A 228,542-nucleotide genomic window follows, 5' to 3' on the forward strand; every position below is an offset into this window, starting at 1 on the left:
CTTCGCCCAGGAATACCGGTGACGGAGAAGTACGAGTTCATCGACGGCGAGGCTGACAACTTTCCCGTGCAGCAGATGTGCACCTGGGCGGGAGTATCCACGTCGGGCTTCTACCACTGGAGGTCCAGGCCATTGTCGGCCACCGCGAAGCGCCGTGCGGAACTGAGGGCCGTCATCCTCAAGGTCTTCTCTGACTCTCAGGAGACCTACGGCTACCGGCGTGTCCACGCCGCGCTCCAGCGGATGAACGTGCAGGCCGGAGCGGAGCTGGTCCGCGCGCTGATGCGCGAGCTCGGCCTGGTGCCATGCCAGCCGCGGCCCTGGCGGGCGACCACGATCGCCGATGATGCGGCGCCGGCCACGCCCGACCTGCTGGCCCGTGACTTCACCGCTGACGCTCCCGGGCGCAAACTGGTCAGCGATATCACCTATGTTCACACCTGGGCCGGGTTCCTGTATCTCGCGACCGTCATCGACTGCCACACCAAAGCTGTGGTCGGCTGGGCGATGGCCGACCATATGAAGACCTCTCTCATATCGGATGCACTCGATATGGCAGTCCGGAACATCGACCTCGCCGAAGGCTGCGTATTTCATTCCGATCGCGGCAGTCAATACACGTCTCGGGAACTTCGTTGCAAGCTCCGCTCGTTGGGCCTGCGAGCGTCGGTCGGCCGCACCGGTGTTTGTTGGGACAATGCGATGGCTGAATCATTTTTCGGCGCCCTCAAGAACGAACTCGTGCACCGAACTACGTTCCCAACACGCGCACATGCCCACCGGGCGATCGTCCGCTACATCGAGATGTTCTACAATCGAAAACGCCTCCACTCCGGCCTCGGCTACAAGACTCCCGCAGAAGTCCACGCCGAGTACGAGGAGTTGCAGACGGCGGCATAAAGAGAACCCTCAACACCGCTGTCCGAGAAGCGCAGGGCCCCTCAGACAGACTCCATGATCGGTATGGCAACGGCTTCTAAAGGTTTCTGGTTGATCTGACTGGCCTACGCTCGTTCGGCCGAGAGTCTGCCGTCGAAGGCGATGTCGAAGGCGTTCATCGCGTCCTTCCAGCGGTTGGACCAGCGTTGGCGTCCGCGGCCGGTGGGGTCCAGGGCGAGCGTGGTCAGGTAGAGACGATTGAGGGCAGCGGTCGCGTTGGTGGTCGAGATGATCTTCCTGATCGGGGGCGATTTACCCCGTGATCTTCATCGACGCGATCCACGTGAAAATCAGGGACGGTGCCGTCGCGAACCGCCCCGTCTACGTCGCCCTCGCAGTCACCACCGAGGGCCGACGCGAGATCCTTGGGCTGTGGGCCGGCGACGGCGGAGAAGGAGCCAAGCACTGGCTGCACATCCTCACCGAGATCAAGAACCGCGGCGTTGGCGACGTCCTCATGCTCGTCTGCGACGGGCTGAAAGGACTTCCCTACCTTGTCGGTGATGGTCGAGATGGTCTGGCGGGAGACGTCGGTGCCATAGACCTGGGCCAGGTGGGCCTGGACCTCGCCGGTCGTCAGGCCCTTCGCGGCGAGCGAGATCACCATCTCGTCGACGCCGGTCAGGCGCTTCTGCCTCTTTCGCACGATCTTCGGTTCGAAGGAGCCGTCGCGGTCGCGGGGAACGGCTATCTCCACCGGGCCGACCTCGGTCAACACGGTCTTGGAACGGGCGCCGTTGCGGGAATTGCCACCGTTCTTCCCGGCCGGATCGTGCCGGTCATAGCCGAGGTGGTCGGTGACCTCGCCCTCCAGAGCGGACTCCAGCAGCCGTTTCGTCAGCTGCTGCAACAGCCCTCCGTCGCCGGTCAGCTGCAGCCCCTCGGCTTTGGCCCGGACCACCAACTCCTCGATCAGCTCGTTGTCCACGGCCTTTGCCGACTGCGGCTCAGCCACCTCGACGGTCTCAGGTTCAGGCACGTTGTTACTGGTCATCGGCGCATCTTCCATGATCAGGAGTTACACCGTTCGTTTGGCCCTGTCTCACATTCGGTGGTGACGGAGGGTTGTGATGGGTCGTTGGCATGGCGTGCGTGATGTCAACGAGCTTGTAGATGTGGTGTTTTCGGGTCTGTCGCCGCTGGCCATCGAGGATGTGACCGACGAGGCCGAGCGGATTCTGGTGCGGGCACGGACGCCGGAGGAACCAGTGCCGTGTCCGGGTTGCGGGGCGCCGTCCGATCGTGTGCACGGCTTTCACCTGCGGACCGTGGCCGACGTACCGGTGGACGGGCGGCGGGTGGTGGTCCGTGTGCGGGTGCGGCGCCTGGTGTGTCCCACGCGCGGCTGCCGTCACACCTTCCGCGAGCAGGTGCCTGGCGTGCTGGAGCGATACCAGCGACGCACAGCCCGTCTGACCAGGCAAGTCAAGGCCGTGGTCAAAGAGTTAGCGGGCCGGGCGGGGGCACGTTTGCTTTCGATACTCGCGGTGGGCTTGTCGCGTCACACTGCCCTGCGCGCCCTGTTGCGCATCCCGTTGGCCGTCGGGCGGGTGCCTCGCGTGATCGGCGTCGACGATTTCGCTCTGCGCCGGCGGCACCGCTATGCCACCGTGGTGATCGACGCCGAGACCCATGAGCGGATCGACGTACTGCCCGACCGCACGGCCGACACCCTGGAATCGTGGCTGCGGACCCATCCGGGCGTCGAGATCGTGTGCCGCGACGGCTCGGCCACCTACGCCGAGGCCATCCGCCGCGCCCTGCCCAAGGCAACACAGGTCGCTGATCGCTGGCATTTGTGGCACAACCTGTGCGAAGGCGCCCTGAGCGAGGTCAAGGCGCACAGCGGCTGCTGGGCCACCGTGCTGGACGCACCCCTGTACAACGGGCCCCGCGCCCAGACCACCCTGGAGCGCTGGCACCAGGTCCACGACCTCCTCGAGGCGGGCGTGGGCCTGCTCGAATGTGCCCGCCGCCTGCAACTGTCCCTGAACACCGTCAAGCGCTACGCCCGCGCCGACCGACCCGAGCGGATGCTCCGCGTCCCCAAGTACCGGGCCAGCCTTGTCGATCCCTACCGCGAGCACCTGCGAAAACGCCGGGCCGAAGACCCCGCCGTCCCCGTCCTGCACCTCTTCGAAGAGATCAAAGCCCTCGGGTTCACGGGCTGCGTCAACCTGCTTCACAAGTACATCAACCAAGGCCGCGCGGACGCCGAACGCAGCCACATCTCCGCGCGCAGGCTCGCCCGGATGCTGCTCACCAGGCCCGACAACCTCACGTCCAAGCATCACGGCCTCCTCGCCCGGCTCACCGCCGCCTGCCCCGAGGTGACACAACTGGCCGCCCACATCCGGACCTTCGCCCAGCTCCTGAAGCCACACCCAGGAAATGCCGACACGCTCGAGTTCTGGATCGCCCAGGTCCGCGCGGCCGATCTGCCGCACCTGCACGCCTTCACCCGAGGGCTGGAGCGAGACCGTGACGCTGTGATCGCCTCTCTCACCCTCCCGCACAGCAACGGACCCACCGAGGGCGTCAACACCAAGACCAAGCTGATCGCGCGGCAGATGTACGGCCGGGCAGGCTTCCCGCTCCTCCGCCACCGCATCCTCCTCGGATAGCGTCACCCTCCGCCACCACCGAATGTGAGCCAGGGCCGCTCGTTTGACAGACCCCAACTGAGCTGAGACTGAGGGGCCCTGCGCTTCTCGGACAGCGGTGTTGAGGGTTCTCTTTATGCCGCCGTCTGCAACTCCTCGTACTCGGCGTGGACTTCTGCGGGAGTCTTGTAGCCGAGGCCGGAGTGGAGGCGTTTTCGATTGTAGAACATCTCGATGTAGCGGACGATCGCCCGGTGGGCATGTGCGCGTGTTGGGAACGTAGTTCGGTGCACGAGTTCGTTCTTGAGGGCGCCGAAAAATGATTCAGCCATCGCATTGTCCCAACAAACACCGGTGCGGCCGACCGACGCTCGCAGGCCCAACGAGCGGAGCTTGCAACGAAGTTCCCGAGACGTGTATTGACTGCCGCGATCGGAATGAAATACGCAGCCTTCGGCGAGGTCGATGTTCCGGACTGCCATATCGAGTGCATCCGATATGAGAGAGGTCTTCATATGGTCGGCCATCGCCCAGCCGACCACAGCTTTGGTGTGGCAGTCGATGACGGTCGCGAGATACAGGAACCCGGCCCAGGTGTGAACATAGGTGATATCGCTGACCAGTTTGCGCCCGGGAGCGTCAGCGGTGAAGTCACGGGCCAGCAGGTCGGGCGTGGCCGGCGCCGCATCATCGGCGATCGTGGTCGCCCGCCAGGGCCGCGGCTGGCATGGCACCAGGCCGAGCTCGCGCATCAGCGCGCGGACCAGCTCCGCTCCGGCCTGCACGTTCATCCGCTGGAGCGCGGCGTGGACACGCCGGTAGCCGTAGGTCTCCTGAGAGTCAGAGAAGACCTTGAGGATGACGGCCCTCAGTTCCGCACGGCGCTTCGCGGTGGCCGACAATGGCCTGGACCTCCAGTGGTAGAAGCCCGACGTGGATACTCCCGCCCAGGTGCACATCTGCTGCACGGGAAAGTTGTCAGCCTCGCCGTCGATGAACTCGTACTTCTCCGTCACCGGTATTCCTGGGCGAAGAAGGCCGCCGCTTTTCCCAGGAACTCGGTCTTCATACGGAGTTCCCGGTTCTCGCGTTCCAGTTCGCGCAGGCGGGCGCGTTCGCTGATGTTCAGGGGAGGCTCCTCCCCGGCGTGCTCTTGCCGGTACCGGCTGACCCAGGTGCCCAGCGTTCCCTCGTTCACTTGTATCTCTCGGGCGACCTCGGCGATCGGGCGGGACTCCACGACCACCATCTTGACCGCCTCGTCCCGAAACTCAGGACTGAACTTCCTACGCTTCTGTGCCACGTGCTCTCTCCGCCGTTCTGGACTTCGATCCTATGGGGACCGCTGTCCGAGAACTTCGGGGCGCCTCAGACCTCACAGGCGGGCGTGGCGGGGCGATGTTCGGCGTGTGCTCGTTGCGCGGTGATGAGGCGGTGGGGCTGCGGTGCACCACGGATGCAGGTGAGTTGAGCGCGTGGCTTGAGGGCCGGGAGCGGGTGACGGTGTTCGCCACGTATGCGGCGCTGGGGCTCGGGGTGCTGGAGCGGGCGCATGCACAGGGTCTGGGCGGGTGGGACCTGGTGGTGGTGGACGAGGCGCATCGGACATCGGGTGCGGCGGGCAAGGCGTGGGGGGCAGTTCATGACAACGGGAAGGTGCCGGCGCTTCGGCGGGTCTACATGACGGCCACGCCACGGTTGTGGGAGGTGCCGGAGGCGGACGGAGAGCGGGATACGCGCGGTGAGGGGCGGGAGGCGGCCCGGGTGGTCGCGTCGATGGATGACGAGGCGATCTTCGGGCCGGTGGTGTACCGGTTGTCTCTGTCGGACGCGATCGACCAGGGCGGCGAGGCCGGTGATCAGGACGGGGACGCCGGGGCCGGGCAGAACATACATCGCGGCCCCGGCCAGGGTCAGTGGTGCGCCTCCGACGACCACGCCCGCCTCATCCAGTACACCTGCGGCACCAGCGCCAACCAGCAGTTCCAGCGGCCCGCCATCTGAAACACCCCCTGAGCCGAAAGTTTCGCTGCACCGCCCGACGCCAGGCCCGGGCGGTGCAGCGAACCTATGGAGCGCAACCCGGAACCGGCCATCCGTAGCCGCTGAATCACGGATACGCACTCAACGGCAGGGGCTGTGGGATGGCCGCCCGGGGCCAAGCCCCCACCCAGGCAGTATCAGGCAGTCGCTCACTGTGCCGCTGCCTTTCGCGTGGCTCACCTCAACTGGCTGATGTCTACGGTGCCCGCGCCCGACACCGGTGCAGGAACTGCCACCCACAACGCGACCCCGATCAGAGCCAGTGCCACCATCGCTACCAGGCCGCGCCGGCCGCGCGCCCAACCCGAGCGGAACCTCACTGGATCCTCGACCAGCCGCTTCGTCGCTTCAGCGGCCACCAGCGACACGCCGATCGCGACGGCGGCGCCGCCCCAGTCCCCGAACCCGGAAAGCCGGGGCAGCAGGAGCAGATACACCGGCCAGTGCCACAGGTACAGGCTGTAAGAGACCTCACCCAGGCGGCGCGGCAGGCGGCTGCCCGCGACCCGGGACGCGCTGGTGCCCGGCACCTCGGCCATGAGGACGATCAGAGCTGCCGCAGCCAGGGAGTGCAGGAACAGCCCGCCCTGGAAGAGCAGCGGCGCTTTCTCGCCCTCGGTCATCGCCCACGACAGCGCGAGTGCGCACGCCAGGACCAGGCACACCGGGCCGGCTGTGCGGCGTGGCACCTGGCGCGCGAGATTGCGTACCGGCGCGGTGGCCACAAGCGCCCCGAACAGCAGTGCGGCCGCGCGGGTGTCGGTGCCCTCGTAGGCGCGAGTGGTGTCCACCGCAGCGCCGAGCGAGACGGCCAGAGCCAGGGAGAGCACGGCGCCCGCCCCGGCGAGCAGGGCCACGATCCGCTCGCCGTAGCGGCCCCGGGCTGCCACCGCCACCACCAGCGGCCAGGCCAGATAGAACTGCCACTCCACACCGATGCTCCACAGATGGGCGAAGACCCGGCTGTCGGAGGCATTCCAGTAACCGATCTGCTCGGCAATGTAGTGCCAGTTGACGGCCTGGGCCCCGACCCACGGCACGTCTTCGAGCGCGAACCGCAGCTGAGCCGAGGTCCCCCAGGCCCACGTCGCCGCCACGGTCACGACCACCACGCACACCAGGGCGGGCAGCAGACGACGGGCACGGCGACTCCAGAACGCGGCCAGGGCGACCCGGCCGCGCCCCGCCGCCCCACCGAGCAGCAGCCCGGTGATCAGGAACCCGGACAGCACGAAGAACAGATCAACGCCCAAGAAGCCCCCGCGCAGAAGCCCGGCGTGGAAGAGCAGTACGGCCGCGACTGCGAACCCACGCAGCCCGTCGAGGGCGGCGATATGCACACGACGCCCAGTCATGAGATGTGCCGCTCCCTCAGCCGTCGCACTTGAGTGTGGCGTACCGGTCATCACTGGTCCAAGAGCCCTTGGCCCAGGTGTCCACGGCTGCGGGCGTGAAGCCCTCCTTCTTCCCGAGCTCCGTGGCGAACCAGGCTGCGAAAGCGACCGCCCCCTGCTGGCAGTTGTGGATCCCGTCGGAAGCCCGCTGAGCCTTCTTTGCCGAGGCATCGATGCCCCACAGCTGCGAGGCGTCGAGGAACACCGCCGCGCCGCCACTGTTCTTGGCTACTTCCATGGCGACCTGGGGAGCGGTACGCATCTGCGACGCGTACTTCTTGTAGAAGTCATCGATCTTGATGGGCGGGGCCGGAACGAACACCGTCTTGGCCCCGGCGGCCTTGGCTGTCGTGACGAGCTTCTCGTAGGCGGCGCGCTGCTGGTCCTGGGTTCCCCAGTCGTACGTGGTGATCTGGTAGGCGACCACGGTGGGTTGGAACGACTCGACGTTCTTGGACAGTTGCTTCCACGTGTCGGCAGCGATCGTCTTGGTGATCTCCTCGCCGCCGGCGACGACCGTACCCCCGCCGTCGGACGAAGCGTCCTTGAACTCCACGCTGCTGGCTTTCAGGGCCGCACCCAGGGCAGGGCCTTCGGCGCCGGCGATGGAGTCGCCCGCCCACAGCACCTTCGTACCGGTCCTGTTCACCTCGTTCGCCGTCGTGCTCTTCCCTCTGTCCGGGCCTGCGCATCCGGCCAGGGCGACACCGAGCACGGCGGCCGCTGCCACCGTGGTCAGGACATGGCGGGAGGGACGACGGGACGTGACTCGATACGGGAAACGGGACCTGTGGCTGCTGTTCATGCACCCAGCAGAACAGCACGAACGCTGTCTTCCGCCCGCCATCATCGTTTGCTCATACAGCGGACAACAAACGCTCATGGAGGTGCCGGACCTGCGTATCCGCAGAGCCGCAGGACTTCACCACGTCCGCCCAGGCCCCGCCCCCGGGCCACACCACTGCCCGGCCGGGCAGTGGTTGGCCACCTGCCGGCGCACACGATGGTGCCGAACGCAGTGTGGGGCGGGGTGCGCCGGTATCCGTAGCACCCGGTGCCGCGTGCAACGCAGAACACGAAAGATCCTGGTCGGGCGACGAGTCGACGGCCGGCCAGGGCGCACGCGACCTGCCCCGGAGAGCTCGCCGCCTCGTAGTCCGCGCAGTTAAGTACGTACCCGTGATTTGCCGCTGCGCATAGTTAACTCCCGTACGCCGGGCCTAAGTTCGAAGCACCGCCGGACTCGCTGTCCCCGGGGGCCGCACGGTGCCTGCAGGATCCAGCGGGCAGTGTGCGCCACGGGAGGCAGGGCGCGGCGCGTGTGTTCACGGACCCTGTCGACGCAGGGCGGGACACACCCACCCGGTGCGGTCGCGGTCATCCCCCTGTCCGTCGGTAACGGCGGAGGCCCGACCGCACGGGGCAGCCGGCAGCCGGCTCAGGCGGACATCTCCTTCACACGACCCGGTGTTCGGCCTGCCCGAATCCGGTCCACGCGAGAGGCACGCAGTGAACCCACACCGAAAACCCAGGCGGGCACGCATACTCGTCGCCGCTGCACTGGGCAGCACGCTCCTCGGCATCGGCGCCGTGGCCACCGCCATGGCCGGGGAGGAATCCTCCGAGTCCCGGGCCGGCGCCGCCCTCGCTTCACCGAAGTCCGCGGCGTCGGCGGCTCAGCAGACCGGCGGCCTGATCGTCGGCTACAAGCCGAAGGCACCCCAAGCGCATTCGGACAAGGCGGTGCGCGAGGACACCCAGGCCATTGCCGCACAGGCCGGCGAGAAGCTGTCGTACGACCGCCGTCTGGGCACGGGAGCGGCGCTGGTGGACCTCGGCGGAGTACAGCCGGCCAAGGACGTCGCCGTTCTCATGGACCGATTCCGGGCCGACCCGGACGTGGCCTACGTCGTCCCGGACCGCCGGGTGCAGGCCGTCAAGTCACAGGACGTCGCCGACACCGACGTCCCCGATGGCGGCGACACCCGCACGGGCGACGGCGACTTCTTCCCCGAGCAGTGGAACCTGTCCGAGGCCAAGGCGGGCATGGACGTTCCCGACGCGTGGAAATCGTCCACCGGCCAAGGGGTGACGGTCGCCGTCCTGGACACCGGCATCACCGAGCACTCCGACCTGGCCGCCAACACCGTCGCCGGATTCGACTTCATCACCGACACCTTCTCGGCGAACGACGGCGACGGCCGCGACGGCGACCCCACCGACCCGGGTGACGCCACCAAGCCGGGTGACTGCGGAGGCCAGTCGACAACGCCGTCCAGTTGGCACGGCACCCATGTCGCGGGCATCGTGGCCGCCCCCGCCAACGGCAAGGGTGTCGCAGGCGTCGCCCCCGGCGTGAAGGTCCAGCCTGTTCGAGTACTGGGCCGCTGCTCCACCCCGAACTCCGACATCATCGACGCCATCACCTGGGCCTCTGGCGGACCCGTCAACGGCGTACCCGACAACAAGACGCCTGCCCAGGTCATCAACATGAGCCTGGGCCTCGTGGGCCCCTGTGACGAGGCCATGCAGAGCGCCGTCGACGGAGCCGTCGAGCGCGGCACGACGATCGTCGTGGCAGCGGGAAATCGCGGCACGCTGCCTGCGCCTCAGGATGCGGGCAACTTCGACTGGGCCAGCTGCAACAACGTCATCACCGTCGCCGCCACCGACCGCGACGGGAACAAGGCCGAGTACTCCAACTTCGGCGATGTCGTCGACATCGCGGCCCCAGGCGGTGACATGAGGCAGGACCCCGCCAACGGCATCCTCTCCACGTTCAACTCCGGCACCATTGAGCCCGGTGCCGAAAACTTCAAGTTCGAGGTGGGCACCAGTCAGGCCGCCCCGCACATCGCAGGCCTCGCCGCCCTGATGAAGGCCACCAACCCCGCGCTGACGCCCGCGCAGATCGAGTCGGCAATCCTTGCCAACGCACGGCCCCTGCCCGGCACGTGCGAGGGCGGTTGCGGCGCTGGGCTCGCCGACGCCGCGAAGACCGTCGAGAGCGTCTCGAACGGCGCCGCACCCCCGGCCGACTCGTCCTCGTCGCCGCCCTCTGCGCCTTCCTCGCCTCCCCCTTCGCCCTCGCCGTCGGCCGGCAACGGACAGGCGGCGGACGGCACGGACCTCAGCGCGTGCTTCGACAACACCTGCGAGGTCGAGGTGACAGGCGGAGACACGATCAAGCTCGACGGCACGGCAGGCGTCGACGAGTTCACGGTCGACAGCGTCGCCGACAACACGCTGACCTTCACGGCATCGTCCGGCAACGGCACGCAGCAGTCCAGCGGCAGCCAGACCAGCCCGGGCCGCTCCACGATCGACGACCTCGTCGTGGACCTCATCAGCATCGATGGCGACCGGGCGACCATCCAGCTTTCCTGATTCGGCTCGGTGCGTGCTGCTGGAACAGTCGGGAGGCGCAGCCGACCTGCTGGGCCGGTCGGCTGGCAGAACAAGAACAACACGGCCTCAACGCCTACCGTCTGACGTGCGCCTTCGGCAGGATCCGGGGTTCCTGTTTCCGCATTGCCGGGGCCCCGCACGGGCCTGCAGCTGAGGTTGAAAGGCTGGGGTCACAGCGCCGGCTGACGCAGTGGACTCTCGTCCGGGTCGCGGAGCTGATCCACCGTTCATGCGGCTGCAGGTACACCCCGCGCGGAGTGTACCTGCAGCACCGGCTCGGATGGTCCCCGCAGGTGCCCGCGCACCGGGCGCATCACCGCGCCTCGACCGGGCCGAGGCGCTGGTCAGCTCCCGCCGCCACGTGCCAGGATCGCGTTTCCGGAGATGAGCACAAGGGGGTATGGGCGGTGAGTGAGGTTTCGGCGCGTCAGGCGCAGGCAGGTACGGGGGGTTTCGCGCATGACCGCGACGAGATGATCAGACAGCTCGTCGAGCGTGAGCAGCGGCGCCTCGGAATCGCCAAGAAGGACCTGGCGGAGCGGCTTGCCATCACACCTCGGCAGCTCCGCAACTGGATGCTAGAGCCCTCGAACCTGGCCCTTGGCCAGGTGGAGAGGCTTGCGCAGGCCCTTGAATTGAGCGCTTCGAGCCTGGCCAATCTCTATGTCCTGCGGGGGCTGATGCCGCCAGCGCCGCCGGTCGAGGAGCTCATGAGGACTCCCGAGATGGCTCTCTACAAGAGGATGATCGACGGGCTGGAGCATGCCTCCGTCGTCTTCGGCTACGCATGGGACGTCGTCCTCTACAACAACGAGTTCCGGGACCTCTTCGGAGGGGTGAGCCCGCACGAGTCGGCTCACCCCACTCGAAACCCCATGCGCTATGTGCTCTTCCACCCAGACGCCGCTTTGATGCTCGGCGGAGGGGACAGCGAGGCGTACCGAGAGATGTGGCTCATGCCGTCCCTGGCCGAATTGGCAGCCACCTTGCAGCAGCAGCCGGCGGACGAGCGGCTCTTGGCCATTGAACGGGACGTCAACAGCCGTCCCGATCTCCTGCGCGCCTATCGCGATGCTCCGCGCTGGATCGTGGAGCACAGCGACATCCCCGTCAACGCCGACCCGCGTCCCATCCGTGACCCGCGCACGGGGGAAATGGCCCACGTGCAGATCGTCATCGAGGGGCACCGGAGCTACAAGCCGATGACGCTCCAGCGGTCCACGATGATCCTCGCTTGACCGCTGAGCCAACGCGCAGGGCGAATCGGGGGCGGGTTGATCAGTCGCGGCTCCGGCCGTTACCGTGCAGACCGTTTCGTTCCCGCCGTCTCGCCCCGGCGTCGCAGTGGCAGGCGACCGGGGGATTATGGGCGCAGGCAGGAAGAGCACATGGCACAAGGGGGAAGCATGGCTGGCGAGTCTGAAGTGGTGGTGTCACCGGCGGCACAGGGCATCGATCGCGAGCCCGACCAGTTGGTGCGCGACATCCTGGACAGTGCACGTGCGGCCCGGGGGCTGACCCGCAAGTCTCTGGCCGAGGAACTGGGGGTTCACGCGCGGACGCTGCGGAACTGGATGCAGGCTCCGGCCGGGTTGACCGCTGAGCAAATCGAGCGCCTCTGCGCGTGCCTCCCCATCAGTGCGGAGAACAGGGCAAATCTCCGACTCCTGACTGGGCAGAGGTCGTCAATGCCGACAGCCAGCGCACTCAAAGGCACGCCCGAGATCGAGGTTTACCAACGTTTGATCGACGGCTGCTCCCACCCGTCCCTCGTGACCGACCATGCCGCCGAGAACATCATCTGGAATGACGCCTTCCGCGATGTGTTCGGAGGCGTAACACCACACAGATTCGCCCATCCGATGCGGAGCGGGCTGAAGTACATACTTTTCCACCCGAAGGCGTATCAGATGCTAGGCGGTGGCGACATGGAGGCGTTCCGCGAGGGCTGGCTCATGCATGCCCTGGCAAACTTCAGCGCAGCCTTGGAGCAGCACCCAGACGATGAGAATCTGCTGATGATCGAGCGGGAGATCGCGCGGCGTCCCGGGCTGCGGAAGATGTACGCAGCCACCCCCGCGTGGATCTTCCAATGCGGGGACATTCACACACACCCCAGCCCTCGCCCCTTCCGGGATCCACGCACAGATGAGTTGACCACCGTGCAAGTCGTGACCCAAGGGCACCGGGGCTACCAGCCGTTCACACTGACGCACGTGTCTTTCATCGTTGCCGATGCCCCTTCCGCTCCGCAGGTCGCGGGTGATTCACGGCCTGCGCGAGCTCAGGGGCCAACGGCGTGATGTGCAGCTCGACGATGATTCCGTAAGGCAACTGACCAGTGGTCAGTGCCTGGCCAGTGGTTGGGCGGGAGGCGGCATGTGAGTTGGGCATTGCGCAGCCGCACGAGTGGCCGGTCCCCGGGGTCTCGGCCCCGGCTCACACCCGGGGGAACCGCTCGGCGCTGGCTTCGGGGGTGCTCGGTCGCGGCTCCAGCCGGTACCGTGCAGACCCGTTCGTTCCGGCCACCTCGCCCAGGCGGCGCGCCAGGCGACAGGGGGATTATGGGCGCAGGCAGGACGAGCACAAGGGGGAAGCATGGCTGGCGAGTCTGAAGTGGTGGTGTCACCGGCGGCACAGGGCACCCCTGTCGATCCGACCGCGCACAACGCTGTAGTGGTCGAAATGATCAATCGTCATCGCACGGCCGAAGGCATCACCCAGAAGGAGCTGGCCGAACGGCTCAAGATAACGCCGAGGTCCCTGCGGAACTGGATGGCCCGCGCGTCCAGGCTTGAGGCGCGGGAGGCGGAGCGCCTCGCCGACGCGCTGAACATGAGCGGCGAGAACCGCAAGAACCTCCACGTTCTGACGGGGAATGTGCCGCCTGCTCCGCAGGCAACCGAGCTTCGCCGCACCCCGGAAATGGCTCTCTACCAGGCCATGATCGACGGGACGGAGCACCTCTCAGTCGTCTACACGGAGTGCTGGGACATCGTCATCGGCAACCAGGCTTTCCGGGACATCTTCGCTCAGGTACGGCCACACGCAACGGCCCATCCGTTCCGCAACACCACGCGGTACGTCATGTTCCATCCCGACGCGTACTTGATTCTTGGTGCCGGCGACAAGACCGCCTTCCATGAGGACTGGCTCATGCCCACACTCGCTCACTTCTCCGCCACGTTTCAGCAGCTCCCCGAGCATCAGCGGTTGCAGGACATGGAGCGGGAGATCATCCAGCGCCCGGCACTCCGCCGGGCGTACCGGCAGGCTCCCGCGTGGATCGCAGAGAACGGGGATATTGCCATCAACCCCTCGCCGCGCCGGTTCTTGGATACGAGGGTGGGCCGGGTCATGGACGCGCACATCATCACCGAGGCCCATCAGGGCTACCAGAGCCTCACCCTGCAAAGGGCGACGTTCATCCTCCGCGACCGCCAGGCCACCACGGAGAATCTCACCTGCCAGTAGCAGGTCCTTTTCGACGTCGATGCGCACGAGCAGAACATCGCCCCGGTACGGGCATCCGGCCTCAGCCGTTCCCCGCAGCCCCGGCAGTTCCTCTCCACGGCCCGTCCGGTGCCCTCGGGACACCACGCCGGCCTAGGACACCAGGCTACTCAGAACGGGGGCTTAGATCTTTGCCGGTCCCCTGCCGCTCCGCAGGCCGCGGGTGATTCACGGTCGGCGCGAGCTCAGGGGCCAACCGCGTGATGTGCAGCTCGACGACGATTCCGTAAGGTACTGACCAACGGTCAGTACCTGGCCGGTCCCCAAGTCTCGGCGCCAGCCGCACCTGGTGTCTGCTCAGCGCTGCCCCATGAGCAGGTGGTCAGGTCAGCGCCGTAGGCGTGCGCGGTAGCGGCCAGGTGCCCGCCGAACTGGGAACATCGTCGCGCCTCGACCGGGCCGAGGCGCTGGTCAGCTCCCGCCAGCGCGTGTCAGGATCGCGTTTCCAGAGATGAGTGCCAGGGGGTATGAGCGGTGACTGAGGTTTTGGCGCGTCAAGCGCAGGCCGGTACGGGGGACATCGCGCATGACCGTAACGAGTTGATAAGACAGCGCGTGGAAGGTGAGCAGCAGCGCATTGGAGTCAACAAAAGCTGGCCGAACGGCTCAACATGACGCCGAGGTCGCTGCGGAACTGGATGCTGGACCCCTCGAAGCTGGACCCCAGCCAGGTGGAGAAGCTTGCATGCGCGCTGGAAATGAGCGCTGCGAACAGGGCCAATCTGTACCTACCAGATGATGATTGACGGAGTCGCGCACCCCTCCGTTGTCTACACCTACGCCTGGGACGTTGTCCTGTACAACAGAGAGTTCTGGGACTTCTTCGGAGGAGTGCGCCGACATGAGTCGGCTCACCCCGCCCGAAACCCCGCGCGCTACGTGATGCTCCACCCGGACGCCCCCTTGATCCTCGGCGGCGGGGACCCCGAGGCGTACCGCGAGATGTGGCTCATGCCCGCGCTTGCGCACTTCGCAGCCACCTGCAACAGCGGCCTACAGACGAGCGGCTCCTGGCCATCGAGCGGGACATCAACAACCGACCTGCTGTCCAGCGCGCGTATGGCCAGGCGCCGCGCTGGATCGTGGAGCACAGCGACATCGCCATCAACGCCGATCCGCGCCCCGTCCGTGACCCGCGTACCGGGAAAATGACCTGCGTCCACATCATCACCGAAGCGCACCAGGGCTACCAGGCCACGACGCTCCTACGGTCCACATGGGTCTTCGCCTGACCGCCACACCCCAAGCGCAGGGCCCCACTCGTGCTAGAGTGTCAGCTTTCGTCGCGGGGGTGCACGGTCATCGGCATTCGCGTGGGATGGGCCATGGAGGACTTTGCCTCGGTGGGCGCCTTCGTGCCCGGCACGGGCCGCAACTTCCAGCGCGGCAGGATCGTGGCCAGGGTGATGGTCGCCTCCATCCAGGAGAACTTGTCGCCGATACATTTCCGGTTTCCGGCCCCGAACGGGACCATGTGCTCGCGCGGCCGCTGGGCCACTTGCTCGGGAAGCCAACGATCGGGGTCGAAACGGTCCGGGTCCGGGTACAGCTCCGGGTTGCGGTGCAGGGCGTACAGGCTGATCAGGACCTCCGTTTCGGCCTGCAGTGCGAAGCCGCCGATCGTGACCGGCTCGGTGGTCCGGCGCATCAGGGCCACCACGCCATGCAGCCGGAGCGCTTCGTCCAGGACCCGGGTGATGCTGGGCAGTTGGGGGACATCGGCGAAGGTGACGGGCCGGTTTCCCGCCGCCTTGTCGATCTCGTCCAGCACTTCGCGCTCGATGTCGGGATGTTCCGCCAGGTGGTGCAGCGCCCAGGCGAGAGTCGAGGCCGTCGTCTCGCTGCCGGCGAACAGCATCGTGGTCAGCTCGTCCCTGACCTCCTCATCGGTGAGGCCCGCCCCCGTCTCGTCACGGGCAGACAGAAGCAGGGACAGCAGATCAGTACGGGCCTCCGGGTCGGAGGCGCGAGTCTGGGTGATGACGTCGTCGATCACCGATCGCATCCGTGCCGCGGACTTGTCGAACTGCCGCCAGATCGGCCAGTTGTCCATGAACTGCGGGGCAAGCGCGCGGCGCAGCATGTTCTTGAGGACGATCGGCAGATCTTCGCGGACGGACTCGACGGCCTGGCGTCCGATGTCGGTGCTGAACAGCGTGGCGGCCAGGGTCTCGATGGCGTGTCGGCTCATCACCTGGTTCACGTCGATCTGCTGTCCGGCGCTCCAGGACACCGCGAGCGTCTCGGCCCGGTCGCCCATGACCTCGGCGTACCCGGCCAGCCGTTCCTTGTAGAACATGGGCTGGATCAGACGCCGGTTGCGGATATGCGTCGGGCCATCCGCAGTGCCGACCCCGTTGCCGACCAGCGGGCGTACGCGGTCGAAGAGGCGGCCCTTCCTGAACGCCTTGGCCTGCTTCACCATGACCTCGTTGACCGTGGCGGCGCTGGTGACCACGACGATGGGCATGGGGCCGATGTCGAGCCGCAGCACGGGCCCCTCGGCGTGCAGCGATCTGAGGACGGCCAGCGGATCCCTCATAAGCCTCGGGACGTGACCGAGGCCGGGGATGCTCCCCTTCGCGCTGGGTATGGCTGTCAACGACGACACAGGGTTTCCTTTCACGTGACAAGCACGCCAGCGATCGACTCGCGATCAGGCGCGTGTCTGAGGATCGTGCGGTGGGCGTGGGGCAGAGGGACAACCGAAACGCTCTACTAGGCCTCATCGTAGATGTATCTACCGGAGTGCCAACAGGGTGGATTTTTGGGGGCGTTGCTCGACACCAGCCAAGTTGGAGAGCCTCGGCATCCCTGCCGGCCGCGTGCGGCTATCCTGGCGCCCGGGGCATCAATCGTCGGGCCCGCCCCCTCGCTGCCGCCAGGCAGATCCGTCCCTTACGCCAGCGGATCGCCTCTCATTGGGGCGGAATTCGTGCCTTCGAGGAGCCGCACCGGAGCCGTGGGGGAAAGTCCTTCCATGGCGACATCATCGCGATATCTTCACGGCACGCCAGGAAGAGGACTCCCTGTTTCCTGTTCAATCGCCGGGCCCCTGGGCAGCTGGCCGATGGGCTGCGCGAACAGGCCGTTAGGGTGACGAGGTGACTCGTGAACTGGGGGAACTGGAAGACGCCGTGATGACGGTCGTATGGGGCACCGCCGCACCGATGAACGTCCGCGAAACGATGGATGCTTTGCGGGCGGGTGACCGGGTGCTCGCCTACACCACCGTCGCCACGGTCCTGGTCAATCTCCATGCCAAGGGATGGCTGTACCGCACCCTCGACGGCCGGGCCTTCAGGTATGCGGCGGTGTGCACGCGCGCCGAGTACGCCGCTGGCCTGGTAAAGCAGGCCCTGGACCACAGTGACGATGCGACAGCATCCTTCGTAGCCCTGGTCTCGGGCATGTCGCAGGACCAGCGGAACGCGCTGGAGACCGCTCTCCGCATCGCCGGGGAGTCACGTGACGATGCGGGCAGTACCCGCGGGGCGGGCGGCGGCGAGCAGTGACATACCCAGCTCAACGTGAGGCAGAGGCAGCCGTAGCCACCGGCTCACCAGCACGCCACGCCATGGTCGTCCAGCTCATCGAGGAAGTCCGCCGGGCCCAAGGTCTCACCAAGAAGGCTCTGGCGGAGCAGCTTGGGCTCACGCCGCGGTCCCTGCGGAACTGGATGGATCGTGCTTCATGCTTGCAGCACACCGAAGTTGCGCGGCTGATCGAGGCACTGGAGATGAGCGCGGAGATCGGCACCAACATGTACATCCTGACCGGGCAGATACCGCCAGCCCCGCCGGTGGGCGAGCTGCTCCGCACTCCGGAGATGGACCTGTACCAGGACATGATCGACGACCTGACAAAGTGCCCTTCCGCCGTCTACAGCGACTGCTGGGACGTAGTGATCACTAACCGGGCCTTCCGCGAGGTCTTTGGACGGGGTGCGGCGCCACGCCACCGCCCACCCCATGCGCAACACCCAGAACTTCATCTTCCTTCCACCCCGACGCTCCCCAACTCCTCGGCGCAGGCGACGCCACGGCCTTCCGCGAACAATGGCTGATGCCTGCACTCGCTCACTACTCGGCCACCCTGCAGCAGCAGCAGCCAGAAGATCCCCGCCTCCAAGCGGTCGAGCAGGAAATCAACCAACGCCCCGCCCTGCGCCGGGCGTATCGCCGGGCGCCGGGCTAGATCGCGGAGAACGGCGATATCGCGATCAACCCCTCGGCGCGACTCCTCTGGGACCCCCGCATCGGGAGGTCGGTCGATGCCCACATCATCACCGAGGCTCATCAGAGCTACCAGCCCATGACCCTCCAGCGGGCAACCTTCATCCTCCGCGACCGCCAGCCGAAAGCGAGCACAGCGTTCGAGCAGCGCGCCCTCTTGGCACTCTCCGGAGACCACATCGGTGCGTAGCAGTTACCTCGGAACGAAGGCGCAACGGTGACCGCTCGAATCGAGGTGATGAGTTTCGCCAACGCCGTTGCCGCCGACCCATGTTGACGTTCTGTCGGGTCGCCCAGGTTTGGATATGCTGCCCCCGGCTCCCGATCTTGCTCCCGGCTGGCAACGGAGCCCGCGGCCCGATCCGCGGTCAGCGCAAACGATCATGAGCGCCCCCGGCCTGGCCCTTGGTGACGGGGAGTCGCTCCCCACTTCCGGAGGCGCCGTGTCCCCCCAACCGCCCATATCAGGTCTCGTACCGCCGCCCGGCTGCCCGGCTCACGGCATGAGCACAGCCGGACTCCAGCGCCTGCCGGAATCCGACGACCCGGCCACGCTGTACGAGGAGCTGCGCCAGCAGTACGGGCCCGTTGCACCCGTGCTGGTCCACGGCGACGAACCGGCCTGGCTCGTTCTCGGATACCAGGCGAACCTGGACGCCATGCGCAACCCGAGCCTGTTCTCCCGCGACCCGCGGCTCTGGACCGCCTTCCAGCAGGACAGGGTGCCGGCGGACTCGCCTCTCAGACCCCTTGTGGGCTGGCAGCCGCTGTGTGTCTTCACCGACGGAGATGAGCATGCCCGCCTGCGCGGCGCGGTCGTCGACGGGCTGGCGAAGTTCAATCGTCATGGCATTCGGCGATACGTCGGCCACTACACCCGCGAGCTCGTCCAGAAATTCGCGGCCTCAGGATCGGCCGATCTGGTCCGCGACTACGCCGAGCAGCTTCCCATGCTGGTCATGAGCCGACTGTTCGGCATGGCCCCGCACGAGGCCCCTGCCTTGGTCGAGCCCACGCTCGATCTGGTACGCGGAAGCGAGACGGCGGCCGCCAGCAATCAGATCGTGACCGAGGTGCTTCAAAGCCTAGTGCAGCGCAAGAAGACGGCGCCGGGCAACGACCTCGCCTCATGGCTTATCGCTCACGAATCCGACCTCAGCGATACGGAGATCGTGGAGCACCTGCGCCTGGTGCTCGTCGCCGCACATTCGAACACGGTCAACCTGATCGCCCACACCTTCCGGATGCTGTTGACCGATCGCCGCTTCCGTGGAAGCCTCTCCGGCGGCCAGATGACGCTCCCGGATGCGCTGGAGCAGGTGCTGTGGGACAGCCCGCCTACCGGCGCCTTCCCCGGCCGGTGGGCCACGGGCGACACGATGCTCGGCGGACAGCAGATCAAGGCTGGCGACATGCTGGTCCTGTGCCCAACCGCAGCCAACCTCGACCCCGAGCAACGGCCGGACCTGAGCCTGCCGATGCACGGCAACCGTTCACACCTCGCACTGAGCGCGGGACCGCATGAATGCCCCGGTGGCGACATCGCCCGCGCCATCGCCGACACAGGCATCGACAAACTGATGGAACTCCTGCCGGACATGCGCCTGGCTATTCCTGAGCACGAGTTGACGACTACAACAGACTGGATTTCCCGCCGCCCCACCGCCCTGCCGGTGAAGTTCACCCCACCGCGGTCCAGCGCCACCGCGACAAAGGCATCGGGTGCGGCCCAACCGCTTCCCGAAGCCGAGGTGTCACCGCCCGAGCAGAAGCCGACTTCCACTCCCCCAGCGGCGAGGCCCTGGTGGAGATCCCTGTTCTCACGACGCTGACCACGCCTGCCCGTTCGTCCACACGAGACCTTGGAGACAGCGTGGCTGTCTATATCGCCATCGCCGTTGCCCTCCTCGTCGGCGTCGCTGGTGCCGCGTGGAAGTGGAGGTCGTTCGGCGAGAACGTCCTCGCGCCACTGGTCCTGCTGCCCCTCCTGGGTCGCGTCGACCGGCCCCGCGGGGGCTCGCGCTGGATCGTGTTGCGCCGGCGCGGCACACCTCGGCAGCGCTGACCCGGGCTGCTGCGCTTGACCCAGGCCGTCCCCACAGGGGGCGGCCTGGACTTGCATGGCCAACGCCACCGATCTACCGGCGCGCCGTGACGCGCCGCGTGTTCTGCGCGTCGCCCGCCCCGAATGATCCGGGGATGCCGCCCCGTTCCTGACGGCATCCTGTGGACCGGACCACTGGTGCAGAGGCAGTCGGCCCAGTCGGAGCCGATGAGCCAATGGAGCCGGAAGTCCTTTAGCCAGGTGGCTAGTTGGCAGACTTTGCAGGCGACGCCCCGCGAGTCACGCTGATCGAGACTGCCCCCTCTACTGATGGAGTGTCCGTGCTGACCCACCGCCCGCTCTTTCCGCTCGACCCGCACGCCGACCCGATGGAGGAGGCACGGCAGCTCCAGGCGCTGGGCCCTCTGGTCCCTGTGGAGCTACCGGGGGGTGTCGCAGCCTGGGCAGCCACGGACTACGCCACCGCCAAGGAAGTCCTCGGCCACCCCGCCATGACCAAGGACCCCGAGCACTGGGCCGCACTGAGGGACGGACAGATACCCGACGACTGGGAGCTGATCGCCCTCGTACGCGGAGCTGCCATGCTCCACGCAGGCGGCGACAATCACCGCCGCCTGAGACAGCTGGTGAGCTCCGCCTTCCACCGGGCGCCCGTGGAAGCTCTGCGCCCCCGCGTCGAAGAGATTGCCGGAGAACTGCTGGACGGCCTGGCCACCGCAGGCCCGGTCGAGCCTGTCGACCTGCGCGAGCTGTACGCCTACCCGCTTCCCGTGCGGGTCATCTGTGAGGTCCTCGGCGTTCCCGACTCCGCGGTCTCCGAGCTGCGCCACCGCTTCGACCGCCTGGTGACACCGCAGGAGTCGGCCACCGGTGAGGCCGACATCCGGGTAGCCGTGGCGGCCATTTACGCCTGCCTGGCGGCGCTGATCGAGACCAAACGCGCCAACCCCGGGGACGACCTGACGACCGAGCTGATTCAGGCACGCGACAACGGCGATCGGCTCAATGATCAGGAGTTGATCGAGAGCCTGTTCCTGCTCCTCATTGCGGGACACGAGACCACCATCAATGCGGTCACCAACACCGCGCGTTTGCTGCTACAGAACCCGAAGATGCTCGCAGCGGTCCGCGATGGCGGCGAGGACGCCCCCACGTGGGCCGACGTAGTCGACGAGGGGCTTCGCCGGTCGGCTCCCGTCCGGCACGCCATCATGAGCTACGCCACCAAGGACATCGACATTGCGGGCGTCCGGATCTCCGAAGGTGATCCCGTCATCGCCAGCCTGTTCGCCGCCGGCGTGGATCCGAGCCAGCACGAGAACCCCGAGGATTTCGACGTCAGCCGCCCCACACGCCGCGATCATCTCGCCTTCGGCCACGGTGCACACTTCTGCCTCGGCTCACGCCTGGCCAAGCTGGAGACCGAGGTCGCCCTGAGCGCACTGTTCGCCCGCTACCCCGACCTCACGCTGGCCGGCGACCCCAGCCGCTTGGCTTCCATCGCCCTGCAAAGCTTCAGCGAGCTGCCGGTCTACCTCGGTCCCGACGACCACAGCTAGCGCTTTGTCCAGGTCGTCCCCGCAAGGGGGGCGGCCTGGGCTGCCCGGCCCAATGACGCGGCCGGAGGGGGTTACCTGGCCAGACCTACCAAAAGAACGGTCGGTGATCCGGCTGGGCGTCGGCGCCCAGCCGGATCCGCCTGCTACGAGGCGCTGGATCGGCTCCAAGGCAGCCGCCCGGGGCCGGTCGACCACAGCCAAGCGGAAGCCGGGAGGCCTCGCGGCAGCGCAGAGCAGGCGGGGCAGCTGCGGCGCGGCGGCGTCGAAACAGTTCGGCTTGCGCAGATCCCGCCTCGAGTGAGGGTGCATGGCGAGACGCACAACAGCTTGGCGATCGAGGTGATCGAGCAGCTGGGTCGGGCAGAAGGTCGCGGGCACGCGCGGATGATCTCTTCGGTTGCGGCGGTGCGGCGCCCGTCGATCCTGCCGGGGCACGGGCTGCGTCCAGGCCATCGTTGGTGCCGATGGATCAGCTCGCGGATGAACTCGGCCAGGGCGGCGAAGATGTGGAAGACGACCCCCGGCCCCGACAACGGCCCCCGGACAGGAGAAACGACCCATGACCGGCACCGACAACACACAGGCTCGGCAGATCGCCGACACCTGGCAGCGCATCGACACCTGGCTACGCGCCCACGCTCCCGCCACCCACGCCGCACTCAGGCCCGGCGCAACCGAGAACGAGATCGCGGCCGTCCAGGACGCCACCGACGCCCGCATCCCCCACGAACTCAAGACGCTGTGGCGCCTGACCGCGGGCGACAACGGCATCAACGGAGCCGGATTCCTGCTGGGAAACCAAGCCCTGATGACCCTGGACGCCGTCACCGCCTTTCACCGCCAGCAGATGAATGCCCAACGGCACGAAGAAGCCCTCAACGCCAACCGCCAGACACCAGGCGACGACCAGATCACGATATGGACCACGTCCTGGATACCGGTGTGCTCCTTCGGCGTCACCGACCGTAGCTCCGGCCTCTACCTCGACACCGAGACCGGCTACCTGGGCCACTGGAGCCGGTACAACGACGACCGGGGCGACGAAGACGAACGCGACACACTGACCACCTACTTGGAAGAAATCGCCGACAGCCTTGAAACACCCTCACTGGCCACACGCGACAAGCCGGGACTGATCAACGGAGCCCTCGTATGGGGCAGCATGATCAACCCCGATCTGGAAGACCAGTGGGTCGCCTTTGAAGGATGAAACACGCGAAAGGGGGAACCGGCCGTTGGCCGGTCCCCCCTCACCGCGTCGTCAGGACGCCTCAGCCGACCTTGCGCCAGGCGCAGGTGGTGTTGGCGTTCGCGCAGTGCTCGAACCCGGGGTTGGAGACGAAGAATCCGTCATCGTCCAGCATGCGCCACGAAGGAGCCGGGAAGCTCTTGAAGGCTTGCTGGTTTTGCGTGCTCGCAATAGCCGCACGGTCGCACCGCTCCGTGCCGTCGGGCCCGTCCACAGCCTTCCGTGTGTCGGCGAGGAGGCCGAAGTTGGCCGAGCCGTCGCCCATCTTGTCGGTGAAGAGCTGGGCACACTGGTCCCCGTTGGTGACCTGGTTGACTCCGCCGGGGAATCCGCCACTCTCGTGGGTGGAGGCCATGGCGTACTCGTCGCAGTCCATCGAGCCCACGGCAGCGTCGGAAGGATGCGCGGTCCAGTTGCCGCACATTTTGTTACGGCTGTTGTCCGAGGTCCACGGCTTGCCGGTGCTGGGGTTGGTGACCTTGGTGTCGGGGCCGAGGTAGTGCAGCAGAGAGTCCCACCTCACCGAGCCGGCGTGGTCGGGCATCTTCTCCTGCATCAGCCAGTAGTACGCACCGGCAGCGGGATAGAGGTTGGTGTCAACGGTGTAGGTCGGCTTGAAGTACGGCAGAACGCAACCGGGCGCGCTGCTTTTGAGGATGTCGTCGCAGCGGGGGGCGAGTTCCCTCACGCGCACGTCACCGCTGGTGCCGAAGTTCGCTGTTGCGGGGTTTCCGCCGGCGTTCACGGTGGCGGTGATGGACCATCCGAGGTCGATGGTCTCCTTGCCTGTGCCGGACCAGGTGGTCTGGATGGTGCCCCATCGGCCGCCGTACCGGCTGTCGGGCTCGATGGGCCAGTATGCATCGCCACCCGCGGGGTTGTTCTGGTCGTCCGCCCACCTGATGTTCGACGTCACACAGGACTTGCACGTCGACCCGACGTTCCACTTGATGTGGATGAGGGGCCCTGCGCTTCTCGGACAGCGGTGTTGAGGGTTCTCTTTATGCCGCCGTCTGCAACTCCTCGTACTCGGCGTGGACTTCTGCGGGAGTCTTGTAGCCGAGGCCGGAGTGGAGGCGTTTTCGATTGTAGAACATCTCGATGTAGCGGACGATCGCCCGGTGGGCATGTGCGCGTGTTGGGAACGTAGTTCGGTGCACGAGTTCGTTCTTGAGGGCGCCGAAAAATGATTCAGCCATCGCATTGTCCCAACAAACACCGGTGCGGCCGACCGACGCTCGCAGGCCCAACGAGCGGAGCTTGCAACGAAGTTCCCGAGACGTGTATTGACTGCCGCGATCGGAATGAAATACGCAGCCTTCGGCGAGGTCGATGTTCCGGACTGCCATATCGAGTGCATCCGATATGAGAGAGGTCTTCATATGGTCGGCCATCGCCCAGCCGACCACAGCTTTGGTGTGGCAGTCGATGACGGTCGCGAGATACAGGAACCCGGCCCAGGTGTGAACATAGGTGATATCGCTGACCAGTTTGCGCCCGGGAGCGTCAGCGGTGAAGTCACGGGCCAGCAGGTCGGGCGTGGCCGGCGCCGCATCATCGGCGATCGTGGTCGCCCGCCAGGGCCGCGGCTGGCATGGCACCAGGCCGAGCTCGCGCATCAGCGCGCGGACCAGCTCCGCTCCGGCCTGCACGTTCATCCGCTGGAGCGCGGCGTGGACACGCCGGTAGCCGTAGGTCTCCTGAGAGTCAGAGAAGACCTTGAGGATGACGGCCCTCAGTTCCGCACGGCGCTTCGCGGTGGCCGACAATGGCCTGGACCTCCAGTGGTAGAAGCCCGACGTGGATACTCCCGCCCAGGTGCACATCTGCTGCACGGGAAAGTTGTCAGCCTCGCCGTCGATGAACTCGTACTTCTCCGTCACCGGTATTCCTGGGCGAAGAAGGCCGCCGCTTTTCCCAGGAACTCGGTCTTCATACGGAGTTCCCGGTTCTCGCGTTCCAGTTCGCGCAGGCGGGCGCGTTCGCTGATGTTCAGGGGAGGCTCCTCCCCGGCGTGCTCTTGCCGGTACCGGCTGACCCAGGTGCCCAGCGTTCCCTCGTTCACTTGTATCTCTCGGGCGACCTCGGCGATCGGGCGGGACTCCACGACCACCATCTTGACCGCCTCGTCCCGAAACTCAGGACTGAACTTCCTACGCTTCTGTGCCACGTGCTCTCTCCGCCGTTCTGGACTTCGATCCTATGGGGACCGCTGTCCGAGAACTTCGGGGCGCCTCAGGACGCCCTTGAGGACGGGGTCGATGTGCGTCGGCACCAGCATGATCTGCTGGTCGAACTCGGCGAAGTTGGAGCCGCTTCCTCCCTTGTTCGGGTAGGTCTTGATGCGCTGCTCGATGTTGAAGGTGGCCGTTCCCAGTGCGGGCTTCTCAGGATCGGTGTCGGTGAAGATCAGTGTGCCGCTGCCGATGGTCTTCAGGCAGGCTTCGGTGCGGGTCATGTAGTCCTTGCCGGACGGCTTGCCGTAGCACCAGTCGACCAGCTCGACGACCGGGCCCACCGGCGCGGGCGCCCGGACGGGGTTCTTGGCCTTCTTGGACCGCGGGTTCAGCTCGATACACAGCTTGTGCCCCTGTGCGTCCGGCTTGCCGCAGGTGCGCTTGTGGGTGGGGGCCTTGAGGGTCGTGCCGTCCTTGCGCAGAGTCGGCAGTGCCGGGCCCGGGTCGGTGCGCGTGAACTCGATGATCTTCTGCGCGACCGGATCTATCGACGAGGATGCCTGCGGCGCAGGGAACGTCACGTAAGGCTCGATGCGGAAGTTGGCCCAAGGGGACCAGGTTGTCTCGTACAGGCTGCCGTCAAAGGCATTGGTGTGGAACGTGTAGGTCACGCCTGGCTTCAGCTTCCCGTACGGGACGGGGACGGACGCGGGCTTGCCCGACGCCACATAGCCCGATACCAGAACGCCGTACGGGTTGGCGTCGGTCAATTTGACCTGGGTCTTGGGCTTGCCATTGGCGTCAGTTGTCCACACCTCGAAGGTCAGGGTGCTCTTGTCGCCGTCTGCGTCGGTGACCGTGTTACTTAAGACGGTCTCGGGTGTGATGACGCGCCAGGTGCTGCCGCTCTTCTTGAACTGCGGCCCGGCTGAGGGGTTCTTGCCCGATACGGGGCGCGATCCGGCGGCTGTCGCGTCTTCGGGCCCGGCTGCTGGACGCGATGCCGGAGGAGCGGAAGGGGTGGGACTCGGCGTGAAGCCGGTGGCTGACGCCGTTCCCACTCCCGCGAGAAGAGCGAGGACGGCGGCTGCGGTCACTTGCCGCAGCGCCGACAGGGTGCATATGCGTCTCAACTTCGAATCCTCCTTGAGGGTATGAGGGGCCCTGCGCTTCTCGGACAGCGGTGTTGAGGGTTCTCTTTATGCCGCCGTCTGCAACTCCTCGTACTCGGCGTGGACTTCTGCGGGAGTCTTGTAGCCGAGGCCGGAGTGGAGGCGTTTTCGATTGTAGAACATCTCGATGTAGCGGACGATCGCCCGGTGGGCATGTGCGCGTGTTGGGAACGTAGTTCGGTGCACGAGTTCGTTCTTGAGGGCGCCGAAAAATGATTCAGCCATCGCATTGTCCCAACAAACACCGGTGCGGCCGACCGACGCTCGCAGGCCCAACGAGCGGAGCTTGCAACGAAGTTCCCGAGACGTGTATTGACTGCCGCGATCGGAATGAAATACGCAGCCTTCGGCGAGGTCGATGTTCCGGACTGCCATATCGAGTGCATCCGATATGAGAGAGGTCTTCATATGGTCGGCCATCGCCCAGCCGACCACAGCTTTGGTGTGGCAGTCGATGACGGTCGCGAGATACAGGAACCCGGCCCAGGTGTGAACATAGGTGATATCGCTGACCAGTTTGCGCCCGGGAGCGTCAGCGGTGAAGTCACGGGCCAGCAGGTCGGGCGTGGCCGGCGCCGCATCATCGGCGATCGTGGTCGCCCGCCAGGGCCGCGGCTGGCATGGCACCAGGCCGAGCTCGCGCATCAGCGCGCGGACCAGCTCCGCTCCGGCCTGCACGTTCATCCGCTGGAGCGCGGCGTGGACACGCCGGTAGCCGTAGGTCTCCTGAGAGTCAGAGAAGACCTTGAGGATGACGGCCCTCAGTTCCGCACGGCGCTTCGCGGTGGCCGACAATGGCCTGGACCTCCAGTGGTAGAAGCCCGACGTGGATACTCCCGCCCAGGTGCACATCTGCTGCACGGGAAAGTTGTCAGCCTCGCCGTCGATGAACTCGTACTTCTCCGTCACCGGTATTCCTGGGCGAAGAAGGCCGCCGCTTTTCCCAGGAACTCGGTCTTCATACGGAGTTCCCGGTTCTCGCGTTCCAGTTCGCGCAGGCGGGCGCGTTCGCTGATGTTCAGGGGAGGCTCCTCCCCGGCGTGCTCTTGCCGGTACCGGCTGACCCAGGTGCCCAGCGTTCCCTCGTTCACTTGTATCTCTCGGGCGACCTCGGCGATCGGGCGGGACTCCACGACCACCATCTTGACCGCCTCGTCCCGAAACTCAGGACTGAACTTCCTACGCTTCTGTGCCACGTGCTCTCTCCGCCGTTCTGGACTTCGATCCTATGGGGACCGCTGTCCGAGAACTTCGGGGCGCCTCAGGACGTATGTTCGACGCAAGCTCATCAGAGGCACCCTCGATGCCATATGGCCAAGGGCATGGTTTGCCCCGCACCGAGAAAGTCCAGCCATTAGCAGGTGACGTCAACGAACGTGTCACCAGCCACAAGTGATGGCGGCCGATCACCCAGCCCGCGTCGGCCGAGTCAGTGCTGGGGACGGCGATCGAGCCGGATTTCGTGAGCTCGCTAGGGCCTGTCTTCAAAGCCGCCTATGATCTCGGCTTCTGCTCTGCCAAGCCGATGGGCCCGCCGTCACCTGCTGTCTCGCGCCTTCTCGAAGGTGGCCAGTTCCTCTGCAGTGCCGATGAAGGCTGGGCCGCAGTGTGGCTGCAGACGTTCCGGTAGGACCCGCAAGGTAATTGGCGCCTCGTCAGAGCCTGACGTGCCCCCGAGATGTCTGCCGGACGTCAGCGTCGGCCTGGCCCACCCCGTTGGCTTGATCAGCACCCTGTCCGCCATCTCGACGTGACTCATCACGGTTATGCCACGCGTCACGAACCGGCATCGGATCAACCGCAGCGGAGACCGGCACCTCAACCGGCTCTGCACACACATCACACTCATCCGCATGCGGCTGGCCCCTGCACTACGAAGACGTACGTCGCCCGCAGAGTCGGCGAGGGCAAGACCTCCCGCGACGCACAGCGCTGCCTCAAACGAGCCGTCTGCCGTCAGCTCTTCAAGATCCTCGAACGCTCATGCCGAAGCCACGACACGAAGCATGAGGATCTCCTCCAAGCGGCTTGAGTGATCTAGCCCCCTCGGGGGGAGGCGGCATGCCTCACCCCGTCCAGACCCTGCCGGCGTTCTCAGCGAAGCGCGTCGGCCGGCAGCTCCGCGGACCAGCCGCTCCACGGGAGCGATTCTTGCGCCGGACGCATGGCCGAACGTCCAGGGGCGTGGCCACCAGCAGGAAATTCCGGACCGGCGGTAGAGCCAGTTGCCGCCGCAAAGCACGAAGTTGATGACCTGTCGCCGGTCCCGTGGGCTGACCCCGCAAGCGGTTGAAACGCCTCGCAGCCATCGGCAGCCGATTCGCCGCAGGCGGGTGATGCCGACACCATCGGCGCTGCGATCCGCGGTCGGCTACGCGGTGGTCCGCGGTCGCGGGGACACGGCTCCCGTCGTACGGCCTGGCAGCCCGATTGCCAGAAACGCGCCGACCGCAGCCACGGCAGCGAGCACCGTCAGCGTAGGGCCCATCGCGGAGCTGGCGGCCGCACCGGATCCGCCCGTGGCCGCGCTGTGCGACCCGAGAGCCATCAGGGCGGTTGCTGCGGCGATCCCCACGATGGGGCCGATGTTCAGGGCCGTCTGCTGGAGACCCCCCGCCACCCGGCGTGCTCCGCCGGGGCGTGGCGCACCATGACCGCCGTCGCGGTCACCATCGCGCTGCCGAAACCGGCGCCCACCAGGAAGAACCCGCCGCAGATCGCCACCGTGGCCGATGCACCGTCGAGGCGCGACAACAAGAGCGCGCCGAGAGCCAGGAGTCCCATCGCGGTCGCAGTCGTACGCCGTGGACCGTAACGGCGCAGCAGTACGGCGGCGATCGGCGCGCCCAGCACCATCGCCACGGCGCCCGGCAGTGCCGTCAGAGCGCTCCGGAAGGGGTTGAGACCGAGGGTGTTCTGGAGGAAGTACGTACCGGCGAACAGTGCCCCGAACAGCACAGCCGACGCCGACACCAGGATCCCGAGCGCCGAGGCGACGGTCACCGATCCGAGCACCTCCGGCGCCACCAGGGGGCTCGCTGTGCGTCGTTCGTGGCGTACGAACGCCCCGCCGGCGACCGCCGCGACGACGAGCCCCGTCACGGTCGCCGCCGGCCGACTGCTCTCCGGCATGGAAACCAGCGTGTGCACCAAGCTGCCCAGGGTCACCGCCAGCAGGCAGGCACCCGGCAGATCGAGCCCATCGCCGGACGCCCCGGCGGGTTTCGCGTCACGTACGGCAGGCTCCCGTACGGCAAGGACGAGCACCCCGATCACGAGCGCCGGTACGACGTTGAGGAAGAAGACCGCCCGCCAGTCGGAACGTGCAGCCAACACCCCGCCGACGAGCGGGCCCGCCGCAGCCGCCACCCCGACGGCGCTGGTGCGCAGCGCGAGGGGCATCCCGAGGCGGTCTGACGGAAAGGCCGCCCGCAGCATCCCGAGGGTGGCGGGCTGAAGCAGCGCCCCGAAAACGCCCTGGGAGACGCGCAGCGCGATGACCCAGCCGATCCCGGACGCCAGGCCGATCCCCAAGGAGGCCGCGCCGAAGCCCAGTAATCCGACGGCGAAGATCTGCCGGTGGCCGTACCGATCGCCGATGCGGCCGCCGAAGACGAGCAGACTCGCCACAGCGATCAGATAGCCGGTGCTGGTCCACTGGACCTGATGGAGGGAGGCGTGCAGATCGCGCTGCATGGCGGGCTGAACGATAGTCAGAACGGTGCCGTCGAGGGCGACGACCGCCGCCCCGACGATGCTGCCGGTGAGTGTGAACCGTCGGTAGGCCGAACTCATCGGATGTCCGGACCGAGATGGGCATCCAGGACCGTACGCAGCAGCGGTTCGAGATCGTCGGTGCCCAGGGCGAGCTGGAGGCTGCCCCATCCCCACAGCTGGGCGATGCCGTGCAGATTCGCCCACAGTGCGCTCGCGACGACCTGCGGCGCGACGCCGCCGGGCCGCGACCGGACCCGGGCCACACTATCCACGAACAGGCCGAAGAGCGGCAGACTGGTCTCCCGCAGGCCGAGATGGCCGCTCCTGAGCAAGTCATGACGGAACATCAGTTCAAACATGCCGCCGTTGGTCCGCGCGAAGTCCAGATAGATCCGGCACAACGCCGCGACTTGCTCGCGCGGGCTCGCACCCTCCTCGCCGTCCTCGCCGGACTCAAGCGCCTCGGCGGCTCTGCCCGCCAGCTCGGCGAAGCCCTCGCGTGCGATCGCGGAGAGCAGGGACACATGGGTCGGAAAGTAGCGGCGGGGAGCCCCGTGCGAGACCCCGGCGGCGCGGGCGATCTCCCGCAGGGACAGCGCCTGCGCTCCCCGGGCGGCGACCAACTCGACCCCGACCGCTACGAGCTGGGCACGCAGCCCCGTTCCCTGTTCACGCATAGACGCTGTCTACCAGATCGCGTAGACAGTGTCTACGGTGCTTGGCTCGCTCAGCCGCGGCACGCCGGTGACATTGCGGCTCCGGGCAGGGGCGCAGCGCGGCCAGCCTGCCCTGCGATCCCGGCTAGGCTACGAGTGGTAAGCGGCCACCCGCGCATCACGGCGTCGAGTCCGGACCAGGACTCGACAGCCCCGGCGGAAGGAGTCGTCATGGACCTTCAGCGAGATCAGGTTCTGGTCGTCACTCCCCGTGACAGAAGGCCGGGGCCCCACACTCCGGGGATGGACCGGCAGGAGGCTTTCGCCACCGAGGGAATGTGGTCGGGATTCGTCCGTACGGAAGCCGGAATGGTCTCCGGCTGGCACCACCACGGCGAGTGCGAATCGGTGATCTACGTCCTCACCGGCGCGCTGAAGATGGAGTTCGGCCCGGGCGGCACGAATACCGTGGAAGCCGGCCCCGGCGACTTCATCTACGTACCGAAGCGCGCCGTGCACCGAGAGAGCAACCCCTCGGCGGAGGCCGCAGACATCATCGTCATGAGAGCCGGGACCGGGAAGTCCACGTTCAACGTCGACGGGCCGCCACCGGGCTGAGACGGGCGCGGGTCACCGAGCTCAACCCGCGTCAGTTCGGCAAGCTGATCACTGAACTGCGGCGTGAAGGCGTAGATCCAGTGCCGCGCTTGATCGGAAGGTGAGCCCGTCGGGACCTCGCCGACCTGACTTGCCAAGCCGGTCCCGGCAACCGACGCAGTTGCGTACGAAACTCGCCGTGCCCCCGGCCGAACCACAACGGGCCCTCTCCGCCCCGGTATCCCCAGCTCGCGCCCCGGGGGACAACTAACCGGCCGAGGCCTCCCCTGACGTTGAGTCAGGTGAGGGCCGGGTCCAACCGGAAGTGACCCGCCGAGTCAGCGCCGGATGCGCCAGGTGCCGTACAGCCCGGCGACCGCCCCGATGATCACGGAGAAGCCGGCGTTCCCGACCGCGCGGTACACCCCAGCGCACACGGCCAGCAGGGCCATGAGGACCACCACGTCAAGTACTTGATGCCGCGTCGGCTCGGTCGGCAGCGCTGGTCCCGGGGAGGAGGTGGGGGGCATTTCGGGCTCGGGCATGGGCGAGGTTGTGTCGATGTCAGCCATGCCTCCAGAAGACCGCCGCACACCCCCGAGCACCTAGTGATCCGTACGGCCCCGCATAGACCCGGACGCCGCAGGTCACCGGCCTGTGCGAACCGACCCAACACTGAACGGCCCAAGGCGTTCAGGAACGTTCGGCCCAATCCGCGGGCGTTCAGACACCGGACCCCGTAGCGTGGCATTTCGCAACAGGGAGTGTGATCCGGTGACATACAGCAATTCCCAGGTGGAGCCGGAGGACGCGGCCGCCATTGCCGCGTACGAGGAAGCATGGCGCGAGTTCACCATTGAGCTGAACCGACTCCACATCGCGTACGGCGCGCCGTCCTACGCCACCCTCGTCAAGGCATCCGACCGGCCGAGGCTGACCAAGGCCGGGCTCAACGAGGTGCTGTCCGGCAAGCGATTCCCCTCCCTGGAGGCGCTGCTGGAATTCGTCCGGGTGGTCAGCAACCCGCAGCCTCCCCCATCGGACAACCCAGCCACCTCCCGGGCCCGCCCGGAGCTCGTGGACCAATGGCGCAGCCGGTGGCAGCACGTCAAATTCCTGCAGCGGCAGGCCCACGCCCCATGGACGCGCGTACGCGCCACCGCGCAGGACATGCTCGACCAGGCCTTTAGGGAGGCCGAGGACACCCGCGCAATTACGCACGAGGAAGCCGCCCTTATTCGTGCCGGCGCGGAGGCTGATGCGGAGCGCTTGCGCAGCCAGGCTCAGCATGATGCCGACGAGCTGCTGCAGCGGGCGCAGGCGGAGGCCAAGCAGTTGCACCTACGGGCACTGCAGGACACCAAGGAGCTACCCGTCCCCGCGTGCGCCGACTCTGACAGATCGCCGTCACGGTGGGGCGCGGCTCTCTTACCTCCCCGCCCAGCGTGGCGCCCTCTGTTTGCGGTGGCCGGAGTGGGAGTGGCCGGGATGGGGCTGGCCATCACGCTGGCCGCGGACTCCCTCACCGGACAGCTTTCCAGCTCCTGTCGGCCCACCCGCGCCCACCCTGCCGCGCCGCTCCCCCCTCGGGCCGCTCTCCAGCCCGGCGCGACCACGGAACAGGTGGCAGCCGCCCACGAACCGCAGATGATCATTCCCGGCCCGTCTTGGTCGGGCTGGCCCTCCCCCATCTGGACACCGCCGACCTCAGCCACACCCTCCGAGGATCCCTCCCCCACCACCAGCAGATCCCCAACTCCCAGCGCCTCCCCGAAGCCCACTGCTTCCCCGACCCACGCCCCGGCCGACGCATGCGCCCGTACCGCTCCGTCCACGAGCCCGACGCAATCACCCAGTCCATCCGCCTCATGAGGCTCCTGGCCGGATCGTGCGGGCGATGCACGGGGACGGAAGGCTCGTTGCTAAGGTCCGCCGCATGATCGGGGACATACGCTCGAGGACGTCCTGCGTCGCTGCTGGAGTGAAGTCCTGCCCCGGACCCTGCCCGGTGCCGACAACCGGCTTGTCGCGTGTGGTGTTACGGCTCCGACACGACAGACGCGGAATGGCAGGTCATCCGGGCGGGTCTGCCGGTGCCTGGGTGGCTGCAGGGGGGCGGGCGGCCCGAGGGCTACTGCCGCCGCGTGATGCTGGATGCGGTCCGCTACGTGGTCGACAACGGCCGCACGTGCAGCCCGATGCCGCGCTCGCGCAGCTCGGCTCCGAGGGTCTCCAGGTGCAGCACGGAGCGGGAAAGCCGGTCGAGCCGGGTCACCTTCAACGTGTCGCCCTCACGCAGCAGTTGCATGACGAGATCGAGCTTCGGGCGGGACGACGGGTCCTGAGCAAGTGCGTGGGTGAGGATCTGGTTGGCCTGGTCGAGCGCGTTCTGCGCCTGGCGGACGGTCCGTGAGGGCGCACACGTCGCGGTGGTGCACAGTGCCGGTCAGCCGGACGGCGGCCTGCTCCCGGGACAGCTTGCGGCGTGCCGTGCGGGCACGGCAGGCACATATTGCGGCGGCCACCGTGGCGGTGAGCACCACAGCGGCCGCAATCACGGTGGGGACGGTCATGGTTCCTCGTGGGTGGTCGGGGTTCGGTCATGGTCTGCCCCGGTCGGTGTCGGCGTGATCGATGACCGCTCGGTCGTGCGCGGCCTGCACCGCGGTCGGCAGGTCCGGCCAGGCGGTGAACGCCGGCGCGGTACGGTCCTCGACCGACCGGAGTGCGGCCTGGTGCTGCGGGGATCCCGGGTACACGCCGTCCAGGGCCGCGGCCTTGATGCGGCGCCAGGCCCATGCGGCGGCCGCGTACGTGGCGCCGACAGCGGCGCCGATCGGGCAGAGGAGAGCAAGGTTGGGCATGGCGGGGCCTCCTATCGATGTGGTGGGCCCCGCCTTTCGGGGCTATTCGCCGGTGAGCTCCGGCTGCTCGTGCTCGAAGACGCGCTCCTGGTCCTCCGGCGTGAGTCCGGTAGCAGGCGCGTGTCGGACGGATCCGCTGCGGTCCGAGGCTCGGCAACCGGCGTCGCAGTAGGCGGCGTCAGAGCGCTTGCGGAGCCGGCGGGGCGGGCCGCCGCTTGCGCCGCATGGGGTGTTGGTGCAGTCCGGGCACCAGTCGATGGGGTCAATGTCGTCGCCGCACCATGCGCAGTGACGAATGCGGGGATCGCCCGCCGAGCGGAGCGGCGGGCCGTCCCGCGGTAGATGCGGAGCGGCGGGTGGGCTGACACGGTGGGGGCGGATGGTCAGCGAGGTGGTCCGATGATGCGGTTGCCGCGCAGGGCGGCGGCTTCGGCGAGCTTGTGTTTGGTGATCTCGAACCCGTCGGGGCGGGGGGTGGTGACGTCGCGTCCGGCGTGCCGGAACATTTCCACTATGCCCGCGGGGGTGGCGATGAGGAGGAGGTCTGCACGGTCGGACGTGATGCGGTAGCCATGGGGGATGTTGCGGGGCAGGTAGACGACCCCGCCTTCGGACAGTTCGTGGCGTTCGTCTCCGACCCACACGAGTGCCTCGCCCTTGAGGAGGAGGAACACCTCGTCCTCCCGGGTGTGGAGGTGGAAGGGCGGGGCCTCGCCCTTGTGGATGTCGAACCGTCCGACACTGAGCTGTCCTTCGGTGGCCCGGCTGTCGAGCAGGATCACAGTGCGCAGCACGGCGACCACTTTGCCGAGGACGGCCGCGTCATCGCCGGGTATGGGCTGGTACGCCAAGTTGTGGGGTATCAGCAACACCCTGCCGTTTTCGCAGCGCAGTCGCTTCAAGGTGGCTTCTCCGTCCAGCATGGCGGCCACGATGTCGCCGTTCTCGGCATCGGGCTGGCGCCTCACGGTGACGATGTCGCCCTCGCAGATGGCCGCGTCGATCATGCTGTCCCCCACGACCCTGAGCGCGAACAGCTCGCCCTCGCCAACCAGTTGGCGCGGCAACGGATAGATGTCCTCGACCGCTTCCTCGGCGAGGATCGGGGTCCCGGCGCCGTAGGCACGCGGCCGGTGCGGATCCCGGTAGAGCACACCTTTTCGTTCCAGAGTCATGAGCTGGTGCGCGACGGACGAGGTGCTGGCGCGGCTGCCCGGTGTGCCGATCTCCCGCATCGACGGTGGGTAGCCCTGCCGTTGAACCTCGGAGCCTATGAACTCGAGTTTACCGACCGCCAACCCGCCCAGGTTGGCTCTGAGCGGGTGCAATGCATCCCGTATGTGTCCGCGACGGAGTACTGGGTCCCCCGCGTCCTCTGCCGTACCTGTCAGTGAGCGAAGGGTGTGACCGAGGCCCGCCCCAAAGGACCATCGGATGACCTTGAACAGCAGTGGGCCCAGGCGGACAGGTCCGCCTGGGCCCCATGTTCGTCCTCGCTCAGTCGTGAGGGCTGTGATCCGGGTACGGTGGCCGGCCGACCGGCGAGTCCCACCTACGGCTTCCAGCCACCTACGCGGGGTGCTCCCGGGCCCGGGTGTTCGGGCACCGTACGGCGAGGGCCGCGATGTCGTCGTCGAGCCTTCCACCGCTGTAGTGCAGCAGGTCCCGGTGAAGCCGGTCGAGCAGTTCGCGGGGCGGCGCCGGGTCTTGCCGCCGCATCCAGTCCGGCAGGGGGAAGAACTCGCCGGTGCGGTCCCGGGTCTCCGTTACGCCGTCGGTGTAGAGCAGCAGCTGGTCGCCCGGGGCGAAGGCGACGGTGTCGACGCAGTAGCGGTCTCCGATGAGCGTCGCGAGGTTGAGGGGCGGCGAGGCGGCGGTGGGCTCCAGGACGCGGATCTCCCTGTGGTGCACGAGCAGCGGCGGGGGGTGCCCGCAGTTGAGGAGTCTGAGCTGGCCGCTGGCGTGCGGGATCTCGGCGAGAAGAGCGGTGGCAAAGTGCTCCGGCTGGTCCTGGGCGGGGAACGCGGCGCTGTGGCGGGTGATGCTGGTCTCCAAGCGATGGATGACGCCCCTCAGGTCTGGCTCGTCGTACGCGGCCTCCCTGAAGCTGCTGATCACCGCCGCGGCCGCTCCGACCGCGGGCAGGCCCTTGCCGCGTACGTCGCCGATGAGCAGCCGGACCCCGTACGGTGTGTCGGCCGCCTCATAGAAGTCCCCGCCGATCCGGGCCTCCTCTTGGGCCGCCAGATACAGCGACTCGATCTCTATGTCCGCGACGAGGTGCGGCAGGGGGCGTAGCAGAACCTTCTGGGCTGCGTCGGCGACGAGTCGGACGTGGAAGAGTGTCTCCTCCCGCTGGAGTCGCACATGGCTTGCGTATGCGGCCGCCAAGGTGACCGCGACGATCGCAGCCACCGTGTATGGCGTCCCCAGGTCGGTGTAGACGAAGCTGAGGCCGATCATGACCAGCAGGCAGAACGTTCCCAGCAGGATCGTGGGGAGCACAGGCCACATCGCGGCGGCGAGGGCGGGTGCGGCGGGCAGGAGGCGGCTGATGGCGATCTCCCTCGGTGTGGAGAACGCCAGGGCGGCGATGAGGACGGTAAGGATCACCGGTGACAGCAGGGCAGGGTCCCACCGGCCGCCGTAGGGAGGACGACGGCGCCGCAGCCGCCCGGGCGTGATCACAAAATGCATCATATCGGGGCGAAGTAGACCTTTATGCACTCCGAGGTCCGAGCAGATGGGCTTCGACGTCGGCGATGCGCTTCTTGGCGAATCGGTCCACAGGAAGCCGTCCGACTCCTCATCCACGGTCCCGTCAGACCACAGGGTCGTGTACGACCACCCTCCGCCGGCTCTCTTAATAGGGATGAACCCCCGCTCCTCAAGGATCACCCCCGCCGCATCCGCGCCCCTCGACGCCACGTGACGAAGAGGCTTTCCATGCTCGGTAAAACAGAACGTGAGCGGGTTACAGACCGCTCCAACGAGTGATCCGGACACCTTCGACGTGGTCAGTAAAATGGATCATGGCCGCTTGGCGGTCGGTTAGGCCTTCGGGGTTGACGCGGATGCCGCGCGGCCGCCCGGGCCACCACACGTCGTCGTCCTGGGTGAGGTCCTCCACCTGTCGCCGCCCGTCGCCGAAGCGAATTTCGACGGCTGCCAGACCCGGTGGTACGAGGTCTGATCGCCGATATGGGCGAGGTCCGAGGCGTCACCGGCTTGAAGGCGTTGCAGCCCGGTCCGCGGCCAGAGCCCGGCGGGCCGCCGGGCCCCCGGCAGTGAGCGGCGTGCCGTTGGCACTTCAGGCGCCGGAGGTCAGTCTCGCCGGCCCCAGTCCAGGCGGTCGCCCAGACCGGCGGCGGTGAAGGCGGCTATCAGCTCGTCGCGGCCTTCGGTGAAGTGGGCCCAGCTGTCGTAGTGGACGGGGACCACGCGGCGGGCGCCGAGGAGCTGGGCGGCCTCGGCGGCCTGGGCGCTGTTCAGCACGATCAGCTGGTTGTCGAAAAGTTCAGGGAAGCGGGGGGCTCCGGCGAAGAGGAGGGCGGTGTCGATGGGCGCGAAGCGCTCGGCGATCTCCTTGACCGCGTCGAGGGAGGCGTTGTCGCCGCTGACGTAGACGGTCGGCAGACCCTCTCCGGTCAGGATGAAGCCGACGACCTGGCCGGTGAACGGCTCGACCGCCTCACGCGGGCCGGGGCCGTGGACGGCGGGGACGCCGGTCACGGTGATCGTGCCGCCGTCGGGGAGGTTCAGCTCGATGGACTCCCAGTCGGCCAGGCCCCTGGCCTTCGCCTCGAGGCGCTGCCCGCCGCCGGGGGTGGTGAGGGTGAGCGGGACGTCGGCGAGCAGGGCTCGGCCGGAGGTGTCGAGGTTGTCGGGGTGCTCGTCGTGCGAGAGCAGAACCACGTCGATGGGACCGAGGTCGGCAGGGGCTCCGTGGGAGGGGGCGGTCTTGGTCAGGAACCGGCCGTCGGGACGGGCGTAGTCGCCCGGGGCGTCGAAGGTCGGATCGGTCAGGAAGCGCAGGCCGCCGTACTCGAAGAGGGCGGTCGGGCCGCCGAAGACGCGGACAGGGAAGGGGTTGGTCGTTGCAGGGAGAGAAGACACGAAGCACCTCACGGATGGATGTCGTCGAACCGTGAGACGACCGTAGCTGTTTCTCACGGATGCGCGCAAGCCGTACCATGAGGAATATGAAGGAGCCCGTGATCGAACAGCCCGGCCTGACGCCCGCACAGGGCGAGGAAGAGCACCTCTCTCTTGCCCTTGCCAACAGCGCGATCGCGCTGGCCGGCGGGCACACGGTGGATCTTCTGGGCACTCCCGCGCAGGCGAACCACTGGCTGACGGAACGCGGTCTCGCTCCGGTCGACGTCGGCATGCGGGAGATGTGCGCGACACAGCTGCGCTCGCTGCGTGAACAGATCAGGTCGCTGTTCGCCTCCCGCGCCGAAGGTCTGCCCGCCCTCCCCGCCGCGGTCAGGGCCATCAACGACGCGATGACCCGCGTCCCCACCGCCCCGCTGCTGCAGTGGGACGACAAGACCGGCCCCTTCCGCGCCACCCCCCACCCCACCACCGCGATCCTGGACCACGCCCTGGCCACCCTCGCCGCTGACGCCTCCGACCTGCTCACGGGCCCCGACGCGGACCGCCTCACCGCCTGCGGCTCTGCACCCTGCAACCGCTACCTGCTCCGCTACGGCCGCCGTCACTGGTGCTCCACCCGCTGCGGCGACCGCGCCCGCGCCGCCCGCGCCTACGTCCGCCGCACCACCTCCCAATGACGCTGCAGCCACCCAGCGACCACCAGCGCTGAATCGAACAACGCCCAGGTTCGCTGCTGTTCAAAGTGCCGAATGTCTGCGGTCCTGATTCGCGAACGAAGCCAGGCGGTCCAGTTGCGTGAGGTGGCGTCCGCGACGACCTGGCGGCCGTTGGTCGTGATGCGGAAGAGGTGCGGGTGCGTGCGGTGTTCGCCGTTGGGGTCGGCGATGCCCTGGACGTGGCCGCAGTTGTCTATCGAGTCGCCAAGGCCGAGCTCGTCAGTCCGGTTCAAGCGGAGAACCGACGCATATCTAGCAAGATCGTTTCAGTAGCGCAGGACCACTGCCACCTTGGCAGTGATGTCACCAGACAGCTTGTGGGTGCTGCGCGCGACGGCGTCCTTGGACTTCCCGGCCGGGACGTCGGACACGGTCAAGACGGTCACGTCCTGCAGGTTGCCGTCCTTGTCGGTGAAGTTGACCTCCATCGCGAAGGACTTAGCCGCGTCGGTGATGTTCTTCACCGTGACCTTGACAGTTGTCCGCCCGTCGTCGTCCGTGGTCGGGTCGCCAAGGGTGACGGCGCCCTTGGCGTCCACGCCGCCCTTGACCTCGTCGAGCTTCCGCTGCGCCTCGGCTGTCGCGGACGCCACCGCTGACGCGGCACTCGAGGCCAGGGCGGACGCCTCCGAGGCCAGGGACGAGGCGGCGGCCGTGACGTCCGCGCCCACCGAGCCGATCGCCGAGGCAGCCTTGGAAGCGGTGTCCGAAGGATTCGAGCCGGTGTCCGAGCATCCCGTCGCGGCGACGACGCCTGCCATGGTCAACGCCGCTCCAGCCAGGCCACGAGCCGGCCTTCCTGCCATCACGTTTCCCTCCAGTCGGCTGCCGTACCAGTCAATGCCCGGGGCCCGCCGCGTGCATATCCGGTTACGCAGTCCGGGTTATGTCAGAGCCCGGTGACGTAGCCCGGACTGCTCAGCACCTTGTGCATCCCACTCGTGCGGGGGCTCCAGAAAGCGGCGGGCGTGATGCGGCAGTCCTAGGGCGGCCTCTCGCACGGACCTCGACCGTCTCTCGAAGGTCGAATCCGACCTGCAGGCAGCCGATCGCATCGCTCCCGTGGAACAGGCAGCGGGTGAGGTGACGGCACCACTCGCCGTGAGCATCGGCTTCGAAACGAGCACCGCGGCTCGTCGAGCGGGGGGCGACCAGCTCCTCGGCTGGGGCCTGATCCGGGGCATGCCTCGCGGAACGCCTCGATCTGGGCGAGGAGAGCACCACCGCTCAAAGGGCGCATCGGGTCGCTCACCGTCATCGTGCACGACGCACTGGTCGACGCGGGGGTGGCCCGGCAGACCGGGCTGTCCCAGTCGACGGAACCGCGGATCTGGTGGACCTTCAGCCTCAAGCCGCACCTGGGCGTTGATGGCTCAGGCTGATGCTCCGTTGGCCGCGGGAGCACGGACAGCCCGGCTCGACGCGTGTCCGGGATCACAGGCGGCTCGCGGGACGGGCGGAATGCAGTGACCACCGGGGGCGGTTGATACCAGCACGCATTCAATGCATGTGCACATACCATCTGGTACCTAGAGGAGCACCCCCGTGACCGCCACCGCGTCCTCCGGCTCCCGCGCGGCCGAGATCCTGTCCCGGCCCGTCGCGCTGAACGGCCTGACTGTCCCAAACCGCATCGTGATGGCGCCGATGACGCGCATGTTCTCCCCGGGCGGCGTCCCAGGTGAGGACGTGCGGTCGTACTACGCCCGTCGCGCCGCCGCGGGCGTGGGCCTGATCGTCACCGAAGGGACCTACGTCGGCCACGACTCGGCCGGGCAGAGTGACCGCGTGCCGCGGTTCCACGGTGAGGAGCAGTTGGCGGGGTGGGCCAAGGTCGCCGAGGCCGTTCATGCGGCGGGCGGCACGATCGTGCCGCAGCTGTGGCACATCGGTATGGTGCGCAAGCAGGGCGACCCGCCCTACGCCGATGCCCCCGCCGTCGGTCCCTCCGGCATCCGCGTTGACGGCACCGAGGGCGCCGGCAAGGCGATGGCCAAGGGCGACCTGGACGACGTCATCGGCGCCTTCGCCGAAGCCGCCGCGGACGCCGAGCGCATCGGCTTCGACGGCGTAGAACTGCACGGCGCCCACGGCTATCTCCTCGACCAGTTCCTGTGGGCGGGGACGAACCGCCGTACCGATGCCTACGGCGGCGACCCCGTGGCCCGTACGAAGTTCGCGGCCGAGATCGTGGCTGCCGTCCGCGAGACCGTCTCGCCCGACTTCCCGGTGATCTTCCGCTACTCGCAGTGGAAGCAGGAGGCTTACGACGCGAGGCTCGCCGAGGCCCCGGAGGAGCTGGAGGCGATCCTGACCCCGCTGGCGGCGGCCGGCGTCGACGCCTTCCACGCCTCCACCCGCCGCTACTGGCTCCCGGAGTTCGAGGGCTCGGACCTGAACCTCGCGGGCTGGACCAAGAAGCTCACCGGCAAGCCCACCATCACCGTCGGCTCGGTCAGCCTCGACGGCGACTTCATCCGCGCGTTCGCGGGCGAGGGCGCCCCGGTCCGGGGTATCGACAACCTCCTCGACCGCCTGGAGCGCGACGAATTCGATATGGTCGCTGTCGGCCGCGCCCTGCTCCAGGACCCGGAGTGGGCGGCGGAGGTCCTCGGGGACCGGTTCGAGGAGCTGAAACCGTACGACGCGGCGGCGCTGAAGACGCTGCGCTAGGTGTACTGCCCAGGGACGTTGGTCAACCTGGTGATGGGTGGTTTGCCGCTGGTTGCGGTGTGGGGGCGGTGGTGATTGTAGTGATGGAGCCAGGCCGGCAGGGCTTTGCGGCGGGCTGATTCGCTGGAGTAGAAGCGGCCAAGAGCCCAGCCGTCGGCCAGGGTGCGGTGGAAGCGTTCGACCTTGCCATTGGTCTTCGCCCGGTAGGGCCGGGTCTTCTTCGGCGTGATTCCCAGCTCGGTGCAGGCCTGTGTCCAGTGCCGGGAGCGGTAGGCCGAGCCGTTGTCGGTGAGCACCCGCTCGACCCTCACGCCGCGGGCGGCGAACCAGTCGACCGCGCGTCGCAGGACACCGACCGCCGTGGCGGCTTTCTCGTCGTCGCAGATCTCGGCGTAGGCGACCCGGGAATGATCGTCGACGACGGTGTGGACGAACGCGGTGCCCAGCAGCGGTCCGCGGTACTTGTTGCGGGGCCTGTCCGGGGTCGCGGCGCGGTTCCTGCGGCCCTGGACGCGTCCGACGTAGCGCCAGCCGCCGCCGTCGGGAACGTTCCCGAGCTTCTTCACGTCGATGTGGAGCATCGCGCCGGGATGGTCGTGTTCGTAGCGGCGGACCGGCTCGCCGGTGGCGCGGTCGATGTGCGAGAGCCGGTTGATCCGGCACCGGGTCAGGACCGCGTGCACGGTGGAGGCAGGCATGCCGAGCCGTCCGGCGATCTGGACCGGGCCCAGACGCTGCTTCCAGCGCAGGTGCACGATCTTGCGGACCTGCGGCTGCGTGGTTCGGGCAGGACTGCGGTGCGGCCGTGAGGACCGGTCGCCCATGGCCTGGGCACCGGACTCGGCGTAACGGACGGCCCACCGCTTCGCGGTCGGCCAGGACACGTCATAACGCTCGGCCGCACGAGCGACCGGCCACCCGTCATCAACAATCAGACGCGCCAGGCGAAGACGGGCACGAGGAGTCAAAGCAGCGTTAGCGTGAGACACGAAGGCCTCCAGGTTGGCGGAGCGGTTCCTAGACAGCTCCACTCCACAACCGGAGGCCTTCGCCATCTCACAGATTCAGACCGTGTCGTCGCACAAACTCAACCAACCTGCCCGGGCAGTACAGCTAGGTCTCTTACCCGGGCAATCGGTCGAGTTGGTGAGACGACACGACCGCGGGCACGACGCGGACGGCACATCCGCTGCCGGTGACGACAAGGCCAAGCGGGTTCACCGGTGCGACCTTTGGGCGGCTTGAGCCGAATGCGCAGCCAACGCGCTCGTACGGCTCCCCGATAGGACCGCCGCAGCGATGCGGCGGTCCTGCCCCGGCTGCGTCAGTCCGCCGGGAGTGCGAGCGTTGTGGACCGCCGATACGCGGACCAGCCGACGGCCGTCCCGCAGGATGGTCTCCCGCTACGAAAATCTTGCCACTGCCGCGGAAAAGCCCAGCCGCGTACGCGTTAACGTGCCCACTCCGGCGCACTGCACAACGCCGGGCAATTCGAGAGAAGTTACGCCACAGGGGCCGATGCTTTCCCTACGAAGATTCCCATTGACCGGTGTCGGCCGGGGAGTCGGGAGTGGCGCTGAGGGGTTTCGAGCGCTGCCCATGCCCGAATCATGGCTCAGCATTGATCAGCCGGCGCTCAAACAGGCCCACGTGATCATCTTTGACCCAGATGGAAGCTGCGTGTCGGGGCCTGTCGGATGCATTACCTACAACTCAGTCACCGGCCTGGCAAAGCGATAATGCCGAGGCTGAAGAAGACTCCGTTGACGCAGGACGAACCGTGCCCATATCCCCGCACACGCGGAGCAGTGGCCGCTCTGTCGTTGTCACAAGGGCCATACCCGCAGCAGCGGGGCGACACCAAAGTACAAGGGCCATAGTCCCTGCCCATGATGACTACGCGGGCATGGTCCTCGAGTCGGGCTGGCTTGAACTACGACGGATGCTCCCCACGCGTAGATATTGCGCCGTGGGACGGAAGGCTCCACCACGATCAAGATCGGTACCCCGCACCCCGCGGGGATGGTCCCAGCACCGCCTCATAGGTGGGGTGTGTCGCCGACTGTCTGACCTGCGGCTCTTCTCTGGAGACGGCCGACCGACCACATGATGCGATTGACCGCGCCTACGCACAGCCGCTGAACATCCCTGCCCAGGCGGAGTACCCGGCCTGGTAGCCGACGGGTGCAACGGCAGCGCTAGCCGCTGCGATCACCAAAGACTCTCGGCCGCGCACGCTCCTGCCCTCTTCGAGCTGGTCACGGGAGGCAGCGTAGCCAGGCATGCTGGCTGCTCCACGACGGGGCGGTGGCCGGTCGTAGTGAGTCCCTGACACCATTCCCCGATCGGGCGGCGCCGACATCACATCGGTGGCGTGAACCCTTTCGATGACTTCGGCCAATAGGGGTGTAGTCGACCGACGGCAGATACGGAGACCGCGTGAACAGCCCGCCCGAAAGACACACCGGGGACGCCTCGGTCATAGCGGAGTCCCTGGAGCATCCTGACGTCTTCGGCGAACTTTTCCGGCGCCATGCCGCGGACATCCACCGGTACGCCGCCCGTCGGCTCGGTGACACGAGTGCCGACGACATCACCGCTGAGACCTTCCTCATCGCCTTCCGGAAGCGGGCGGGCTACGACCTGGCACGGCCGAGCGCGTTGCCGTGGCTGTACGGCATCGCGGCCAATCGCATCGGCGAGCAGCGCCGCAGCGAGGTACGGCGGCTCAGAGCCATGGCCCGCAGCGATCTCCAGGCCAATGAGGAGCCGTGGACGGACCGCGCCGACAGCCGCGTCACGGCCGAGTCCACGCACCGGCTGTTCGCAGGCGCCCTCGCCGCGCTGCCGGCCAGGGACCGGCACGTACTCCTGCTCGTGGCATGGGCGGACCTGACGTACCCGGAAGTGGCCGAAGCCCTGTCCATCCCCATCGGAACGGTCCGTTCACGGCTCAACCGCGCGCGTAGGAAGCTCCGCGCCGCGGCCGGCGCCGCCGCGCTGCCCGACCCCGCCCGCAACGATCTGAGCCATGCCCAGGAGGCGACCAGTCATGGATGACATGCAGATTCTCCGGGAGATCGGTGCCGATGTGCAGGCTCCAGGCCACGCGCGGCTCACCCCGGTACGCCAGAGACTGCTCGACGAGATCGCCCAGCCCCGTCGCAGGCGCGCAGGCTGGAGATTGGCGGTGGTGGGCACGGCAGCAGCCGTCGTCGCCGCTGGGCTGCTGACCGTGGTGCCGACGCCGAAGGCGGGTCCGCAGGACGCGGTCAAGCCGCCGCCGCCCATCAACTACGCAGCCATCACCACGCCCCGCGACACCGAGTGGATCTACCGCAAGGTCGCGGTGTACAAGGCACCGCTGAACTTCGTCAACGACCTCAACCCGATCACGATAAAGAACCGGACCACAGGGAAGGAATACACAGGGAACTACGCCACATCGGACTACTACGAGGAATGGCGGAGATACGGCGGCAACGAAAAACACCGCCTGGAAGCCGACGGCCACGAAGGGGCGGCGGACGGTGGCTGGGGTACACCCAAGGCGATGCGGAGCAAGGTCGCGAAGCTACCCGACGACCCGGCCCGCCTCCTCACCGCCCTGCGCGATGTGATCCCGATCGAGGACGACCTGCAGGAATCGACGAACAACGCCAACTACCGGCGCATCGTGGAGACCTTCTCCTCGGTCGACCTCATTCCGGCACGGGTGCGAACCTCCCTGTTCCACGCACTCGGCACCATCCCCGGAGTGCTGATCGACGACAAGCCGGTGAAGGACGCGGCGGGCCGAACGGCCCTCGCCGTCTACGAGCCGGACTCCCAGCACACGGCATCGCTCAACCTCCGCGTCGAGCTGCTCCTCGACCCGCAGACGCACCAGTACCTCGGTGAGCGCACTCTCTATCTCGCCGGCGGGAAAATCAACGGCAAGATCGCCACGGAGGACACGGTCGTGGACAGTTCTGCCATGGTGGAACTCGCAGTCACAGGCGCCTTCCCCGAGCGCCCATAGGGCAACTCCGCGCCTGTCGGAGGCCGGTCGCGCTCGCATACGACAATATGCCGCCGCTGCGCATGCTGTGGATCCCGTTCCTGCTCGGCTGGGTTCAGGGTCTGCGCTGCCTCGGCATCATCCGCTTACGTGTTGCAGGCGTGCCCCGGCGTCATCACGCCTCTCGGCAACACGGTCTGCAGCAACTGGGCATCCGGTTTGATCAAATGCGGTCCGCTCCCCGGTCGGAGCGGCCCGTCGGGTTGTGTCCCTTCCGGGCAGTGAGGATCACCGAGGCTCAGAACACGACCACGTTCCGTCCTCTGGCTTGGCATGCCAGAGCACCCGCCAAAGGCTTAGCGCGGGGGACGTTCCTGGCCTGCGCGCCGCGGATTGTCGGGGCCTACATGGGCGGGGCGGCGAGCTGGGCGGCGCGGATGGTGAGGTAGTGACGTTCCGGCAGGCTGGTCGTACGGTTTGCGGCTGCGCGGTAGCTCTCGATCGCAGCCTGAAGGTCGCCGGCCATCTCCAGGAGATGGGCCCTGGCGGCGTACAGGTGATGGTGCTCCGCCAGGCGTCCGTCGGACTCCAGAACCCTCAGAATGTCGAGGCCGGCGGCCGGGCCGTGCACCATGGCGGCAGCGACGGCGCGGTTGAGCGAGACCAGGGGATTGGGCGACAGGTGTTCCAGCACTCCGTACAGTGCGAGGATCTGGGGCCAATCGGTCTCCTCGACCGTCGCCGCCTCGTCGTGAACAGCGGCTACCGCCGCTTGGATCTGGTAGGGGCCGACGGGGCCCGTGGTCAAGGCTTCGGTGATGAGCGCGACTCCCTCGGCGATCGCCTTGTCGTCCCAGAGTCTGCGGTCCTGTTCGGCCAGCGGGATGAGCTCGCCGCCCGGGCCCGTGCGCGCCGGGCTCCGGGCGTCGGTGAGCAGCATCAGCGCGAGCAGCCCGGTGACCTCGTTGTCGTCGGGGAGCATCTGGTGCACTGCCCTGGCCAGCCGGATCGCTTCCCGTGAGAGCTCGGGGCGCAGCAGGTCGGGGCCGCTACTGGTGGTGGAGCCCTCGGTGAAGATCAAGTACAGGACGTGCAGTGCCGCGTCGAGTCGAGGCGCCCAGTCGTCACGGTCCGGCAGTGCGAAGGGGATTCCTGAAGACTTGATGCGCTGCTTGGCCCGGGTGATCCGCTGCGCCATGGTCGTTTCGGGCACCAGGAACGCGCGGGCGATCTCGGCTGTGGCCAGACCTCCCACCGAGCGCAGGGTCAATGCGATTGCCGCCGCCGGCGACAATGCGGGGTGGCAGCACATGAGCAGCAGGATGAGGGTGTCGTCCCGCCCGGCGGGGTCCTGCGTGTCGGCCGCGGGCGCGGACTGCCGGTCGGCCGGCATCCGCCGGGCTGCGAGATCTTCGCGGCGGCGCCTGGCCTGCTCGCTGCGCACCTGCTCGGTCATGCGGCGGCTTGCGACCTGGATCAGCCATCCTCGCGGATTGCGGGGCATCCCCTCGTCCGGCCATTGCGTCGCTGCGGCCAGCAGCGCCTCCTGGACCGCGTCCTCGGCGGCGTCGAAGTCGCCGAAACGCCGGGTGAGCACGCCGACGACCTGCGGCGCCAGCTCGCGCAGCAGGTCGTTGGCGTTCACGTCCTTGTCAGCCAGTGGTTCACATCTCCCCGGGCGGTGCTGACATCACCTGGCGCACCTCGATCGGCATGTTCAGCGGCGTCCCGCCGGGGCCGGGGGCGGCCGAGACAGCCGCGGCGATCTCCACCGCCCGCTCAGGCTTGTCGCAGTCGACGATCCAGTAGCCCGCCAGGAACTCCTTGGTCTCAGGGTAGGGGCCCTCGGTGACCACGGGCACGCCGCGGCCGTGGGAGCGGACGATCCTGGCCGTCTCCGGCATCGCCAGACCCTGGGCGTCGACCAGTTCCCCGGCTTCGGCGAGCTTCCTGTTGGTGTCCGTCATGAAGGCGATGTGCGCCTTGAGCTCCTCCGCGGTCCAGGTCCCGATCCCCGGGAAGTCCGCTGTCTGCTCGCTGAACTGCATCAGCAGCATGTACTTCACGGCCTGCTCCTCACATTCGTGCGCCCGTCGTCAGGCGCTCTCACTGATAGGTAGAAGCACGCGCGACGATTTCGACATCCCCGAGCAGGGACCTGCAAAAATTCTTGGGAGCAGTGTGGTTCGGCGCACGCTGACCGGTCTTCGTGGGTGGAGCTCGTCTGGGTTACCACACGACGGGGCCTGCCTTGTCGAAGAAGCCGCCGGTCGGGCCGTCGGCTCCGATGGCAGCCATGCGGACGATGATCTCCGCGCCCTCTTCGACGCTGTTGGTGCCCCGGTGACCGTTGAGGTCGGTGGAGGTGTAGCCGGGGTCGACAGCGTTGAACCGGATGGCGGGGTACGCCTTGGCGTACTGCGAGGTAACCATGACCAGCGCCGTCTTGGAGGAGTTGTAGTCCAGCAGCGCCACATGGAACTCAACGCGGCCCGGGTCGGCGGTCGCCGCCAGCGAGCCCAGACCGCTGCTGACGTTGACGACGACCGCGCCGTCGCTTGCCTTCAGGAGCGACAGGAAGGCATGCGTGACGCGCACGACTCCGAAGACATTCGTGTCGTAGGTGGTCTGCATGTCGGCCCCGGTGACCTCGCCGACCGGCTTGCCCGAGCCCACAATCCCGGCGTTGTTGACCAGGACATCGAGGCGGCCGGCGTCCACGCGGACGAATTCGGCGGCAGCCTTGACGGAGTCCTCGTCGGTGACATCGATCTGGACAAAGCGGGCGCCGAGCCTCGCGGCCGCCGCCTGACCGCGCTGAGCATCGCGTGCCCCGACGTAGACGGTGTGCCCGGCCTCAATCAGGCGGCGGGCCGTCTCGAGTCCGAGGCCCTTGTTAGCTCCGGTTATCAGTGTGGTGGTCATGCGCTCACTCCAGTGATCGGTGGATTGGTGATGCCTCCACACTCGGCGCACCGCGTACCAACAGGCAGTACCTGCCTTTGCCTGTGGATTGCCAGTACCAGGCTGTCCGGGCGCGGCGGCCGGATACTGGGGGCGTGAGTGAATCCGAACTGGGCACGGCACTGCGCGGCTGGCGCGACCGCACTGCCCCCGCCGCGGTCGGGCTGCCCGTCGGCGGAGTACGGCGCGCCGCCGGCTTGCGACGCGAGGAACTGGCGCAGCTCGCGAACCTATCTGTGGACTACGTCGTCCGCCTGGAACAGGGCCGGGCCACCTCGCCGTCCCCGCAGGTCCTGTCCGCGCTGGCCCGCGCCCTGCGGCTTTCGACAGCCGAGCGCGAGCACCTGTACCTGCTCGCCGGCCAAGCGGCCCCGGGCCCCGGGCAGCTGTCGGCGCACATCCCGCCAGGGGTGCGAAGGCTGCTCGACCAGCTGGACGGCACACCGCTCAGCGTGCACGACGCTGCCTGGAACCTGATCCTTTGGAACCCGCTGTGGGCCGCCCTGTTCGGGGACGCGTCCTCGCTGCGCGGACGCGAGCGCAACATCGTCTGGCGCCACTTCGCCGGCCTGCCCAGCCGGGTCAGCCACACCCCCCAGCAGGAGGCCCGGTTCGAGGCGGCCGTGGTCGCCGATCTCAGAGCGGCGACCGCCCGCTACCCCACCGATGCCGGCCTGCGCTCCCTGATCAAGGACCTGCGGAGCAACAGCACCGACTTCGCCCGCCTGTGGGACACCGGGATCGTGGGCGTCCACGAGACGGATACGAAGACCATCCACCACCCCGACGTCGGAATACTCACCCTCGACTGTGACGTCCTCATGGCTCCCGGCGGCGATCTGCGCATCGTCGCTTACACCGCCGCCCCCGGCAGTGACGCCTCCGACCGGCTGGGGCTCCTCAACGTCATCGGCACCCAGGACATGACCGAGAACAGCACCCCGGCGTAGCAGTCCGCCGCGCCGCACACGACACCCTCGGTCAACACCGCGGCGCACCCACCACTGACGACGGCTCGCTGACCCATCCACCGCATAGACCACGAAGCCGCACTGGAGCACTAAGAGGACATCCACCCTAAACCGGGCATAGCCTGAAGGGACCCCAAACTCTCCGACCGGTGGGAGGCGTCATGACATTTCTGCAGGTCATCGACTGCAAAACAAGCAGGGCCGATGAGTTGAACAGGTTGATGGACACCTGGGTCGAAGCGACTCAGGGCAAGCGGACAGCCACACACTCGATCGTGGGGCGGGACCGCGCCGACGCCACGCACGTTGTGGAAATCGTGGAGTTCCCCTCGTACGAGGAGGCGATGAAAAATTCGCACCTGCCGGAGACCGACCGGATCTTCCGGGAGATGGTGGCTCTGTGCGACGGGGAACCCTCGTTCACGGACCTCGACGTCATGCGGGACGAACAGCTGAACAAGATCGTGGTCCGCAGCTTCTTCGAAAACGTGGTCAACGCGAGGAACATCGACGCGGTGGACGCGATGTGCACCGCCGACTACCGAGAGCACGACCCGTCCCTGTCGTCGTACGACCTGGGGCTTGCACAAGCCAAGGCCGAGAACCGGGAGATCCTCGAGGCATTCCAGCCGGTGGCCACCATCGAGGGCTTGATGGCCGAGGGTGACATGGTGTGCGCACGACTGTCCTTCAAGGGCCGGCACGTGGGTACATACCAGGGCATGGGAGCCACCGGCCGAGAGGTATCAGGGACCGGCCACGCCACTTTCCGCTGCGAGGGCGGCAAGCTCGCGGAGACCTGGTGGAACTTCGACGACCTGGGCCTCATGCAGCAGCTCGGTGCGATCGACGTCTGATCGACATCACGTTCAACGTCGACGGGCCGCCACCGGGCTGAGACGGGCGCCGGTCACCGAGCTCAACGCGCGTCAGATCGGCAAGCTGATCACCGAACTGCGGCAGCAGGCCGCAGACGCGGTGCCGCGTGGTTCGATCTTGCCTCTTTAACTTTCAGCGCCGGATGCGCCAGGTACCGTACAGCCCGGCGAACGCCCCGATGATCACGGAGAAGCCGGTGTCCCCCCACGGCGGGGTACACCCCGCTGCACACAGCCGGCAGGGCAACCAGACTCCCTCACCGGGCAGCTCTCCAACTCCTGCCGGCCCTCCCGCCCGCCGGACTGCCGCGCCAGTCTTCCCCAACACCCAGCACCTCTCCGACACCCACAACGTCCAGCCCCCACCCCCGGGTTGGCACATGCAGCCGTACGGGTCCGGCCGCAAGCCCGACGCAATCGCCCGGCTCGGCCGCCTCGCCGAAATGAGAGCGTCGCAGCGACGAAGGCCCCTGTGACGTGCCTCACCCACACCAGCCGGTCATGCGCACGAACTGCCTGGTCAGCGCCGCCAACCAGCAGTCGATGGCTGTCCTTTGGCCGAATTCGTCAACAAGCTGTCATTGCGGCCGGTTCGACGTCGGATACAGGCTGTGACCGTGTTACAGCGACGCGTTGTGGTGGTCGTGTACTCCGGTGCGCAGGCCCTGGACATCACCGGACCCATAGAAGTGTTCGATACGGCCAACCGGCTCCTCCCCAGATCGGGTGCCCCTTACCGGATCGAGTTCGTCTCCATCGATGCACCACTGGTGCGCACCAGTTCGGGAGTGATGATTGAAGCCGCGCCGCTGGAGGCAGGGCATGGCCCTATCGACACCCTCCTGGTCCCGGGGGGATGGAGCCTGCGGGACGCGTTGAAGAACCGGGCGCTGGTCGCGTGGATCGGGCAGGCAGCCGCCCGGTCGCGGAGAGTCGCATCCGTATGTGGCGGATCGTTTCTGCTGGCCGAGGCCGGCCTGCTCGACGGGCGGCGAGCAACCACCCATTGGGCGTACTGCGAGGAGATGGCCTGCCGCTACCCGGACGTGACCGTGGACCCGGAGCCGATCTTCGTCTGGGACGGCCGGTTCGTCACCTCGGCGGGGGTGTCGACCGGGATCGACATGGCCCTCGCACTGGTGGAGGCGGACCACGGCGCGGCGCTCGCGCTGGAGACAGCACGGTTTCTGGTGCTGTTCCTCAAACGGCACGGAGGACAGGCTCAGTTCAGTGCTGTCCTGGACGCCCAGTTGGCAGACCACGCGCCGATCCGGGCCGCACAGGAGTGGATCCTGGACAACCTCCAAGACCCGTTACCCGTGGCCGAGATCGCCCAGCAGGCCAATATGAGCCTGCGCAACTTCGCCCGGGTGTTCCGGCGCGAGGTGGGCACGCCCCCCGGCCAGTACGTCGAGCGGACGCGTATCGCCCGCGCCCGCGAGCTCCTGGAGACCACCGATCTGACGACGAGCCAGGTGGCTCGCCGCTGCGGATTCGCGGCCCCCGAGACGTTCATCCGCTCCTTCGGACGAGCCCTGGGGCTCACTCCGAACCAGTACCGGCACCGCTTTCAGGTCGTCTCGCCGTCCGGCCTCGTCGTCCAGCCCGACCAAGCGGACAGGAGCTCCGTATGACAGCCATGACACGCGAGATGCCCGAGGAAGACGGTGTGCGCCTTGTCGACTACCTGGCTGCAGAGTTGGTCCGGGCCGGCGTCACCCACATGTTCGGCGTTGGCGGAGCCAACATCGAGGACCTGTACGACGCCGTCCACCGCACGGGCACCATCCGCGGCGTCGTCGCCAAACACGAATTCTCCGCGGTCACCATGGCCGACGGATATGCCCGCGCCACGAGGCGCCTCGGCGTAGTCGCAGCCACCTCGGGCGGCGGTGCGATGAACCTCGTGCCCGGTCTGGCGGAGGCTCACGCCTCCCGCGTGCCGCTGCTGGCCCTCGTCGGACAGCCGCCCACCGCGCAGGAGGGCCGCGGGGCGTTCCAGGACTCCAGCGGCAAGGCAGGCTCGTTCGACGCCCGTGAGGTGTTCACGCCCGTATCGCGGTTCTGCGCTCGGGCCGAAGACGCCGACTCGTTCGCGGAGTTGCTGCCCCAAGCGATCGCGGCGGCACAGGCCGATCCCAAAGGGCCCGCGGTGCTGCTGCTGCCCAAGGACCTGCAACAGGCACAGGCCACAGTGCCCGTGCCCGGAGTGACGTCGACGCCGGTCGTGCCGCCGCCGACCACCACGGCCGCAAGCGTGGAATCCGGCGCCCGGGACGCCGCATCGGCCGCGCTGCGCGGGGCGAGCCGTGTCCTCGTCATCGCCGGCGAGGGCGTGGCAGCCTCGGATGCGCGCGAGGAGTTGGCGGAGCTCGCCCGGCGGCTCGGGGCCTGGGTGGCGGTCACCCCGGACGCCAAGGACGTGTTCGACAACCGGGACCCCCGGTTCGCAGGTGTGGCCGGAGTGATGGGGCACGCAAATGTCGAAGACTGCCTGCGCAGGGCCGACTTGTGCATGCTGGTCGGCACTCGGCTGCCGTTACTGGCACGGGGAGGGCTGGACCAGGCCCTGGCCGCCATTCCCGTCGTCTGTATCGATCCCGAACCACCGTTCGTGGCCGGCATCGCGTTGGGCGGGAACCTGCGGGACACGCTGCGCGCCGTCGTCGGCCGGCTCCCCTCGCGCCCGCTACCCTGCCCGGAGCACACCGGCCCCTTACCGACACCCCTGCCAACAACCGTTCCGCAGGCCCCTGGTGGAAGCGTCTCCTACCCCGAAGCGGTCGCCGCGGTCGAAGCGGCACTCCCCCAGGACGCGCACGTCTTCGTGGACGCCGGCAACGCGGGGGCCAGCGCCATCCATCTGCTTCCCGCACCGCGCCACGGCCGCTTCGTCGTGGCGGTCGGCATGGGCGGCATGGGCTACACCTTCGGAGCCGGCATCGGCGCCGCGCTCGCCACGGGCCGACGCACCTACGTGCTCGCGGGCGACGGAGCGTTCTTCATGCACGGGATGGAAGTGCACACCGCCGTGGAGTACGCCGCACCCGTAACCTTCGTGATCTTCAACAACAACGCCCACGCCATGTGCGCGCTGCGCGAGGAGCTCTTCCAGGGCGGCGTCCGCAGCGACGACCTGTTCGCCCGGAGCGACATCGCCGCCGGAGTGGCCGCCGCCTTCCCGACCCTTGAGGTCTCCTGGGCCGACGACGCAGCGCGGCTGCGCCAGGCGCTGCTGCGCAGTAACGCGAGCAGCGGTCCGGCATTCATCGCGCTGGACTGCGATGCCCGGGAGATCCCGCCGTTCCTGCCCTTCCTGTCCGTCACCGAAAGCACCCAACACGAGGAGAGTTCCGATGAGCGCGGACCCGTCCACGTTGGCTGACATCCCCGGCCTGATGCGGATCGAGATCACCGACAGGGAGGAGATGACCGCCCACTGCATGGACCTCACCCACGCTGTCTATCCACATCACCAGGTCTACGGGCAGTACTGCACCATCCAGGAGCATGTCGGCTGCCCGCCGGAACAGGCCTATGACTACCTGCGCCAGGGCCACCACCTGGAGGAGTGGACCTACAGCTTGCGGGGCTTCGCGCCCACGGACACCCCGGGGCTGTGGGTCGGCCACGACCGGCTCGAGCACGAAACCAGCATCTATTGCAAGGTGGTGGCCAACCCCGAGGCCATGACCGTGGACTACCACTGCTCCTGGGACCAGGGCGACAAGCTGTGGATGATTTACCTGATGCGCGTCGTCCCTGCCCGGCTGGTGCTCGACAAGCCGGGGTCGGTGATCACCTGGACCAACTGCCACCACCCGTATTACGACGACAACCCGCACCCCGAGATGTCGCCCCGCCCGGATCGGCCGTGGGTCGGCGACTACTGGGATCTGTTCTACGCGGGCCACACCGTGGAGATGAATAACCTCAAGGCGATCCTCGAGCACCGCCACCGCGGCGGCCTGCCCGTCAGTGTGCCGCCGGTGACGGCGGTGGTCCGTTGAATACGGTCAGCCTCACCGATGTCGCAAGCTACCTTCCCGGCGAACCGGTTCCCGCCGAGTTCTACACCGAGTACCCCGGAGCCGAGGACAAACTACGCCACCATCCCATGTTCAAGATCCCGCCTTTGCGGCATCACGTGACCGCCGACGAGACCAACGCGGACATGATCGAGCGCGCCGTACAGCCCCTGATCGAGCGGCACGGCAAAGATGAGATCCGCAACGTGGATGTGCTGTTGGTGCACAGCCAGCTGCCGGACCTGCCGTTCGTGGGCGCGGGCACCGAAGTGGCACGCCGTCTGGGCCTGCACCCGGAATGGCTGATCGACGTGGCCAACGCCGGCTGCGCCTCATTCGTGTACATGCTCAAACTGGCCCGGCGGCTGCTCACCACCACCGACGCGAAGACCGCCTTGATCTGCAACGCGCAGAGCGCCGCGGGCCAGTGCTTCACCCAGTCCGAGGTGCGCAGGCTCGCCCAGGCCGCAATCCCTGGCGACGGCTGCGGCGTGGGATACGTGACCACCTCGGCCGGCGCCCCGGTGCTGGACGTGGAGACCCGGCACATCGGCGACTACGCCGGGGACATGACCGTGATGCTCGACGACGGCCGCAAGTACTGGGAGGCCGGGGAATCCCAGCTGCGGATCGGGTTCACCGAAGCGAGCATCGCCAAGGTCCTCGCGCGCGGGAACCGCCTCGTACCGGAGGTCGTCACGGACCTGTGCGGGCGGCTCGGGGTGGCCACCACCGAGATCGACGTCTTCATCACCAACCAGCCCAACCGAGCCTTCCTGCGGAACTGGCGCGAAGCGCTGCAACTGCCGCCCGAACGGCACCTGCACACGTTCGATCAATGCGGGAATCTCTTCGGAGCGGCGATCCCCATCACCCTGGACCGCGCCATCCACTCACAGCACGTCAAGGATGGCGATCTGGTGGTGCTCGGGGGATTCGCCCACGCCGGCGACTTCGCCGGTGCCGTCGCCATCCGCTGGCACAGCGGGCGGGGATAACCGGGACCTGTCCTGCACCGGCTGGGGTGTCCGGCAGTGGCGGGCTTGCGCCTTCCCCCGTCTTCGCCCCAGGAGGCGCCCGAGGCCCGCCAAGGCCGCGGACTCAGATCTGACGGTCGTTCCGATGGCGGCCAAGGGCCCGGCCGAAACGCTCCTTCGCCGTGCTCTCCGACACCGAGATCGCGGCCACGGCGCCGGCCCATGCGCCAGGGACAGTCGCTATCACCGTCACCACCACCGGTGGCAGCGACGCGGCGCCCGGGACCTTCCTTTACCTGCGGTGACCGCTCCACCGTCCCACCACCACGCAGAGCCCGGTATCTGTCAGCGCAGATCGTGATCGAGCAATGCTTGGAACCTGTGGATCGGACGAGGGAACGCGAAGGGCGTACCTTCCCGAATGATCCCGTGATGGTCTCCGAGTAGGCCACGTTCGCAGCTCGGGTCGGGAAGGCACGCCCCTCCACCCGATCGAGAGTCATCCTTGGGTGGCTCGGCCTCGATCTGCTCAGCGCACCCGGCTGGTTCCTCGACTGGCAGCCAGCGTGAAGGTGCGCACTGCATCTCATCGCCCGGGGTCGTGTGCGCGTTGCGGGCGGCGGTCGTGGGGTGGTCATCAACTGCTTGGCGTTGTTTGGTCGGAAGCTACGGACGGGGCTGGTCGGTGTGGTCGGTGTGGTCGGTCAAGGCATGATCTCGACGTACCCTTCGGTTCCGTGCACGCGGATCCGCTGCCCGTCCCGGATCAGCCGGGTGGCCTGCTCCACGCCCACGACGGCCGGCAAGCCGTACTCCCGGGCGATCACTGCGCCATGGGTCATCAGGCCGCCCACCTCCGTCACCAGGCCCGCGATTCCGACGAACAGCGGTGACCAGCTGGGGTCCGTGAAGGTCGTGACCAGGATGTCGCCCGGTTCGAGGTCGGCTTCCGCCATGTCAAGGATGACGCGGGCCCTTCCCTCGATGGTCCCGGCGGAAACCGGTAGGCCGATCAGGGCGCCGGCCGGCACGTCGTCGCGCCGGTACGCCCCGGTGACGGCCTCACCATCCGATGTGAGCACCCGTGGCGGTGTGAGCGCGTGGTACGACCGGAACGCGTCCTTGCGCTGCTCGATGAGCTGGTCATCCACCTGGTTCGAGCGCACGACGTCGTGGAGTTCCTGGAACGTGAGGTAGAAGATGTCCTCCTTCTCAGGAAGCACATTGGCGTGCACGAGGCGCTCGGCCTCCTCCAGCAGCGCCTGCTTGTAGACGAAGGAGCGGCTGACGATGCCGTACTTCGGGTACTCCCGGTACCCGATGAAGGTTCTGACCCGGTCGATCATCCGCTTGGCCTCGTCGGCTTTCTGGTCCCCGCCCGGCAGAGCCCGCAAGCGTGACAGCACGTCCTGTTCCTTCATCTGCGCCTTCTGCCGCCCTTGCTCGAAGCGCCGCTCGGCGGCGCCCGGCTCGAAGTTCCTGACGTTGTCGAGGATCACGGGCACGAGCGTGGTGGGGCGTTCGCGCCAGCGTGGCCTCGTGATGTCGATCTCGCCGACGCAGCGCATGCCGTACCGGTCGAGGTAGGACTCGATGGCGTCGCGCGCTTCGGTCCCGCCCGCGAGCTTTGCCAGCTCGTCCAGGAAGCCCTCGTCCTCGACGCTGTGCAGGAACGCCACCACCTCAGGATGCGGGCGGATCACGTCCGCGACGTCGAGCAGCGCCAGTCCCATCTCCGACGTGACGTTGTCGGGGGCGGACAGCGTGAGCGTGTCAGCCGCGTTCTTCTCGCCGAGCCAATCCTGCAGCTTGTCGTTGAGCCACCAAGTGGCCTCCATCCCCGCCATGATCGCCTGCATGCTCAGCGGATCACCGAGGACTCGCTTGTGCTCCTGGAAGGCCTCCAGCAGGAAGTCGAGCAGCGCCGGTCCGGTCTTCGTCCGGATGCCGTGCTCCAGGGCGGCGATGGACGCCTGGCTGCGCTCGATCAGCTCGGTGACGATGGCCGGATCGGTCTCGATCGGGGCGGACGCGCCGATGGCCGGCGGCCCGCCGGGAGACGCGTCCGGGAGCGACGGGACGAAATCGTCACGGTCGAGGACGGTCTCCAGAGCGTCCCGGACCAGCGGATCGCCTCTCCCCAGGACGTCCAGGAGGCCGACGCGGCTCGCGGGCGAAGCCAGTCGTCGGGTGACGTCGACGAACAGTCTCCCGCCGGCCTCGTGCATCGGCACCATGGCCGTCAGCTGCCACATGGAGAGCCCCAGGGGCTTCATGGGGTCGGTCATCATCTGCTGATGACCAACGGAGACGTAGACGTGGTTCTCCTGGTCGCCGGCCTCGGGGATGTCGCCGGTCCTGGGGATGGGGAACAGCGTCGTGATCGGCCGGCTCTGAACGATCTGGAAGTCATCGTCGACCAGGCACCATTCGATGTCCTGCGGGCGGCCGAAGTGCGCTTCGATCCGCTGCCCGAGCTGCACGAGCCGCACGACCTGCGCATCCGTCAGCGTCGGCTGCTCCCGCCGCTGCGAGTCGATCGCCACTTCCTGCGTGCCGCCGGCCGGCAGGGCGTGAACGGCACGCTGTTTGGCGGCGATCGCCTTGGCGACGACTTCGCCGTGTCGCACCGTGAAGACGTCCGGGTTCACCAGGCCGGAGACCAGGGCCTCGCCGAGGCCGAAGCCGGCGTCCACGGTGGCGACCTTCCGGTTGCCCGTGACGGGGTCGGCCGTGAACAGGATGCCGGCCGCATGCGGGAAGACCATCTGCTGCACGACCACAGCCATGTGGACCGTACGGTGGTCGATGCCGTTCCGCCGGCGGTAGGTCACGGCCCGCTCGGTGAACAGCGAGGCCCAGCACCGGCTGACGTGCTGGAGGATCGCAGTCGGCCCCACGACGTTCAGGTACGTGTCCTGCTGGCCGGCAAAGGAGGCCGTCGGCAGGTCCTCTGCCGTCGCGCTGGATCGGACGGCGTATGCGGCTTGCTCGCCGAGCTGGGCGAGCGCGCGGGTGATCGCCGCCGCGAGATCGCCCGGGATCGCAATCCCTTCGATGGTCCGACGAATCTGCGCGCTGAGCGTGCGGATCGCCTCCCGGTCGTCCGGGTTCAAGCGCGACAACTGATCGAGCCGATCGTCGATCGACGGCACTTCCGCCATGATCCGCCGGAAGGCGTCCGTCGTCACGCAAAAGCCACCCGGCACGCGGATGCCGTCGATCCGCGACAGCCCGCCCAGGTGCGCTCCCTTGCCGCCAACGACCGCGACCTGCATCTCGTCAACCTCTTGAAGATCCAACACGTACTGCTCAATCATTGCGACACCTCCGAGGCAGCCGTGCTCCGTTGCACTGCGGTGGCCGATCGAATCACCGGGGCCTCCAACTCTGTCGAACCTCTTGTCGAGCACGTCCTCATCCCTGGTTGCCTTCCCTGTGACGAGTCGGCCGGCCGCTCCGCCCAGTCGGGCGGCGCGCACCCCCGCACACCCGCACCTGCGCGCCGAGCACCCGCAACTGCACTCCCGGTCCCACCACTGTTCTGACGTCACCGCGTCCCCCATACGTCGACAACAACACACGCACGGCGTGCCCCCATTTCCGCAGGTTGTGGCATCGGCCGACGATTCTGCGCCGTGACCCGGGTCTTGCGGCAAGCCCCCCAGCGCGCTATACGTTGAGAGTGGCAAGGAGAGAGCTCTCCTTGCCTTTGCCGTCCAATGGGCTGACAAGCTCTTCGCGAAGCGGTGGCGCGCCGCCGTCTCGCGGAGGTCGTCTCGTCACGCGAGTGCTGGGCCAGGCTCGTCAACCCGCGGCGTACTTCACCGCGTTGCGGTCGCCTCGCCCGCCGGGACCGGACATAATCCGGGCCGGATCGCCACCGATCTCGCGGTGATGCTCGCGAGGGCGGCGAGGCCATCATGGATCTGGCCGTACTGCGGGACCAGAGAGAGGTGTTCGGCCCCGTCGCCTCGACACCCCCGGCCTGGCGGCCGCTCGCCGACGTTGACGAAGGGGTCGTCGGCGGTCGCTTCCGTTGCCTATTGGGCTGGGCCTACGGCAGATCGTGGCCGGCCCGGGTTTGGGATGCCATGCGCTGCACGGAGCGGCACTCTCCGCCCAGTCCTGAAGCTGGTCGAGCGGGTCGCTGAGGAGGTTCATCGCCCGGTCACCGCTCGGCCGTGCCACCGTCCCGCTCGCCCCACACATAGCGTTACGCCGCAAGAACACCAAACGACTTTGGCCAGATTGGCCGTCTGACGGGTGTTCGAGTCCGGCGATACTCAGCACTGGGCAATCCGTCCCAATCCCACGTCCGGAGGCCGCTGATGCCCCAGACCAGTGTTCCCACCACCGCCGTGCTCGACGCCTGGCTGTCAGGCGCCGAGAGCGCGTACGGCCAGACCAACCCCGCCGGGCCCCTTTACGTCGGCGGCGCCGCCGCCGAGGCTGCACTCACCGACCCGAGCGACTCCCTCTACGGCTTCTGTTCCAGCCCGAGCGGGTCGCACGGCAGCTGGTGCTGCTGATCGCCTGGCGCCTTTAGGACCCTTTGCGGAGGGACTTCCTACGGAGTGCCTTCTCCGAGGCGGCGCTGCCTGACTGACCGTTGCTCCTGCGGGATGCGCTTCTTTGGGGCGCGCCCTACGGAGTGCGGTTCGAGAAACAAGGGCGTGGGGAGCTGACTGCCGAGCAACGACGCGTCCGCACCCGGGATTGGGCAGTTCCCCGCGCCCCCTTGAGGCGCCCGAGGGCGCGAACGCGCGGCGGAATGGGGAGGTTGATCGGTGAGCGGAGCGGCGCCGGAAAGGAAGGACGAGGCCGAATGGTTCGCCGAACCCGTACGAACTATCGCCCGACCGTGGCGGGAAGAGCTGGCCCGGCGGCTCGCCGCCGTGGACGCCCTGGGCCGGAAGGAACGAGAAGCGGTGCTGGAGGCCGGCCACACCGCCCTGCTCAAGTCCTTGCACGCGAAGCTGTCCCGCCTGTTCCTGATTGAACTGCACGCGCTGCGCATGGCAGCAGGCGGCGGGCGGGCCGCCCCGGGCGCAGGGGCCGGATCCGACACAAGGACGTGGGCAGCGTTCATCGAGCAGGCCGGTGAGGAGGGCTATCTCGACCAGCTGGCCGGCCGATACCCGAGCGCCGGGCCGCGGATCGCGTCGGTGGCTCGGCTGTCGGTGGCGGCGACGGCCGGTTTCGCGCAGCGGTTCGCCGAGGACCGCGAACTGCTGCGGCCGCTGCTGGGAGGACCCGCAGGGCAGCTGCAAGCCGTGACGTTCGGGGCGGGCGACACCCACCGGGGCGGCCTGACGGTCAGTCGGGTTGACTTCGCCGGCGGGAGCGTCATGTACAAGCCCCGGCCGTCCGAGGCCGACGTGGCGTTGGGCGCGCTGCTGGAGGAGCTCTACGCTGACTTCCCCGGTGCCGCACCGAATGAGCGCATCCGGGTGCCGCGGACGCTGGCACGCGAGGGTTACGGCTGGGCCGAGTTCGTCCGCCACCGCTACTGCACCGGCGACATCGAACTCGCCGCGTTCTACCGCAACGTCGGACACTGGCTGGCCGTCCTCCGCTTCACCGGCGGCACCGACATGCACGCCGAGAACATGATCGCCGCGGGCCCGGTGCCGGTCATCGTGGACGCCGAGACGCTCTTCGACGCCCCCGCGCCCTTCCCGGCCAGCGGCCGGGGCGATGCGGTGGACGTGGCGGCGGCGGCCATCCGCCGTACGGTGCTGCGTACCGGACTGCTGCCCGTACGAGGCACCGGCTTCGCGCTCGGCGGGGTGGACATCTCCGGGGTCGGGGCGCTGCCCGGCCAGCAGCCGCTGATCCCGAACCCGGTGATCGCTGATGGTGGCAGCGCGGCGGCCCGCTTCCATGTGGACCTGGTGGCGATGCCCACCGCGGGCAACCACCCGAGCCCCACCCCGGTGCTGAGCACGTACTGGGACCGGATCCTGGCCGGTTTCCTCGAGATGACCGCGCATCTGCGCCGGCCCGGGGTCGACCCGTACCGGTTGCTGCGCCGCTTCGAAGGCGCCCAGGCGCGGCGGATCCTGCGGCCGACGCAGGCGTACGTCGACATCGGCCGGATGCTGTGGCACCCGGCGTCGTTGCACGACGAGGCTGCAGCACTCGAGCGCGCCCGGGACATCCTGCGGCGCAACGCCGAGGTCCTGCCCGGCGCGCCGACCGACCGCGCGGCCATCGACGGTGAGATCGCGGACCTACTGGCCGGCGACGTACCGATGTTCAGCTTCACCGTGGACGCGGCCGCCGTGCGGACCACCGTCGAGGACTGGCGCACCACCGACCTGGCGCTGGAGGAGTCGGTGATCCAGGACGCGCTGGTGGGCGCGTACCTCAATGAGCGTTCGCTGCCCGAGCGGGTGCAGGCCGCCGCCCGCGACCCGCACGCCCGTGACCGGGAGCGGCGCCGCCGCGACCTGGCCGCTCAGATGGTACGGCGGCTGTGTGACGGGGCGGTGCGCGGCGAGGACGGCACGGTCACCTGGATCAGCCCTGTCTTCACCCCTGCGGGGTGGTCCATCAGGGTGCTGCCGGCCGACCTTTACACCGGGCAGGGCGGGGTGGCGCTGACGCTCGCGGAGTACCTGACCGAGGTGCGGGCCGGGCGGGCGGACGAGGTGCCGGGCGTCGCCGAGACGTTCGAGGGGGCGCTGCGGGTGCTGGTCGGCACGGAGGACCGGACGCCGACCCCGTCACCCGGGGCGTTCAGCGGTGCCGCGTCGCAGGTGTGGACTTGGATGGCGCTGCACCGGGTGCTCGGTCAGGACTGGCTGCTGGAGCGGGCCGCCGAAAGGGCCTTGCTGCTCGCGGAAGGCCGACTGGTCGAGGACGACGTCGAGGTGGACCTCCTCAACGGGGCGGCCGGCGGAGTTGTCCCGCTCCTCAACCTGGCCGCGGCGACCGGGGAGGACCGCTGGCTCGGCGCCGCCGCGCACATCGGCCGTCGGCTGACCGCGCTGGCCACGGTCGACGCGAGCGGCGCCCGCTGGACGACCCGGCTCAACCCCGAGGGCATCGGCGGCTTCGCCCACGGCGCCACCGGGATGGGCTGGGCGCTGACCCGGCTCGCCCTCAGCGACGCGGGTTCCGCGGCCGAACGGCGCGGCTGGACCAACCTCGCCGAGCGGGCCTTCGCCTACCAGGAGTCCCTCTACGAACCCGAGCACGGCAACTGGCGCGACGTCCGCGTCGGCGCGGAGGAGGACTTCTTCACCAGCTGGTGCCACGGCAGCGCGGGAGTCGGCGTCGGCATGCTCGATCTCCACCGACGCGCCGGTGATCCCGCCCACCTCGACATGGCCCAGCGCGCAGCACGCGCCTGCGCCGCCGAGGGCTTCGGCTGGAGCCACACTCTGTGCCACGGCGACCTCGGCCTGTGGGAATTCCTCACGTCCCTGAACTTCGGCGACCTCTCTGACCTCGACGCCGAGATCCTCACCGGCCTCGAACAACGCGGCCCGGTCGGCGGCCTGGCCCGCGAAGCGTTCTCCCCCAGCCTCATGTCCGGCCTCTCAGGAGTCCTTCACACCCTCCTCCGCATGCACCCCGCGGCCACCCTGCCCAATCCCCTACTCCTCGACTGACCTTCGGGCTGGTGTGTCGGCTCAACGGCCGATCTGCGAAGGGCGCCTGGTCCCCTGTCTCACCCGCCGGTATGAAAGCCGTGGTGGTGAGTGACCAACCACGGCAGACTCGATCGGTTGGTGGTGCGCAGGTGGATCCAGTCTTCGTCCGGGTTCTTCGCGGCTGCCTTGGGCCACTTCGTCCCCTGGTCGGCGACGAACGAGCGCATCGAAGTACGCCACGGAGATAGGGTTTTGGCCATCGGATGGTCCGACCGGGTTGAAAGGGTTCATTCGCGTCACGGCCAAGCCGAGCCCGTGCCATGCTCCGCTCGCGTATTCGGACGATACGCCTTGCTGATCTGGGAGGGATCATGGCACGAATTGCTTTCCGGGGCGTTCTCACGGCGTCCGCGATGGTCGCCGCGTCACTGCTCGCGTCGACGGTGGTGGCGCCTGCTGCCACTGCGGCCGGCAAGCGGTGGGGGCCGATCTACGCCAAGAGCGGCCATACGGCCATCGGCTCGGCAGATGGAGACTTCGCCAACAACGGAGGTGTCTACGCGACAGTCGGCGCCAATTGGCGTGACCTGCGCAACGATGGAATGCCCACGTTCGTAAGGGTGGAGTTCTTCTTCCTCGTAGAGGGCAAGTGGGAAAGCGCGGGCAGCAGCGAGTCCGCCCGAACCCACACTCACGCCAGCGGGCCCCTGTCCCGCAGGTTGAGGCATGAAGCGACCGCAGCACGCGCCGCAATTCACGTGTGCGTCGACCGCAATGCCCTCCCAGACTTCTGCTCGCGCGACGCGATCGTATCGTTCAACTATTAACCCGACTTCTGCCTGACCGGGCGCACCCGATTGACACATCGCCGGCCGGGTGTGCACCCAGCCGGCGCGCTTTCCACGAACCCCAGTGGCGCACGGCGGCCGCCCAAGGGGTGTTCGGTTCACTGCTATGGCAGGACGACTACGGGAACGCCCTGGGAAGCCGGAAACTGAAAAGCAAGCGTCAGGGCGTGTATCGACAGCCCGCACAGTCTCTTGCAACACGATGGTCGGCCCCCGGCCCCTCTCCCTACGGTGCCTCGTAGCAGTACGTCGCGGACTCGTCGGCCGATCGCTCAGCTGCGCAGGTGCCCCAGCACCGATCGCACCGCGCGAGTCACGGCGTCGCGCGCCTGCTCGCTGTGGTCGATCGTCTCGAACCCGTGCTGGCCGAGAGGTACGTCAACCACCTCGACATTGGCCTTGCAGTCCTCGGCGGCGGTCAGGAATTCCTCGACCGTCGCTGCGATCTCCGCGCGCTCCAGCTCCACCCGGGTCAGCACGATCGGCAGTTGCCCCGCCGTACGCACCGTGGCCGCAGGACGGAATCGGGAATCGGCAAGGCCCCAGTTCGGCAGCGGTGCCAGTACGGGATAGGTCGCCGCCACACACCGCAGCCACGCCGGGGGCGCCGCAAGCCAGTCCGCTGACAGGAGCCCGCCGGCGGAGAAGTACCACAACGCGACGCGTTCGCCGTCGACGCGCGGATCAGCCCGTACAAGCTCGACCGCTTCGGCGACATCCTCGGCAGCACGCGCGTAGTCGTCGAGACTGTGCAGCCGGTGATCCAGCGTCACGCCTACCGCTCCCAGACTCGCCACATACTGGCCGTAGCCGACGAAGGTCGGCCAGTCCCGCGGCGTCGGCTGCACGCCAAGGGGAACCGGGCCGCCATGGACGAACACCACTGCGGGCCGAGGGGCGTCGGCATCAGGCAAGTGGAGGTCGACCTTTCCCACCCGCGCGCGACTCCGTTCCGGTACATCCATGAGGAAAGGCCGAAGATGCGCGGGCTGCTCACTCACCGCCCTGGCCAGTCGGTGCCCTTCTCCTGCGGCGGCTCGGAACAGTACCTCGGCCAGCTCGCCGGGGGTGGAGAGCATCGGCCAGTGCCCGGTGTCGAGTTCGAAGAAGGTCACCCGGGGGTCGGTCAGCGCCTGGAGACGGGGGTCACCGAGTCCTACCAGGCCCTCGACCATCGCGATGCTCGACCCATTGCCGGTGCAGAGGACGCCGGTCGTCGGCAGCTCGGCGACCGCATCCGACAGTCGGAGCGGCTGGGTGAGCGTGCCACGCGGCTGCGGTGCGGCAAGGCGGGCCAGCCGTGCCAGTGCGTCTGCGGGGACGCCGTCGATACTGCCCCAGCGCTGCCACTCGTCCAGTGGCGGCGGGGGGATCCGCCAGTCGACCTCGCCCTGCCCAGTCGGGTCCGACAGACGGTCACGCACCACCCGGTCGGGAACCAGTTCGAGGGCCGCGTCGCCGTCCTGGGGCATGCCCGCGTCCACGTAGACGATCCGAGCAATCCGCTCCGGGCGCCGGCCGACGGCGCCCAGCACCGGGTGGATGCCGTAGCAGTGACCGACCATCACCACCTCAGGCGCATCCACGTGGTCGATCAGCTGCACCAGATCCTCTATGTGCGACTCCAGGTCCGTGCCGGGTCCCGCCAGATGGCGGCGCTCCCCCATGCCCGTGAGCGTCGCCGGGTACGCCTCGGCCCCCGACTCCCGCAGCCGGGCGGTCACCTCCCGCCAGATCCAGCCACCGGTGTACGTACCCGAGACCAGGATGAATGCCGTCATGAACGCCTCCTCGCATACCTCGTTCCACGCGGTCTGCCCGACCGGCTGTCCGCGCTCCGCGGTACGGTAGGAACTCCCCCTGAGGGAGGTTCAAGTCTTGTCCACTGATGGCACATTGAGTATCGGAGAGCTCGCCGAGCGGGCGGGTGTCACGGTCAAGACCGTCCGCTTCTACTCCGATCGCGGGCTGCTGCCCGAAACCGCCCGCAGCAGCGGAGGCCACCGCCGGTACGGTCCCGAATCTGTCGACCGGCTCCGCCTGATCCGCTCGCTGCGCACCCTTGACCTGCCGGTACCTGACGTGGGCCGCGTCCTCGATCAGGAGGATGCGCTGGAGGACATCATCGCCGGACAGCTTCAGGAGCTCGGCTCGCAGCTGGCCGCCCTTCGCTGGCGTGAGGCCGCCCTCCAACTGCTGCGCGACTGCGCGCCCGAGGAACGGGCCGACCGGCTGCGCCTGGTCGGTGCCGTGTCCGTCCCGCCCAGCACGGCCGCGCCGACGCGCTTCTGGCGGCGCTGGCTGCTGCCCGCGCGACTCCCGGCCCGGCTGGTCTCTGCGATCATCGAACAGGCGGTTCCGCAGCCCCCGGCGGAGCCGACCCCGGCCCAAGTACTGGCCTTCGCCCGACTGCACGCCTTCGTCTCTCGACCCTGCCCCGGCACCGATCGTGGCCAACCCGCAGCACATCAGCCCGACAAGGGCTACCGACCAGCCGTGCTCTACGACGGTCTTCGTGAGGCCTTCACGCTGGCATCGCCGGCCCTGCGGGCACAGCGGCCCCCGCACGAGGGCGAGGCACTCGACTGCTTCGTCTCCGCGTACGCCCGCTCATGCGGAACGCGCGACACCCCCGCCTTCCGCCGCCGGCTCCGCGGTGAACTCACGGCGGATCCCCGCATAGACCACTACTGGCAACTCGTCGCCGAACTGTGCGGCCCATCGGAACCCACCCTCGGCGCCGCCCACGATTGGCTCCGCAGTGCCCTGGACGCCCAGACCGCCCGTCCGGCCGCCTGAACCGGAGGCTTCACTCGGCGGCCGAGAACGAAGGCACTCGCCCAACCAACCGGGCAACCGGTGCCTGCGAGCCATCCGAGCGGAACCGCCATGGTCCACACACCCCGCCAGCGGTTTGGTGAAGTTCACTGCTGATCCTTGGATGCGGGTTTGTTGGCGGGTCAGCACCCGGTCCTCGGCGGTGCCGATGGCTTCGATGCTGATGTGGGCGCGGTGTGGACAGCCCTTGTACTTGGCCGAGCGCCAGACGCGTTCGATGTCATTGAGTTCGGGGCTGCGGGGCGGGAGGCAGAACAGTTCCACCCCGATCTTCACCAGTCGGTCGCATGTCTGCGTCGTAATCGGCAACGCGTCGGAGGCGATGAGCCACTGCGGGCTGGATCACGGGGTCCCAGGTCCCCCAGAATGACTGCGCAGTCCGTACAGCACGTCACGAGAGGAAGCTCAGGCGCATGGCCGGCAACGCAGACATGGTGGCCTTCATCGAAGCACGACTTGCCGAGGAGGAGCAGGTCGCGTGGAACGCCGGCGGCGCGAACTGGAGGTGCCCGGCGGATGCGCCCGGCGAAGTCCATGACAGGAAGTCCGGCATCGCGTTCACTGTGAGAGGAGCCAACTACGACCAGCACATCGCGCTCCATGACCCGGCTCGCGCGCTGGCCCGCCTCGAGACCAATCGCGTCCTGCTCGGCGAATATCTGGACGTGGCGGACCGGGACGTCGACCGGCCGGCCGACGACTTCGCCTCCGGCCGAGCAGTCGGACTCGGCTTCGCGGTGCGGCAACTGGCCGCCGAGTACGCCTGGCATCCCGGCTACAAGGCGAAATGGCTCCCCCGGTTCACCCGGTAGTGCCGCCGACATGCCGACGCCCTCCGCCGTGCTGCTCGGAGGAGAGCGCGAGTCGTACGGCTGCCGTGTCAGTCAGCCTCCGCGACCCCGGCAGATCTCCGGGACGGTGGCCGTGCGTCAGACATGCCAGCCGGCGAACTCCCTTGCCATGCGCCTGAACTGGCCCAAGTCATAGTTGGTCAGCGTCTTGTCCAGGTTGGTGAGCGCACCGCAGTGTTCGACGAAGCCGTCGGGCTCGTACTCGACCTGTAGCGTGACGCGGCTGGTCGTGTCGTTGAGGTGGTGCAACATGACGACGCCGGCGCGGTGAACCCCGGCGACCGTCTTCCACGATCCGGCCCTCCGGGACGACTTCGGTGAGCTCGGCGATGAACTGCTTGTCCGCGCCGGGCATCGCGAGCCGCCACGCGAACCGATACTCATCGAGCCGGTCGACGCACTCGACGTGGCTGAGGAACCGCAGTGCGGTCACGTCCCGCCACACCCCGACTCACGGAGGCAGGGGCACCTCGCTGCGGGTCACGACCCTGGAGTGTGTGTGGTGCCGAAGGCCATGCCGGCGGAGGTGAACAGGCGTGCGCAGCGTTCGGCCATGGCTTGCGGGGACTGTTCGGGGTGCCGGATCCACCAATTGACGAGTGCGGTCACAAGGCCGCGCCAGGCGTACTTGAGGGCGTCGGCGTCGAGGGGGTCGGTGAATCGGGCTGCTCGCAGGATGTCGGCTGATCCTGCGGCTGCGAGGTCGTCGATGCCGACCCGGTACTCCTTTGCAAGGCGGGCAGCCTCGCTGTCCGGTGGAAGCCGGTTGTCGTAGAGGACGAGCCATGCTTCCCGGCTGCCTTCCAGGGCCGTGAAGACCGCGTGCAGGACCGCCAGGGGCACGTCCGCAGTACTGCGGCTGCCTGTCATGGCGGTGCGGATCGCACTGAGAAGTCGCTCACCGATGGGGGTGAGGCAGGCGATGTACAGGTCCTGCTTCGTACCGAAGTACTGATGCAGAAGGGTCTTGGTGACACCGACCTGCTGGGCGATGGCTGCCAGTGAGGCCGCCTCGTAACCGCGTCGGCCGAACTCCTCGGTCGCGGCGCCCAGGATGTCCTGCTTGCGGCGTTCTCGGGGAACGCCTTTCGTACCGGCTCTGCGGTGGGGTGAAGACACGGGACTGATTTTACCCTACGGTAAATTACCTCTAGGTAAATTACCGTAGGTGACGGGAGCTTGTTGTGACCGGATCAGAGTCATCGGCCCCACCCCGCCGTGCACGCTCCTGGTGGGGCTGGGGCTGGGCCGATGCACAGCTCGACGAAGCCGAATGCATCGCCCTGGGCGGGCAACTGCCCGGCACACTCGCGCGTCCGCTGCCGCTGCCGGACGTAGCCTCCCTGCAGGTCCCGGCACCGGCCGTCGCGGTCCGGCGTTCCCTGAGCCACCTGGTCACCGCAGACCCGGAGCAACGCGCTGCGCACACGATGGGCAAGGCATACCGGGACGTGATGCGGGCCCTGCGAGGTCGGTCCGGAAGAGCGCCCGACCTCGTGGCTCATCCGGAGACCGACCAGGACGTAGCCGACCTGCTCGAGTGGGCCGGAGAGGCGGGAGCCGCCGTTGTCCCCTACGGCGGCGGGTCCTCCGTGACCGGCGGCGTCGAATACCGTGGTGACGCGCACGCCGCAGTCGTCTCACTCGATCTGACCCGCATGAACCGGGTACTGGAGATCGACAAGGAGAGCCTGGCCGCGCGCATTCAGGCAGGTACACTCGGCCCGGCCCTCGAAGCCCAACTGCGTCCCCACGGACTCACCTTGCGCCACTTCCCCCAGAGCTTCGAGTTCTCCACGCTGGGCGGCTGGCTCGCCACCCGCGCAGGCGGCCACTACGCCACTCTGCGCACTCACATCGACGACTTCACCGAGTCACTGCGTGCCATCACACCCATAGGAGCCAGCGAATCCTGGCGGCTGCCCGCCTCGGGTGCGGGCCCCTCCCCCGACAGACTCATCCTCGGCTCCGAAGGCACTCTCGGGATCATCACGGAGGCATGGATGCGGCTTCAGGAGAAACCCGCCTTCAAGTCCGGCGCCTCCGTCACCTTCACCTCGTTCACCGACGCACTACGAGGCCTGCGGTCCATCGCCCAGTCCGACCTCCACCCCGCCAACTGCCGCCTGCTCGACCCCGGTGAAGCGGCCCTGGCCGGCGCCTCCCACGACGGATCCGCTGTACTGATCCTGGGCTTCGAGTCGGCCCATGCCCCCGTTGACCGCCGTCTCGGACAAGCCATCGAACTTGCCCGCTCCCACCATGGACACGCCGAAGAACCTGCCACCGAGCCCGGCACGCCCGCCGACGCGGCCGTAGACGCATGGCGCACCGCTTTCCTGCGTATGCCCTACCTCAGAGACGCTTTGGCCCGCATGGGCGCCATCGTCGAAACATTCGAAACGGCAGTCACCTGGGACCGACTGCCGCAACTGATCGATGCCGTCCGCACCGAAGTAGGCAACGCCGCCCACCTGGCAACCGGACACCCCGCAACCATCAACTGCCGCATCACCCATGTCTACCCGGACGGCGCCGCACCGTACTTCACCGTCCTCGCCGCCGGCCGCCCCGGCTCCGAGGTAGCGATCTGGGACGAACTCAAGACGGTTGCCAACGAAGTACTGCACCGCCACAAAGCCACCATCACCCACCACCACGCCGTCGGACGCGACCACCGCCCGGCATACGACCGCCAGCGCCCCGACGTGTTCGCGGCCGCGCTCCGAGCCGCGAAAGACACCCTGGACCCCAACGGCATTCTCAACCCGGGACTCCTGGTCAACTGACGGCCGTGGTCGCAGAGCCGTGACCACAACCGCCGAGTGTGCGCGAACCCATCGCGACAGCGTGATCACCCAGGACCGGACCTCGCCTGACACGGACTGAATCAGCGCCGCGATGCGCGGACAGGCCGCCGACGCTGGAACGACTCCGCGTCGACCTCCAACTCGAGGAAGCCACCTCCAAGCCCGAACCACTTCACCTCACCGAGGTGTTCGGGCTCGATCAGAGGACCGCGATGTGTTACGCGGACTCTGCCCGTCAGCTCCGGCACGGGGCGTTTGCCCGCCGTACCGCGGGCAGTCATGGGGCGTCCGCCGGGCGGTACCCCTTGCGCGCTCTCCTTGGGGCGCCCCCCGCCAGCCCCCTCACCCGCAGAGGTCGACTCACCATGGCAGAACTCAACCGCCGCCGCTTCCTGCAGCTGGCAGGTGGTGCCACCGCACTCACCATGCTGTCCGACAGCATCGCCCGGGCGGCCGCCATCCCTGCCCAGGGCACCACCGGCAGCATCCAGGACGTCGAGCACATCGTCGTCCTGATGCAGGAGAACCGTTCCTTCGATCACTACTTCGGCGCTATGAAGGGCGTACGAGGCTTCGGCGACCCCCGCCCGGTCACCCTGCCCAGCGGCAAGTCCGTCTGGAACCAGGCGGCCGGCAAGAAGGTCACCCTGCCGTTCCGGCCCCCGGGCGACGACCTCGGCATGGAATTCCTCCAGGGCCTCAACCACGACTGGGCGGGCGGCCAGAAGGCCTTCAACCAGGGCAAGTACGACCAGTGGGTGCCCGCGAAGACCGCCACCACCATGGCGTACCTGACCCGCGATGACATCCCGTTCCACTACGCGCTCGCGGACTCTTTCACCATCTGCGACGCGTACCACTGCTCCTTCATCGGCTCCACCGACCCCAACCGCTACTACATGTGGACGGGCCACACCGGCAACGACGGCACGGGCGGCGGCCCGGTCCTCAACAACGCCGAGGCCGGGTACGACTGGACCACCTACCCCGAGCGCCTCGAGACGGCCGGCGTCTCCTGGAAGGTCTACCAGGACATCGGCGACGGCCTCGACGCCGCCGGCTCCTGGGGCTGGATCAACGACGCCTACCGCGGCAACTACGGCGACAACTCCCTGCTGTACTTCAACAAGTACCGGGGAGCCCAGCCCGGCAACCCGCTGTACGACAAGGCCCGTACCGGCACCGACGCCAAGAATGGCGACGGCTTCTTCGACATTCTCCGCGCCGACGTGCAGGCCGGCCGGCTCCCGCAGATCTCGTGGATCGCCGCCCCCGAGGCCTTCTCCGAGCACTCCAACTGGCCGTCCAACTACGGCGCCTGGTACATCTCGCAGGTACTGGACGCCCTGACGTCGAACCCTGACGTGTGGGCCCGTACCGCCCTCTTCATCACCTACGACGAGAACGACGGCTTCTTCGACCACATCGTGCCGCCGTACGTGCCGTCCGGGCCCGAGCATGGCCTGTCCACCACCCCGACGGCGCTCGACTACTTCCCGGGCAAGACGGGCTACGTGGCCGGACCCTACGGCCTCGGCCCCCGCGTGCCCATGCTCGTCGTCTCTCCCTGGAGCACCGGCGGCTACACCTGCTCCGAGACCTTCGACCACACCTCGATCGTCCGTTTCATGGAGCGCCGCTTCGGGGTGGAGGAGCCCAACATATCGCCCTGGCGGCGCGCCGTCTGCGGCGACCTGACCTCCGCCTTCGACTTCGCGCGTACGGAGGCGACGCCCGCCGAGCTGCCGCCGACCGACGGGTACTTCCCGCCGGACCGCGACCGCCACCCCGACTTCCTGGCCCCAGCCCCGGCCGTCGGCACGATGCCCCGGCAGGAGCCGGGCGCCAAGCCCACCCGCCCGCTCGCGTACGCGCCGCACGTGGACGGTTCCGCGGACCCTGGCGCCGGCACGTACCAGCTCACCTTCAGCGGCGGCCCGGCCGTGGGCGCCCAGTTCTACGTCACCTCGGCGAACCGTACCGACGCGCCCTGGACGTACACGACCGAGGCGGGCAAGTCGATCGCGGACAACTGGAACTCGCGGTACTCGAAGGGCGTCACGGACCTGACCGTCCACGGCCCGAACGGCTTCCTGCGCCGCTTCCGCAACCCGGGCAAGACCGCCGGCCCCGAGGTCGCCGCGCGCCACAACGCGGCCATCGGCAACCTCGACCTGACCTTCACCAACGCCGGCACCGTCGACGCCCACCTCACCGTCACCAACGCCTACGCCGGCACCCCCCAGACCTTCACGGTCCGCAGGGGAGCGACCGTCACGCACTCCGTCGACCTGGGCGCCTGCCGCAACTGGTACGACGTGACGGTCACTTCCACCACCTCGTCCAACTTCTTCCGCCGCCTCGCGGGCAAGGTCGAGACCGGCGCCTCGGGTCTGTCCGACCCGGGCATCCTCACCAACTGATCCTCACCGGCTGATTTGGTCCCCGGCCGCCAGCAGCACGCGCCGCTCCAGCACCGCGAGGTGCTGGGGGCGGCGCGTCTGCGCATGCCGGAGGGTGGCCGAGGATCGCAACTCCAGGCGCGCCTAAGGGCGCTGGGCGGTCCGACGGTGGCGGTCGCCACCGACGACACCGTCTCGGTACGCCCCGCGCCCGAGCCGAACCGCCCAAGTTGGCTAGCGAGACGCATCCGCAGAGACCGCCGCCTGCTGCCGATTGAGCTTCTCCATGACGCGGTCGCGAAGAAGCCCGTACTCCTCACGAAGCCTGCGCCACTCGGTCACGGGCGGGCGGGGAATGGCGATGCCTTCGGTGACAGTCTCCTCCGGCCCGAACTGCTCGCGGGTGAGGTCGATCTCGATCCCCATGCCCAGGCGGTTCCACCAGTGGTAGTCCACACGCTCTGCGCCGACGTGGACCTCGCCCCGGATCAGCTCACCTCCCAGCAGGTCATTGAGCACCATGGCGGTCACACCGCACTGGTCCCGAGCCGGGTTGTCCGGGCTCCAGCGCGATCGGAACTCAGGCGTGCACGTCTCGGCACTCCAGCTGCTGCGAACGGCTCGTTCGATGTCGGTGAGAACAAACGGCGTCATGCCAGTGATCCTTCCAGGCGGCACTGACAACGGCCGGACGGGACTGACCGACATTGCGAGTAGCTACTGCATTCCTGAGAGGTCGTTAAGTCCGTTTCAGGATGAGTCTCCGTAGCGGGTGGCAATCGTGGCGGCGCGGTTGCGTAGGGAGATGCGCAACGACTGCGGGGCCAGAGCTTCCGCGTCCGTGCTGAGCTGCCACAGCGCCCATTCAGCGTGTCGGGAATCCTGGAAGGTCACCTTCAGCCGCAGCCAGCCGTCTGCGTCGGGTTCTTCTGCGCGGACGGCCAGCGCGGTGTCCAGCAGGTCCTCCCGCCGCGCCGGGTTCACCCGTACCAGCACGGTGATGTGGTCGCCGCCGGAGAGGAACTGCGCCGAGCGTTCCCGCCAGATTCGGTCCAGATCGACCCGGTTTGGTCGCCGTGCTGTTTCGGGGAGTTCCTCGGCGGCCAACACCCGCGACAGCCGGTAGGTGCGGTCCGCGCCAGATCTCGTGGCCAGCAAATAGCCCCGGTCGCGTACGGTGACCAGGCCGATCGGGTCCACCGTGCGCCACCGTGGCGTCTGGCCCGTGGCCGCGTAGTGGATGCGCAGCTTGTGTCCGGCGAGCACCGCGCGCCGGACCTCGATCATTGTGGTGCTGGGTACCTGCTCAGTGACCAGTCGGCGTGAGAGCAGGTCGGTCTCCGGGTCGACGAGAAATCGCTGGACCGCGTCGCTCGCGGAGGCCCGGTGGCTTTCGGGCAGCGCGTCGACAACCTTCCGCATGGCCGAAGCGAGTGCCGAGCCGAGGCCGAATACCTGCTCGCCGCGCCCCGATCCGGCGGTCAGCAAGGCAAGGGCCTCGTCGTGGTTCAGACCGGTGAGCTCGGTCCGGAAACCGGGCGACAACGCGAACCCACCGTGCCTGCCGCGTTCGGCGTAGACCGGGACGCCGGCCGCGGACAGCGCCTCGATGTCGCGCAGCACGGTGCGGGTGGATACCTCCAGCTCGCGGGCCAGCGTGTCCGCTGTCAGCCGACCGCGCTGACGCAGCAGCAGCACCAGCGACACCAACCGGTCGGCACGCATACGAGAACTCTATCGAAATACATGACTGAGGGTGTCGTGATTTGTTGGGAGGCTCATTGACGCGACGTCAAAGCCGGCGGCTACCGAGCCGATGGACGTGCGTACTCCCGATGAATCGAATGGAGCTGATGTGGCAGTGGAACGAACGGCGGTCAACCCGGTGACGTGGTCGGAGGAGTTGGGATTCAACCAGGGTGAGGTCGTCTCCGGGCACACCCGGACCCTGTACATCTCGGGGCAGACCGCGATGAGCGGCGACGGCAAGCCCCAGCATGACGGTGACATGGCGGCGCAGCTGACGCTGAGCATCGACAACCTGGAGGCCGTGCTTGGCGAGGCCGGCATGTCTCTCGCGAACCTCGTCCGGCTCAACGTCTACGCGACCGACGTCGATCTGCTTTTCCAGCACTACGGCGTGCTGGCGGCGCGGTTGGGCGCCGCCGGGGTGGCGCCGACCTCCACGATGCTCGGGGTGACGCGGCTGGCAATCCCCAGTCAGATGGTCGAGCTTGAGGGGACCGCCGTCGCGTGATGCGACCTCGCCGCCTCTGCTACTCGTGCCGTTCGAACGGGCACGAGTAGCAGGCGTTGAGTCTCTGCGCTGGAACCCGTCGGCCGTCAAAGAGGCCGGAAAGTCCGCCATCTGTCCCATCGTGGCGCTCGAGACCACGGCAGTGGCGCTACCTGCCCCGTGATCCGCCGGCCTGGTCGGCGGTGTTTCTGCTACTTCAGCCAGTGGCGCCAGGACGGGCTCGACCAGGGGATCCAGGAACTCCTGCGCTGCCAGGTGAGGGAGCGGGCCCGCCGATGAGAGGACCCGTCCCTCGTGGTCATCGACACCCAGTCCGTGCGCGCGGCCGCGGGTGTCCCAAAGACCACGACGGGACTGGATGCGACAAGTGGACGTCGGGCCGCAAGCGCGGACTGGCCGTGGACGTCACGGGGTTGATCATCGGTCGTGGTGGCCGCCTCCGCCCATGACAACGCCGCCGGAACGGCCCTGCTCGACCTGGCGGCCGAGCGCATCATCCACGGCGCACTGCCGGACGTCACCGTCGAGGTCGTCCGCCGCAACCAGGCCGACCAGGCCAAAGGCTTCGTGCCGCAGCCCAAGCGGTGGGTAGTCGAGCAGGTCAACGGCACGTTGATGCTGCACCGGCGCCTGGCGCGCGATAACGACCACCGGCCCGACAACTCTGCCTCGCGCGTCTACTGGGCCTCCACCGCGAACATGACTCGCCGCCTCACCACACCCGCCCCGGCCTGGCGCGACACCCTCCAGGCGGCCGCGTGAACATCACCGAACTCCTGACGGATCTCCAGGCCCGGCACGACGAGGCCACCGCCAAGGCCGGCGAACTGCTCGGCCAGATCGAGCACTTCACCGCCGCCTCACCGAGACCGAACCACATCTCGCGGACCTCATCTCGCGGACCTGGCCACCACCGCAAGGTCATCGCGGAACTGGCGCGCCGAGACGGTCGCCCCGTGCATCGCGCTGCGTCGGATGCGAACGAGACGGTCCACGTACCACGATCGTTCCATAGGGTCAGGTTGTCGGGCGTGGCGGGTGACGCGCGTTCGGCGACCGCGGAGAAGGGGCGTAGCCATTCTGCACGCGTGCCGAAGCCATCACCGAATGGCTGATGAAGTACCCGGGCGCCCGGCGGAAGAAATGCGCTGGAATGACCGTGGCACGGCCCGCACGGGCAGGCATGGGGCGGGCCAGGCACTCCAGCCCCCAGCCGGAACGAGGAAAGGAACATCGACATGACGCAGACGCCGAAGCAAGGCGGCTATGCGGCCGGGTACCGGCGCAGTCTGGAGGATCCGGCAGGCTTCTGGCTGGACGCCGCCCGTGCCATCGACTGGGCCGTCGCGCCGACCCGCGCCCTCGACGAGTCACAGGCCCCGCTGTACCGGTGGTTCCCCGACGGGCAACTGAACACCTGCCACAACGCACTGGACCGCCATGTCGACGCCGGGCGCGGCGAGCAACTCGCACTCGCGTACGACAGTCCGGTCACCGGCGGCAAGGCGTCGTTCAGCTATCGAGAGCTGCGTGATCAGGTCGCGAAGTTCGCCGGAGTGCTGGCGGGGCTCGGTGTGGCCAAGGGCGACCGCGTCGCGATCTATATGCCGATGATTCCCGAGGCGGTCGTCGCCATGCTGGCCTGTGCCCGCATCGGCGCCGTCCACTCGGTCGTCTTCGGCGGATTCGCCGCGCACGAGCTTGCCGTACGCATCGACGACGCCCGCCCCAAAGTCGTCATCGCCGCTTCGTGCGGCATCGAACCGACCCGCGTCGTGCCGTACAAGCCCCTGCTGGACGCAGCCCTCGCCCTGGCCGAGCACCAGCCGGAGCACTGCATCATCCGCCAGCGGCCGCAACTCACAGCGGACCTCACCGGCGGTGACCTCGACTGGGACCAGGCCCTGGCTACCGCCAAGCAGGTGGACTGCGTCCCCGTGGCCGCCACCGACCCGCTCTACATCCTCTACACCTCCGGCACCACCGGCCGCCCCAAGGGTGTGGTGCGCGACAACGGCGGCCACGCGGTCGCGCTGCGCTGGTCTCTGGAGAACATCTACGACACCCACCCCGGTGAAGTCTTCTGGGCGGCATCCGACGTGGGCTGGGTCGTCGGCCACTCCTACATCGTCTACGCCCCCCTGCTCACCGGCTGCACCACCGTGCTCTACGAAGGCAAGCCGGTCGGCACCCCGAACGCGGGTGCGCTGTGGCGGGTGATCGCCGAACACCGCGTGACGGCACTGTTTACCGCGCCCACCACAATTCGCGCCGTGAAGAAGGAGGACCCGCGCGGCGAACTTCTCCACGCCCACGACATCGGATCGCTGCGCAACCTGTTCCTGGCCGGCGAGCGACTGGACCCGGAGACCTACCGCTGGGCGACGGAGCTGCTCGGTGTTCCGGTGGTCGACAACTGGTGGCAGACCGAGACCGGCTGGCCGATCGTCGCCAATCCCATGGGCCTTGAGCCGCTCCCGATCAAAGCCGGCTCACCGACGGTGCCCATGCCCGGCTACGACGTGCGCATCCTCGACGAAGCAGGCCGCGAAGCGCCCCCCGGCACCGACGGCGCAGTGGCGATCCGGCTGCCGCTGCCGCCCGGAACGCTGCCCACCTTGTGGCAGGACGACGTCCGGTACGTCCGCTCGTACCTGTCCGCCTACAGCGGCTACTACCTCACCGGCGACGGCGGCCGCAAGGATGAGGACGGCTACGTCTACATCATGGGCCGCATCGACGACGTCATCAACGTCGCCGGGCACCGGCTGTCCACCGGCGCGATGGAGGAGGTGCTCGCCGCCCACCCGGATGTCGCCGAGTGCGCTGTCGTCGGCGTGGCCGACCCGCTCAAGGGACAGGTGCCGCGCGGTTTCGTCGTGCTCAAGGCCGGCCTCGACCGCGATGCGCGTGAAATCGCCGCGGAGCTCGTCACCGCCGTAAGGGAGACGATCGGCCCTGTGGCGGCGCTGCGCCGGGTCGACGTGGTCGCCGCACTGCCCAAGACCCGATCGGGAAAGATCCTGCGCCGCACGATGCGCGACATCGCCGACGGCCGCGACCCCGAACTCCCTTCCACCATCGAAGATCCCGCGGTGATCGAGGACCTGCGCCCGGTACTCCGCGACGACGTCTAGGTGTTGGGAAGTCCCGCCTGCCCCGGCGCCATCCGTGTGGACTGCCCCTGCTCGTGGCGTGGGCGGACCTGACGTACCCGGAAATGGCCGAAGCCCTGTCCATCCCCGTCGGAACGGTCCGTTCACCGCTCAACCGCGCCGCGTAACAGAACCAAACGCTCACTTACGGGTAGAGCGGATGTCGGTGCCCCGACCACAGCGAAATCCCCGGGCGAGGCCGGCAACCTGTCACTCGTACGTGGGGCGGAGACGCTGTTCCCGCAAGCCTCCAGTTCCTGCCGCTGGAAAATCCGGCCATGGGAACTGGAAGGCGGACGCGGCGGGTTGGTCTGCTCTATCTCGTGTTGGCAGTTGGCGGCATGGCCGGGGCCGTGTGCATTGCCGTGCGTTTCGACCTGAGGGTGGCAGAGACGGTAGCGGCTCTGCTGCCGTCTGCAGGCGGCCTGTACCTGTCCTGGGCAACCTTCCGGGCCGATCGGCGGGAGGCAGCCGACGGGGACGGCGTGGCCCAGATCGCCGATCGGCTGGCAGTGGCCGTGCGGGGCCAGTGGGAGTCGGAGGCCCGGGTGCGGCGGTTGAACGACCCCTATCCGCTCCCGGTCTCCTGGCAGGCAGCCGATCCGCGATTCGGCGAGTCGTGGTCCCTCCTGCGGGAGATGGCCGGGGACTGGCCGTCCGGCCCGTCGGCTCCTCCCTCCGGCTGGGCCACTGGGCCAGCTGAACTGGCCGGGACGGGCGGGGAGATCACCGAGGTGTTCCTGGAACGGGTGCCGACACGCCGCCTTGTGGTCCTCGGTGACCCGGGAAGCGGGAAGACGATGCTGCTGATCCGCTTGTTGTTGGCCTTGGCCGCCGAGCGCAGAGAGGGAGGCCCGGTTCCGGTGCTGTTCCCGCTGGCCTCGTGGAATCCTGCCGAGCAGACTCTGGAATTCTGGATGGCGGAACGGCTCGCGCGTGACTACAGCGGTCTTGGCGCCCCAGAGCCGGGGCATGCGGAACACCCTAGGCAGGTCAGCCATGCCCGAGCACTACTGGAGCGCCAACTGATCCTGCCGGTCCTGGACGGGTTCGACGAGATTCCCGAGCCGTTCCGCGCCATGGCGCTGGATGCGATCAACGCCGCCCTGCCGCTCGGCCAGCCGCTGGTGCTGTCCAGCCGCGTGACGGAGTACGGGGACACGCAGGCCCAGGCCCGCGGGGTACCGGTCAGGCTTTGCGGTGCCGCCGCCGTGGAACTGCGCCCCTTGGATGCGCCGGACATCGCCGACTATCTGAAACGGGATGCCGGGGGCCGGCACACGGCGGCGGCTGCCCGCTGGGATCCGGTGATTCGCCTGCTCGGCACCGATGCCCCCGTGGCACGGGCCCTGACCACACCGCTGATGCTCTTTCTGGCCAGGACGGTGTACAACCCCCGGCCGGGGGAACGAGCCACTGTCCTGCCCACGCCTGGGGACCTGTGCGATCCGACCCGCTTCCCCGACACCGCAGCTGTCCGGGCCCATCTCTTCGACGCGTACGTGCCCGCCGCCTACCGGCCACATCCACGGTATCCGTGTCGCTGGACTCCGCAGCAGGCCGAGCACGCCCTGCAATATCTGGCGCGACACCTGCAACACACCCTGGGCGGTACTGCCGACCTGGCCTGGTGGCAAGTGCGCCGCGCGCTGCCGCCCCGTATCGCCCAGGTGGCGACAGGAGTTGTCCTCGGTCTCGTGGCCTGGACTGCCGCCAGCGGCGTGGGCTGGTTCACGGCGCTACTCGCCGGCCTCGATTCCGGGTGGCAGACGGGCCCGCCCTCAGCCGTCGTCGCGGGCCTGGCCGGAGGGATCGCGGGCGGCATCGGCTGCGGCATCGTCGCAGGGGTGACCGGGGGCATCACCGAAGGCATGGCCTACGTGCTGAGCACTGGTCAGCCGGGATGGCTAACGACCACGTTGGCCTACGGACTCGCCTACGGCTTCGCCGGCGGAATCGTCGGTGCCCTGTCGGGCAGACTCGCGGTTCGGCAGCCTGAGAGGCCCTCGGGGCGCCCACACTGCCGGCTCTGGGACTGGCGCATGTGCGCCCTCGGCTTCGCCGCCGGTGCCGTCCTCTGGTTCGCGTTCCGCCACAACTACGGCCCGAAGGCCGCGGCCGTCGGTGCACTCGTCAACGGGACGGTCTACGCACTGGCCGGCGGAGCCATCGGCGCTCGGGCAAGCAGCCTGTCCGCACGCCGCCCGAACGCCATCCCGACCGTGCGCACGCTGTGGGCCTGGAACTGGCGGGGCTTTTCGGCGGGCCTCGCCAGCGGCTCCGCCATCGGCGTCACCCACTGGGGGGTACTCAGGATCCAGTCGCTCCTCACCGGCGCTCCCTCCTACACCTTCACGACCATGCTCGCCTTCTCATGCGCGTTCGGGCTTGCTGTCGGAATCGCCCAAGGCCTCGCCGGCAAACCGGCTGATCTCGCCACCTTGGTCGGACCGGCCGCCCTCCTGAGGCAGGACCGAAGGATCTTCCGCAGGCTGTGGACGGTCGTCGGCCTCGCGGTCGGCGCAGCGTTTCTTCTGTGCTACAGCGTCGAATACACCGTAGCTGGCGGGTTTCCTTACGGTCTGGGCCGGGGGACCACGGGCGGAGGGGCGATGTCGATGGGTCAGGTCCACATCATCGACCGCGGTCTCGCCTACGGACTCACTGTCGGCCTCGCGGCTGCGGTCGGCCACAACGCCTGGTGGTACTACACCCTCACCCGCTACCACCTGGCGGCGCGCCGACAACTCCCCCGAGACCTGACCGCCTTCCTCACCGACGCCCACGAGCGTCGCGGCGTATTGCGCCAGGTAGGAACAGTCCACCAATTCCGTCACATCGACCTGCAACACCATCTCGCCGCCCCAGGGCGGCCTCACGAGCCCGGAGCGTCGCGCCGGCCACTGCCCTGGCCACGATTCCCTCCATCACCGGTACGCGAAGGGCATCAGTGAAGGTTTCTCATCCTGAGCACCAGGCGATCTCGACAGCGTGATCGGCAGCGCCGAGATCCTCCCCCAGCGCACCCACATCGGCGAACTCCGCGGCAAGGTGCGGGACTTGCATGAAGGGACACGGCAAGTGCGGGCAGCAGCCACGAAAGGGCCCTGATCTGAGGCAAGTTGAAGTGGATGGATCACCTCCGGGTGTCAATGTGGCGAAATGCAGCGGCAGTTACGGCGGAACTGTTCCCAGAACGCGCGTAGATCGCTAATTTCCCATCAACCCATGTTCGTACCGGGAAGGACCTCTGTGAACGCATCCCATCGCAGAGCCGTGGCCACGCTGGCCGCAGCCGCACTCGCGACCCCGCTCCTGCTGGCATCCGCCTCCCCGTCCGCAGCGCACCGTCAGGACCCCGCCGACCGGGCGGCCAAGGACGCGTCGAAGCTGGCACGGAAGCTGGTCGAAAGGTCGTCCGCGCAGGACGCCTACAAGCATTTGAAGAAGTTCCAGCAGATAGCGGACACGACGGGCGGCAACCGCGCCGCCGGTTCACTCGGGCACGACGCGTCCGCCGCGTATGTGTACCAGCAGTTGAAGAAGTACGGGTACGACGTGTCGTACGAGCGCTTCGAGTTTCTCTACACCGAGACGCAGGCCGAAAAACTCTCGGTCGTCTCGCCCACGCCCCGTGATGTCGTCATCAAGGCGATGACGTACACCAAGTCCACCCCGGTGGGCGGCGTGAAGGCCGATCTGGCCGCCGTACCGCCGGACGCCACCACCGGCTGCGAGGCCGCCGACTACGCGTCGGGCACCTTCACCGGCAAGATCGCGCTGATCAAGCGCGGCGGCTGCACCTTCGCCGTGAAGCAGGCGGCAGCGGCCGAAGCGGGCGCGATCGGCGCGATCATCTACAACAACACCGAGGGCATGCTTTCCGGCACCCTCGGCGACGCGGCCGCCGGCAAGATCCCGACCGGTGGCATCACCCTCGCCGAGGGCGAGAAGCTCGCCGCGGACCTCGCGGGGGGTCCGGTCAACGTCTCCTTCGAGATCCGCGAGTTCCAGCAGACCCGCGCCACCAACAACGTCATCGCGGAGACCCGGCACGGCAACGCCGCCAACACCGTGATGCTCGGCGCGCACCTCGACTCGGTCACCGCAGGCCCCGGCATCAACGACAACGGCTCCGGCTCGGCCGGTCTGCTCGAGGTCGCCGAGGAGCTGGCCAAGGCGGAGAAGCGCCCCGCCAACAAGGTGCGCTTCGCCTGGTGGTCGGCCGAGGAGAACGGCCTGCTCGGCTCCGAGCACTACGTTGCGAACCTCAGCAACCTGGGCAAGAAGGAGATCAAGCTCTACCTGAACTTCGACATGATCGCCTCGCCGAACTACGGGCAGTTCGTCTACGACGGCGACGACTCGGACGGCGTCGGCGCCCCGGCCGGCCCGACGGGCTCGGCCCAACTCGAGCGCGACATCAACGAGTTCCTCGACAAGCGCGGCGCCCCGCACGAGGGCACCGACTTCACCGGCCGCTCCGACTACGGGCCGTTCATCGAGGTCGGCATCCCGTCCGGCGGCACCTTCACCGGCGCGGAGGGCATCAAGACCGAGGCGCAGGCGAAGAAGTTCGGCGGCACGGCCGGTGTCGCGTACGACGTGAACTACCACGCCAAGGGCGACAACCTGAGCAACATCAACATGACGGCGTTCAAGGTGAATATCGGCGTCATCGCCAACGCCGTGGGCACCTACGCCCACGACCTGAGCTCCCTGCGCAAGCCGGTCACCTCCGTCCCCACGGGCGGTGACGCGGGCAGCGGCGGCGGCTTGCACGACGGTCACGACCACGACGTGACCGAGTAGGGCCAACGGCACGACACGGTGCGTCACGCCGCAGGCTCATCGCCTGCGGCGTGACGTGGGAGCAGCCGGGTGACGTCGCATCGGACGCGATGACGACCCTGAAACAATGGTGAGATGCTCACCACTGACGGCACTTCAACCCAATGACTCCACCTCAGATGCTTTCCGACAAGCAACTCCAAGCCTCCAGTGTGGTCGCCAACAACACGATGAACCGTGAACGGGGCCTGACCGGCGTCAACAGCTACGCCCGCGAACTCGGGTTCGCCCCCATCACCCACCTCTCCGATTGCTCCACGTCACCATCGTGGCTGGACCTGTGCTGTGGTGAGGGCCGCGCATTGAGCGAGGCAGCAAGCCGACTGCCCGCCTCTGCAGTGCTGACCGGGATCGATCTGGTGGGCTCATTGTCCCCATCACCAGCGATACCCGGGGTGGAACTCATCACTGCCTCGGTCGGCGACTGGACAGCGACGCGCGCCTACGACCTGATCACTTGCGTACACGGGCTCCACTACGTCGGCGACCAGCTCGGCCTCCTCACCCGCGCAGCTTCCTGGCTTACCCCCGAAGGTCTGCTGGTCGCCCACCTCGACCCCAGCTCGATCCGTTGGGCAGACGGCACACCAGCGGGACGCGCAACGCTGGCGGGGCTGCGTGCCGCCGGGTTCACATACAGCTCGCGTCATCACCGGCTGACACTCCGCGGACCGCGGAGCGTCCAACTGCCGTTCGTCTACCTGGGCGCAGATCCCCACGCCGGGCCGAATTACACCGGACAACCCGCCGTAGCGTCGTTCTACCAACGACGCTCGTGATACACGACTTCCGCGTGGGTTGTTGCCTCTGCCAGCCGTGCAGCACTCGGAGAGCATCATCATGCCCGTACCTACCTACGCCTTTCAGCCTCCGGATACACCTCCGCCGTCATCGAGCCGAACGCTCAACTGGGCTCCTACCTCCTGAAATCCCAGCGCGTGAGCAACCCGTCGGGACGACTCCGGCCGAGCTCTCCATTGCGGCATGAGACCCGCGTCGAGAGCGTGCGCCACTGCTGCGGAGGCCACCGTCTTCGCCAACCCACCACTGCGATGCTCCGGACCTGTCAGGACGGACATATGCGCTGTCCGTCCTGGCCAAGCCCGATATCCCGCTGCGGCCACGACCTCGACACCATCAAGGACGACGAAGGCAGGCGACGAGATCTCATCCAGACCGCTTTCGCCAGCGTCTTCTTGCCCCGCCCTCGCCAGCAAAGCCAGCAGCCATGGGTGCCCCGCAGACACGCGCGTCACCGTCCGGTCCGTGGGCATGGGACGGAAGTCCGAGCTGGACAAATAGGCGAGGGTGGCCGGACCCAGTACCTCGGCGACGGACAGTTCGGCCCGGAGCACATCCGTCTGTACGAGAGCCGCAGGGGGCACCGCGGCAGCGACTTTGCGCAGCTGGACGGCAACCTCGACCTTCGGCACTGTGATGATCCCTGCTCCGCCCAGGACCACGACCCCGCACCACGAGGGCGGACACAGTTTCGATCTTGGCGAGACGACCACGCTGACGGACGAGCGTCCGAACTCCACGGGCGCGCCAGCCAAGTCCTGCCACAGTGCCTGAGCACGAGCTATCAGCGGATCCGGCGTCATGCCTGGATCCTGCCATTCGAAGATCACGCGGGGAACGGCCTTTCCCGGCTGCCGGCCCGCCTCAGTCGAACGTAGGCAGGAACACGAGATCGCTGGATGCCGCCGCCAGCGGTAGTCCGGGAAACCACTTCGAGGAGATCAACGACAGTCGCCGGCACGCGGTCGGCGACGCCGTGCCGGCCGCCACTGCGAAGCGGCTCACCGCCTGGGTGGGCAGCCGCGCGCCCGTCGGCAGGCTCGGAGCAGACGAGTTCGCCGTCACGCTGCTGACCGGCCCGGCCGCCGGGAGCTGTGCCTGGCGCGGTTGGTCCGGATGCCGCCGAGCCAGTGCCGTCGACGCAGGTCCGCCGGTCGATATCGCCGCCTCGGTCGGCGCCATCCCCGCATCATGCACGCACTGCTCAACGGCCCGGAGCCGGTTGACCTGCCGAGGGTCTCCGGAACGCTGACGCTGCGGCGCAACATCACCGGGATGCAGCTGCACGTGGACACACTTCATGTCGCCTGCACGGTGCGCAGCACCGAGCAGGCAGAGGCAGCGGGCCCGGAGTTCACATTCGACCGGCACGGCGCGTACGTCGTCAGCCGCAGCGACACAGCGAGGTGCGTCTATGGACCGAGGCCGGGGCATGGGGCAGCGCCAGCAACCGTTCTCCAGTAAGCAGGCAAGGCCGAAGGTGTGTTGTCACAGGCGCCGGTCGCACGCAGTGCGCCCCGACGGACGGCGGCGGCTGGCAGGGCTATCTCGGAGACTCGCCTGCGGGAGGAGGCAGGCGGGACTCGCCCTGCCCGGCAGGGTGGCGGGCTTCACGGTGCGACTGCTCGTCTGCCGACGGGCTAGGCCGTTCGGGCAGCATTGGGAAAATGAGCTGACATTAGCCGATCCTTCATCTGCCCATGCCCTAATCTGCTCTTCGATTCTCCTTGGTCAAACCGGGATGGAAAGGTAGTCGATGAGCGGGAGTGCGGCAGGTAAGGGTGAGTCGAAGAGATCCCCGACGAGCGTCATTCGCCGTTTCAGCGAGGAAGTGGTGAACAAGGGGAATTTTGAGGTGCTGAGCGAACTCGTGCACAAGGATGTCCGGTTCGACAGTTCCCTGGCTGGTGTGGCTCCGGGAATCGACGGTGTAAGAGAAATCTTCTCGGCGCTGCGTGAAGCATTCTCCGATGCAGCGTGCGCCATCGAGGAACTCGTCGCCGACGGTGAGCTCGTCGCCGAGCGCTTCACCTTTACCGGCACCCACGCGAATGATTTCCATGGGGTGCCCGCGACCGGCAAGCGGATTTCCATGAGCGGCATGGCAATGTTCCGGGTCGTGGACGGCAGGATCGCGGAGCGGTGGGGTGTCGAGGACCAACTCGGGCTGATGCGCCAGCTCGGCGCCTTCAACAGGAGCTGATCCGCCTGTCGACCGCCCAACGGCCCGGGTGAGTGTCCAGGCAGTTCCCGGTAGGCCGGCGGGGAGCGGGTCGGCCGATGCGCGGCGGCTGGGTCAGCACGCGCTGCGGCGCCCCGCCGCAGAGCGCGACACTCGGACGCAACCCACATTGCGCACCACGCTACCGGGCGCCCGCGACCCCTACGTCGCGAATGACTCGTACCTCGTTCCACGAAACCCCCAGGCCAGACGTATCTCCGCCACCCCGCGGGCCAACTGACGCACGTAGTCACCAGTTCTTGGCCTCGTTGTGTCACTGCCGTTCGGATCCGCACCGAGTTCGGCGTCGCCGCCTGAGCCTCATCCGGCGGGCGGCTGGGGCTGGGTGGGCAGCATGCGGACGACGGGGTCGGGAGCCGCCAGCTGTTGGCGCACTGGAATGACGTGGCAACTTATAGTGGATTGACGCGACTTGTTCCTAGATGGGCCTTGCTCTCGTCGGGATGTGCGCCTGCCCTGTTGATCGGAGGCTGGACGATCGCGGCGCTCCTTGAAGGGCCCGCCTACGACCCTGCTACTCAGACGATCAGCGTCTTGGCGGCCTACGGAGCCGCGGGATTCTGGGTGATGACCGCGGCTCTGTTCGCCGTCGGTGTCTGCCACCTGCTTACCGCCTGGGGGCTGCGCCCAGCCGCGCTCGCCGGACGTGTGGCGTTGGGCAGCGGCGGAGTGTCGGCGCTAGCCGTGGCTCTGCTCCCGCCGCCGAGCAGTGGCGGGTCCCTGCACCACGGTTCAGTTGCCGCGGTCGGCTTCGCTCTCCTGGCGGTGTGGCCCGTCCTGGCCGCCGATCGCAACGGAGCCGCACCATGGGGGCTCCGGCCTGCACCCGCAATCGTGGCGACCGTTCTGATAGGCCTCGGCGCAGCCTGGTTCCTGATCGACATGCATCATCACGGGCCAGCTGGTGTCGCTGAACGCGTTGCGACATCCATTCAGTCCCTCTGGCCCTTTGTGGTCGTCGCCTCCTGCCTCCTCCGCACAGACAACGATGAACCTTCGAATTGACCAAGTCCGCACTCAGTCGTGGCGGCCGACCCCAGAACGGAAGATGGTTCCCCGCAGCACCGGAAATAGACAGGCCAACACAGTAGGGCGCGCAGATGGTCACGCATCGACACGAGGGACGGCTGGGCGCGGCCGGCACTGGAACTCCGGCGAAACAGCGCCAAATCCAACCGACATCCTGATCGGCAGAATGCACCACACCGCCGGCACGCTGAAGCCAAGAGTCCAGGGGCCCTCGGCGTTGGACTCGAGGAGGCGGCGGGCTCCCGCTCTCCGCTGACCCTTGTGGGTGCACGTCGCCGGGCGCGGCGGGCCCTCCGGGCCAGGGGCGGAGACTCGGCTCGCCTACGGCACAGGAAAAGCCGTGGAAGATGAAGGCGGATGACCGCCGCCGCGGCTGCGCGCGCCAGGCCCCTCGGTGAACGAGACCACGGTGGTGAGGGTTGAAGGCACCCCCAAGGCCCGCCCCCGAAGGGTATTCGGTAGTCAAGCCGATTCACTTGGCGCCCGATGGAATGTTCGAAATTCCAGGGAAAGCGGAAGCGACGCTGCGCCCGCACGGCGACCCCCGAGGAGGGAGCGCGAGCCGGAGTGCGCGCTCCATTGCGCCACTTCGCCTTTCTTCTGCCCCTTTCTAGGGAGTAGCTGTGCGGCTGCGGTTATGCGACTATCTGTCTGCACAGGTGGAATGATCTGCAGAATCTGCCTGGCATTCGACATACTTCTTTCTCGGAAGAGGTGGGGGTGCAGCCGGCCCGAATGGCCGGTTCTGATCCATGCAGTGGGCTCCCGGGGGGTCAAGGAGTCCGCCCAGCAATGTCGGTGTGATTCATCGCCGCACGTCGGCCGGTGACGTATCCCGATGCCGCCCGCGCCGGACCGGACTCCGTCCTGGCTCGTCATCACCGCGGGAATCACTGTCATGAGGTCCTGCCGACTTCCGCGGAAGGCGGAAACACGGCCGACGTATGGCCTTTCTGCCGACGTGCCGACGTGACAACGCGGCCGTTGGACAAGGCTGTTCACTCAAGGTTCAAGCCTGTCATTTTCCGCGCCTTGTCCTCGGACCGCGCGGAACCTCATAGATGCGCTCCGCTCAAATCCGGCAGGAGACCAGGGTGCGCGAGCGCGTCTCCCCACAGTCCACTCTCCCGTAATCCGGCACTGTCAGGTGCCGTGCCAGATGAAAGAAAGGGAAAGCCATGCACATCAAATTCATGACGGTCCTCAGGGGGTGGGGCGCCCGAACACTGGGCGCCCTGGTGACACTTGTGCTCACCGCCGGCATGGTCGCTCTCGTGCCGTCCACCGCATACGCGGCAGCGAGCCGGGGCTTCGCCTACGTATGGGCGAATCAGGCGTCCGCACCGCTCAACACGCCCTACACGCCAGCCAGTTCCTACAGCAGGAATTCGACCGGAGGTGTGAACACCGTCGTCCGTACGGGTGTCGGCCAGTACACGGTACGGCTGCCGAGGCTGGGGCTGCTGGGCGGCACCGTGCACGTCACGGCGTACGGAGCGACCTCCCACTCCTGCAACGTGGCCTACTGGCTCCCCGTCGGTGACCGGCTCGACGTCCATGTACGGTGCTTCACCCCAGGTGGCTTCCGAGCCGACACCAGGTTCACCGCCAGCTTCGTGAACACCGCCTATCTGGGCGGCCGGTTCGGCTACGTATGGGCGAACCAGCCCACTTCGGGCGCGTACACACCGTCCCCCACCTACCAGTTCAACTCGGCTGGTGCCACCAACACCATCACCCGAAGCGGTGTGGGCCAGTACGCGGTACGACTCCCGGCGATCGGCTCCGCTGCAGGGCATGTGCAGGCAACCGCGTACGGCGATGTGGCAGCACGCTGCAAAGTCGTCAACTGGTACCCCTCGGGGACCGCGCAGATCGCCAACGTCCGCTGCTTCAGCCTCGGTGGTGCACTGCGTGACACCAGGTTCACACTCACCTACACCCGCAGCACCGGCATCCTGCGCATCACGCCCGCGGCGTACGCCTGGGCCAACCAGCCGATCACAGCCGCGTACTCGCCCGCCACGGCGTACCAGTACAACTCCAGCGGCAGCACCAACCGGATCACGCGGCACGGTGTCGGTCTCTACCGATTCCACACCCCCAACATGCCTCTGGGGTACGGCAACGTACAGGTGACGGCCTACGGAGCCGACTCCAAGCACTGCAAGGTCGACTACTGGACGCCGAGCACCGGCATCCAGGTTCGGTGCTTCACCGCCGCGGGAGCGCCGTCAGACACGTACTACGACGTGTCGTTCGTACGGTGAGCACAGCACCCACCCTGCCCCACCGGCGCCGCTGAGTAGCAGCACCCGCCCCGGTACGGGCTTGCCGTAACGGGTCCATGAGGCTGTCCATCCCTCCGGACCCCGCGCGTGCAGGCTCGTACCGGGTGTCGTCGCCCCCCAATTCCCCTCGCGCCGTTCGGATCAATGATGGGGCAAGGCGGTCCGAGTAGAGCTCGGGAATGCGATGCCTCACCGAACTCGCCGACCGGCGGGAGCACACCGGCCGTCTCCGGAGACTGGGCATCACCGCTCATGCACGTCCAAGTCGCATGAGGCCGTCGGCCGATGTAGCGAACGCCTACCGGCGGCAAGCGACCCAGCCCGGCCCCGCTCGCTGAGATTGCAACCCGCCTCGCGTTTGCCGAGATCAGTCGACTGGGTCGACCGGGTGGAGCTCGTACATGCCTACCCGGGTCCCATCGTCACTGCTCCACGTCTCTCCGGGCGCAAGCGTGGTGTTCGCTGCCCCAGATGTCGGCGCCGGATCCGTACTTGTGCAGGATGTAGTACTCGTCGCAGGTGTTGTTCCTCGCCGACTTGGCGGGAAACGGCAGGTCGGCAGTTCGGCTTGCTCCAGAACGAAAGGTCGTGACTAGCGGCTGGCGCCTCGGTTCCCTGCCTCACTGCCGGTCTTGGTCTGGCCGTCGGCATCCCACACTGTCTGGTGGGCCTCGGAGGGGGTGCGCTTCAGAGCCCGGGATGACAGCGCGAGTGCCGTAGCAAGGAGGACGCTCGGGTGGCTCAACGCTTTCGGGCGCTTGCGCATGTGTACGACGTCCATGAAGGCTTGGTTCACGACGGGGTCGATGACCGACGCCTCGGTGATCTTGTCGCCGACCCAGCGCGTCAGCCGGTAGCCACGGGGACGGTGGCCTGCGACGTGATGCTGCGCGAGATCGGCGGTGGCCGACAGTTGCCAGGCGGCGTTGACGATAACGCCGGCCCGGCGGAAGTAGCCCCATGCTGCAGCATGGGGCGAGGCCCCGGTTCGCAGGTACGCGGAGAGGGCCGAAGCCTGCAGGGCGGCCACGGTGAGGCCCTGGCCGTAAATGGGGTTCACGGAGGCAACTGCGTCGCCCACAGCTATCAGGCCACCGGGGAAGCGGCTCAGCCCGGTGAAGTCACGCCGCAGGCTTTCACGGAAGTGGAAGGTGCCGATCGGCGAGTCCAGTTCGCATTTCTCGGCAATCTCTCGGATGGGGGCTACGGAGCGCCGCATCCGTGCCTTGAACTCGTCCGGGTCGCACCCTGGCCTGTAGTCCGTGTAGCCGGCCAGTACCACTCCCCACCGGTTTCCCTCCAGTGCGGTGACAGCTGCCGGCTCGGTGACCGCCTCCCGGTATTGGTATCCACTGGCCGGTCCGGGCGATGCGTGGGCGACGACTGTTTCGGGCAGCTCGTCGCCGCGGCGGAAGTGAGCCGTGGCGTACCCGAGGTCGACTGTCATGCGTTCGAATGGGGCTTGTTCCCAGCCGTGCTTCAGGAGCCATTTTCCGAGTCGGCTGGACCTGCCCATGGCGTCGACGACGAGGTCGGCCTCGAGCTCGCCATCGGGATCGGGGGAAGGGCTGTTGTCCGCGGTGGATGAGAATCGGACGCCGCTGACCCGGGTGCCGCTGAATATCAGGTCGCGGGCTCGGGCGGTCGTGATGGTGACGTTGGGGAGGGCAAGGACTCGACGGCGCAGGTGGTCTTCGACGAAGGGGCGTGTGGCCCCCAGCATGTGGGCGTCCGGGACGTTGGGGCGGAGGACTCCGTCCACGTAGTACTGGATCGCAGTGCCGGTGCCCAAGTGGGCGCCCCCGTGGACCAGTTCCCTCGTGATCCCCGGAAACCAGCGCTCGATCTGGGTGTGCCCCATGGCGAGCAGTGCGTGCAGCTGATGGCGATGCGGGGCGCCGCGACCGGCTCCTTCATCGATCAGGCCGTCTGGCTCCAGGACAACGACTTCCTCGGCGTGGTCACTCAGGACCCGAGCTGTGATCAGCCCGGCGACACTTCCGCCCAGCACCACGGCACTTCGCACGCAAACTCCCCTTCCCTGACGACGCGTTGGATCCGCGCCGTACCGCGCTGGAAACCCGCCGACCGCCCCCATGGCGACACAGAAGACACTAGCTGAGCGGTCTATACCGGTACCGATTGCCAGCCAGCACCCCATGTTGGTTCGCTGGTGAGGCGGGGGGCTGGGAGCGTCAGCGCGGCTGGGGCACGGCTACTAGCCTTGATCAACGGGCGGACCACCGTTGGCACCGCCAGAGTCCCGCGCGCATCATGCACTCGACCGGATAGTCGCGCGTGTAGCCGTAGCCGCCGAGGAGCTGGGCGGCGGCCTTGTGCCGCCACGCGCCGGCCGCATCGACCAGGTCCGCCGCGGCGGCGTGCAGCGCCTGTCGCCGAGCCGGGGGCCATACCTTCCAGGACGGCGTCGCGCTGCAGCGCGTGCGCCACCATGACGGGCGTGGAAGGAACGCTCGGCCACCAGCTCATCAGCTGTGCCGTGAGCGCCGGCTGCAGGGCGGTGGCCGTGTCGTCCACGCCCGCAAGTTGTCCAACCGTGCGTAGTGGGGCCCGTACGCTGAGCACTGCCGCAGCCTCGGTCAGGGCTCGGACCGGAGCCGGCAGGGCCGCCAGTTGTTGCTGGAGAGCCGCGGCCAAGGTGCCGGGCACAGCCCATGGATGGTCCGCTGCCCCCTGCAACTGTTCGGAGGGCACCTCGGCCAGGACTGTGCGCAGATACAAGGCGTTGCCGTCGGTGTATTGCAGCAGCCGCTGGACTACGGGCAGGCGGGGCTGCTCTCCGGTGGCGCGGTGCACGAGCTCGGCCACCGCGTTCTCGTCCAGCCCGCGGAGAACCAGTCCACAGCCCCATTCTCGGTCCAGGGCCAGCTTCCGGATGTCGAAAAGTCGCAGTAGCTGTCCAGCGACCTGAGTGCATGAGGCGGCAGCAGGTGGAATGCCGTCCCGCAGGGCGGAAACCCATGCAATTGCTCCGCGCTCATCCGGGCAATCAGCTGTCCCAGCAGCCCATAGGACGATTCGGCCTCTGCCGCGTCTCCATAGGCCCGAAGCAGCGTGACGTCCTCGCGATCCTCACGCGAGAGCCAATGCCGGAGCAATGCCGTTTTCCCGGCTCCCGGCGGACCCTCGACCAGAACCACCCACGGCCGCGCCGCGCGCACCTGCCGGGCGCAGTCTTCGAGCCTGGACAGTTCGGCACCCCGGCCAACGAAAAGATCGTCTTCACCCAGCGACACCGACATGGAGAAAGCTCCTGCGACACAGCGCAGGACTGCGGCACGAAGATCGCAGACACCCATGTCGATGCGGCCACGGCGCTCGTTCCTGCCGAGGGCCGACGGACGTGACGCCGTGACTCGCAGGGACATGAGCTGTGGTGCCGTCCGGACCGCTGGACGTGCGCGTGGCATGCAACCGCTGCTGGGCGGCTTGCGTGTCATGGGGCCGTGGCCGCTACCCGCCGGATCTCAACACCGAGGATGGTGACGCCGGGAGCCGTCCAGTCGTCGGCAGGTGGGGTTGACTCGCGGGCTTGCTCCTCGTTCTCGAACAGGACGATCGAGAGTCCGCGGCCGTCGGCCGGCTCCAGCCAGTATCCGGAGATGAAGCCGGGAGCCGAGCGGACCCTCGGCAGGATGTCGTTCATCAGCGCAGCGGCTGCAGCCGGGGCCTGATCCGGGTCGATCGTCAACGTCACAAGAGCGGCGTGCATGGGGTGTCTCCGTTCTGCGGATTCCGTCATCAGTAGGACGATGCTGCGGATCAAAAGTCATCGGCCTGGCGCCGGCCCGACGGACTTGGTGTCTTGCGCCCCCGGCGAGTGCCTCGTCGCGGCTTGGTGCGCGTCTTACGAGTTCGCAGGGAGACGGGGTGCAGCGGACGATGGTGGTGGTGTCGGCACGCCCGATCGCCGTCCTGGCAAGATAGTGGCATGGAACGTGTGCTTGGAATCGGTGGATACTTCATGCGAGCCGCTGACCCGGCGGCCCTGAGCGCGTGGTATCGCGATTGCCTGGGCCTGGACGCCGATGAGCACGGCCTGTGGCGTCAGGGAGCGGGGCCGACGGTGTTCGCGACGTTCGAGTCCGAGACCGACTACTTCGGGTCCCGCGCCCAGCAGACCATGCTGAACTTCCGGGTCCGCGACCTGGATGCGATGCTCGCGCAATTGCGCGCCAAGGGCGCGGATGTGGCCGGAGAAACGCAGGACATGGAGGGTGTCGGTCGATTCGGCTGGGTCACCGATCCTGAGGGCAATCGGGTCGAGCTGTGGCAGCCCGCCTGACCGCGTCTTCACGCAGGCGGTGACCTGCCGACGGACCACTGGGCAGGGGCCCGCCTCGGCGCGGGCGACCGGGTGGGGCGGCAGGATGTCGGACGGTACGGCGTGCTCCGTACGGCAGTTGACACCTCGAACACGGCACGTCAGAGTCCCGGCGTGAGCGAGACCAACGATCTGACGCCGGCCGAGGTGCGTGTATGGCGGGCCTTTCCGCGAGGCGAGTCCGTGGACTTCCGCGCCGCCGAGAACGAGGATCCGGTGCTCGGCAACACGTGGGGCGCCGAGCGGACCCTACGGGCGAGGGTGCTGCGGACTTTGCTGCTCAAGGCTCCGCAGGAGGAGGGGGAGATCGCCGCGCTCAAGATCGCGGGAGCGCGGATCACCGGTGTACTGGACCTGAAGTACGCCACGATCGACGCCGCCATCCGGCTGAGCCACTGTCAATTCGACGGTGTTCCCGATCTGTACGGTGCCCAGCTGCGCCAGCTCAATCTGAGCAACTCCGTTCTGCCGGGCTTGACCTCGGCGACCTTGCGGGTCGAGGGGGTGCTGCGGATGACGGACTGCCGTATGCGGGGGCCGGTGCGGCTCGGCGGGGCGCAGATCTCCGGGGCGCTGTTCATGGAGCGCGCGGAGTTCACGGCGCCGGACGACTCCGAGCCGGTGCTGCAGCTCAACCAGGCAACGATCGGCGACGACTTGTGGGCGCCAGAGATGTGCGCTCACGGACAGGTTCGGCTCACTGGCGCCTCCGTCGCCGGGCGGATCAACGTTCAGGACGCCGAGTTCAACAAGCCCGATGGCACCGCGCTGGACGCGCAGAACCTCAGTGTGGGAGCCCATGTACGGGCGCGGTGCATGCGGGCGCAGGGCCGGGTCGAGCTCCGGGGCTCGCGCATATCGGGCCGTCTCGACCTGCTCCACGCCCACCTGTCGCATCCGGGCGACACGGCACTGCGTGCGAGCAGTTGTGTCATCGGTGAACTCTGGCTGTGCAGGGGCGATCGCATCGAGGGCGCCCTGAATCTGCGGCGCTCTCAAATAGAGATCCTGACCCTTGAACCGGAGATGCTGCCGGACCAGGTGTATCTCAGCAATCTCACGTACACCGTACTCACCCCGCACGAGCCCGCCGAACGCCGCCTGCCGATGCTGAAGCGGGACGGCGACCGGTATGAGCCGTACGGCTATGAGCAGTTGACTGCTGCCTACCGCCACGTCGGTGACGACGACGCCGCCCGGCTCGTCCAACTTGCCAAGCAACGCCGCCGACGCACCACGCTCACCTGGTACGGGCGGCTGTGGGGGTACATCCAGGACACCACCGTCGGCTACGGCTTCCGCCCGTTGCGCGCGGCCGTCTGGCTGCTGTCCCTCGTGGTCATCGGATCGATCGCGTACGGCCTGGACCACCCACGGCCCGTCAAGGCGGACGAGGCCCCCGATTTCAACCCCGTTTTCTACACCCTCGACCTGCTCCTGCCGATCATCAACTTCGGCCAGGAGCCGGCGTTCGCGCCTGACGGCTGGCACCAGTGGCTGTCTTACGCCCTGATCATCACCGGCTGGATCCTGGCGACGACGATCGTCACGGGCGTGACCCGTACGGTCAGCCGCCAATGACCCCCACGAGAACCCGCGAATAGCTCAGAGAACGTGCGCCGGGCGAGGAAAACGTCCTTGAAGTCAAGGTGTCGGCCCCGTTTGTCCGGCGCCACCCACTGATCGGGGCACGGCCGCGGCGGTGTCGGCCAAGGTGCGCAGGACTGTCGTGCCGGCGAGCACCAGCGCCGATACCGGCAGAGTGGCCCATCGCGTCAGGTCGCGCTGCAGGTCCGGGTCCACTTCGATGGTCATCCGGACGTATCTGCTGTTCAGCGTGATGATTTTGGAGGACCGGGCAGCGATGTCCCCTCCGCGCTGCAATGCCGCGCGGTACCTGTCCTTGCGCTCCTTCATGCCTCTTCCTGACGCTTGATGAGTTCATCGGCAAGGTCCATGTACGCCGACCCCTTGGCCCGCACCGGACTTCCGAACGACTGGGCGTACAACTCGAGCCGCGCAATCTGGGTGTCCAGCACCACGAACCCCAACTCGGTGAGCGCCTCACGAGCGTCGGCGTCGGGGCCGGTGCGTGTGGCGTCGGGACGATTGGTCCGGTTCAGGAGGACCGCAGTGCGGCCCGGCTCGGCGCGCAGGGACTGGACGTCGTCCATCTCGGAGCGGATGGGTGCCATCCGGTCCAGTTCGATGGGAGCGGGAGTCACCGGAACGATCCACTCGCTCGCGTACCTCATGATGCTGCGGGCGATACGCGGATGGTCCTCCAACTGCGGCGCATCGAGCACCACAGCCTGCCGATTGCCCAGGAAGTCGTTCACACGGCGGTGTACGTCACCCACTGGCAAGGCGATGACGGGAAACGGAAAGCCGTCAGCCAATTCGCTCCAGCGCAGTGCGGAGGCGGCTGGGTCGCCGTCGACCAGAAGCGGGGAGTAGCCCGACTCGTGAAGCGCGTGGGCCAGCCATACGGCACTGGTCGTCTTGCCGACTCCAGGCTTGAGATTCACAAAGGCACAGCTCAGCAGCATGGGAGCCAACCGTAATGGGCCTGATCGGTTGGATGGGTTCGACGCGAGTGCGGGAGTGAATGGTTCACTCGCAAGCAGTCAGGACCGCTCTTCGGCCAGTGGTCGAGCCGCGCGTGGAGGGCCGCCCCAGCAGGCTGAGGCTTACGCCGCGACTAGCGCGAGGCCTCGTCGTCAAGGGAGCGCCTGGCCCGCGACGCCCGCCCTGACGAGCGCGCGCTCCTGCGGTGGCTGGAGGCGTAGAGGGAGGCCGCCGAGATCCGGCCGGCCACCATCACGGCGCCCGCCGACCCGAGCAACAGCAGGACCGGCACGAGGCCGAGGGAGGCGCTCGTCAGATACTCCATGACCGTCGCGGCGGCACCGACGGTCAGGCAGACGGCCGCGAATCGGGCCCTGCGCCGGAACTCGGCGTCGTGCTGGGCGGCTGCCGCTCCGGCGAGGGCGGTAACGCAGCAGACAACCCCCATCGAGGCCACCAGCGTGAGTCGCGAATCGGGAATGTCGACGAGGCGGCTGTCCGCGACGACGATCGCCCCGGCTGCCGCTACGACGGTGACGGCATGGGCCAGCAGGCGCTGCGGCCTCGTCGCGTCCGGAGCCTCGGTCCGTGTCACCGGCTCCTCAAGGGAGAGCGGCGCGGGAACGGGCCGTTCTCGCCGCCGACGCAGGAACAGCAGCGCCGTGCAGCTCAGTAGTGCGGCGCCGGCAACCACGGCGAGGAGGTACGGGGCGGTCCCTTCGGGAAGGGCCGACGGGAACCAGGCGACGGCGGTGAGCACTCCGTAGGCGCCGACGCACAAGGACGCCGCCCGTGGTCGACACACGGTGTCGCACACCAGGGCGAACAGTGAGAGGGCGAGGATCGACAGGGCCGCCGTCAGTGCGAGGCCGAGCGCGGGTCCGCCGGTGACCTCGTGCCACCACATCGTGTCGAGCTGCGCGGACCAGCCGGAACTGAACTCCTGCGTCGGAAACAGCATGCATCCGGAGCACAGCCCCGACCACAGGCCCCCGGCAAGGAACGCCAGCCGCCCCGCCAGCCTGCGGCCGCCGCGTATGCCACCCCACGCGACGACTGTGTGCCGGATGCCGAGGCCCAGCACGGCTCCGGCCGGGAGGAGCAGGGGGATCGCGAGCCAGGCGTACACGGGGCGGAGCGTGTCGGTTTCCAGGAAGCCCCGTCGCAGGCCGATCAGCATGAGGTCGAAACTGCCGCCCAGCAGCAGGTTGACGGCGAACATGGCGACGCAGCCGGTCAACCCGGCTTCCCAGGCGCTGAGTTCGCCTGCCAAGGCTGGGTTCCGCAGGGCCCTCCTGCGGCGCTGGAGGGCGGGATGGGTGGCGAACGGCCAGCTGGTGCCGGCGCGCTCCTGCGGATCCGGTGCCGCAGGGGCCGTGTCGCCGACGACGGCGCGGATCGCCCCGCCGTTGGGCGACCGCTGTGCGGCCAGTCCCACGAAGAACTCGTCCAGCTTCTCGCGGCGTTCCTCCCCCGTGCCCGATCCGGGGGGATCACTCACGGCGAACGCGTCGGCGTGCAGTTCCCGCGACTGGAGGAAGGTGTTGCGGGCCGCGTAGAGCGTGTAGGCGAGCAGACACAGGTGGAAGGAGAGCTGAAGCAGGTAGTCACCATCGCGTGCGTACCCCGACACGGCGAAGCAGAAAGCAATGGCAAGCAGGACGGTGAAGGCCCCCCACAGCGCGGTGACGCCATGGGTGACGTCAAGGTCCCGGTGGCTGATGTGGCCGAGCTCATGGCGGATGACGACCTCGAAGGTGCCTGGGTCCTCGTCCAGCAGCTTCTCCATGCCGCTCGCGAGCTCGATGTGCCTGCGCCGCCAGTGCCCGAAGGCCACCGCGTTCTTGGTGTAGTCGGAGGCGTTGAGCCACACTCCATGGACGGTCACTCCGGCGTCGTCCGCCTGCCGGTACACAGCGTCTGCCAGGTCCGGCCGGTAGCCGCGGGGTGTTCCGGAGCGGGGTGTGGGGTGCAGGCGGCGCAGACCACGGAAAAGGATCTGCTGATAGGGGCTGAGCCAGTACAGGACGAAGCCGCCTACTCCCAGTACCCCCAGCGCGAGCCCGGCGCGCGACTCGCTCCGGTTCACCGGTGGCGGTGGGCAATGCTCCTGGAGGTACTGCTTGAGGGCGGGCCCGTACTCCTCCGGCACCGGTCGCACCGGCCAGATCGGCGCCTGAGCGAGGATCTCGGCTTCCACAGAGGTCATCGGCAGGGACAGCTGGAACTGCCTGATCGCCGCCGGCCAGCACCGGCTGTAAACATCCGCGGCCTCGGCGTGCCGGCTGGTGGTGGCCGGGATGGCGATCGTGATGGCCGCGGCCATCAGCGCGACACAGAAGAGGAGAGCCCGTACGACCACGCTAGAGCCTGGTCGCCGCTGGACCGTCTCCGTCCGGGTCTCCGTGCCCGGTTGAGTGTTCGGTGTCTCCGCTCGGGTTCCCCCGGGCTCGGTCCGCGTGCCGGTCCCCGTCGTCGGCGTGGGGGCCGCCGGCCCCCGAGGCCCCGGAAGACTGGAGCACTGTGGACGGTGACGAGGAAGGCTCCGGTGCCGCGTCCGTCGCCAGCATCTGTACGAGTTCCGCCAACACGGAGTCGGCGACCTGCTGTGCCCGTTGCTCGGACAGATGGCGCAGGGCACCCGACAGCGCGGCCGTACGCCAGCGGGCCAGCTCCGCGGCGGACGGCGCGGGTGCGGCGTCCGCCGGTCCGGTGGGCTCGGCCTCGGACCACCGCCAACGGCGCGACATGCGGCCGACGACGCGCGAGGCCAACCGGCTCACCAGCTCGGCCGACATCACCCCGATAACGCCGGCCGCCGCCGACAGCGCCGCGGGGGTCACCACCTCGGCCGCCAGCCCGAAGACGTCGACGGACAAGGGCCGACGGCTCCACAACCGGGGGCGGAAGTGGCTCCGGGCGCGCTGCTCGAAGAGCGGCAGCTCCCCGGCGGCAAGCTCGGTCACCGCCTCCCTGGCCAGCGCCCGCGCAAGTCGACGATGCTGCCTGCTGCGCTTCCACGCGCTTCCGGACATGGCTGTGATGGACGATGTCGGAGTGGTCATGAGTGTGCGTCAGCCCCCCGCTGATTCGTTGCCCCCGCCGTGACTCCACGAATTCCGCAAGTCAACGCATGTGTCGTCGCGCGTAATTCGAGTATGGACCCGCTGCCGCGAGCTGTCCGGCGATCACCGAAGAGGCACCCTGCGGTGTGCTGCCTGTTGACCGAACCAGGGGCCTGTCCGGCGGATCTTGCCGGACAGGCCCCTGGTCCCGACGAGGGCTCAGCGCTTGAGCGAGAAGGTGAAGTCTCCGGAGAGCTTGCCGCTCAGCCGGACCGCCGAAACGAGCTTCCCCTCCGTGATCAGTCTTTCGACCTCGGCCCGCGAAAGACCGCAACCTTCAGCGATCAGTCGCACCGGCCGGACAGGGATCCGCGCCGCAAAGCGGACCGCGACGTCTATCACCTCGTGGTCCAGGTGATCCGGTCCGCCGGTGTCGAGGCGCCAGGCGTTGTCCCAGTCGAGGGCGATGCGATTACGGCGCCGTACGACCGGATCCTGGAGCAGCTCAGCTGTCAGGCCAGGGTCGTTGCCATGCAGCCGGTCCAGCAACTCAGGTCGTACGGAGCGCACATTCCTCCGCTCCAGGACCGTGAGCTTTACAGTTTCCCCGCAAGCGGTACAGAGCACGAGGAGCCAGGCGTCGATGAGTTTGTGGTGTGCGTTGACGCGAAATTTACCGTCTGCCCGGAAGCGCTCGGACGCGCATACGTGGCAGCGGCGGAGAACGAGCGGCAGGCAGGTGGGCACGACCACCCAGTTTTTGAGCACAGAAGTACACCGGTTTCAGTGAGAAATCCGCAGCAGAAAGGAGCGCGGCGCACATGCGCGACGCGCGACGAATCAGCACTCGGGAGGTCTCACAGGGTGTACAACGGCACGTCCTTGCCCAGACGACTTGGTTCGGCAGCACGGTAGTGGCGCTCAGCTGCGCTGCTCCACTGGTTTTCGAGCGCCTCACCGCTGGTTCGGGAACGGAGTGCGCTGGTGCGGAGTTCTGGGCCCCCGGGCCCACGTACGTGCTGCCGTAGGGTGCTCAGGTTGTTGTCGCGATGGAGAGGCGGTTCGGAACGTGGCGCCCAGGGCAGAAACGCGTGAGCAGTTGACGGGTGCGGCGCGAGCCGCTCTGGGCGGTGGGCGGCGGCTGGAGGCGGTTGAGCGGATCGCGGGCGGTAGTAAGAAGGGCGTATACCGCCTGGTGATGGACGACGCGACGACTGCGATCGCCTACCTGTGGGACGACACCGAGAACTACTGGCCGGCGGCCGAGGGGGACGACGACCTCAGCGACCCGTTCGCGCCCGGCCTCGGGCTCGACCTGTTCGAGGCCGCGCACGCGCGGCTGGAGGCGCTCGGCGTACGCGTTCCTGCGATCCGTCTCGTCGACCGCAACGGCACCCACTGTCCGTCCGACCTCGCGATCGTCGAGGACCTCCCGGGCGAGAACCTGGAGGAGCTGCTCGCGCGCGACCCGAGCGCGGCTGCCCCGGTCATGGCCCGGCTCGGAGAGGCGCTTGAGGGCGATGCGGCGTCATCGGGCGTCCACGTACGGCAAGGTGGCCTTGGTCGACGGGGGAGGTACGTCGCTCGGGGCGTCGTGCGAGGGGATCGTCCTGGACCGTGCGCTGCGGGACCTCGCCGAGGCGGCCTTGCGTGATCCGCGTATCGCGGGAGCCCGCGACCGGCTGGAGGAACGGCTACTGGGTCTGGCGGCGGCGGTGCGGCCACGGACGGAGTACGCGGTCGTGCACGGCGAACTTGGGCCCGACCACGTGCTGGTGGACGCGGGCGGGAACCCCGTGGCCATCGACATCGAGGGCTTGATGTACTTCGACGTCGAGTGGGAGCACGTCTTTCTGCGGATCCGACTGCAGGACGCCTACCGGTCGTTGGAGGTGGACGGACTGGACGAGGACCGGCTCGCGCTGTACACGCTCGCGCAGCGTCTGTCGCTGACGGCGGGTCCACTGCGGCTGCTCGACGGGGACTTCCCCGACAGGGCGTTCATGGCGGGCATCGCGGAGTACAACCTGAAGAAGGCGCTGGAACTGGTCCACCCCTGAACGCCCGCAGCCTCTGCACCTGCTGCACCACAACGCCCAGCGGGAGCCCGTCCGCTGTGGCGTCACAGTCCGGGACGGCTACCACTCGTGTCTGACTGCTCGGCGTCACGAACTGTTCGAGCTGACGGACGCGTTGCTGTGTACGGGCGGGCCGGCTCGGCGTCGCTCGTACCGCCCGTCGGCTCCGCGACAGGACCATCAACAACTTAGCCAGATCTCGCACCGCCACATCAGGGGCGTTGTGCGTTCTGCAGCCGTTCGACCTGCCGGTTGACAAGAGCGGCGGGGAACGATGCGCTTCCGCCGACGTTCAGCTTCGTGAACGTCACGATGGTGTTCCCGGCCCGCACCACGGTGAACTGTTCGTTGCGGTCCCAGGGGTGTTCAGGGCCCATGGGGATGGTCTCGTGGAATCGCACGGCTTCCTCCCCCACCCCCGGGGCCCGTTCCATCGTCAAGGTTGCCTTGAACTTCCCCACCCAGCCTGTGCCCTCGTACGAGCGGCAGGAGCCAAGCGCCTGCTTGAGCTGTGCGAAGACCTGCTGAGCCTTCCCGTCCTCGTAGGCGGCAAGCGTCGAGCCGCCTCCCCAGATGTCCCCCTTCCAGTTGAAGACCTGGAAGACGACGGTGGATGCACCTTCCCCGCTGCGGATGTCGAGCATGGTCTGGCAATCGGGGTCGGACACCGGCGGGAAAGAGCGCCGTTCGGCCTCCGGCTGGGGGTCCTTCACCTCCAAGCGGCAAAGCGCCGTCCGGCGTGGACGATCTCCTTGGACAGGATGTCCAGCGCTGCCAGCACCGAGCCCTCCTCCACCAGCAGCATCGACAACGGCCGCAGCAAAGGATCGTGGGTGGGCGCATCGACAGGGGTCACCGAGACGCGCGCGGACGGCCACGCCTGCGCCTGGATCTCCCGCACCTGGATGCGCAATTCGGACGGAGTGGCTTCTTCGGGGAACGACAGGATCTGCACGCGCTGATTGTGTCCACGCACCACGCGAGCGCAACCGGTTTTCCCGGCGGCGGCCGCGGATCGCCCTCGTAGCCGGCTCTGAACCGGGCGCCCAGGGGCTGAGGCCGACCCCCGGCGGGCACCGGCCTCAACCATGCTGAGCCCGCCCGCTCTTTGGGGCCAGTACAAGGGTCCGGCCCAGGTAGAGGGCAGTATCCCTGGCAGGGTGTGGTTGCATCGCGCCGGGGAGCCAATACTCGAGCCCATGGAAGCAAGACAACCGCTTGGCGAATTCCTGCGGACCCGCCGAGCACAGGTGCTGCCCGAGGACGTGGGGCTGGTGGCCTACGGTGACCAGCGCCGAGTGCCGGGTCTGCGGCGCGAGGAACTGGCCCGCCTGGCCGGAGTCAGCGCCTCGTACTACGCACGGCTGGAGCAGGGGCAGTCGTCCAATGCCTCCCCGGAGGTGCTCGACGCGATCGCCCAGGCCCTGCGGCTGGACGAGGCCGAGCGTCGGCACCTGCACGACCTGGCCGCCGGCACACGCCGCCGTCCCAGAGTGCGCCGACCGGTGCCGGAACGGGTGACGCCGGACGTGGTGCAACTCATGGCCGCACTGGCGGATGTACCGACAGTCGTGCTCGGTCGGCGCAGTGACGTTCTGGCCTGGAACCGCGCCGGTCACGCCCTGTTTGCGGGGCATCTGGACCCGGGCAGCCCGGACCGGCCGGCTGAGCGCCCGAACATGGCTCGCCTGCTCTTCCTGGACGGCCACACCCGCGCCCTGTACGCGGACTGGCCGGCCAAGGCCAAAGCCGTGGTGGGCACTTTGCGCCTCGCATGCGGCCGGCACCCGGACGACACGGCTCTCGCCTCACTGATCGGCGAGCTGACAGTAAAGAGCGCCGAATTTGCATCCTGGTGGGCAGATCACCGGGTCAAGGCAGGCGGCGCCGCAGTTTACGAAATGCTGCATCCGCTGGTGGGCAGCATGGAAGTCACGCAGCAGACCCTCAACACCGAAATCGGGCAGCACATCGTCGTCGCGACGACCGAGCCCGGTTCACCCTCCCAGGCCGCCATGACGCTGCTGATGCACAGCGTGCGGACCGACCAGGACCGCGTTCTGGCGCATTTCAGCAATCCGACGTAATCCGATGCGGCGCACATAGACCGTTCTGCCCGCACGAATCAATTCGCTCAATTCACTGTGCTCACCCGTATTTCGCGTGTGGATACCGCGCGCCCGAAAACTGTGAAGGAACATGAAAAAGAAACTGGCAACAATCGCCGGCGCGGCCACGGCGGTCGCTGTGGTCACCCTGGCCGCCGTCACCGTAGCCCCGGCGTCCGCGGGCACCGCTCCGGTGGTCAAGACCCGGATTGCCGCGCATTTCGATCTGGCGCAGGGGCAGATGCCGGAGAACATCGCGCTGGAGCCCAACGGCACGGCCTACGTCACCTTCGCGGCCGGCCGACAGGTCGCGGCGGTCACCCCTGCAGGCAGGACACGGGTGCTGGCGACGTTGCCCGCTCCCGCCGACGGCGGGGTGAACACACCGGTCCTCGGCTTCGCGCTGACCACCGGTATCGCCCGGGCCCATGACGGGACGCTGTACTTCCTCTATGCGAGCGGCACCGCAGACCTGACGGGCCTGTGGCGGCTGAGCCCGGGCGGCACCCCGGACCGTATCGCCGCGCTGCCCGCACGCGGCCTGCCCAACGGACTGGCGCTGGACGAGCGCAAGGGCGTGCTCTACGTCGCCGACTCAGTGCTCGGGACGATCTTCACGGTCCCCGCCGCCGGTGGTGAGCCGACCACGTGGTCCTCAGCGGCGGAACTCGCTCCCGCCGGCTTCCTCGGAGCCAACGGCCTGAAGATCCACGACTGTGCGCTGTGGGTGACCAATCTCGACAAGGGCACCGTGCTGCGCATCCCCATCCGGCCGGGCAACGAGCCCGGCCCGGTCCAGACGAGGGCCACAAACCTCGTCGGCATCGACGACTTCGCCTTCACCGGCAACGGCGACGAGATCCTTGCGGCCCTGAACGCCCCCAACACGGTCGTCCGCATCCGGGGCAACGGCTCCGTGTCCACCGTCCTGACCGCCGCCGACGGTCTGCAGAACCCGACCTCGGTCGCACTGCGCCGCGGCACCGCATACGTGCCCAGCGCCGCCTACACCACGGCCACCGATCCCCATCTGCTGCTGGCCCGTCTCCCTCACAACCGCTGATCGACCAACCCCGTGGAGCGCACGATGAATGAGACCCTGAACGAGATCAAGCTGGGTGACGTCACCGTCACCCGGATCGAGGAGATGCACGGCCCCGTCGGCATGACCCCGCAGCAGTTCTTCCCGGGCTCGCCCGAGGAGGCATGGCGGCGGCACACGGACGTACTCGTCCCCGACCACCTCAACACCGACGACGACATCGTCCAGGTCGCGATGCAGACGTGGCTGCTGCGCAGCGAGGGCCGGACCATCCTCGTGGACACCGGGATCGGCAACGACAAGGCCCGCCCGGCCGTCCCGGCGTGGGACCACCTCCTGCTCGACTACCTCGGCAACCTGCGGCGGGCCGGGGTGCGGCCCGAGGACGTCGACCTGGTGGTGAACACCCACCTGCACGTGGACCATGTCGGCTGGAACACCCGCCTGGACGAAGGCACCTGGGTTCCCACGTTTCCCAACGCCACCTACCTGATGCCCAAGGCCGACTTCGAGTTCTGGAACCCGGCGAACAACCCGAACATCACCGGCGGCGTCAACGAGAACGTCTTCGAAGACAGCGTCGCGCCCGTGCACGCAGCCGGCCAGGTGCAGTTGTGGGAGGACAGCCACACCATCGACGCGAACCTGTGCCTGGAAGCGGCACCCGGCCACACCCCGGGATCCAGCGTGCTGAAGCTCAACTCGGGCTCCGACCGGGCTCTGTTCGCCGGCGACCTGCTGCACACCCCGCTGCAGGTCATGGAACCCGACCACAACAGCTGCTTCTGCGAGGACCCGGCCGGTGCCCGCGCGACTCGTCGCAAGCTGCTCGGCTGGGCCGCCGACACCAACGCGCTGGTACTGCCGGCGCACTTCAGCGGCCACAGCGCGCTCGAAGTCACCCATGACGCGGACGCCTACGCCATCAAGCGGTGGGCCCCGCTCCCCCGGTACTGAGCCCCTGCACAACCCGCAGAACCCCACCGGTCGCCCGCTGCCGCGCCCACTCAACGGCGGCGGGCGACCGGCCGGACGCCGCGCAACACGAAAGGACACACGATGGCACCCACCGATTCCGTCATCGTCACCACGACCACCGGCCCGGTCCGCGGTCGCCGCAACACCCACGGAACGGCCTTCTTCGGTGTGCCGTACGCGGCTGCGCCCGTAGGGCACCTGCGATTCGCCGCACCCCGCCCGCACCAGCGGTGGACTCAGGTCCGTGATGCTGCCCGGCGCGGCCCCACAGCGCCGCAGCCTGCACGAGACGCATTCGGGTCCTTGGACATGTCGCCCTACTTCGCGCCGGGTTGGCGGCCCGGCGCCGACTACCTCACCGCCGACGTCTGGGCCCCGGACCGGCACGGGCCGCCGGCGCCCGTCATGGTGTTCGTCCACGGCGGCGGCTTCGTCGCCGGCTCGACGAGCGCTCCCCTGTACGACGGGACCGCCTTTGCCCGCGACGGCGTGGTCCTCGTCACCCTGAACTACCGCCTGGGCATCCCCGGCTTCCTGCACCTGCCGGGCGCCCCCGACAACCGTGGCATGCTCGACATCCTGGCCGCACTGCGCTGGGTGCAGGACAACATCGCCCGCTTCGGCGGCGATCCGGCCAACGTGACCCTGTTCGGCCAGTCCGCAGGAGCCATGATCGTCGGAGGCGTCCTCGCCGATGTTGCCTCGCACGGCCTGATCCGCCGGGCGATCATGCAAAGCGGCAGCGGTACCGGCGCATTCACCCCCGAGCAGGCGCGGATCGTCACCGCGGAAGTCGGAAGGCACCTCGGGCTCGAACCCACCGCCCCCACCCTGGCCGACATCCCCGACGAGCAACTCGTCGGCCTCGTCCCCCACTTGAGAGGTCTGGACCTGCATACGCCGGCCCACCACGACCCGCTCGGCGGCATCACACCGTTCAGCCTCATTCTCGAACAGCAGCCGGCCGCCGCCGTAGCCACCGGCTGCGGGACAGATGTCGATCTGCTCATCGGCGCCAACCTCGACGAGGGCAGCCTCTACCTCGCCCCGAACGGCCTGCTGCCCGTCAGCACCGACGCCGACGTCCGGGAAACCGCGGCGAGGTTCCATCCCCGCCCCGACGAGTTGATCCCTGCGTACCGGACCCAGCGGCCGACCGCATCCGCCGCGGAACTGCGCGCCGCTGTGCTCGGTGACGGACTCTTCGGCGCCGGCACCCGGCGGATGGCCGACGCACATGCGACAGCGGGGGACGCACCGACATTCGTCTACGAGTTCACCTGGCGGTCCAACGCGCTCGACGGACAGCTCGGCGCCGGCCACACCATGGAGCTGCCGTTCGTCTTCGACCGCCTCGACCTGCCGTCGCTGCACGGCCCCCAGGCACTGCTCGGCACCAGCGAGCTGCCCGCCGACCTCGCCGCCCGGACGCACCAGGCATGGGTCCGCTTCGCCGCTGACGGCGATCCCGGCTGGCCCCGCCACGAGTCCGGCCGGAGCCGCGTGCAACGGATCGGCGCCACCTGGGAGCTGACCGAGGACCCGCGCCCTCATGAGACCGAAGCCTGGGCGTGCACCGATCACCGCCGCCCTGACGGGGCGAAACGAAACGTCGGAGAGCATCGGGTGTGACCGGCTTTCGCCGTTGGGCATCTGGCTTTCCGGCGCCGACGTGCGGGAAGACGACGGTGTGCCGATTGTGGCTGCTGCCTCGGGCGTTCGCATCAGGCTGACGCCGGCCCGCCAGGACGTGGTGCAGCGGCCGGGGAGGCGGCTGACGCGTGGGCCAGACCGCAGACAGATGGTGGACGAGTCGTTCCGGGCCGGGCCCGGGCGTTCGGCGGCAGAGCCGTGTCTCTGGTGGTGGCCGGTAGCCTGGCGAGGAAGCAACTTTTCCGTTGGGTCCGTGGCGGTGTGGCGGTGGTGTAGCCATGGTGATGGGCCGGATAGAGGGGGGCGGCCGCAGGGCTGGATTCGCCTTCGTCGGGCGTGGGGATGAGCTGCGTCTGCTCAGGGACGCGTTGTCGTCCGGGCCTGCCGTGGTGTTCGTGGAGGGTGAGGCGGGGGTGGGGAAGTCCCGCCTGGTGGGCGAGGCTCTGGCTCGTCTCGCCGAGGACGGAACTCCCGTGCTCCTTGGCTGGTGCCACCCTCTGCGGGAGCCGCTGCCGTTCGGACCCGTCATCGACGCGCTGCGCGAAGGGCACAGGTACCTGGTGCCTGAGGTGAAGCTGACCTCCGCGGTCTGGGCGCTGCGGGCGTTGCTGCCAGAGTTCACCGACCGGTTCCCCACGCCCGCGCCGGACGGCACGGAGGCCGTGGGTGGAACGCCTGACCTCATGAGGGCCGTGCATGAGGTCCTGTCGGCGTTGGGGCCGGTCGTGGTGGTGGTGGAGGACGTTCACTGGGCGGACGAGGCGACCCGGGAACTTCTGCTGCTGCTGGCGAGAAACCCGCCACAGGGGCTGCGCCTGGTGGTCACCTACCGTGCTCAGGATCTTCCTGTCGGCCATGCCGTGCTGGGTTCGCCCTATCGGCGTCCGGTGGGAGTCGGTGGCGTGGAGATCAGCCTTCCACCGTTGAGTGAAGCGCAGGTCCGCGAACTCGCTGACTCGGTACTCGGCCCGCAGGCGGCCCTGGCCCTCGGGAGGCAGTTGTTCGAGCGCAGCGGGGGGCTGCCTCTGGCCGCCGAGGAGGATCTGCTGGCCCTGGCCGACCTGATCGCCCAGCCCAAAAGCAGGGTGCCCTCTTCCCTGGAGGGGATGGGGGTGCCGCGGGCGCTGCAGGAAGTGGTCAGCACACGCGTGGCCGCACTGGATCCGGTTGCGGTGGCAGTGGTGGAGGCCGCGGCGGTGCTGGCTGTGCCTGCTCCTGAGGAGGTGCTGGCAGTCCTCGCGAAGCTGGATGAGGAGGAGATGGAGGAGGGGGTGACGGCGGCACTTCAGGCCAGTGTCCTCATCGAGGCATCTCCCGGCATGTACGGGTTCCGGCATGTGCTGGCCCGTAGGGCCGTCTACGGCCGGATTCTCGGGCCCCGGCGCCGTCGGCTGCATCTGCGTGCCGTGGAGGCATTGGAGGGGCAGAAGTCGCCTTCACTGGTGCAGATCGCTCACCACACCCGGCAGCTGGGTGATGTGCAGGCATGGCTGCCGCGGGCGCTCGCTGCCGCCGGCCACGCCGTGGATGTGGGGGATGACGGAGTCGCGGCCGACCTACTGCAACAGCTTCTGTCCGAACCGGCTCTGCCGCCGGAGCAGCGCACCCGCTGTGCGCTTGCATTGAGCCGCATCGCGATGCGGCGGATCGACCAGACCGCCAGCCTCGCTGCTCTTCGGGCGATCGTGGCGGACCCGGCCCTGGCCGTTGCCACACGCGGTGAAATCCGCCTCAACCTCGGCCAGAGCTTGCTGATCAAGTCGCCAAGGGCCGAAGGCGACCGTGAGATCGTGCAGGCGATCGGCGAACTGGAGAGCCGGCCCGACCTGGCCGCGGTGGCCATGGCAACCCTTGGTATAGGCATGCGCGACGTGTCGATCTCCGAGGATATCGAGTGGATGCACCGTGCGGTGGACACCGTCGCCTCCACCGACGATCCGGTGGCCCGGGCGACCGTGCTGGCCTGCAGGATCACCTTGCTGGAGACGATGGGAGATCCTCTGGGCCGGGAACTGCTGGAGCAGCTTCCACGAGAGAGCAGTGATCCGGAAGTCGTGCGGCAATGTGCTCGGGCGGTGCACAACGCGGCGGACGAAGGGTACTGGCGCGGTGACGACGACAGGGCCCACGCTCTGCTGGACGAGGCGGAGACGCTGACATCCCTGACGAGGAACGAACGGATCGCCGCGTCGTGCGGGATCATCCGGCTGGAGCTGGACTTTGCTGCCGGCCGCTGGACCGGCCTGGACGACCGTATCGAGACGATCGCTCCGGAATCCGGTCAGCGTGAAGGAGTCTTCCAGGTTGAGCCGATGCTGATCCGAGTACAGCTGGCGATAGCGCGCGGGCAGTGGCCCCGGGCACGAGAACGACTCGGGCATTTGACGAAGACTCCAGGATGGCCGCACTGGCCGCCATGGCTCATGCTGTGGGCGGCAGCCGTGGGTCGCCTCGAGCTGGCCGAGGGGAACATGCAGGCGGCCTGGGATGGGGTGCAACCAGCGCTGGAAGCCCTGCGGCGCAAGAACAACTGGGTGTGGATGACGGATCTCGTCCCCACGGCGGTACAGGCTGCTCTTGCCTGCGGCCTTCCTTCGGAGGCTGAACGGCTGGTGGGGCAGGTGGAGCGGGGTATAGACGGCCGTAACGCGCCGGGGGCTGTCGCGGAGCTGCTTTTGTGCCGTGGCTTGCTGACTGTGCAAACTGCCCCTGCCCGAGGGGTGGAGAACTTGGAGCAAGCTCAAGCCCGGTTCAATGCGATCGGCCGACTCCACCGCGCGGCCCGAGTCACCGAGCAGATCGGCAAGGCTCTGCTCACTGCCGCCCCGCAAAGCCCAGGTGTGGCGGCCCGCCGCCTGCAGGAAGCCGCAGACGTGTTCACCGAGCTGGGTGCCACGGCGGATGAAGCGCGCTGCCGCCAGGCCCTGCGCGAGATCGGCCAGGAACGCCCCCTCCCCCGCGGCCGCCGCAGCTACGGCGATGGCCTCTCACCCCGAGAAGAACAAGTCGCTCAGCTCCTGGCCATCGGCGCCACCAACTACGACATCGCCCGCGCCCTGTCCCTGTCCGTCCGCACCGTGGAACACCACGTCGCCCGCACCCTCAGGAAGCTCCGGATCACCCGCGAACAGATCAGAAGCCCCCAGACCTGACCACCGGCACCAGTGCGGTCACCTCCTGCGGACGGGGAGCAGGCAAGGGCGAGCCCGCGCCTGGGCAGTACTCATTTCGTGGCTGACTACCTACCCACCTACCTAACAAGCTCCCCGCCTGTCGACCAGAGCTACCTATTGGTTCCTCAGCATTGGCGCAATTCGATACCAACACTGTGCCCCTTCCCCCTGGATTCGTATTGCCTGGGTGCCTTCCCCTGGAAGAGCCAGAAACTATACGTAAGAGCAATATGTCCAGTCTTGGATATGGCCAGTCAGTGGGTGAAAGGCGACAGAGATCATGAAAGACGACCGAGCTTCCGCTCACGCGGCGGTGTATCTCCGCTGCTACCCGTACGACAAGGGGCAGATGAGCTGTCATCGGCTTGGCCTGTTCAGCTATGCCCGAGAGTTGGGCCTGTCCGCGCCGACAGTGTTCCTGGACAACGGCCGTCGCTTCACTGGGCCGCTGCCTGAGCTGGAGCGCCTTCTCGATGAAGTCGACGGTGGAGCCTACGACGTGGTGCTCGTGCCCGGGCTGTTCGTGTTCTCTCTCGACGACAGCGAAGCCCGCCTGGTGTCCCTGCAGATCCGAGACGCCGGTTGCCAGGTTATGGAACTGCCGTCCCCACGCACTGCAGTTGCACTACTGGCCGAGGCTTGAGCTCGGGGCACTTCTTTACGCGGGATCTGGGCGCTCAGCACCCTCGTCCACCCCGGCTCACCCGCCCCGTCCTCGCGTGCATACCCGTGATGGAGCGAAGGCCGTCAACGATGGCCATGCCGATTTCTCCTGGGGAGATCGCTGGTGAGCTGTGCGAGGCATCGCTTCGACCTTGTTCGCCGTCGCATCACTGCGACAAGCGGGAGAACCGACCTACGGATACGCAAACAACGCTGAGTACGCACGCGGTCACCCGTCCTCTGATTGCATGAGATCCGGACATTGCGCGACGGCGCTGGACCAGACGGGTCGGGGCAGTGTCCTGGCAAGCAGAGCACAGGGGGGACGTGATTGCGATGCGTGAGCACGAGTGGGAGACGGCCGTACGCGAGCCACTGGCATCGGCCGCGCCGGATGTGACGGCGCTGGTGCTCGTCGACGGAGCGGCGGGGACGGGCAAGACCTGGTTCGTGAAGTGGCTCCTCGCGCTTCCCGAGCTCGGCGCGGTGCCTCGCCTGAAGGTGACGTTCACGGCTTCAGGCGCCGTTGTCCTTCGGGAGTCCACACGCCCAGACAGGACCGCATCCGCAGTGTCGAAGACCGGGTCCGTACGTCGTCCCGCAGGTACCCGGCCCGGAGCCCTGGTGCCGACGGGGCCGACTCCGCTCAAGACCTCATCTCTCGGGGAACTGGTGACTTCGCTCGACACCGGTGCTCCGGTTGTGCTGGTGGCCGAGGACGTGCACCGCGCGAACGAGCAGGACGCACACGCGCTGCGTACCCTGCTGGCTCAGCCTCCGGCGGGATTACGCGCGGTGCTGACCTATCGCCCTGAGGAACTGGCGAGTCCGGGGCTGGTGCTGGGAGCTCCGGTGGGTTACCCCGCCGAGATGAGCCTCGTCCGACTGCGGCTGGGCCCGCTTGACGAGGAGGAGGTCCGCGCGATGGCGGTGGAGGCGCTGGGCGAGGACCGCTGCCCGCCCCGGTTCGTCGCGCGGCTTCACACGCGCTCCGGGGGAATCGCGCAGGTGGTGGCCGATCTGGTGGCAGAGCTGAAGACTGCCGGCCCGCTTCCGGGTGGGAGAGCCGACTCGATCGGCCGGGACCGGCTGACGGCCAGAGACGTGGACGAGGCCGCGGTTCCGCTACGGCTCGCCGAGCTGGTGGTCGGCCGCGTGGCGGCGCTGGACGATTTAACGAGGCGCTTGGCGTGGGCGGCAGCCGTGCTCGATGAGGCCGCGACGGAGGACGAGTTGACCTCGGTTGCGGCTCTGCCGGCGGAGAGCGGCCGTGCGGCGCTGACGGCCGCTCTGTCCGAAGCGGTGCTCCACGAGATCGGGGTCGGTCAATACGGATTTGGCACTCCCATGGAGGCCGCGGTCGTGTATCAGTTGCTGCCCGGGCCGGTACGGCGGGAGCTGCACGGTCGAGCGGCCGAGGCACTGGCGGCCCGGCGCTCGGTACCGTGGGCGGGGCTGGCCCGCCAGCAGTTCGCATCCGGTCGGATCGCGGACTGGCTGGACAGCGTGGAGAACGCCGCGCGTGAAGCCGTCGAGGCCGGGGACCACCAGCTGGCGATCTCGCTGCTCGAGGACACGCTGGCACATCCTGAAGTCCGGGAGTCGAACAGGGTTTGGCTGGCCTTGATGCTCGCACGCATCGCCTACAACGGGCTGCGCTCCGATCAGACGGTCGAGGTTCTGCGCCGGCTGGTCGATGACCCTGCGCTGCCCGGCGCCGCGCGTGGTGAGATCCGGCTCGACCTCGGGCTGCTGATCGGTAATCAGGTCGGTCGGGGCAGCGAAGGAGGTCTCGAACTCATCAGAGCGATCGAAGAGCTGAGTACCCGTCCGGCGCTGGCGGCGCGCGCCATGGCGGCCCTTGCGTTGCCGTATTGGCCCCGTGGCGCGCTGGCGGACAATCTCATCTGGCTGGAGCGCGCCGAAGCGACAGCAGGCGGGAGCGGGGATACCACGGTCCAGGCAGCAGTCGCGGCGAACCGGGTGACCGTGCTGCTCAGCGTGGGTGATCCGGACGGGTGGCGGCTCTTGGAACAACTTCCCCGGGAGAGCGATGATGTGCGCATTCTCGGACACTCGGCCCGTGGTGTGACCAACGCCGCCGATGCGGCGCTCTGGCTGGGCGAGTACGCGACAGCGCGCGAACTCCTGGCCGAGGGCCCGAAGCTGGCCGCCCGCAGCGGGCACCTGTACGTGGAACAGGGAGCACGGGGTAAGTCGCTGATTCTGGACATGATGACCGGCCACTGGGCAGGCCTGACCGCCCAGGCCCGCGCGCTCGTCACGGAGCTCGGCGAGATGCCGCTCATAGCGGGCCACGCCGGGCTGGTGCTCGGCCTGCTTGCCGTGGCGAGGGGTGAATGGAACCAGGTGGGCACCTGGCTGTCCGCTCCCGACCTGGCCGGGGACGACAGCCCCGTACCGCTGGCAGCCGCGGCGGCGGGCGGCCGCATCAGGCTCGCCCTGGCCCGCAACGAACAGCAGACCGCGGCCCGGGAGGCGGCCGAGGCATGGGCACGGCTGCAAGCCAAGGCCGTGTGGGTATGGGCGACCGAGCTGGCCCCCTGGGCTGTGGATGCAACCGTCCGCGCCGGAGAGGTGGACAGGGCACGGGAGATGGTGGACGAATTCGCGGCAGGCACCGTGGGCAGACAGGCACCCGCCGCCGCGGCAGCACTGATGTCGTGCCGGGCACTGTTGGCCGAGGCGGACGGCGCGTTCCCAGAGGCAGCCGAGTACTTCCGGCGCGCCCGTGCTTGCTATCAAGCGCTTCCCCGGCCCTACGAGGCGGCTCTTGCAGCGGAAGCCGTCGGACGATGTGCCCTGGCGGGCAGCCTGGAGACCACTGCGGGCATCTCCAAACTGGCGACTTCTACTGAGGAGTTGGAAGTCCTCGGTGCGACATGGGACGTGGCCCGAGTACGGGCTGTACTGCGAGCCCACCCCGGCGCCGAGCGGCGCCCACCGGGCCGCCCCCGATACGGTGAGCGGCTGTCGCCGCGTGAGCAGGAGGTCGCAGAGCTCGCGGGTGCCGGCCTGAGTAACCGCGAGATCGCGGCCACCCTGCACCTGTCCCCGCGCACGGTGGAGCAGCATGTCGCGCGTTCCCTCAGGAAGTTGGGCGCGGTCTCTCGACGAGACCTGGCTGTGACGGACCGCGGCGGCAAGCCGGGCCCGGGGCATCCGTAGCCCCCGGTGCCGCAAGCAACCCCGAACATGACAGGCCCTGGCCGGGCGGCAGACCGAGGCCTTGCCGGGGCGCACGCGGCCCTGCCTCGGAGAACGCCCTGCCGCGTAGACCGCGCAAAGCAACTCCCGTGCGTCGACCGTAAGTTCGTCGCGCAGTCAGGCTCCGCTGCCGCTCGAGCTGGCACCGTGCACGCCGGCTCGGTGCGCGCACAGCCGATCCCTTGTCCCGCGGCAGGGGCATAACCGCGCTGTGCGGCGCGATCGGTGCAGGAAGCCGCGCGCCTGCCATTCAGTACGTATCCGTGTTCCGGGGCCACGGATAGCCGGTTCCCGGTTTCACTCTCTAGGTTTCGTTGTGCCCGCAGACCCCACAGGCGCCTGTGCGGCGGCAAGGTTTCCGGTCATCGTCACTGCCCGTCCGGAGGGCCGAGATACGCCGTGCGATGTGAACCGAGCCTGGAGACCCGGATAACCGTGCACGCCGGCTCAGTCATACCCGGCTGATCCCTTGTCCTGGGACAGCGGCATAACCGCGCTGTGCGGCGCGATCGGTGCAACGGGCTGCTGCTGCCAGTCGAACACGATGACGTCAACTCACCTACACGTAGAAAGGCTCCCGCGATGGGTAAACACAGCAAGAGTCCCGCTGCAGGCAGGCACCGAAAGGCTTCAGTGAAAGGCCGCCCCGGACTCCTGGCCGCCACGGCGGCGGACACGCTCGGGAGCCTCAGGAGGCCCCCCGGCGAGGCATCTTCACGTCCCCCACAGGAACGACGCCATCTCATAGTGAACAGGCGAATGGGCGCCGCAGTCCTCACTGCCTTCGGGCTGGCCGCACTGGGTGCCAGCCCCGCCATGGCGGACCATGTCAACCCCTGGGACCGCTACTGGCAAAAGACCGGCCCCGGCCCCATAGAGGTGCCCGTCATCGACAGTACCTCGCCGAAGTGGAAGCCCCACCTTCAAGGGGCTGTCGAGAAGTGGAACGATAACCCCGACATCAAGGCAAGAATCGTGCCGGGTGAGAACGACCTCGAGGCCCGCCAAAAGTGCGAACGCATAAAGGGCGCAGTCCACGTCTGTGACGACGACCTCGGGGATGACGGCAATCGGGGAGGGGCGGCCTTCGAGGACGCGCCCCACGGCACGCCTATCGAGTCGGTCGAGCTCAAGCTCAACAACTTCTATCTGGACAACGAGCCCGAGGAAGTAAAGCAGCATGACGTATGCCACGAGATCGGCCACTCTCTCGGACTCGGCCACCAGTATGCGGCTGGAACCTGTATGAACGACAAGGCCGCCGGCTCGGATCCTGTCCCCGAGGAGCCTTGGCAACCACAGCCCAACGAGCACGATTTTGAACAGCTGAAGGCCATGTACGGCCCCGGCAACGACGAACAGCCCCCGCCGTCCGACCAGAACGCCAACCAGTTCGAGCGGCGCACAGCCTGACCGGCGAACGGCCCACCGCTCCACCTGTCAACCCCCGGGTGCCTCGCGTTGCCCCGCGCGAGGCACCCGGGGGTGACCTCAGGGCAGCCACCTTGGCTACAGCATCACGTGCTTGACCTGCGTGTAGTCCAAGAGGCCCGCCAGGGACAGATCGCTGCCGTAGCCCGAATGCCTGACACCTCCGTGCGGCATCTCGGACACGGTGGTTCCGTGCGTGTTGACCCAGACGATGCCGGTACGCAGAGCCCTCGTCGCCCGCATCGCCCGCTCGTGGTTCGTGGTCCAGACGCCGGCCGCCAGGCCGTACCGCACGTCGTTGGCGAGACGGAGGGCGTCGGACTCGTCGGTGAAGGGCTGGACGGTGACCACCGGGCCGAAGATTTCCTCCTGGACGATCTCGTCGCTCTGGTGGACGCCGGTGACGACGGTCGCCTGATGGAAGAAACCGGGACCCGGTGCCTCACAGCCTCCCGTCGCGATCTTTGCGTGGCCGGGCAGACGGTCCAGCAGACCCTTCACCGCGGCGCGTTGGGAGTCGCTGTTGAGGGGGCCGAAGTCGACTCCCGGGGTCAGCGCTGCGGCGTGGGTGGTGAAGGCGTCCACGAATGCGTCGTGGATACGGGCGTCAACAAGCAGACGGGTGGGGGCCGTGCAGTCCTGGCCCGCGTTGTAGTACGCAACAGCGGCAAGCTGCGCGGCGGTTGTCTCGACGTCGACGTCGTCGTGGACGATGACCGGGGCGTTGCCTCCCAGTTCCAGATGGACCCTTTTGAGGTCCGCGGCCGCCGCGGCGGCGATCTCCTGGCCGGCCCGGACGCTTCCGGTGACGGCGATCAGCCGGGTTGCCGGATGGGCGACGAGAGCCCGTCCGGTGTCACGGTTGCCGCACACCACGTTCAGTACACCCGCAGGCAGATGCCCGGCGGCGATCCGGGCGAGCAGGGCGGTCGAGGACGGGGTGGTGTCGGCGGGCTTCAGTACGGTCGTGTTGCCGGCCGCGATCGCGGGTGCGATCTTCCACACGGCCATCATCAGGGGGTAGTTCCACGGCGTGATCTGGGCGCAGACACCGACCGGTTCGCGCCTCAGCAGCGAGGTGCGCCCTTCGGTGTACTCGCCCGCGGCGGCGCCGGGCAGATTCCGTGCCGCTCCTGCGAAGTAGCGCAAGGTGTCGGTGATCGCGGGCAGTTCGTCGGCGCGGAACAGGTCGGCGGGCTTGCCCGTGTCCGCGGTCTCCGCCGCGACCAGGTCGTCCGTGTGCCTCTCCATGGCGTCGGCGATGCGCAGCAGTGCGAGCCCCCGTTCGGCCGGTGTGGTCGTGGACCACAGCTCGTACGCGGCGGCCGCGGCTCCGCACGCCGCGTCGATGTCCTCCGCACCGGAGAGCGGGGCGGTGCCGTGTGTCCTGCCGGTCGCCGGTTCTACGAGCTCAGTCGTCGCGCCCGACGCCGCCGGCAGGTCCGCTCCCCCGATGTGGTTGAGGACGGTATGCATACGGGTGTCAGCCACGGGTGAGTGCCTCTTTCGCTGCGGCGCGGCCGGTGCGTACCGCACCTTCCATGTAGCCCGCCACCCACTGGTCGGATCCGCAGACGTAGAAGGGCGGTTCATGGGTTGCGTGCAGAGGGCCGACGGCCATGACATCGCCGGGGGTCCACTGGGTCACGTATCCCTGGGTGAAGGGATCGGTGCCCCACATCCGCACGTAGGTGTTCAGCGGCCTGTGCGCTTCTTCTCCGTAGAGGCGGGCGATGTCGCCGAGCAGTTCTTGCTCCCGGAGGCCTTCGGGCATACCGAGGAGCACGCCGTACCGTTCCGGTGGGACGAGGGCGGAGAGGATTCCTGCGTTCTGCGGCCAGGTGCTGCCGAGGACGCCTTCGCACTCGGACAGGCCGCTCAGGTCCGATGAGCGCCAGAACGGCTTGTCGTAGGCGGCAACGAACTTGGCGGCGACGGCCTGTCGTTGCCGGTGCAGGGAGGCGAGTCGTGCGTCGGAGACTCCGGTGACCGTGATGCGGCGCAGCGGGCCGACGGGCAGGGCGCTGACGACTGCGCCGGCGGTGAAGCTCTGCCCTCCGGCGATGCGTACGGTGCAGCCGCCCGGCCCGGCGACGACGTCCTCGACGGGTGCGCCGAGCCGGATGCGGTGCCCCAGCGCGTCGGCCATGCGCAGAGCCACCGTCGCCGATCCTTCGGCCACCCGCAGCCCCTCCCAGTCCTGGTAGTCGTAGTGCTCCGTCTCGTCGCCGCCGGGGACGGCCGCGTGCTTGCGCAGGGCGGACAGAAGCGAGGTCCGTTCGTACGAGCCACTGGCCAGGGCGAGTTGACCGATCTCCCACAGGCGTACGACGGCGGGGCTCGCGCCCTCGCAGCGCAGCCACTCGGCGACGGAGAGGGCGTCGAGAGCGACGGCCTCGGAGTGTGACCAGGGGTCGTCGGGGTCGACGCTGTGGGCGAGGGCCGTGAACGCGGCCGTGAGCCGTCGGTGGCAGGCGTCGTCTTTGGGGCCGAACCAGTGGGGCGGATCCCCGGCAGAGATCCCCTCGGGTGTGGCGCGGGCCAGGAACCCGGGTTCGGCGACATAGCTGGGGACGAGGCTGAGTCCGAGTTCTTCGACGAGGGTGAGATAGGCGGTGTGGGCCCTGCCGACGACTTCACCGCCGAGCTGGACGAGGCGGCCGTCGGGGAGTCCGGTCTGTTCGACGCGTCCGCCCACTCGGTCGCGGGCCTCCAGGACGAGGACGTCGGCTCCGCCTGCGGCGAGGTCCCGTGCGGCGGCAAGACCTGCGAGTCCTGCGCCGAGCACGATGACATCGTGGTTCATGGGTGCGTTCCTTCGCTGGGTCGGCTAGGCCCTGTCCGGTCGATCAGGCCGGATCAGGGAGCGGGGTCTGGCATGGTGCATCGCAAGGCGGAGGAAGGAGCCCACGCGGAGCGTAGGCGACTACGACAACGGTGGGGGTACCTCCCGTGCCCGGAGGGCTACGGGGGAGAGGTGCCGTGCCAGGGCACGCGAGCCCGGCAAGATCGGCCGGACAGGGCCTAAACGGTCGGGGCGGTCAGTCGAGAACCAGGCAGTGCTCGGGCCTCCAGCCGATCTCGACGCTTTCGCCGCCGCTCCAGCGGTCTTCCATGCGGGAGCGGTCGGTGTTCTGCTCCAGTACGGACAGGGTTATGCCGGGGGCGAGTTCGATGAGGTAGGTGGTGGTCGGCCCGGAGTAGACGGTTTCCCTGACGACGCCGTTCACGCGGGTCATGCCGGGTTCGAGGTCGGAGAGCCAGATCTTCTCCGGCCGGATGGACAGGCTGACCCGGCTGCCGTCGCTGACGCCGGCGCGGGGCCCGACAGGGAGCACTGGGCCTTGGTCGACGTGGACCTCACCCGCGCGGTAGGTGCCGGGCACGAGGTTGGAGGTACCCATGAACGAGGCGACGAAGCTACCGGCCGGGCGTTCGTACACGTCCTCGGGAGTGCCGCACTGCTCGACCCGGCCCTCGTTCATCACCGCGACCCGGTCCGACATGGTGAGGGCTTCGTCCTGGTCGTGGGTGACGAACACGAAGGTGATGCCGATCTCCCGCTGGATCTGCTTCAGTTCGACCTGCATCTGGCGGCGGAGTTTGAGGTCGAGTGCGGCCAGCGGCTCGTCGAGGAGCAGGACTTGGGGGCGGTTGACCAGGGCGCGGGCCAGGGCGACGCGTTGGCGCTGGCCGCCGGAGAGGGTGTGGGGCTTGCGGTCGGCCAGGCGGCCGAGCTGTACCCGCTCGAGCATGGTGCCGACGCGTTCGCGTATCTCGGTGCGGCCGACGCCTGCGCGCTTGAGGCCGAACGCGACGTTGTCGGCGACCGAGAGGTGGTCGAAGAGTGCGTAGCTCTGGAAGACGGTGTTGACGTTGCGCTTGTTGGGAGGCAGGAAGGTGACGTCTTCGCCGCCGAGCAGGACGCTGCCGTCGGTGGGGTCGGTGAATCCGCCGATCATCCGCAGCGAGGTGGTCTTTCCGCAGCCCGAAGGGCCCAGGAGGGAGAAGAACTCGCCGGACGCGATGTCCAGGGTGAGGTCGCGGACGGCGTAGGAGTCGCCGTAGCTCTTGCTGAGGGAGTCGAGCCGGACCGCGGGTGCGGTGTCCGTCGCCGCCGGGGCGGCCGAGGTGGTCGTCGTGGTCACGGGTGTCACTTCCCGGAGAGGAGGTCGAGGCCGCCGCGACGGCCGAACAGGCGCGGGATGAACAGGGCGAGGGCGATGAGGCCGATGGATCCGGCGAGCATCAGGGTGCCGACGGCGTTGATGGTGGGCTGTACGCCGAACCGGATCGCCGAGTAGATACGGACGGACAGCGGCTGCGGGTCGACGCCGGTGGTGAAGTAGGCGAGGACGAAGTCGTCGAAGACGAGCGCGAAGATCAGTACGGCGGAGGCGAGGATGCTGGGGAGAAGCGCGGGCAGGGTGACCAGGCGCAGCGCCTGCCAGCGCGTGGCTCCGAGGTCCATCGCGGCCTCTTCGACCTCGGGATTGAGGGCGGCGATCCGGGACCGCAGGATGACCGTCACGTAGGAGATGGAGAAGGTGATCTCCGCGAGCATGACGGTGCCGGTGGACAGCGTGATGCCCATGCCCTTGAAGAGCATCATGGCCGCGACCCCTGTGACGATCTCGGGGGTGATCAGGGGGACGAGCATGATGAGGCCTGCGAGGGAGCCGAGGCGGCTGCGGCAGCGGACCAGACCGAGTGCCAGTGCCACGCCGAGGATCAGCGAACCGGTCATGGCGACCAGGGACACCCGCAGGCTCATGCCGAGCGAGTCGAGCAGGACTTCGTCCCGGAAGAAGGCCGAGTACCAGCGGAGGCTGAAGTCCTTGAAGACGGTGAGGGACTTTTGGGAGTTGAAGGAGAAGAGGACGACGACGCCGATGGGCAGGTAGAGAAGTGCGAAGAACGCGGCCGTGACGGCCAGGGCGAAGCGGGGCTTGCGGTCGGTGCCGCGGCGGCGCCTGCGGACGCGGGGCGCGCCGGTGGCAGGGCTGCTCTCCGTGCGCGTGGTCACGGCGCGCAGCGCACGAGGGGCCGGGCGGCGCTGCGGTTTGAGGGCAGGGCGCAGAGTCATCGGGTCGCCTCCGCTTCGTCCTTGCGGGCCCGGCGGAGGTAGCCGACCATCCCGAGGAAGAGAACCGCCATCATGAGCATGGTGAGTGCCGAGCCGAGCGGCCAGTTCTGGCCCTGGAAGAATTTGTCCTGGATCAGGTTGCCGATCATGATCTGGTCGGGGCCTCCCATCAGCTGGGCACTGACGAAATCGCCCATGGCGGGCAGGAAGACAAGGACACAGCCGGCTGCCGCGCCCTGCCGGGTGGCGGGCAGGGTGACGAAGAAGAAGGTCCGCAGGGGACCTCCGTAGAGGTCGCGGCCTGCCTCGATCAGTGAGACGTCCATGCGCTCCAGCGCCGCGTACAGCGGGATGATCATGAACACGATGAAGCCGTAGACGAGCCCGGCGATGACGCCCACGCCGGACTGGAGAATCTTCGTGCCGCTGTCGGCGAGCCCGACGGCGCGCAGTGCCTTCAGCAGGGGGCCGTCGTCGGACAGGACGACGGACCAGCCGTACATCCGCACCAGGTAGTTGGCGAAGAACGGGACGACGATGGCGGCGATCAGGACGTTCTTGAAGCGTCCGCCGTGCAGGGCGATGGCGTAGGCGACGGGGTAGGCCACGGCCAGACAGATGACGCAGGTGAGCAGGGCGTAGCCGAGGGAGCGCAGCAGCACGGCCCGGTAGGCGGGCTCGGCCAGCGCCGTGATGTTCTCGAAGTTGAGCCCGAAGTGCGGATTGCCGAGGGGGTCGGTGGTACCGAGCGCCAGTGCCGCGACCAGGACCAGGGAGGCGACCAGGAAGGTGGACATCCACAGGGTGCCCGGGACCATGAGCCAGGTCCACAGCCGGTTGCCGCCCGCGGACGGTCCTCTGCGGGGTGGGGGCAGGACGTGATCTGTGCGTCGTCTCATGGCGTCAGCCGGCCTTCACACGGGTCCAGGCGGTGTCGCGGGCCTGTTCGCCCTCGGAGGTGACATTGCGGAAGTAGAGCTCGTCCGTCAGGTCGTCGGCGGAGACCTGGCACTCGGGGAACGGCTCCACGAGCGCGGCGTACGTTGCCTCACTGCCGTGGACCGGCATGGGATAGCCGATGTACTCGATGTTCTTCTTCACGTTCTCCGGGCGGAGCATGTAGTCGATGAAGAGCATCGCCGTGCCGGGGTGGCGGGCGTCGGAGGGGATGGCGTAGCAGTCCGAGTTGATCGGTGCCCCTTCCTTCGCGACCTCGAAGCCGAAGATCGAGGGGTCCTTCGCCTGGTTGAGCATGGCGGCCATGTCACCGCTCCATGCCTGGGTCATGGCCGCGTTGCCGGTCAGCAGGTTGTTGTAGCTGTCGCTGGAGAAGCCGCGCAGATGGGGCCGCAGAGAGCGCAGGGAACTGGTGATACGGCCCAGCTCACCATCGCGGCTCGTCGAGACGTCGAGGCCGAGCTTGAGCGCCCCCATGCCCAGGACTTCGTCCCGGTCGTCGAGCAGGAACACCTTGCCCTTGGCCCGGGCGTTCCACAGATCGCCCCAGGAGCCGGCCAGGTCGCTGCCGATCTTGTCCTTCCGCCAGCCGATCCCGGTCTTGTACATGGTGAAGGGGACGGTGTGCCGGGCGCTGGGGTCGTACCAGGGGTCGGCGAAGTAGCCGTAGTGGCTGAAGATGGCGTCGGCGTTCTTCAGCCGGCTGTGGTCGATGGGGCGCAGCCGGTTTCCTTCCGCCAGCCGCTGGGCCCATTTCGCGGTGGGGAAGATGATGTCGTAGCGGTTGCCGGCGTTGAGCTTGGCGGCCATGCCTTCCATCGAGTCGAAGTTCGACTGGATGACCTTGACTCCGTACTCCTTCTGGAATCCGGCGAAGACGGCCGGGTCGACGAAGTCGGCCCAGTTGAAGTAGACGAGGTCACCGTCGACCTTGACGTCGATGGGCTTGTCCTCGGCCTTCTGCGCGGCAGGGCCGGAGGAGGAGAAACCGCAGCCGGCCGCGGTCAGGCCGAGACCGACGGCCGCGGCGGAGCCGGTGCGCAGGAAGGAGCGGCGGGAGGGGGAAAAAGCTTCGGGGGACATTCGAGGTCCTCTCCGTGGGGTCCGCGCGGGCAACGGACACCTGGTGCGGGCAGGGCGGCCCCTGGCACGCCTTCGCGTGCGGGACCGGTGAGCCGCGGATCGGTTCGGGGGGACCGACGGCGTACTCGACAGGGGGGTGGCCTTGGTGGTTCGGGCTCCACGCCGGCCGCGAGGGGGTCAGCTCAGTGCTGCCCGGCGGCCGCGGGGACTGGTCGACGGGTTCGGCTCAGGGCTCCACGCCGTCAAGGTCGGCGCGGACGCGGCCGGCGAACCAGCCGACCGCAGACTCGCGCCGGGACAGGGGCCCTGGTTCGAAGCCCGGTGTGGTGAGTCCTTTCTGCACACGGGCCACCAGTTCGGCGTCCTCGTCGTTGGTGATCCAGCCGATGTGGATGTTCAGCCGCCGGGCGAGCCTGGTGCGCAGTCCGGTGCCACGGCGGGTGTAGAACGCTCCGGGTACAGCCACGCGGTCCACCGCCGTCGGGATCGCGGTCCAGGCAAGCACATGGTCGGGGTAGAAGTCGATAAGTGTGTTGGGGTAGATCACCGCGTACCGCCAGACGCGGCGGTCGGCCTCGGTCAGACCGGGCATGGGGGCGGTGATGCGCTGGTAGAGGCGCTCCGCCCAGTTCGAGGACGGCTTGTCGCGCAGCGGTGAGGCGAACAGCGTGTATGCCTCACCGATCTCGCTGGTGTAGCCCTGGTAGTCGAGCAGCCGCATCAGCCCCGGGTGGGCGACCGGCACGTGGTAGCCCTCGAGATAGTTGTCGACGGCGACCTTCCAGTTGGCGTGCTGGACCTCGGCGCCTTCCAGGTCGTGGATACGGCTGCGTCCGATGGGCACGAGATCGGTTCCGGCGTAGTGGCCGACGGCTTCCGCGAGTCCGGCGCACTGCTCTGCCAGGGGTACGGCGTCCTGGTCGAGGTTGACGAAGACGAAGCCGAGGAACGACTCCACTCGGACGGAGAAGAGACCGAGCTTCGGCTTGTCCAGGCACGGGATCTGGCGCGACTCTGGGGCACCGACCAGGCTCCCGTCGAGTTTGTACGTCCAGCCGTGGTAGGGGCAGCGAATCGCCTTGCCGGACGGTTCGGGCCCGGTGACCAGACGGGTGCCGCGGTGGCGGCAGATGTTGAGGTGGGCGGCGAGGGTGTTGTCCTCCGTCCGTACCACCAGCACCTCGCGGCCGGCGACCGTGGCCGCGAGTCTGGCGCCGGGGCCGGGAAGGTCGGACTCATGGCACACGAGCTGCCAGGACCTGGCGAAGATGTGCCGGGTTTCGGCGGCAGCCGTGTCGGGGTCGGTGTAGTAGCGGGCGGACAGGGCCTGGCCGGGGTCGTCCTGGTGCGGGCTGTCCGGGTCCGCTGTGGCGCCTGGGTGGCTTGTCCGGCCGGAGTTCGTCTCGCGTGACTCGTACTGAGGCGGTGCTGCGGGAGCTGCTGTGGCTGGGGCTTCGGCTTCGGGCTGCATCGGCTGACTCCTCAATGCCGCACAGGCGGCGATCGGTGTTGAGGCGGCCCTGGGGCAGTACGGGGGCCGGGTGATGCATCCGGTGCCGCGCACTGCACTGACTAATTGGTCAGTCAGATTGCTGGCGGGTTGCCGGGGTGTCAAGTCTTGTGGACTGACTAATTGATTAGTTAGCGTAGTCGTCATCGCTTCTCCCGGCGATCCGAGGCTTTGTGCCCCGGAGCCGGACGCAGGCAGCTCCCGGGCGGCCCCGCCCGGTCCCCTACCGCCGAATCCCCGTCGCACGGCGCCACGGTCCACGGCCGCAGGCCACGGACACACGCTCACCGCACTCGGCTCCCACCGGCCCGGATGCGCCGTGACGGCTCCCCACTCCCCTCCCGGAGGCACGCATGAGCGGTCGTCGGAGTCTCGTCTGGCTCGGGCTGACACCCGAACCGGAACGAGAGCTGCCCCCTGCCGTCGCTGCCCTGCGCACCCGTGCGCCGGACACGGCCGCACCGCCGCCGAGGACGGCGGACGCCGAGCGGCGCCGGGTCGAGAGCCTGATCCTGCGCGGCAGCCGGCGCAGCTGGCTGCGCTATCTCGCCGAGGTCACCGCGCTGGTGACCTCCGTCGCCGACGGCTCCGCGCCCGGCGACCGCAGGGCTGCCCTCCTCGCAGGAGAAGTCGTGCTCGACCACCACCGGATGCTCATCGGTCTGCCGGGCTCCGGATACGACCGGACCGCGGCCGACCGCAGAGCCCTGGAGCAGGCGGTACGGGTGCTGCGCACCACCACTCCACCCGCGAGCGGACCGGAGCCGACGCTGACACAAGGAGGCCGGGGATGACGGCGAGCGCAGGGCCCGGAACCGGGGCCGTTGGGAGGACGGGGCCGAGCGCGCCCGGACAGCGGGAATCACGTGCGGCGCAGACCCATCCACTGCGCGGCCCGACCACCGGCAACCCTCCAGGAACCGGCGAGTTCGGGGGCATATCGACGTCCGCGAACGCCACCCGTATCCGGTCCCTGATGCCCGGTGGACCCGGCGCCCTGCTCGGCACGGCCCCCGAAGTCACGGAAGATGCCGAGGCGTACGCCGCCACCGGCGGATACCGCGACACCGCCGACCCGGTGAAGCTCCTTGACCTGATCACCGACGCCGGTCTGCTCGGCCGCGGCGGAGCGCGATTCCCGGCCGCCGTCAAGCTCGCGGCCGTACGGGACGGCAGCGGCGTGCCCGTCGTGGTGGCGAACGGCGAGGAGGGCGAGCCCGGGTCGGTGAAGGACCGCTGGCTGCTGCGCTCCCGGCCCCACCTCGTACTGGACGGACTCACCCTCGCCGCCGCGATCACCGGAGCCGCACACGGCTACGTCTACCTCTCCGACCCGTGCGCGGCGAGACGCGTCCGCCGTGCCCTGGCCGAGCACCCGACGCCGCTGCCGATCAAGGTGATCGAGACCGACCACACCTATGTGGCCGGGGAGGAGACCGCCGTGGTGCGGCGTATCAACGGCGGACCCGCCCTGCCGACCGCCAAGCCCCCGCGCCCGTTCGAACGCGGAGTCGCCGACCGGCCCACCCTGGTCTCCAACGTCGAGACACTCGCCCGGATCGCGCTCATCGCCGCACATCCCCACCTGCGTCACCGCATCGCCCGCAGCACACTGCTCACCCTCTCCACCGACCGTGGCGCCGCCGACCCCGGGGAGAGCCCCCTCCTCGCCGAGGTCCCCTACGGCACCACCCTCGGCACACTCGCCGCCGAACTGGGCGCAGGCGACGCGTCCGGAGCGCTGATGGGCGGACTCTTCGGCGGACTCGTCGGACCCGGCTGGGCGTCCCTTCCGCTCGACCACGCCGCGCTCGCCGGTGCCGGCACGGCACTGGGCTGCGGCGCGATGCGGTTTCTCGCCCCGGGGTCATGCCCGGTGGCCGTCGCCGCCGACGCCGTCGACCACCTCGCGGGCGAAAGCGCCCGGCAGTGCGGCGTCTGCGTATCGGGCACCACCGCCATCCGCGACACGCTGCGGGACCTGACCGCCGGGACGGCGGGCCCCGACGCCGCCGAACGGCTGGAGCGCTGGTCGAAAACCCTGCCGGGACGGGGCGCATGCGGCCTGCTCGATGCCGCCGCCGGTACGGCCGGCAGCCTCCTGCGTGCCTTTCCCTCCCTTGTCCGCAGCCATCTCGATGCGCCGTGCCCGCTCTGCGCCTCCTGTCCGCCGCGTGGCGGCCGCCGGCTCGCGGTCGCCGTACCGCATGTCACGGACACCGCTCCCGGCACCGAGCCCGTGCCTTCGCTGAAAGACATCTCACGTGCCTAACAAGTCAAGCCGCGACGGCCAAGTCCGCTGCTGAGGAGGTGAAAGCATGCTGCTCGTCGAAGAGCTGTCCGGTCTGCAGGCAGTGGTAGAGCTGGCCGATCATGCGGTTGAAGAGGTTCCTCTGGGCCTGGGCATGCCAGTCGCCCCGCTCGCGCCGTCGACGGTAGTGCGCGTCGGCTCCGGGCGAGGCCCGCAGGGCGGAGAAGGCCCACAGGAAGCCCGCGTTGATCAGCCGGTCGTTCTTGATGAAGCGGCGCCCGACGAACCTCTTTTTCCCGGAGGCGCGGGTGATGGGAGCCGAACCCGCGTAGGCCTTCAGGCCACGGGCATTGGCGAAGCGGCTGCGGTCGTCTCCGATCTCGGCGAGCACCCGGGCGGCAAGCTGCACTCCCAGGCCGGGGAAACTGAGCAGGATCTCAGCGTCCGGGTGCCGGCGAAAATGCTCCTCCACCGCCGCTGCGAGGTCGGCGGCTGCCAGACACGCCGCATCCAACTGACGTATCAGTGCCAGAAGTTGATGCCCCATCGCGTCCTCGACGGCCTGCGGCTGGTGGGCGTAATCACCGCGGAGGACCGTCCGCAGACGATCGGCCTCGACGTCGATGCCACGGGTGCGGCCGGCGCGTTTGAGCGCGGCCCGCAACTGGGCCGGGGTCAGCCTGGCGGCCGTGGCCGGAGTCGGCGCCGCGGCCAGCACCGCACGGGCCTCGGGACGGGCCAGGCCGAACTGCTTTCCCAGGAAGGCGTCCAGGGCGGCGGGGAAGTACTCACGCAGCAGCGAGCGGACCTGGTTGACCAGCTGCTGACGCGCCCAGACCGCGTCCTGCTGGGCGCGGGCGAGCACGGCGACGGCACGGGCAAGATCGCTGTCGGTGGGCAGGCAGCGGTGCGCGTGCAGGTCCGTGCGCAGGATGTTCGCCAGCACCAGCGCGTCGCCGGGGTCGGACTTCTTGCGGGAGACGCTGTGCCGGTCGCGGTAGCGGGCCGCCGCCAGGGGGTTGACGGCGTAGACCGGCCGCGTTCCGGTGTTCAGGACGGCGACGAGCAGGCCGCGTCCGGTCTCGATGGCCACCGGTATCGGCTCATCGGCGGTATCGCCGTGCTCGGCGAGCAGGTCCAGCAGCAGCCGGTAGCCGGCCGCGTCGTCGGTGATCCGCCGCTTGGCCAGCAGGTGTCCGGTCTCGTCGACCAGAGCCACGTCATGGTGGTTCTCGGCCCAGTCGATCCCGCAGAACACGGTCATACAGTTCTCCGTTCTGTTGCTGTTCGCGCAGGTGGTGAACCTGTGCGGGCCACGCGGCGACCTAATTCCAGGACTCTTCGGTCCGCCATCTCACTAGCCGTTCGCGGCACCAGCGCACCGCAGGGGCCTCCGTCTTGTGCAGAGCTCGGCGGCTCGGGACGAAGCGAAGAGGTCGCCCTGCGACGGGCTCACACCGCAACGATCTACGTGCGAGAAGCCGGGCTGGGTTCCGCAGTGGCCCGAAGACGCCGGGCGCCACCGTTCTTTCATAAGGCCTCGACGGGCCGGGAACTGACAGGAGTCAGCCCGGCGCCCACGCGGCCACTACGAACCCAAGCGACTTCAACAGTCCAGCGACTCGTTCATGAGCCGATCTGGAACCGCCTACTCACGAATTAGGAACAGCATGAAACTCTTCCTGGACTCCACACGCTGCCAGGGCTACGGGCTCTGCCATGAGCACTCCCCCGGTCTGATCGAACTCGACGAATGGGGCTACGCGTCGGTGCTCGCCGTCGACGTGCCGCCCGGGGAAGAGGACGCAGCCCGCGCCTGCGCCGAGAGCTGCCCCAACTCCGCGCTGCGGCTGGAGAAGTGACATGGGACGTGACCTGACCGCGCTCTTCGATCCCAAGTCCGTGGCCGTCGTCGGCGCCAGCGACGACCCGGCGAAATACGGTCACGCGGTGGCGGCCCAGGCGCTGCGCGCCCCCGGCCGCCGGCCCGTGCACCTGGTGAACCGCCGCGGCGGGACCGTTCTCGGACGCCCGGCGGCGACCAGCCTCACGGGGATCGGTGAGCCCGTCGAACTCGTGGTGATCTCCATACCCGGGGCGGGCTTCGAGGCCGCGGTCGACGAGGCTCTGGAGTGCGGCGCCCGCGCCATCGTGGGTATCACCGCCGGTTTCGCCGAGACCGGTGCGGACGGGCTGGCCCGGCAGCAGGCACTCGCGGCACGGGTGCGGGAGGCGGGTGCGGTCCTGGTCGGCCCCAACTGCCTGGGCATCGCCGACAACACGACCGAGCTGTATCTCGCGTCGGACACCTTCGCCCCCGGCGGTGTCGCGCTGCTGAGCCAGAGCGGCAATCTGGCCCTCGAACTCCAGCTCCGCATGGAGCGGCACGGCCTCGGCTTCTCCCGGTTCGTCTCGCTCGGCAACCAGGCCGATGTCACTCTCGTCGACCTGGTCGAGGACTGCGCGAGGCACGAGCCCACCTCGGCGATCGCCGTGTACGCCGAGGACTTCGGCGACGGGCGTGCCTTCGCCCGGGCGGCTGCCGCGGCGGGCAAGCCGGTCGTTCTGCTCACCGCGGGCCGTGGCACTGCCTCCGCGCGCAGCGCCCAGTCCCACACCGGGGCGCTCACCACTTCCTCCGATGTCGTGGCCGCCGCGTGCCGGGACGCCGGCGTGGAACTGGTCGCCACACCACGGGAGATGACCGTCGTACTGGCCGCACGCAGCTCCGGTGCGCGTGCCTTCGGGCGGCGTACCGCGGTCTTCACTGATGGCGGCGGACACGGCGTGATCGCCGCGGACGCGGCGGAAGCCGCGGGCCTCGACGTCCCCGAACTCGGTGCCGCGGCGCAGAACCGGCTACGGGCCCTGCTGTGGGAGCAGTCCGCGGTCGGCAATCCGGTCGACCTGGCCGGAATGGGCGAGCAGAACCCCCGCTCGTACGCCGAGACTGTCGGCGCACTGCTCGCCGCCGACGAGGTCGACGCCGTCCTGATGACGGGCTACTTCGGCGGCTACGCGGCCTCCGGCGGCGGTCTCGGCGGAGGCGGGGCCACGCTCGCCGAGGGCGAGGCCGAGGCTGCACGGGAGATCGTCGCGCACTGGCGGGCCAGGCCGAAGCCGCTGGTCGTGCAGTCGATGTATCCGCAGTCGCCGAGCTGTCGCACGCTGGCCGCGGCAAGCATCCCGGTGTTCTCGGCGACCGAGGATGCCGCCCGTGCGCTCGCCGCGATGGCGGCGCCCGGCGCGGCCGGGCGCCCGGGCATCGCACCGCTGCCGCCGGCCGCAGTGCCGGTTCGCGACGTCGGCTACCACGCAGTGAGGGGCCTCCTCGCCGACGCCGGCGTGCCGTTCCCGCAGGCACGCGAAATCACCGGTGAAGCCGAACTGCTCTCCGCAGCCGCTGAGTTCGCCGGTCCGTACGTCCTGAAGGCCCTGCATGTCCTGCACAAGTCCGACGCGGGCGGAGTAGCACTGCGTCTCCCGGACCGTCCGGCGCTCCTCGCCGCGTACCGGAAGATGCACGCCAGGCTCGGCGCGCCTGCCTACTCGGTCGAGGCGATGGCGGATCTCGACGACGGGATCGAGCTGATCGTGGGGGTCAACCGGGACCCGAGGTTCGGGCCGGTCGCCATGGTCGGTCTCGGCGGCGTCCTCACCGAAGCCCTGCACGATGTCGCCTTCGCCCTGGCCCCTCTTCCTGCCGCCCGTGCCGAACAGCTGCTGCGCGGACTTCGGTCCGCCGCTCTGCTGACAGGCGTGCGCGGGCGCCCGGCCGTCGACGTGGCCGCCGCCGCAGAGGCCATCGAGCGCATCACCACCGTCGCCGCCGCCCATCCGGAGATCGCCGAACTGGAGGTCAATCCCTTGCTGGTCCGTCCGGACGGTGTGCTCGCCCTGGACTCCCGCGCCGTACTCGCCTGACCGCTCCCTACGTCCCCACGAAAGGCCGGAGAACACGATGGACTTCCGCTACACACCCGAGCAGGCCGCCCTCAAGAGCCGGGCCGCCGCGTACACCAGGCTCCTGATGGAGTACGAGAACCAGTCCGAGGAAGCGGGCGGCCCGCTGCCCGCCGACACCGTCCGCGAGCTGACCCGTGCCGCGATCGACGCAGGCGTGTACGCCATCAACATGCCGGCCGAGTGGGGCGGAGCAGGGCTGTCCCTGCTGGACCAGGTCATCGTCGAGGAGGAGTTCGGGAAGGTCACGAACTGCCTCTGGGACATCCCGTGGCGGCCCGCCAACGTGCTGGCGTACGGCACCGAGGCGCAGCGTGAGAAGTATCTGCTGCCCGTCATCCGCGGTGAGCGCTTCGACGCCTTCGCCGTGACCGAACCGGGCGCGGGTTCCGACCCCTCCTCGGGCACGAGTACCGCGACCCGTACGGACGGCGGCTGGCTGCTGAACGGCGAGAAGTGGTTCGTGACCTGCGGTGACATCGCCGACTTCCTGCTGGTCCAAGCCGATGCAGGCCCCGAGCGGGCGGCCACACTCTTCTTCGTCGACAAGCAGGCGCCGGGCGTGGAGATGACGCGTGTGCCGCGCTTCATGCACTCCGCGGTCAACGGGCATCCGGAATTCACCTTCACCGATGTGTTCGTCCCCGACGAGGACGTGCTGGGTGGTGTCGGCAACGGCTACGAGCTGACGAAGGAGTGGTTCACGGACGAGCGGTTGATGATCGCGGCACGCACCACCGGAGCCGCTGAGCGGGCTCTGGAGCTGGCGCGCGACTGGGCAGTTGAACGCCGCCAGTTCGGCTCCCCCATCGCCGACTTCCAGCTCATCCAGGGCATGCTCGCCGACTGCGCCACCGACATCGCCGTCAACCGCGCCTACACCCACCAGGTCGCCTGGGAGGCCGATCAGCCGCACACCGACCGCAAGGCACTGCACGCCAAGGCGTCGACGGCGAAGCTCGCGGCGAGCGAGGCGGCGGGCCGGGTCATCGACCGGTGCGTCCAGATCTTCGGCGGACGCGGCTACGACCGCTCGTACCCCGTCGAGCGCATGTACCGCGAACTGCGCGTGGACCGCATCTGGGAAGGCACCTCCGAGATCCAGCGACTGATCATCGCCAACGAGCTGATCAAGCGCGGCACCCGGGCGCTCGCGCTCCCCACCTCCTGACAGCCCGTCCGCACCCGGCCACCCCTAAATGAGGACTGACATGGACTTCCGTCTCACCGCCCGTCAGGAGGAGCTCAGGAGCTCCGCGCGCGGGCTCACCGAGTTCATCATGAAGTACGAGCTCGACTGCGAGGAGAACAACGGCCTGCCGCCCGCCGCCCACGCCGAGATCCGCGACGCTGTGCTGGACAGTGGGCTCCAGGCCGTCAACATGCCCGAGGAGTGGGGCGGAGCAGGACTGACGATCCTGGAGCAGGCCGTCGTCCAGGAGGAACTCGGCCGACTCACGGGTGCGTTGTGGGACATGGTGTGGCGCCCGGCGAACGCGCTGCGCTTCTGCACCCCGGAGCAGCGCGAGCGCTACCTCGTCCCGGTCATCCGGGGGCGGCGGCGTGACTGCTACGCGGTGACCGAGCCGGAGGCCGGATCCGACCCGCAGAACATCTCCACGACGGCGACGCGCACCGCCGGCGGCTGGGTGCTGAACGGCGAAAAGTGGTTCGTCACCGTAGGCGACCACGCCGACTTCATGATCGTGCTGGCCGCCGCCGGTGAGGAGGGTGCACCGACGCTCTTCCTCGTCGACAAGGACACTGCGGGCATCGAGATGACACGGGTGCCGCGCTTCATGCACACCTTCGTCTACGAGCACCCCGAGTTCACGTTCACAGACGTCCATGTCGGCGACGACGCCGTGCTCGGCGGCATCGGGAACGGCTACGACATCACCCGCTCCTGGTTCACCGAAGAGCGGCTGATGATCGCGGCGCGCACCACCGGAGCCGCTGAGCGCGCTCTGGAGCTGGCGCGCGACTGGGCAGTTGAACGCCGCCAGTTCGGCTCCCCCATCGCCGACTTCCAGCTCATCCGGGGCATGCTCGCCGACTGCGCCACCGACATCGCCGTCAACCGCGCCTACACCCACCAGGTCGCCTGGGAGGTGACCGAGGGCGCCTGCGACCGTAAGACGCTCCACGCGAAGGCCGCCATCGCCAAACTGTCCGCGAGCGAGGCGGCAGGCCGGGTCATCGACCGGTGCGTCCAGATCTTCGGCGGACGCGGCTACGACCGCTCCTACCCCGTCGAACGCCTCTACCGCGAACTGCGCGTCGACCGCATCTGGGAAGGCACCTCCGAGATCCAGCGCCTGATCATCGCGGGTGAACTGGTCAAGCGGGGCACGGGCGTTCTGCAGATGCCCTCTCCCGCCTGAGTCCGCCGGGCTCCGCCGTGGCCTTGTCGTCGCGGCGGGGCCTGCTCCCCTCACACGCCGTCACAGGAGGATCAATGGACGACATCGAGCGAATCGGGGTCGTGGGCTGCGGCCTTATGGGATCAGGCATCGCCGAAGTATGCGCCCTGGCGGGACGGAACGTCGTGGTGCTCGAGACGAGCCACGCCGCAGCGGAAGCCGGGCTCCGACGCATCAGCCGATCCCTCGCTCGCGCCACCGCCGCCGGGAAGCTGTCCTCCACGGACCGGGACGCCGCGCTGGCCCGCATCGAGACGACCACAGACATGGACCGGATGGCGGACCGAGACCTGGTCGCGGAGGCCGTCGCCGAGAACGAAGCCGCCAAGGTGGACGTCTTCGCACGCCTCGACGCGACCGTGAAACGGCCTGACGCGATCCTGGCGACCAACACGTCCTCGATCCCCGTCATCCGCCTCGCCGCGGCCACCGGCCGACCCGAGCAGGTGATCGGTCTGCACTTCTTCAACCCCGTACCGGTGCTTCCCCTGGTCGAACTGGTGCCGTCGCTGCTGACAGGCGAGAACACGGCACGGCGGGCAGAGGACTTCGCCTCCGAAGTCCTGGGCAAACAGGTCGTGCGCGCCCGCGACCGGGCCGGCTTCATCGTGAACGCCTTGCTCGTCCCGTACCTGCTGGCCGCCGTCCGGATGGTCGAGTCGGGCACGGCCTCGGTGGAGGACATCGACCGCGGCATGATCCTGGGCTGCGCCCACCCGCTCGGTCCGCTGGCACTCATCGACCTGATAGGGCTGGACACCACCCAAGCGATCGCGGAGTCGATGTACGAGGAGTTCCGCGAGCCGCTGTACGCGCCTCCGCCGCTGCTGGCCCGCATGGTCGACGCGGGCATGCTCGGGCGTAAGACGGACCGCGGCTTTCATACCTACCGATGAGCGCCGCACCGTCGCCCGGAGCTGCCGGAGAGACAGGAACGAGATACGGGAAGATGGAACGCGGGAGACCCGGCATCCCACCGACCACGCCGACGCCGATCCGACCCAGGGAGCACCAACGTGACGAAGGCCGAACGCACGCGCGAGACTCGTGAGCGGATTCTCGCCGCGGCGTGCGAGGTGATCGCCGAGGTCGGCTTCGAGAAGATCCGGATGTGGATGGTGGCGAAGCGCGCGGAGGTGTCAACGGCTCTGCTGCACTACCACTTCGAGACGCGCGAGAAACTCTTCACCGAGGCGATGACGTACTCGTTCGCACAGACCGGGACCGAGCTCGAAAGAGACGCGGGCTCGGTGCCCGCCTCGGTCATTCTGGCGCGGATCCTCAACAGCCTGCTCCCCACCGACCCGGAACTCAGGCAGGACTGGCGGCTCTGGCAGGAGCTGTGGGTTCGAGCCCTGCGCGACGAGGCCGCACAGCATCTGGCGATCGATCTGTACGGACAGCTCCACACCTGGGTCGGCGAGGCAATTCAGCGGGGCATCGACTCGGGAGAGTTCACACCCTGCGACATCGACGCGACGACCACGCTTCTGCTCGCCCTGTGCGACGGGTTCGGCATCCGCCTGATGCTGGCCGACTCCCGGGTCAGCGTGCGGACGGCGCAGAATGCCATCTGGGGTGCGGTGGCCGGCACCCTCGGGGTACCGGCGGAGTTCCCGGCTCTGTAACGCCGGCAGCGTGGGCGTCGGTGCGTTTCCGGCCCTGGCGATCGGCGGCGCGGCCGCGTTCGCCGGATCGCGGCCATCAGGCTCTCCCACTTCTTCCACAGCCGGGCTGATCGTGCTGCGTCCAACGGGTTCCTGCAGCCCTGCGGACGCACTCGGGCGTTCCGACTACGCAGCGAGGTGCGGTGCTGGGCGTCGCCGGCCAGGCGGAGGCGGCCGCCCACGACAGTCCGGCACCACCACGCTCTTCGCCGAGCCCACCTACGGGGCTGGCGTGCAACCTTGTCCACCGGACAGCCCGGCCCGAGCCTCGCACTTCTCTGCTCGCCCGCGTAGCTCAACTCGGGTTGCACGCAGGCTGTCACGGTGCCATGCCTGAGTCGGCGTTCCCACAGCTGAGGGGGCAATTATTGAACGCTGCACAACAGTGAGCCCGAAGAATTATCTGGTCCAACACCCCCAATCCGGACGCGCGAGAAGCAGGAGGGGAAGGATCGTTTCCCCTTTTCCCCACGCCGCTGGGAAATGGTGATGATGGTGCTGCACGAGAAAACGCGGTCATTGCCGTCGCCTCATGCTGCTGCCTGGACGGGGGGCTTCGGTGACTCAGCACCTCGGGGCGGGCATTCGACCAGCTGCCGCGAGGCCTTCCTCTACTACACACCTGATCTGGAGTTGTCATGTCATGGGAACCGTGGTGAGCATGCTCGTCGGGGCAGCTGGCACGGCCGGCGCGCTGGGCTCCTCCTCCTGCACCGGCCAGACACACAACGGGACCTACAAGGCCAAGCAGGACCTGGTGAACCTGCGCAGCGGTCCAGGCACCTCGTACGACGCGAAGGGGCTCATCCCCCGGGGCACCACCGTCCACCTCGAATGCAGCGTCCTGAAGAGGGACGGCGTTTGGTACTACGTAACCCCCAAGACGGGCGTCCACAAGGGCACCAAGGGCTGGATTCGTACCGACGCAATCGCCTGGTGAGAGACCGCGCCGAGCGCGGTGAACGCGGAGTCGGAATTCGGCCGAACGGACAACTTCCCCACCTGCGGGGCGCCGCCGGGGGACGGCGGCACCCCGCCCAGGGCCCACAACCCCGGCGCCAGTGCGCGACAGACGCCGAGGCGGCCATTCCGCGGGCGCGTCGAGGAACTCACTCTCTCCTCCCCGGGTAAGCCCTGGCTGGAGCCCTTCGTGGCCGGCTCGAGCGCTTCGTGTGGACCCAACGGGCAACGGCCACGTGTCCGCATCGCCGACGGGCACACCACATCGAACCCAATCCACCAGCGATCCGTCATCCGGCTCCAGGGCTCTTCGAGGAAGGCAATCACCGACCATGCTGCTCAGCCCGTCGCAGGCGCTGCACCGCGATCCAGCCCACGTTCAGGGAGGCGACCTCAGTGCCTTCCTGCCAGGACAGATCACCCTCGACCTGAGCGTCTGCTCCAACCGGATGGGTCCTCCACCCCAGGCCATAGAGGCGTTGAGGACGTTCCTCGCCGACCACCCCTCCGAACTCGTCCCCCCGCCGTACCGAGCGGAGGAAGGCTACCTCGCCGCTTATGCGGACCATCTCGGTGTGGACAGGCGTGAGTTACTTCCGTTGCGCGGCGTCACGGAAGGCATCGGTATTCTCTCCCGCCTTCTGCGCGACCAGAGCGTTGCCCTGGTCACCCCGGACTGCAACGACACCATGCAGCAGTTTCACTATGCGACATTCCTCAGACCGGAACGCGGCTCCCTCGACACGACCCGACGCCGCCTCAAACGCGTCCGGCAGGCAATGGCGCACCACCGGCACGTAGTGATCAGCAACCCGAACAATCCGTATGGGCACTTCATCCCCGGCGAACTGTTGCTGGATGCCTGCCGGCAGAACCCCCATTGCACGTTGATCGTCGACATGGACTATGTGGAGTTTCAGGGCAAGGGTATGAGCCTGGCAGGGGCGGCTCTCGACGCCGACAATCTCGTGGTCCTGCAGTCGTCCGGCAAGGCGTACGGACTGACGGCGGCTCGCGCCGGAGTGATGTGGACCCGCAATCGGGAACTGCGCAAGGCCGTGGCCTCCCAGCTCCTGAACTGGCCCTTGTCCCTGCTTGACATCGTCTTGCACACCGCAGCGCTCAGGGACCCTGCGTGGCTCGACGGCGCACGGCGGTCCATCAAACGCGATGCCCACGCGCTGGACAGGATTCTCACCGCCCGCTTTGGCGCGGCAGCGGTCGCAGGCGCGGACATCCATTTCCGGTTCGTTCGTCTCGATTCCCCGCACCTGGTCCACGCGCACCTGAAGGCGCACGGAATCGCGGTGCGAATGTTCGATGGCGCAAGCCGCGGTACCGTCTCCGGAATTCGTGTGACAACGCCTCACGGCGCGGCCGAGTTCGCCCAACTCGGCACCGCCCTGAGCACCCTGCCGCGCGAGGTGGCCCGGGTTCTGGAACCCCCGATGTATCCGGAGGACGGGGCCGCCCCGGCGTGATGCCGGGGCGGCCCTGGTGGGTTCGGAACCGGCAGGTCAGACCCGGCCGGCCTTCTCCAGCGCGGTGCAGCAGGTGTCGACGATCAGTTGTGTGACGACGTAGGGGTCGACGTTGGCGTTCGGGCGGCGGTCCTCGATGTAGCCCTTACCGTCCTGTTCGACCTGCCACGGGATGCGGACCGAGGCGCCGCGGTCGGAGACGCCGTAGCTGTACTCGTTCCACGGGGCGGTCTCGTGCAGGCCGGTCAGGCGGTCGTCGATGCCGGCGCCGTAGTTCTTGACGTGGTCGAGCGGCTTGGAGCCCTCGCCCAGCGACTCGCAGGCGGTGATGATCGCGTCGTAGCCCTCTCGCATCGCCTTGGTCGAGAAGTTGGTGTGCGCGCCCGCGCCGTTCCAGTCGCCCTTGACCGGCTTGGGGTCCAGGGTGACGGATACGCCGAAGTCCTCGGCGGTGCGGTAGAGCAGCCAGCGGGCCACCCACAGCTGGTCGGAGACCTCCAGCGGGGAGAGCGGGCCGACCTGGAACTCCCACTGGCCGGGCATGACCTCGGCGTTGATGCCGGAGATGCCCAGACCCGCGGCGAGGCAGCTCTCCAGGTGCGCCTCGACGATGTCACGGCCGAAGATCTCGTCCGCGCCGACACCGCAGTAGTAGCCGCCCTGCGGGGCCGGGAACCCGCTCTCGGGGAAGCCCAGGGGACGGGCACCGTCGAAGAAGGTGTACTCCTGCTCGATGCCGAAGATCGGCTCCTGGGCGGCGAACTTCTGGGCGACCGGGGTCAGTTCGGCGCGGGTGTTGGAAATGTGCGGGGTGCCGTCGGTGTTGAGGACCTCGCAGAGCACAAGCACGTTGTCCCCGCCGCGGATCGGGTCCGGGCAGGAGAAGACCGGCTTGAGGACCCGGTCGGAGGCGTGGCCCTCGGCCTGGTTGGTGCTGGATCCGTCGAAGCCCCAGATGGACGGCTCGGCTCCGTGAGCGAGGATCTTCGTCTTCGAGCGAAGCTTGGCGGTCGGCGAGGTGCCGTCGATCCAGATGTACTCAGCGCGGTAACTCATTGCTTCTTTCCTGGAGTTTCCGGGGCAGGAAGGCCCTGTCCCGTTGTGGGTGGGTGAAAGCCGGCTCGGATCCGCCGGGACCTTTTCAGTACGGCGGATTCCGGCAGCGCGGCGGGTCTGTGTGTGGTGCGGATTCGTCCGGGAATCCGTGGGCGTCAGGCGGTCTGCTTCCTGGCCCGGGGAGATGCCCCGACGGGCTCGGCCGCCCGTCTGAAGGCCTCGACGATCATGGTGTGGCCGCCGTTCTCCGCATCGGTGAGCGGGCTCCCGCCCCACCGATCGGTGGCTGCAGGGTCGGCGCCCTGCTCCAGCAGGTAGGTGACGACGTCGAGATGCCCCTCGCAGGCTGCCAGGTGGAGGGCCGTACGGCCGTCGTAGTCGCTGGAGGAGGGCGCGACTCCTGATGCCACACAGGCACGTACTCCGTCGGCGTCGCCCTTGCTCGCCGACCAGAGGAGCCGGATCGTTCCCTCGATCGCCGTCTGGTTCTTCTGCAGCCGCGGGTCGCGCTTGCCCTGCCGGTCGTCTCCTACGAGGGAGTCGTACATGTGGAAGTTGTACTTGGCGACCAGTTGCTTGCAGAACTCGATGCCGCGTACGGAGTTACCCAGCGCGTCGAGGCGGGGCGACCAGATGGCGATCCCCATGACCTGCGGGACGACAAGCATGAGCGCCCCGGACACCCCGCTCTTGGCCGGCAGGCCGATGGTGAAGGCGAACTCACCGGAGTAGTCGTACATGCCGCAGGACGACATGAGGGAGAGACACTTCTGTACGGTGTCGGTCGAGAAGACCCGGTCGCCGGAGAGGGGCACGACGCCGCCGTTGGCGAGGGTGGAGGCCACGGAAGCCAGCCCGCCGGCGTTGAGTTCGACGGAACAGCACTGGAAGTAGAACTCCAGGATCTCGATCAGGTTGGTGCCGGCCGGGAAGGCACCGTGCTCGCGCATGAAGTAGCCGAGGGCGAAGTTGCGGTCGGCCGTCTGCCGCTCGGAGAGGTAGACGGCGTTGTTGAATCCGACGGGGCTGCCGCCCGACAGCCGCCGCCAGGTGTCCGCGACGTAGTCGAAGCGGTCGGCGATGTCGAGTGACGCCTCGATGAGCGAACAACTCATGATGGCGCCTGAGTTGATCATCGGATTGTGAGGGAGCCCGTTCCCGTTGACCGAGAGTTCGTTGAATCCAAGTCCGCTCGGCTCCCGTCCCACGTGCCGGTGGACCACCTCAGCGCCGTGCCCCTCGAGCGTGAGGCAGTAGTTGATCGGTTTGCACACCGACTGCACGCAAAAGTTCTCACCGAAGTCGCCGATCGTGAACCGCTGGCCGTCCACCGTGCAGATCGCGATGGCGAACTGGTCGGGCGGCACACGCTTCAGCTGGGGGATGTAGTCGGCCACCTGGCCGCGCTTGTCGGGCAGCAGGCTCTCGTAGATCTCGGTGATGTCCGCCACGAAGGCGGGAAAGTCCGGGATGACGAGCTCTCCGGTGATGGCACGGGCAAGCAGGCGCCGGTTCCGCTGGCACAGCCTTGTGAACCGGGCGAAGTCCAGCCGTTGGTCGTCGCCGTCCGACTCCTCCGGCGCGGCCCAGATGTCCTTGATGCGCGGGTCTTCGGGAGCGATGCCCGCCTTTCGGAGTCGCTCCATGATCTCGACGCGCGAGACGCACCCTTGGGCATCCTTCTTGAAGGAGTCGAACAGCTCCCGCACTCCGCCGAGGTCGTCGTCCGTGCTCTTCCCTGCCCGCGGCACGGTGTCGGTACCAGGGGTGCTACTGGCGCTCCTCACTTTGGCGTCGTTCCCCGTTCTTCCCATGGCGGTACCTGCTTTCGTTCGCATGCGCTGCTTGCTCCCCCTGGAATGGCCGCGTGCGGCTGGACCGTGGCGGCAGCGGGACCACGCACACGACTGCGCAGGCATTCCCCGAACCGCACCCTGGGGCGGCGCTGTTGCCGGCAGCGAGGGGTTGTCCTCCAGCTGTCCGGGGAAGCGCTGTTGATGGATCTCACTTCACCAACGTCGGCAAGGTCCGTGCAAGCCAGAAGCCGCCGTCCGGCCAAACCCTTGGGTGTCACGGTCGATACCCCGGTCGACACCCTCGGTGGACAACCCCGGTCCCTTTCGGTTCGTCCCGAGACCGACGACACGCTGTGACTCCAGAACCCCTCGGCTCTTGAACTTTCCAGCAAATATGCTGGCGGCAGCCTTGCTCGTCACCACGGAGCGTCATCCTCGGCGCGCTACCCGGTACGGTGACGGCACGGTCGCCTCCCTGACCGCAGTGGGGGCTGGGTTGGTGAAGCATGACAACGGGGCAACGACCGTGCTTATTGGACGACAACGAGAACTCGCCACACTGGGTGAGCTGACCAGACATGCCGCACCCGGAACGGCGGTGATCGTGCGCGGGGGCAGCGGCGTCGGCAAGAGCGCCCTGCTCCGCAGGGTGCTGCGCCGAGCGAGAGCCGACGGGCATCTCGTCCTCTGCGCGACGGCCGACTCTCTGGACACACCGGCCGATTTCGGTGTCGTCCACCAGTTGCTGGAGCACGTCGCGGACGAGCAGCTGGACGAGACCGTGCAGGCGGCCATCGCCGACTTCCAGGCTCCGTACCGAGCCGCGGCTGCTCTCACCGGTGCCGGCCGCCGCGTCGTGCTGGGGATCGACGACCTGCAATGGGCCGACACGGCCTCGGTCAGATGGCTGAGCAGGCTGCTTCGCCGACTGGACGGGCTGCAGATCACGGTGGTCACCACCATGGGCCCGGAAGTCCCGTCCGGCGACGAGCACTTCATAGGCACGCTGCTACCGCTGTTCCGGCACCGCATCTGGCTCACCCCGCTCGGCGACTCAGAAGTCGGTGAACTCGCCGAGGCGGTGCTCGGGGTCGAACCCGAACCGGACTTCGTCACCGCCTGCCGCACCGCCACCGGCGGCATTCCCGCCCTGCTGCACGCTCTGCTCCGGTCCATACGCACCCATGGAGCGGCGCCGGACGCCGACACCGGCGCCGATCTCGCCCGCTACGTACCCGCGGAGGTGGGCAGAACCCTTCAGGCCAGGCTGCGAGCCTGTGGACCCGATGCGGTCGCCACCGCCGAGGTGGCGGCCGTGCTGGCCGGGTCTCCGGCGCCGACCGCCGACCTGATCGCCTGCGCCGCCGACGTGCCTCAGCCGGTTGTCGAGGACAGCCTGCACACCCTCACCGCCACCGGACTGATGGTCCGAGCGGAGGGTGGCACCGCATTCAGTTGCCCGGTGCTGTCCGTGGCCATCGCCAATGAAGTCCTGCCCAGCCGCCGTCAGGAACTCCACGCCCGCGCGGCGCGATACCTGATCGACCAGGGGGCCGCCTGGGACTCGGTCGTCCCTCACCTGCTGAACGCCCCGCTGGGCCAGGAATGGGCGATCGACGCCTTGCTCCGCGCCGCCGACGAAGCAATGGCGCGCGGAGACCGCGCGGCCGCACTCGGGTGTCTGAGGCGCGCCCTGCGCGAACCCCTGCCCGACCCGGTTCGTGCCCAGGCACTCGCCTCCCTCGGCGAGGCAGAACTGGCCCGCTGCCTGCCCAGCGCCGTACACAGCCTCCGCCGGAGTCTGGATCTCGCCACCGCGCCCGGCGAACAGGCCGCGGCGGCACGCTCGCTGTCGGCCGCCCTGTTCACCCTGGACCGCTATCCCGAGGGGCTCGACGTGCTGGAGCACGTCTCCGAGCGGATCCGCGCTGTTGGCCGAGTGGACGCTCTGCGTCTGGAGATCGACCTCGTCTACGCCCGGCTCAGCCGCACCTCCACCGCCGCCTCGGCGATGCCGCGGCTGATGGCCATGGACCTGGCGGAGGCCGAGGGAACCCTCGTACAGCGGCCGCTCGCCGCACTGCTCTCGCTCCGTTCGATCATGGACGGAGGCAACCCGGCGGACGCGGTCGCCTACGCCGAGCAGGCCATGAGCGGCGGGCTCTGCCCTGCTGACGACGAGTCCTTCGTCTACACCGCCCCGGTCCTGGCACTGGCCGCTGCAGGCCGCTCCGATCTCGCCCTCGCCCACGTCGACGCGACCATGGACGCCGGCCGGGCAGGAGGGTCCGCACTCCGCTCCGCATACCTCTCCACGCTGCGCGCCGGGGCCAACTACCGCGTCGGCAACGTTGCTGGATGCGAGGCCGACGCCCGCGCCGCCGTCGAGTCGCTGCGGGGTGTCGGCGCCGGACCGACCACCTGTCACAGCGTGGCCATGTGGACGGACGCACTGGTCAAACAAGGCCGTACCGAGGAGGCCGGGCAACTGCTCGCCGACCACGGGCTGATGGGCCGGCTCAGCCCCCACTGGGCCAATGACTTCACGGCGCTGGTCCGTGGCCGGCTGAGGATGGTACAGGGCCGGGTCCGGGAGGGCCTCGCCGATTTCCTCCACGCCGGAGCCCGTGCACGGACCCGCCGGATGGCCGGACCGGCCGTACTGCCCTGGCGCTCCGAGGCCGCGCTGGCCCACGCCTGTCTCGGTGAACACGAAGAGGCGAGTGCACTGGTCGAGGAAGAGCTCACTCTTGCCCAGGCGTGGGGAATACCGGAGGTCACCGGGGTGGCGCTCCGCGCTCGTGGGCTCATCACCGGGGGCTCCGCGGGCGCGGACATGCTCCGCGAGTCCGTCCTGCTGCTGGAACCGTCCACCGCGCGCTTCTCCTACGCCCAGGCGCTCGCCGACTACGGGGCGCTGGTACGACGCAACGGGCTGCCGTCGGGGGCGCGGAGTGTGCTGCAGCAGGCGGTGAGCGTCGCGAAGCAGTGCGGGGCGATCGCCGTGGAAGGCTTCGCCCAGGAGGAACTGCGGGCGGCCGGTTACCGGGCGGAGTCCCGCGCCTCACACGGGCTGGAGGCGCTGACCCGCTCGGAGCGCCGGGTTGCGGACCTCGCTGCCGTGGGCATGACGAACAAGGAGATCGCGGCGAAGCTCTTCGTCGGCCTGCGGACCGTCGAGGTCCACCTCAGCAACGCGTACCACAAGCTCGGTATCAGCGGCCGGGCCGGACTGGCGAAGGCTCTGGCCTCGTAGCCGGCGCGCGAGCGACAGGCGGGTACAGAAAAAGGACAAGAGGGTGCCGGGCAGTGGGGGGAAATCACTGCCCGGCACCCGGCCTGTGTGTGGCGGCCCGTTTCTCCGGATCACCGCCATGTGATGTGGGCTGGAACTCAGTCCTCGTGAGTGGTGGTGGGCAGCTGGGACTGGATGAGGTCCATCACGGAGGAGTCGGTGAGGGTGGTGACGTCACCCAGCTGACGGTTCTCGGCGACATCGCGCAGCAGTCGCCGCATGATCTTGCCGGAGCGGGTCTTGGGCAGCTCGGCGACCGCGAGGATCCGCTTGGGCTTCGCGATGGGGCCGAGCGTCCTGGCGACGTGGGCCCGCAGCTCATCCACCAGCCCGTCGTCCTCCGTTGCGCTGCCGCGCAGGATCACGAAGGCGACGATGGCCTGGGTAGTTGTGGTGTCGGCGGCCCCGACGACCGCCGCCTCGGCGACCTTCGGGTGCGAGACCAGTGCCGACTCCACCTCGGTGGTGGAGATGTTGTGCCCGGAGACCAGCATTACGTCGTCGACCCGCCCGAGCAGCCAGATGTCGCCGTCGTCGTCCTTCTTGGCGCCGTCGCCGGCGAAGTAGCGGTTGGCGAACCGGGACCAGTAGGTCTTCTTGTAGCGCTGGTCGTCCCGCCAGATGGTGCGGAGCATCGACGGCCACGGCTCGGTCAGCACGAGATAGCCGCCCCCTCCGTCCGGCACTTCCTCGCCCTTGTCGTCGACGACGGTGGCCGAGATGCCGGGCAGGGCGCGCTGGGCGGAGCCGGGTTTGGTGGCGGTGACGCCGGGCAGGGGGCTGATCATCATGGCGCCGGTCTCGGTCTGCCACCAGGTGTCCACGATCGGGCAGCGGTTGCCGCCGATGTGCTCCCGGTACCACATCCAGGCTTCCGGGTTGATCGGTTCGCCGACCGATCCGAGCACCCGCAGCGAGGACAGGTCGAACTTGGCGGGGATGTCGTCTCCCCACTTCATGAACGTGCGGATCGCGGTCGGCGCCGTGTACAGGATGGTGACGCCGTACTTCTGCACGATCTCCCAGAAGCGGCCCTGGTGCGGCGTGTCGGGCGTGCCCTCGTACATGACCTGGGTCGCGCCGTTGGCGAGCGGCCCGTACGCGATGTACGAGTGGCCGGTCACCCACCCGATGTCGGCCGTGCACCAGTAGACATCGGTCTCCGGCTTGAGGTCGAAGACGGCGTGGTGGGTGTATGCCGCCTGGGTGAGATAGCCGCCGGAGGTGTGCAGGATGCCCTTCGGCTTACCCGTCGTACCCGAGGTGTAGAGGATGAACAGCGGGTGCTCGGCCTCAAAAGCCTCGGGAGTGTGGTCGGTTGACTGGCGGGCGGTGATCTCGTGCCACCACACGTCGCGGCCGTCGGTGAAGGCCGTGTTCTGGCCGGTGCGGCGCACGACCAGTACGTGCTCGACCTGTGGGCACTTGGCGACGGCCTCGTCGACGGCGGGCTTGAGGGCGACGTCCTTGCCGCGCCGGTAGCCGCCGTCGGCCGTGATGACCAGCTTGGCGTCGGCGTCCTGGATACGGGCGGCGAGCGCGTCGGCCGAGAAGCCGCCGAAGACCACCGAGTGGACGGCGCCGATGCGGGCGCAGGCCAGCATCGCGATGACCGCTTCGGGGATCATCGGCATGTAGACGGCGACCCGGTCGCCCTTGGTGACACCCAGCTCGGTCAACGCGTTGGCGGCGCGGCTGACTTCATCCTTGAGCTCGGCATAGGTGATCGCGCGGCTGTCCCGGGGCTCGCCCTGGAAGTGGATGGCGACCCGGTCGCCGTTGCCCGCTTCGACATGGCGGTCCACGCAGTTGTACGCGACGTTCAGCGTGCCGTCCGCGAACCACTTGGCGAACGGCGGGTTCGACCAGTCCAGTGTCTCGGCCGGTTCGGTGGCCCAGGAAAGGCGCCTGGCCTGCTCGGCCCAGAATCCCAGCCGGTCGGCCTCGGCCTTCTCGTACACCTCTGCCCCAGCGTTGGCATGGGCGACCAGCTCGGCCGGCGGAGCGAAACGGCGCTCCTCTTTCAGCAGATTGGCCAGGCTTTCGTTACTCACTTCTCGTTCCTCATGGTCTGTTGCGAAGGATGAACCGTTGGAGGGCGTCGGCATGGACACCGAAGGGGGCGGTGGGCGGGGTCAGTTCGCGCCAATGCCCGTCAGGGAGCGGATCTCCAGCTCCGCGTGCTTTTCTGCGCCGCGCTCCTCGGGCCGGGACAGCACTGTGCCGAGCCACCCGAGCAGGAAGCCGAGCGGAATGGAGATCAGTCCCGGGTTCTCCAGCGGGAAGAGATGGAAGTCCGCGCTCGGGAACATGGATGTCGGCTTGCCGGAGACCACCGGGGAGAAGATCACCAGCAGCAGGGAGGAAGCCAGACCGCCGTAGATGGCGGCCAGTGCGCCCGTGGTGGTGAAGCGCTTCCAGAAGAGGCTGTAGACGATGGTCGGCACATTCGCCGATGCCGCGATCGCGAACGCGAGCGCAACCAGTGCCGCCGTGTTGAGCTTGTCCGCGAACATGCTCAACGCCACTGCGACAGCTCCGATCGCCACCGCAGACCAGCGGGCCACCCGTACTTCCTGCTTTTCGCCGGCCCCGCCCTTGCGGATGACATGGGCGTACAGGTCATGGGCGAAGGAGGCCGAGGAGGCCAGGGTGAGGCCGGCCACGACAGCGAGGATGGTCGCGAAGGCGACCGCCGAGATGACGGCGAGCAGCAGCGCTCCGGTGGTGGACGCCGGGCCGCCGCCCAGTTCCTCGGCGAGCATCAGCGCGGCCGTCGTGCCGGCCGGGTTGGATGCCTTGATCGCTTCGGGGCCGATCAGTGCCGCCGCGCCGAAACCGAGCGCGATGGTCATCAGGTAGAAGAAGCCGATGACCGCGATGGCCCAGTTCACCGAGGTCCGCGCGGCTCGTGCGCTGGGCACGGTGTAGAAGCGGACCAGGATGTGGGGCAGGCCGGCCGTGCCCAGGACGAGGGCGAGGCCGAGGCTGACGAAGTCGAGCCGGGTGAGTGAGCTGATGCCGTACTTCAGTCCCGGTTCGAGGAAGGCGTCCCCCTTGCCGCTGGCTTCGGCCGCCGAACCGAGAAGTGAGGAGAGGTTCCAGCCGAAGCGGTTCATCACCAGCACGGTCAGCAGCAGCGCGCCGGCCATGAGCAGGCCCGCCTTGATGATCTGCACCCAGGTGGTGCCCTTCATCCCGCCCATGGTGACGTAGAAGATCATCAGAGCGCCGACGCCCAGGATGATCCACTTCTTGGCGTCGTCGCCGGAGACCCCGAGCAGCAGCGCGACCAGCGAGCCCGCGCCGACCATCTGGGCCAGCAGGTACACGATGGAGACCACGATGGTGGAGATGCCGGCGGCGGTACGGACGGGACGCTGCCGCATCCGGAACGCGAGGATGTCCGCCATGGTGAACCGGCCGCTGTTGCGCAGCGGTTCGGCGACGAGCAGCAGCGCCACGAGCCAGGCGACCAGGAATCCGACCGAGTAGAGGAAGCCGTCGTAGCCGAAGAGGGCGATGGATCCGGTGATGCCGAGGAAGGAGGCCGCCGACATGTAGTCGCCCGAGATGGCGAGACCGTTCTGGAAGCCGCTGAACGACCGTCCTCCGGCGTAGAAGTCGGTGGTGCTCCTGTTGTTTCTGCCGACCCAGACGGTGATGCCCAGGGTGATGGCGACGAAGAGCAGGAACAGCGCGATGATCATGGTGCGGTTCTGTGAGGCGCCGGCCGCGGCGAGCGTTCCGGTCTCAAGGAGTGCGGTGCCGTTCACGCCCCACCTCGCGTCGGCGCGAGAGGGTCGATGGCTGGCTGTGCGGCGAACCGCAGGGAATCGGCGAGCGGGTCGAGCTGCTTCTTCGCGTAACGGGTGTAGAGCCAGGCGATGAGGAAGGTGGAGGCGAACTGCGCCAGGCCCAGCAGCAGGGCGACGTTTACGTTCCCCATGACCTTGGTCGCCACCAGGTGCGGTGCATAGGTGCACAGGACGACGTAGGACACATAGAAGAGCAGAAACGCGCCGGTCATCGAGAAGCTGAAACGCCGGAAGCGGCTGCGGAGTTCGGCGAAGCTCTCGGTGTCGCGTATGTCCGCGTACTGCGGCTTCTGGAGCGTTTCGGGCGGGCTGGACATGGATCTCCGTACGTACTGGTGAGGTTGGGGAACGACGAACGCCCGGCGAGTGCGCGGGGCGAAGCTCTTCACGGCCGGTGCCGGAGGCTTGTGACGTCGGCGTGCACCGAGGGTCGGTCTGATCTCATCAGCAGCCGACGGGATACAGCCAGCGTTACGCACCGTAAGGTCTAGATCTTTCGGTGCGGGTGCGGGTTCTTTCGGTAGGTCCACGCGTGCGGCGGTGCAAGAATCTGTCAGCGGCATCCGAGCCACGGGAGCCGCGAAGGGGGGAAACGCGATATCCATGCAGTACGCAGCGCAAGCGGCCGCCATGTCCGGGCAGGGGACGGGGGTCCCCGGTGCGTCTCCCGGCCCGCCCGGCACGATCCCCGATCTCATCGGACGGGAGGCCGAACTCGCGGAACTGCGGTCCCTGCTCGGGATCGGTGACACCCCCACAGTTACGGACCGTGACCACATGTTCGTCCTTGTACGGGGCGGCTTCGGCAGTGGGAAGAGCGCACTCCTGCGCGCCCTGCTCGATGAGGCGCGGGCCGACGACAGGGCCGTGCTCGACGCCTGGGCCGATCCCGGCGACAGCCGCACCGACCACGCGGTGCTGCGGCAACTGCTCGAATCAGCCCCGCCCGCCCCCTCCGTTCGGCCCTCCGGCGAACCGCCCGAGGACGGCGCGTATCACCGGAGCCTTGACACCGTGATCGCCCGGCTTGGCGCCGACGGGCGCCGGCCTCTGATCTGTGTGGACGACCTGCAGTGGGCGGACACGGCCTCGCTCCGCCTGCTCCGACGGCTGATGCGCCGCGCCGACGGCTCTCCGCCCGCCGTCATCGCCTCGCTGGGCCCCGGCGAGTCGCCCGACGAGGATGCGCTCGGCGCCGTCCTGCCCCTCTTCCGCGACCACATCAGCCTCCCCCCGCTCGCGCTGCACGACACAGGAGCAGTGCTCGCCCGGACCCTCGGGCACGACGCCGACCAGGCATTCCTCAACGCATGCCAGCAGGCCACGGACGGCAACCACTTCCTGCTCCGTTCCCTTCTCGGCGCCCTGGCCGCCGCACCGCCGCAACCGAGGCCCGACGCTGCCGACGGTGAGCGGACCGTGTCCGTCGCCCTCGGCGCGCTGCTGCCGGAACTCGCGCCCGCCGTCCGCTCGTTGCTCTGTGGCACCGGAGCCCACAGTGAAGCCGTAGCCGGCGCGGTGGCGGTCCTCGGGTTCCCAAGTCCGGTGGAACTGATCGCAGAAGTCACCTCAGTGCCGCAGCCCGCCGCCGAGGACGCCGTGCACACCCTCGTACGTGCCGGGATCCTGCACCAGTGCGAGCAGGGCGTGGGCATCGCCGCCTCGCTGCTCTCGGACGCCGTTGAACAGTTCGTAGCGCCCAGTCGACGCCAGGAACTCCACGCCGGCGCCGCCCGTTTCCTGCTCGGCCGCGTCGCTGCACCCGAGCAGGTCGCCCACCATCTGCTGCACTGCGCCCCCGGGCAGCCCTTTGCGCCCGAGGTACTACGCCGGGCGGCGGCCGAGGCGAGCGACGCCGGTGCGCACGACCGGGCCGCCCTGTATCTGCGACGCGCTTTGCGTGAACCACTGACGGAGGAGGAGCGGGCTGCGGTTCTCTGCCTGCTGGGCGAGGCGGAGCTCGAATCCAGCGTCCCGACCGCCATCGACGAGCTGCGCCGCAGCCTCCAGCTCAGCAAGGCCCCCAGCGAACAGACTTCGGCCGCCCGCCGGCTGGCAGGCGCGCTGTTCGCCGTCGACCGTTACCTCGACGCCCTGGACGTCCTGGAACGCACCAGCGCCGCCATACGCCCGGTCGACCCCTCGTACGCGCTGCGCCTGGAGATCGACTTCCTCTTCATCAGCCTGGTCGAGCTCGCGTCCGCCGCACGTGCCTATCCGCGGCTGATGGACCTGGCCATGACGGACGCGTCCGGGACCGCCGTCGAACGTCCCCTTGCCGCGCTGCTCAGCCTGCGTGGAGCGATGGTGGGAGAGGACGCGGAGGAGGTGGTCCGGCTGGCCCGCATTGCGCTGGGCCACGGATTGGCGCCGGCAGACGACGAGTCGGTGGTCTACCACTGCGCGATGCTCGCGCTCGGTGCCGCCGGCCGCCCCGACCTCGGACACGAGTACGCAGAGGCCGCCATCGACGAGGCGCGGGCCCGGGGCGCGGTCTTCCAGTACGCGCATGCCGTCGCCATGCGAGGCAACGCCAACGCGCGGCTGGGCCGTACTTTGGAGTGCGAGGCCGACGCCGAAGCCGCCCTGGAGGCGCTGCTGGAAGTCGGGGTGCCGCTCGGTTCCAGCCACACGGTGTTCGCCGTCGCGACCCTCATCGAGTCGCTCACCCGGCAGGGCCGCATCGAGGAGGCACAGTCTCTGCTGGAGCGCAGCGGCATGGACGGGCAGCTCCATCCGTACTGGATCAACGACTATCCGCTGCTCGCTCGGGGCTGGTTGCGCGTTGAGCAGGGCCGACTGGAGGAGGGCCTCGCCGACTTCCTCGCCTGCGGTGCTCGCACGGTGGCCCGCAACATGCCCGCCCCCGGCTTCTACCCCTGGCGTTCCGAGGCAGCGCTGGTGCACGCGCGGCTGGGCCACGCCGAGGAGGCCGTACGTCTCGCCGAGGAGGAGGTGGCGCTCGCCCGGCGCTGGGGCGTCCCGGAGATGACGGCTGTCGCGCTGCGCGCCCTGGGAATCGTCACCGGCGGGCCCGAGGGCCTTCAGATGCTCGACGAAGCGGTAGGCGTGCTGGAGACCTCACTTGCCCGCTTCCGGTACGCGCAAGCGCTGGCCGACCGCGGGGCCCTGGCCATGCGCTGCAGCAGAATCCCGGAGGCCCGTGCGGACCTCCAGGAGGCGGTCAGTGTCGCCCATGCGTGCAATGCCGGTGTGGTCGCGCAGGGCGCGCTGCGGGAGCTGCGCGTCCTCGGTGACCGGCCGCGTACCCGCACCTTCCAGGGTGTGGACGCGCTCACTCCGACGGAACGCAGGGTCGCCGACCTCGCTGCGGGTGGGATGACCAACCGGGAGATCGCCCAGCATCTCTTCGTCGGCCTGCGGACCGTGGAGATCCATCTCACCCATGTCTACGGCAAGCTGGGCATCAAGGGCCGTCAGGGCCTGGCGGAGGCGCTGCGCTGAACGACCTCGTCCTTCTCGCCCTTCTCGTCGTTCGAGTGATGCATTCGCGCGCGAGCGGTCGCCCAGTGGATGACCGCCCACGGTGCCGCGAGGACGACGGCCGCGGCGAGCAGTGCCGGTCCACCGCCGACGGTGCAGAGGGCCCAGATGATGACTCCGGTCACCGCCGTGAGAACTCCGGCGGAGACCAGGAGGAGGCTGCGAGCCAGCTTTCCTGCCGAGCGGTGGGGCGTGCTGCTGGTATTCACTCGCGGGTGCCGGCTGCGGTGCGGTGGAGGACGGCCGAGTCCCAGGAGTCGAATTCCTTGTCGTCGAGAGGCGATTGGCACTCGCCCGAGTGCTCGACGGCGGGAGTCGTCTCGGCGTATATGTTGCGCTGGACAGAGACATAGAGGCTACACAGGCTGAGCAACAGGGCGCAGGAGAGAACGACGACGACGGCGTTGTTGCTGTGTCGATCGGGCACCGTGTGCGGCCAGAGTGCCTGCGGTGGCACCGATCCGGTCGTGGCGACCGGCGCGTCGGCGGGCACCTGCGAGGCCGTGTGGATCACCGGCGGGTTCTCGGCGGTTGCGGGTTGTGGGGTGTGCGGCATGGTGCTCTTCTCGTCGTGCGGGGCGGCGGGCCTGTAGGGCTGCCCGTCGCTGCAGGCTCAGCCCGTGCGTTGGGGCGCCTGTCTGGCTCGATCCCATCAGCGAGTGCTGTGCCGTGGCCAGGGTTACGGACCGTAAGACCTGGATCTTTCGGGCGGGCGTCCAGGTCTTTCGGTGGGGCCACTCGGCAGCAAATGCCGCGGCGACGCGGGGCGCCCGGGAGCCGTGCCCGTACGGGCGCCGCCGCCCCGCGGTCAAGGTGCGCGACCGCGCCGCGGACCTGCTGTCCTTCCCACGCCGAGACAGCCAGACCGTACCTGGAATCCCGGGGGCGGCGGCCCGTCGGCTACAGCCGCTCGTGGCGGTTACGTCGCGCCCTACGCGGCGTAGCTCCGTGCGCACTCCAGGACACCTGGCTCCAGCAACTGGCCGATGCCCAGGGCCTGCTGGGCGCACGCCACGAGGGTCTTCTCTGCTGTCAACGCACCTTCGGGGTGATTGACAATGACGGTGTCGGGGTCGAGCCGAGGCAATGTCTCGAGCGCCAATGAGTAGATGTCCGCGAGTACCTCTGAGGACGGGTCGTCCATCTTCATGTCCATGTGGTCCGCAAACCCCGCTTTGGGCTGGACGTTCATGACCCAGTGGAGGGTGAACAGCGCGACCTGCGCGACTAGTTCAGCGTTGCCCTGACGGTCTGCTTCGCGTCCGACTGCCGTCAGCCACTTCCAGGGCCGGTCGACGCCGCTGTCGCCCGTCCGCATCTGCGCCAGGGTTGCTTCCTGCAGGCTCAGAGCCCCCGCGGCCTCGGCGACGGCGAGCGCCCCCATCCGCACACCCCGGTCGTCCATGGCCACAAGAAAACGCGGCAGCAGCTGTGCCGCGTTGGCAAGATCCTCGTCGTCGACCGTCAACGGCCTCGGAACGGCTTGTGGGTGTGTCTTTTTCCTGAACAGTCCCATGCGGGTGACTCCCCCCATCCGGGAACGAGCCAGGCGCACTCCAGCACCGGCGCGTGCCCCTGTTTGCCCGGCTCCGGAGTGCACGCGAAACCTGCGAGATCCGTCCAGGAGCAATCAATGTCCCGTGGCTGGGAAGGGAGCGTCAAGGCAAGTCATGAATGATTGCGAACCATTACGCCATTGCCCGAATATGACCGAAGCGCAGGTACCTGGGCGGCCGGGGTGCACACTTCTGCTCGTTGCCCACCACTCGTATGGTGAGCCGTCACTTGTGTCCGGCCAGAGGGGAACTGATGGTGCGTAGGACCAGGATCGTCCGACACGCGGCAGCATTCACGGCAGCCCTGCTGCTCTCCGCCGGGCTCGCCCCGGCAGCCTTCGCCGACGAGCCCCCGGCCGGGCCGAACCCGGCCGCCGTCCAGCTCAACGCCTACTGGACGCAGGCCCGGATGACGGCCGCACTGCCCGGCGACACCGACAAGAGCTCCGAGACGGGGCTGACGCCCCGAGCCGTCTCACCGACGGTGGACGGGCCTCAGCCGGGCGAGTACATCCCTCCCAGCCGGAGCTTCGACGGCATGCGCCAGGCCGGCACGTTCTTCTGGACCGACGCCACCGGCACCGGGCGCACCTGCAGCGGCTCGGTGGTGCGCAGCCCCGGCCACGACCTGGTGCTCGGCGCCGGGCACTGCCTGAAGGGCTACTCCGGCACCTCCCCCAAGCGCAACCTGGGCTTCGTGCCGCAGTACCACGACGGCCTCAAGCCCTTCGGCATCTTCCCGATCAAGACAAACGGCGTCTACGTCCCGCAGCAGTACTATGACCTCGGCGCGCACGCGGGGGCAGCGTACGACTTCGCCTTCGCGCTCACCGAGCCCAATCAGGACGGGACACGACTCCAGGACGCGGTCGGCGGAGTGCACCTGCTCACCGGGACGGGGTACTACCACGCCCCGGTGCGGATGATCGGCTACCCGGCGAGGGCGGAGAAGCCGCTGGAGTGCTGGAGCTGGACCACCATGTGGGTCAGCGACGACCCGGCCGACCCGGGCACCTTCGCTCGCATCGCCTGCGACGCCTTCACGGGCGGGACCAGCGGCGGGCCGATGCTGGTGCCGTGGCCGGGCGGCTGGGCCGTGATCGGGGTCATCGGCGGCTACCACACCGGCGGCAACACCCCCCAGGTCTCCTACAGCGCCTACTTCGGCGCCGCCACCCATGCCCTCTACCGCGCCGCGATCACCGGTGCCCCGCCCGCAGGCACTGCTTCCTGAACCTCGGCAACAAAACCCCCGTGCCGCAGCACAGAAGGCGGCGAGAGTGTAGCGCGCGAATGCTCATGAAAATACGAAATACGCCGCAGTTCTGTTGCTGACGGTTGCCCGGGAGATACGGTGAGTCAACGATCAATGGCGTGATCGCCGACGTGCTTGGCTGCACCGTGCCGGGAGGAAAACGGGTGGTCACCGATCAGACCGACATTCAGCGGGTGGTGACCCGGCCGGGGGCCGGGGAGCAGCACAAGCAGGGTGTGCGGACCGTGCCGAAAACGCTGGAGCGAGAGGCTGAACTGTCCCTCGCTCAGCTCGCGTTGGATGCCGTGATCGGGCGCTCGGCGACGGACCCGACAACTCCCGCCGAGCACCGCGGCGGCTTGCTGGCCTTCACGGGACCGGCAGGCGGGGGCAAGACGACCCTTCTCAACGAGGTGCGCCGCCGCGCGGCCGAGCGGGAGTGCACAGGGCTCTTCGCGAAGGGCGTCGAGCAGGAACAGAGCCTTGCCTTCCACGTGGTACGCCAATTGTTCCAGCCGCTGCTGGCCTCGTACTCCGAGAGCGAGCGCCGGGAGGTGCTGGGCGACTGGTACGGCATCGTCGGTCCGTGTGTCGGACTGTGTCCTCCCGCGACGGAGGGCGCGGCACCGGATCCGCAGGGTGTGCGCGACGGGCTGGACTGGGTGGTCACCCATGTGGCCGTCCAGCGCGGCCCGTTGATCCTCGTCGTTGACGACCTCCACTGGGCGGACGCGGAGTCGGTGGCGTGGCTCGCGTCCTTCGCGAGGCGGGTGGAAGAGCTGCCGGTGCTGATGGTCGTCGCCTACCGCCCGGACGAACTCGGCGAGGTGGCGGGCGTGTTCACCGACATGGTCGAGCGGTTCCGGGTGCGTCCACTGGACCTGGCCCCGCTGAGCCCGAGCGCCGTCGCGGATCTGGTGCGCGAGAGGCTGGATGCCGAGGCCGACGACGGCTTCTGCCAGGAGGCCTGGCTGGTGACCGGCGGCAACCCGTTCGAGACGGTCGAGCTGGTGGCGAAGGTGCGCGACCGCCGTCTGGATCCCGTCCGGGAGAACGCCGGCGCCTTGCGGAACTTTGCCGCCGAGAGCTGGCGCGGCGGTCTGGTGGACCGGCTGAAGGAACTGGGCACGGTCGCGATGCGGCTGTCCTGGGCAGTGGCCGTCCTCGGTTCGGAGGCAACCCCTTGCTTGGCCGCATCCCTGGCGGCGCTCGGCCAGGCCGAGTTCACCGACGCGGCGGACGTACTGCGGGCCGAGCGGATTCTGACGTACGGGCCGACGCTGGAATTCGTGCATCCGCTCATCGCGACGGCGATCTACCGTGCCATTCCGCCCGCGACACGCGTGGCCTTGCACGGCAAAGCGGCCTGGGAGCTCGTCGAGCAGGGGCACGGCCCGGCCGTGGCGGCGCGGCATCTTCTGGAGACGCAGCCGGAGGGTGACACCTGGGCTGCGGAGCAGTTGCGCGACGCCGCGCAGGAGTACGTGCGCCGGGGCGCTCCGGAGGCGGCCCGTCGCTGTCTGAGCCGCGCCCTGTGCGAGCCTCCACCCGCACCGCTGCGGGCCACGGTCCTGTACGAACTCGGCTCTCCCGCACTGATGCAGGACCCGGCGGCGACGGTGAACCACTTGCAAGCCGCGCTGGATGAGCCGGATCTGCCGTCTGCGCTGCGGCAGAGCATCGTGATCCGGCTCATGCGAGCGCTGGCGTACTGCGACCGGCTGTCCGAGGCGTCGCACGTGGCGATCGGGGAAGCCGCCACGGCCACGGATTCGCGCGTGCGCCTGCGCATGTTCATGGAGCACTTCATGGTGGCGGGGGTAACCTCCACCAGCCAGGAGGCCCAGGTCCTGTCGCGTCGGCTCACCCAGCTCACCGGGCGGCTGTCCGGCCGGAGCCGGACCGAGCGCTACCTGTTCGGACTGCGCGCGTGGAATGCCATGGTCCGCGGCGAGCCGGTGGCCACCGCCTTGTCGTACGCGGAGCGGGCGCTGGGGCCCGAGGGCATGAGCTGGACGGACGACGAGTGGGGGTTCGAGGTCCCGTCGCTGGTGGCCCTCACCTTCCTGTACTGCGACCGGCCGGACCGGGCCGAGGAGCTGTATGCGGCCGCGATCGCGGAGTACGAGTGCCAGGGCTGGCGCGGGGTACACCTCGCGCTCGGCTACAGCCTGCTGGGCTACATCCGCTTCTGGAAGGGCCAACTCGCCGACGCCGAGGACTTCGTGCGGGCGGGACTGCAGCTGGCCGACCGACTGGGGCCCGGGGGCGCCCATGCGCAGTGGTACGCGCTCGGAGGCCTGATCGAGATCCTGTTGGCGCGTGGGGAGACAGCGGCCGCCCAGGAACTGGCCGCAGCCCGCCGGTTCGGCAAGCCCTTCCCGTCGGTCGTGACGCTTCCCGACGCCCAGACCGTCCACGGCGAACTGCTGCTGGCGCGTGGCATGGAAAAGGAAGCCGCCGAGGAGCTGACCGAGGTGGGGCACCGCCTGGACCTGCGTGGTATGCGCAATCCCGCCTGGTGTCCGTGGCTCCCCCACCTGGCGCTCGCCTCCCGGACGACGGACGCCGCCCGGGCGCTGGAGCTCGCCCAGGATGCGCTGCTGCGCGCCGAGCGGTTCGGTACGGCAACTGCGGTGGGGCGGGCCCTGCGTGTGCTCGCCCGGGTGACCGAGGGACCGGAGGGCATTGCCCTGCTGAGGCGGGCCGTCCCCGTGCTGGAGACGGCGCCGTCGAGTTACGAACTCGCCAGCGCCCTGGTCGAGCTCGGAACCGCACTGCGCCGTGCCGGACGCCTCGCGGAGGCCGCGGAGCCCCTGCACCGGGGAGTGGACCTGGCCGGCCGGTGCGGGGCCGGGGGCGTAGCTGCGCAGGCTCGCGACGAACTGGTCGCCGCGGGTCTGAGGCCGCGCCGCTTGGACGTGGCGCCGCCCGAGTCGCCTTAGGGGAGCGCCGTACGGGGCGTGAAACGGCGCACGTGAGGTCGCATGCGCGGTGTTGTGCGCCACCTCGATGGGCGTGAGTGCGCCATGGGGCCACAACTTCGGTTTCCTGCGGCGGCGAGCAGCGCAGGATCCATCACGGCGCGACAGCACGGGAGCGCACGCTCCCCACCCCCTGTTCCTCGTCTCGCTCCCCTGGAGGGGGAAATGCTCACTGCTGCGACGGGTGCCGAGGACCATTCCTTGGCCCCTCTCACCCATGCCGTGCCGGACCTGATCGACGTCCGGCAGGCGGTTGATGCCGTACTGGCGGAGTTTCTGGCGGCCAAGCGCCGCTCCGCGAGGCCGACCACGCGAGAGCTCATCGACCGCGCGCCCTTCCCCGAGTCAGCCACCGTGGCCCTGCGCCAACTCGCTTATGCCACATCGGCGAGGAGGTCATGACGGAGTTCTTCCTGCCAGAACTGCCCCGGCTGCTTCCGGTGGCCTACCACCCCAAGGCCGCGCAGATCGAGTTCCGGTCCAACGGCTGGGTGCGCCGCCAACTCGGCGGCTGCTTCGCACGCGAGGAGGACCTGCTCTTCTTCCTTCGCCAGCGGAACGGGCTGTACGGGCCGCTCACCGTTCCGGATGCCGACGAGCAGCGGGCGCTCGACGTCACTGACTGGTACCAGTACGTCACCGCCATCGACAGCTCCGCTTCGGACCGCTCGGCGCTCGGAGCCGACGAGGCAGACGCCCGCGCGGTGTTCGCCGGCATCATGGCCGACTTCCACGGAGGCCAGGGCGGGAGCGAGGACTTCCCGTACGCCCGTGCCGGCAAGGACCTGTGGCGACGTATCAGCCCCGGACTCTCCCCCGCGCAGATCCGGCGGTTCACCGACTCGCTGGAGGCGTTTCTGCGCGGGTGCGCCACAGAGATCGGTTTCAAGCTGAAGGCCCGCGTCCCGGACTACGAGACCTGTATGGCCGTACGCATGGACAGTTTCGGCTGCGACTTCATACGGCTGATGACCGAGTACGCGGTTGAGGTCGACATGACCGCGGACGAGTCGCTGCTCAGGGAGGTGCACACGTACGGGATGCAACAGATGATCATCGTCAACGACCTGCTGTCATGGCGCAAGGAGCACGTCCAGGAGGACAAGATGACGCTGGTCCGTGTGCTCATCGAGCGCGAGGGCCTGGGTCTGCAGCAGTCCGTCGACCAGCTCTGCCAGCTGGTCGAGTCCCAGGAGAGAGCCTATCTCGCGGCACGGGACCGGCTGCGATACGGCCCGCACGGCTCGCGCGCGGACATCCGCGCCTACCTGCGCGGGCTGGACCATGTCATCGGTGGCAGCCAGGAATTCGAGTACCTCACGCCTCGCTACTTCGGCGACGGCTACGTGTGGGACGGCTCCACATCGGGATGGATCAGCCTCACCGGTTCCGTCACCCGACTCCGGCCACGGCCCGCCCATGATCCCGATGCCTCGCCCGCAGCCGACACGGACCAGTTCGAGCCTTCCATGACAAGGAACTGAACCTTGGCACCGATCCGATCTGCTTGGCTGAGGCCTCGTCTGCCGGCGTCTGTCACTGCCCCGCCGACAGCAATAGGCGCCGCCCCCGGCCGGCTACCCGTCCTCGGCCACGCGATACCCCTGTTACGCCGGCCTCTGGAATTCCTCACCTCCCTGCCCGCCCACGGCGACCTGGTCGAGGTGCGCCTCGGCCCTCGCCGCGCCTTCATGGTCTGTCGGCCCGAGCTCGTACAGCAGGTCCTGCTGGACCCCCGTACCTTCGACAAGGGTGGCCCGTTGTTCGAGGCGGCCCGGCTGCTGGTGGGCAACGGCCTGGTCACCTCCGGCTGGGCGGAGCACCGGATCCAGCGCCGACTCGTGCAGCCCGCCTTCCACCCCAGCCGGATGGCGTCGTACGCCGGCGTGATGTGCGAAGAGATCGACGCCACGCTCGCTGCATGGGAAGCGGACCGGGCCTTCGACCTCAACGCCGCGCTGCACGCACTCACGATCCGTGTCACCATGCGCACCCTCTTCTCCACCACGATCGGCAGCCGAGCCGTAGCGGAGGTGCAGCACTGCCTGCCTGTCATCCTCAGCGGCATATACAGGCGAATGATCGCGCCGATCGGTGTGCTGCATTCACTCCCCACCCCGGGGAACAGGCAATTCGACCAGGCGCGTGCGAGGCTGCGCACCGTCATCGACGAGACCGTCCAGGCCCGCCGGAGTGCCGGGGCGGACACCGAGGACCTGTTGTCGATCCTGATGGGTGCTCAGGACGAGGAGAGTGGCAGGCGCTTCACGGACGACGAGATCCGCGACCAGGTCATGACGCTGCTGATCGGCGGAACCGAGACGACCGCGAGCACCCTGGCGTGGGCCTGCCACCTCCTGGCCCGGCACCCGGAGGCCGAACAGGAGTTGCAGGCGGAAGTCGACCACGTCCTCGGCGGACGGCTGCTGCCTGCCTTCCACGACCTGCCCGCACTCGACCACACCCGGCGCGTCGTCACTGAAGCGCTGCGCCTCTACCCGCCCGCCTGGATCCTCACCCGGACGGCCACCGTCGAGACCGAACTGGCGGGCAAGCCGCTGGCTCCCGGCACGATCGTCCTGTTCAGCCCGTACGTCCTCGGCCGCGATCCCCGTGTCTTTACGGACCCCGAGCGCTTCGCCCCTGACCGCTGGCTTCCCGGGCGCGTGTCGTCGCCGCAGCGCGGCGCCATGGTGCCGTTCAGCGCGGGCAGCCGCAAATGCATCGGTGACAGCTTCGGCATGGCCGAAGCGACGCTTGCGCTGGCCGCCGTCAGCGCGCGCTGGCGGCTCCGGCCCGTACCCGGAACGGCGATCCGGCCGAAGCCGAAAGCGGCCCTGAACACCGGGCCCCTCCTCATGCTCCCCCAGCAGCGGACCCGGCCGGCGCACCCTGCCTCATGTCCCGGCCGACGTGACGGTCACGACGACCCGGGCGTGGGCCCGGCCAGTTTGCGGGGCCCGTGCGTCTGACGGGCATGCCTGCCCGTCTACGCCAGGGATTGCCCCGGTCCGGGTACCGGGTTCAGTTCAGTCACTTCGAACTCGATCCGGACCTCGTCGGCCAACCGCAACGCGCCCAAGAACGCGCTGTAGGGCTTGATTCCCCAGACGGACTGAGTGACGGTCGCCCAGCCGTTCAGCAGCGCGCCGCCGTCGGTAACCCCGTGCACCGTCACCGGGTGCGTCCGGCCCTTGATGGTGAGGTCCCCAGTGATCTCGAAGGACTGAGGCGTTCCTGCAATGCGAGTGGAACGAAAGGTGATCACGGGATGCTGGGCGGTGTGCAGCAGGGCCTCGCCGCCCAGCGTCCGTTTGATATCGGCCCGGTCGGCATCGGTGAGTGGCTTCAGCCCGCCCGTCCCCTCCCGGACGTCCAACGAGCCCGTCTCGACCGTCAGGGTCACCGACGACTTCTCAGGATCGCCGACGACAACCATCATGTCCGCGGACCATCGGGTGGCCTCGATGGTGAGGTCGTGTCCCGCCTTGCGGCCGAGCCCGGTCCTGCTGGTCTTGATCAGCAGTCGGCCGGTCGACGGTCCGAGACGGTAGTTTCCGTCCGTCAGTTTCACAGCACTCACTGTACGTGGGGGGTGCGGCCCGGCTTTCGAAGCAGCCGTTCCGGCGCGCCTCGCGTTGCGCGCAACCGCCCTGCCGGGCCCTCTCCACTGCGCCCAGATCGGCTCACGTGGATCCGCTCAGGTCTGGCGTACCGGTTCGTACGCCTCCTGGCCGAGCCCGAACGTCCAAGCCACGCCTTCCTTCGCGGTCCTTGTCGTGGGCGGCACGCGCAGCCAGTACGTGCGGTGCGTGCCGTCCGGCTCGGGGGTGGAGTTGACCACCTCGACCATCACCACATCCTCGTCGCCCTGGAGCGCGATGCGCCAGAGAATGCCGGTCTCGTCGCGGTGCACCGGCTGGGCGTCCGACTCGCTGAGATAGCGGTCGTAGCCGTAGAACTCCAGCATCACGCGGCGCAGCTCCGCGTTCTCCTCGGCCCGTATGCGCGCGGGGGTCAGTGATGCCAGCTCGTCCAGGAATGCCGCGGGTACCGGCATACCCCGCCAGGCGTACAGCGCGAAGCCGTCCGGGAAGGCCAGGGCCGGGCCGTCGCCACGGTCGAGGCGTCCGGCCTCGTCGCGGTGCAACTCCACCGGCCGCTCGCTGATGACCACCGCGTTCTTGTACGGCCACCACCATCCGGCGTTCCTGGCCACCTGTGCCAGTCCCGCGAGCCGCTCGCCACGGCCGTCGAACGCCGCGAGCCAGGCCGCGTCGTGCTGGCCGAGCACCGCGTCGAGGAGGAGCAACCGCACGTCGGACTCGTCTTCCGGTTGCTCCATGAGCTCGGCGACGACTCCGGTACGTATCCGCTCGGCCAGTTCCCTGGTGGTGTCCCACAGTTGCGCGCCGGTCGCGGACCACAGCGCGGACCAGCCCTGGGGGCCCAACTCGTCGTGCAGACGGCGTCGTTCATCGGCCCATGGCCGGGTGCGGACCTCGTCGCGCACCGAGGGTCCCGCACCGGTGAGCTTTTCGACGGCTTCGACCGCCGCCTTCGGCGACGCGGTCCACACGATCATCGTCGGCTCTTCGAGACCGGCGGTGCGGTAGGCAAGCCGCACTCCTTCTTCCGCGGCCGCCCGGTCCGCCGCTCCCGTTCGCGCCGCGACAGCCCGCCATGTCATTACGTTCTGCATCAGAAGTTCCTGTCCCCTGTTCTCTGTTCCCTGTCCCGCCCTGCACTTCCCCGTACTGCCCTGTCCAGACGTGCTCGGGCCACGCCCCGCCACGAGCGACGCTCAGTCGGCGACGATCCGGACCGAGCCCGGCACGTATTCCCGCTGGCGCACCACTCGGTACCAGCCCTTCGGCAGCGGTATCGCCGCGTGCTCCTCGTGCACCACCCGCCCGCCGTCCGGCAGATGAAGCAGCATCGGATCGAGAGGGCCCGCCTCGCGCACCAGCCTGCCGGGCCCCTGCACCGCGTGCGCATGCCCGGTGACTTCGCCCAGCGCGAGGACCAACCGTCCCCGCCCGTCGCGCAGTTCACCGGGTGCGTCCACCAGGTGCGCCGGCACCGCCGACTCTCCCAGCGGCATGATCAGTACGTCCCCTTGCCGGTACATGGCTGTCTCCCCTCGTTGGCGCACACGCTGTGCCGACCACAGGCAAAACGCTACGGCCCGGGTCTGACAATCGGCCCCGGCCCGGGACGACGGGGCCCGCTCGCAGCATTGTCAGTGCGGCTTGGTAAACCTTTCGCACGTCAGTCGACCGCTCAGTGTCAGGAGATCAGGGCCATGTCCCATGTGGACCATCTGCAGGAATTGCTCGGCCTCCCGGCCGTCGACTTCCACCCCGCCCCCTCGCCCTTGCCCGCCGCGGACGCCGCCGCGTGGCGCATCGCCGTGAACCCGTACGACGAGGACCCGCCCTGGGACGAGGTGTTCGACGAGTTCCTCAAGACCGTCGACCCCGGGAAGGTGCGCGCGCTGATCGTCGGGCAGTGGGGCGAGGCGTACGACAACGACTCGAGCTTTCCCATCAACCTGGTCATCGCCGCCGCCGACCGGCTGACCTCCCTGGAGGCCGTCTTCGTCGGCGACATGACCTCCGAGGAGAACGAGATCTCGTGGATCGAGCAGTCCAATGTCACGGGCCTGCTCAGCGCGTTCCCCCGCCTGCTGGAACTTGGCGTGCGCGGCGGCAGCAAGCTCCGCTTTCCGCCGGTGCACCACACGAGGCTGCGCTCGCTCGTCTTCGAGTCCGGCGGCCTCCCGGCCGACGTGGTGCGCGGCGTCATCGAGAGCGAACTCCCTGCCCTGGACCACCTCGACCTGTGGCTCGGCGTCTCGGAGTACGGCGGCGACACCGAGATCGCCGACCTCGCACCGCTGTTGTCCGGTTCCCGCTTCCCGGGGCTACGCCATCTCGGTCTGCGCAACAGCGAGATACAGAACGAGATCGCGGCCGCGGTCGCCTCGGCCCCGCTCGTCGCCCGGCTGCGCACCCTCGACCTGTCGAACGGAACCCTCGGCGACGAGGGGGCGGCGGCGCTGCTCGAAGGGCAGCCGCTCACCCATCTCGAATGCCTCGACCTGCACCACCACTTCCTGTCGGAGGAGATGGAACGCCGGGTCGCCGATGCGCTGGAGCCGCACGGCGTGCGTGTTGACGTATCGGAGCGCGAGGAGCCGTGGGACGGCCGGGGCGCCGAGGGCCGCTACACGGCAGTGGCGGAGTGAGGTGTCCATGACCGGGATCGACCACCCCGAGACGTTCCACGGACTTCCCGTCCACACGCTCCCCGACCCCGACGACGAGCACGCTGCGCCGCTGCCGTCGGCGGACTCCGTGGCCTGGCGTCTGGACTGTCTGTGGAACGAGAGCAATCCGTTCCCGCAGCTGTGGGGCCGTTTCCTCACCTCGGTCGACTCCACGCAGGTCCGTGCGCTGGTGCTCGGCCCGTGGTGGCACGACGAATACTCGCCCCTGCGGCCCGTCCTCGACCAGGTCCTCGCGGACGCGCACCGCTTGCCCGCGCTGCGTGCACTGTTTCTCGCCGATGTCACAGGCGAGGAGTGCGAGGTGTCCTGGCTGGAGATGACCGACGTCACCCCCTGCCTCGAAGCGTTCCCCCGGCTCGAAGAGCTGACGGTGCGCGGCTGTGGCGACACCGTCTCGGAACAGGACTCCCTGTCCCTGCGACCGGTCCGCCACGATGCACTGAAAGTGCTCCGCTTCGAATCCGGCGGCCTGCCGGGTTCCGTCGTCAGGGCTGTCGGCGCCTCCACGCTTCCCGCCCTGGAGCGCCTCGAACTCTGGCTCGGCGTCACGCATTACGGAGGGGACGCGACGGTCGCCGACCTGGCACCTCTGTTGTCCGGCGGCGCCTTCCCGCGCCTGAGCCACCTGGGGGTGCAGAACAGCGAGATCCAGGACGAGATCGCGGCCGCGGTCGCCTCGGCGCCGGTCGTCGCCCAGCTGGACTCGCTCGCGCTGTCGATGGGGACCCTCAGCGACACCGGCGCCGAAGCCCTGCTCGGCGGCCAGCCGCTGACCCACCTGCGGGACCTGGACCTCCACCACCACTACATGCAGGAGGCGATGCAGCAGCGCCTGCGCGACGAGCTCGAACCACAGGGCGTACGGCTGAACCTGGACCAGGCCGACTACTGGGACCCCGAGGACGACGAGCCCCGATATGTCGCCGTCGACGAGTAGCGCGGCGGGCCCGCGCTTCGCGGTCGTCGGCAATCCCGCCAACCGCCGCGTCGCCCTGTTCCAGCAGGCCGTGGCCGCCGCCGGCCTGCCCGCCGCGCGCGTCGTGCCTTGGCTGGAGGTGCTCCGCCAAGGGGTTTCCTTCCGGCCGGGCGAGACCGTACGGATCGACTCACCCGGGGAAGAGGCCGAGGTCGAGCGGCTGTTGCGCGGCGTCGGTGACGCCACTCGGGTCGAGGGCTCGGCCCGCTGGTACGAGCGGTTCACCGCGGCCGTACGGGAGGTGGGGCAGGCGGCCGAGGGCTGCACGCTGCTCGACGACCCCGACGAGCTGGCGGTGCTGTTCGACAAGCGGCTGTGCCACGCCGTACTGCACCGTGCGGGCGTTCCCGTGCCGCCTTCCCCGACCTCCGGGACCCCGGTACTGCAAGTGCGAGGCTGGTCGGACATACGCGAACTGCTGCGCGCGCACCGGATGCCGCGCGCATTCGTCAAGCTCGCGCACGGCTCCTCCGCCTCGGGCGTGCTGGCTGTCGAGACGGCGGGATCCGGTCGGGTACGGGCCACTACGTCAGTGGAACGCGACAGCGAGGGACGACTCTTCAACTCCCTTCGGGTACGCCGCTGTACGACCGAAGGTGAGGTCGCCGCGATCGTGGATGCTCTGGCGCCCGACGGCCTGCACGTCGAGCGCTGGCTCCCCAAGGCCTCCCAGCGCGGCCGGGCCGCCGACCTGCGGGTGGTGGTCGTCGCCGGCCGGGCGACCCATGCCGTCGTACGGACCAGCCGCTCCCCCATGACCAACCTCCACCTCGGCGGCGCCCGCGGAGACCTCGACGAGGCACGGGCTGCCGTCGAGGCGGCGGGCGGCAGCTGGGCCGACGCCCTTGACGTGTGCGAGCGGGCCGCGGCCTGCTTCCCGCGCACGCTGTGCGTGGGCGTCGATCTGCTTCCGGCGGTCGGCTGGCGCCGTTTCGTGGTCGGCGAGGTCAACGCCTTCGGCGATCTCCTGCCGAACCTCACCGGCCTGCCCGGCAGCGGCGCCGAGGGCCTGGACACCTACGCGGCGCAGGTCGCCGCTGTACAGCGCACGACAAGGAACAATGATGCAATCGCCTGACATGAACGAGATCGTGGGCAGCCACGATCTGCTGCTCGTCACCCTCGACACCCTGCGCCACGACGTAGCCGCAGAGCTGGCCGCCGCCGGACGCATCCCGAACCTGGTCCGCCATCTTCCGGGCGGTGCCTGGGAGAAGCGGCACGCGCCCGGCAACTTCACCTACGCCTCGCACCAGGCGATCTTCGCGGGCTTCCTGCCCACACCCGCCGCGCCCGGCCCCCACCCGCGCCTCTTCGCCGCACGCTTCGCGGGCAGCGAGACCACCGCCGAGCGCACCTTCGTCTTCGACACCCCCGACCTGGTCTCCGGCCTCGCGGACACCGGCTACCACACCGTGTGCATCGGCGGCGTCGGCTTCTTCAACAACCAGGGCCCTCTCGGCTCGGTGCTGCCCGGGATGTTCCAGGAGAGCCACTGGGAGCCGGAGTTCGGTGTGGCGTCCCCTTCCTCCTTCGAGACGCAGGTGGCCCGGGCCGAGAAGGTCGTCGCCGGACTCCCCGCCCAGCAGCGGCTGTTCCTGTTCGTCAATGTCTCCGCGCTGCATCAGCCCAACTGGTTCCATCTGCCCGGCGCCACCCGCGAGGCCGGCGATTCGCGCGCGACCCACGCCGCCGCCCTGGAGTACGTCGACCGGCACATCGGCCGCCTCTTCGCCGCCGCGAGCAGCCGCCGCCCCTGCTTCGCGATCATCTGCTCGGACCACGGCACGGCGTACGGCGACGACGGGTACACGGGTCACCGTCTCGGCCACGAGGCTGTCTGGACCGTGCCGTACGCCCAGTTCACCCTCGACCAAGGGGCTGCCCGATGAACACCGCGCCCCGCCCCTACCAGAGTTACGTGTACGCCTACCCGCACAAAACGGCGTACCGCGAGCTCAAAGACCGGCCCGCACTGCGCGATCTCTGGGCGGGTGAGCCCAAGAACGCCCTCTCGCTCTACCTCCACATACCGTTCTGCGAGGTCCGCTGCGGCTTCTGCAACCTGTTCACCCGGATCGGCGCCCCCGACGAGCTGACCGGCCGGTATCTCGACGCGCTCGACCGCCAGGCCACCGCCGTACGTGACGCACTCGACCAGGCAGCGGACGGAGGCGGGACCCGCTTCGTCGCCGCGGCTTTCGGCGGCGGAACCCCCACCTTTCTCACTGCCAACGAACTGGACCGGCTCTGCGACATCGCCGAGAAGCGCATGGGAGCAGACCTGCACGCCGTACCGCTGTCCGTCGAGGCGTCCCCCGCGACCGCGACGGCCGACCGGCTCGCCGTGCTCGCCGACCGCGGTACGACCCGTCTCAGCCTGGGAATCCAGAGCTTCGTCGACGCCGAGGCCCGCGCGGCCGTGCGCCCGCAGCGCCGCGCCGATGTCGAGGCGGCTCTCGCCCGCATCCGCGACGCCCGTATCCCTGTCCTCAACATCGACCTGATCTACGGCATCGAGGGCCAGACCGCGGACACCTGGCGCGTATCCCTCGACGCAGCGCTCGCCTGGCGGCCCGAGGAGCTCTACCTCTACCCCTTGTACGTACGCCCGCTGACCGGCCTCGGCAGGATCGGTGCCGAAGCCGACGCCGCCTGGGACAGCCTGCGACTGCGGCTGTACCGCCAGGGCCGGGACCACCTGGTCGAGCACGGCTACGAGCAGACATCGATGCGGATGTTCCGCCGCAAGGACGCGCCGAAGCAGCCGGCCGACGACTACGCCTGCCAAACCGACGGCATGATCGGCCTCGGCTGCGGAGCCCGCTCGTACACCTCTGCCCTCCACTACTCCTTCGACTACGCCGTCGACATGCGCGAAATCCGGTCGATCATCGACAACTACACCGCCACCGACGACTTCTCCCGCGCCGAGGTCGGCCGGTACGTCGACGCCGACGAGGCACGCCGCCGCCATCTGCTCCAGTCGCTCCTCCAGGCCGAAGGCATGCAACTGGCCGACTATGCCGACCGGTTCGGCGCCGCGCCGGCCGACGACTTCCCGGCGGAGCTGGATCGTTTCGCGGCCCGCGGCTGGCTCGACGACACGGCACGCCCTGTCCTGCTGCGCCTGTCCCCCGAAGGCCTCGCGCACTCCGACGCACTCGGCCCCGAGCTCTTCTCCGACTCCGTACGGGCCGCCATGGCCGCGTACGAACTGAAATGAGCCGTCGTGGACCTGACGATTCTCTACCGCGGGCCGCTCGCCTCCTGCGACTACGACTGTCCCTACTGTCCCTTCGCCAAGCGCCGCGACAGCCCTGACCAGTTGCGCACCGACCGCGCGGCGCTCGAGCGCTTCGCCGCATGGGCTGTCGCACAGACCGGCGACCGCCTTTCGGTGCTCTTCACCCCCTGGGGCGAGGGCCTGGTCCGCTCCTGGTACCGACGGACGCTCGCCGAGCTCTCCCATGTGCCGCACATCGCGCGCGTCGCCATCCAGACGAACCTCAGCTGTCGCACCGAGTGGCTGACGGAATGCGACCTGGGCACGCTCGCACTGTGGTGCACCTACCATCCGGGCCAGACGCCGTACGACCGCTTCCTCGGCAAGTGCCGGGAGCTGACCGCGATGGGGGCGCGCTTCAGCGTCGGAGTCGTGGGCTTCCCCGAGCACCTCGACGAGGCACGGCGGCTGCGCGCTGACCTGCCCGACGAGGTGTACCTCTGGGTCAACGCGGCCGAGGGCCGCACCTATACGGACGAGGAGGCCGGCCGCTGGACGGCTCTGGACCCCCTGTTCCCCTACAGCCGCCGCCCGCACCGCTCGGAGGGGCTGCCCTGCCGTACGGGCGAGTCGGTGATCTCGGTGGACGGCGAGGGCACGGTACGCCGCTGCCATTTCGTGCCCGCCGAACTCGGCAATCTCTACGACGGCTCCTACCGGCGGGCTCTGGGCCCGCGCGCCTGCCCCCTCGCCGTCTGCGACTGCCACATCGGCTATGTCCATCTGGAGACGCTGCCGTTGTACGACGTCTTCGCGGGCGGCGTCCTCGAACGCATACCCGCCACACTCTCGGGCCGCGCGTAGTCAGCCGGACCCTCGCGGTGACGCTGCGGTGATCTGCTTCTCGAACCAGTGGTGGGCGTAGGGCTCGTCGTTGAAGGCCGGAACCTCCTGGAAGCCACAGGAGCGGTACAGGCTGATCGCGGCGCTGAGCGCCTTGTTCGTGTCCAGGCGCAGGACGGCGCAGTCGTACTGGGCGGCCCGCGCCTCCAGCTCGGCCAGGAATCGGCGGCCGAGGCCGAGCCCCCGGGCGTGGGGCGCGACCCACATCCGTTTGATCTCGGCCCGGGCGCCGGGCGGCAGCTTCAGACCGGCGCAGCCGACGGGCTCGCCGTGGAGCCGGGCGATGAGGAACAGGCCGTGCGGCGGCCGCAGTTCGCCCGCGTCGGGCAGCAGGCTCCGCGCGGGGTCGAAGCCCGTCTCGAAGCGCTCCTGCAGCTCGGAGAAGTAGGCCCGCAAGCAGTGCTGTGCGTCGGGGTGTTCCGGGTCGACGACGTCCAGCGTGACCGTCGCGGCGGTCAGCAACCGCTCGACGTCGGCCATGGCGGCGACCAGCCGGGCGCGCTGGGCGGTGTTGAGCGGCTCCAGCAGAGAGCCGGCCAGCTCGTCGCTGCGGTCATCGAGGATGGCGCGCTCGGCGCGGCCCGCGTCGGTGAGCCGGACGGTGCGCACACGTCTGTCCTGAGGCCGGGGCTCCACCGTCACCAGGCCGTCGGTCTCCAGGGAGCGCAGCAGCCGGCTGACGTACCCGGAGTCGAGCCCGAGGCGCTCGCGCAGCCGCCGTACGTCCTGGCCCTCCCCGCCGATCTCCCACAGCAGCCGGGCCGCTCCGATGGGCCGGTCGCGGCCCATGTAGTGGTCGTACAGCACGCCCACGCGTTCGGTGACGGTGCGGTTGAACCGCCGCACCTGGTCGATGTGCGCCGCATCCATTCTCTGACTCTAGTCAGAGAATCCCGTGATGGCCAGAGGGAGGCGTCACGTTGTGCTCCGGACGCCCACGGCGGCGGCCGACCCGCCCGTATTGACGGTGCCGGGCCCGCCGGGCGGTTCCGTAGGCCCCGGCGAAGGAGTGGACGGAACCACCGTCGGTGTGCTCGGGTCGTCCGAGGGCGTCGAGGGCACCACTGTCGGTGTGCTCGGACCCTGCGAAGGCGTTGGCGGAATGACCGTCGGCGTGCTCGGACCAGGCAGAGGAGTGGGGGTCGGCGTCCCGGCCGGCGCGGTCGACGTGGGCTCTCGGGCGGGCGCGGTGGCGGGGCTGTCGGTCTCGGTCGCAGCCATCAGCTGGAAGTCCTTCACCGGCTGGCCCTTCAGGGCCGCGGCCATGTAGGCGGTCCAGATCCGTGTCGGGTACGAGCCTCCGTTGACGCGGCTGATGCCGGCGGCGGTGCCGAGAGAGATCCGTATGTGGGTCTTGGGATCCTCGGCGAACATGGCCACCGAGGTGGTCAGCTGCGGGGTGTACCCGACGAACCATGCGGAGAGGTTGCTGTCCGTGGTTCCTGTCTTGCCTGCGGCGGGGCGGCCCAGGCCGGTGGCCAGGTAGCCGGTGCCCTCCGTGCTGACGACGCCCTTCAGGACCGAGGTGACCTGGTCGGCGGTGGCCCGGGAGAACGCCTGGATGTCCTCGTGGCCGGGGAGTTCGTACGACTCGTTGTTCCGGGTGATCTTCTGGACGGACCACGTGGCGATGTGCCGGCCGTGGTTGTCGAAGGTCGCGTACGCCTCGGCCATGTCGAGCGGGCTGGGGGCGGCCACGCCGAGGGCCAGGGAGGGGTTGGCGCTCATGTCGGGTGTGTCGGCGGGAAGGCCCGCGGCGATGGCGGCCCTTCGCACGCCGGCCAGACCGGCATCCGCGCCCACCTGCGCGTACACCGCGTTCACGGACTTCATCATCGCGCTGCGCAGGCTGATCCGGCCGTAGTCACGATCGTCCTCGTTGGGCGGGCAGTAGCGCAGACCTCGGGGCAAGCCCTGGACGCAGCGGCGGCTGGTCCCGTCGTAACGGGTCCCGGGCGTGATGGTGCGCCCGTCCTGCGTGGTGGCGTGGTGCTGCAACGCGGCGGCAAGGTCGAACGGCTTGAAGGTGGAGCCGGCCTGCAGGTCGTGCCGGATGGCGTCGTTGTAGGACTGGGAGGCGTAGTCCGGCCCGCCGTAGGCAGCGAGGATCTTTCCGGTGGAAGGGTCCACGGACGCGGCGCCGACGCGGATGGCCTTGGCCTTGCGAGTGTCCGGCAGCCGCCGCAACTCCTTCTTCACGGCCGCGACCATGGCGTCCTGGTTCTTCTTCTTGAAGGTGGTGGTTATGTGCCAGCCGCCCGAGGCCAGGGTGGCGTCATCCATGATCTTGTTGTCGACGAGGTAGCGGCGGGCGATGTCGATGAGGTAACCGGCCTGGCCGCTGACCCCGGGGGTGGGGCGGGGTGCCTTCGGCGTGGGGAACGCCATCCTTGCGCGCTCGCCGCTGCCGAGGTGACCGAGTTCGACCATGCCGTCCAGGACGTAGTTCCAGCGCGCAATGGCCGCGGCCCGGTTGGCCCCGGTCGCCGTGGAGACGTCGTACACACTGGGAGCCTTGAGAAGGGCCGCGAGGTAGGCGCTCTGCTGGACGTTCAACTGTGAAGCGCGGATGCCGTAGTACGCCTGTGCGGCGGCCTGGACGCCGTAGGAGTTGCGGCCGAAGTAGCTGGTGTTGAGATACCCCGCCATGACGGCGTCCTTGCTCTGTGTCTCATTGACCTTGATCGCTATGACGGCTTCCCTGACCTTCCGGCCGAGGGTCTGTTCTTGGGTGAGGTAGTAGCTCCTCACGTACTGCTGGGTGATCGTCGAGCCGCCCTGCAGTCCGTCGCCGGTCACGGTGCGCCAGGCTCCGCGCAGGATGCCGCGAACGTCCACGCCTCTGTTGGAGTAGAACGTCCGGTCCTCGGCGGCGACGACGGCATGCTGCACGTTGACCGAGATCTCGGAGAGGGGCACCGAGGCGCGGTTGACCGCGCCGGTACGGCCCAGTTCGGTGCCGTCCGCGTAGTAGTAGATATTGCTCTGGCTCACTGCGGCGGCGTTCGGGGCGGGGACCTGGACGCTCAGGTACAGGGCGGTGAAGGCGGTGATGCAGAACAGGAGCACGGTGAGCAGACCGCTGAGCGTCATCCGCCAGGTGGGGAGCGTCCGGCGCCACCAGGGCATCGCACGGCGTGCCTCCCTGCGCATCTGCCGCGCCAGCCTGCGGGCCTGCCTCGTAGTCCGCAGCAGGTCGCGCCAGTTGGCATCCGCTGGGACGGCCGAATCGCTCGGCCCGCTGCTCATGCGTACGCAGCTCCTCTGACCGGCACCGTCGCGTTGCGCCGGGTGGCGCACAGGGGACCGGGTGCGGTGCGCCGCTCCGTATGTGCCTTATTGTGCAGCAGCTTCCCTTTTGGCGCCTGACCTTTCATCGGGGCCGCAGGGCCTCATGCTCGGCCCGTCACGAACGAGTCGAGCGCCGCGGTCAGCTCCGCCGGCTTCTCCACCGGCAGCTCGTGGCCGGCATCCACGATCCGGACCAGCGCGTCCGGGTAGGCCTTCGCCATCCGCAGCATCTGCGCGACGGGCAGCTGGATGTCGTGGTAGCCGTGCACCAGCAGGGTGGGCGTGCGGATCTCGCCGACCCGGTCCAGGACGTCAAAGCTCCGCATGGCGGCGTAGCACGTCATGACCACCTCCCTCGGCGTGGCCGAGGAGGCACGGATGTACTCGCGGATCTCCTCGCGCGGATAGCCGGGGGCAAAGGCCCGCTGGATGTTGGCGGCGACGAACAACTTGAACGGCGCCAGGGTGGATGCCGCCATCAGCAGGCCCCTCCCACGGCTGTAGGTCATCCGGCTGATCGAGTTCACCAGTACCAGGCGCTCGATCCGCTCGGCATGGCCAAGTGCGAGGGTCTGCGCGATCATCCCGCCCATGGAGTGGCCGACGGGTATGAACCTGTCGACCTTCAGCTGGTCAAGGAGGACGAGAACGTCCCCGGCCAGCTCCTCGATCGTCCGTGCCGACCCGTCGCTCTCCCCGTGCCCGCGCAGGTCGAACCGTATGACCCGCCGCTTCGGGGCGAAGTGTGCCATCTGGTGGTCCCAGCGGTGCCGGTTGGCCGTCCAGCCGTGGATGAACACCAGGGGGACGCCGTCACCGTCGCGAGGGCCCTCGTCGTCGTACGTCAGCGCTGCGCCGTCGAGAGCGAGCTGCGGCATGGGTCGTTGCCTCCTGGAGTGCGGTTCGGGTACGGCCGGGCGCTGCCTCCGGCCGCCCCGGACGTCAAAACCGCCGCTCGCCGAGGACCCGAACGCGTCGAGGCGGTGCCTCGGCCGAGAGGTGTCCAGGTGACCGTAGTCGGGAATCTCCGTGTACGCCACGCCCAATTGCGGCTGCCCGCGGGCGAGTACGTCGTGGCAGAGCGCCGGTATGTCACACTTTCCGCGCCGACGGGGCAGATGATGGCGCGGCCTGCCCGCGCGAAGCCGAACCGGTGGCGGTCCTGCCGGGGGGCTGAGGGGTTGACCCTGGCCCGGCCGCCCCTAGGGTGGGGCCCTGGTGAGGAGCCTGGGGAGCGGGGGACAGCGGAGGACTTGTGGGCAAGAGAAGGCGCGCCGCGCGCAGCAGAACGAACCCCGCCCTGATCGGCGGGGTGGTCGCCGTGGTCGTCGGCGGTGCGGGGCTCGCCGCGTACAGCATGTACAGCGGCGATGCGGCAGGCGAGGACGGCAAGGCCGACCGCACTGCGAAGCCGCTCGCAGCAGGCCCGGTGAAGGCGGCGGAGGTCCAGGCCACGGCCGACGGGTTCCTCACCGCCTGGCAGCGGGGCGACGCCGCGAGGGCCGCAGCGCTCACAAACCGGACAGCGGCGGCACAGGCCGCGCTGTCCGGATACCGCAAGGACGCGCACATCGAACAGGTCACGCTGACCCGCGGCAAGGCGTCCGGGCCGAAGGTGACGTTCAGGGTCTCGGCCACGGTCTCGTACGGGGGAAAGAGCAAGCCCCTCGCCTACGACTCCGAGCTCACAGTCGTCCGGGCCGAGGACGGCAAACCGCTCGTCCGCTGGCAGCCGTCCGTCATGCACCCGGACCTCAAGGAGAACGACACGCTGGTCACAGGCGAGGCCGACCCGCCGGTCAAGGCACTGGACCGGAACGGCGCGGAGCTGACCACGGCGAAATACCCCTCGCTCGGCACCGTCCTGAACGGCCTGCGGGAGAAGTACGGCAGAAAGGCCGGGGGTAAGGCGGGGATCGAGCTGCGGGTCGTCCGCGGGGACAGAGCGAAGAAGAGTGAGCAGGGCGCGGAGGAGAACCGGCCCCCCAGCAAGACGCTGCTGACGGTGTCCAAGGGCACACCCGGAACGCTGCGGACCACGCTCAGCGCGACCGCGCAGGCGGCGGCCGAGCGCGAAGTGGGCAAACGCGAGCGGGCCTCCGTCGTCGTCATGAAGCCGTCGACGGGCGAGATCCTCGCGGCGGCCAATTCGAGCCATGGCTACAACACGGCGCTCCAGGGGTCCCTGGCACCCGGCTCCACGATGAAGATCGTGACTGCGTCGATGCTGCTGGAGAAGGACCTCACGTCGATCGACAAACCGCATCCGTGCCCGAAGTACGCGTCGTACGGCGGCTGGAAGTTCCAGAACGTGGAAAGCTTCGAGATCAAGAGCGGCACGTTTCGTTCGAGCTTCGCGGCCTCCTGCAACACCGCCTTCATCACGCAGGCCGAGAAGCTCGACGACAACGATCTGACCAAGCAGGCCCAACAGGTCTTCGGGCTGGGCCTGAACAACTGGTCCACCGGAGTGTCGAGCTTCGACGGCGCGGTGCCGGTCCAGAGCAACGCGCAGATGGCGTCATCGCTCATCGGGCAGGGCGGGGTACGGATGAACCCGCTCAATGTCGCGTCCATCATCTCCACGGCCAAGACCGGCATCTTTCGGCAGCCATATCTGGTCTCGCCCGACGTCGACGGCCGGTCGCTCGCGACGGCTCAGCGCAAGCTGGACGCGTCCGCGCAGACGCAGCTGCACGAACTGCTGAGCTACACCGCGACGTCGGGCTCCGCCGCCGAGGCCATGGCGGGTCTGGGCTCGGACATCGGAGGCAAGACGGGCTCGGCCGAGGTCGACGGCCAGGAGAAGCCCAACGGCTGGTTCACCGCGTGGCGCGGCGACCTGGCCGCGGCGGCGGTGGTGCAACAGGGCGGGCGCGGAGGCAAGTCGGCGGGGCCGCTGGTGGCAGCTGCGCTACGGGCGGGCGGCTGACGTCCGCGCCGCACCGGTGAGCAGGCGGGAGGTGGTCAATACCTTCTGTCACTCGGTTCGTTGTCGATCCGGTCAACCACGATCATCGCCACGTCGTCCGTCATGCGGCCCTCGGTGTGGCGAACCAATCCCTGATGCAGTAGTTCCAGGAACTCGGGTCCGGTGGAGTGGTGCTCTGCTTCCATGGCGTCGGGCAGGGCGAAGAATTCGTTTTCGCGATTGCGGGCTTCTGCGACACCGTCGGTGTAAAGCAGCAGACGGTCGCCGGGTGCGAACGGATAGCTCTCCGCCTTCTCCGCAGGGCCGATGATGAAGTCCTCCAAGCCGAGGGGCGGCAGGGGTGAAGTCGGCATCAGAGCCTGAACCTTGCCTCCGCTGAGCACCAGCGGAGGCACATGTCCACGGTTGACCAACTCCACCACGGGTCCGTCCAGCACCTGTGCCACGACCGCGGTGACGAAGGATTCCGCCTGTTCTTCCTCGTCGTCCTGGTCGATCCCCCCGGGCATGGCGCGCTCCCGTCGCAGCGCAGCCGCGCAGTGGTTGATGACCTCCACCAGGTCTTCTTCATAGTGCACGGACTCCCGGAAGGCACCCAGCACGGCGGCGGCCGAGCGCACGGCGGGAAGCCCCTTGCCGCGCACGTCTCCGACGATCATCCGTACGCCGTACCGGGTCTGCACGGCCTCGTACAGATCGCCACCGATCTGCGCCCCCTCTTCTGCCGCGATATACCTGCTGGCCGCCCGTACGGGACCGAGCCGGGCGGGTACAGGCCGCAGCAGCACCCGCTGTGCCGCCACGGCGATCCGGCGTACCTGGTTCAGCTCGTTCTGCCTCTGGGTGTACACGGCGCTACTGGTCGTGACGCTGGCCGCCGAGACCAGTAGCAGAGCCACGATGTTGGTGTAGACCTGTTGGCTGCCCCACGCCTGGTTGTACGTAGCCGTGGCAACGCTGATGAGCAGAGCGAAGCCCGCCGCCGCGAGGGTGCCTTTGGGGCCCATCGCAACCGCAGCCAGCGCCGGCGTCGCGGTGAGGAGAGGACCGGTGTACAGAAAGTGCGCAGGCGAGAACTCGATGGCCACCACGAGCAATGCGATGGCGAACGGCACACACTCCGCGAGTGTGAACAGCACCCGGCTGTGACCGCCCGCCCCTGGTCGAGGGGCCGAGCGGAAGAGCGACAGCATGGATACAGCCTGCCTTGTCGAGGCGCCATGCTCCACTCGGCGTACCTACAGCACTCGCGGCCGCTGACGTCCGGGGGAAACCCCTACCTCGGAGTTTCATGCAGGCACCATCGATCCGGCGTGCCTTGACTGTGATCGTGGATCCATGGAGATCACGCAGCAGTCACACCGCCGATCCGCCCTTACGTTCGTTTCGAAGACCTTTGGCAGGCCCGGACAGACGTGGGTCTGGCGGGGAATCACGTTGTTGCCGGTCTCGGCTGCCCGGTTCATGCGCAGCGCATCGAGGGGGCGGTTCGCCGACGCGTCCGCGGCACTCGTGGGGACGGGACTGGGGCTCGTCGCCTGGCTCGTCATCCTGATCAGCGCCCAGGCGGCCGTAAATGGCGCCCTCTACCCGCTCCTGGACGCCCACGATTACCGCAACTCCTGGGGCGGCCCTACCCTGGCGGGTGCCTGGGCGGCACACGCGGCGCTGGCCGTGCCGATCCTCGTGGCTGCCATATGGCTGCTGCGCGGCCTGGTCGCACTCGGTTCCCACCATCAGGAGTCATCCACCCGTTCGGGGGCCCACTGGTGGAGCAGGCCGCTCGCCCTTCTGCTGGCCGCAGCGGGAGCGGTGCTGTTCGTGGGATGGATCAATCAACTGTGACCCGGATGGTGTTCGGTCTCCTTGGCTCTCCTCGCCGAACTCCTCAGCGGACTCAGCCCTTTCGGACTTCAATGAGGAACCGCTGCGAGTACGCCACGAAGGGGCCATGGCGCTCGATGAAGTCATGGAGTTCCGCCAGACGATCGCCATAGGCATCCACGGTGAAGTCGGGGACGATCCAGATCACTTTGCGGAGGAAGTGGACCACTGCCGCGATGTCGTAGAACTCCATCCGGAGTGCTTCTTGGCGCAGGTCGACGACATCCAGACCCGCCGCTTCAGCACGGGCTGTCGCCGAAATGGGGCTGGAACCTGCTGTCGTCGCGAACGGCCCGGGAGACTGATGAGCCGAACCCCGCTGCGGCCCCATCATGAATTCGGTCAACTCGCGCACCGAGCCAGAGCCCACCTGCTGGGAAAGATACGTGCCATTCGGGCGCAGCACGCGGCGCACCTCGTCCCAGCGGGTCACCACCGGATGGCGGCTCACGACCAGATCGAAGTGGTCCGATGGGAACGGCAGGTCGGCCGCATCGCCCACCTCAGCAACGGTGGCACGGAACTTGGCCAGGTTGCGTCGCGCAATCTCCACGTTCGGTTGCCATGATTCCGTCGCTGCCACGACCGGTGGGGCGACGGGGGCCGAGGCCAGTACCTCACCGCCACCGGTCTGGATATCCAGCACCGCCTCGGCCTTCGCCATCCGGACCGCGAGCATCTGCGCATAGCCCCAAGATGGCCGCTCTTCGGTTGCCCGACCGTTGAACCAGGAGAAATCCCAGCCCTCCGTGGGCACGGCTGCGCCTTCCGCGACGAGATCTTCGAATCCAGACACACGGCGAGAATGGCAGACGGCGCAGGCGGTCCGCACCGCAGTTGTCTCCCGTGCACATCTCGGCGGTTTGATTCAGGAGTTGGCCCGCCCACGGCGGGCTCGGCGGGCGGTTGGTTACTGCACGCGCCCTTCCGTCTCCTCGTCTGCCTCCTCGTTGGGCAGGTGAACATCGTTGACGGCGATGTTGACTTCGACGACTTCCAGGTCAGTCGTACGCTCCACGCTCGCGATGACGTTCTCGCGTACCTCGGCGGCAACGTCGGCGATGGCGAACCCGTAGTCCACGACCACAGCGAGGTCGACGGCGGTCTGTCGCTCGCCGACCTCGACCCTGATTCCGCGGGTGACGCTCGGGCGACCGCCGGGGACCATGTCGCGTGCCGCGCCCATTGAGCGGGAGATCCTGCCTCCCAGGGTGTAGACACCCGGCACTTCGCGTGCCGCCGTCCCGGCGATCTTCTCCACCACCCCGTCCGCGATGGCTGTCCTGCCCCGTATGCCGGGCGCCGTCCCCGGACCGGTCTCGTGGGCCTGCAGCATTGTTTCCCTCTGCGGGCGGGATGCGCGGGGCTCGGTGGTGGGAATTGCTGTGCTGGTCGACTGTGTCACCTTGAAGACGCCTCCTCGATCGTAGGGCCACGGCAGATGTATTCGGTGCGACGGAGCCTGGCTCGGACCGCCCGACTGCGGGCCGAAATGGCCGCGCTCCAGTGGTCGTTGTCATCGCGCCGGGCGTCGCCTCCGGCTGGAGAATCGCACGGCGGCGACGGTCAGATCGGCCACGAACAACACGATGCCGATGACGAGCAGATATCCCACCCCTTCCGCAACGGCGCCGATGAGTCCCAGCACCATGGCCACGATGATCAGGAGCAGGAAGAGAACCATGTCGCGATCGCATCCTTTGGACTCACGCGGGCGGTCAACGACGTGCGAGCTGTCGTTCGCCGTGAGTACCCGGCTGGTAGGTCATGCCGTAGTGCTGGAAGATCGCTTCCTCCTTGTCCGCGGGCAATACGTCGTCCGTGCCGATCCAAGGGGCCTTTTTCACCAGTGCCCGGGCATAGGAGACCTTGACGTACTCGGGCCCGACGATCGCGTCGTCGACGGGGACGAATACCAGGCGGCGACGAGTGGGTATCCCCGTGCGGACCGTGGCCATGGCCGGTTCGTCGGTGGTGGTGTCTACGTAGACCGCCTCGAGGACACCGATCCTGCGGCCGCCGGGGTCCACCACGTCATGGGTCGCGCCACTCACGGATGTCGGCTGCCTCGATCATCGAGCTGTCCCTCGATCGCGTGCCCCGTCCCATCGTGATGCAAGCCAGGCCGGTCAACATCTCCAGGCCAGGCCGATGCGTTCCTACTCTCAGCCTGCCCCCGTCTGCCGTCGGGCGCCAGGCGGGGCAGGCCGACGTGGGCGCACCGGATCCGAAGGCTGAGCTGCCGGCATAGGAGAGGAAACATGGTCCGCTGCCTCCGAGTTACAGGGAGCTGCCTGCGGTGAGCAGGTCGTCCAGCCCGGCGCGGCGGAAGAAGTCGGCGCGTATGCGGTCGGCGACTGCGGAGACGACTTCGCTGCCGTCACGGCTGGGGTCTGTGTGGGTACGCAGCGGCCGCGTGCCCGCAGGCATGGCCACGAGGCGTACGACGGCGTCGGCGACCTGGGCCGCGTCCGCGTCCGGCGGGATGAGCGCGGCCAGCCGCTTGTCGAGGCCGGCCAGCAGGGCGCCGTAGCGCTCGTTGTACGCGGCGGACCGGGCCGTGTCGGCGGGCGCGCCCGCGTGGACGAAGTGGTTGGTGCCGGAGGTGAAGGCGCCGGGGACGACGATGGCGGTGTCGATGCCGAAGCGCAGTACTTCGGCGGCGTAGCTGACGGCCAGGGCGTCCATGGCCGCCTTCGCGGCGAAGTAGGGGCCGACGAACGGCGGGCAGCCGCCGCGGGTGCTGCTGCTGCCGATCCACACCAGCAGCCCGTGGCCCTGCGCTCGCAGGTGCGGCAGTGCGGCGCGGTTGACGCGCTGAGTGCCCAAGACGTTGATGTCGTAGAGGACCGCGAGCTGGTCCGGGGTGAAGGCCTCGGCCGGTCCGGTGGCCATGTGCCCGGCGTTGTGGACGACCACGTCCAGGCGGCCGTGGGCGGCCAGGATGTGGGCGATGGCGGCATCGGCGGACTGCTCGGAGGTCACGTCGAGTTCGACGGCATGCAGGTCGCAGTCGTGGGCGGCGGCGTAGCGCTTCAGGTCGTCCACCGCGGGTGCGTTGCGGGTCGCGGTCTGGCGGATCCCGGCGTACACGGTGTGGCCGGCGCCGGCGAGGGCACGTACGGTCAACGCTCCGAAGCCGCTGGAGGCCCCGGTCACCAGGATCGTTCTCGTCGTGTCGGAGGGCATGCGAGTCCTTGTCCGTGTTCGGCTGCGGCTTCGTGGCCGGCCGGTGGGTGAGGCGAGGAAGGCGACCGGGGCACCACGCCCCGACGTCTCCACCACGATCGGCCAGTCTCCAGGCGCCATCCAGGGCTGCGTCCACCCAGGGGTTGTCATCCCCTGGCTCGGACCCCGCCCTACGCGTCACGATGGGTGGCGTGAACCTTCCCGAACTCGCCGCATTCCTGAAGTCCCGCCGCGACCGGATCCGTCCGGCCGACGTGGGCCTGCCGACCGGCCCCCGGCGCCGGGTGCCCGGCCTGCGGCGCGAGGAGGTCGCGCAGCTGGCCGGGCTGTCGGCGGACTACTACACCGAGCTGGAACGCGGACGGGGTGCCCAGCCCTCGGCCCAGGTGGTGACCGCCCTCGCCCGTGCCCTGCGGCTGAACGGCGACGAACGCGACCACCTGTTCCACCTTGCCGCCCGCCCCGTGCCTCCGGCGGCGCACGGCCCGTCCGCGCACGTCCAGCCGGCCCTGCTCGGCCTGCTGGACCGGCTCACCACCACGCCCGCCCAGGTCATCACCGACCTGCATGAAATCCTCGTGCAGAACGAGCTGGCCGCGGCGCTCGTCGGCCGGCCCCAGACGGTACGCGGCCCGGCCGCGAGCTTCGCCTACCGATGGTTCACCGACCCCGCCGCCCGCGCCCTCTATCCGCCGGACGATCACCCGCACCATTCGCGGGTCTTCGTCGCCGACCTCCAGGCGGTCGCCGCACGGCGCGACCGCGACACCGAGGTGGCCCGGATGGTGGCCGCGCTACGGCGGCGCAGCGCCGAGTTCGCCGCTCTGTGGGACACCCATGACGTCGCTCTGCGCCGGACCGACCACAAACGCATCGTCCACCCCGCACTGGGAGTCATCGAACTGGACTGCCACAGCCTGTTCAGTGAGGACGGACGCCAGCGCCTGCTGTGGTTCACCGCGCCTCCCGGCACCGAGGGCGCCGCCCAGCTGGAACTGCTCGGCGTCATCGGCACCCAGGACATGGCGGCGAGCGAGAACGCCTCCCGTGAGGGCACGAGCGCGAACGCCGACTGATACCGACCGGCCGGGGTCGCCGGGCTCAGGCGCCCGCTTCGGGCCCGCCCGCTCCGGAGGCCCCCGCCCGCAGCCCGTCCATCACGATGTCCATCAGTCGCGTCGCACGCGGCTGCCAGTCGCTGTGCGGGTCGATCTGCCAGAGCCCGGAAATGGCGAGCACGAAGTCGTCGGGCGTCAGCCCGGGGCGGATGGTGCCGGCCTCCTCGTTCGCGTTCAGCAGGAGCGTGACCGCCTCGGTCACCGGGCCGTGACCCAGCTGGGCCAGGCTGCCGTGCGAGCTGGTGGCCTTGCGCAGCGCGTCGGCCAGACCCGCCTTGGCCATGGCGTACTGGGCCAGGCGGTCCATCCACTCCCTCAGGGCCTGATCCGGTGCGCGGGTTTGGAGCAGCTGGGCAGCGGCGTCGGCGACCTGCTGCATCTCGTAGCGGTAGACCTCCAGGACGAGGGCCTCGCGGTTGGGGAAGTTGCGGTAGAACGTCCCCTGTCCGACGCCGGCCTTCTTCGCGATCGCGCTCAGTGGGGCGTCCGCGGCCCGCGTCAGCTCGGCCAGCGCGACTTCCAGGATGCGCTCGCGATTCCGTTGCGCGTCCGAGCGCAGAGTCGCGCTCTTGTCTTCCTGCACTCGTCCTCCTTCCGGAATCACAGCCATGCCCGGTCTTGCTAACCGGACAGCTGTCCGCTAAGTTCGACGACTAACGGACAGCTGTCCGCTTAGGTCCACCATAGCGGGGGATCCGGACAGCGTGGCCGACCGGTGCCATCGTCACTGGTTCATTCACCCGCATCGCCCTCTCCTTCCCGGACTGTCTGCCGGGATCGTCTCGTTCGACGCGCATCAGCAATGCGAAAGAAGGCTGATCATGGCCCCATCGACGTCCAGCGCCATCACCCTGAACATCAATGGCGAGAAGTACACGCTGCCCGTCGACCATCGCACCACCCTGCTCGACGCCCTGCGCGAGCATCTCGATCTGACCGGTACGAAAAAGGGCTGTGACCAGGCAATGCCGGTGAGTTAGCACGTCGGTGCAGGTCAGCTCGGGTGCTTGGTGACTCTGAGTGTGTAGTGGACGTTACTGGGAGTGCGGGGCTGGTCCCGCTTCCTGACCTCGAAGGTGTTCTTGGACGGCTTCTTGATGCGCTGGCACTGCCGGTTGCGCCGGGTCGGGAGGAGGGCGTTCAGCAGCTCGGCCACGACCTCGCGGCGGGCGGTGCCCAGCGCGGTCGCGTCCGCCGCGACCTGAGCGGCGACAGTCAGCCGGACGAGCTGCATCGTGACGGTGAAGGAGATCCGGTCGGGATCGATCCTGGCCTGCTCTGCCGCGCGCATCTCCAGTGCGCACAACGCCTGGTAGACGGTGAGGAGGGCATAGATCTCCTGGCAGACCAGCTCGGGGGCCTTGGAGCGCAGGATGAACCCGGCACCGCGCAGGCGGTTCTTCAGCTCCGCGAACCCGTTTTCGATCTCCCACCGCTCGTGGTAGGTCAGCGCCAGCTGGCGGGCCGGGGCCAGTTGGGGGTCCAGCAGGCTGGTGACCAGCCGGAATGTCTCGGTGCGGGGCAGCCCGACCCGGGGCCGGACGGTCACGGTGTACTGGATGATGCGGACGGTGTGGCCCTTCGGCGGCTCGGCCAGGGTGCGGCCGGCCGCCCTGGCCTGTCCGTGCCGGACGGTCTCCTTCGGGGTCGGCATGACCGACAGATACGACCCGTCGGGCAGTACCCGCAGCGGGACAAAGACCAGGTTCTTCTTGATCCGCCAGGCCAGATGGGCGCCCGTGGCCCGGGCCAGGCCCCACAACTCGTAGCCGGAGAAGTTGCGGTCGGCCAGCAGCAGCATGTCCGGCCGCAGGCAGGCCAGCAGTTGGCGGGCGAGCTTGTGCTCGCTGAACTTGGCCACGGCGTCGAAGGCCGCGTCGATCAGGGCGTGGGTGCCGCACTCGGTCAGCGCCATCAGGCGGACCTGCGGGTGTCCGCTCTGGTTGACACTGCCTTTGCCGGTGAACCCGAACTCCCGTGCGTTGGCGGGGGTGTCGGGGACGTCCAGCGCGGTGCCGTCCCAGGCGACCAGCCGCAGCCCGAACGCGAACGCGCCCGAGGTTGTCGGCGTGGCCAGCGGGCCGCATCGTCGCTCGAACAGTGCCTGCAGCGGCTTGTCGCCCAGTCGCTGCCGGGCCCGGGTCAGGGCAGAGCTGGTGGGCAGGCGCTGCACGCACATGCCCGGCAGGTGCCGCAGCTTCTCGGTCAGCGTGCGCAGAACCGACCGGTATCCCGGCGGACCGGCACTGTCGGAGCTGCTGAACAGGCATAAACCCAGGACGAAGTAGATCACCGCCCGGGCCGGCAACAGCCGACGGCGACGCTCGCCGCAGCCTGTCAGCGCCACAACCTCGTCCACCAGCCCAGGACTGATCTCCTCGGTCAACACGCCGAGACGCACATGCTCGCCAAAGCGCCCCTCCGGCGGCGCCACCAGCCCGCTTAACGGGACTTGGCCACCCTCGGCGATGGCAGACAACGGACCGGCGGTGGCACACTGAGCAACCAACGGAGTTCCCTCGCGGACAATCGGATCTTGGTCGATCTTCTGTCCTACCGGGAGCTCCGTTGCCGCGTCCCGGCCTCCGCCGACACATCACTAGAAGTAACGAACTACGCAACGTCACGAGGGGATATTTCTACCTGAACCCCTCGCCGATGAACACCTGACCTGCACCTACGTGCTAACTCACCGGCATTGCTGTGACCAGGGCCAATGCGGCGCCTGCACGGTGCTGCTCGACGGGCGCCGGGCAGTTTCCTGCCTTCAGCTCGCGGTCGCGGCCGAGGGGCGCGCGATCACCACCATCGAAGGCGTGGCCGACGGTGAGCGGCTGCATCCCGTGCAGCAGGCCTTTCTCGACCTCGACGGCTATCAGTGCGGTTACTGCACACCGGGGCAGATCTGTTCGGCCCTCGCGGTGATCGAGGAACACGCCGCGGGCTGGCCGAGCGCCGTGACCGACGATGTCCGGCCCGAAGCGGGAGTGCCCGCGCTCACCGCCGAAGAGATCCGCGAGCGGATGAGCGGCAACCTGTGTCGCTGTGGCGCCTATGTGTCGATCGTGCAGGCGGTCGCGCAGGCGGCAGAGGCGGCCGGGGCCGGCGACAAGGAGGCGGCGGCATGAGGGAATTCGGCTACGAACGCGTCTTGGACGTCTCCGGAGCAGTCGCCCTGCTCGGCGCCGACCCCGACGCCCGCTTCCTCGGCGGCGGCACCAACCTCGTCGACCTGATGAAGGCCGGCGTGGAAAGGCCCGCCCTGCTCGTCGATATCACCGGACTTCCCCTCGACGGAGTCGAGTTCAGCCACGACAGTGGGCTGCGCATCGGCGCGACCGTCACCAACAGCGATCTCGCGGCCCACCCCGACGTACGGCGTCACTACCCGGCGTTGTCGCAGGCCGTCCTGGCGGGCGCCTCGGGACAGCTGCGCAACATGGCCACGGTCGGCGGGAATCTGCTCCAGCGCACCCGCTGCGGCTACTTCACCGACCTCAGCAAACCGTGCAACAAGCGTGCCCCCGGCAGCGGTTGCCCCGCCCTCACCGGCGAGCACCACAACCACGCGATCCTCGGCGCCTCCGAGCACTGCGCCGCCACCCACCCCTCGGACATGGCCGTCGCACTCGCCGCCTTCGACGCGGTCATCTCGTACGAAACCGCCGAGGGACCCGGCGAGTTGCCTTTTCCCGACTTCTATCTGCCCGTGGGCGACACCCCGCACATCGAGACCGCGCTTCCGCCCGGCGCGCTGATCACCGGCGTCACGCTGCCGCCGGCCCCCGTCGCCGCCCATGCGCGGTACCGCAAGGTCCGCGAGCGCGCCTCGTACGCATTCGCGATCGGCTCGATCGCCGCCGCGCTCGACGTCCGGGACGATGTCGTACGCGAAGTACGTCTCGCGTTCGGGGCGGTCGCGTCCCGGCCGTGGCGGGCTCGTGCGGCCGAGCGGGTGCTGACCGGCGGCCCGGCGAACGCCGAGGCGTTCGCCGCCGCCGCGGATGCCGAACTGGCGGCCGCCGAGGCACTGCCCGAGAACGGATACAAGGTGACGTTGATGCGCAACCTCGTCGTGGCCGTGCTCACCGAACTCACCGAGGAGGCCTCCCGATGACCACGACGACCGACATCGCAGCCGTGACGGGAGCCGTGGGCTCCGCCCGCATCCGCCTGGAGGGCCGCGACAAGGTCACCGGCGCCGCTCGCTACGCCGGAGAGGTACCCTTCGCCGAACTCGCCCACGGCTGGCTGGTGTTGTCGACCGTGGCCCGTGGCCGTATCCGCTCCGTGGAGGACTCCCCCGTCCTGGCCATGCCCGGCGTCCTCGCCGTGCTGCACCATGGGAACGCGCCGCGCGTCGACACCGCATATGTCGGCATGCTGGGGCGGCCGAACCCGGTCCTCGGGATCTTCCAGCACGACCGTGTGCCCTTCGTGGGCTGGCCGGTGGCGTTGGTGGTGGCCGAGACGTCCGAGCAGGCCAGAGAGGCCGCCGAGGCCCTCGTGGTGCGATACGACGAAGAACCGCACGACGTGGCGTTCTCCTCGGGACGTTCCGATGCGTACACGCCGCAGGACACCCCGATGGTCCAGGCCGGGACGGAGAAGGGAGACATCGAGGCTCAACTCGGTGTTTCCGCAGTCGTCGTGGACGAGGAGTACACCACGCCGGAGGAACACCACAACGCGATGGAGCCGCATGCGGCGACAGCTCGCTGGGACGGTGGCCGGCTCGACGTCGTCGACTCCAACCAGGGCAGTACCTGGGTGGCGGGCGAACTCGCATCGCTCTTCTCACTCGATCCGGCTTCCGTACGGGTGCGGGCCGAGCATGTCGGCGGCGGCTTCGGATCGAAGGGCCTGAGCCCCCACCAAGTGGCCGCCGTGATGGCAACGACCGTCCTCCACCGTCCGGTCCGTGTCGTCCTGACCCGCCGCCAGATGTTCTCGCTGGTCGGTTACCGCAGCCCCACAGCGCAGCGGATCAGGCTCGGCGCCGACGCCGACGGGCGGCTGCGCGCGTTCGACCACCGGTCACAGAGTCTGACGTCGACCGTGCACGAATTCATCGAGTCGAGCGCCGTGATGGGGCGCGTCATGTACGACGCCGACGCGCATCACACCCTTCACCGGCTCGTACGGCTCGACGTGCCGACCCCGACCTGGATGCGGGCACCGGGTGAGGCGCCGGGGTCCTTCGCCCTCGAATCCGCCCTCGACGAGCTGGCCGAGAAGTGCGGCATGGACCCGATCGCGCTGCGCGCGCGCAACGAACCCGAGACGGGTCCCGTGTCCGGGCTGCCGTTCAGCAGCCGCAATGTGCTGGCCTGCTTCGAGGAGGGCGCCCGCAGGTTCGGCTGGGCGGACCGCGACCCGCGTCCCGGCGTGCGCCGTGAGGGGCGCTGGCTGCTCGGGACCGGAACGGCGGCGGCCACCTACCCCTCGGGAGTCGGCCCGTCCACGGCGGCCGTGACCGCGGAGCCGGACGGAACCTTCACCGTGCGGGTCAACGCGACGGACATCGGCACGGGGGCGCGGACCGCGATCGCCTCGATCGCCGCGGACGCGCTGGAGGTGGATCGGGACCGCATCCGGCTGCACATCGCGGACAGCGACCTCGGTCCGGCGATGATCGCCGGCGGCTCGACGGGCACGCGCTCCTGGGCATGGGCGGTGACACTCGCTGTGGCCGAGCTGCGGGAGCGACTGGGCCTGGCGGACAGCATTCCTCCGGAGGGGATCACCGCCCGGTCGAACACCGCCGAGGCCATCGGGGCTCTCGCGCAGAGGGAACGGCACTCCTTCGGGGCGCACTTCGCCGAGGTCGCGGTGGATGTCACCACCGGTGAGGTGCGCGCGCGACGGCTGCTCGGCATCTACGCCGCGGGCACCATCGTCAACCCGCTCACGGCCCGCAGCCAGTTCATCGGCGGGATGACCTGGGGGCTGTCCATGGCCCTCCACGAGGAGGCGGTCAGGGACCAGGCATCCGGCGGCCTCGTCGGCGCCGACCTCGCCGGCTATCACTTCGCCGCGCACGCCGACGTCCCGCTCATCGAGGCGGACTGGGTGGACGACCCCGTCCCGGACGACCCGGTCGGGATCAAGGGCATCGGCGAGATCGGCATCGTGGGCGTAGCCGCCGCGATCGCCAACGCGGTGTGGCACGCGACCGGCGTACGCCACCGGGACCTGCCGATCCGTCCGGACCGCGTCCTGCGGGCGGCGGACGAAGCCAGGCGTCGGGCGGAGGAGGAGGCCCGGAGTCGGTCGGAGGAGGAAGTCCGGAGTGCTTGACATCGCCGAGGAGCTGAACCGCTGGTTCGATCAGGGCCGGGACTTCGCCGTTGCCACCGTCGTGACAGTCGGCGGCAGCGCGCCACGCGGTCCCGGCGCCGCGCTGGCAGTCGACAGCCACGGCACCGCCATCGGTTCCGTCTCCGGCGGTTGCGTGGAAGGGGCCGTGTACGACCTGTGCGTCCAGGCGCTCCAGGACGGCCGGACGGCGCGCGAACGCTTCGGATACAGCGACGAGGACGCCTTCGCTGTGGGACTCACCTGCGGTGGCGTCATCGAAGTCCTGGTCACGCCGGTGCGCGCGGACGCGCCGGTGTTCCGGGCAGGGGTGTCGGCGGCGGACCGAGGAGAGGCGGCGGCACTGACCCGGGTGGCCCGGGGCCCGGACGAACTGCTCGGCAGGGTGCTGCTCGTCCACCCCGACGGATCGTACGAGGGCAGCCTCGACGCCGATCCGGAATTGGACAGGACGGCGGCGGCGGAGGCCCGCGCGATGCTGGACACCGGCCGCACCGGCACGGTCGAGATCGCGGAGGACGGGTCGCGCTGCCCGGGCGGCGTGACGCTGTTCGTGGAGTCGAGCGTCCCGCCGCCCCGGATGATCGTCTTCGGTGCCGTGGACTTCGCGACGGCGCTCGTACGGGCGGGCAAGTTCCTCGGCTATCACGTGACCGTGTGCGACGCCCGGCCGGTCTTCGCCACCCGCGTGCGCTTCCCCGAGGCCGACGACCTCGTGGTCGACTGGCCGCACCGCTACCTCCGGCGCACCGCGACGGACGAACGAACCGTCCTGTGCGTGCTCACCCATGACGCCAAGTTCGACGTGCCGCTGCTGGAGACGGCCCTGCGGTTGCCAGTCGCGTTCGTCGGCGCGATGGGCTCGCGCCGAACCCACGAGGACCGCAACCGGCGTCTGCGCGAAGTCGGCGTCACGGACGGCGAGTTGGCCCGGCTGCGCTCCCCCATCGGCCTCGACCTCGGCGCCCGCACCCCCGAGGAGACCGCCCTGTCCATCGCGGCGGAGATCGTCGCGGCGCGCCGGGGCGGGACGGGGGTTCCGCTGACCGGTTCGGGGACGCCCATTCACCACGACACCGACGGGAGGGACGCAGGCGGGACCCGCTCCCGAACAGCGGCCTGACCATGTCCCCCTCGAAGGTTCGGGGACTTGACCAACTCCCGTGCTTGGCATACCTGTTGCGGGCCGGCGCTCATGCTCAGCTCGCGGAGTTCGTGCGGTACCGTCCGCGGAACTCCGCCAGCAGTTCGTCAGTCACTTCGGCGCCTGCGGCCACTGCCGCATGCACCTCGCGGAAGTACCCCTCGTATCCGGCAGGAGTGTAGAGACACAGGGCTCGCGCGGTCTGTGTGCCGGCGTTGCGGAATCCGTGTGGTGTGCCGCGCACCGCGGCCAGCAGGCCACCGGGACCGGCCGTTATCTCACCGTCGCCGTTGTGGAGGGTCAAGTCCCCCTCCAGGACGTAGAAGTACTCGTCGTGTCCGTGGTGGACATGGGGTCGGGCGCCCACGATCCCCGGGCCCAGCGTGAACTCCTCGAAGGCGAACCGGCCTTCGGTGTGCTCGGCGGTGAGCCTGAAGAAATGTCCGACCCCCGCCACGTCGATCAACTCCCCCTCGTCGGGGCGGCGAAACAGCGGGCGGCGGTCCGGCGATTCATATTCGATCATCGTCGCATCATGGCAGAGACCTGCAGCGAAGCAGCCCGCTGAGGTCCACACCCTGACATGGGGTCAGGGGCGCCTCAGGGTAGGGCCAGGGGGCTTCCCGATGGCCGCCGGGCGGTGTGCGCCAGGAGGCTGACTCTCATGCAGACCACCACTGACAAGCGCCCCTCGACCGTCCGCCGCGGGGTCGCCGGACTCGCCGTCGCCGCCGCCCTCGCCACCACCGTCATCGGTGCGGCCGGCGCCCCCGCCGTCGCCGCTGACGTGCCTCCCACCCCCTCGTACGACTTCAACGACTGTCCGGAGATCCCGGCCGGTGTCGACGCGCCCCGCTGGAAGTGCGAAGTGCTCACCGCTACCGGCTCGTTGACCCTCGGAAGCCGAAGCGTCCCCGAACTGGCACCAATCACGATCACCCATGCCGAAGGCCCGATGCCCGACGGAAGCAAGGGGCAGGTCTGGGGCGCGCTGCGCGCAGCGCCGACGCGGGTCCCCGGCGGCCTCCTCGGCAACGTCGCCGGGGACCACAGCCGCCTGCTCTCCCTGTCCCTGCAGCCCGAGTACGGCGGCTGGTCCGACTTCTACTCTGCAGGGAACAGCCTGGGTCTGTTCACCATGCGCTTTCGCGCCCTCAGTCCCCTGCTGCCGCACGGCTGCGTCATCGGTGGCGACGCCCCGATCGAGCTCCGCCTGCAGCGAGCGGGCGCCTCCCAGTGGGTGTCGAAGAACCCGCCGATCATCAAGTTCGACGCGTACGACGATGTCTTCACCGCTCCGGCCGCCGACGGCTGTGGACCCCTGAGCCGCCTCGTCAACGACCGGTTCAGCCTCCCGGCGAAGGCCGGGAACGCGATCACCTTGTCCTCGTACTACACCTTCAGGACGTACGACCAGCTTTCGCCGCGCTGACGTCAATCTCGGCCGGGCGGTGCCAGAGGTTACCCACGGCTCAGCAACGCGCTTTCCATGAGCGGCCGGACACCGCCGTGCGTACCGGTCCCTGTCCGCACTCTTGTGGCCGGTCCGCGACTGTCCGATACTCCACCGCAGCGCTTGTCGGGGACACGTCATCACGTTGCCCTGGCTGCGCCTCACGGGCCTCTCACCCCCCGGGCCCCTCCCATCCCCAGGAGGAGATCAGTGAGGATCGAGCGCACCACCCCCCGTAGTGGCACCGCGAGACGCATCCAGATACTCGCTGCCGCAGCCGGTCTGGTAGCCGCCACCGTGGTCGCCCTGCCGAGCGCGGCCGCGGCCACCCCGCACACGTACAGCGCCACACAGCTCTCCCGGGTCAGCGAGGCGGTACTGAGGGCCGATGTCGGCGGCACCGCCTGGCATGTCGACAGCACGTCCGGCAGGGTCGTCGTCACCGCGGACAGCACCGTCTCCCGCGCCGGTATCACAAAGATCAAGAAATCGGCGGGCGCCGAAGCGGGCGCGATCAAGATTGAGCGGGCATCCGGCGTCTTCACTCCGATGCTCTCCGCGGGAGATGCCATCTACGGCGGCGGCTACCGCTGTTCGCTCGGTTTCAATGTCGTCAGCGGCAGTACGTACTATCTCCTCACGGCGGGCCACTGCGGCGACGTGGCCAAGAGCTGGTACACCAACTCCGGCCTGACCACGCTGATCGGCCCCACCATCAACTCCAGCTTCCCGGGCAACGACTACGCCCTCGTGCGCTACGACAACGCCTCGCTCAGCCACCCGGGCGGCTTCACCGCGGCGAACGCCTACGTCGGTGAACCCGTCAAGCGCACCGGCTCCACCACCGGCACGCGCAGCGGCACCGTCACCGCGCTGAACGTCACGGTCCACTACAGCGGCGGCGGCACGGTCCGCGGCATGATCCAGACCAACGTCTGCGCCGAACCCGGCGACTCCGGCGGCCCGCTCTACGACGGAACCAAGGCGCTCGGCATCACCTCCGGCGGCAGCGGGAACTGCTCCACCGGCGGCACGACGTTCTACCAGCCCGTCCCCGAGGCCCTGGCCAAGTACAAGGTCAGCCTCTACTGATCCCATTGCGGAGCCCCCACGGGAGCAGCGAGCCCGTGGGGGCTTCACCTTGCGGCTCAGTCACCCGGTGTCGGCCGTGCGCCGTCCTGCCTCCCGATCAGCCGTGTCAGGCCCTCGTGGTCGGAGCCGACCTTGCGGTAGATGTCCGACAGCATGCGCGTCACCACCGGGTCCTGAGCGCCCAGCGCCTCCGCGATACGGGCGTTCGACCAGCCTCGGGCAGCCCATTCGGCCACGGTACGTTCCTGTGCGGTGAGCGAATCGGTGGCCACGGCGCGCAGTTGGACCGGCCACAGACCAGCCGCGTCCAACTCCTCACGAGCCCGCGCCGCGAGGGCGTCGGCCCCGCACTGAACCGCGCCTTCCAGTCCACGGTGAAGCTGCTCGGCTGCGTCCTGCGGCAGTCCGACCTGGCGCAGTGCGCTGCCGTGGTCCACCAGCGCACACGCCAGGTCGTAGCCGGACGGCGAGCGCTCAAGGTGTTCGACGGCTTCGGCCAGCAGGGTGACCCGTTCCGCGCCGCGGGCCACCGAGGCCATGGCACGCAAGGCCTGTCCGATGGCCGACTGGGTACCGAATCGGCGGGCTCTGCGGACGCCTTCGGAGGCGTACTCAAGGGCGCGTTCGGGGTCGTCGGCTTTCAGTGCCTGGGCCAGGTGGAGCTGCCAGGGGCACCAGGCGGGGTTGCGCATGCCGCGCGGTTCGAGCCGCAGACCGACCCGGGCGAGCTGATGCTCGGCCTCTCGATGCATGCCGAGAGCGAGCAACAGCTCGCTGTAGACGGTCTGGGAGTCCGGGTACACCACAGCGCTGGGCACGACATCGCCGTAGCTGTACATGGTGGCGAGTTCCTGGGCGTCCTGGATGCGGCCCCGGGCAAGCAGGATCTCGATGAGGATGCCGATGGCGAAGTACTGTGCGGGCACCTGGTGCCCGACCCTGTCCGCGATACGCAATCCGCCGCGGACCAGGCTCTCAGCCTCGTCAAGGCATCCGCGTCGATACCGGATATACCCCAGAAGTGTGTAACCGAAGGACAGATGGGCTCCGCGCCAGCCCTTGGTCTCACATTCTGCGATGCCTCTGTTGAAGAGTTCCTCCGCTCGCCCCGGCTGGTCGCAGTACATGAAGGTGAGGGCGACCAGGACCGGGACCTCGAAACCCCACTGTTCGTCGGTCCACTTGAGGCCCTCACCGAGGGCTTCTTCCGCATAGTGGAGCGCGGTGGCCGCGGGCTCGCCGCGCACCATGGCGTCCCAGGCACGCAGCCCCAGGATGTACCGCTCCGCTGTGCCGCGGCTTGTGAGGTGTTCGGCGAGCCTGGCCAGCTTTCGCGAGCGGGCGGGCGAGTCCTGTTCGTCGGCCCGGAAGGCGTTCCACATGAACTGCTCCGCCTGCATGCGCAGCCGGGTCCTTGCGTTGGTGGCCCCCCGGGCGGCTTCGGCAACCGTCTCGGCGGCCTCCGCCATCCGGTCCGAGTGGCCGAGAGCCTGCGCCAGCCGGTAGACGATGGCTTCGCGCAGGGCCGGGTCGAGAACGGGCTCGTCCAGTGCGGCCCGCAGATGGTTGACCGTGGTCGCCGGTTCGGTCAGCAGGGCGGAGCAGCCGAGTTCGAACAGCACATCGGCCCGCTCCTCCAGCGCTGGTGGCTCGCGCAGTGCCCTGGCGAGGCAGCGCCGGGCGGCCTCGGGAGCACCTGCCCTGAGGTATTCGCGGGCGGCTTCGCGGAACTGCCGCACGGCCCAGGGGTCGCTCTCGGGGTGCACCTCCAACAGGTGCCGGGCAGCCGCGGTGGCGCCCAGGCCCGCGCTCGAGACAACAGCGGCGGCCTGCCCGTGCATGGCCACGCGGAACGCCGCGGGAATCGCCCGGTACACGGCGGTGGCGACCAGCGGGTGGAAGAACTCCAACCGGTCGTCGTCCGGGGCGTCGGGAGCCGGGTCGGCGAAGATACGGGCCTGGCGCAGCCGGGTGACGGCGTCCGCGGACTCGGCATCGCCCAGTCCGCCGACGCTCGCCGCCAGACTCCGGGACGCCTCGGCGCCCAGCACGGCTGCACTCCAGGCGAACCGGACGGCGGAGGTGCCGAGCCGCTCCAGCCGCTCGATGAGCCCGCCGCCCTTCACGGCGGAGGCGAGCTCCCGCAGTTCGGGCACGTGCACGACCTGAGGTTTCAGCCCGCGATCGGCGACCCTGGCGGTGAGTTCGACGGTCTCGAACGGGTTCCCTCCGGTGACCGCCCACGCCTCGCGGCAGAATCCCTCGTCGGCTTCCTCACCCAGGGTGTCGCGGACGATGCGGCTGACCGCGCCGGGGGTGAACGGTACGAGGTCGAAGGGGCGCGATCCGTGGCGTTCGGCAAGTCTGCCGAACGCCACAGCGTCGGCGGGGAGTTCATCGGAGCGATAGGCCACGACGAGCAGCAACGGGAGCTCACTGACCCGCGGTGCGAAGCCGGTGAGCCAGGCCAGCGACTCGGCGTCGGCCCAGTGAGCGTCGTCAACCATCACCACCAGCGGCGCCTGTTGGACGGCGAAGCGGGTGGCGATCCAGTCCAGGCCGTCCCGCACTCCCTGCGGATCGGGTGAGCCGTTGCTGTTCCCGGCTACCAGACCGACGGCAGGGGCGACGATTTCGTACCAACTGCCAAGTATCTTGCGGTGTTCCTTCTCGGTGGCTGCCGCGAGTACGGGCTGGACGAGCTGGCGTACGACATGGAAGGCGACGCCCTGCTCCTGCTCTCCTCCGCGGGCGAAGAGCACTGTGCAGCCGCGAGCCACGGCCTTCCTGCGTACCTCTGTAAGGAGAGTCGTCTTGCCGAGTCCCGCCGGCCCGGCAAAGGTCAGTAAGCCGCCAGTACCTGGCGCGGCCGAGCCCGTGGACGACCCGCTCAGGTCGGTCAACAGAACATCCACTGCCGCGAGTTCCGCGTCACGTTCCAGCAGCAGCCGACGCGGTCGCCCCGGCCGGTCTCCTGAGTAGGTCACATCCGTTTCCTTCGACCGTGTGTCGTCCGAGTACGCGAAGAGTACGCCCTCGGAGACGGTCCGTAGCCCGTCGCGGCGGCTTTTGCCCCATGGGGCCGAAATTCTGGTAACACCGGTGACCGCACGGCGGTTACCTCACCCCGCCTCGCTCACACTGCGCCGCAGAGGGCGCGCACGCGGTCGCGTGCGCCGGTCCTACGCCCCAGTGCACCCGTCGATCACGGCTGAACGCGTGAGGCGACGCCTAGCCTCGAAAGAACGCCAAGAATGCGCCAGGCGTGCATCGTCGCGGCGGGACGCGCCGCGGACACCCAGGGGGTGTGTATGGCGAACACGATGGCTTCAGGCCGCAACCGGGCGCTCACGGACCCTACCCGGCGCACCGCCGCGATCAGGATTCCGTTCCCCGCCCGCTTCAACCCTCAGGCGGAGCGGGCCCGGCGGCACTCACTGCAGTGGCTGCAGGAGACGGGATTGCTGACCGGGGAAGCCGCGACGGCTGAATACGACGCGCTGCGGCTCGAGCGGCTGATGGCGTATTTCTACCCCGACGCCACAGGCAACGACCTTGAGCTGGCAGCTGACTTCAACGCCTGGTTCTTCATCTTCGACGACCAGTTCGACGGGCACCTGGGGATGAGACCCGAGGCGATCGAACCCGTGGTGGACTCCCTCGTACGGACCATGACGACGGACGGCGCGCCCCAGGTGTCCGGCGGGCACGGCCCGCCGCTCGTCCGGGGATTCCGGGACATCTGGCGCCGGGCAACGGCCCGCACACCATACAACTGGCGGCGTCGTTTCCGTACGCACTGGCAGGCCTACATGGCCGCCCACCTGGGGGAAGCACGCAACCGCAGCGCGCAACGCCTGCCTTCCCTGGACCAGTTCCTCAAGGTCCGGCGCGACTCCATAGGGGTACAGCCCTGCCTCGACTTCACCGAGCGGTGCGGTGGTTACGCGCTGCCGGACGAGCTGCACGGCTCCTACCCGCTGCGGGAGATGCGTGAGATCACGGGCGATGTGGTGATCTTCGTCAATGACATCGTCTCGCTCGTCAAGGAACTGGCGGCCGGGGATGTGAACAACAGCGTGATCGTCCTCCGCGAACAGAAGGGTTGCACCCTGGACCAGTCCGTCGCGTACATCGCCGCCCGCGCGAACGCGCACCTGGCCCGCTTCGCGCAGCTCGCGGCCGTTCTCCCGAAGGCGCTGAGCGAGCGAGGCGTACTTCCGGAGGTGCGGGGGCACATCGACCACTACGTGGAGGGCATGGGTCACCTGATGGCGGGCAACCTCGCCTGGTCCCTTGCGACTTCCCGCTATGACGAGACCGGGATCGCCGCCGTGAGCGGCGGGCGGCAACGCCCTTGGGCGTACCTCGCCGTGACACGCGAGTCCTGCGGCGACGGTGCCCGGCGGAGTGTGCCGACAGAGAGTTGAGCACCACGCTCAGCGTGTGAGGCCGGCGGAGAGCGTGGTGAGGGTGCGCTCGACGACCGCGTCGCGCTGGTCGGGGGGCAGATGGGCGAGCGGGCCGTCGAGGATGAGCAGCGCGAGTCCGTGGACGGCCGACCAGGCGGCCACCTCCGCCGCAGGCCGGTTCTCCGGCCGCATCCGGCCTGCGGCCACGAGCATGTCGAGCGTGTCCGAGAGCAGTACGAACGCCGCGAACTCCGGCCTGGACTCGGGGGCTTCGAGGCCGGTGAAGTCGCCGCTCTGCGCCAGGGGCGTGCGGCAGAAGGCGGTGCGGTAGAGGCCCGGGTGCTCGATCGCGAACCGGACATAGCCGCGCCCGATCGCCTCGGCCCTGCGAACGGCCTGCTCCCCCGGGTCGTCGAGCGCGGGGAGTACGCGTACGGCCTCGGCCATCGAGTCGGCAAGCGCCTGCTGGCCGACGATCTTCACAGCCTCGAGGAGATCTCCCTGGCCGGTGAAGTGACGGTACGCGGCGGTGGGTGACACGCCGACGCTGCGGGCCGCCTCGCGCAGGACGACACGCTCGGGGCCGCCTTCGGCCGCGAGTTCGACGGCAGCCTCAATCAGCGCGTTGCGGAGGTCGCCGTGGTGATAGCGGGACCTGGAGCCCGTGGTCGATTCCATGGCCCCATTCTGCCCGAAGTTGACGCTATTAACATCATATGTCATCGTCGATGTTAACGGAGTAAACATCGGTAGGTGATGACCATGTTCGACCGAATCACCGGGCTGGCCCTGCACCGGGGCAGGCTCGTACTGATACTCACCGTGGTGGCCGTGATCGCTATGGGAGCCATCGGCTTCGGGGCGTTCGGCAAGCTCCAGGGCGGCGGCTTCGAGGATCCGAGCGCGCCCTCTGCCCGCGCCCAGGAGCTCATCGACGACAAGTTCGGCGGCGAGAGCAACCTCGTTCTGCTGGTCCGGGCCGACGACGGCAGCATCGGCTCCCCCACCGCCCAGCGCGCCGGCCGCGCCCTCACCTCTGAGCTTCGGGGCGAGCCCACCGTGGCGAACGTGATCTCGTACTGGGACACCGGCGCCTCCGCGCTGACCTCCCGGGACGGGAACGAGGCGCTGGTACTGGCCCACGTCAAGGGCGACGACACCGAGCAGGGCGACAACGCCTCGGCGATCATCGACGAGTACACCGGCGGCCATAACGGGCTGACCGTCCAGGCCGGCGGATCGGCCGCGGTGGGCGACGAAGTGCCCACCCAGGTCGCCAAGGACCTCGCGCTGGCCGAGACCATCGCCGTGCCACTGATCCTCGTCCTGCTGGTGATCGCCTTCGGCAGCGTGGTGGCGGCACTGCTGCCCCTGGTCATCGGACTGATCGCGATCGTCGGCACCTTCGCCGAGCTCTATGTGCTCGGCAGTCTCACCAGCGTGTCGGTCTTCTCGATCAACCTCACCACCGCACTCGGCCTGGGCCTGGGCATCGACTACGCCCTGCTCATGATCAGCCGGTTCCGCGAGCACCTCGCGCAGGGCGCCGCCGTCCCCGAAGCGCTGCGGCACACGGTACGCACGGCCGGGCGGACCATCACCTTCTCCGCGGCGACCGTCGCCGCGGCACTCGCCGCGCTGCTGGTCTTCCCGCAGTACTTCCTGCGCTCCTTCGCCTACGCCGGCATCGGCGTGGTGGCCATCGCCGCCGTCAGCGCCCTGGTCGTCATCCCAGCGCTGCTCGCCGTGCTGGGTCACCGGGTCAACAACGGCCGACTGCCCTGGGCGAAGACCGTGCGCAGCGCCGAGGCGCCCCTGTGGGGCCGACTGGCCCGCACGGTCATGCGCAGGCCCGCCCTGACCGCACTGCCGGTCCTCGGGGTGCTGCTGCTCGCCGCGAGTCCGCTGCTCGGCGTCACCTTCGGCACGCCGGACGAGCGGGTGCTTCCGGAGAGTGCCCAGAGCAGGCAGGTCGCCACCGCGGTGCAGCACGACTTCACCGGCAGCGACGAGTCGGCGGTTCAGATCGTGACAACCGGGCCCGTGGCACCGGCCGACCTGCGCACGTACGCGACCGACATCTCGCGGCTCGACGGCGCGGTGCGGGTGGAGACCTCCGCCGGCACCTTCCGGGACGGCCGCTTCGCCCCGCCCGGGCCCGCCAACGCCGCACTGGGCCGGCCCGACGCCCAGCGGATCGCCGTCGTCAGCGACCTCACCCCCAAGTCGGGCGAGGCCCAGGACCTGGTCAAGGACGTACGGGCGGTGGATCCGCCCGCCGGCACCGAGGCGCTGGTCGGCGGCACCGACGCGCGGCTCATCGACTCCAAGGACTCGATCGCCGACCGGCTCCCGGCCGCCATCGGTCTCGTCGCGGGCACCACCTTCGTGATCCTCTTCCTGTTCACGGGCAGCGTGGTGCAGCCACTGCGGGCGCTGGTCCTGAACGCCATCAGCCTCACCGCGGCCATCGGCATCATGGTGTGGATCTTCCAGGACGGCCACCTGGCTTCCCTGCTCGGCTTCACGCCGCAGCCGATGGACACCTCGATGACAGTGCTCATGTTCTGCATCGCCTTCGGCCTGTCCATGGACTACGAGGTCTTCGTGACCAGCCGGATCAAGGAGCTGCACGACGCGGGCGCCGACACCGAGACAGCCGTGTCCAGCGGGCTCTCGCACACCGGGCGGATCGTGACCATGGCGGCTGGGCTGCTCGCGGTGAGCTTCTTCGCCTTCGCCACGTCCAGTGTCAGCTTCATCCAGATGTTCGGGCTCGGCAGCGGGCTGGCGATCCTGATCGACGCGGTGGCCGTACGCGGGGTACTCGTGCCGGCAGCCATGCGGTTGCTGGGGCGTACGGCCTGGTACGCGCCGAGGCCGCTGCGCTCGGTGCACAAGCGGCTGGGCCTTACCGAAGGCGCACCCGCCGAGGACGAGCGGACACCCGTCGGCGTCTGACCTCGCCGGCCCGTTGGGGGCTCCGTGGCGGGCACGAGCGCCGGCCAACAGCGCCGTGGCCCGCCGCGGCGCTGCATGGCGCAACCTGCCGAGGCGTGGCTGTCCGCGCCTCGGCCCTCGTGGCTCAGCTACTCCTGGGGGTAGATGTCCCCCGCGGCCATGGCGCTCTCCTGCTCGCTCTGCGCGAGCAGCCTGCCCGCCTTGTCCTGGAGCCGCTGCCGCTCCTGTGGATCGGTCGCCCGCTCCGCCTCGTGCTTCAGCCCCTCAGCCTCCTGTCGCAGCTGACGGACATGACTTCCGGAATCACTCATGGTCACTCCTCGGCCATCGGGATGAGCCTTCCCACTCCGAGAATATGCGCGCCCCGGGAGTGGGGCCTCTGCCCGTCGCCGTCCTGCATTTCTCTGAACTCCGCGCGACGGATTCACAACCGTCGTTCAGCCCGCAGAGGAGCCATGGGTCGTCAGACCTCCATCACGGCATCGCACTGGGCGCACACGAGTTGGGCGTACTTCGGTGTGTACCACGATGAACCGGGATGCTCCGACGGCTTCCAGGAGGCCGTCCCCATCGCAAACGTGTCCCGACCGCACAGGGTTCGTGGCCCAGGAGTAGTCGAAGACCCGGGAGCGGCGTTCGCAGCATGCACGCGCAGGACGGGACGCTCCTCGGCCGGTGACGATCCGGCCAACGATCGTGCTGCGGGAGGCTGGTCGAGCTCGTACATCACGAAGATCTCGCTCATGTTCTGACGGTAGGCCGATACGGCGGATCACGCATGGGTGAGGCAGGCGTCGGTAAGGTTGCCTGCCCATGGACGTGAGCGCAGGAAACGCGATGATTGTCATCCCGCCGGGGCACGTGACGCTGTCGGACCGGCGAACTCAACGCAGTTGGTCGGTGGAGCTTGCGCCCTACCAGCTCGCGGCGTTCCCGATCACCCAGGAGCGGTACGCACAAGTCACCGGCCAACGGCCGAGCACCGCGCAGGGCGACCAGTTGCCCGTCGAGGGCGTTTCGTGGGTGGACGCGGTCCGGTTCTGCAACGCCCTGTCCCGCCGCGAGGGGTTGGCGCCCGCATATCGCATCGATGCTGACGCCGGCGGCATCGAGTGGGACGCATCCGCTGACGGGTACCGGCTACCGACCGAGGCCGAGTGGGAGCACGCATGTCGTGCCGGTACGGCCGACGCGCGATACGGACGGCTCGACGAGATCGCTTGGCACCGCGGCAACTCACACGAGCGGATTCACGACGTGGGCGGCAAACAGCCCAACGCGTGGGGCCTGTACGACATGTTGGGCAACGTGTGGGAGTGGTGCTGGGACCTCTACGACCCCGAGGTCTACGGCACCTATCGGGTGCTGCGTGGCGGTGGGTGGTTCGACGAGCGCTGGAGCTGCCGGGCCTCCGTGCGGCGCCGCAGCCACCCGACCTTCCGGATCGACGACGTGGGATTCCGCATCGCGCGTTCCATCATGCGCTGACGTTGCCGGCCGTGCTGTCCCAGCTATGCGTTACGAGGTTCGTCGTGCGGGCCTGCCGCGTCGGGGTTGCGGCTCTCCGGAACCGCGTGGGCCGTGGCATTGCCCTGCCCGCCGTCGGGCGCCGGGGTTTCGAAGATTTCCAGGAGTGGCGCAATGTCCCGGTGCTCCTCCGCGGGATGACGGAATCTGCCCCCGATCAGGTGGTACCTGTTCCGGCGGCCTTCGCGCGTGTGCGTCAGATATCCGGCCGATTCCAGGTCGGAGACCACGGCCTGGACGGTCCGCTCGGTCAGCCCGAGCGTCCTGGCAAGATCGCGAACCCGGATCCACGGATCGCGCGAGATGGCCGAGAGCACGCGCGCATGGCTGGTCAGGAACGTCCACGTGGTGCGGGGCGCAGAGGCTTCGTCCATGCACCCCATCGTACGTTCCCTCATACAGGCTTCGCACTACCTGAAATAAAATTCAGGTATCTATTGACGTGTCTTTGAGTGCGGGCTCAGCATGAGGTCAGACGTGTTTCCCGTTCTAGGGAGATGATCATGGCTTCCGCCTCAGGCGCCTTCGAGGAGCCTCGTCCCCGCCCCTCGCGCCCCGCCGGCGACTCGGCCGACATGAGCCGCCTCGCCCTCACCGTGACCGCGGCCGCTGGTGACCGCGCCCGAGTGGTCGTGGTCGGCGAAATCGATTTGGACAGCGCCGCAGACCTCGGTCGGGTGCTCACCTGCACCCTGCACGCGTCCGCCGCTCTCGAAATCGATCTTGCCAGGGTCTCGTTCTGTGACTGCTCCGGCCTTCGCGCCCTCATGGACACCTGGTACAGGGCAGGGTCGCGGGGTCAGACGGTGGCGGTGATCGACGCCAGCCCTTGCGTGCGGAGGCTGTTGGAGCTGACCGGCACCCTTGGCCTGCTCACTGCCAAGGCCGAGTCGGACAGCGATCCGCCGGCCGTTGTTCGTCACGAGCGAGCCGTGACCGAGTCGGGCGGACGGAGTCACCCAGGCCTGCGACGGATCAGCGCGGCACTGCTGCGTCAAGGTTCCGATGACGCAGATGCCGTTCAGGATTGAAGTTCATGGTTACCCGCAAGGGATGGCACCAATGTGGCAGGGCAAGCGCAACGAAGACCACCACCAAGATGGCGGGCGCCTGAGTGCTCACCGTCGCGCAGATTCCCAGCACGTGAGCGGGCCGGGGCCGGGGCCGGATCCGCAGGTGGAGCATGACGCTCCGGACACACCGACGGCGATGGGGAAGAAGTCGTGGTGGGCGGTGCTGAAGCGGACGGTGGCCGAGTTCAAGGACGACGAGTTGGCTGACCGGGCTGCGGCGCTGACGTACTACGGGGTGCTGGCGCTCTTCCCTGCTCTGCTGGTCCTGGTCTCAGTGCTCGGCATCGTGAGTGAATCGGCAACCCAAAGCGTTCTGGACAACATCAAGAAGATGACCCCTGGCTCGGCACGGGATGTCATCACGGACGCGGTCGAGCAACTCCAGGGCAGCAGTGGCACGGGCTCTGTGCTGGCGATCGTCGGTCTGCTGCTGGCGCTGTGGTCGGCGTCCGGATATGTGGCGGCGTTCATCCGCAGCTCCAACGCCGTCTACGACATCCCGGAGGGCCGCCCGGCCTGGAAGGTGCTGCCGGTGCGACTGAGCCTCACCGTGGTGCTGATGATCATTGCCTGCGCCAGCGCATTGATCGTGGTATTCACCGGAGGTCTGGCTCGACAGGTCGGCACGGCGCTCGGGATCGGGGATACGGCCCTGACCGTGTGGTCGATTGCCAAGTGGCCGGTGCTGGTGGTGCTGGTCACCAGCATGATCGCGATCCTCTACTGGGCGTCGCCGAACGCGAAGGGCCGCGGGTTCAAGTGGATCACTCCGGGTAGCTTCCTGGCCCTGGCGATCTGGATGATCGCCTCAGCCGGCTTTGCTCTGTACGTCGCGAATTTCGGCTCCTACAACCGGACATACGGCGCCCTGGCCGGAGTGATCATCTTTCTGGTCTGGCTCTGGATGACCAATCTCGCGATCCTGCTGGGCCTGGAATTCGATGCGGAACTGGCCCGCGAACGAGCGATCATCGGCGGCCTCCCCGAACACGAAGAGCCCTATGTCGAGCCGCGGGACACCCGCAAGTGGACCGATGAGGAACGCAACGAGATGGGCGACATCCGATCTCCGCACGTGGGCTCGCCCGCCGAGCAACGAAAGGAATGAATCACGATGGACAGGTCGCCGGCCCAGCCGCCGCGCCAGGATTCCGATGCGTCCGTGAGCGAGCTGGTCAGGCAGGCATCCGCGCAGATCTCCCAATTGGCGCGGCAGGAACTGGCCCTGGCGCAGGCGGAGATGCTGGACAAGGGCAAACGATTCGGGATCGGCGGTGGTCTGCTCGGTGGAGCCGGCGCGGTCGGTCTCATCGCTCTGCAGGCTCTCGCCGCCACCGCGATCGTGGCCCTGGGCCTGATCTGGCCGCTCTGGGGCTCCGCACTGACCGTGACCGTCGTCCTGCTCGCGGCGGCCGGTGCACTCACTGCCATGGGCAGGAAGCAGGTTGGCAAGGCCGCCCCGCCGACCCCCGAGCAAGCCATCGACAGCGTCAAGAGCGACATCGCCGAGATCAAGGAGAGGGCACACCAATGACGGACAAGTCGCAGAACAACGACTCCGTACCCACCGCTGACGAACTGCGCGAGCAGGTGGAGGGGACCCGCTTGGAGCTCGGCCAGACGGTCGAGGCGCTGAGCGCCAAGGCCGACATCAAGGCCCAGGCGCAGCAAAAGGCGGCGAAGGTCAAGACTCAGGTGCAGGACAAGGCTGCACACGCCCTCCACGTGGCGCACGACAAGACTCCCGAGCCTGTACGCGAGAAGGCCGCACACGCCAAGCAACAGCTCACGGAGAAGGCCCAGGTCCTCGGAGCGAAGCTCCAGGACACCACCCCGGAGCCGGTGCGTGACAAGGCCGGTCAGACGGCACAGGTCGCGCGCGGCAATCGCAAGCTGCTCATCGCCGGTGCAACCGTGCTGACTGTCATCCTCCTCGCCCGCCGCAGGAGGAAGAGCGCATGAAAGCGTCCAAAGTCGCCTACAAGCCGGTCGGTCTGGCCCTCGGTGCGTTGAGCGGTGCCCTGGCCGGCGCGGTCTTCAAGCAAGTGTGGAAGGCGGTGGGTCACGACGAGGACGCTCCTGATGCCACCGACCAAGACCGCAACTGGCGGGAAGTCATGCTCGCCGCCACCCTGCAGGGTGCGATTTTCTCCGCGGTCAAGGCGGCCGTCGACCGCGGCGGCGCCACAGCCGTGCACCGCCTGACCGGCACCTGGCCCGGCTGAGCCGCTCCAGCAGAAAAGGAGGGCGAGCCCATGACGACGCTGCCGGGTCTGCCCACGTCGTACTGGCTGGAAGCCGAGTTGAAGGGTGCCCATCCTCCGCCGGAGCACGACGAGGAAGCCGACGTCGCCGTGATCGGCGGCGGAATGGCGGGGCTCTGCACCGCGTGGGAGATCGCGCGTGCCGGGCGTTCGGTGATCCTGGTGGAGGCGAATCGGCTCGGGTCCGGCGTCACCGGGCACACCACCGCAAAGCTGTCCGCTCTCCAAGGACTTACCTACGGACACCTCCGGTCGGCCTTCGGGCCCCGCGCGGCCCAGCTGTACGCCGCCTCGCAACTGCAGGCGGTCGAACAGGTCGGCCGAGTCAGCGCCGAGTTGGGCATCGACTGTGATTGGGAGCGTTGCGACGCCTACAGCTATGCCACCCGTGAGGGCGGGCTCGACGAGCTACGTGCCGAGGCAGATGCGGCCGAGGAGGCGGGTCTGGCTGCGGAGTTCGTGCCGGGTACGGGGCTCCCGTTCCCCGTGTCCGGCGCGGTCCGCGCCAGCGGTCAGGCACAGTTCCATCCGCTCAAGTTCCTGGCGGGACTTGTGGACGATCTGACCGAGCGCGGCGGCCGCATCGTCGAAGGCACCCGGATAACCGGGCTGAAGGAGGGCTCTCCCTGTCGGCTGAGCACGTCGAGAGGCGTCCGCATCACGGCTCGCGATGTCGTGGTCGCCACGCACTACCCGATCTTCGACCGCGCCCTGCTGTTCGCCCGGATGGCCTCACGCCGTGAACTGGTCGTCACGGGACTGATTCCCATGGAACTCGACCCACAGGGGATGTACCACACCCAGGAGCAGCGGACGAGGTCGGTGCGTACTGCTCCCTACGACGCCGAACGTCGACTGCTGATCGTCACCGGGGAGAAGTTCACACCGGGTGCCGGGCAGGTGCGGGAGCGGTATGCGCACCTGAACTCGTGGATGCGGGAGCATTTCCCGGCCGCCGAGCCGGTTCATCGCTGGGCTGCGCAGGACAACTGGACCACCGACCGGGTCCCCTTTGTCGGGCTGCTCCATCCCGCCGCCCGCCACACCTATGTCGCGACCGGTTTCGGCGGGTGGGGGCTGAGCGGTGGAGTGATGGCGGGCCGACTTCTCACATCGCTGATCATGGGTGATGAGCTGGCCTGGGCCCCTTTGTACGACCCGCGGCGGCTTCACCTGTTGCGCGAAGGGCGCACCTTGGCCGAGCGCCAGGTCGACACTGCGCGGCACTTCGTCGGTGACCGGCTCTCCTCGCCCTCGTCGGACCGCCTCGCCGACCTCCCGAGGGGCAGCGGCGCCGTCGTACGCAGAGGAGCGCGGCACCTGGCCGTCTACCGCGAGGAGGACGGCGCACTACGCACGCTGTCGGCACGGTGCACCCACCTCGGCTGCCTGGTGCAGTTCAACGACGCCGAGCGGACCTGGGAATGTCCCTGCCACGGCTCTCGCTTCGACACCGACGGCAGCGTGGTGCAGGGACCTGCGGTGCGTCCCTTGCAGGCTTACGCCGAGACTGATGCGCCGCCGAGAAAGGTTCGGGACACCAGAGGCTGACTGTTCCCGCCCGTAAGGGGTATCCGAGGATCAAAGGGTGGGAGAGTTGCATTGAAGGACAGTCATGGAGATCTCGGGCATTTTTAGCGCGATTGTGATCGGTATCGTCATTGGCGTGCTCGGCAGGCTGGTCGTCCCGGGACGTCAGCGCATCGGCATCCTCTGGACGATCGCGGTAGGCATCGTGGCCGCCTGTGTGGGCTCGGCCATCGCCTCAGCCTTCGATGTCGCCGACACCGAGGGCGTCGACTGGGTCGAGTGGCTCTTCCAGATCGGCTTGGCCGCCCTTGGTGTCGCCGCAGTCCAGCGGTTCAAGCTCCGACGCTGAAGGCAGCGGGCCAGGCCTGGTGGCCCACGCAGTCTCCGCTCGGAGTCGTCTTTGGCCTCACGGCTTCAGGAGGGTCTTGATCATGCCGTCCGTCTTGTGCTGGAACATCTCGTACGCCTCTGGACCGTCCTCCAGCGGCATCGTGTGAGTGGCGAAGCCCTCGACTCCGAGCACGTCCTCGTCGTTGAGCAGCGGCATGATGTCGTCCGCCCAGTGCTTGACGTTCGCCTGTCCCATTCGTAGCTGGATCTGCTTGTCGAACATCGTCAGCATCGGCAGCGGATCGGCCGCGCCGCCGTAAACGCCGGCCAGCGAGATCGTGCCCCCGCGGCGTACGACATCGATCGCGCCGTAGAGCGCGTTCAGGCGGTCCACCCCGGCGTGCTCCATCAATCGCGCGGCAAGAGCGTCGGGCAGCAGGCCGGTGATCCATTGGGCCGCCTTCGCGATCGGCGCACCGTGCGCCTCCATGCCGACGGCGTCGATCACGGCGTCCGTTCCCCGCCCGTTGGTCAGTTCGCGGATGGCGTCGCCCAGATCCTTGCCGTACTTGCGCGCGTCGATCACGTCGATACCGCGGCCAGCGGTCCGAGCCAGCCGGGCGGGCACCAGGTCGACGCCGATGACCATGCTCGCGCCCCGGTGCAGGGCGATACGGGCGGCCATCTCGCCGATCGGCCCGAGGCCCAGCACAGTGACGGTGCCGCCGGGCAGGAAGTTCGCGTACTCCACCGCCTGCCAGGCGGTGGGCAGGACGTCGGACAGGTAGACGTACCGCTCGTCGGGCGGCCCGTGCGGGACCTTGATCGGCAGGCTGTCACCGAAGGGGACCCTGAGAAACTCGGCCTGCCCGCCCGGCACTTGGCCGTACAGCTTGGTGTAGCCGAACAGCGCGGCTCCCATGCCGCGTTCGCGAACCTGCGTGGTTTCGCACTGGGACTGCAGGCCTCGTTCACACATAAAACAGTGTCCGCATGAAAGGTTGAACGGGATAACGACCCGGTCGCCGACAGCGAGCGAGGCCACCGCCACGCCGACCTCTTCGACGACGCCCATGGGCTCGTGTCCGAGGATGTCGCCGGGATCGAGGTACGGTCCCATCACCTCGTACAGATGGAGGTCCGAACCGCAGATACCGGTGGATGTGATCTTGACGATGATGTCCGCGTCTTCCTTCAGCACCGGATCCGGCACGGTGTCCACTCGCACATCCCGCTTTCCGTGCCAAGTCAACGCGTGCATACCGTCCTCCTCGTCACAGTGATGGGCCGGCTGCCGTACGGGGCAGAACAGCGGCGGCTGCGCGTGATGCGGGAGAACGTGACTGACGAGCGCAGGGCCGAGCTAGGGCGGGCCTGCGAGCCCGCCCTGCTCATCCCCAACCCGCGCGACCGGTACGAACAGAGGTCGCTCTTTCACGTCATCCCGGGGTCACGCGGCCACGCCACGAGCCGGATTCACCGCCGCGCTGCTCGATGTACTCCTTGAAGCGCCGCATGTCTCCTTTCACGCGGCGGTCAATCATGCCGAGCATGTCCGCGCCCTTCTCAGCGACTCCGGTGCTTTCGACGTCCATCACAAGTTCCACCCGCGTGTGCGTCTCGTCCAGGCTCTGGAAGCGGACCATGCCCTTTTGCTTGGTGTCGCCGCTCATCGTGCGCCACGCGATGCGCTCATCGGGGAGCTGGTCGACGATCTCGGTGTCGAACTCCCGCCGGACACCGCCAATCTCTGTGGTCCAGTGGTTGTGCAGGTCATCCAGCTGCCTGACCTCCTCAACCCCTTCCATGAACCTCGGGAACTCCTCAAACTGCGTCCACTGGTTGTAGGCCGTGTGGACGGGCACGCCAACCTCTACCGCTTGCTTCACCGTGCTCATTTCCCGGCCTCCTTAGTTGTGTATGCGCATTAATTGGGCAGGGCACCGGGTGGAATCAGGGCCTGATTCTCTTTCGCGCAGCGGACGATGCTCACTTGTGCTTGCGGGCCTTTCCTTTGACCTCCTCCGCCGTACCCTTCGCGACGTCCTCCGTCTTTCCGGCCGCCTGACGTGCCTTGCCCTCGATGCGGTCCCCGGTGCCCTTGAGGCGAAGATCGTCCTTGCCCGTTGCGCGTCCGGCCGCTTCCTTTGCCTTGCCCACTGTCTCCTGGGCCTTGCCGCGAATCTTCTTTCCCTCAGCCATGCGGATCAGTTCTCCTCGACCGAATAGTGATTCTTTCGGATACCGTGCGGGTACCTCGCCCCCGAACTCGCAAACGTCATTCCTTCTCGCGTTGCGCTCAAGGCTCCGGAGGCAGCAGAGGACCCAGCGGGCCGAGGTCTATGTTCAAATCGTCCGGTGACAGGCCGAAGTGCTCCCGCAACTCCTCCACGCGCTTCTCCAGTGCCATCAACGTGAGCCCGAGCTGTTCGATCTGCTCGTCGCTGAGGCCTCCGTCTTCGATGCGCCGCAATGCCTGCCGCTCCATCAACTGGCGCAGCAGTTCAACGATGGTCAGCACCAGACCGGCAAGCCCTCGCTCCACCGACTCGGGGTCCATCTCGACGCGTTCGGGATATGGACGTGCCGCGTTGCCCGGCGTGCCGCCTCCGCGGTCTTCGCCGCGTCGACGGTTCATCGCGGCCGCTCCGAGGCACGTGCGTCCCTCTCCGTGGCACGGGAGTACTCCATGCCGGGACGGATGGAGGCGACCAGTGCGCGCAGCGAGATGCGGACGAGGTCGACATCCGCGATGCTCAGGGTGATCTCCCCGGCGATGACCACACCTCCGGCCAGCACCCGGTCAAGCAGGTCGACCAACGCGATCTGCTGTCCCTCGAAGGCGTACGGCACTTGGGACTCCTGCCGTACGGGCGGTTGCCGGTGGTCGGTCACGGCGCTCACGCCCGCTCCGGCCCGACGTCGTCACCGGCGAAGGAGTAGGCGGGCCACGGGCCCACGAGCTCGATCCGCACATCGGGAAAGCGGCCCCGGATGTCCTGCACCGCAGTGACGAATTCGTCAGTGAGGGCGTTCGGCACAAGATACGAGGTGTTGAGGATCATCGATCCCTCGTACTGAGCCAGGCGGGCGTCCTGAGGGCGATGGTGGGCCGACTCCACCGCGAGTTCCTGGAGCGCGACATGGATCTGCTCCGCCCGGTCCTGAGCTGCCCGTTGCACGGTCTCCTGCCCCTGTCGCTGCGCTCGACGACGCAGGAGGTAGGCCGTGCCAGGGCTACTGCCTTCCTCGGGGCTCGCATCGTGTGGTTCCTGCCCTTCGAGTGTCCGTGGGTCGACGTACGCCTTGATGCCCCACTCCGTCCGTCCGGCCACCCGGTTCAGCGCCGAGGCGAAGTCCGCCCGGCGCTCCGCCAGGAGAGAGCGCACACGATCGTCGTCGTGGTAGATCGTCGCGAAACGCAGAGGGATGATGTTCCCCTCGCGAGCCACCGTGGAAATCACCTTGTGGTGGGCACGGGCAGCTGCTTCGAGCCAGTCGAGGTCCTGGAGGCGTTCGCGCAGCTCCTCCTCGCCGAAGTCGCTGACCGGAACCGAACCGACGATGCCGAGCAGCCCGGACTCCTCGACGACATGCACAGACTCACCGGCCACCCCCGTCAACGCGGGCGTTTGTCTGACTGCGGTGACTGGGTGGACGTCGAATGCGATGGCATAGAGCCAGGTGACGCAGGACTCGGTCATCGCTCCTGCTCCTCGTCCTCGGACCGGTCGGCCTCTTCATCGGCCTCAACGGCCCCACTGCCCCGGTCTGTTGCCTCCAGCTCACCAATGCGGCGGCGCAGGCGGCGGTTCTCCTCGATGACGTCACGTTGGCCGGAGGAAAGGGTGGGATCGTGTTCCCACCAGTCGATGCCCATTTCGCGGGCACGGTCGACGGATGCCACCAGAAGACGGATCTTTATGGTGAGCAGCTCGATATCCAGCAGGTTGATCCGGATGTCACCGGCGATGACGATGCCCTTGTCGAGGACGCGCTCAAGTATGTCGGCCAGGTTGGCCGGTTCGGGCCGGGAGGGCACGAGCGAGGGGTCTCCCCGCCGGCTCGCGGGACTCCAGCCCGAACTCTGGCTCATGCGTCGCTCTTCTCTGCCCTGCCCCGGTAATGGCGCTTGTCGCGGCGGTAGGAGATCAGCTCTCCCGCATCGTCCATCTCGACGAGGTAGACGGCGAGGATGTCGGTGGAATCGGGTATCCGATGCGATTCCACGACCTCGATGCCCACTTGCCAGCCCTGCTCCGTCTTCTCCAGAGAGGTCACGGCCTCGAGGTCTTTACCGGCGAGGTCGGAGACGTGCTGTGCGGCTCGTGCGGCGGCCCGGCGGCCACTGAGACGGTGTGGGGATGAGGACTTCGTCGTCTTGCGCTTCGGACGATCGGTCGAGCTGCGCTCGGACGAGTCTGTCGCCGACTCCCGCTTAGGCCGGGCAGGCCTCTTCGGCTCCGGCGCGGCGCGTTCTGATCCGGGCACGGTTCACACCTCCATGCCTCCGTCGGGGGACCGCGAGGCCATGAGTCGGCGTACCAGCTCTGCTTCTTGCTCGGCCGCTTCCTCATCTGTGATCTCCCCGGCGTCACGTGCGATCTCCACTTCCTCCAGGCGCTGCCGGATGACGTCCGGGTCGCTGAGTTCGCGCTCTGCCACCTCCTCGACTCTCTCTGCGATCCACACCACTCCGCGGATCGGCGCGAGCGGCCAGGTGACCAGTCCGCTGAGAAGTCCCATGGCTATCGGCCCTCCTCGATCTCGCTCGCCGCCTCGTCCACGAAGTCGTAGGGCGCGAGAGGGCCCAGCAGGCGCAACTGGATCCGGCCGTGCCACTGGACAGCGAGTTCCTCGGCCGCCTTTTCGAACGCGGCCCACCTCTCCTGCGGAACGAGGAAGGAGGCATTCACCACCCCCTCCGCGACGGCCGGTTCGGCAGTGGCCGTGGCGACGGCGAAGGGAGCGAGACGGTGTTGGATCTCGGCAGTATCGGTGTGGCGTTTGTCGGCGATGGCGTCGGTGATGACTTTGCCCAGCTCGATACGTTGGTAGTAGCTCGCGTCCTCATCCTTCGCCGCCACCTCTTCCCGCAGTCGGGCAATCGCCGGATTCTCGTCGAGCACCTCGCGCAACACGGCGTCCTGTACGTAACGGGCTCTGAGGGTGAACTGCGCCTGGCCGTCCAGCCGTTTCAGGATCTCGGCGAACTCGTCGCGGCCCTCTTCCAACAACTCCTCGACCACTGTCCGTACATCCGGCAGTACGGTGCCGAAGCGGAAGGGGAGGACCGCGGTGGTCGAGGCGGCCAGGGTGTCCAGCACGCGTGCGTGGGCGTGCAGATCCTCCGGGGTGCCCAGCGGGCGGTCGGTGGGGACTGAGCTGACGACAGCTGCAATTCCCCGGTGTCGTACGAACGTGGCCTGTGCTCCCGGGTCGCCGACCCCGGGCAGGTCCATTTCGGGGGCGCGGTCTGTGGGCTCGGGGACGACGCCGTAGACATAGCAGGCGGTCACCGCTCCCGCTCCTTCCTGCCTTCGGGCCTGGTCCTGCGACGGGGCCGCTCCTCGGGCTGCTCCTCCTCCTGGTCCTCCTCGTCCTCGTCTTTACCGAAGGTCTCACTCACCTTCTCCTTGACGCCTTCGAGAGCACCGCGGGTCTTGTGCTTCGCGCCGCCTTCCCGCAGGTCGTCCACGAGCTCGGGCAGCCCGCGATCGGTTCCGGCGCGAGCGAGGTCGAGACGGTTCACGGCTTCCGCGAAGCGCAGGTAGGTGTCGACACTCGCGATGACGATGCGTGCGTCGATCGTCAGAAGCTCGATCCCCACGAGTGAGACACGGACGTAGATGTCGATGACCAGGCCCTTGTCCAGGATGAGGTCGACCACATCGACGAGACCGCTGGACGAAGGCCGGTCCAGATAGCGGCTGCCATGGCTGGCTACGGTCATCACACCTCACCTCGACTTCGCCCTGCTGGACCGCCGACGAGCAGACGGGGCGGGCTTTTTCTCGGGGACTTCTTCGGGCTCTTCCTCTTCCGGCTCTTCCTCTTCGTCTTCCTCGGCTTCCTCGTCTTCTTCCTCGTCCTCCTCGTCCTCGTACTCGTCCTCCTGCCTGGGGCCCTGGTCCTCGTCTTCGTACTCGTCCTCGTACTCGGCTTCTTCCTCGGCTTCTGCGGCTGCCTCGCGCTCTTCCTCCTCCTCGCGAACTTCCTCGTCGGTGCGGACGACCTCGCCGTCACGGACCTCGCCACGCCAACCCCTGACCTCATCAGGGTTGAGAAGGGCCTCGGTCATGACCTGTCGCCGGAAGTGCTTGAGCTCCAGACGGACCCGCCGCCCCTGGGCCCGGAAAAGGTTGCCGGTGCCCTCGAAAAAGCCCTGCGGGTGGTACTGCAGGACCATCAGGATCCTTGTGAGGTTCGGCGCGATCTCGTGGAAGGTCACAGCACCGTCCACATGGCCCTTCTCGGCCTTGGACTGCCAGACGATCTTCTCGTCGGGCACCTGCTCGATGACGGTCGAATGCCATTCGCGGTGCGAGAAGAAGATCTGGGCCTTCCATTCGAGTTCCGTTTCGGACTCCTGCTCGACGCGCTCGACCTTCTTCATGAAGCTCGGGTAGTCCTCGAACTGGGTCCACTGGTTGTACGCGACCGACACGGGCACACCCACGTCGATCTCTTCGACGATATTGACGACCTTGATCTTCTTGCCCCCGTCCTTGTCGCCACCGCCACCACCGGGCAGCGCCTCTATCGCCTTGTCCTTCACCTTTGACAATCCGGCGCCGGCAACTGCCTTGAGAGGTATGTGTTCCACCAGCTGGCGGCCTCCCGCCGCCACCGCTTCCTTCAAACCGTCGCCATCCCCGCCGGGATGGGCCAGGCGCTTGACACCCCCGCCCGCCTTTTCCGTGACAGCGGACAAGGCCCGCTGACCCAGCGCGGCAATGAGGTTCTCGAGCTCCTGTATCAAACGGTCCGTAGGGAGACCTTCCATCAGGGACCCGTGTCCGCTCTCGCGCTTCTCGTCCGAACGCTCAGCCATTGGTCATCACTCCCCGCTCCGCTGCGATGAACGACTGGAGGTCTTCTTTCGCGGCGCACGGCTTGAGGTCTTCTTCGCCGGAGCCCGCTTCTTGGGCGCCTGCTCCTCTTCCGCTTCCTCGTCCATGTCCCTCTCGTCGGCGTCTTCCTCGTCTTCGGTCTCCTCGATCTCCTCGGGCTCCTCGTCTTCCTCGGTCTCCTCCGCCTCGGGTTTCGTGCGAAGTGACTCAGCACGGGATTGCAGCCGGTCACTCAGCGAGTCGATCCGGTTGCTCGCCGTCGCCACAACGGCCTTCCGGCCCGCCGACATCAATTGGTCACGCACGTCGTGCGTCAGCCGTGACAATTCCGGGGACTTGGCCGCTCCTGCCGCGAGGCGGCCCGCGCCCATCCCTCTACCGGCCGCCGTTATGCCAGCAAGAGCGAGCGCCCAGCGCATCTTGTGTGTGCGTCCGAGGGCGTAGCCGGCGGTCAAGGCAAGGGCCACCTGGCCATTCTTCATGATCCAAACCGCCTCGAATGGTGGGGTTCGTCCCGCCACCTGCGGGTGAGGCGTCGCGCCGATCGGGGTGGAGTACCTGAGGACCCCACTCCCCCATGAGCAGGCGCCGAGACAGTCATTATGTACAAGTATGAGGCATATGTCCGTATGGCAAACATGAAATGTCGGTCGCCCAACGCAAGAGTGGCGCGGTGCCCAGTCTGCTGACCGATGCCCTCGGCGCGCTCCGCGAGTGGAACCCGGGCGATGGCCCAGCGCCCCCAAGAACAACACACACCCGCCTGCTGCCGAGCTTCTCGGTCGCGGTCAACGAGGAGACTGCCGCTCCGCCAGTGCGAGCCGGCGGACACGTCGACAGTCCCCCAACTCCCGTGGTGCTGAGAGGAGGAACGGGATGCCGCGCTGGCGCGCGGGGGACTCTGCCGCCTGATCATCGCTGGGCACAAGGGAGCCCACGCGGGGCGTCGGCGAATGACGACAACGCGGCGAGACATAGCGGCGAGCGAGCGTGCCAGGCGCCGCCAGGCAAACGGGACTTCTTGGCGGCGCGCCAGCCATGAATTTCTGACAGGACGGGCACGGAGTCCACAGACTCCGTGCCCTGGTCCCTCACCTTCGCGGCCGCTCAGCCGCAAGCTACGGGTGCCCTTTGCGACTGGGACGAAACCCGTCAGCCCAAGGGTTCTCACTGGTTGGGTTCGGCCGGGCTGATGTCGCCCAGGGCGGAGCCGGGGTCGCGCTCGATGGCCTCGTGGCCGAGAGAGACGATGCTCGCCGGGCGCCTGTTGCTCCCGCTGGACTGCGCATCCTGGCGCACTCCGGATGGTTGATCCGCCAACAAGCGCGAACGCCGGTTCCAGCGAACAATGGTGCTGCACGGCGCGGGCGCTTTTCCTGGTGCCCAGGTGCGCCCCATCTCCTCGTTGCACCCGTCTTGGGCACCGCGCTGTGGGCCCACGTCGCTTGAGGAAGACCCATGCTGATGCCCAACGAGACGGTGATCACCGACGTTCTGAGGTCATACCGTTTGCAGGAGAGCAGGATGCTCCGCGACCCGTCCGACCCCGAAAGCAGGGCCCGCTTCCAGGACGCCGCCTACACCCTGTGTGTCCTGATGGGGCGGCGCACCCCCCTGGAGGCGGCCCGTCTGGCGGAGAGACACCTCGCGGCGCTACGAGACCGAAAAGAGCACGCCGCAACAACCAGCGAGGACATCGTTCGGGAGCCCGCCCGCAGTTGAGCACCGGGCGCGGAGCCCTGATGGGTGGTCGGCGACGGCGATCATGCGGCGCTGGGGCGCTGCGCTGCTCCCGCCCGTTGCGGACGTACGGCACGCCGGTGGCGACGCCCCCGTCCGTGCGGCCCCGTTCCGCCTCCGTCACATGCCTCGTCTACCAGCGGTACCAACGCGAACGTCCGCCTCCGGCGACCGGGCCCCGGAAAAGGAACCCCAGCAGCCAGACCACCAGCACGACCAGCGCGATCCACCAGAGAACCTTCGCAGCGAACCCGACCCCGAAAAGAATCAGGACCAGAAGGAGCACCAAGAGCAGCGGGACCATCGCGATACCTCCTCATCTCCAGGTCTTCGGCATGCACGTGCCCCGAAGATGCAGACTTACGCATCACGGAAAAGTCGGTTTGACTCCGAGCACTCCGGGAATCCGAGAATCACCCGCCGATGGTTCGACATGATTCCGTTCTGGTTCGTCGGCCCCATCGGCAGCGAAAGATGGCTCGTCTGATGACGCCCCTTGAACATCCAACCGGGGATACTCGCCAATTTGAGCTGCTGAATGTGACGTTGCACGCCGAGGGCCACGACGATCTTGTTGTCGCACTGCCCACATCGGACGAATCCGAAGCAGCACCGCAGCCCGCCCTTTTTTCACGCTGAAGGAGGGTGCGGAAATCCGTATCACGCCGGTCTTCCGCGTTGGGAGGGCCGTCGAGAGGCTCAAGTTCGTGGACTAGCGAAAGCGGCAGGGACCCGGCCGCACAGGCGGGCCGGCCCCACGTGTGGTCGCGCTGGACGAATGAGCTGATACCCGAGAACCGGTGCCGCCACTCCGTGTGCCCTGTTGATCGCGCGACGCACCGGTGTTTCCCAGGGGTCAAACCACTGCGGTGAGCTCACAATGGGGCAAGCCTGTAGTGCGTCGGGCCGGAGGGAGGGTCGAATGCCGTGGTGCGATGCGTTCCCACCATCGCGCTGACCGTCCTCGCGCTGGCAACCTTGGGCGGCTGCGGTGGAACCGGTGCCCGTGACGCTGATGCTTTCTGAAGCATCCGAATCCTTTGAGCGGCACCTCGTCGCCGGCGATATGAGCGCGGCCTGCGGAGCGCTGGCGCCCAGCACCCGCAGTGAGCTGGAGGAGTCCGAACAAAAGACATGCCCCGAGGCGCTCGCCGCAGAGCAGCTGCCGGAGGGCGGCGCCGTCCGGAAGGTGAATGTCTACGGCCGCCAGGCCCTCGTCCAGCTGGAGGGCGACACGCTGTTTCTGTCGCAGTTCGCCGAGGGCTGGAAGATCGTGGCCGCCGGATGCCACCCAGAGGCCGGCAAGCCGTACCAGTGCACGGTGAAAGGCGGCTGAGGCTGTGCGGACCCTGTTCTGGCTCTGCCTGATCACGGTGCTCGGCGGACTGGCGTACTTCATCACGATCGGGCTGCTGCACCGATGAGCAGGACATGGCGATCCATGCGCAACTTCATCCACGACAACGGACTCACGTTGGGTTTCGGCACCGCCTTCCTGGTGGTTCTGGCAGCGCAGGCGATTGCGGGTCACGCCGAGTTCAATCAGCAGCTGGCAGTCGACGGACTACAGCAGATCGGGTTCGGCAGCTATGTGACGTCCTCAGACTTCGCGGTCGATGTCACGGAGAACTGGCAGTCGGAATACCTTCAGTTCTTCCTCTATGTCTTCGGGACGGTCTGGCTGTTGCAGCGGGGCTCACCCGAGTCGAAGGAGCTGCACAAAGCGGGACCCGAGTCCGACAGGGAGCAGCGGGTCGGTGAGCACGCGGGGCCCGATTCGCCGTCCTGGGCGAGGAAGCAGGACTGGCGGCAAGCGGTGTTCTCCCGGTCTCTCGGCGTGGTTATGGCGGCGCTGTTCCTGTTGTCGTGGCTCGCTCAATCGATCGCCGGTGTGGCCGCATACGACGAGCAGCGGCTACGCCAGCTCCAGGCGCCGATCAGCTGGGGCGAATACCTGATCTCTGCCGACTTCTGGAGCCGTTCGCTGCAGAACTGGCAGTCGGAGCTCCTCGCGGTCGCCTCCATGGCGATCCTGTCCGTCTACCTCCGTCAGCGCGGTTCCCCCGAATCCAAACCCGTGGGCGCGGCCCACATGTCGACCGGTGTCGAGGGCTGACAGCGCTCCAAGGGAGCGACCACGCGACGCCCCGGCCTGCCGCGCATGACGGGGACGCCACCCGGTTCGTCCTGCGCCTCGTCGCTCGCCCCCGAATCCACGAAGTGGAGATGCGTTGAGCCGCTGGCCGCAGTGCCATGGAGGTACCAGTAGGCGGAGCAGACGGTCACGCCGCTCCGGGACACCAATGGAAGGAACCCCATGCCACGCGCCGCCGTGTTCGATGTCGACGGCACCCTGGTCGACACCAATCACCTCCATGTGACCGCTTGGTGGGAAGCGTTGCGGCAAGCAGGCCACACAGTTCCCATGCACGCCATCCATCGCGCCATCGGACTGGGGTCCGACGACCTCATTGCCCATCTGCTGGGAGACGGGCGCGATCGCGACGAGGACGACACCATCTCCGCGGGGCACAAGGCGCTGTACGGCACCTTCTCCGACCGGCTTCCCGCGTTCCAGGAGGCGGGCAACCTCTTGCGCGTGCTGGCGGACAACGGCTGGAGCGTCGTCCTGGCCACGTCCGCCGGCGGGAAGGAACTGGAGGCGCTACGGCGGGCCATCGACGCCGACGACGCCATCAGCTCCAGCGCCAGCGCCGACGACGTGGAGGCTGGGAAACCGGCGCCGGACCCCGTCCAGCACGCCTTGGACCTCGTCGGCGTCCCGGCTGAGCGAGCTGTCTTCGTCGGCGACACCGTCTGGGACATGCACGCGGGCTGCGGGGCGGGCGTCACCTGCGTGGGTGTGCTGTGCGGCGGCATTCCCCGCGGCGATCTGGAGGATGCCGGAGCGGTCGCGATCTTCAACGACCCGTCCCATCTGCTGCAATCGCTGGACGACAGCCCCCTGGCCAACGCCTGACGCGCTCGCGACGCCCATGCGCCGGGGAAACAAGGACCGGACAGGGCAGAACACAGAACGGAATCCAGACCATGGTGCACATCGGATACACGATGATGACCGAGCAAGCAGGGCCCCGCGAGCTGGTGGGCCATGTCGTCCAGGCCGAAGACGCGGGATTCGACTTCTCGGTGGCCTCGGACCACTACTTTCCCTGGCTCCGATCGCAAGGCCACTCCCCCTACGCGTGGAGCGTTCTCGGTGCGGCCGCTCAGGCGACGTCGCGCATTGCGCTCATGACATGCGTGACGTGCCCGACGTTCCGCTACCACCCGGCGGTGGTGGCGCAGAAGGCGGCGACCATGCAGGTGCTGTCCGAGGGACGGTTCCGGCTGGGGCTGGGGTCCGGGGAGAACCTCAACGAACATGTCGTGGGCGGCGGTTGGCCACCGGTAAGTGTGCGGCACGAGATGTTCGAGGAGGCCGTCGGTATCATCCGCGCGCTCTTCGAGGGGGGTCATGTCACCCACCACGGCACCCACTTCGATGTGGACTCGGCCCGGCTGTGGGATCTGCCGGACGACCTTCCACCCATCGGGATCGCCGTCTCTGGAGAGCAGTCCTGTTCCATCGCCGGCCGCCTCGCCGACTTCGTCATCGCCACGGAGCCGGAAGCGGATCTGCTGACCTGGTTCGACCGGCACGGTGGAGAGGGCAAGGCTCGCGTCGGGCAGCTGCCGGTCTGCTACGACCGTGACCGGGAGGCGGCGGTGCAGCGAGCCTATGACCAGTTCCGCTGGTTCGGCGGCGGCTGGAAGGTGAATGCGGAACTACCGCACCCGGAGTCCTTCGATTCGGCCACCCAGTTCGTACGTCCTGAGGACGTCGCGGGCGCCATTCCGTGCGGGGACAACATCGACGACTTCGTCGAAGCCGTACGTCCGTACATCGATGCCGGCTTCACGGAGGTGGCACTCGTACAGATCGGTGGCGAGACCCAGCACGAATACCTCGACTGGTCGGCAAAGAGGCTACTGCCCGCCCTCAGTGAGGCCTTCGGGTGAGAGGAGCCTGCCGCGCCAAAGTGGATGACAGGCCATGTCGTTCAGTGTCCCAGCGACCGTTTCAGCTCGGCCTTGTTCATCGACGACCGGCCGTGGATATTGCGGCGCTGTGCCTCCGCATAGAGCTGGTCGTACGTGGGACCCTTGGAACCGCTGTGGGAGCGCTGACCGCCACGCTTCGCCGACGACATGTCCTGCGTCGACGACTTGCTCGCGGTGCGCGCCTCGCCCGAGCGCGCGCGCTCCTTGTTTACCGTGCGGGCCGCGATTTCCTTAGCCCGCTCTTTGCTCTCACCACGTTGCTCGGCACTCCCCTTGATGTGCTCGTACTGGCGCTCCCGCTTGAGACTCGAGCCGCGAGGCATGACCACTCCTTATGTTTCGGTGCCCTTCCGATCCCGACCGGGCATTCAGTCCTCGCCAAGGACGATGTTCCATTCCAGACCGCTCGCCGCGTCCCTCTCCGGCTATGTGTTCCCGTTGTCGAGAACGGCAGCGCGGCACATACGGACGCTCTGCTCTGCGGGTGTCTCATACCCGATCGGTTCGGTTTCGGCCAGCTTATCCACATGAATTCGCGTACCCAGGACGGGGCGGATCACTCAGCCACATTTTGTACGCGCACTCCGCCGTCATTCCGTGTTCCACGCCCCGATGCGCATGGCCGTGCACGGCCAGGTCGGCGCCGGCCTCGCGACCCGAGGCACTTCGGTGCGGATCGCTCTGCGCGCAACTCTCGCCAGTGCCCGACACCCTCGCCGGGGAACCCTGGGCCACCCCCAGAGCTGTCTCACCCGTGGAGGACGGTGCCGGCACCTCCGCGAAGGAGCTGGAGCACTGGGGCTCGGCGCTCGGACACCATCTGGCCGCTCATGGGTCCACCGGCCCCTACGGAATCGACGCGGCCCTGGCCTCGGACGGCAGGCTGTACGCCAAGGGGGTGGTCACGGGCACAGCACGGCTTCGCCGACGCGGTCGGGCTGCTGCGGGCAGGAGAGCTGGCCTGGGAATCGAGCCCCAGGAAAGTCGTGGTGCTCCATGCGGACGCTCCTGCCGACAGGCGATCTTGGCGCTATGCCGTGATCGGAGCCAACCGGGCGAGCGTGACGGAACTCGAGGCGGCCCTGCGAAACGTCATGAAGCCTGAAGTCGTCCTGGGGTGACTCGGCCACGCAGCGCACCCTGAGCGGGGCACCGTGCCCACGCAGCGGCCCCGGACAGGGGAAGCAAATCCATCCGAGGCCTGTGGCATCGCGCACTGACGATCCCTCACTTGTGCCTGCGTATCTTTCCCTTGACTTCCTCCGCCGTACCCTTGACCTTGTCTGCCATCTCCCCCACGGCCCGGCGTGCCTTCCCCTCGGCACGGTCACCCGTCCCCTTCAGGCGCATGTCGTCCCGCCCCGTTGCTCGCCCGATCTTCTGCTTGGCCTTGCCCACTGTCTCCTGGGCCCTGCCGCGGATTCTCTTTCCCTCAGCCACGCGGATCAGCTCCTCGACCGAGTAACGGTCCTTTCCGTTACTTTATGCGACTACCTCGATTGGGAGAATGAAAACACCATTCACCAAAGCGCCGTGGGACCAGGCCGCACAGATGGGGTCCAGTTGCAGAAGCAAAGATACCGGCGATGACGCCCCCGTCTATCCACAGGACGATTTCCAGCAATCGTGCGGGTGACCGGTGTGCGTTGGTTTGCGGCCCACCTCAGGCGGGCGCACGGTGAACAGGGCGCTGAGACTCCCTGCCGGATCCGGGAGGACAGCGGCGAAGAGAACCGTCGTACCGCGGCACTCGGCGCGACCGCGGGCAAGGCACTGCTCGGATCGACATTCCGGGTGACCCAGCAGCGGGGCGCGCTGCTGCCGTGGCCCACGCTTGACGGGCCCGGTGAGGCCGACGAGGGGATTCGAGGTCCGGTGGCCACTATCCATCCCTCCGCCGTACTGCGCGCCGACGACCGCGAGTCGGTCTACCAAGGCCTCGTCTCGGATCTGCGCGTAGTTGCGGAGGTTCTGGACGGCCAGAGAGGCATCTAGGTCCCATGACATTTCAACATCCTGCCGATCGCGGAGGCGAGGGGCGGGGGCGGTTCGAACGGCTGGCCGAGGTAGTTTCGAGGTTCACCAGCTCCCTGGCGTTCTTCCTGATCTGTCTGGCCCTCGTCGCCGGTGTTACGGCTGTGCACGCCGCCGGGCTGGACCTGGAATGGCAACTGTTCGCCCAGGGGTGGATGACGACGGTAACGCTCCTCCTGGTGGCTCTGCTGAAGAACTCGGAACTACGGGCCGAGCGCGCGATCCAGCGCAAGCTGGACGCCATCGCGGCCGCCCTGCTCGAAGAGCAAGGGGGCGAGCGCGGAAAGGCACACGACGACCTCAGGGCCGCAATCCGGATGGAGGAGGACACCTGAGCGCCCCTTCGCGCCTTCGCAATGGGAACGCCCTCGGCGTCGATCCCCACCCTGGCGCCTCCACGCCGGTGAACTGACGAAATCCGAGGCTTTCCCGCCCGTCGCACACGCCATCCGTGATGCGAGGCTCCACCATCAATTCCGAAGCCGGAATGCGCGTATCAGGGCGGACGGGGAAGCGATGTCGCAGGACCAGCAGGAAGCCACCTCCATCGAGGCAGCAGTCAGTAATCGGCGGATCAGTGCCGGCGTCCGGCTCCTGGGCTGGCTGACGACCACGGACCACAAGGTCATCGGCAATCTCTACATGGTCACCGCTTTCGGATTCTTTCTGCTGGCCGGGCTGCTGGCGATGCTGATGCGAGCCGAACTGGCCCGCCCCGGTCTGCAGATCGTCAGCGCCGATCAGTACAACCAGCTGTTCACCGTGCATGGCACCATCATGATGCTGTTGTTCGCGACGCCGATGTTCGCCGGGTTCGCGAACGCTGTCATGCCGCTGCAGATCGGCTCACCCGACGTCGCCTTCCCCCGTCTCAACGCGCTCACGTACTGGCTCTTCCTCTTCGGCGGGCTGATCATCGTGTCGGGATTCATCGTCCCGGGCGGCGCAGCAGCCTTCGGTTGGTTCGCCTATGCCCCGCTGAACAGTGCCGTCTTCTCGCCGGGCGCCGGCGGTGACCTGTGGACCATGGGCCTGGTTCTCTCCGGGGTCAGTACGACACTGGGAGCCGTGAATTTCGTCGCGACCATCGTCTGTCTGCGCGCTCCCGGCATGACGATGTTCCGGATGCCGATCTTCACCTGGAACGTACTCTTCACATCGATCCTCGCCTTGCAGGCATTCCCGGTGCTCGCTGCCGCTCTGCTGGCCCTCGAAGCCGACAGAAAATTCGGGACCCATATCTACGACTCCGCCAACGGCGGCGCGCTGCTGTGGCAACACCTGTTCTGGTTCTTCGGTCACCCTGAGGTCTACATCGTCGCGCTGCCGTTCTTCGGCGTAGTGAGCGAGATTCTGCCCGTGTTCAGCCGGAAACCGATGTTCGGATACGTCGGCATGGTCGGTGCCACGATCGCCATCACCATGCTTTCGGCGGTCGTGTGGGCTCATCACATGTTCGCCACGGGAGCGGTTCTGCTGCCGTTCTTCTCGGCCATGTCGTTCATCATCGCCGTGCCCACAGGAGTCAAGTTCTTCAACTGGATCGGCACGATGTGGAACGGAAGCCTCTCGTTCGAGACGCCCATGCTGTGGTCGCTGGGATTCCTGGTCACCTTCCTGCTCGGCGGCCTCAGTGGTGTGCTGATCGCCTCTCCCCCGCTGGACTTCCACCTCACCGACTCGTACTTCATCGTGGCGCACCTCCACTACGTGCTGTTCGGAACGGTGGTCTTCGCCATGTTCGCCGGGTTCTATTTCTGGTGGCCGAAGTGGACCGGACGGATGCTCGACGAACGCCTCGGGCGAATTCACTTCTGGACCCTGTTCGTCGGATTCCAGAGCACCTTCCTCGTCCAGCACTGGCTCGGAGAGAGCGGAATGCCGCGACGTTACGCCGACTACCTTGCGGCGGACGGCTTCACCCTCCTCAACACGATCTCCTCCATCGGCTCGTTTCTGCTGGGCCTGTCGACGCTGCCGTTTCTGTTGAACGTGTGGCGCACCAGTCGGTACGCGCCCAAGGTCGAGGTGGATGATCCTTGGGGGTTCGGTCGGTCGATGGAGTGGGCGACCTCGTGCCCGCCACCGCGCCACAACTTCACGGCTCTGCCGCGCGTACGCTCCGACTCCCCGGCATTCGACCTCAACCACCCCGCTGCGGCGGTAGGACCACCCATCGGCAGAGATGGCCCCCCACCGACGCCGGACACACGGGGGGACGCGAGCTCATGAAGACCGAGGCCATCCTCTTCGCCGGGGTCGCAGGGTTCTTTCTCGTCACCGATGTTCTCTACGCCCTCTGGTCCAAGGATCCCGCCGGCACCGCTGCGCTCACCGTCGCTTTCCTCATGGCGTTGCTCGTGTCGTTCGTCTTCGCCACGAACTACCGCAGGAAAGGACTGCGCCCAGAGGACCGGAAGGAGGGAGAGGTACATGAGCGGGCGGGGCCGGTGGACTTCTTTCCGCCGCACAGCGCCTGGCCGGTGCTCATCGCCACAGGCGCGGCCGTAGTGGCTCTCGGGACGGTCTTCGGGCTGTGGCTCTTCCTGATCGGGGTGGGCGTGGTTCTGGCGGGATTGTGCGGAATGGTGTTCCAGTTCTCGCGGCCGCCGCTTTGAGACGGCGCACGACAGCCAACAGGCGAAACCTCACTCCTGGCCTTCACTGACAGGCTCGGGGGGAGCAGTGCGCTCCGCGATGGCGGACTTCTGCTCCTGCGTCACCGGCAGATCGACACGATCGCCGTAATACCAGCTGCTCAGAGTTGTTCTGAGGCGCAGCCGACGCGAGAGCGGACCTTCAGCGGGCAGTTGCAGGGGCATCGGGACCTCTCGCACCAGGAGACGGTGACGGGTGGCCTTGGTGATGCCGCGATGGCTCTCCTGCAGTCCGCCGTAGGGAGACTGAGTCACCTGACCGGTCTCCTCCCCCTTTGTCAGCCGTCCCCGGTCGCGCATCTGAAGGGCGAGACAGAGGCGTTTGGTCACAGCGAACGCCAGGAGCGGTGCGACCACCAGCGCGATCCGGAGGATCCACGTCATGGTGTTGACGGACACACGGAAGGAAAGGGCGATGACGTCGTTGCCTCCGGCTGCCAGAAGAACGGCGTAGAAGACGATGGCCGCCACGCCGAGTCCCGTGCGGGCCGGGCGGTTGCGTGGCCGGTCGCACAGATGGTGTTCCTTGCGGTCGCCCGTCACCCACTTCTCGAAGAAGGGGTACAGGAACAGGACGGTGAAGACGACGCCGGGCAACACCACCGCGGGAATGAAAACATTCCACATGATCGTGTGTCCCGCGACGACAGTCTCCCAGGGCGGCATGAGCCGCATGGCGCCCTCCAGGAATCCGACATACCAGTCCGGCTGCGCATCACCGGAAACCTGGTCTGCACGATAGGGGCCGTAGTTCCACACGGGGTTGATCTGCGCGAGGGCGCCCATGAGGGCCAGGATGCCGAAGATCATGAGAAGGAAGCCGGTGGTCTTCGCGGTGAACTGAGGGAACATCGGCATGCCTACGGCATTTCTGTTGGTCCTGCCCTGCGCAGCCCAGTGGGTGTGTTTGAGATACACGATCAGGATGAGATGAGCGGCGATCAGGGCCACAAGGAGGCCGGGGACGAGCAGGACATGGACGATGTACAGGCGGGGGATGATGATTCTGCCCGGGAACTCCCCGCCGAAGACGAACATCTCCAGGTCCGTGCCGACGAACGGGATGGACCCCACGATCGTGGCAGCTGTCCTGAGACCGGTCCCCGACAGCAGGTCGTCGGGCAGCGAGTAGCCTGCGAACCCTTCGAGGAGCGCGAGGACGAACAGCGATACGCCAATGATCCAATTGGCCTCTCGCGGCTTGCGGAAGGCGCCGGTGAACAGGATCCGCAGCATATGGACGGCAATGGCGGCGAGGAACACCAGCGCCGCCCAGTGGTGGATCTGACGGATCAGCAGGCCGCCGCGCACGGCGAAGCTGATGTTGAGGGTGGTGGCGTACGCCTGCGTCATTCTCTCGCCCTGCAGGGGCACATAGGGACCGGTGTACGTGCTCTCCATCATGCTGGGATCGAAGAAGAGCGTGAGATAGGTGCCGGTCAGGAGCAACACCACGAAGGAGTACAGAGCAATTTCACCGAGCAGGAAGGACCAGTGGTCGGGAAAGGCCTTGCGCAGCAATTGCCTGGCGAGCTCGGTGACGGGCAGCCGACCGTCCGCCGCGGTGTACCCGCGGATGGCCGCATCCTCGGCTTTGGCCTTCAATTGCGCCTTGCGCTGTTGGAGCATGCACCACTCTCCCGGCGTTCCCGTGCCACGCATCCCGCTTGCGTTGGTACATGGGTAACACTCACCGCACGGAATCATTCGTGTCGACGCACGGGACTCACAGCCGTTTGGAGCGGTTCTTGGGAGGGCCGCCTCCGAGGGGAGGGACAGCCCGGTGACGGATGGTGCGCGTCTCTCCGCCGCTTTCCATCAGCTCAGCTGTCAACATCAATCGACAGGCATGAGCCTCGCACACCGGAGCTCGACCGCGGCCTGGGCTTCGGCCTCCCGCTGCAGCGGAAGCGACGGGGAGGTTGACGCTGCAGATTTCGCGGGCTTTGGTAGGCGCACGTAAGAGCAAGGAGGCCGGCGTGACCCAAGTGGAACTCGCAGAGAGGTTGCCGTCGTGTTCACGATGCGGCGGGCCGCTGATCACCAGTGCCGTCATGCCTCAGGAAGACGCGAACGGCTTTCCGATCCACCTCGAACTGTGCTCTTCCTGCGATGCCGACAAACCGGCCGCCGCCGCGCTGCTGTGCTGGTTCGCCACCGGGGGCGGCCACGACATGTCGCGCGTACACGAAGGCGCGGACCTGCTCATGGAGTGGACCAAGGAGGGCATGGCCGAACACGGCTGGTGCTGGTCCGCCCACGAACCGGACGAGGCGCCGGTCGAGCCGGACCGCACCACTCAGGCCGAGACGAACCTGCAGGTGCTCATGACCCAGGACATCCCCGGCAACATCGCCGACGTCGAACGCCTCCAGGAGATCCGCGACACCCTTCGCGCCCAGCTCACCACCGCGACTCCGGAAGAACGCGCACGGCTCCAGGACGTCATCCGGCGCTTTGGAGAAGCCACCGCGGAAGGCCTGGCCGCCCAGGACCCGACTGCCGCCGAACTGCGCGACGAGGTCCCGCAGCCACCCGATCCATTGAGCCCGGAGGCTGAACAACGCCTGATGGACCTGCTCCGGCAACTCACGGAAGAGCCGCCACAACCCGACACAGACAGCTGACCTCGCAGGAGTCGTGCCCAGCGCGTCACATCACCTGACGCCCCATTACGCGATTCCGAGGGCGGGCCCACCCGCAGCTCTGCCTGCGGCGTGCGGCAGGATGACAGGTCGCGCCCGGTCGGTTCCTCACGTCCCGGCGCGACCGCACAACCACGCCCCCAGAATGCACAGGTGCCAAAGTGACGACACATCACATACGGATCCCGGCGACAGCCACCGCCGCCGACCGTCTCCCCCGTGCAACTGGAGGGACGCGATGACCCGGGACCTCACCATGCACGACGTGATCGTCGCCGGAATCGCGGTGGCCGCAGGCATCGCGGCCGCGCTGGTGCTGCGGGTGATCCTGAAATGGCTCGGCGTGCGGGCGGACAGAACCCGTTGGGGCGGCGACGACATCCTCGTCCACGCCCTGCGCGCACTGGCCCCCTGGGCCGCGATCACCGGTGGCGCGGCCGTCGCGGCGTCGGTGCTTCCGCTGAACGGCGGGGTCCAACGCAACGTCACCATGACGCTCACAGCCGTGCTCATCATGGCCGCGACCCTCACGGCCGCGAGGATCGTCGCCGGGCTCGTGCAGGCTCTGGCGCAGTCCAAGACCGGTGTCGCCGGGTCGGCCACGATTTTCGTGAACATCACGCGCGTCCTGGTGCTGGCCATGGGTTTCCTTGTCGTACTGGAGACCCTGGGCGTCTCGATCGCCCCGTTGCTCACCGCGCTGGGTGTGGGGGGTCTGGCAGTCGCCCTGGCCCTGCAGGACACTCTGGCCAACCTCTTCGCGGGTGTGCACATCCTTGCTTCCCGAACGGTGCAGCCCGGTGACTACATCCGGCTCAGCAGCGGCGAGGAGGGCTATGTCGTCGACATCAACTGGCGCAACACCGTGGTGCGCCAGCTCTCCAACAACCTGGTGATCATCCCGAACACGAAGCTGTCCGGCACCAACATGACCAACTTCCACAGGCCGGACCAGGAGATGACGCTGAACGTCCAGGTGGGCGTCGGCTACGAGAGCGACCTGGACCATGTCGAGCAAGTCACCATGGAGGTCGTCGAGAGCGTGATGGCGGACATCGACGGTGGTCTGCCCGACCACGAAGCGCTCGTTCGTTTCCACACGTTCGGCGACTCCAGGATCAGCTTCACGGTGATCCTGGGGGTCGGCGAGTTCAGTGACCAGTACAGGATCAAGCACGAGTTCATCAAGCGTCTGCACCGGCGCTACCGTGCCGAGGGCATCAGCGTTCCCGCTCCGACACGCACCATTGCCCTGCAGCAGGGCGAGTTGCCGATTCCCCACCAGCGCTTCTCCACGGAGCCGATGACCGCACCGACGCACGGAACCCCGCCCGTGTGAGGCGAACTCGGCCTGCGGCGCTGCTGCCGGTCTCGAGTCAGCCGACGGAGGCGCTGTCGCTCGCCGCCGTCGCGGGCGCAGCGTCCGATCCGCTCGCCGTCGCCGACGGGGCCGGGGCCGGTTTCTCCGGGGTGCACGTGACCTTGTCGCGCGGCGTGTAGTGGGTGTCGAAGTTTTCACGCTTGACTTCCCGGCCGTCCTGCACGAAGACGCGGCCGACGGAAACGTCGAACCCTTCGAGTGGGGTCTGGACTTCGCACTCCGGGCCGCTGCCCGTGCGCGTGGCCGGCGGCTTGATGTTCGTGCGCGGCCCCTTGGTCGCACGTATCTCGTCGTACTTCTTCGTGCCCAGGAAAGTGATGGTCACCGACGTGTCAGTGGATTCGGCCTTGATGTAGAGGGCGTGAGGGGAATCGTTGATCCAGCGGAGGTCGAGGGTGCCCCACGCGACCGTGGCCTCGCGGCCCTCGGGGTATCGCTCGATGTAGAAGGAGTGGGCGCCGTGCTCCACCGGCTTGACGCCGGCGAAGAACATGGCGTTGAACATGGTGGTGGCGACTGCGGAGACGCCGCCGCCGGGCGACTTCACGTACTGACCGTTGTTGATCATGAGGCCGTCGACGAAGCCGTTCTCCTTCGAGCGCTCGCCGACCGTTCGGTTGAAGCTCCACTCCTGTCCGGGGAGGACAACCGAGCCGTTGATGAGTTCCACCGCGCGGCCGATGTTGGTGCTGCGGTAGGGCGCGCGCGGGAAAGCGACGGTGAACGAGGAGACCTTCTCCTTGATGCCGAGCTGCTGCGCCGACGCGCTCGTGAACTGCGGCTGGAGCGTTGCGGCGGCTATCTCGCCGGTGCGGGCCGGGCCTGAGCGGGTCAGAAGGGGCACGACGGCCTCGCCGAGTGCCTTCGCGGTGACCTGCCGCCCCACGCCGCTTTCCCGGTCCACCACGACGCGGTCGTCGCTGTCGAGCCGGAGCACAGCATCCTGAGGGCCCTGGGAGGCGTCCTGCACCGGGCGGGAGACAGCGGGGTCGGCGAGCAGGCCCTTGGAATCGAGGGCGGGCACGAGGCGGTTGGCGCTGTCGGGCTTCATCGTCAGATGCCTGCCGAGGGCGGCGGGGCCGATGGGTATGCGCTTGTCGGCCAGGGTCAGCGTGACGGGGGCGGACATCGCGGGCTGCGCGAACTCCTTCATCGCCCGTTCGGTCTCGTGGGGCCCGATGCGAGGCTGCGTCTGCTTCACCGGCATCACGACGGGGGCGGCATGCGGCGTGCGGAGGTAGCCGTCGCGGACGGTGTCCAGGGCCTTGTCTTCGATCACGGCGACGCCGGTGACCGGAGTGATGGCCTTGGCTCCGCCCTTCTCGAACGATATGGCCCCATCCCGCACCTGCCGCTCGGCGGCCGCGGCGATACGGTCGATTGCCGCCCGGCTCGTGTGCTCGTCCACCCGGACCACCGGCTCGACGTCCCGGCGGCCGGAGTCGAAGAGCCTGCCGATCGCCGTCACCGGGCCGGATCCTGCGCTCGCGGCGCGGTCGGCGGTCGCTGCGGAGTCGAGGGACAGCCCGAGCGCGCCGGGATCGGCCTTCTCGATACGGTCACCGATCTTCAGCGCGACCGGCGCCGCGAAGAGAGGACCGAGCTTTTGGTCCAGGACCCGCTGGGCCTCCGCCCGGCCCATTCCGCCGATGTCGACACCGCGCACCCTTGTCCCCTCGGCGATGTCGTCGCCGGCCACGAGCCCAGCGACGTAGAGGCCACCCAGTCCGAGCACGACAGCCCCACCTGCGACGGGCAGAACCGTTCGCCAGTTGACGGTTCTGCTGCGTACGCGTCCCATGTCTCTCCCTGTAGCGCCGACGGGCCGGAAAAGTGCGTTTGGCCAGCCGGAGCCAGACCTGCACAAGCGAATTCGGGACAGAATAGTCCAGAAAATGGACCAAATAGGAAGAATGTAATTTCCATCACGATCGAGGACGTTTCCCCAAGACCCCGCCGTGCGGCCCCGGCCCCTTCCGTCTACTGAGCGTGAGGTACACGCAGCAGCCAGTCATGCAGCAGACATCACCTAGGGATCGTCCCCGATGTCCGGACCGCGGGCATTCCTCTACGGTCGCGAGGAGTACGGAGCTTTCCGGCCAGTCGGCCACTCCGTACCGAAGTCACTCGTTACGGAGACCCCGATGAAAGCAATCGTCCAGGACCGGTACGGCTCACCTGACGTCCTGGAACTCACGGAGCTCGACAAGCCGGCGCCGGCCGCCAACGAGGTTCTCGTACGGGTACACGCGGCCGCGGTCAACGCGCGCGACTGGCACGTCATGCGCGGCGACCCGTACATCGCGCGGCTGATGCTCCCCTCCGTATTCGGGTTCAGCGGGCCGAAGAGGCGGATCCGAGGCAGGGACTTCGCGGGTCGCGTGGAGGCGGTCGGCGCGGAGGTGACACGGTTCCGTCCTGGCGACGAGGTGTACGGCGACCTCGGCAACGCCGATGGAGCATTCGCGGAGTACGTGTGCGCCCCGGACGGGACGGTGGAACCGAAACCGGCCAACCTGACCTTCGAGCAGGCGGCCGCGATGCCGCTGGCGGGCAACA

The 228,542-nt window shown here is 68.3% G+C and carries 199 protein-coding genes and 19 pseudogenes (2 of these 218 running past the window's edge); 119 read left to right on the forward strand and 99 right to left on the reverse strand.

Features of this window, described 5'->3' with window-relative positions:
* Positions 1-900, forward strand: a protein-coding gene (locus OHA61_RS00620; RefSeq protein ID WP_406301159.1) for an IS3 family transposase; it begins 269 nt to the left of the window's first position. Within the gene, positions 1-900 belong to an annotated coding region that runs on past the window's edge; the region does not span the whole gene.
* A 289-nt stretch (positions 901-1,189) separates the two neighbouring features.
* Positions 1,190-1,438, forward strand: a pseudogene (locus tag OHA61_RS00625) (transposase); the annotation flags it as partial.
* On the opposite strand, the pseudogene OHA61_RS00630 reads toward OHA61_RS00625, so the two are convergent.
* Positions 1,430-1,933, reverse strand: a pseudogene (locus tag OHA61_RS00630) (transposase); the annotation flags it as partial. The pseudogenes OHA61_RS00625 and OHA61_RS00630 overlap by 9 nt on opposite strands.
* 76 nt (positions 1,934-2,009) lie before the next feature.
* Between OHA61_RS00630 and OHA61_RS00635 the strand changes: the two are divergent.
* Positions 2,010-3,563 (forward strand): ISL3 family transposase, encoded by a 1,554-nt coding sequence (locus tag OHA61_RS00635; protein ID WP_406301160.1) that lies wholly within the window; start codon positions 2,010-2,012, stop codon positions 3,561-3,563.
* A 113-nt stretch (positions 3,564-3,676) separates the two neighbouring features.
* On the opposite strand, the gene OHA61_RS00640 is transcribed toward OHA61_RS00635, so the two are convergent.
* Positions 3,677-4,845 (reverse strand): IS3 family transposase gene (locus OHA61_RS00640; protein ID WP_406301159.1). Its coding sequence is split into 2 segments (ribosomal slippage): positions 3,677-4,593 and positions 4,593-4,845, totalling 1,170 coding nucleotides; the frame shifts between segments, so codons are not numbered across the junction.
* Positions 4,846-5,009: 164 nt separating this feature from the next.
* On the opposite strand from OHA61_RS00640, the gene OHA61_RS00645 reads away from it, so the two are divergent.
* On the forward strand, positions 5,010-5,546 hold the full coding sequence (locus tag OHA61_RS00645; RefSeq protein ID WP_406301161.1) for a DEAD/DEAH box helicase family protein: 537 nt from the start codon (positions 5,010-5,012) through the stop codon (positions 5,544-5,546).
* Positions 5,547-5,761: 215 nt separating this feature from the next.
* Here OHA61_RS00645 and OHA61_RS00650 read toward each other — a convergent pair whose 3' ends face one another.
* Both OHA61_RS00650 and OHA61_RS00655 read right to left on the reverse strand, forming a co-directional pair.
* Entirely contained in the window at positions 5,762-6,940 is a 1,179-nt protein-coding gene (locus OHA61_RS00650) for an acyltransferase family protein (RefSeq protein ID WP_406301162.1), read from the reverse strand.
* Positions 6,941-6,956: 16 nt separating this feature from the next.
* Positions 6,957-7,784 (reverse strand): SGNH/GDSL hydrolase family protein, encoded by an 828-nt coding sequence (locus OHA61_RS00655; RefSeq protein WP_406301163.1) that lies wholly within the window; start codon positions 7,782-7,784, stop codon positions 6,957-6,959.
* Between the two features lie 704 nt (positions 7,785-8,488).
* Here OHA61_RS00655 and OHA61_RS00660 point away from each other — a divergent pair.
* The 7 genes and pseudogenes from OHA61_RS00660 to OHA61_RS00690 all read left to right on the forward strand — a co-directional run bounded on the left by OHA61_RS00660 (position 8,489) and on the right by OHA61_RS00690 (position 15,132).
* Entirely contained in the window at positions 8,489-10,366 is a 1,878-nt protein-coding gene (locus OHA61_RS00660) for a S8 family peptidase (RefSeq protein ID WP_406301164.1), read from the forward strand.
* A gap of 203 nt (positions 10,367-10,569) precedes the next feature.
* A pseudogene (locus tag OHA61_RS00665) lies at positions 10,570-10,695 on the forward strand (winged helix-turn-helix domain-containing protein); the annotation flags it as partial.
* A gap of 99 nt (positions 10,696-10,794) precedes the next feature.
* Positions 10,795-11,625, forward strand: a complete 831-nt coding sequence (locus OHA61_RS00670) for a hypothetical protein (RefSeq protein ID WP_406307627.1) — start codon at positions 10,795-10,797, stop codon at positions 11,623-11,625.
* A 168-nt stretch (positions 11,626-11,793) separates the two neighbouring features.
* On the forward strand, positions 11,794-12,690 hold the full coding sequence (locus tag OHA61_RS00675) for a helix-turn-helix domain-containing protein (protein WP_406301165.1): 897 nt from the start codon (positions 11,794-11,796) through the stop codon (positions 12,688-12,690).
* A gap of 295 nt (positions 12,691-12,985) precedes the next feature.
* On the forward strand, positions 12,986-13,861 hold the full coding sequence (locus tag OHA61_RS00680; RefSeq protein ID WP_406301166.1) for a helix-turn-helix domain-containing protein: 876 nt from the start codon (positions 12,986-12,988) through the stop codon (positions 13,859-13,861).
* Positions 13,862-14,484: 623 nt separating this feature from the next.
* Positions 14,485-14,646 (forward strand): annotated as a pseudogene (locus OHA61_RS00685) (helix-turn-helix domain-containing protein); the annotation flags it as partial.
* 198 nt (positions 14,647-14,844) lie between these two features.
* On the forward strand, positions 14,845-15,132 hold the full coding sequence (locus OHA61_RS00690) for a hypothetical protein (protein ID WP_406301167.1): 288 nt from the start codon (positions 14,845-14,847) through the stop codon (positions 15,130-15,132).
* A gap of 41 nt (positions 15,133-15,173) precedes the next feature.
* Here OHA61_RS00690 and OHA61_RS00695 read toward each other — a convergent pair whose 3' ends face one another.
* A complete protein-coding gene (locus OHA61_RS00695; RefSeq protein WP_406301168.1) occupies positions 15,174-16,511 on the reverse strand; it encodes a cytochrome P450 in 1,338 nt (445 codons plus the stop codon).
* 493 nt (positions 16,512-17,004) lie between these two features.
* On the opposite strand from OHA61_RS00695, the gene OHA61_RS00700 reads away from it, so the two are divergent.
* Both OHA61_RS00700 and OHA61_RS00705 read left to right on the forward strand, forming a co-directional pair.
* A complete protein-coding gene (locus OHA61_RS00700; RefSeq protein ID WP_406301169.1) occupies positions 17,005-17,415 on the forward strand; it encodes a BlaI/MecI/CopY family transcriptional regulator in 411 nt (136 codons plus the stop codon).
* 62 nt (positions 17,416-17,477) lie between these two features.
* On the forward strand, positions 17,478-17,966 hold the full coding sequence (locus OHA61_RS00705) for a helix-turn-helix domain-containing protein (protein ID WP_406301171.1): 489 nt from the start codon (positions 17,478-17,480) through the stop codon (positions 17,964-17,966).
* A gap of 633 nt (positions 17,967-18,599) precedes the next feature.
* Here OHA61_RS00705 and OHA61_RS00710 read toward each other — a convergent pair.
* Complete coding sequence (locus OHA61_RS00710; protein ID WP_406301172.1) at positions 18,600-18,743, reverse strand: hypothetical protein; 144 nt, start codon at positions 18,741-18,743, stop codon at positions 18,600-18,602.
* Here OHA61_RS00710 and OHA61_RS00715 point away from each other — a divergent pair.
* The 4 genes from OHA61_RS00715 to OHA61_RS00730 all read left to right on the forward strand — a co-directional run bounded on the left by OHA61_RS00715 (position 18,732) and on the right by OHA61_RS00730 (position 22,969).
* Positions 18,732-19,967 (forward strand): cytochrome P450, encoded by a 1,236-nt coding sequence (locus tag OHA61_RS00715; RefSeq protein ID WP_406301173.1) that lies wholly within the window; start codon positions 18,732-18,734, stop codon positions 19,965-19,967. The genes OHA61_RS00710 and OHA61_RS00715 overlap by 12 nt on opposite strands.
* 41 nt (positions 19,968-20,008) lie before the next feature.
* Positions 20,009-20,200, forward strand: a complete 192-nt coding sequence (locus OHA61_RS00720) for a hypothetical protein (RefSeq protein WP_406301174.1) — start codon at positions 20,009-20,011, stop codon at positions 20,198-20,200.
* Between the two features lie 320 nt (positions 20,201-20,520).
* Positions 20,521-21,759 carry a cytochrome P450 gene (locus tag OHA61_RS00725; RefSeq protein ID WP_406301175.1) on the forward strand — a complete coding sequence of 413 codons (1,239 nt, stop codon included), beginning with the start codon at positions 20,521-20,523 and terminating at the stop codon, positions 21,757-21,759.
* Positions 21,760-22,318: 559 nt separating this feature from the next.
* Positions 22,319-22,969, forward strand: coding sequence for an SMI1/KNR4 family protein (locus tag OHA61_RS00730; RefSeq protein ID WP_406301176.1), 651 nt, complete (start codon positions 22,319-22,321; stop codon positions 22,967-22,969).
* A gap of 61 nt (positions 22,970-23,030) precedes the next feature.
* Here OHA61_RS00730 and OHA61_RS00735 read toward each other — a convergent pair whose 3' ends face one another.
* The 6 genes and pseudogenes from OHA61_RS00735 to OHA61_RS00760 form a co-directional block, all read right to left on the reverse strand.
* Complete coding sequence (locus OHA61_RS00735) at positions 23,031-23,924, reverse strand: hypothetical protein (RefSeq protein WP_406301177.1); 894 nt, start codon at positions 23,922-23,924, stop codon at positions 23,031-23,033.
* Between the two features lie 85 nt (positions 23,925-24,009).
* Positions 24,010-25,178, reverse strand: a protein-coding gene (locus OHA61_RS00740; protein WP_406301159.1) for an IS3 family transposase whose coding sequence is annotated in 2 segments (ribosomal slippage) — positions 24,010-24,926 and positions 24,926-25,178 — 1,170 coding nt in all. Because the reading frame shifts where the segments join, the coding sequence is not laid out codon by codon here.
* Positions 25,179-25,208: 30 nt separating this feature from the next.
* Positions 25,209-26,318 (reverse strand): hypothetical protein, encoded by a 1,110-nt coding sequence (locus OHA61_RS00745; protein WP_406301178.1) that lies wholly within the window; start codon positions 26,316-26,318, stop codon positions 25,209-25,211.
* A gap of 66 nt (positions 26,319-26,384) precedes the next feature.
* A protein-coding gene (locus OHA61_RS00750; protein WP_406301159.1) for an IS3 family transposase occupies positions 26,385-27,553 on the reverse strand; the annotation gives its coding sequence in 2 pieces (ribosomal slippage) (positions 26,385-27,301 and positions 27,301-27,553; 1,170 coding nt in all).
* A gap of 1,175 nt (positions 27,554-28,728) precedes the next feature.
* Positions 28,729-30,152: pseudogene (locus OHA61_RS00755) on the reverse strand (MFS transporter).
* Positions 30,149-30,751, reverse strand: a complete 603-nt coding sequence (locus OHA61_RS00760; protein WP_406301179.1) for a TetR/AcrR family transcriptional regulator — start codon at positions 30,749-30,751, stop codon at positions 30,149-30,151. Before OHA61_RS00760 ends, OHA61_RS00755 begins: the two are co-directional and overlap by 4 nt.
* 210 nt (positions 30,752-30,961) lie before the next feature.
* On the opposite strand from OHA61_RS00760, the gene OHA61_RS00765 reads away from it, so the two are divergent.
* Positions 30,962-31,348 (forward strand): cupin domain-containing protein, encoded by a 387-nt coding sequence (locus OHA61_RS00765; RefSeq protein ID WP_406301180.1) that lies wholly within the window; start codon positions 30,962-30,964, stop codon positions 31,346-31,348.
* Positions 31,349-31,665: 317 nt separating this feature from the next.
* Here OHA61_RS00765 and OHA61_RS00770 read toward each other — a convergent pair whose 3' ends face one another.
* Positions 31,666-31,899: a hypothetical protein gene (locus tag OHA61_RS00770; RefSeq protein WP_406301181.1), complete on the reverse strand. Its 234-nt coding sequence runs from the start codon at positions 31,897-31,899 to the stop codon at positions 31,666-31,668.
* A 202-nt stretch (positions 31,900-32,101) separates the two neighbouring features.
* Here OHA61_RS00770 and OHA61_RS00775 point away from each other — a divergent pair, with 202 nt between their 5' ends.
* Complete coding sequence (locus OHA61_RS00775; RefSeq protein ID WP_406301182.1) at positions 32,102-33,199, forward strand: hypothetical protein; 1,098 nt, start codon at positions 32,102-32,104, stop codon at positions 33,197-33,199.
* A 292-nt stretch (positions 33,200-33,491) separates the two neighbouring features.
* Here OHA61_RS00775 and OHA61_RS00780 read toward each other — a convergent pair whose 3' ends face one another.
* The 6 genes and pseudogenes from OHA61_RS00780 to OHA61_RS00805 all read right to left on the reverse strand — a co-directional run bounded on the left by OHA61_RS00780 (position 33,492) and on the right by OHA61_RS00805 (position 38,307).
* Complete coding sequence (locus OHA61_RS00780; protein WP_406301183.1) at positions 33,492-33,635, reverse strand: recombinase family protein; 144 nt, start codon at positions 33,633-33,635, stop codon at positions 33,492-33,494.
* A gap of 292 nt (positions 33,636-33,927) precedes the next feature.
* Entirely contained in the window at positions 33,928-34,191 is a 264-nt protein-coding gene (locus OHA61_RS00785; protein WP_406301184.1) for a hypothetical protein, read from the reverse strand.
* 383 nt (positions 34,192-34,574) lie between these two features.
* Positions 34,575-34,994, reverse strand: a complete 420-nt coding sequence (locus tag OHA61_RS00790) for a cupin domain-containing protein (protein WP_406307244.1) — start codon at positions 34,992-34,994, stop codon at positions 34,575-34,577.
* A pseudogene (lexA, locus tag OHA61_RS00795) lies at positions 34,971-35,531 on the reverse strand (transcriptional repressor LexA); the annotation flags it as partial. The pseudogene lexA and the gene OHA61_RS00790, both read right to left, overlap by 24 nt.
* A gap of 229 nt (positions 35,532-35,760) precedes the next feature.
* On the reverse strand, positions 35,761-36,879 hold the full coding sequence (locus tag OHA61_RS00800; RefSeq protein ID WP_406301185.1) for a PP2C family protein-serine/threonine phosphatase: 1,119 nt from the start codon (positions 36,877-36,879) through the stop codon (positions 35,761-35,763).
* A gap of 636 nt (positions 36,880-37,515) precedes the next feature.
* Positions 37,516-38,307: an MBL fold metallo-hydrolase gene (locus OHA61_RS00805; RefSeq protein WP_406301186.1), complete on the reverse strand. Its 792-nt coding sequence runs from the start codon at positions 38,305-38,307 to the stop codon at positions 37,516-37,518.
* Between the two features lie 86 nt (positions 38,308-38,393).
* On the opposite strand from OHA61_RS00805, the gene OHA61_RS00810 reads away from it, so the two are divergent.
* Entirely contained in the window at positions 38,394-38,987 is a 594-nt protein-coding gene (locus tag OHA61_RS00810) for a CGNR zinc finger domain-containing protein (RefSeq protein ID WP_406301187.1), read from the forward strand.
* Here the strand turns inward: OHA61_RS00810 and OHA61_RS00815 are convergent.
* Both OHA61_RS00815 and OHA61_RS00820 read right to left on the reverse strand, forming a co-directional pair.
* Positions 38,960-39,259: a hypothetical protein gene (locus OHA61_RS00815; protein WP_406301188.1), complete on the reverse strand. Its 300-nt coding sequence runs from the start codon at positions 39,257-39,259 to the stop codon at positions 38,960-38,962. The genes OHA61_RS00810 and OHA61_RS00815 overlap by 28 nt on opposite strands.
* 33 nt (positions 39,260-39,292) lie before the next feature.
* Entirely contained in the window at positions 39,293-39,787 is a 495-nt protein-coding gene (locus OHA61_RS00820; RefSeq protein WP_406301190.1) for a hypothetical protein, read from the reverse strand.
* Positions 39,788-40,285: 498 nt separating this feature from the next.
* Here OHA61_RS00820 and OHA61_RS00825 point away from each other — a divergent pair, with 498 nt between their 5' ends.
* Positions 40,286-40,408 carry a hypothetical protein gene (locus tag OHA61_RS00825; protein WP_406301191.1) on the forward strand — a complete coding sequence of 41 codons (123 nt, stop codon included), beginning with the start codon at positions 40,286-40,288 and terminating at the stop codon, positions 40,406-40,408.
* Positions 40,409-40,571: 163 nt separating this feature from the next.
* Positions 40,572-41,699 (forward strand): NADH:flavin oxidoreductase, encoded by a 1,128-nt coding sequence (locus OHA61_RS00830; protein WP_406301193.1) that lies wholly within the window; start codon positions 40,572-40,574, stop codon positions 41,697-41,699.
* On the opposite strand, the gene OHA61_RS00835 is transcribed toward OHA61_RS00830, so the two are convergent.
* Positions 41,696-42,688 (reverse strand): IS481 family transposase, encoded by a 993-nt coding sequence (locus OHA61_RS00835; RefSeq protein ID WP_406301194.1) that lies wholly within the window; start codon positions 42,686-42,688, stop codon positions 41,696-41,698. The two genes, OHA61_RS00830 and OHA61_RS00835, sit on opposite strands and share 4 nt — an antisense overlap.
* Positions 42,689-44,138: 1,450 nt before the next feature.
* Between OHA61_RS00835 and OHA61_RS00840 the strand changes: the two genes are divergently transcribed.
* Positions 44,139-44,759, forward strand: a complete 621-nt coding sequence (locus tag OHA61_RS00840) for an RNA polymerase sigma factor (protein ID WP_406301195.1) — start codon at positions 44,139-44,141, stop codon at positions 44,757-44,759.
* On the forward strand, positions 44,752-45,720 hold the full coding sequence (locus OHA61_RS00845) for a hypothetical protein (RefSeq protein WP_406301197.1): 969 nt from the start codon (positions 44,752-44,754) through the stop codon (positions 45,718-45,720). The genes OHA61_RS00840 and OHA61_RS00845 overlap by 8 nt, the downstream gene beginning before the upstream one ends.
* 382 nt (positions 45,721-46,102) lie before the next feature.
* Here OHA61_RS00845 and OHA61_RS00850 read toward each other — a convergent pair whose 3' ends face one another.
* From OHA61_RS00850 to OHA61_RS00860, 3 genes are all read right to left on the reverse strand, one after another.
* Entirely contained in the window at positions 46,103-47,344 is a 1,242-nt protein-coding gene (locus OHA61_RS00850; RefSeq protein ID WP_406301198.1) for an RNA polymerase sigma factor, read from the reverse strand.
* A gap of 19 nt (positions 47,345-47,363) precedes the next feature.
* Entirely contained in the window at positions 47,364-47,756 is a 393-nt protein-coding gene (locus OHA61_RS00855) for a YciI family protein (RefSeq protein WP_389372397.1), read from the reverse strand.
* Positions 47,757-47,928: 172 nt separating this feature from the next.
* Entirely contained in the window at positions 47,929-48,624 is a 696-nt protein-coding gene (locus OHA61_RS00860; RefSeq protein WP_406301199.1) for an SDR family NAD(P)-dependent oxidoreductase, read from the reverse strand.
* Positions 48,625-48,758: 134 nt separating this feature from the next.
* Here OHA61_RS00860 and OHA61_RS00865 point away from each other — a divergent pair, with 134 nt between their 5' ends.
* The 6 genes from OHA61_RS00865 to OHA61_RS00890 all read left to right on the forward strand — a co-directional run bounded on the left by OHA61_RS00865 (position 48,759) and on the right by OHA61_RS00890 (position 55,538).
* The gene (locus OHA61_RS00865) at positions 48,759-49,613 is read left to right on the forward strand and encodes a helix-turn-helix transcriptional regulator (protein ID WP_406301200.1); all 855 of its coding nucleotides are present in this window, start codon (positions 48,759-48,761) and stop codon (positions 49,611-49,613) included.
* 182 nt (positions 49,614-49,795) lie between these two features.
* The gene (locus OHA61_RS00870; protein ID WP_361912485.1) at positions 49,796-50,491 is read left to right on the forward strand and encodes an ester cyclase; all 696 of its coding nucleotides are present in this window, start codon (positions 49,796-49,798) and stop codon (positions 50,489-50,491) included.
* Between the two features lie 638 nt (positions 50,492-51,129).
* Positions 51,130-52,146, forward strand: coding sequence for a GlxA family transcriptional regulator (locus OHA61_RS00875; RefSeq protein ID WP_406301201.1), 1,017 nt, complete (start codon positions 51,130-51,132; stop codon positions 52,144-52,146).
* Complete coding sequence (locus OHA61_RS00880; protein ID WP_406301202.1) at positions 52,143-53,897, forward strand: thiamine pyrophosphate-binding protein; 1,755 nt, start codon at positions 52,143-52,145, stop codon at positions 53,895-53,897. Before OHA61_RS00875 ends, OHA61_RS00880 begins: the two co-directional genes overlap by 4 nt.
* Positions 53,869-54,522: an SRPBCC family protein gene (locus OHA61_RS00885; RefSeq protein WP_406301203.1), complete on the forward strand. Its 654-nt coding sequence runs from the start codon at positions 53,869-53,871 to the stop codon at positions 54,520-54,522. The genes OHA61_RS00880 and OHA61_RS00885 overlap by 29 nt, the downstream gene beginning before the upstream one ends.
* Positions 54,519-55,538 (forward strand): 3-oxoacyl-ACP synthase III family protein, encoded by a 1,020-nt coding sequence (locus tag OHA61_RS00890; protein WP_389372323.1) that lies wholly within the window; start codon positions 54,519-54,521, stop codon positions 55,536-55,538. The genes OHA61_RS00885 and OHA61_RS00890 overlap by 4 nt, the downstream gene beginning before the upstream one ends.
* A gap of 683 nt (positions 55,539-56,221) precedes the next feature.
* Here the strand turns inward: OHA61_RS00890 and rph are convergent.
* Positions 56,222-58,837 carry a rifamycin-inactivating phosphotransferase gene (rph, locus tag OHA61_RS00895; protein WP_406301204.1) on the reverse strand — a complete coding sequence of 872 codons (2,616 nt, stop codon included), beginning with the start codon at positions 58,835-58,837 and terminating at the stop codon, positions 56,222-56,224.
* A gap of 535 nt (positions 58,838-59,372) precedes the next feature.
* Between rph and OHA61_RS00900 the strand changes: the two are divergent.
* From OHA61_RS00900 to OHA61_RS00910, 3 genes and pseudogenes are all read left to right on the forward strand, one after another.
* Positions 59,373-59,542: pseudogene (locus OHA61_RS00900) on the forward strand (IS1380 family transposase); the annotation flags it as partial.
* Between the two features lie 306 nt (positions 59,543-59,848).
* Complete coding sequence (locus OHA61_RS00905) at positions 59,849-60,049, forward strand: DUF6229 family protein (protein ID WP_324976219.1); 201 nt, start codon at positions 59,849-59,851, stop codon at positions 60,047-60,049.
* A 258-nt stretch (positions 60,050-60,307) separates the two neighbouring features.
* Positions 60,308-63,139 carry a type 2 lanthipeptide synthetase LanM family protein gene (locus OHA61_RS00910; RefSeq protein WP_406301205.1) on the forward strand — a complete coding sequence of 944 codons (2,832 nt, stop codon included), beginning with the start codon at positions 60,308-60,310 and terminating at the stop codon, positions 63,137-63,139.
* Between the two features lie 59 nt (positions 63,140-63,198).
* On the opposite strand, the gene OHA61_RS00915 is transcribed toward OHA61_RS00910, so the two are convergent.
* Entirely contained in the window at positions 63,199-63,348 is a 150-nt protein-coding gene (locus OHA61_RS00915) for a hypothetical protein (protein ID WP_406301206.1), read from the reverse strand.
* Positions 63,349-63,492: 144 nt separating this feature from the next.
* Here OHA61_RS00915 and OHA61_RS00920 point away from each other — a divergent pair, with 144 nt between their 5' ends.
* On the forward strand, positions 63,493-63,948 hold the full coding sequence (locus OHA61_RS00920) for a hypothetical protein (protein WP_406301207.1): 456 nt from the start codon (positions 63,493-63,495) through the stop codon (positions 63,946-63,948).
* Positions 63,949-64,241: 293 nt separating this feature from the next.
* On the opposite strand, the gene OHA61_RS00925 is transcribed toward OHA61_RS00920, so the two are convergent.
* Positions 64,242-65,750: an alpha/beta fold hydrolase gene (locus OHA61_RS00925; protein WP_406301208.1), complete on the reverse strand. Its 1,509-nt coding sequence runs from the start codon at positions 65,748-65,750 to the stop codon at positions 64,242-64,244.
* A gap of 97 nt (positions 65,751-65,847) precedes the next feature.
* Here OHA61_RS00925 and OHA61_RS00930 point away from each other — a divergent pair, with 97 nt between their 5' ends.
* The gene (locus tag OHA61_RS00930; protein WP_406301209.1) at positions 65,848-66,768 is read left to right on the forward strand and encodes a MerR family transcriptional regulator; all 921 of its coding nucleotides are present in this window, start codon (positions 65,848-65,850) and stop codon (positions 66,766-66,768) included.
* Positions 66,769-66,972: 204 nt separating this feature from the next.
* On the opposite strand, the pseudogene OHA61_RS00935 reads toward OHA61_RS00930, so the two are convergent.
* Positions 66,973-67,083, reverse strand: a pseudogene (locus OHA61_RS00935) (transposase); the annotation flags it as partial.
* A gap of 137 nt (positions 67,084-67,220) precedes the next feature.
* On the opposite strand from OHA61_RS00935, the gene OHA61_RS00940 reads away from it, so the two are divergent.
* Positions 67,221-67,619 (forward strand): DUF6221 family protein, encoded by a 399-nt coding sequence (locus tag OHA61_RS00940; protein ID WP_361912457.1) that lies wholly within the window; start codon positions 67,221-67,223, stop codon positions 67,617-67,619.
* A gap of 117 nt (positions 67,620-67,736) precedes the next feature.
* Here OHA61_RS00940 and OHA61_RS00945 read toward each other — a convergent pair.
* Positions 67,737-68,103 (reverse strand): annotated as a pseudogene (locus tag OHA61_RS00945) (SRPBCC family protein).
* Positions 68,104-68,138: 35 nt separating this feature from the next.
* On the reverse strand, positions 68,139-68,777 hold the full coding sequence (locus tag OHA61_RS00950; RefSeq protein ID WP_406301210.1) for a TetR/AcrR family transcriptional regulator: 639 nt from the start codon (positions 68,775-68,777) through the stop codon (positions 68,139-68,141).
* A gap of 65 nt (positions 68,778-68,842) precedes the next feature.
* On the opposite strand from OHA61_RS00950, the gene OHA61_RS00955 reads away from it, so the two are divergent.
* On the forward strand, positions 68,843-70,447 hold the full coding sequence (locus OHA61_RS00955) for an FAD-binding oxidoreductase (RefSeq protein WP_406301211.1): 1,605 nt from the start codon (positions 68,843-68,845) through the stop codon (positions 70,445-70,447).
* 386 nt (positions 70,448-70,833) lie between these two features.
* Positions 70,834-72,891 carry a phosphocholine-specific phospholipase C gene (locus tag OHA61_RS00960; RefSeq protein ID WP_406301212.1) on the forward strand — a complete coding sequence of 686 codons (2,058 nt, stop codon included), beginning with the start codon at positions 70,834-70,836 and terminating at the stop codon, positions 72,889-72,891.
* A gap of 213 nt (positions 72,892-73,104) precedes the next feature.
* On the opposite strand, the gene OHA61_RS00965 is transcribed toward OHA61_RS00960, so the two are convergent.
* Both OHA61_RS00965 and OHA61_RS00970 read right to left on the reverse strand, forming a co-directional pair.
* Positions 73,105-73,524 (reverse strand): hypothetical protein, encoded by a 420-nt coding sequence (locus OHA61_RS00965; RefSeq protein WP_406301213.1) that lies wholly within the window; start codon positions 73,522-73,524, stop codon positions 73,105-73,107.
* Positions 73,525-73,620: 96 nt separating this feature from the next.
* Positions 73,621-74,595 carry a helix-turn-helix transcriptional regulator gene (locus tag OHA61_RS00970; RefSeq protein WP_406301214.1) on the reverse strand — a complete coding sequence of 325 codons (975 nt, stop codon included), beginning with the start codon at positions 74,593-74,595 and terminating at the stop codon, positions 73,621-73,623.
* Between the two features lie 136 nt (positions 74,596-74,731).
* On the opposite strand from OHA61_RS00970, the gene OHA61_RS00975 reads away from it, so the two are divergent.
* The 9 genes and pseudogenes from OHA61_RS00975 to OHA61_RS01015 all read left to right on the forward strand — a co-directional run bounded on the left by OHA61_RS00975 (position 74,732) and on the right by OHA61_RS01015 (position 83,912).
* Positions 74,732-75,127, forward strand: coding sequence for a RidA family protein (locus tag OHA61_RS00975; RefSeq protein ID WP_406307245.1), 396 nt, complete (start codon positions 74,732-74,734; stop codon positions 75,125-75,127).
* Positions 75,128-75,179: 52 nt separating this feature from the next.
* Positions 75,180-75,290, forward strand: a pseudogene (locus OHA61_RS00980) (PTS glucose transporter subunit IIA); the annotation flags it as partial.
* A pseudogene (locus OHA61_RS00985) lies at positions 75,268-75,889 on the forward strand (transposase); the annotation flags it as partial. The pseudogenes OHA61_RS00980 and OHA61_RS00985, both read left to right, overlap by 23 nt.
* Entirely contained in the window at positions 75,886-76,242 is a 357-nt protein-coding gene (locus OHA61_RS00990) for a hypothetical protein (protein ID WP_406301215.1), read from the forward strand. The pseudogene OHA61_RS00985 and the gene OHA61_RS00990, both read left to right, overlap by 4 nt.
* Positions 76,243-76,365: 123 nt before the next feature.
* Positions 76,366-78,264 (forward strand): propionyl-CoA synthetase, encoded by a 1,899-nt coding sequence (locus OHA61_RS00995; RefSeq protein ID WP_406301216.1) that lies wholly within the window; start codon positions 76,366-76,368, stop codon positions 78,262-78,264.
* Positions 78,265-78,311: 47 nt separating this feature from the next.
* Positions 78,312-78,404: pseudogene (locus OHA61_RS01000) on the forward strand (sigma factor-like helix-turn-helix DNA-binding protein); the annotation flags it as partial.
* Positions 78,405-78,665: 261 nt separating this feature from the next.
* Positions 78,666-81,236, forward strand: coding sequence for an NACHT domain-containing protein (locus OHA61_RS01005; RefSeq protein WP_406301217.1), 2,571 nt, complete (start codon positions 78,666-78,668; stop codon positions 81,234-81,236).
* Between the two features lie 322 nt (positions 81,237-81,558).
* Positions 81,559-83,094 (forward strand): M28 family metallopeptidase, encoded by a 1,536-nt coding sequence (locus OHA61_RS01010; protein ID WP_406307246.1) that lies wholly within the window; start codon positions 81,559-81,561, stop codon positions 83,092-83,094.
* A gap of 158 nt (positions 83,095-83,252) precedes the next feature.
* Positions 83,253-83,912 (forward strand): class I SAM-dependent methyltransferase, encoded by a 660-nt coding sequence (locus tag OHA61_RS01015; protein ID WP_406301218.1) that lies wholly within the window; start codon positions 83,253-83,255, stop codon positions 83,910-83,912.
* An 84-nt stretch (positions 83,913-83,996) separates the two neighbouring features.
* Here OHA61_RS01015 and OHA61_RS01020 read toward each other — a convergent pair whose 3' ends face one another.
* Positions 83,997-84,737, reverse strand: a complete 741-nt coding sequence (locus tag OHA61_RS01020; RefSeq protein WP_406307247.1) for a GNAT family N-acetyltransferase — start codon at positions 84,735-84,737, stop codon at positions 83,997-83,999.
* 173 nt (positions 84,738-84,910) lie between these two features.
* On the opposite strand from OHA61_RS01020, the gene OHA61_RS01025 reads away from it, so the two are divergent.
* From OHA61_RS01025 to OHA61_RS01045, 5 genes are all read left to right on the forward strand, one after another.
* The gene (locus OHA61_RS01025) at positions 84,911-85,186 is read left to right on the forward strand and encodes a hypothetical protein (protein WP_406301219.1); all 276 of its coding nucleotides are present in this window, start codon (positions 84,911-84,913) and stop codon (positions 85,184-85,186) included.
* Positions 85,126-85,398, forward strand: coding sequence for a hypothetical protein (locus OHA61_RS01030; RefSeq protein ID WP_406307628.1), 273 nt, complete (start codon positions 85,126-85,128; stop codon positions 85,396-85,398). Before OHA61_RS01025 ends, OHA61_RS01030 begins: the two co-directional genes overlap by 61 nt.
* A 292-nt stretch (positions 85,399-85,690) precedes the next feature.
* Positions 85,691-86,137 (forward strand): ester cyclase, encoded by a 447-nt coding sequence (locus OHA61_RS01035; protein WP_406301220.1) that lies wholly within the window; start codon positions 85,691-85,693, stop codon positions 86,135-86,137.
* A gap of 441 nt (positions 86,138-86,578) precedes the next feature.
* On the forward strand, positions 86,579-87,181 hold the full coding sequence (locus OHA61_RS01040) for a DUF998 domain-containing protein (RefSeq protein ID WP_406307248.1): 603 nt from the start codon (positions 86,579-86,581) through the stop codon (positions 87,179-87,181).
* 1,202 nt (positions 87,182-88,383) lie between these two features.
* The gene (locus tag OHA61_RS01045; protein WP_406301221.1) at positions 88,384-89,475 is read left to right on the forward strand and encodes a hypothetical protein; all 1,092 of its coding nucleotides are present in this window, start codon (positions 88,384-88,386) and stop codon (positions 89,473-89,475) included.
* Between the two features lie 613 nt (positions 89,476-90,088).
* Here the strand turns inward: OHA61_RS01045 and OHA61_RS01050 are convergent.
* Positions 90,089-91,522, reverse strand: coding sequence for an NAD(P)/FAD-dependent oxidoreductase (locus OHA61_RS01050; RefSeq protein WP_406301222.1), 1,434 nt, complete (start codon positions 91,520-91,522; stop codon positions 90,089-90,091).
* Between the two features lie 653 nt (positions 91,523-92,175).
* Here OHA61_RS01050 and OHA61_RS01055 point away from each other — a divergent pair.
* The gene (locus OHA61_RS01055; protein ID WP_406307629.1) at positions 92,176-92,412 is read left to right on the forward strand and encodes a hypothetical protein; all 237 of its coding nucleotides are present in this window, start codon (positions 92,176-92,178) and stop codon (positions 92,410-92,412) included.
* A gap of 89 nt (positions 92,413-92,501) precedes the next feature.
* On the opposite strand, the pseudogene OHA61_RS01060 reads toward OHA61_RS01055, so the two are convergent.
* Positions 92,502-92,957: pseudogene (locus OHA61_RS01060) on the reverse strand (ATP-binding protein); the annotation flags it as partial.
* Positions 92,954-93,229 carry a hypothetical protein gene (locus tag OHA61_RS01065; RefSeq protein ID WP_361910974.1) on the reverse strand — a complete coding sequence of 92 codons (276 nt, stop codon included), beginning with the start codon at positions 93,227-93,229 and terminating at the stop codon, positions 92,954-92,956. The pseudogene OHA61_RS01060 and the gene OHA61_RS01065, both read right to left, overlap by 4 nt.
* Positions 93,230-93,448: 219 nt before the next feature.
* Here OHA61_RS01065 and OHA61_RS01070 point away from each other — a divergent pair, with 219 nt between their 5' ends.
* Complete coding sequence (locus tag OHA61_RS01070) at positions 93,449-93,802, forward strand: VOC family protein (RefSeq protein ID WP_389372300.1); 354 nt, start codon at positions 93,449-93,451, stop codon at positions 93,800-93,802.
* A gap of 153 nt (positions 93,803-93,955) precedes the next feature.
* Positions 93,956-95,422 (forward strand): membrane-associated oxidoreductase, encoded by a 1,467-nt coding sequence (locus tag OHA61_RS01075; RefSeq protein WP_406301223.1) that lies wholly within the window; start codon positions 93,956-93,958, stop codon positions 95,420-95,422.
* Positions 95,423-95,485: 63 nt separating this feature from the next.
* On the opposite strand, the gene OHA61_RS01080 is transcribed toward OHA61_RS01075, so the two are convergent.
* The 5 genes from OHA61_RS01080 to OHA61_RS01100 all read right to left on the reverse strand — a co-directional run bounded on the left by OHA61_RS01080 (position 95,486) and on the right by OHA61_RS01100 (position 100,242).
* Positions 95,486-95,758 (reverse strand): hypothetical protein, encoded by a 273-nt coding sequence (locus OHA61_RS01080; protein ID WP_361910981.1) that lies wholly within the window; start codon positions 95,756-95,758, stop codon positions 95,486-95,488.
* Positions 95,755-96,390 (reverse strand): ParA family protein, encoded by a 636-nt coding sequence (locus OHA61_RS01085; protein ID WP_324975132.1) that lies wholly within the window; start codon positions 96,388-96,390, stop codon positions 95,755-95,757. Before OHA61_RS01085 ends, OHA61_RS01080 begins: the two co-directional genes overlap by 4 nt.
* Before the next feature lie 152 nt (positions 96,391-96,542).
* The gene (locus tag OHA61_RS01090; protein WP_406301224.1) at positions 96,543-98,771 is read right to left on the reverse strand and encodes a M48 family metalloprotease; all 2,229 of its coding nucleotides are present in this window, start codon (positions 98,769-98,771) and stop codon (positions 96,543-96,545) included.
* Between the two features lies 1 nt (position 98,772).
* Positions 98,773-99,444: a hypothetical protein gene (locus OHA61_RS01095; protein WP_406301225.1), complete on the reverse strand. Its 672-nt coding sequence runs from the start codon at positions 99,442-99,444 to the stop codon at positions 98,773-98,775.
* Positions 99,445-99,693: 249 nt separating this feature from the next.
* Positions 99,694-100,242, reverse strand: a complete 549-nt coding sequence (locus OHA61_RS01100) for a DUF1062 domain-containing protein (RefSeq protein ID WP_406301226.1) — start codon at positions 100,240-100,242, stop codon at positions 99,694-99,696.
* Positions 100,243-100,543: 301 nt separating this feature from the next.
* Between OHA61_RS01100 and OHA61_RS01105 the strand changes: the two are divergent.
* Positions 100,544-101,534 (forward strand): annotated as a pseudogene (locus tag OHA61_RS01105) (phosphotransferase family protein).
* Between the two features lie 230 nt (positions 101,535-101,764).
* Here OHA61_RS01105 and OHA61_RS01110 read toward each other — a convergent pair.
* On the reverse strand, positions 101,765-102,220 hold the full coding sequence (locus OHA61_RS01110) for a hypothetical protein (RefSeq protein WP_406301227.1): 456 nt from the start codon (positions 102,218-102,220) through the stop codon (positions 101,765-101,767).
* Positions 102,221-102,261: 41 nt separating this feature from the next.
* A complete protein-coding gene (locus OHA61_RS01115; RefSeq protein WP_406301228.1) occupies positions 102,262-102,507 on the reverse strand; it encodes a hypothetical protein in 246 nt (81 codons plus the stop codon).
* Positions 102,508-102,751: 244 nt separating this feature from the next.
* On the opposite strand from OHA61_RS01115, the gene OHA61_RS01120 reads away from it, so the two are divergent.
* The 8 genes from OHA61_RS01120 (at position 102,752) to OHA61_RS01155 (ending at position 115,810) form a co-directional block, all read left to right on the forward strand.
* The gene (locus OHA61_RS01120; RefSeq protein ID WP_406301230.1) at positions 102,752-103,639 is read left to right on the forward strand and encodes a helix-turn-helix transcriptional regulator; all 888 of its coding nucleotides are present in this window, start codon (positions 102,752-102,754) and stop codon (positions 103,637-103,639) included.
* Between the two features lie 112 nt (positions 103,640-103,751).
* The gene (locus tag OHA61_RS01125; protein ID WP_406301231.1) at positions 103,752-104,723 is read left to right on the forward strand and encodes an SMP-30/gluconolactonase/LRE family protein; all 972 of its coding nucleotides are present in this window, start codon (positions 103,752-103,754) and stop codon (positions 104,721-104,723) included.
* 36 nt (positions 104,724-104,759) lie between these two features.
* Positions 104,760-105,659 (forward strand): MBL fold metallo-hydrolase, encoded by a 900-nt coding sequence (locus OHA61_RS01130; protein WP_406307249.1) that lies wholly within the window; start codon positions 104,760-104,762, stop codon positions 105,657-105,659.
* A gap of 102 nt (positions 105,660-105,761) precedes the next feature.
* Positions 105,762-107,312: a carboxylesterase/lipase family protein gene (locus OHA61_RS01135; protein WP_406301232.1), complete on the forward strand. Its 1,551-nt coding sequence runs from the start codon at positions 105,762-105,764 to the stop codon at positions 107,310-107,312.
* Between the two features lie 305 nt (positions 107,313-107,617).
* Positions 107,618-110,485, forward strand: a complete 2,868-nt coding sequence (locus OHA61_RS01140) for an ATP-binding protein (protein ID WP_406307250.1) — start codon at positions 107,618-107,620, stop codon at positions 110,483-110,485.
* A 301-nt stretch (positions 110,486-110,786) separates the two neighbouring features.
* Positions 110,787-111,149: a hypothetical protein gene (locus OHA61_RS01145; protein ID WP_406301233.1), complete on the forward strand. Its 363-nt coding sequence runs from the start codon at positions 110,787-110,789 to the stop codon at positions 111,147-111,149.
* Between the two features lie 356 nt (positions 111,150-111,505).
* Positions 111,506-114,358, forward strand: coding sequence for a LuxR C-terminal-related transcriptional regulator (locus OHA61_RS01150; RefSeq protein WP_406301234.1), 2,853 nt, complete (start codon positions 111,506-111,508; stop codon positions 114,356-114,358).
* Between the two features lie 798 nt (positions 114,359-115,156).
* A complete protein-coding gene (locus OHA61_RS01155; RefSeq protein WP_406301235.1) occupies positions 115,157-115,810 on the forward strand; it encodes a hypothetical protein in 654 nt (217 codons plus the stop codon).
* A gap of 96 nt (positions 115,811-115,906) precedes the next feature.
* Here OHA61_RS01155 and OHA61_RS01160 read toward each other — a convergent pair whose 3' ends face one another.
* From OHA61_RS01160 to OHA61_RS01190, 7 genes are all read right to left on the reverse strand, one after another.
* Positions 115,907-117,304, reverse strand: a complete 1,398-nt coding sequence (locus tag OHA61_RS01160) for an aldehyde dehydrogenase family protein (RefSeq protein WP_406307251.1) — start codon at positions 117,302-117,304, stop codon at positions 115,907-115,909.
* A gap of 7 nt (positions 117,305-117,311) precedes the next feature.
* Positions 117,312-118,634, reverse strand: a complete 1,323-nt coding sequence (locus OHA61_RS01165; protein ID WP_406301236.1) for a flavin monoamine oxidase family protein — start codon at positions 118,632-118,634, stop codon at positions 117,312-117,314.
* Between the two features lie 235 nt (positions 118,635-118,869).
* Positions 118,870-119,976, reverse strand: a complete 1,107-nt coding sequence (locus OHA61_RS01170; RefSeq protein ID WP_406301237.1) for an ABC transporter ATP-binding protein — start codon at positions 119,974-119,976, stop codon at positions 118,870-118,872.
* A gap of 5 nt (positions 119,977-119,981) precedes the next feature.
* Positions 119,982-120,914, reverse strand: coding sequence for an ABC transporter permease (locus tag OHA61_RS01175; protein WP_361917795.1), 933 nt, complete (start codon positions 120,912-120,914; stop codon positions 119,982-119,984).
* A complete protein-coding gene (locus tag OHA61_RS01180) occupies positions 120,911-121,813 on the reverse strand; it encodes an ABC transporter permease (RefSeq protein WP_406301238.1) in 903 nt (300 codons plus the stop codon). The genes OHA61_RS01175 and OHA61_RS01180 overlap by 4 nt, the downstream gene beginning before the upstream one ends.
* Positions 121,814-121,817: 4 nt before the next feature.
* On the reverse strand, positions 121,818-122,954 hold the full coding sequence (locus tag OHA61_RS01185; protein ID WP_406301239.1) for a spermidine/putrescine ABC transporter substrate-binding protein: 1,137 nt from the start codon (positions 122,952-122,954) through the stop codon (positions 121,818-121,820).
* 226 nt (positions 122,955-123,180) lie between these two features.
* Positions 123,181-124,425 carry an aromatic ring-hydroxylating dioxygenase subunit alpha gene (locus OHA61_RS01190; protein ID WP_406301240.1) on the reverse strand — a complete coding sequence of 415 codons (1,245 nt, stop codon included), beginning with the start codon at positions 124,423-124,425 and terminating at the stop codon, positions 123,181-123,183.
* A 392-nt stretch (positions 124,426-124,817) separates the two neighbouring features.
* Between OHA61_RS01190 and OHA61_RS01195 the strand changes: the two genes are divergently transcribed.
* On the forward strand, positions 124,818-125,258 hold the full coding sequence (locus OHA61_RS01195; protein WP_406301241.1) for a hypothetical protein: 441 nt from the start codon (positions 124,818-124,820) through the stop codon (positions 125,256-125,258).
* 182 nt (positions 125,259-125,440) lie between these two features.
* Entirely contained in the window at positions 125,441-126,736 is a 1,296-nt protein-coding gene (locus OHA61_RS01200; protein WP_406301242.1) for an NADH-ubiquinone oxidoreductase-F iron-sulfur binding region domain-containing protein, read from the forward strand.
* 4 nt (positions 126,737-126,740) lie between these two features.
* Here the strand turns inward: OHA61_RS01200 and OHA61_RS01205 are convergent, their stop codons facing one another.
* Positions 126,741-127,979, reverse strand: coding sequence for an IS110 family transposase (locus OHA61_RS01205; RefSeq protein WP_406301243.1), 1,239 nt, complete (start codon positions 127,977-127,979; stop codon positions 126,741-126,743).
* A gap of 406 nt (positions 127,980-128,385) precedes the next feature.
* Between OHA61_RS01205 and OHA61_RS01210 the strand changes: the two genes are divergently transcribed.
* The 8 genes from OHA61_RS01210 (at position 128,386) to OHA61_RS01245 (ending at position 137,209) form a co-directional block, all read left to right on the forward strand.
* Positions 128,386-128,577: a ferredoxin gene (locus OHA61_RS01210; protein WP_324975078.1), complete on the forward strand. Its 192-nt coding sequence runs from the start codon at positions 128,386-128,388 to the stop codon at positions 128,575-128,577.
* A gap of 1 nt (position 128,578) precedes the next feature.
* Complete coding sequence (locus OHA61_RS01215; RefSeq protein WP_406301244.1) at positions 128,579-130,639, forward strand: acetate--CoA ligase family protein; 2,061 nt, start codon at positions 128,579-128,581, stop codon at positions 130,637-130,639.
* A 37-nt stretch (positions 130,640-130,676) separates the two neighbouring features.
* Complete coding sequence (locus tag OHA61_RS01220) at positions 130,677-131,849, forward strand: acyl-CoA dehydrogenase family protein (protein WP_406301245.1); 1,173 nt, start codon at positions 130,677-130,679, stop codon at positions 131,847-131,849.
* Positions 131,850-131,889: 40 nt separating this feature from the next.
* Positions 131,890-133,062, forward strand: a complete 1,173-nt coding sequence (locus OHA61_RS01225; protein ID WP_406301246.1) for an acyl-CoA dehydrogenase family protein — start codon at positions 131,890-131,892, stop codon at positions 133,060-133,062.
* Between the two features lie 74 nt (positions 133,063-133,136).
* Positions 133,137-133,997, forward strand: coding sequence for a 3-hydroxybutyryl-CoA dehydrogenase (locus OHA61_RS01230; RefSeq protein ID WP_406301247.1), 861 nt, complete (start codon positions 133,137-133,139; stop codon positions 133,995-133,997).
* Between the two features lie 120 nt (positions 133,998-134,117).
* Complete coding sequence (locus OHA61_RS01235; RefSeq protein ID WP_406301248.1) at positions 134,118-134,729, forward strand: TetR/AcrR family transcriptional regulator; 612 nt, start codon at positions 134,118-134,120, stop codon at positions 134,727-134,729.
* A gap of 682 nt (positions 134,730-135,411) precedes the next feature.
* A complete protein-coding gene (locus OHA61_RS01240; RefSeq protein ID WP_406301249.1) occupies positions 135,412-135,708 on the forward strand; it encodes an SH3 domain-containing protein in 297 nt (98 codons plus the stop codon).
* 352 nt (positions 135,709-136,060) lie between these two features.
* Entirely contained in the window at positions 136,061-137,209 is a 1,149-nt protein-coding gene (locus OHA61_RS01245) for an aminotransferase class I/II-fold pyridoxal phosphate-dependent enzyme (RefSeq protein WP_406301250.1), read from the forward strand.
* A gap of 36 nt (positions 137,210-137,245) precedes the next feature.
* Here the strand turns inward: OHA61_RS01245 and glnII are convergent, their stop codons facing one another.
* Both glnII and glsA read right to left on the reverse strand, forming a co-directional pair.
* Complete coding sequence (gene glnII, locus OHA61_RS01250; protein WP_406301251.1) at positions 137,246-138,265, reverse strand: glutamine synthetase; 1,020 nt, start codon at positions 138,263-138,265, stop codon at positions 137,246-137,248.
* Positions 138,266-138,420: 155 nt separating this feature from the next.
* Positions 138,421-140,052, reverse strand: a complete 1,632-nt coding sequence (gene glsA / locus OHA61_RS01255; RefSeq protein WP_406301252.1) for a glutaminase A — start codon at positions 140,050-140,052, stop codon at positions 138,421-138,423.
* A gap of 535 nt (positions 140,053-140,587) precedes the next feature.
* Here glsA and OHA61_RS01260 point away from each other — a divergent pair.
* Positions 140,588-143,317 carry an AAA family ATPase gene (locus OHA61_RS01260; protein WP_406301253.1) on the forward strand — a complete coding sequence of 910 codons (2,730 nt, stop codon included), beginning with the start codon at positions 140,588-140,590 and terminating at the stop codon, positions 143,315-143,317.
* Between the two features lie 137 nt (positions 143,318-143,454).
* Here the strand turns inward: OHA61_RS01260 and acs are convergent, their stop codons facing one another.
* The 3 genes from acs to OHA61_RS01275 all read right to left on the reverse strand — a co-directional run bounded on the left by acs (position 143,455) and on the right by OHA61_RS01275 (position 147,491).
* Positions 143,455-145,410 carry an acetate--CoA ligase gene (acs, locus tag OHA61_RS01265; protein ID WP_406301254.1) on the reverse strand — a complete coding sequence of 652 codons (1,956 nt, stop codon included), beginning with the start codon at positions 145,408-145,410 and terminating at the stop codon, positions 143,455-143,457.
* A gap of 81 nt (positions 145,411-145,491) precedes the next feature.
* On the reverse strand, positions 145,492-147,066 hold the full coding sequence (locus OHA61_RS01270) for a cation acetate symporter (RefSeq protein WP_406307252.1): 1,575 nt from the start codon (positions 147,064-147,066) through the stop codon (positions 145,492-145,494).
* A gap of 62 nt (positions 147,067-147,128) precedes the next feature.
* The gene (locus OHA61_RS01275; RefSeq protein WP_406301256.1) at positions 147,129-147,491 is read right to left on the reverse strand and encodes a DUF485 domain-containing protein; all 363 of its coding nucleotides are present in this window, start codon (positions 147,489-147,491) and stop codon (positions 147,129-147,131) included.
* Between the two features lie 286 nt (positions 147,492-147,777).
* Here OHA61_RS01275 and OHA61_RS01280 point away from each other — a divergent pair, with 286 nt between their 5' ends.
* On the forward strand, positions 147,778-150,639 hold the full coding sequence (locus tag OHA61_RS01280; protein ID WP_406301257.1) for an AAA family ATPase: 2,862 nt from the start codon (positions 147,778-147,780) through the stop codon (positions 150,637-150,639).
* Here OHA61_RS01280 and OHA61_RS01285 read toward each other — a convergent pair.
* The 3 genes from OHA61_RS01285 to OHA61_RS01295 all read right to left on the reverse strand — a co-directional run bounded on the left by OHA61_RS01285 (position 150,612) and on the right by OHA61_RS01295 (position 152,194).
* On the reverse strand, positions 150,612-150,887 hold the full coding sequence (locus OHA61_RS01285) for a hypothetical protein (RefSeq protein ID WP_406301258.1): 276 nt from the start codon (positions 150,885-150,887) through the stop codon (positions 150,612-150,614). The genes OHA61_RS01280 and OHA61_RS01285 overlap by 28 nt on opposite strands.
* Positions 150,884-151,234: a hypothetical protein gene (locus tag OHA61_RS01290; RefSeq protein WP_406301259.1), complete on the reverse strand. Its 351-nt coding sequence runs from the start codon at positions 151,232-151,234 to the stop codon at positions 150,884-150,886. The genes OHA61_RS01285 and OHA61_RS01290 overlap by 4 nt, the downstream gene beginning before the upstream one ends.
* A gap of 375 nt (positions 151,235-151,609) precedes the next feature.
* Entirely contained in the window at positions 151,610-152,194 is a 585-nt protein-coding gene (locus OHA61_RS01295) for a hypothetical protein (protein ID WP_406301260.1), read from the reverse strand.
* Positions 152,195-152,487: 293 nt separating this feature from the next.
* On the opposite strand from OHA61_RS01295, the gene OHA61_RS01300 reads away from it, so the two are divergent.
* From OHA61_RS01300 to OHA61_RS01320, 5 genes are all read left to right on the forward strand, one after another.
* Positions 152,488-153,468 carry a trypsin-like serine peptidase gene (locus OHA61_RS01300; protein ID WP_406301261.1) on the forward strand — a complete coding sequence of 327 codons (981 nt, stop codon included), beginning with the start codon at positions 152,488-152,490 and terminating at the stop codon, positions 153,466-153,468.
* A gap of 140 nt (positions 153,469-153,608) precedes the next feature.
* Positions 153,609-156,434 carry an ATP-binding protein gene (locus OHA61_RS01305; RefSeq protein ID WP_406301262.1) on the forward strand — a complete coding sequence of 942 codons (2,826 nt, stop codon included), beginning with the start codon at positions 153,609-153,611 and terminating at the stop codon, positions 156,432-156,434.
* A gap of 240 nt (positions 156,435-156,674) precedes the next feature.
* Positions 156,675-156,875 carry a hypothetical protein gene (locus OHA61_RS01310; protein ID WP_406301263.1) on the forward strand — a complete coding sequence of 67 codons (201 nt, stop codon included), beginning with the start codon at positions 156,675-156,677 and terminating at the stop codon, positions 156,873-156,875.
* Entirely contained in the window at positions 156,872-157,957 is a 1,086-nt protein-coding gene (locus OHA61_RS01315; RefSeq protein WP_406301264.1) for a terpene synthase family protein, read from the forward strand. The genes OHA61_RS01310 and OHA61_RS01315 overlap by 4 nt, the downstream gene beginning before the upstream one ends.
* A gap of 72 nt (positions 157,958-158,029) precedes the next feature.
* Entirely contained in the window at positions 158,030-159,445 is a 1,416-nt protein-coding gene (locus OHA61_RS01320) for a cytochrome P450 (RefSeq protein WP_406307253.1), read from the forward strand.
* Positions 159,446-159,462: 17 nt separating this feature from the next.
* Here the strand turns inward: OHA61_RS01320 and OHA61_RS01325 are convergent, their stop codons facing one another.
* The 3 genes from OHA61_RS01325 to OHA61_RS01335 form a co-directional block, all read right to left on the reverse strand.
* Complete coding sequence (locus OHA61_RS01325; RefSeq protein ID WP_406301265.1) at positions 159,463-160,047, reverse strand: YceI family protein; 585 nt, start codon at positions 160,045-160,047, stop codon at positions 159,463-159,465.
* A gap of 126 nt (positions 160,048-160,173) precedes the next feature.
* Positions 160,174-161,175: a DUF6745 domain-containing protein gene (locus OHA61_RS01330; RefSeq protein WP_406301266.1), complete on the reverse strand. Its 1,002-nt coding sequence runs from the start codon at positions 161,173-161,175 to the stop codon at positions 160,174-160,176.
* A gap of 102 nt (positions 161,176-161,277) precedes the next feature.
* Positions 161,278-161,604: a hypothetical protein gene (locus OHA61_RS01335; RefSeq protein ID WP_324972966.1), complete on the reverse strand. Its 327-nt coding sequence runs from the start codon at positions 161,602-161,604 to the stop codon at positions 161,278-161,280.
* Between the two features lie 174 nt (positions 161,605-161,778).
* Here OHA61_RS01335 and OHA61_RS01340 point away from each other — a divergent pair, with 174 nt between their 5' ends.
* The 6 genes from OHA61_RS01340 to OHA61_RS01365 are packed head-to-tail and all read left to right on the forward strand — an operon-like array spanning position 161,779 to position 167,831.
* The gene (locus OHA61_RS01340) at positions 161,779-162,723 is read left to right on the forward strand and encodes an STM4015 family protein (RefSeq protein WP_406301267.1); all 945 of its coding nucleotides are present in this window, start codon (positions 161,779-161,781) and stop codon (positions 162,721-162,723) included.
* A 7-nt stretch (positions 162,724-162,730) separates the two neighbouring features.
* Complete coding sequence (locus OHA61_RS01345) at positions 162,731-163,702, forward strand: STM4015 family protein (protein WP_406301268.1); 972 nt, start codon at positions 162,731-162,733, stop codon at positions 163,700-163,702.
* The gene (locus OHA61_RS01350) at positions 163,683-164,819 is read left to right on the forward strand and encodes an STM4014 family protein (protein ID WP_406301269.1); all 1,137 of its coding nucleotides are present in this window, start codon (positions 163,683-163,685) and stop codon (positions 164,817-164,819) included. Before OHA61_RS01345 ends, OHA61_RS01350 begins: the two co-directional genes overlap by 20 nt.
* A 1-nt stretch (position 164,820) precedes the next feature.
* On the forward strand, positions 164,821-165,633 hold the full coding sequence (locus OHA61_RS01355) for an STM4013/SEN3800 family hydrolase (RefSeq protein WP_406301270.1): 813 nt from the start codon (positions 164,821-164,823) through the stop codon (positions 165,631-165,633).
* Positions 165,630-166,967, forward strand: coding sequence for an STM4012 family radical SAM protein (locus OHA61_RS01360; protein ID WP_406301271.1), 1,338 nt, complete (start codon positions 165,630-165,632; stop codon positions 166,965-166,967). Before OHA61_RS01355 ends, OHA61_RS01360 begins: the two co-directional genes overlap by 4 nt.
* A 6-nt stretch (positions 166,968-166,973) precedes the next feature.
* Entirely contained in the window at positions 166,974-167,831 is an 858-nt protein-coding gene (locus OHA61_RS01365; RefSeq protein ID WP_406301272.1) for an STM4011 family radical SAM protein, read from the forward strand.
* Here the strand turns inward: OHA61_RS01365 and OHA61_RS01370 are convergent, their stop codons facing one another.
* From OHA61_RS01370 to OHA61_RS01380, 3 genes are all read right to left on the reverse strand, one after another.
* Positions 167,832-168,740, reverse strand: coding sequence for a GNAT family N-acetyltransferase (locus tag OHA61_RS01370; protein WP_406301273.1), 909 nt, complete (start codon positions 168,738-168,740; stop codon positions 167,832-167,834).
* 45 nt (positions 168,741-168,785) lie between these two features.
* A complete protein-coding gene (locus tag OHA61_RS01375) occupies positions 168,786-171,119 on the reverse strand; it encodes a transglycosylase domain-containing protein (RefSeq protein WP_406301274.1) in 2,334 nt (777 codons plus the stop codon).
* Positions 171,120-171,262: 143 nt separating this feature from the next.
* Positions 171,263-172,039, reverse strand: coding sequence for an alpha/beta fold hydrolase (locus OHA61_RS01380; RefSeq protein ID WP_406301275.1), 777 nt, complete (start codon positions 172,037-172,039; stop codon positions 171,263-171,265).
* 377 nt (positions 172,040-172,416) lie between these two features.
* Between OHA61_RS01380 and OHA61_RS01385 the strand changes: the two genes are divergently transcribed.
* Positions 172,417-174,093, forward strand: a complete 1,677-nt coding sequence (locus OHA61_RS01385; protein WP_406301276.1) for a penicillin-binding transpeptidase domain-containing protein — start codon at positions 172,417-172,419, stop codon at positions 174,091-174,093.
* 35 nt (positions 174,094-174,128) lie between these two features.
* Here the strand turns inward: OHA61_RS01385 and OHA61_RS01390 are convergent, their stop codons facing one another.
* On the reverse strand, positions 174,129-175,286 hold the full coding sequence (locus tag OHA61_RS01390) for a PP2C family protein-serine/threonine phosphatase (RefSeq protein WP_406301277.1): 1,158 nt from the start codon (positions 175,284-175,286) through the stop codon (positions 174,129-174,131).
* A gap of 271 nt (positions 175,287-175,557) precedes the next feature.
* Here OHA61_RS01390 and OHA61_RS01395 point away from each other — a divergent pair, with 271 nt between their 5' ends.
* On the forward strand, positions 175,558-175,938 hold the full coding sequence (locus OHA61_RS01395; protein WP_406301278.1) for a hypothetical protein: 381 nt from the start codon (positions 175,558-175,560) through the stop codon (positions 175,936-175,938).
* Positions 175,939-175,990: 52 nt separating this feature from the next.
* Here OHA61_RS01395 and OHA61_RS01400 read toward each other — a convergent pair whose 3' ends face one another.
* From OHA61_RS01400 to OHA61_RS01420, 5 genes and pseudogenes are all read right to left on the reverse strand, one after another.
* Positions 175,991-176,773 carry a class I SAM-dependent methyltransferase gene (locus OHA61_RS01400; RefSeq protein WP_406301279.1) on the reverse strand — a complete coding sequence of 261 codons (783 nt, stop codon included), beginning with the start codon at positions 176,771-176,773 and terminating at the stop codon, positions 175,991-175,993.
* Between the two features lie 114 nt (positions 176,774-176,887).
* Positions 176,888-177,382, reverse strand: a complete 495-nt coding sequence (locus tag OHA61_RS01405; protein ID WP_406301281.1) for an Asp23/Gls24 family envelope stress response protein — start codon at positions 177,380-177,382, stop codon at positions 176,888-176,890.
* A gap of 111 nt (positions 177,383-177,493) precedes the next feature.
* A complete protein-coding gene (locus tag OHA61_RS01410; RefSeq protein WP_324983986.1) occupies positions 177,494-177,661 on the reverse strand; it encodes a hypothetical protein in 168 nt (55 codons plus the stop codon).
* Positions 177,662-177,695: 34 nt separating this feature from the next.
* A pseudogene (locus OHA61_RS01415) lies at positions 177,696-178,053 on the reverse strand (PRC-barrel domain-containing protein).
* Positions 178,054-178,257: 204 nt separating this feature from the next.
* Positions 178,258-179,166, reverse strand: coding sequence for an SDR family NAD(P)-dependent oxidoreductase (locus tag OHA61_RS01420; RefSeq protein ID WP_406301282.1), 909 nt, complete (start codon positions 179,164-179,166; stop codon positions 178,258-178,260).
* 191 nt (positions 179,167-179,357) lie between these two features.
* Between OHA61_RS01420 and OHA61_RS01425 the strand changes: the two genes are divergently transcribed.
* Positions 179,358-180,242, forward strand: a complete 885-nt coding sequence (locus OHA61_RS01425; RefSeq protein ID WP_406301283.1) for a helix-turn-helix transcriptional regulator — start codon at positions 179,358-179,360, stop codon at positions 180,240-180,242.
* A 25-nt stretch (positions 180,243-180,267) separates the two neighbouring features.
* Here the strand turns inward: OHA61_RS01425 and OHA61_RS01430 are convergent, their stop codons facing one another.
* A complete protein-coding gene (locus tag OHA61_RS01430) occupies positions 180,268-180,894 on the reverse strand; it encodes a TetR/AcrR family transcriptional regulator (RefSeq protein WP_406301284.1) in 627 nt (208 codons plus the stop codon).
* 211 nt (positions 180,895-181,105) lie between these two features.
* Between OHA61_RS01430 and OHA61_RS01435 the strand changes: the two are divergent.
* Positions 181,106-181,246 (forward strand): annotated as a pseudogene (locus tag OHA61_RS01435) ((2Fe-2S)-binding protein); the annotation flags it as partial.
* Positions 181,247-181,278: 32 nt separating this feature from the next.
* On the opposite strand, the gene OHA61_RS01440 reads toward OHA61_RS01435, so the two are convergent.
* Entirely contained in the window at positions 181,279-182,763 is a 1,485-nt protein-coding gene (locus tag OHA61_RS01440; protein WP_406301285.1) for an IS4 family transposase, read from the reverse strand.
* 223 nt (positions 182,764-182,986) lie between these two features.
* On the opposite strand from OHA61_RS01440, the pseudogene OHA61_RS01445 reads away from it, so the two are divergent.
* The 4 genes and pseudogenes from OHA61_RS01445 to OHA61_RS01460 all read left to right on the forward strand — a co-directional run.
* Positions 182,987-183,412: pseudogene (locus OHA61_RS01445) on the forward strand (2Fe-2S iron-sulfur cluster-binding protein); the annotation flags it as partial.
* Positions 183,409-184,401 carry an FAD binding domain-containing protein gene (locus OHA61_RS01450; RefSeq protein WP_406301286.1) on the forward strand — a complete coding sequence of 331 codons (993 nt, stop codon included), beginning with the start codon at positions 183,409-183,411 and terminating at the stop codon, positions 184,399-184,401. The pseudogene OHA61_RS01445 and the gene OHA61_RS01450, both read left to right, overlap by 4 nt.
* Positions 184,398-186,584, forward strand: coding sequence for a xanthine dehydrogenase family protein molybdopterin-binding subunit (locus OHA61_RS01455; protein ID WP_406301287.1), 2,187 nt, complete (start codon positions 184,398-184,400; stop codon positions 186,582-186,584). Before OHA61_RS01450 ends, OHA61_RS01455 begins: the two co-directional genes overlap by 4 nt.
* Complete coding sequence (locus OHA61_RS01460; RefSeq protein WP_406301288.1) at positions 186,577-187,725, forward strand: XdhC family protein; 1,149 nt, start codon at positions 186,577-186,579, stop codon at positions 187,723-187,725. Before OHA61_RS01455 ends, OHA61_RS01460 begins: the two co-directional genes overlap by 8 nt.
* A gap of 76 nt (positions 187,726-187,801) precedes the next feature.
* Here OHA61_RS01460 and OHA61_RS01465 read toward each other — a convergent pair whose 3' ends face one another.
* Positions 187,802-188,272 carry a cupin domain-containing protein gene (locus tag OHA61_RS01465; RefSeq protein ID WP_406301289.1) on the reverse strand — a complete coding sequence of 157 codons (471 nt, stop codon included), beginning with the start codon at positions 188,270-188,272 and terminating at the stop codon, positions 187,802-187,804.
* Positions 188,273-188,410: 138 nt separating this feature from the next.
* Here OHA61_RS01465 and OHA61_RS01470 point away from each other — a divergent pair, with 138 nt between their 5' ends.
* Complete coding sequence (locus tag OHA61_RS01470) at positions 188,411-189,178, forward strand: hypothetical protein (protein ID WP_406301290.1); 768 nt, start codon at positions 188,411-188,413, stop codon at positions 189,176-189,178.
* A gap of 231 nt (positions 189,179-189,409) precedes the next feature.
* Positions 189,410-190,291, forward strand: coding sequence for a S1 family peptidase (locus OHA61_RS01475; RefSeq protein ID WP_406301291.1), 882 nt, complete (start codon positions 189,410-189,412; stop codon positions 190,289-190,291).
* A gap of 56 nt (positions 190,292-190,347) precedes the next feature.
* On the opposite strand, the gene OHA61_RS01480 is transcribed toward OHA61_RS01475, so the two are convergent.
* A complete protein-coding gene (locus tag OHA61_RS01480; protein WP_406301292.1) occupies positions 190,348-193,278 on the reverse strand; it encodes an ATP-binding protein in 2,931 nt (976 codons plus the stop codon).
* A gap of 324 nt (positions 193,279-193,602) precedes the next feature.
* On the opposite strand from OHA61_RS01480, the gene OHA61_RS01485 reads away from it, so the two are divergent.
* On the forward strand, positions 193,603-194,721 hold the full coding sequence (locus OHA61_RS01485; protein ID WP_406301293.1) for an isoafricanol synthase: 1,119 nt from the start codon (positions 193,603-193,605) through the stop codon (positions 194,719-194,721).
* A 9-nt stretch (positions 194,722-194,730) separates the two neighbouring features.
* On the opposite strand, the gene OHA61_RS01490 is transcribed toward OHA61_RS01485, so the two are convergent.
* The gene (locus OHA61_RS01490; RefSeq protein ID WP_406301294.1) at positions 194,731-195,381 is read right to left on the reverse strand and encodes a TetR/AcrR family transcriptional regulator; all 651 of its coding nucleotides are present in this window, start codon (positions 195,379-195,381) and stop codon (positions 194,731-194,733) included.
* A gap of 84 nt (positions 195,382-195,465) precedes the next feature.
* On the opposite strand from OHA61_RS01490, the gene OHA61_RS01495 reads away from it, so the two are divergent.
* A complete protein-coding gene (locus OHA61_RS01495) occupies positions 195,466-197,664 on the forward strand; it encodes an MMPL family transporter (protein ID WP_406301295.1) in 2,199 nt (732 codons plus the stop codon).
* 128 nt (positions 197,665-197,792) lie between these two features.
* On the opposite strand, the gene OHA61_RS01500 is transcribed toward OHA61_RS01495, so the two are convergent.
* Entirely contained in the window at positions 197,793-197,975 is a 183-nt protein-coding gene (locus OHA61_RS01500) for a DUF6381 family protein (protein WP_406301296.1), read from the reverse strand.
* Positions 197,976-198,477: 502 nt separating this feature from the next.
* On the opposite strand from OHA61_RS01500, the gene OHA61_RS01505 reads away from it, so the two are divergent.
* Positions 198,478-199,152: a formylglycine-generating enzyme family protein gene (locus tag OHA61_RS01505; protein WP_406301297.1), complete on the forward strand. Its 675-nt coding sequence runs from the start codon at positions 198,478-198,480 to the stop codon at positions 199,150-199,152.
* Between the two features lie 23 nt (positions 199,153-199,175).
* Here the strand turns inward: OHA61_RS01505 and OHA61_RS01510 are convergent, their stop codons facing one another.
* Entirely contained in the window at positions 199,176-199,565 is a 390-nt protein-coding gene (locus OHA61_RS01510) for a helix-turn-helix transcriptional regulator (protein WP_406301298.1), read from the reverse strand.
* 201 nt (positions 199,566-199,766) lie between these two features.
* On the opposite strand from OHA61_RS01510, the gene OHA61_RS01515 reads away from it, so the two are divergent.
* The 7 genes from OHA61_RS01515 to OHA61_RS01545 all read left to right on the forward strand — a co-directional run bounded on the left by OHA61_RS01515 (position 199,767) and on the right by OHA61_RS01545 (position 204,407).
* Positions 199,767-200,222: an STAS domain-containing protein gene (locus tag OHA61_RS01515; RefSeq protein ID WP_406301299.1), complete on the forward strand. Its 456-nt coding sequence runs from the start codon at positions 199,767-199,769 to the stop codon at positions 200,220-200,222.
* Positions 200,206-201,372: a YihY/virulence factor BrkB family protein gene (locus OHA61_RS01520; RefSeq protein ID WP_406307254.1), complete on the forward strand. Its 1,167-nt coding sequence runs from the start codon at positions 200,206-200,208 to the stop codon at positions 201,370-201,372. The genes OHA61_RS01515 and OHA61_RS01520 overlap by 17 nt, the downstream gene beginning before the upstream one ends.
* A gap of 6 nt (positions 201,373-201,378) precedes the next feature.
* Positions 201,379-201,798 carry a phage holin family protein gene (locus tag OHA61_RS01525; RefSeq protein WP_406301300.1) on the forward strand — a complete coding sequence of 140 codons (420 nt, stop codon included), beginning with the start codon at positions 201,379-201,381 and terminating at the stop codon, positions 201,796-201,798.
* Positions 201,795-202,226 (forward strand): DUF3618 domain-containing protein, encoded by a 432-nt coding sequence (locus tag OHA61_RS01530; protein ID WP_406301301.1) that lies wholly within the window; start codon positions 201,795-201,797, stop codon positions 202,224-202,226. Before OHA61_RS01525 ends, OHA61_RS01530 begins: the two co-directional genes overlap by 4 nt.
* Entirely contained in the window at positions 202,223-202,489 is a 267-nt protein-coding gene (locus OHA61_RS01535) for a DUF4235 domain-containing protein (protein ID WP_361909884.1), read from the forward strand. Before OHA61_RS01530 ends, OHA61_RS01535 begins: the two co-directional genes overlap by 4 nt.
* A gap of 30 nt (positions 202,490-202,519) precedes the next feature.
* Positions 202,520-204,079 carry an FAD-dependent oxidoreductase gene (locus tag OHA61_RS01540; RefSeq protein ID WP_406301302.1) on the forward strand — a complete coding sequence of 520 codons (1,560 nt, stop codon included), beginning with the start codon at positions 202,520-202,522 and terminating at the stop codon, positions 204,077-204,079.
* 64 nt (positions 204,080-204,143) lie between these two features.
* Positions 204,144-204,407 carry a GlsB/YeaQ/YmgE family stress response membrane protein gene (locus OHA61_RS01545; RefSeq protein ID WP_406301303.1) on the forward strand — a complete coding sequence of 88 codons (264 nt, stop codon included), beginning with the start codon at positions 204,144-204,146 and terminating at the stop codon, positions 204,405-204,407.
* 57 nt (positions 204,408-204,464) lie between these two features.
* On the opposite strand, the gene OHA61_RS01550 is transcribed toward OHA61_RS01545, so the two are convergent.
* The 14 genes from OHA61_RS01550 to OHA61_RS01615 all read right to left on the reverse strand — a co-directional run bounded on the left by OHA61_RS01550 (position 204,465) and on the right by OHA61_RS01615 (position 212,760).
* Positions 204,465-205,649, reverse strand: a complete 1,185-nt coding sequence (locus tag OHA61_RS01550; RefSeq protein WP_406301304.1) for an alcohol dehydrogenase catalytic domain-containing protein — start codon at positions 205,647-205,649, stop codon at positions 204,465-204,467.
* A 178-nt stretch (positions 205,650-205,827) separates the two neighbouring features.
* Positions 205,828-206,286 carry an SRPBCC family protein gene (locus OHA61_RS01555; protein WP_406301305.1) on the reverse strand — a complete coding sequence of 153 codons (459 nt, stop codon included), beginning with the start codon at positions 206,284-206,286 and terminating at the stop codon, positions 205,828-205,830.
* Positions 206,287-206,377: 91 nt separating this feature from the next.
* Positions 206,378-206,590, reverse strand: a complete 213-nt coding sequence (locus tag OHA61_RS01560) for a CsbD family protein (RefSeq protein WP_406301306.1) — start codon at positions 206,588-206,590, stop codon at positions 206,378-206,380.
* Positions 206,591-206,687: 97 nt separating this feature from the next.
* A complete protein-coding gene (locus OHA61_RS01565; RefSeq protein ID WP_405605974.1) occupies positions 206,688-206,948 on the reverse strand; it encodes a gas vesicle protein K in 261 nt (86 codons plus the stop codon).
* Between the two features lie 74 nt (positions 206,949-207,022).
* Complete coding sequence (locus OHA61_RS01570; protein WP_361909934.1) at positions 207,023-207,241, reverse strand: gas vesicle protein; 219 nt, start codon at positions 207,239-207,241, stop codon at positions 207,023-207,025.
* Positions 207,242-207,288: 47 nt separating this feature from the next.
* Positions 207,289-208,092, reverse strand: a complete 804-nt coding sequence (locus OHA61_RS01575) for a GvpL/GvpF family gas vesicle protein (RefSeq protein WP_406301307.1) — start codon at positions 208,090-208,092, stop codon at positions 207,289-207,291.
* Positions 208,089-208,484 (reverse strand): gas vesicle protein, encoded by a 396-nt coding sequence (locus OHA61_RS01580; protein WP_389374286.1) that lies wholly within the window; start codon positions 208,482-208,484, stop codon positions 208,089-208,091. The genes OHA61_RS01575 and OHA61_RS01580 overlap by 4 nt, the downstream gene beginning before the upstream one ends.
* Positions 208,481-208,879, reverse strand: coding sequence for a gas vesicle protein GvpO (gvpO, locus tag OHA61_RS01585; protein ID WP_406301308.1), 399 nt, complete (start codon positions 208,877-208,879; stop codon positions 208,481-208,483). The genes OHA61_RS01580 and gvpO overlap by 4 nt, the downstream gene beginning before the upstream one ends.
* A gap of 3 nt (positions 208,880-208,882) precedes the next feature.
* A complete protein-coding gene (gene ccmI, locus OHA61_RS01590) occupies positions 208,883-209,134 on the reverse strand; it encodes a c-type cytochrome biogenesis protein CcmI (protein ID WP_406277781.1) in 252 nt (83 codons plus the stop codon).
* A 2-nt stretch (positions 209,135-209,136) separates the two neighbouring features.
* A complete protein-coding gene (locus OHA61_RS01595) occupies positions 209,137-209,907 on the reverse strand; it encodes a GvpL/GvpF family gas vesicle protein (RefSeq protein ID WP_406301309.1) in 771 nt (256 codons plus the stop codon).
* On the reverse strand, positions 209,904-210,341 hold the full coding sequence (gene gvpJ, locus OHA61_RS01600) for a gas vesicle protein GvpJ (RefSeq protein WP_406301310.1): 438 nt from the start codon (positions 210,339-210,341) through the stop codon (positions 209,904-209,906). Before gvpJ ends, OHA61_RS01595 begins: the two co-directional genes overlap by 4 nt.
* Positions 210,342-210,347: 6 nt before the next feature.
* Positions 210,348-211,442, reverse strand: coding sequence for an SRPBCC family protein (locus OHA61_RS01605; RefSeq protein WP_406301311.1), 1,095 nt, complete (start codon positions 211,440-211,442; stop codon positions 210,348-210,350).
* A gap of 6 nt (positions 211,443-211,448) precedes the next feature.
* Complete coding sequence (locus tag OHA61_RS01610) at positions 211,449-211,943, reverse strand: hypothetical protein (RefSeq protein ID WP_406301312.1); 495 nt, start codon at positions 211,941-211,943, stop codon at positions 211,449-211,451.
* Positions 211,944-212,628: 685 nt separating this feature from the next.
* Positions 212,629-212,760: a hypothetical protein gene (locus OHA61_RS01615; RefSeq protein ID WP_406301313.1), complete on the reverse strand. Its 132-nt coding sequence runs from the start codon at positions 212,758-212,760 to the stop codon at positions 212,629-212,631.
* A 159-nt stretch (positions 212,761-212,919) separates the two neighbouring features.
* Here OHA61_RS01615 and OHA61_RS01620 point away from each other — a divergent pair, with 159 nt between their 5' ends.
* The gene (locus OHA61_RS01620) at positions 212,920-213,183 is read left to right on the forward strand and encodes a DUF5133 domain-containing protein (RefSeq protein ID WP_406301314.1); all 264 of its coding nucleotides are present in this window, start codon (positions 212,920-212,922) and stop codon (positions 213,181-213,183) included.
* Positions 213,184-213,334: 151 nt separating this feature from the next.
* Here OHA61_RS01620 and OHA61_RS01625 read toward each other — a convergent pair whose 3' ends face one another.
* The gene (locus tag OHA61_RS01625) at positions 213,335-213,505 is read right to left on the reverse strand and encodes a hydrophobic protein (protein ID WP_324984093.1); all 171 of its coding nucleotides are present in this window, start codon (positions 213,503-213,505) and stop codon (positions 213,335-213,337) included.
* A 711-nt stretch (positions 213,506-214,216) separates the two neighbouring features.
* Between OHA61_RS01625 and OHA61_RS01630 the strand changes: the two genes are divergently transcribed.
* From OHA61_RS01630 to OHA61_RS01645, 4 genes are all read left to right on the forward strand, one after another.
* Positions 214,217-214,537 carry a hypothetical protein gene (locus OHA61_RS01630; protein WP_406307255.1) on the forward strand — a complete coding sequence of 107 codons (321 nt, stop codon included), beginning with the start codon at positions 214,217-214,219 and terminating at the stop codon, positions 214,535-214,537.
* A gap of 105 nt (positions 214,538-214,642) precedes the next feature.
* Entirely contained in the window at positions 214,643-215,317 is a 675-nt protein-coding gene (locus OHA61_RS01635) for a DUF6766 family protein (RefSeq protein ID WP_406301315.1), read from the forward strand.
* A gap of 201 nt (positions 215,318-215,518) precedes the next feature.
* Positions 215,519-216,181 carry an HAD family hydrolase gene (locus tag OHA61_RS01640; protein WP_406301316.1) on the forward strand — a complete coding sequence of 221 codons (663 nt, stop codon included), beginning with the start codon at positions 215,519-215,521 and terminating at the stop codon, positions 216,179-216,181.
* Positions 216,182-216,252: 71 nt separating this feature from the next.
* Entirely contained in the window at positions 216,253-217,224 is a 972-nt protein-coding gene (locus tag OHA61_RS01645; protein ID WP_406301317.1) for an LLM class F420-dependent oxidoreductase, read from the forward strand.
* Between the two features lie 41 nt (positions 217,225-217,265).
* On the opposite strand, the gene OHA61_RS01650 is transcribed toward OHA61_RS01645, so the two are convergent.
* The 3 genes and pseudogenes from OHA61_RS01650 to OHA61_RS01660 form a co-directional block, all read right to left on the reverse strand.
* Positions 217,266-217,589, reverse strand: a complete 324-nt coding sequence (locus OHA61_RS01650) for a plasmid stabilization protein (protein WP_406301318.1) — start codon at positions 217,587-217,589, stop codon at positions 217,266-217,268.
* 233 nt (positions 217,590-217,822) lie between these two features.
* A pseudogene (locus tag OHA61_RS01655) lies at positions 217,823-217,914 on the reverse strand (metallophosphoesterase); the annotation flags it as partial.
* 579 nt (positions 217,915-218,493) lie between these two features.
* Entirely contained in the window at positions 218,494-218,706 is a 213-nt protein-coding gene (locus OHA61_RS01660) for a CsbD family protein (protein WP_406301319.1), read from the reverse strand.
* A gap of 306 nt (positions 218,707-219,012) precedes the next feature.
* Here OHA61_RS01660 and OHA61_RS01665 point away from each other — a divergent pair.
* The 4 genes and pseudogenes from OHA61_RS01665 to OHA61_RS01680 form a co-directional block, all read left to right on the forward strand.
* Positions 219,013-219,261 (forward strand): annotated as a pseudogene (locus tag OHA61_RS01665) (uracil-DNA glycosylase); the annotation flags it as partial.
* 5 nt (positions 219,262-219,266) lie between these two features.
* Positions 219,267-219,635, forward strand: a complete 369-nt coding sequence (locus OHA61_RS01670) for a low affinity iron permease family protein (RefSeq protein WP_406301320.1) — start codon at positions 219,267-219,269, stop codon at positions 219,633-219,635.
* Positions 219,636-219,816: 181 nt separating this feature from the next.
* Positions 219,817-221,532 (forward strand): cytochrome c oxidase subunit I, encoded by a 1,716-nt coding sequence (gene ctaD, locus OHA61_RS01675; RefSeq protein WP_406301321.1) that lies wholly within the window; start codon positions 219,817-219,819, stop codon positions 221,530-221,532.
* Positions 221,529-221,918 carry a cytochrome c oxidase subunit 4 gene (locus OHA61_RS01680; RefSeq protein WP_406301322.1) on the forward strand — a complete coding sequence of 130 codons (390 nt, stop codon included), beginning with the start codon at positions 221,529-221,531 and terminating at the stop codon, positions 221,916-221,918. Before ctaD ends, OHA61_RS01680 begins: the two co-directional genes overlap by 4 nt.
* Before the next feature lie 30 nt (positions 221,919-221,948).
* Here OHA61_RS01680 and OHA61_RS01685 read toward each other — a convergent pair whose 3' ends face one another.
* The gene (locus OHA61_RS01685; protein ID WP_406307256.1) at positions 221,949-223,586 is read right to left on the reverse strand and encodes a cytochrome bc complex cytochrome b subunit; all 1,638 of its coding nucleotides are present in this window, start codon (positions 223,584-223,586) and stop codon (positions 221,949-221,951) included.
* A 293-nt stretch (positions 223,587-223,879) separates the two neighbouring features.
* Here OHA61_RS01685 and OHA61_RS01690 point away from each other — a divergent pair, with 293 nt between their 5' ends.
* Together OHA61_RS01690 and OHA61_RS01695 are read left to right on the forward strand one after the other, a co-directional pair.
* Positions 223,880-224,584, forward strand: a complete 705-nt coding sequence (locus OHA61_RS01690; protein ID WP_406301323.1) for a DUF6300 family protein — start codon at positions 223,880-223,882, stop codon at positions 224,582-224,584.
* A gap of 256 nt (positions 224,585-224,840) precedes the next feature.
* Positions 224,841-225,941: a mechanosensitive ion channel family protein gene (locus tag OHA61_RS01695; RefSeq protein ID WP_406301324.1), complete on the forward strand. Its 1,101-nt coding sequence runs from the start codon at positions 224,841-224,843 to the stop codon at positions 225,939-225,941.
* Between the two features lie 37 nt (positions 225,942-225,978).
* Here OHA61_RS01695 and OHA61_RS01700 read toward each other — a convergent pair whose 3' ends face one another.
* Positions 225,979-227,784, reverse strand: a complete 1,806-nt coding sequence (locus tag OHA61_RS01700; protein WP_406301325.1) for a VanW family protein — start codon at positions 227,782-227,784, stop codon at positions 225,979-225,981.
* 343 nt (positions 227,785-228,127) lie between these two features.
* On the opposite strand from OHA61_RS01700, the gene OHA61_RS01705 reads away from it, so the two are divergent.
* Positions 228,128-228,542 carry the beginning of an NAD(P)-dependent alcohol dehydrogenase gene (locus OHA61_RS01705; RefSeq protein WP_406301326.1) on the forward strand. Its footprint extends 581 nt past the window's final position, so the window shows 415 of its 996 coding nt (coding positions 1-415); it begins with the start codon at positions 228,128-228,130; the stop codon falls past the right edge of the window.

The sequence above is a fragment of the Streptomyces sp. NBC_00885 genome, from assembly GCF_045207475.1.
In the GTDB taxonomy this organism is placed as follows: domain Bacteria; phylum Actinomycetota; class Actinomycetes; order Streptomycetales; family Streptomycetaceae; genus Streptomyces.

What these genes read in the sequence shown, in the direction of transcription:
- OHA61_RS01180 (WP_406301238.1), bottom strand. Translation starts at nt 121,813, where the DNA reads ATGAGACGACGCACAGATCACGTCCTGCCCCCACCCCGCAGAGGACCG.
- OHA61_RS01035 (WP_406301220.1), top strand. Translation starts at nt 85,691, where the DNA reads ATGAGCGGGAGTGCGGCAGGTAAGGGTGAGTCGAAGAGATCCCCGACG.
- OHA61_RS01190 (WP_406301240.1), bottom strand. Translation starts at nt 124,425, where the DNA reads ATGCAGCCCGAAGCCGAAGCCCCAGCCACAGCAGCTCCCGCAGCACCG.
- OHA61_RS01645 (WP_406301317.1), top strand. Translation starts at nt 216,253, where the DNA reads ATGGTGCACATCGGATACACGATGATGACCGAGCAAGCAGGGCCCCGC.
- OHA61_RS01625 (WP_324984093.1), bottom strand. Translation starts at nt 213,505, where the DNA reads ATGGTCCCGCTGCTCTTGGTGCTCCTTCTGGTCCTGATTCTTTTCGGG.
- OHA61_RS01430 (WP_406301284.1), bottom strand. Translation starts at nt 180,894, where the DNA reads ATGGCTGTGATTCCGGAAGGAGGACGAGTGCAGGAAGACAAGAGCGCG.
- OHA61_RS00705 (WP_406301171.1), top strand. Translation starts at nt 17,478, where the DNA reads ATGGTCGTCCAGCTCATCGAGGAAGTCCGCCGGGCCCAAGGTCTCACC.
- OHA61_RS01160 (WP_406307251.1), bottom strand. Translation starts at nt 117,304, where the DNA reads ATGCATACCGTCCTCAACCACATCGGGGGAGCGGACCTGCCGGCGGCG.
- OHA61_RS01015 (WP_406301218.1), top strand. Translation starts at nt 83,253, where the DNA reads ATGCTTTCCGACAAGCAACTCCAAGCCTCCAGTGTGGTCGCCAACAAC.
- OHA61_RS01565 (WP_405605974.1), bottom strand. Translation starts at nt 206,948, where the DNA reads ATGGACCCCGAGTCGGTGGAGCGAGGGCTTGCCGGTCTGGTGCTGACC.
- OHA61_RS01485 (WP_406301293.1), top strand. Translation starts at nt 193,603, where the DNA reads ATGGCGAACACGATGGCTTCAGGCCGCAACCGGGCGCTCACGGACCCT.
- OHA61_RS00915 (WP_406301206.1), bottom strand. Translation starts at nt 63,348, where the DNA reads ATGCGCTCGTTCGTCGCCGACCAGGGGACGAAGTGGCCCAAGGCAGCC.
- OHA61_RS01125 (WP_406301231.1), top strand. Translation starts at nt 103,752, where the DNA reads ATGAAAAAGAAACTGGCAACAATCGCCGGCGCGGCCACGGCGGTCGCT.
- ctaD (WP_406301321.1), top strand. Translation starts at nt 219,817, where the DNA reads ATGTCGCAGGACCAGCAGGAAGCCACCTCCATCGAGGCAGCAGTCAGT.
- OHA61_RS01370 (WP_406301273.1), bottom strand. Translation starts at nt 168,740, where the DNA reads ATGGATGCGGCGCACATCGACCAGGTGCGGCGGTTCAACCGCACCGTC.
- OHA61_RS00960 (WP_406301212.1), top strand. Translation starts at nt 70,834, where the DNA reads ATGGCAGAACTCAACCGCCGCCGCTTCCTGCAGCTGGCAGGTGGTGCC.
- OHA61_RS00655 (WP_406301163.1), bottom strand. Translation starts at nt 7,784, where the DNA reads ATGAACAGCAGCCACAGGTCCCGTTTCCCGTATCGAGTCACGTCCCGT.
- OHA61_RS01165 (WP_406301236.1), bottom strand. Translation starts at nt 118,634, where the DNA reads ATGAACCACGATGTCATCGTGCTCGGCGCAGGACTCGCAGGTCTTGCC.
- rph (WP_406301204.1), bottom strand. Translation starts at nt 58,837, where the DNA reads ATGATTGAGCAGTACGTGTTGGATCTTCAAGAGGTTGACGAGATGCAG.
- OHA61_RS01560 (WP_406301306.1), bottom strand. Translation starts at nt 206,590, where the DNA reads ATGGCTGAGGGAAAGAAGATTCGCGGCAAGGCCCAGGAGACAGTGGGC.
- OHA61_RS01535 (WP_361909884.1), top strand. Translation starts at nt 202,223, where the DNA reads ATGAAAGCGTCCAAAGTCGCCTACAAGCCGGTCGGTCTGGCCCTCGGT.
- OHA61_RS01155 (WP_406301235.1), top strand. Translation starts at nt 115,157, where the DNA reads ATGGGCGCCGCAGTCCTCACTGCCTTCGGGCTGGCCGCACTGGGTGCC.
- OHA61_RS00635 (WP_406301160.1), top strand. Translation starts at nt 2,010, where the DNA reads ATGGGTCGTTGGCATGGCGTGCGTGATGTCAACGAGCTTGTAGATGTG.
- OHA61_RS01135 (WP_406301232.1), top strand. Translation starts at nt 105,762, where the DNA reads ATGGCACCCACCGATTCCGTCATCGTCACCACGACCACCGGCCCGGTC.
- OHA61_RS01095 (WP_406301225.1), bottom strand. Translation starts at nt 99,444, where the DNA reads ATGTCCGGAAGCGCGTGGAAGCGCAGCAGGCAGCATCGTCGACTTGCG.
- OHA61_RS00920 (WP_406301207.1), top strand. Translation starts at nt 63,493, where the DNA reads ATGGCACGAATTGCTTTCCGGGGCGTTCTCACGGCGTCCGCGATGGTC.
- OHA61_RS00870 (WP_361912485.1), top strand. Translation starts at nt 49,796, where the DNA reads ATGACATTTCTGCAGGTCATCGACTGCAAAACAAGCAGGGCCGATGAG.
- OHA61_RS01210 (WP_324975078.1), top strand. Translation starts at nt 128,386, where the DNA reads ATGAAACTCTTCCTGGACTCCACACGCTGCCAGGGCTACGGGCTCTGC.
- OHA61_RS01545 (WP_406301303.1), top strand. Translation starts at nt 204,144, where the DNA reads ATGGAGATCTCGGGCATTTTTAGCGCGATTGTGATCGGTATCGTCATT.
- gvpJ (WP_406301310.1), bottom strand. Translation starts at nt 210,341, where the DNA reads ATGACCGTAGCCAGCCATGGCAGCCGCTATCTGGACCGGCCTTCGTCC.
- OHA61_RS01685 (WP_406307256.1), bottom strand. Translation starts at nt 223,586, where the DNA reads ATGCTCCAACAGCGCAAGGCGCAATTGAAGGCCAAAGCCGAGGATGCG.
- OHA61_RS01555 (WP_406301305.1), bottom strand. Translation starts at nt 206,286, where the DNA reads ATGAGCACGGTGAAGCAAGCGGTAGAGGTTGGCGTGCCCGTCCACACG.
- OHA61_RS00760 (WP_406301179.1), bottom strand. Translation starts at nt 30,751, where the DNA reads ATGCGTGAACAGGGAACGGGGCTGCGTGCCCAGCTCGTAGCGGTCGGG.
- OHA61_RS00780 (WP_406301183.1), bottom strand. Translation starts at nt 33,635, where the DNA reads ATGCAACTGCTGCGTGAGGGCGACACGTTGAAGGTGACCCGGCTCGAC.
- OHA61_RS01340 (WP_406301267.1), top strand. Translation starts at nt 161,779, where the DNA reads ATGTCCCATGTGGACCATCTGCAGGAATTGCTCGGCCTCCCGGCCGTC.
- OHA61_RS01465 (WP_406301289.1), bottom strand. Translation starts at nt 188,272, where the DNA reads ATGATCGAATATGAATCGCCGGACCGCCGCCCGCTGTTTCGCCGCCCC.
- OHA61_RS01270 (WP_406307252.1), bottom strand. Translation starts at nt 147,066, where the DNA reads ATGATCATCGCGCTGTTCCTGCTCTTCGTCGCCATCACCCTGGGCATC.
- OHA61_RS01070 (WP_389372300.1), top strand. Translation starts at nt 93,449, where the DNA reads ATGGAACGTGTGCTTGGAATCGGTGGATACTTCATGCGAGCCGCTGAC.
- OHA61_RS01195 (WP_406301241.1), top strand. Translation starts at nt 124,818, where the DNA reads ATGAGCGGTCGTCGGAGTCTCGTCTGGCTCGGGCTGACACCCGAACCG.
- OHA61_RS01375 (WP_406301274.1), bottom strand. Translation starts at nt 171,119, where the DNA reads ATGAGCAGCGGGCCGAGCGATTCGGCCGTCCCAGCGGATGCCAACTGG.
- OHA61_RS00860 (WP_406301199.1), bottom strand. Translation starts at nt 48,624, where the DNA reads ATGACCACCACACTGATAACCGGAGCTAACAAGGGCCTCGGACTCGAG.
- OHA61_RS00970 (WP_406301214.1), bottom strand. Translation starts at nt 74,595, where the DNA reads ATGCGTGCCGACCGGTTGGTGTCGCTGGTGCTGCTGCTGCGTCAGCGC.
- OHA61_RS00785 (WP_406301184.1), bottom strand. Translation starts at nt 34,191, where the DNA reads ATGCCCAACCTTGCTCTCCTCTGCCCGATCGGCGCCGCTGTCGGCGCC.
- OHA61_RS01640 (WP_406301316.1), top strand. Translation starts at nt 215,519, where the DNA reads ATGCCACGCGCCGCCGTGTTCGATGTCGACGGCACCCTGGTCGACACC.
- OHA61_RS01395 (WP_406301278.1), top strand. Translation starts at nt 175,558, where the DNA reads ATGCGCAGCGCATCGAGGGGGCGGTTCGCCGACGCGTCCGCGGCACTC.
- OHA61_RS00905 (WP_324976219.1), top strand. Translation starts at nt 59,849, where the DNA reads ATGCCCCAGACCAGTGTTCCCACCACCGCCGTGCTCGACGCCTGGCTG.
- OHA61_RS01220 (WP_406301245.1), top strand. Translation starts at nt 130,677, where the DNA reads ATGGACTTCCGCTACACACCCGAGCAGGCCGCCCTCAAGAGCCGGGCC.
- OHA61_RS01500 (WP_406301296.1), bottom strand. Translation starts at nt 197,975, where the DNA reads ATGAGTGATTCCGGAAGTCATGTCCGTCAGCTGCGACAGGAGGCTGAG.
- OHA61_RS01280 (WP_406301257.1), top strand. Translation starts at nt 147,778, where the DNA reads ATGCAGTACGCAGCGCAAGCGGCCGCCATGTCCGGGCAGGGGACGGGG.
- OHA61_RS00995 (WP_406301216.1), top strand. Translation starts at nt 76,366, where the DNA reads ATGACGCAGACGCCGAAGCAAGGCGGCTATGCGGCCGGGTACCGGCGC.
- OHA61_RS01525 (WP_406301300.1), top strand. Translation starts at nt 201,379, where the DNA reads ATGGACAGGTCGCCGGCCCAGCCGCCGCGCCAGGATTCCGATGCGTCC.
- OHA61_RS01200 (WP_406301242.1), top strand. Translation starts at nt 125,441, where the DNA reads ATGCCCGGTGGACCCGGCGCCCTGCTCGGCACGGCCCCCGAAGTCACG.
- OHA61_RS01230 (WP_406301247.1), top strand. Translation starts at nt 133,137, where the DNA reads ATGGACGACATCGAGCGAATCGGGGTCGTGGGCTGCGGCCTTATGGGA.
- OHA61_RS01450 (WP_406301286.1), top strand. Translation starts at nt 183,409, where the DNA reads ATGAGGGAATTCGGCTACGAACGCGTCTTGGACGTCTCCGGAGCAGTC.
- OHA61_RS00855 (WP_389372397.1), bottom strand. Translation starts at nt 47,756, where the DNA reads ATGCTGCTGATGCAGTTCAGCGAGCAGACAGCGGACTTCCCGGGGATC.
- OHA61_RS00765 (WP_406301180.1), top strand. Translation starts at nt 30,962, where the DNA reads ATGGACCTTCAGCGAGATCAGGTTCTGGTCGTCACTCCCCGTGACAGA.
- OHA61_RS01240 (WP_406301249.1), top strand. Translation starts at nt 135,412, where the DNA reads ATGGGAACCGTGGTGAGCATGCTCGTCGGGGCAGCTGGCACGGCCGGC.
- OHA61_RS01175 (WP_361917795.1), bottom strand. Translation starts at nt 120,914, where the DNA reads ATGACTCTGCGCCCTGCCCTCAAACCGCAGCGCCGCCCGGCCCCTCGT.
- OHA61_RS01315 (WP_406301264.1), top strand. Translation starts at nt 156,872, where the DNA reads ATGACGGAGTTCTTCCTGCCAGAACTGCCCCGGCTGCTTCCGGTGGCC.
- OHA61_RS01030 (WP_406307628.1), top strand. Translation starts at nt 85,126, where the DNA reads ATGCACGCACTGCTCAACGGCCCGGAGCCGGTTGACCTGCCGAGGGTC.
- OHA61_RS00675 (WP_406301165.1), top strand. Translation starts at nt 11,794, where the DNA reads ATGGCTGGCGAGTCTGAAGTGGTGGTGTCACCGGCGGCACAGGGCATC.
- OHA61_RS01510 (WP_406301298.1), bottom strand. Translation starts at nt 199,565, where the DNA reads ATGGACGAAGCCTCTGCGCCCCGCACCACGTGGACGTTCCTGACCAGC.
- OHA61_RS01650 (WP_406301318.1), bottom strand. Translation starts at nt 217,589, where the DNA reads ATGCCTCGCGGCTCGAGTCTCAAGCGGGAGCGCCAGTACGAGCACATC.
- OHA61_RS01300 (WP_406301261.1), top strand. Translation starts at nt 152,488, where the DNA reads ATGGTGCGTAGGACCAGGATCGTCCGACACGCGGCAGCATTCACGGCA.
- OHA61_RS01390 (WP_406301277.1), bottom strand. Translation starts at nt 175,286, where the DNA reads ATGCTGTCGCTCTTCCGCTCGGCCCCTCGACCAGGGGCGGGCGGTCAC.
- OHA61_RS01345 (WP_406301268.1), top strand. Translation starts at nt 162,731, where the DNA reads ATGACCGGGATCGACCACCCCGAGACGTTCCACGGACTTCCCGTCCAC.
- OHA61_RS01610 (WP_406301312.1), bottom strand. Translation starts at nt 211,943, where the DNA reads ATGAAGAATGGCCAGGTGGCCCTTGCCTTGACCGCCGGCTACGCCCTC.
- OHA61_RS00965 (WP_406301213.1), bottom strand. Translation starts at nt 73,524, where the DNA reads ATGACGCCGTTTGTTCTCACCGACATCGAACGAGCCGTTCGCAGCAGC.
- ccmI (WP_406277781.1), bottom strand. Translation starts at nt 209,134, where the DNA reads ATGGGACTTCTCAGCGGACTGGTCACCTGGCCGCTCGCGCCGATCCGC.
- OHA61_RS00810 (WP_406301187.1), top strand. Translation starts at nt 38,394, where the DNA reads ATGAAGGAGCCCGTGATCGAACAGCCCGGCCTGACGCCCGCACAGGGC.
- OHA61_RS01145 (WP_406301233.1), top strand. Translation starts at nt 110,787, where the DNA reads ATGAAAGACGACCGAGCTTCCGCTCACGCGGCGGTGTATCTCCGCTGC.
- glnII (WP_406301251.1), bottom strand. Translation starts at nt 138,265, where the DNA reads ATGAGTTACCGCGCTGAGTACATCTGGATCGACGGCACCTCGCCGACC.
- OHA61_RS01290 (WP_406301259.1), bottom strand. Translation starts at nt 151,234, where the DNA reads ATGCCGCACACCCCACAACCCGCAACCGCCGAGAACCCGCCGGTGATC.
- OHA61_RS01700 (WP_406301325.1), bottom strand. Translation starts at nt 227,784, where the DNA reads ATGGGACGCGTACGCAGCAGAACCGTCAACTGGCGAACGGTTCTGCCC.
- OHA61_RS01680 (WP_406301322.1), top strand. Translation starts at nt 221,529, where the DNA reads ATGAAGACCGAGGCCATCCTCTTCGCCGGGGTCGCAGGGTTCTTTCTC.
- OHA61_RS00845 (WP_406301197.1), top strand. Translation starts at nt 44,752, where the DNA reads ATGGATGACATGCAGATTCTCCGGGAGATCGGTGCCGATGTGCAGGCT.
- OHA61_RS01580 (WP_389374286.1), bottom strand. Translation starts at nt 208,484, where the DNA reads ATGAGCCAGAGTTCGGGCTGGAGTCCCGCGAGCCGGCGGGGAGACCCC.
- OHA61_RS01150 (WP_406301234.1), top strand. Translation starts at nt 111,506, where the DNA reads ATGCGTGAGCACGAGTGGGAGACGGCCGTACGCGAGCCACTGGCATCG.
- OHA61_RS00820 (WP_406301190.1), bottom strand. Translation starts at nt 39,787, where the DNA reads ATGGCAGGCGTCGTCGCCGCGACGGGATGCTCGGACACCGGCTCGAAT.
- OHA61_RS01635 (WP_406301315.1), top strand. Translation starts at nt 214,643, where the DNA reads ATGCGCAACTTCATCCACGACAACGGACTCACGTTGGGTTTCGGCACC.
- OHA61_RS01215 (WP_406301244.1), top strand. Translation starts at nt 128,579, where the DNA reads ATGGGACGTGACCTGACCGCGCTCTTCGATCCCAAGTCCGTGGCCGTC.
- OHA61_RS01530 (WP_406301301.1), top strand. Translation starts at nt 201,795, where the DNA reads ATGACGGACAAGTCGCAGAACAACGACTCCGTACCCACCGCTGACGAA.
- OHA61_RS01695 (WP_406301324.1), top strand. Translation starts at nt 224,841, where the DNA reads ATGACCCGGGACCTCACCATGCACGACGTGATCGTCGCCGGAATCGCG.
- OHA61_RS01205 (WP_406301243.1), bottom strand. Translation starts at nt 127,979, where the DNA reads ATGACCGTGTTCTGCGGGATCGACTGGGCCGAGAACCACCATGACGTG.
- OHA61_RS01575 (WP_406301307.1), bottom strand. Translation starts at nt 208,092, where the DNA reads ATGACCGAGTCCTGCGTCACCTGGCTCTATGCCATCGCATTCGACGTC.
- OHA61_RS00885 (WP_406301203.1), top strand. Translation starts at nt 53,869, where the DNA reads ATGAGCGCGGACCCGTCCACGTTGGCTGACATCCCCGGCCTGATGCGG.
- OHA61_RS01630 (WP_406307255.1), top strand. Translation starts at nt 214,217, where the DNA reads ATGCTTTCTGAAGCATCCGAATCCTTTGAGCGGCACCTCGTCGCCGGC.
- OHA61_RS01410 (WP_324983986.1), bottom strand. Translation starts at nt 177,661, where the DNA reads ATGGTTCTCTTCCTGCTCCTGATCATCGTGGCCATGGTGCTGGGACTC.
- OHA61_RS01140 (WP_406307250.1), top strand. Translation starts at nt 107,618, where the DNA reads ATGGGCCGGATAGAGGGGGGCGGCCGCAGGGCTGGATTCGCCTTCGTC.
- OHA61_RS01505 (WP_406301297.1), top strand. Translation starts at nt 198,478, where the DNA reads ATGGACGTGAGCGCAGGAAACGCGATGATTGTCATCCCGCCGGGGCAC.
- OHA61_RS01275 (WP_406301256.1), bottom strand. Translation starts at nt 147,491, where the DNA reads ATGTCCAGCCCGCCCGAAACGCTCCAGAAGCCGCAGTACGCGGACATA.
- OHA61_RS01540 (WP_406301302.1), top strand. Translation starts at nt 202,520, where the DNA reads ATGACGACGCTGCCGGGTCTGCCCACGTCGTACTGGCTGGAAGCCGAG.
- OHA61_RS01020 (WP_406307247.1), bottom strand. Translation starts at nt 84,737, where the DNA reads ATGACGCCGGATCCGCTGATAGCTCGTGCTCAGGCACTGTGGCAGGAC.
- OHA61_RS00680 (WP_406301166.1), top strand. Translation starts at nt 12,986, where the DNA reads ATGGCTGGCGAGTCTGAAGTGGTGGTGTCACCGGCGGCACAGGGCACC.
- OHA61_RS01420 (WP_406301282.1), bottom strand. Translation starts at nt 179,166, where the DNA reads ATGCCCTCCGACACGACGAGAACGATCCTGGTGACCGGGGCCTCCAGC.
- OHA61_RS01185 (WP_406301239.1), bottom strand. Translation starts at nt 122,954, where the DNA reads ATGTCCCCCGAAGCTTTTTCCCCCTCCCGCCGCTCCTTCCTGCGCACC.
- OHA61_RS00730 (WP_406301176.1), top strand. Translation starts at nt 22,319, where the DNA reads ATGACCGGCACCGACAACACACAGGCTCGGCAGATCGCCGACACCTGG.
- OHA61_RS01055 (WP_406307629.1), top strand. Translation starts at nt 92,176, where the DNA reads ATGGTCCGCTGCCCCCTGCAACTGTTCGGAGGGCACCTCGGCCAGGAC.
- OHA61_RS01380 (WP_406301275.1), bottom strand. Translation starts at nt 172,039, where the DNA reads ATGCCGCAGCTCGCTCTCGACGGCGCAGCGCTGACGTACGACGACGAG.
- OHA61_RS01470 (WP_406301290.1), top strand. Translation starts at nt 188,411, where the DNA reads ATGCAGACCACCACTGACAAGCGCCCCTCGACCGTCCGCCGCGGGGTC.
- OHA61_RS01360 (WP_406301271.1), top strand. Translation starts at nt 165,630, where the DNA reads ATGAACACCGCGCCCCGCCCCTACCAGAGTTACGTGTACGCCTACCCG.
- OHA61_RS01245 (WP_406301250.1), top strand. Translation starts at nt 136,061, where the DNA reads ATGCTGCTCAGCCCGTCGCAGGCGCTGCACCGCGATCCAGCCCACGTT.
- OHA61_RS01520 (WP_406307254.1), top strand. Translation starts at nt 200,206, where the DNA reads ATGCCGTTCAGGATTGAAGTTCATGGTTACCCGCAAGGGATGGCACCA.
- OHA61_RS01495 (WP_406301295.1), top strand. Translation starts at nt 195,466, where the DNA reads ATGTTCGACCGAATCACCGGGCTGGCCCTGCACCGGGGCAGGCTCGTA.
- OHA61_RS00770 (WP_406301181.1), bottom strand. Translation starts at nt 31,899, where the DNA reads ATGGCTGACATCGACACAACCTCGCCCATGCCCGAGCCCGAAATGCCC.
- OHA61_RS01350 (WP_406301269.1), top strand. Translation starts at nt 163,683, where the DNA reads ATGTCGCCGTCGACGAGTAGCGCGGCGGGCCCGCGCTTCGCGGTCGTC.
- OHA61_RS00650 (WP_406301162.1), bottom strand. Translation starts at nt 6,940, where the DNA reads ATGACTGGGCGTCGTGTGCATATCGCCGCCCTCGACGGGCTGCGTGGG.
- OHA61_RS01515 (WP_406301299.1), top strand. Translation starts at nt 199,767, where the DNA reads ATGAGCCGCCTCGCCCTCACCGTGACCGCGGCCGCTGGTGACCGCGCC.
- OHA61_RS00880 (WP_406301202.1), top strand. Translation starts at nt 52,143, where the DNA reads ATGACAGCCATGACACGCGAGATGCCCGAGGAAGACGGTGTGCGCCTT.
- OHA61_RS01490 (WP_406301294.1), bottom strand. Translation starts at nt 195,381, where the DNA reads ATGGAATCGACCACGGGCTCCAGGTCCCGCTATCACCACGGCGACCTC.
- OHA61_RS01550 (WP_406301304.1), bottom strand. Translation starts at nt 205,649, where the DNA reads ATGCACGCGTTGACTTGGCACGGAAAGCGGGATGTGCGAGTGGACACC.
- OHA61_RS01295 (WP_406301260.1), bottom strand. Translation starts at nt 152,194, where the DNA reads ATGGGACTGTTCAGGAAAAAGACACACCCACAAGCCGTTCCGAGGCCG.
- OHA61_RS01335 (WP_324972966.1), bottom strand. Translation starts at nt 161,604, where the DNA reads ATGTACCGGCAAGGGGACGTACTGATCATGCCGCTGGGAGAGTCGGCG.
- OHA61_RS00925 (WP_406301208.1), bottom strand. Translation starts at nt 65,750, where the DNA reads ATGACGGCATTCATCCTGGTCTCGGGTACGTACACCGGTGGCTGGATC.
- OHA61_RS01605 (WP_406301311.1), bottom strand. Translation starts at nt 211,442, where the DNA reads ATGGCTGAGCGTTCGGACGAGAAGCGCGAGAGCGGACACGGGTCCCTG.
- OHA61_RS01455 (WP_406301287.1), top strand. Translation starts at nt 184,398, where the DNA reads ATGACCACGACGACCGACATCGCAGCCGTGACGGGAGCCGTGGGCTCC.
- OHA61_RS01120 (WP_406301230.1), top strand. Translation starts at nt 102,752, where the DNA reads ATGGAAGCAAGACAACCGCTTGGCGAATTCCTGCGGACCCGCCGAGCA.
- OHA61_RS00940 (WP_361912457.1), top strand. Translation starts at nt 67,221, where the DNA reads ATGGCCGGCAACGCAGACATGGTGGCCTTCATCGAAGCACGACTTGCC.
- OHA61_RS01330 (WP_406301266.1), bottom strand. Translation starts at nt 161,175, where the DNA reads ATGCAGAACGTAATGACATGGCGGGCTGTCGCGGCGCGAACGGGAGCG.
- OHA61_RS01080 (WP_361910981.1), bottom strand. Translation starts at nt 95,758, where the DNA reads ATGAAGGAGCGCAAGGACAGGTACCGCGCGGCATTGCAGCGCGGAGGG.
- OHA61_RS01085 (WP_324975132.1), bottom strand. Translation starts at nt 96,390, where the DNA reads ATGCTGCTGAGCTGTGCCTTTGTGAATCTCAAGCCTGGAGTCGGCAAG.
- OHA61_RS01065 (WP_361910974.1), bottom strand. Translation starts at nt 93,229, where the DNA reads ATGCACGCCGCTCTTGTGACGTTGACGATCGACCCGGATCAGGCCCCG.
- OHA61_RS01620 (WP_406301314.1), top strand. Translation starts at nt 212,920, where the DNA reads ATGCTGATGCCCAACGAGACGGTGATCACCGACGTTCTGAGGTCATAC.
- OHA61_RS01355 (WP_406301270.1), top strand. Translation starts at nt 164,821, where the DNA reads ATGAACGAGATCGTGGGCAGCCACGATCTGCTGCTCGTCACCCTCGAC.
- OHA61_RS01225 (WP_406301246.1), top strand. Translation starts at nt 131,890, where the DNA reads ATGGACTTCCGTCTCACCGCCCGTCAGGAGGAGCTCAGGAGCTCCGCG.
- OHA61_RS01670 (WP_406301320.1), top strand. Translation starts at nt 219,267, where the DNA reads ATGACATTTCAACATCCTGCCGATCGCGGAGGCGAGGGGCGGGGGCGG.
- OHA61_RS01045 (WP_406301221.1), top strand. Translation starts at nt 88,384, where the DNA reads ATGCACATCAAATTCATGACGGTCCTCAGGGGGTGGGGCGCCCGAACA.